217 protein-coding genes, 4 tRNA genes, 13 pseudogenes and 1 riboswitch (1 of these 235 running past the window's edge) are annotated in these 225,404 nt (G+C 57.7%); of the genes and pseudogenes, 133 read left to right on the top strand and 101 right to left on the bottom strand.

Translation table 11 applies throughout. The features are described from left to right. Both HX783_RS11675 and HX783_RS11670 read right to left on the bottom strand, forming a co-directional pair. Positions 1-1,027: the 5' portion of an aminotransferase class V-fold PLP-dependent enzyme gene (locus HX783_RS11675; RefSeq protein ID WP_177016980.1), read on the bottom strand. 149 nt of this gene lie to the left of the window's left edge; the window shows 1,027 of its 1,176 coding nt (coding positions 1-1,027); its start codon is at positions 1,025-1,027; its stop codon lies off the left edge, out of view. A gap of 11 nt (positions 1,028-1,038) precedes the next feature. Further along, entirely contained in the window at positions 1,039-1,275 is a 237-nt protein-coding gene (locus HX783_RS11670; protein ID WP_003213031.1) for a DUF3820 family protein, read from the bottom strand. Between the two features lie 206 nt (positions 1,276-1,481). Between HX783_RS11670 and HX783_RS11665 the strand changes: the two genes are divergently transcribed. After that, a complete protein-coding gene (locus tag HX783_RS11665) occupies positions 1,482-1,949 on the top strand; it encodes a PA2169 family four-helix-bundle protein (RefSeq protein WP_094953816.1) in 468 nt (155 codons plus the stop codon). A gap of 137 nt (positions 1,950-2,086) precedes the next feature. Here the strand turns inward: HX783_RS11665 and HX783_RS11660 are convergent, their stop codons facing one another. Further along, entirely contained in the window at positions 2,087-2,557 is a 471-nt protein-coding gene (locus HX783_RS11660; RefSeq protein WP_003175719.1) for a MaoC family dehydratase, read from the bottom strand. Positions 2,558-2,617: 60 nt separating this feature from the next. Then, positions 2,618-3,562 carry an alpha/beta hydrolase gene (locus tag HX783_RS11655; protein ID WP_177016979.1) on the bottom strand — a complete coding sequence of 315 codons (945 nt, stop codon included), beginning with the start codon at positions 3,560-3,562 and terminating at the stop codon, positions 2,618-2,620. Positions 3,563-3,781: 219 nt separating this feature from the next. Here HX783_RS11655 and fadD2 point away from each other — a divergent pair, with 219 nt between their 5' ends. After that, positions 3,782-5,470 (top strand): long-chain-fatty-acid--CoA ligase FadD2, encoded by a 1,689-nt coding sequence (gene fadD2, locus HX783_RS11650; RefSeq protein ID WP_177016978.1) that lies wholly within the window; start codon positions 3,782-3,784, stop codon positions 5,468-5,470. 384 nt (positions 5,471-5,854) lie between these two features. After that, the gene (fadD1, locus tag HX783_RS11645; protein ID WP_177016977.1) at positions 5,855-7,546 is read left to right on the top strand and encodes a long-chain-fatty-acid--CoA ligase FadD1; all 1,692 of its coding nucleotides are present in this window, start codon (positions 5,855-5,857) and stop codon (positions 7,544-7,546) included. A 73-nt stretch (positions 7,547-7,619) separates the two neighbouring features. Here fadD1 and HX783_RS11640 read toward each other — a convergent pair whose 3' ends face one another. Beyond that, positions 7,620-7,997, bottom strand: coding sequence for a hypothetical protein (locus tag HX783_RS11640; protein ID WP_177016976.1), 378 nt, complete (start codon positions 7,995-7,997; stop codon positions 7,620-7,622). 198 nt (positions 7,998-8,195) lie between these two features. Here HX783_RS11640 and HX783_RS11635 point away from each other — a divergent pair, with 198 nt between their 5' ends. The 3 genes from HX783_RS11635 to def all read left to right on the top strand — a co-directional run bounded on the left by HX783_RS11635 (position 8,196) and on the right by def (position 10,045). Then, entirely contained in the window at positions 8,196-8,381 is a 186-nt protein-coding gene (locus HX783_RS11635; RefSeq protein WP_177016975.1) for a CsbD family protein, read from the top strand. 170 nt (positions 8,382-8,551) lie between these two features. Further along, positions 8,552-9,502 (top strand): YihY/virulence factor BrkB family protein, encoded by a 951-nt coding sequence (locus HX783_RS11630; protein WP_159959344.1) that lies wholly within the window; start codon positions 8,552-8,554, stop codon positions 9,500-9,502. 3 nt (positions 9,503-9,505) lie between these two features. Further along, positions 9,506-10,045 carry a peptide deformylase gene (gene def, locus HX783_RS11625; RefSeq protein WP_177016974.1) on the top strand — a complete coding sequence of 180 codons (540 nt, stop codon included), beginning with the start codon at positions 9,506-9,508 and terminating at the stop codon, positions 10,043-10,045. A 136-nt stretch (positions 10,046-10,181) separates the two neighbouring features. Here the strand turns inward: def and HX783_RS11620 are convergent, their stop codons facing one another. Next, positions 10,182-11,000 (bottom strand): class I SAM-dependent methyltransferase, encoded by an 819-nt coding sequence (locus tag HX783_RS11620; protein ID WP_159959340.1) that lies wholly within the window; start codon positions 10,998-11,000, stop codon positions 10,182-10,184. Positions 11,001-11,066: 66 nt separating this feature from the next. Further along, positions 11,067-11,498 (bottom strand): GNAT family N-acetyltransferase, encoded by a 432-nt coding sequence (locus HX783_RS11615; RefSeq protein WP_177016973.1) that lies wholly within the window; start codon positions 11,496-11,498, stop codon positions 11,067-11,069. Positions 11,499-11,799: 301 nt separating this feature from the next. Between HX783_RS11615 and HX783_RS11610 the strand changes: the two genes are divergently transcribed. The 9 genes from HX783_RS11610 (at position 11,800) to HX783_RS11570 (ending at position 22,765) form a co-directional block, all read left to right on the top strand. Continuing rightward, positions 11,800-12,729, top strand: a complete 930-nt coding sequence (locus tag HX783_RS11610) for a fatty acid desaturase (RefSeq protein WP_177016972.1) — start codon at positions 11,800-11,802, stop codon at positions 12,727-12,729. 9 nt (positions 12,730-12,738) lie between these two features. Continuing rightward, positions 12,739-13,530, top strand: coding sequence for a phosphate/phosphite/phosphonate ABC transporter substrate-binding protein (locus HX783_RS11605; protein WP_177016971.1), 792 nt, complete (start codon positions 12,739-12,741; stop codon positions 13,528-13,530). 219 nt (positions 13,531-13,749) lie between these two features. Then, the gene (locus HX783_RS11600; protein ID WP_177016970.1) at positions 13,750-14,259 is read left to right on the top strand and encodes a sigma-70 family RNA polymerase sigma factor; all 510 of its coding nucleotides are present in this window, start codon (positions 13,750-13,752) and stop codon (positions 14,257-14,259) included. After that, positions 14,256-15,194, top strand: a complete 939-nt coding sequence (locus HX783_RS11595) for a FecR domain-containing protein (RefSeq protein WP_177016969.1) — start codon at positions 14,256-14,258, stop codon at positions 15,192-15,194. Before HX783_RS11600 ends, HX783_RS11595 begins: the two co-directional genes overlap by 4 nt. A 241-nt stretch (positions 15,195-15,435) precedes the next feature. Next, on the top strand, positions 15,436-18,072 hold the full coding sequence (locus HX783_RS11590; protein ID WP_177016968.1) for a TonB-dependent receptor: 2,637 nt from the start codon (positions 15,436-15,438) through the stop codon (positions 18,070-18,072). 134 nt (positions 18,073-18,206) lie between these two features. After that, positions 18,207-19,220, top strand: a complete 1,014-nt coding sequence (locus tag HX783_RS11585) for an ABC transporter substrate-binding protein (protein WP_177016967.1) — start codon at positions 18,207-18,209, stop codon at positions 19,218-19,220. A 131-nt stretch (positions 19,221-19,351) separates the two neighbouring features. Then, positions 19,352-20,281 (top strand): aliphatic sulfonate ABC transporter substrate-binding protein, encoded by a 930-nt coding sequence (locus HX783_RS11580; RefSeq protein ID WP_177016966.1) that lies wholly within the window; start codon positions 19,352-19,354, stop codon positions 20,279-20,281. A gap of 88 nt (positions 20,282-20,369) precedes the next feature. After that, complete coding sequence (locus HX783_RS11575) at positions 20,370-21,374, top strand: ornithine cyclodeaminase family protein (protein ID WP_177016965.1); 1,005 nt, start codon at positions 20,370-20,372, stop codon at positions 21,372-21,374. After that, a complete protein-coding gene (locus tag HX783_RS11570) occupies positions 21,371-22,765 on the top strand; it encodes an aromatic amino acid lyase (protein WP_177016964.1) in 1,395 nt (464 codons plus the stop codon). Before HX783_RS11575 ends, HX783_RS11570 begins: the two co-directional genes overlap by 4 nt. Positions 22,766-22,905: 140 nt before the next feature. Here the strand turns inward: HX783_RS11570 and gstA are convergent, their stop codons facing one another. After that, a complete protein-coding gene (gene gstA / locus HX783_RS11565; protein ID WP_177016963.1) occupies positions 22,906-23,508 on the bottom strand; it encodes a glutathione transferase GstA in 603 nt (200 codons plus the stop codon). Positions 23,509-23,604: 96 nt separating this feature from the next. Here gstA and HX783_RS11560 point away from each other — a divergent pair, with 96 nt between their 5' ends. The 4 genes and pseudogenes from HX783_RS11560 (at position 23,605) to HX783_RS11550 (ending at position 26,969) form a co-directional block, all read left to right on the top strand. Continuing rightward, positions 23,605-24,474 carry a LysR family transcriptional regulator gene (locus HX783_RS11560; RefSeq protein WP_177016962.1) on the top strand — a complete coding sequence of 290 codons (870 nt, stop codon included), beginning with the start codon at positions 23,605-23,607 and terminating at the stop codon, positions 24,472-24,474. Between the two features lie 167 nt (positions 24,475-24,641). After that, positions 24,642-25,370: pseudogene (locus HX783_RS30260) on the top strand (PAS domain-containing protein); the annotation flags it as partial. An 18-nt stretch (positions 25,371-25,388) separates the two neighbouring features. Then, positions 25,389-25,961, top strand: coding sequence for a methyl-accepting chemotaxis protein (locus HX783_RS30255; RefSeq protein WP_371317675.1), 573 nt, complete (start codon positions 25,389-25,391; stop codon positions 25,959-25,961). 117 nt (positions 25,962-26,078) lie between these two features. Beyond that, complete coding sequence (locus HX783_RS11550; RefSeq protein ID WP_177016960.1) at positions 26,079-26,969, top strand: amino acid ABC transporter substrate-binding protein; 891 nt, start codon at positions 26,079-26,081, stop codon at positions 26,967-26,969. 55 nt (positions 26,970-27,024) lie between these two features. Here HX783_RS11550 and HX783_RS11545 read toward each other — a convergent pair whose 3' ends face one another. From HX783_RS11545 to HX783_RS11515, 7 genes are all read right to left on the bottom strand, one after another. Continuing rightward, on the bottom strand, positions 27,025-27,534 hold the full coding sequence (locus HX783_RS11545) for a hypothetical protein (protein WP_159959310.1): 510 nt from the start codon (positions 27,532-27,534) through the stop codon (positions 27,025-27,027). Between the two features lie 148 nt (positions 27,535-27,682). Beyond that, positions 27,683-28,105, bottom strand: a complete 423-nt coding sequence (locus HX783_RS11540; protein ID WP_177016959.1) for a hypothetical protein — start codon at positions 28,103-28,105, stop codon at positions 27,683-27,685. Positions 28,106-28,228: 123 nt separating this feature from the next. Next, complete coding sequence (locus HX783_RS11535; protein ID WP_177016958.1) at positions 28,229-29,644, bottom strand: MFS transporter; 1,416 nt, start codon at positions 29,642-29,644, stop codon at positions 28,229-28,231. A gap of 140 nt (positions 29,645-29,784) precedes the next feature. Next, positions 29,785-30,522 (bottom strand): NAD(P)-dependent oxidoreductase, encoded by a 738-nt coding sequence (locus HX783_RS11530; protein WP_177016957.1) that lies wholly within the window; start codon positions 30,520-30,522, stop codon positions 29,785-29,787. A 15-nt stretch (positions 30,523-30,537) separates the two neighbouring features. Further along, positions 30,538-31,170, bottom strand: coding sequence for a glutathione S-transferase family protein (locus tag HX783_RS11525; RefSeq protein WP_159959306.1), 633 nt, complete (start codon positions 31,168-31,170; stop codon positions 30,538-30,540). A 190-nt stretch (positions 31,171-31,360) separates the two neighbouring features. Further along, positions 31,361-31,600, bottom strand: coding sequence for a DUF6124 family protein (locus HX783_RS11520; protein WP_177016956.1), 240 nt, complete (start codon positions 31,598-31,600; stop codon positions 31,361-31,363). A 445-nt stretch (positions 31,601-32,045) separates the two neighbouring features. Further along, the gene (locus HX783_RS11515; RefSeq protein ID WP_177017126.1) at positions 32,046-33,077 is read right to left on the bottom strand and encodes a LacI family DNA-binding transcriptional regulator; all 1,032 of its coding nucleotides are present in this window, start codon (positions 33,075-33,077) and stop codon (positions 32,046-32,048) included. 212 nt (positions 33,078-33,289) lie between these two features. Here HX783_RS11515 and HX783_RS11510 point away from each other — a divergent pair, with 212 nt between their 5' ends. From HX783_RS11510 to HX783_RS11500, 3 genes are all read left to right on the top strand, one after another. Next, positions 33,290-33,823 (top strand): gluconokinase, encoded by a 534-nt coding sequence (locus tag HX783_RS11510; protein ID WP_017139216.1) that lies wholly within the window; start codon positions 33,290-33,292, stop codon positions 33,821-33,823. A gap of 84 nt (positions 33,824-33,907) precedes the next feature. Continuing rightward, positions 33,908-35,260, top strand: coding sequence for a GntP family permease (locus HX783_RS11505; protein WP_159959300.1), 1,353 nt, complete (start codon positions 33,908-33,910; stop codon positions 35,258-35,260). A gap of 412 nt (positions 35,261-35,672) precedes the next feature. Next, on the top strand, positions 35,673-35,996 hold the full coding sequence (locus HX783_RS11500; protein WP_177016955.1) for a hypothetical protein: 324 nt from the start codon (positions 35,673-35,675) through the stop codon (positions 35,994-35,996). A gap of 55 nt (positions 35,997-36,051) precedes the next feature. Here the strand turns inward: HX783_RS11500 and alaC are convergent, their stop codons facing one another. Next, complete coding sequence (gene alaC, locus HX783_RS11495) at positions 36,052-37,269, bottom strand: alanine transaminase (RefSeq protein WP_177016954.1); 1,218 nt, start codon at positions 37,267-37,269, stop codon at positions 36,052-36,054. 197 nt (positions 37,270-37,466) lie between these two features. On the opposite strand from alaC, the gene HX783_RS11490 reads away from it, so the two are divergent. Continuing rightward, positions 37,467-37,949, top strand: coding sequence for a GyrI-like domain-containing protein (locus tag HX783_RS11490; RefSeq protein ID WP_177016953.1), 483 nt, complete (start codon positions 37,467-37,469; stop codon positions 37,947-37,949). Positions 37,950-37,991: 42 nt separating this feature from the next. On the opposite strand, the gene HX783_RS11485 is transcribed toward HX783_RS11490, so the two are convergent. Continuing rightward, positions 37,992-38,597 (bottom strand): pyridoxamine 5'-phosphate oxidase family protein, encoded by a 606-nt coding sequence (locus HX783_RS11485; RefSeq protein WP_177016952.1) that lies wholly within the window; start codon positions 38,595-38,597, stop codon positions 37,992-37,994. Positions 38,598-38,617: 20 nt separating this feature from the next. Beyond that, positions 38,618-39,106 (bottom strand): GNAT family N-acetyltransferase, encoded by a 489-nt coding sequence (locus tag HX783_RS11480; protein WP_177016951.1) that lies wholly within the window; start codon positions 39,104-39,106, stop codon positions 38,618-38,620. A gap of 147 nt (positions 39,107-39,253) precedes the next feature. On the opposite strand from HX783_RS11480, the gene HX783_RS11475 reads away from it, so the two are divergent. From HX783_RS11475 to HX783_RS11460, 4 genes are read left to right on the top strand one after another with little or no spacing between them, the layout of a single operon-like run. After that, on the top strand, positions 39,254-39,673 hold the full coding sequence (locus HX783_RS11475) for a nuclear transport factor 2 family protein (RefSeq protein WP_177016950.1): 420 nt from the start codon (positions 39,254-39,256) through the stop codon (positions 39,671-39,673). 42 nt (positions 39,674-39,715) lie between these two features. Next, positions 39,716-40,060: a YciI family protein gene (locus tag HX783_RS11470; RefSeq protein ID WP_159959286.1), complete on the top strand. Its 345-nt coding sequence runs from the start codon at positions 39,716-39,718 to the stop codon at positions 40,058-40,060. Between the two features lie 34 nt (positions 40,061-40,094). Continuing rightward, positions 40,095-40,571, top strand: coding sequence for an SRPBCC family protein (locus tag HX783_RS11465; RefSeq protein ID WP_177016949.1), 477 nt, complete (start codon positions 40,095-40,097; stop codon positions 40,569-40,571). Next, positions 40,568-41,791 carry an RNA polymerase sigma factor gene (locus tag HX783_RS11460; RefSeq protein WP_177016948.1) on the top strand — a complete coding sequence of 408 codons (1,224 nt, stop codon included), beginning with the start codon at positions 40,568-40,570 and terminating at the stop codon, positions 41,789-41,791. The genes HX783_RS11465 and HX783_RS11460 overlap by 4 nt, the downstream gene beginning before the upstream one ends. A gap of 110 nt (positions 41,792-41,901) precedes the next feature. On the opposite strand, the gene HX783_RS11455 is transcribed toward HX783_RS11460, so the two are convergent. Further along, positions 41,902-42,627, bottom strand: coding sequence for an SDR family oxidoreductase (locus HX783_RS11455; RefSeq protein ID WP_177016947.1), 726 nt, complete (start codon positions 42,625-42,627; stop codon positions 41,902-41,904). A gap of 112 nt (positions 42,628-42,739) precedes the next feature. Here HX783_RS11455 and HX783_RS11450 point away from each other — a divergent pair, with 112 nt between their 5' ends. After that, positions 42,740-43,582, top strand: a complete 843-nt coding sequence (locus tag HX783_RS11450) for a LysR family transcriptional regulator (protein WP_177016946.1) — start codon at positions 42,740-42,742, stop codon at positions 43,580-43,582. A 53-nt stretch (positions 43,583-43,635) separates the two neighbouring features. On the opposite strand, the gene HX783_RS11445 is transcribed toward HX783_RS11450, so the two are convergent. Then, on the bottom strand, positions 43,636-44,490 hold the full coding sequence (locus HX783_RS11445; protein ID WP_177016945.1) for a LysR family transcriptional regulator: 855 nt from the start codon (positions 44,488-44,490) through the stop codon (positions 43,636-43,638). Between the two features lie 88 nt (positions 44,491-44,578). On the opposite strand from HX783_RS11445, the gene HX783_RS11440 reads away from it, so the two are divergent. Further along, positions 44,579-45,019: a multidrug/biocide efflux PACE transporter gene (locus HX783_RS11440; RefSeq protein WP_177016944.1), complete on the top strand. Its 441-nt coding sequence runs from the start codon at positions 44,579-44,581 to the stop codon at positions 45,017-45,019. Here the strand turns inward: HX783_RS11440 and HX783_RS11435 are convergent. Continuing rightward, the gene (locus tag HX783_RS11435; RefSeq protein WP_159959272.1) at positions 45,006-45,911 is read right to left on the bottom strand and encodes a LysR family transcriptional regulator; all 906 of its coding nucleotides are present in this window, start codon (positions 45,909-45,911) and stop codon (positions 45,006-45,008) included. The genes HX783_RS11440 and HX783_RS11435 overlap by 14 nt on opposite strands. A gap of 50 nt (positions 45,912-45,961) precedes the next feature. Further along, positions 45,962-46,720: an SDR family NAD(P)-dependent oxidoreductase gene (locus tag HX783_RS11430; protein ID WP_177016943.1), complete on the bottom strand. Its 759-nt coding sequence runs from the start codon at positions 46,718-46,720 to the stop codon at positions 45,962-45,964. Between the two features lie 105 nt (positions 46,721-46,825). On the opposite strand from HX783_RS11430, the gene HX783_RS11425 reads away from it, so the two are divergent. Further along, positions 46,826-47,722, top strand: coding sequence for a LysR family transcriptional regulator (locus tag HX783_RS11425; protein ID WP_177016942.1), 897 nt, complete (start codon positions 46,826-46,828; stop codon positions 47,720-47,722). On the opposite strand, the gene HX783_RS11420 is transcribed toward HX783_RS11425, so the two are convergent. Next, entirely contained in the window at positions 47,719-48,636 is a 918-nt protein-coding gene (locus tag HX783_RS11420; protein ID WP_159959266.1) for a LysR family transcriptional regulator, read from the bottom strand. The two genes, HX783_RS11425 and HX783_RS11420, sit on opposite strands and share 4 nt — an antisense overlap. A gap of 246 nt (positions 48,637-48,882) precedes the next feature. On the opposite strand from HX783_RS11420, the gene HX783_RS11415 reads away from it, so the two are divergent. The 3 genes from HX783_RS11415 to HX783_RS11405 are packed head-to-tail and all read left to right on the top strand — an operon-like array spanning position 48,883 to position 51,546. After that, on the top strand, positions 48,883-49,641 hold the full coding sequence (locus tag HX783_RS11415) for a 5-oxoprolinase subunit PxpA (RefSeq protein WP_159959264.1): 759 nt from the start codon (positions 48,883-48,885) through the stop codon (positions 49,639-49,641). A gap of 55 nt (positions 49,642-49,696) precedes the next feature. Next, positions 49,697-50,575 (top strand): allophanate hydrolase subunit 1, encoded by an 879-nt coding sequence (locus HX783_RS11410; protein WP_177016941.1) that lies wholly within the window; start codon positions 49,697-49,699, stop codon positions 50,573-50,575. Beyond that, on the top strand, positions 50,572-51,546 hold the full coding sequence (locus HX783_RS11405) for a biotin-dependent carboxyltransferase family protein (protein ID WP_177016940.1): 975 nt from the start codon (positions 50,572-50,574) through the stop codon (positions 51,544-51,546). Before HX783_RS11410 ends, HX783_RS11405 begins: the two co-directional genes overlap by 4 nt. Before the next feature lie 142 nt (positions 51,547-51,688). Here HX783_RS11405 and HX783_RS11400 read toward each other — a convergent pair whose 3' ends face one another. The 5 genes from HX783_RS11400 to HX783_RS11380 all read right to left on the bottom strand — a co-directional run bounded on the left by HX783_RS11400 (position 51,689) and on the right by HX783_RS11380 (position 57,552). Then, positions 51,689-53,305: an inorganic phosphate transporter gene (locus tag HX783_RS11400; protein ID WP_177016939.1), complete on the bottom strand. Its 1,617-nt coding sequence runs from the start codon at positions 53,303-53,305 to the stop codon at positions 51,689-51,691. 232 nt (positions 53,306-53,537) lie between these two features. Further along, positions 53,538-54,560 (bottom strand): transporter, encoded by a 1,023-nt coding sequence (locus tag HX783_RS11395; protein WP_177016938.1) that lies wholly within the window; start codon positions 54,558-54,560, stop codon positions 53,538-53,540. A gap of 100 nt (positions 54,561-54,660) precedes the next feature. Beyond that, complete coding sequence (locus HX783_RS11390; protein ID WP_177016937.1) at positions 54,661-55,833, bottom strand: GAF domain-containing sensor histidine kinase; 1,173 nt, start codon at positions 55,831-55,833, stop codon at positions 54,661-54,663. 185 nt (positions 55,834-56,018) lie between these two features. Then, positions 56,019-56,324 carry a PepSY domain-containing protein gene (locus tag HX783_RS11385; protein WP_177016936.1) on the bottom strand — a complete coding sequence of 102 codons (306 nt, stop codon included), beginning with the start codon at positions 56,322-56,324 and terminating at the stop codon, positions 56,019-56,021. A 100-nt stretch (positions 56,325-56,424) separates the two neighbouring features. Continuing rightward, positions 56,425-57,552 (bottom strand): glycerophosphodiester phosphodiesterase, encoded by a 1,128-nt coding sequence (locus HX783_RS11380; protein WP_177016935.1) that lies wholly within the window; start codon positions 57,550-57,552, stop codon positions 56,425-56,427. A 230-nt stretch (positions 57,553-57,782) separates the two neighbouring features. On the opposite strand from HX783_RS11380, the gene HX783_RS11375 reads away from it, so the two are divergent. Next, the gene (locus HX783_RS11375; protein ID WP_177016934.1) at positions 57,783-58,106 is read left to right on the top strand and encodes a DUF2025 family protein; all 324 of its coding nucleotides are present in this window, start codon (positions 57,783-57,785) and stop codon (positions 58,104-58,106) included. Between the two features lie 135 nt (positions 58,107-58,241). Here HX783_RS11375 and HX783_RS11370 read toward each other — a convergent pair whose 3' ends face one another. Continuing rightward, positions 58,242-58,562, bottom strand: a complete 321-nt coding sequence (locus HX783_RS11370; RefSeq protein ID WP_177016933.1) for an antibiotic biosynthesis monooxygenase — start codon at positions 58,560-58,562, stop codon at positions 58,242-58,244. Then, positions 58,559-59,266 (bottom strand): CTP synthase, encoded by a 708-nt coding sequence (locus HX783_RS11365; RefSeq protein ID WP_177016932.1) that lies wholly within the window; start codon positions 59,264-59,266, stop codon positions 58,559-58,561. Before HX783_RS11365 ends, HX783_RS11370 begins: the two co-directional genes overlap by 4 nt. A gap of 80 nt (positions 59,267-59,346) precedes the next feature. Here HX783_RS11365 and HX783_RS11360 point away from each other — a divergent pair, with 80 nt between their 5' ends. Next, the gene (locus HX783_RS11360; protein ID WP_177016931.1) at positions 59,347-60,231 is read left to right on the top strand and encodes a LysR family transcriptional regulator; all 885 of its coding nucleotides are present in this window, start codon (positions 59,347-59,349) and stop codon (positions 60,229-60,231) included. A 176-nt stretch (positions 60,232-60,407) separates the two neighbouring features. On the opposite strand, the gene HX783_RS11355 is transcribed toward HX783_RS11360, so the two are convergent. The 4 genes from HX783_RS11355 to HX783_RS11340 all read right to left on the bottom strand — a co-directional run bounded on the left by HX783_RS11355 (position 60,408) and on the right by HX783_RS11340 (position 64,462). Next, the gene (locus HX783_RS11355) at positions 60,408-60,926 is read right to left on the bottom strand and encodes a DUF1003 domain-containing protein (protein ID WP_159959240.1); all 519 of its coding nucleotides are present in this window, start codon (positions 60,924-60,926) and stop codon (positions 60,408-60,410) included. A gap of 76 nt (positions 60,927-61,002) precedes the next feature. After that, a complete protein-coding gene (locus HX783_RS11350) occupies positions 61,003-62,322 on the bottom strand; it encodes a PAS domain-containing methyl-accepting chemotaxis protein (protein ID WP_177017125.1) in 1,320 nt (439 codons plus the stop codon). A 263-nt stretch (positions 62,323-62,585) separates the two neighbouring features. Then, a complete protein-coding gene (locus HX783_RS11345; protein WP_177016930.1) occupies positions 62,586-63,644 on the bottom strand; it encodes a diguanylate cyclase in 1,059 nt (352 codons plus the stop codon). A gap of 191 nt (positions 63,645-63,835) precedes the next feature. Then, positions 63,836-64,462 carry a TetR/AcrR family transcriptional regulator gene (locus tag HX783_RS11340; protein ID WP_159959236.1) on the bottom strand — a complete coding sequence of 209 codons (627 nt, stop codon included), beginning with the start codon at positions 64,460-64,462 and terminating at the stop codon, positions 63,836-63,838. A gap of 122 nt (positions 64,463-64,584) precedes the next feature. Here HX783_RS11340 and HX783_RS11335 point away from each other — a divergent pair, with 122 nt between their 5' ends. The 3 genes and pseudogenes from HX783_RS11335 to HX783_RS11325 all read left to right on the top strand — a co-directional run. After that, positions 64,585-65,643, top strand: coding sequence for an MBL fold metallo-hydrolase (locus HX783_RS11335; RefSeq protein WP_177016929.1), 1,059 nt, complete (start codon positions 64,585-64,587; stop codon positions 65,641-65,643). 107 nt (positions 65,644-65,750) lie between these two features. After that, a complete protein-coding gene (locus HX783_RS29950; RefSeq protein ID WP_256347146.1) occupies positions 65,751-66,521 on the top strand; it encodes a hypothetical protein in 771 nt (256 codons plus the stop codon). Positions 66,522-66,720: 199 nt separating this feature from the next. Then, positions 66,721-67,371, top strand: a pseudogene (locus HX783_RS11325) (amidase family protein); the annotation flags it as partial. Positions 67,372-67,383: 12 nt separating this feature from the next. Here the strand turns inward: HX783_RS11325 and HX783_RS11320 are convergent. Beyond that, positions 67,384-68,175 carry an SDR family oxidoreductase gene (locus HX783_RS11320; RefSeq protein ID WP_177016927.1) on the bottom strand — a complete coding sequence of 264 codons (792 nt, stop codon included), beginning with the start codon at positions 68,173-68,175 and terminating at the stop codon, positions 67,384-67,386. A gap of 115 nt (positions 68,176-68,290) precedes the next feature. Between HX783_RS11320 and HX783_RS11315 the strand changes: the two genes are divergently transcribed. Together HX783_RS11315 and HX783_RS11310 are read left to right on the top strand one after the other, a co-directional pair. Further along, complete coding sequence (locus HX783_RS11315) at positions 68,291-69,229, top strand: GlxA family transcriptional regulator (protein ID WP_159959230.1); 939 nt, start codon at positions 68,291-68,293, stop codon at positions 69,227-69,229. A gap of 37 nt (positions 69,230-69,266) precedes the next feature. Next, positions 69,267-69,824, top strand: a complete 558-nt coding sequence (locus HX783_RS11310; protein ID WP_177016926.1) for an AAA family ATPase — start codon at positions 69,267-69,269, stop codon at positions 69,822-69,824. On the opposite strand, the gene HX783_RS11305 is transcribed toward HX783_RS11310, so the two are convergent. The 7 genes from HX783_RS11305 to argH all read right to left on the bottom strand — a co-directional run bounded on the left by HX783_RS11305 (position 69,754) and on the right by argH (position 76,720). Next, positions 69,754-70,134 carry a helix-turn-helix transcriptional regulator gene (locus HX783_RS11305; protein WP_159959226.1) on the bottom strand — a complete coding sequence of 127 codons (381 nt, stop codon included), beginning with the start codon at positions 70,132-70,134 and terminating at the stop codon, positions 69,754-69,756. The two genes, HX783_RS11310 and HX783_RS11305, sit on opposite strands and share 71 nt — an antisense overlap. A 107-nt stretch (positions 70,135-70,241) precedes the next feature. Continuing rightward, positions 70,242-71,189, bottom strand: coding sequence for a hypothetical protein (locus HX783_RS11300; RefSeq protein WP_177016925.1), 948 nt, complete (start codon positions 71,187-71,189; stop codon positions 70,242-70,244). A 96-nt stretch (positions 71,190-71,285) separates the two neighbouring features. Further along, positions 71,286-72,461 (bottom strand): MFS transporter, encoded by a 1,176-nt coding sequence (locus HX783_RS11295; protein ID WP_177016924.1) that lies wholly within the window; start codon positions 72,459-72,461, stop codon positions 71,286-71,288. Between the two features lie 164 nt (positions 72,462-72,625). Further along, a complete protein-coding gene (locus HX783_RS11290) occupies positions 72,626-73,447 on the bottom strand; it encodes an ABC transporter substrate-binding protein (protein WP_159959220.1) in 822 nt (273 codons plus the stop codon). Between the two features lie 25 nt (positions 73,448-73,472). After that, positions 73,473-74,237: an amino acid ABC transporter ATP-binding protein gene (locus HX783_RS11285; RefSeq protein WP_017134648.1), complete on the bottom strand. Its 765-nt coding sequence runs from the start codon at positions 74,235-74,237 to the stop codon at positions 73,473-73,475. Positions 74,238-74,261: 24 nt separating this feature from the next. After that, complete coding sequence (locus HX783_RS11280; RefSeq protein ID WP_017134649.1) at positions 74,262-75,140, bottom strand: amino acid ABC transporter permease; 879 nt, start codon at positions 75,138-75,140, stop codon at positions 74,262-74,264. 152 nt (positions 75,141-75,292) lie between these two features. Further along, positions 75,293-76,720 (bottom strand): argininosuccinate lyase, encoded by a 1,428-nt coding sequence (gene argH / locus HX783_RS11275; protein WP_177016923.1) that lies wholly within the window; start codon positions 76,718-76,720, stop codon positions 75,293-75,295. 228 nt (positions 76,721-76,948) lie between these two features. Between argH and HX783_RS11270 the strand changes: the two genes are divergently transcribed. Both HX783_RS11270 and vapB read left to right on the top strand, forming a co-directional pair. Beyond that, positions 76,949-77,908 (top strand): LysR family transcriptional regulator, encoded by a 960-nt coding sequence (locus tag HX783_RS11270; RefSeq protein ID WP_159959214.1) that lies wholly within the window; start codon positions 76,949-76,951, stop codon positions 77,906-77,908. Between the two features lie 186 nt (positions 77,909-78,094). Further along, complete coding sequence (gene vapB / locus HX783_RS11265; RefSeq protein WP_159959212.1) at positions 78,095-78,334, top strand: type II toxin-antitoxin system VapB family antitoxin; 240 nt, start codon at positions 78,095-78,097, stop codon at positions 78,332-78,334. 122 nt (positions 78,335-78,456) lie between these two features. Here the strand turns inward: vapB and HX783_RS11260 are convergent, their stop codons facing one another. From HX783_RS11260 to HX783_RS11240, 5 genes are all read right to left on the bottom strand, one after another. Next, positions 78,457-79,101, bottom strand: coding sequence for an HAD-IB family hydrolase (locus HX783_RS11260; protein WP_159961613.1), 645 nt, complete (start codon positions 79,099-79,101; stop codon positions 78,457-78,459). A gap of 72 nt (positions 79,102-79,173) precedes the next feature. Further along, positions 79,174-79,887 (bottom strand): HNH endonuclease signature motif containing protein, encoded by a 714-nt coding sequence (locus tag HX783_RS11255; protein ID WP_177016922.1) that lies wholly within the window; start codon positions 79,885-79,887, stop codon positions 79,174-79,176. 99 nt (positions 79,888-79,986) lie between these two features. Then, positions 79,987-80,523, bottom strand: coding sequence for a Bro-N domain-containing protein (locus tag HX783_RS11250; protein WP_174245686.1), 537 nt, complete (start codon positions 80,521-80,523; stop codon positions 79,987-79,989). Between the two features lie 359 nt (positions 80,524-80,882). Continuing rightward, entirely contained in the window at positions 80,883-82,133 is a 1,251-nt protein-coding gene (locus HX783_RS11245; protein WP_032879817.1) for a ribonucleotide-diphosphate reductase subunit beta, read from the bottom strand. Between the two features lie 578 nt (positions 82,134-82,711). After that, on the bottom strand, positions 82,712-82,981 hold the full coding sequence (locus tag HX783_RS11240; RefSeq protein WP_106576108.1) for a DUF2790 domain-containing protein: 270 nt from the start codon (positions 82,979-82,981) through the stop codon (positions 82,712-82,714). Positions 82,982-83,378: 397 nt separating this feature from the next. On the opposite strand from HX783_RS11240, the gene acs reads away from it, so the two are divergent. From acs to HX783_RS11205, 7 genes are all read left to right on the top strand, one after another. Next, positions 83,379-85,334: an acetate--CoA ligase gene (gene acs / locus HX783_RS11235; RefSeq protein ID WP_177016921.1), complete on the top strand. Its 1,956-nt coding sequence runs from the start codon at positions 83,379-83,381 to the stop codon at positions 85,332-85,334. Between the two features lie 1,615 nt (positions 85,335-86,949). Then, positions 86,950-87,735 (top strand): ABC transporter substrate-binding protein, encoded by a 786-nt coding sequence (locus HX783_RS11230; protein ID WP_177016920.1) that lies wholly within the window; start codon positions 86,950-86,952, stop codon positions 87,733-87,735. 91 nt (positions 87,736-87,826) lie between these two features. After that, the gene (locus HX783_RS11225; protein ID WP_032886746.1) at positions 87,827-88,516 is read left to right on the top strand and encodes an ABC transporter permease; all 690 of its coding nucleotides are present in this window, start codon (positions 87,827-87,829) and stop codon (positions 88,514-88,516) included. After that, on the top strand, positions 88,513-89,211 hold the full coding sequence (locus HX783_RS11220; protein WP_159959202.1) for an ABC transporter permease: 699 nt from the start codon (positions 88,513-88,515) through the stop codon (positions 89,209-89,211). Before HX783_RS11225 ends, HX783_RS11220 begins: the two co-directional genes overlap by 4 nt. A gap of 1 nt (position 89,212) precedes the next feature. Beyond that, a complete protein-coding gene (locus HX783_RS11215) occupies positions 89,213-90,325 on the top strand; it encodes a succinylglutamate desuccinylase/aspartoacylase family protein (protein ID WP_177016919.1) in 1,113 nt (370 codons plus the stop codon). Positions 90,326-90,352: 27 nt separating this feature from the next. Next, complete coding sequence (locus HX783_RS11210; protein WP_003214336.1) at positions 90,353-91,117, top strand: ABC transporter ATP-binding protein; 765 nt, start codon at positions 90,353-90,355, stop codon at positions 91,115-91,117. Between the two features lie 247 nt (positions 91,118-91,364). Beyond that, entirely contained in the window at positions 91,365-92,345 is a 981-nt protein-coding gene (locus tag HX783_RS11205; protein WP_057975155.1) for a GlxA family transcriptional regulator, read from the top strand. Here HX783_RS11205 and HX783_RS11200 read toward each other — a convergent pair whose 3' ends face one another. Next, positions 92,346-97,391 carry a leucine-rich repeat domain-containing protein gene (locus HX783_RS11200; RefSeq protein WP_177016918.1) on the bottom strand — a complete coding sequence of 1,682 codons (5,046 nt, stop codon included), beginning with the start codon at positions 97,389-97,391 and terminating at the stop codon, positions 92,346-92,348. It lies immediately after the preceding gene. Between the two features lie 305 nt (positions 97,392-97,696). Between HX783_RS11200 and HX783_RS11195 the strand changes: the two genes are divergently transcribed. The 7 genes from HX783_RS11195 to astE all read left to right on the top strand — a co-directional run bounded on the left by HX783_RS11195 (position 97,697) and on the right by astE (position 105,608). Beyond that, the gene (locus tag HX783_RS11195; RefSeq protein WP_177016917.1) at positions 97,697-98,917 is read left to right on the top strand and encodes an aspartate aminotransferase family protein; all 1,221 of its coding nucleotides are present in this window, start codon (positions 97,697-97,699) and stop codon (positions 98,915-98,917) included. 246 nt (positions 98,918-99,163) lie between these two features. Beyond that, the gene (gene aruF, locus HX783_RS11190) at positions 99,164-100,183 is read left to right on the top strand and encodes an arginine/ornithine succinyltransferase subunit alpha (protein WP_159959192.1); all 1,020 of its coding nucleotides are present in this window, start codon (positions 99,164-99,166) and stop codon (positions 100,181-100,183) included. 53 nt (positions 100,184-100,236) lie between these two features. Next, positions 100,237-101,262: an arginine N-succinyltransferase gene (gene astA, locus HX783_RS11185; RefSeq protein WP_003193612.1), complete on the top strand. Its 1,026-nt coding sequence runs from the start codon at positions 100,237-100,239 to the stop codon at positions 101,260-101,262. Further along, positions 101,259-102,728: a succinylglutamate-semialdehyde dehydrogenase gene (gene astD / locus HX783_RS11180; RefSeq protein ID WP_177017123.1), complete on the top strand. Its 1,470-nt coding sequence runs from the start codon at positions 101,259-101,261 to the stop codon at positions 102,726-102,728. Before astA ends, astD begins: the two co-directional genes overlap by 4 nt. A 188-nt stretch (positions 102,729-102,916) precedes the next feature. Then, entirely contained in the window at positions 102,917-104,263 is a 1,347-nt protein-coding gene (gene astB / locus HX783_RS11175; RefSeq protein WP_159959186.1) for an N-succinylarginine dihydrolase, read from the top strand. Positions 104,264-104,301: 38 nt separating this feature from the next. Then, the gene (locus HX783_RS11170) at positions 104,302-104,592 is read left to right on the top strand and encodes a hypothetical protein (RefSeq protein WP_003214319.1); all 291 of its coding nucleotides are present in this window, start codon (positions 104,302-104,304) and stop codon (positions 104,590-104,592) included. A gap of 11 nt (positions 104,593-104,603) precedes the next feature. Then, on the top strand, positions 104,604-105,608 hold the full coding sequence (gene astE / locus HX783_RS11165; RefSeq protein WP_177016916.1) for a succinylglutamate desuccinylase: 1,005 nt from the start codon (positions 104,604-104,606) through the stop codon (positions 105,606-105,608). Between the two features lie 132 nt (positions 105,609-105,740). Here astE and HX783_RS11160 read toward each other — a convergent pair whose 3' ends face one another. Then, positions 105,741-106,250, bottom strand: coding sequence for a 6,7-dimethyl-8-ribityllumazine synthase (locus HX783_RS11160; protein ID WP_065874001.1), 510 nt, complete (start codon positions 106,248-106,250; stop codon positions 105,741-105,743). 113 nt (positions 106,251-106,363) lie between these two features. Next, a riboswitch (FMN riboswitch) is annotated at positions 106,364-106,533 on the bottom strand. A 191-nt stretch (positions 106,534-106,724) separates the two neighbouring features. Here HX783_RS11160 and ltaE point away from each other — a divergent pair. From ltaE to mgtE, 8 genes are all read left to right on the top strand, one after another. Further along, complete coding sequence (gene ltaE / locus HX783_RS11155) at positions 106,725-107,729, top strand: low-specificity L-threonine aldolase (RefSeq protein ID WP_177016915.1); 1,005 nt, start codon at positions 106,725-106,727, stop codon at positions 107,727-107,729. Between the two features lie 146 nt (positions 107,730-107,875). Then, a complete protein-coding gene (gene alaS, locus HX783_RS11150) occupies positions 107,876-110,494 on the top strand; it encodes an alanine--tRNA ligase (protein ID WP_159959180.1) in 2,619 nt (872 codons plus the stop codon). Positions 110,495-110,593: 99 nt separating this feature from the next. Further along, positions 110,594-111,835, top strand: coding sequence for an aspartate kinase (locus HX783_RS11145; protein WP_010208327.1), 1,242 nt, complete (start codon positions 110,594-110,596; stop codon positions 111,833-111,835). A gap of 174 nt (positions 111,836-112,009) precedes the next feature. Then, the gene (gene csrA, locus HX783_RS11140) at positions 112,010-112,198 is read left to right on the top strand and encodes a carbon storage regulator CsrA (protein WP_003175645.1); all 189 of its coding nucleotides are present in this window, start codon (positions 112,010-112,012) and stop codon (positions 112,196-112,198) included. Positions 112,199-112,260: 62 nt separating this feature from the next. Then, positions 112,261-112,351, top strand: a tRNA-Ser gene (locus HX783_RS11135). Positions 112,352-112,459: 108 nt separating this feature from the next. Further along, positions 112,460-112,536: transfer RNA gene (locus tag HX783_RS11130), tRNA-Arg, on the top strand. 72 nt (positions 112,537-112,608) lie between these two features. Then, a tRNA-Arg gene (locus tag HX783_RS11125) sits at positions 112,609-112,685 on the top strand. Positions 112,686-113,025: 340 nt separating this feature from the next. Beyond that, complete coding sequence (mgtE, locus tag HX783_RS11120) at positions 113,026-114,468, top strand: magnesium transporter (RefSeq protein ID WP_177016914.1); 1,443 nt, start codon at positions 113,026-113,028, stop codon at positions 114,466-114,468. A 113-nt stretch (positions 114,469-114,581) separates the two neighbouring features. Here the strand turns inward: mgtE and HX783_RS11115 are convergent, their stop codons facing one another. The 3 genes from HX783_RS11115 to HX783_RS11105 all read right to left on the bottom strand — a co-directional run bounded on the left by HX783_RS11115 (position 114,582) and on the right by HX783_RS11105 (position 115,716). Then, positions 114,582-114,908, bottom strand: coding sequence for an Arc family DNA-binding protein (locus HX783_RS11115; RefSeq protein ID WP_003193592.1), 327 nt, complete (start codon positions 114,906-114,908; stop codon positions 114,582-114,584). 393 nt (positions 114,909-115,301) lie between these two features. Then, positions 115,302-115,481 (bottom strand): PA3371 family protein, encoded by a 180-nt coding sequence (locus HX783_RS11110; RefSeq protein WP_159959174.1) that lies wholly within the window; start codon positions 115,479-115,481, stop codon positions 115,302-115,304. A gap of 10 nt (positions 115,482-115,491) precedes the next feature. After that, positions 115,492-115,716: a hypothetical protein gene (locus HX783_RS11105; RefSeq protein ID WP_177016913.1), complete on the bottom strand. Its 225-nt coding sequence runs from the start codon at positions 115,714-115,716 to the stop codon at positions 115,492-115,494. Positions 115,717-116,038: 322 nt separating this feature from the next. Here HX783_RS11105 and HX783_RS11100 point away from each other — a divergent pair. Next, a tRNA-Arg gene (locus HX783_RS11100) sits at positions 116,039-116,115 on the top strand. 279 nt (positions 116,116-116,394) lie between these two features. After that, the gene (locus tag HX783_RS11095) at positions 116,395-117,780 is read left to right on the top strand and encodes an MFS transporter (protein WP_159959144.1); all 1,386 of its coding nucleotides are present in this window, start codon (positions 116,395-116,397) and stop codon (positions 117,778-117,780) included. Between the two features lie 60 nt (positions 117,781-117,840). Here the strand turns inward: HX783_RS11095 and HX783_RS11090 are convergent, their stop codons facing one another. The 4 genes from HX783_RS11090 to flgA form a co-directional block, all read right to left on the bottom strand. After that, on the bottom strand, positions 117,841-118,590 hold the full coding sequence (locus HX783_RS11090; protein WP_159959142.1) for a flagellar brake protein: 750 nt from the start codon (positions 118,588-118,590) through the stop codon (positions 117,841-117,843). A gap of 96 nt (positions 118,591-118,686) precedes the next feature. Continuing rightward, on the bottom strand, positions 118,687-119,157 hold the full coding sequence (locus tag HX783_RS11085; protein WP_071483206.1) for a flagella synthesis protein FlgN: 471 nt from the start codon (positions 119,155-119,157) through the stop codon (positions 118,687-118,689). A gap of 48 nt (positions 119,158-119,205) precedes the next feature. Then, on the bottom strand, positions 119,206-119,532 hold the full coding sequence (gene flgM / locus HX783_RS11080; protein ID WP_083357165.1) for a flagellar biosynthesis anti-sigma factor FlgM: 327 nt from the start codon (positions 119,530-119,532) through the stop codon (positions 119,206-119,208). Positions 119,533-119,674: 142 nt separating this feature from the next. After that, positions 119,675-120,439, bottom strand: a complete 765-nt coding sequence (gene flgA, locus HX783_RS11075; protein WP_159959140.1) for a flagellar basal body P-ring formation chaperone FlgA — start codon at positions 120,437-120,439, stop codon at positions 119,675-119,677. A gap of 82 nt (positions 120,440-120,521) precedes the next feature. On the opposite strand from flgA, the gene HX783_RS11070 reads away from it, so the two are divergent. Further along, on the top strand, positions 120,522-121,454 hold the full coding sequence (locus HX783_RS11070) for a chemotaxis protein CheV (protein WP_159959138.1): 933 nt from the start codon (positions 120,522-120,524) through the stop codon (positions 121,452-121,454). Positions 121,455-121,497: 43 nt separating this feature from the next. Continuing rightward, positions 121,498-122,325, top strand: coding sequence for a protein-glutamate O-methyltransferase CheR (cheR, locus tag HX783_RS11065; protein ID WP_016979774.1), 828 nt, complete (start codon positions 121,498-121,500; stop codon positions 122,323-122,325). A 92-nt stretch (positions 122,326-122,417) separates the two neighbouring features. Here cheR and HX783_RS11060 read toward each other — a convergent pair whose 3' ends face one another. After that, positions 122,418-123,203 carry a hypothetical protein gene (locus HX783_RS11060; RefSeq protein WP_177016912.1) on the bottom strand — a complete coding sequence of 262 codons (786 nt, stop codon included), beginning with the start codon at positions 123,201-123,203 and terminating at the stop codon, positions 122,418-122,420. Positions 123,204-123,521: 318 nt separating this feature from the next. Between HX783_RS11060 and flgB the strand changes: the two genes are divergently transcribed. The 6 genes from flgB (at position 123,522) to HX783_RS11030 (ending at position 128,491) form a co-directional block, all read left to right on the top strand. Then, positions 123,522-123,929: a flagellar basal body rod protein FlgB gene (flgB, locus tag HX783_RS11055; protein WP_003214246.1), complete on the top strand. Its 408-nt coding sequence runs from the start codon at positions 123,522-123,524 to the stop codon at positions 123,927-123,929. A gap of 3 nt (positions 123,930-123,932) precedes the next feature. Next, the gene (flgC, locus tag HX783_RS11050) at positions 123,933-124,385 is read left to right on the top strand and encodes a flagellar basal body rod protein FlgC (protein WP_017138385.1); all 453 of its coding nucleotides are present in this window, start codon (positions 123,933-123,935) and stop codon (positions 124,383-124,385) included. Between the two features lie 16 nt (positions 124,386-124,401). Further along, a complete protein-coding gene (gene flgD / locus HX783_RS11045; protein ID WP_177016911.1) occupies positions 124,402-125,127 on the top strand; it encodes a flagellar hook assembly protein FlgD in 726 nt (241 codons plus the stop codon). Between the two features lie 31 nt (positions 125,128-125,158). Next, on the top strand, positions 125,159-126,469 hold the full coding sequence (gene flgE / locus HX783_RS11040; protein ID WP_177016910.1) for a flagellar hook protein FlgE: 1,311 nt from the start codon (positions 125,159-125,161) through the stop codon (positions 126,467-126,469). A 307-nt stretch (positions 126,470-126,776) separates the two neighbouring features. Then, positions 126,777-127,313 carry a hypothetical protein gene (locus tag HX783_RS11035; RefSeq protein ID WP_177016909.1) on the top strand — a complete coding sequence of 179 codons (537 nt, stop codon included), beginning with the start codon at positions 126,777-126,779 and terminating at the stop codon, positions 127,311-127,313. Between the two features lie 128 nt (positions 127,314-127,441). Continuing rightward, the gene (locus HX783_RS11030; RefSeq protein WP_177016908.1) at positions 127,442-128,491 is read left to right on the top strand and encodes a hypothetical protein; all 1,050 of its coding nucleotides are present in this window, start codon (positions 127,442-127,444) and stop codon (positions 128,489-128,491) included. A 113-nt stretch (positions 128,492-128,604) separates the two neighbouring features. On the opposite strand, the gene HX783_RS11025 is transcribed toward HX783_RS11030, so the two are convergent. Next, positions 128,605-131,499 (bottom strand): ribonucleoside-diphosphate reductase subunit alpha, encoded by a 2,895-nt coding sequence (locus tag HX783_RS11025; protein ID WP_177016907.1) that lies wholly within the window; start codon positions 131,497-131,499, stop codon positions 128,605-128,607. Between the two features lie 716 nt (positions 131,500-132,215). Here HX783_RS11025 and HX783_RS11020 point away from each other — a divergent pair. Then, positions 132,216-132,941, top strand: a complete 726-nt coding sequence (locus tag HX783_RS11020; protein WP_177016906.1) for a response regulator — start codon at positions 132,216-132,218, stop codon at positions 132,939-132,941. Then, positions 132,938-134,548 (top strand): ATP-binding protein, encoded by a 1,611-nt coding sequence (locus tag HX783_RS11015; RefSeq protein WP_177016905.1) that lies wholly within the window; start codon positions 132,938-132,940, stop codon positions 134,546-134,548. Before HX783_RS11020 ends, HX783_RS11015 begins: the two co-directional genes overlap by 4 nt. Before the next feature lie 81 nt (positions 134,549-134,629). Here HX783_RS11015 and HX783_RS11010 read toward each other — a convergent pair whose 3' ends face one another. Further along, a complete protein-coding gene (locus HX783_RS11010) occupies positions 134,630-135,346 on the bottom strand; it encodes a 4'-phosphopantetheinyl transferase (protein ID WP_177016904.1) in 717 nt (238 codons plus the stop codon). Between the two features lie 137 nt (positions 135,347-135,483). On the opposite strand from HX783_RS11010, the gene HX783_RS11005 reads away from it, so the two are divergent. From HX783_RS11005 to HX783_RS10995, 3 genes are read left to right on the top strand one after another with little or no spacing between them, the layout of a single operon-like run. Next, on the top strand, positions 135,484-135,792 hold the full coding sequence (locus tag HX783_RS11005; protein ID WP_177016903.1) for a hypothetical protein: 309 nt from the start codon (positions 135,484-135,486) through the stop codon (positions 135,790-135,792). 18 nt (positions 135,793-135,810) lie between these two features. Continuing rightward, positions 135,811-136,488 carry a response regulator gene (locus HX783_RS11000; RefSeq protein ID WP_025854135.1) on the top strand — a complete coding sequence of 226 codons (678 nt, stop codon included), beginning with the start codon at positions 135,811-135,813 and terminating at the stop codon, positions 136,486-136,488. Beyond that, positions 136,485-137,831: an ATP-binding protein gene (locus tag HX783_RS10995; protein ID WP_177016902.1), complete on the top strand. Its 1,347-nt coding sequence runs from the start codon at positions 136,485-136,487 to the stop codon at positions 137,829-137,831. Before HX783_RS11000 ends, HX783_RS10995 begins: the two co-directional genes overlap by 4 nt. A gap of 130 nt (positions 137,832-137,961) precedes the next feature. Here HX783_RS10995 and HX783_RS10990 read toward each other — a convergent pair whose 3' ends face one another. Further along, positions 137,962-138,960 (bottom strand): AraC family transcriptional regulator, encoded by a 999-nt coding sequence (locus tag HX783_RS10990; RefSeq protein ID WP_177016901.1) that lies wholly within the window; start codon positions 138,958-138,960, stop codon positions 137,962-137,964. A 339-nt stretch (positions 138,961-139,299) separates the two neighbouring features. Between HX783_RS10990 and HX783_RS10985 the strand changes: the two genes are divergently transcribed. The 4 genes from HX783_RS10985 (at position 139,300) to HX783_RS10970 (ending at position 143,052) form a co-directional block, all read left to right on the top strand. After that, complete coding sequence (locus HX783_RS10985; protein WP_177016900.1) at positions 139,300-140,631, top strand: dicarboxylate/amino acid:cation symporter; 1,332 nt, start codon at positions 139,300-139,302, stop codon at positions 140,629-140,631. A gap of 223 nt (positions 140,632-140,854) precedes the next feature. Continuing rightward, positions 140,855-141,841 carry an XdhC family protein gene (locus tag HX783_RS10980; RefSeq protein WP_177016899.1) on the top strand — a complete coding sequence of 329 codons (987 nt, stop codon included), beginning with the start codon at positions 140,855-140,857 and terminating at the stop codon, positions 141,839-141,841. Then, complete coding sequence (locus HX783_RS10975) at positions 141,838-142,425, top strand: NTP transferase domain-containing protein (protein WP_177016898.1); 588 nt, start codon at positions 141,838-141,840, stop codon at positions 142,423-142,425. Before HX783_RS10980 ends, HX783_RS10975 begins: the two co-directional genes overlap by 4 nt. 186 nt (positions 142,426-142,611) lie before the next feature. Continuing rightward, positions 142,612-143,052 (top strand): cupin domain-containing protein, encoded by a 441-nt coding sequence (locus HX783_RS10970; protein WP_177016897.1) that lies wholly within the window; start codon positions 142,612-142,614, stop codon positions 143,050-143,052. A gap of 99 nt (positions 143,053-143,151) precedes the next feature. Here the strand turns inward: HX783_RS10970 and rne are convergent, their stop codons facing one another. Continuing rightward, the gene (gene rne, locus HX783_RS10965) at positions 143,152-146,361 is read right to left on the bottom strand and encodes a ribonuclease E (RefSeq protein ID WP_177016896.1); all 3,210 of its coding nucleotides are present in this window, start codon (positions 146,359-146,361) and stop codon (positions 143,152-143,154) included. Between the two features lie 768 nt (positions 146,362-147,129). Here rne and rluC point away from each other — a divergent pair. The 3 genes from rluC to HX783_RS10950 are packed head-to-tail and all read left to right on the top strand — an operon-like array spanning position 147,130 to position 149,743. Then, a complete protein-coding gene (rluC, locus tag HX783_RS10960; RefSeq protein WP_058427510.1) occupies positions 147,130-148,089 on the top strand; it encodes a 23S rRNA pseudouridine(955/2504/2580) synthase RluC in 960 nt (319 codons plus the stop codon). Then, complete coding sequence (locus HX783_RS10955) at positions 148,076-148,738, top strand: HAD-IA family hydrolase (protein ID WP_159959098.1); 663 nt, start codon at positions 148,076-148,078, stop codon at positions 148,736-148,738. The genes rluC and HX783_RS10955 overlap by 14 nt, the downstream gene beginning before the upstream one ends. A 21-nt stretch (positions 148,739-148,759) precedes the next feature. After that, entirely contained in the window at positions 148,760-149,743 is a 984-nt protein-coding gene (locus HX783_RS10950) for a S49 family peptidase (protein WP_177016895.1), read from the top strand. A 133-nt stretch (positions 149,744-149,876) separates the two neighbouring features. Here HX783_RS10950 and HX783_RS10945 read toward each other — a convergent pair whose 3' ends face one another. Then, a complete protein-coding gene (locus HX783_RS10945) occupies positions 149,877-150,455 on the bottom strand; it encodes a nucleoside triphosphate pyrophosphatase (protein ID WP_177016894.1) in 579 nt (192 codons plus the stop codon). A 105-nt stretch (positions 150,456-150,560) separates the two neighbouring features. Here HX783_RS10945 and HX783_RS10940 point away from each other — a divergent pair, with 105 nt between their 5' ends. The 10 genes and pseudogenes from HX783_RS10940 to tmk all read left to right on the top strand — a co-directional run. Then, positions 150,561-151,091, top strand: a complete 531-nt coding sequence (locus HX783_RS10940) for a YceD family protein (RefSeq protein ID WP_032886799.1) — start codon at positions 150,561-150,563, stop codon at positions 151,089-151,091. 13 nt (positions 151,092-151,104) lie between these two features. Then, positions 151,105-151,287, top strand: coding sequence for a 50S ribosomal protein L32 (gene rpmF, locus HX783_RS10935; protein ID WP_008152339.1), 183 nt, complete (start codon positions 151,105-151,107; stop codon positions 151,285-151,287). A 4-nt stretch (positions 151,288-151,291) separates the two neighbouring features. Next, positions 151,292-152,302, top strand: coding sequence for a phosphate acyltransferase PlsX (plsX, locus tag HX783_RS10930; protein ID WP_177016893.1), 1,011 nt, complete (start codon positions 151,292-151,294; stop codon positions 152,300-152,302). A 143-nt stretch (positions 152,303-152,445) separates the two neighbouring features. Further along, positions 152,446-153,384 (top strand): ACP S-malonyltransferase, encoded by a 939-nt coding sequence (fabD, locus tag HX783_RS10925; RefSeq protein WP_177016892.1) that lies wholly within the window; start codon positions 152,446-152,448, stop codon positions 153,382-153,384. 32 nt (positions 153,385-153,416) lie between these two features. Continuing rightward, entirely contained in the window at positions 153,417-154,160 is a 744-nt protein-coding gene (fabG, locus tag HX783_RS10920; protein WP_015885432.1) for a 3-oxoacyl-ACP reductase FabG, read from the top strand. 191 nt (positions 154,161-154,351) lie between these two features. Next, positions 154,352-154,588: an acyl carrier protein gene (gene acpP, locus HX783_RS10915; RefSeq protein ID WP_016973676.1), complete on the top strand. Its 237-nt coding sequence runs from the start codon at positions 154,352-154,354 to the stop codon at positions 154,586-154,588. Between the two features lie 127 nt (positions 154,589-154,715). Beyond that, entirely contained in the window at positions 154,716-155,960 is a 1,245-nt protein-coding gene (fabF, locus tag HX783_RS10910; protein WP_159959087.1) for a beta-ketoacyl-ACP synthase II, read from the top strand. Further along, positions 155,960-156,775 (top strand): aminodeoxychorismate lyase, encoded by an 816-nt coding sequence (gene pabC / locus HX783_RS10905; RefSeq protein ID WP_159959085.1) that lies wholly within the window; start codon positions 155,960-155,962, stop codon positions 156,773-156,775. Before fabF ends, pabC begins: the two co-directional genes overlap by 1 nt. A 1-nt stretch (position 156,776) precedes the next feature. After that, positions 156,777-157,922, top strand: coding sequence for an endolytic transglycosylase MltG (gene mltG / locus HX783_RS10900; RefSeq protein WP_177016891.1), 1,146 nt, complete (start codon positions 156,777-156,779; stop codon positions 157,920-157,922). A gap of 19 nt (positions 157,923-157,941) precedes the next feature. Beyond that, positions 157,942-158,262: pseudogene (gene tmk / locus HX783_RS10895) on the top strand (dTMP kinase); the annotation flags it as partial. A 600-nt stretch (positions 158,263-158,862) separates the two neighbouring features. Here the strand turns inward: tmk and HX783_RS10890 are convergent. Together HX783_RS10890 and HX783_RS10885 are read right to left on the bottom strand one after the other, a co-directional pair. After that, on the bottom strand, positions 158,863-162,345 hold the full coding sequence (locus tag HX783_RS10890; protein WP_256347144.1) for a hypothetical protein: 3,483 nt from the start codon (positions 162,343-162,345) through the stop codon (positions 158,863-158,865). A gap of 427 nt (positions 162,346-162,772) precedes the next feature. Continuing rightward, complete coding sequence (locus HX783_RS10885; protein WP_177016888.1) at positions 162,773-163,243, bottom strand: transcriptional regulator; 471 nt, start codon at positions 163,241-163,243, stop codon at positions 162,773-162,775. Between the two features lie 161 nt (positions 163,244-163,404). Here HX783_RS10885 and HX783_RS10880 point away from each other — a divergent pair, with 161 nt between their 5' ends. The 3 genes from HX783_RS10880 to HX783_RS10870 all read left to right on the top strand — a co-directional run bounded on the left by HX783_RS10880 (position 163,405) and on the right by HX783_RS10870 (position 164,755). Continuing rightward, the gene (locus tag HX783_RS10880) at positions 163,405-163,800 is read left to right on the top strand and encodes a hypothetical protein (RefSeq protein ID WP_177016887.1); all 396 of its coding nucleotides are present in this window, start codon (positions 163,405-163,407) and stop codon (positions 163,798-163,800) included. A 40-nt stretch (positions 163,801-163,840) separates the two neighbouring features. Then, a complete protein-coding gene (locus HX783_RS10875) occupies positions 163,841-164,284 on the top strand; it encodes a hypothetical protein (RefSeq protein WP_177016886.1) in 444 nt (147 codons plus the stop codon). Between the two features lie 90 nt (positions 164,285-164,374). Beyond that, positions 164,375-164,755, top strand: coding sequence for a hypothetical protein (locus tag HX783_RS10870; protein WP_177016885.1), 381 nt, complete (start codon positions 164,375-164,377; stop codon positions 164,753-164,755). Between the two features lie 268 nt (positions 164,756-165,023). Here HX783_RS10870 and HX783_RS10865 read toward each other — a convergent pair whose 3' ends face one another. The 8 genes from HX783_RS10865 to HX783_RS10830 form a co-directional block, all read right to left on the bottom strand. Beyond that, a complete protein-coding gene (locus HX783_RS10865) occupies positions 165,024-165,950 on the bottom strand; it encodes a hypothetical protein (RefSeq protein WP_177016884.1) in 927 nt (308 codons plus the stop codon). A gap of 707 nt (positions 165,951-166,657) precedes the next feature. Then, positions 166,658-168,880, bottom strand: coding sequence for a hypothetical protein (locus HX783_RS10860; RefSeq protein ID WP_177016883.1), 2,223 nt, complete (start codon positions 168,878-168,880; stop codon positions 166,658-166,660). A 1-nt stretch (position 168,881) separates the two neighbouring features. Beyond that, entirely contained in the window at positions 168,882-170,039 is a 1,158-nt protein-coding gene (locus HX783_RS10855) for an ATP-binding protein (protein ID WP_177016882.1), read from the bottom strand. A 284-nt stretch (positions 170,040-170,323) separates the two neighbouring features. Next, a complete protein-coding gene (locus HX783_RS10850; protein WP_177016881.1) occupies positions 170,324-170,818 on the bottom strand; it encodes a hypothetical protein in 495 nt (164 codons plus the stop codon). A 341-nt stretch (positions 170,819-171,159) separates the two neighbouring features. Further along, complete coding sequence (locus HX783_RS10845; protein WP_177016880.1) at positions 171,160-172,209, bottom strand: metallophosphoesterase; 1,050 nt, start codon at positions 172,207-172,209, stop codon at positions 171,160-171,162. A 141-nt stretch (positions 172,210-172,350) separates the two neighbouring features. After that, on the bottom strand, positions 172,351-172,983 hold the full coding sequence (locus HX783_RS10840) for a hypothetical protein (RefSeq protein WP_177016879.1): 633 nt from the start codon (positions 172,981-172,983) through the stop codon (positions 172,351-172,353). A 137-nt stretch (positions 172,984-173,120) separates the two neighbouring features. Then, positions 173,121-173,822, bottom strand: coding sequence for a hypothetical protein (locus tag HX783_RS10835; protein ID WP_177016878.1), 702 nt, complete (start codon positions 173,820-173,822; stop codon positions 173,121-173,123). Between the two features lie 131 nt (positions 173,823-173,953). Beyond that, positions 173,954-174,712, bottom strand: coding sequence for a hypothetical protein (locus HX783_RS10830; protein ID WP_177016877.1), 759 nt, complete (start codon positions 174,710-174,712; stop codon positions 173,954-173,956). A 452-nt stretch (positions 174,713-175,164) separates the two neighbouring features. On the opposite strand from HX783_RS10830, the gene HX783_RS10825 reads away from it, so the two are divergent. Further along, positions 175,165-175,416, top strand: a complete 252-nt coding sequence (locus tag HX783_RS10825) for a pyrroline-5-carboxylate reductase dimerization domain-containing protein (RefSeq protein ID WP_177017122.1) — start codon at positions 175,165-175,167, stop codon at positions 175,414-175,416. Positions 175,417-175,521: 105 nt separating this feature from the next. Here HX783_RS10825 and HX783_RS10820 read toward each other — a convergent pair whose 3' ends face one another. Together HX783_RS10820 and HX783_RS10815 are read right to left on the bottom strand one after the other, a co-directional pair. After that, positions 175,522-176,274 carry a bifunctional 2-polyprenyl-6-hydroxyphenol methylase/3-demethylubiquinol 3-O-methyltransferase UbiG gene (locus HX783_RS10820; RefSeq protein ID WP_177016876.1) on the bottom strand — a complete coding sequence of 251 codons (753 nt, stop codon included), beginning with the start codon at positions 176,272-176,274 and terminating at the stop codon, positions 175,522-175,524. Between the two features lie 109 nt (positions 176,275-176,383). Further along, on the bottom strand, positions 176,384-177,052 hold the full coding sequence (locus tag HX783_RS10815; protein ID WP_218175210.1) for a glutathione S-transferase family protein: 669 nt from the start codon (positions 177,050-177,052) through the stop codon (positions 176,384-176,386). A 159-nt stretch (positions 177,053-177,211) separates the two neighbouring features. Between HX783_RS10815 and HX783_RS10810 the strand changes: the two genes are divergently transcribed. Together HX783_RS10810 and HX783_RS10805 are read left to right on the top strand one after the other, a co-directional pair. After that, on the top strand, positions 177,212-178,228 hold the full coding sequence (locus HX783_RS10810) for an AraC family transcriptional regulator (RefSeq protein ID WP_177016875.1): 1,017 nt from the start codon (positions 177,212-177,214) through the stop codon (positions 178,226-178,228). Positions 178,229-178,377: 149 nt separating this feature from the next. After that, entirely contained in the window at positions 178,378-179,751 is a 1,374-nt protein-coding gene (locus HX783_RS10805) for a transposase (protein WP_177016874.1), read from the top strand. A gap of 219 nt (positions 179,752-179,970) precedes the next feature. Here HX783_RS10805 and umuC read toward each other — a convergent pair whose 3' ends face one another. Next, positions 179,971-181,251, bottom strand: coding sequence for a translesion error-prone DNA polymerase V subunit UmuC (umuC, locus tag HX783_RS10800; RefSeq protein WP_177016873.1), 1,281 nt, complete (start codon positions 181,249-181,251; stop codon positions 179,971-179,973). Then, the gene (locus tag HX783_RS10795) at positions 181,238-181,669 is read right to left on the bottom strand and encodes a LexA family transcriptional regulator (protein ID WP_177016872.1); all 432 of its coding nucleotides are present in this window, start codon (positions 181,667-181,669) and stop codon (positions 181,238-181,240) included. Before HX783_RS10795 ends, umuC begins: the two co-directional genes overlap by 14 nt. A 99-nt stretch (positions 181,670-181,768) precedes the next feature. Here HX783_RS10795 and HX783_RS10790 point away from each other — a divergent pair, with 99 nt between their 5' ends. Both HX783_RS10790 and HX783_RS10785 read left to right on the top strand, forming a co-directional pair. Further along, on the top strand, positions 181,769-182,479 hold the full coding sequence (locus HX783_RS10790; protein ID WP_122725009.1) for an SOS response-associated peptidase family protein: 711 nt from the start codon (positions 181,769-181,771) through the stop codon (positions 182,477-182,479). Between the two features lie 255 nt (positions 182,480-182,734). Next, positions 182,735-183,394 (top strand): hypothetical protein, encoded by a 660-nt coding sequence (locus HX783_RS10785; protein WP_082463614.1) that lies wholly within the window; start codon positions 182,735-182,737, stop codon positions 183,392-183,394. 97 nt (positions 183,395-183,491) lie between these two features. On the opposite strand, the gene HX783_RS10780 is transcribed toward HX783_RS10785, so the two are convergent. Together HX783_RS10780 and HX783_RS10775 are read right to left on the bottom strand one after the other, a co-directional pair. Continuing rightward, positions 183,492-183,827: a hypothetical protein gene (locus HX783_RS10780; protein WP_122725011.1), complete on the bottom strand. Its 336-nt coding sequence runs from the start codon at positions 183,825-183,827 to the stop codon at positions 183,492-183,494. Positions 183,828-183,994: 167 nt separating this feature from the next. Then, a complete protein-coding gene (locus tag HX783_RS10775; protein WP_177016871.1) occupies positions 183,995-184,489 on the bottom strand; it encodes a hypothetical protein in 495 nt (164 codons plus the stop codon). A 262-nt stretch (positions 184,490-184,751) separates the two neighbouring features. Here HX783_RS10775 and HX783_RS10770 point away from each other — a divergent pair, with 262 nt between their 5' ends. The 3 genes from HX783_RS10770 (at position 184,752) to HX783_RS10760 (ending at position 186,685) form a co-directional block, all read left to right on the top strand. Continuing rightward, entirely contained in the window at positions 184,752-185,174 is a 423-nt protein-coding gene (locus HX783_RS10770) for a hypothetical protein (protein ID WP_177016870.1), read from the top strand. A 184-nt stretch (positions 185,175-185,358) separates the two neighbouring features. Next, positions 185,359-186,180, top strand: coding sequence for a metal-binding protein (locus HX783_RS10765; RefSeq protein ID WP_177016869.1), 822 nt, complete (start codon positions 185,359-185,361; stop codon positions 186,178-186,180). Between the two features lie 205 nt (positions 186,181-186,385). Further along, positions 186,386-186,685 (top strand): hypothetical protein, encoded by a 300-nt coding sequence (locus HX783_RS10760; RefSeq protein ID WP_177016868.1) that lies wholly within the window; start codon positions 186,386-186,388, stop codon positions 186,683-186,685. A 101-nt stretch (positions 186,686-186,786) separates the two neighbouring features. On the opposite strand, the gene HX783_RS10755 is transcribed toward HX783_RS10760, so the two are convergent. Together HX783_RS10755 and HX783_RS10750 are read right to left on the bottom strand one after the other, a co-directional pair. Continuing rightward, complete coding sequence (locus tag HX783_RS10755) at positions 186,787-187,191, bottom strand: hypothetical protein (RefSeq protein ID WP_177016867.1); 405 nt, start codon at positions 187,189-187,191, stop codon at positions 186,787-186,789. A 140-nt stretch (positions 187,192-187,331) separates the two neighbouring features. Then, a complete protein-coding gene (locus HX783_RS10750) occupies positions 187,332-187,568 on the bottom strand; it encodes a hypothetical protein (protein WP_094774137.1) in 237 nt (78 codons plus the stop codon). Between the two features lie 213 nt (positions 187,569-187,781). Between HX783_RS10750 and HX783_RS10745 the strand changes: the two genes are divergently transcribed. From HX783_RS10745 to HX783_RS10735, 3 genes are all read left to right on the top strand, one after another. Beyond that, positions 187,782-188,564 (top strand): DUF4253 domain-containing protein, encoded by a 783-nt coding sequence (locus tag HX783_RS10745; protein ID WP_177016866.1) that lies wholly within the window; start codon positions 187,782-187,784, stop codon positions 188,562-188,564. A 262-nt stretch (positions 188,565-188,826) separates the two neighbouring features. Then, the gene (locus HX783_RS10740; RefSeq protein ID WP_056859365.1) at positions 188,827-190,044 is read left to right on the top strand and encodes a DUF1444 family protein; all 1,218 of its coding nucleotides are present in this window, start codon (positions 188,827-188,829) and stop codon (positions 190,042-190,044) included. Positions 190,045-190,495: 451 nt separating this feature from the next. Beyond that, entirely contained in the window at positions 190,496-190,858 is a 363-nt protein-coding gene (locus HX783_RS10735; RefSeq protein WP_177016865.1) for a histone-like nucleoid-structuring protein, MvaT/MvaU family, read from the top strand. Positions 190,859-190,933: 75 nt separating this feature from the next. On the opposite strand, the gene HX783_RS10730 is transcribed toward HX783_RS10735, so the two are convergent. The 4 genes and pseudogenes from HX783_RS10730 to HX783_RS10715 form a co-directional block, all read right to left on the bottom strand. Further along, on the bottom strand, positions 190,934-191,032 hold the full coding sequence (locus HX783_RS10730; RefSeq protein ID WP_177016864.1) for a DUF2256 domain-containing protein: 99 nt from the start codon (positions 191,030-191,032) through the stop codon (positions 190,934-190,936). Positions 191,033-191,063: 31 nt separating this feature from the next. Continuing rightward, the gene (locus HX783_RS10725; protein ID WP_056789427.1) at positions 191,064-191,459 is read right to left on the bottom strand and encodes a hypothetical protein; all 396 of its coding nucleotides are present in this window, start codon (positions 191,457-191,459) and stop codon (positions 191,064-191,066) included. A gap of 373 nt (positions 191,460-191,832) precedes the next feature. Further along, positions 191,833-192,072: pseudogene (locus HX783_RS10720) on the bottom strand (hypothetical protein); the annotation flags it as partial. Further along, positions 192,069-192,278 carry a hypothetical protein gene (locus tag HX783_RS10715; protein WP_177016863.1) on the bottom strand — a complete coding sequence of 70 codons (210 nt, stop codon included), beginning with the start codon at positions 192,276-192,278 and terminating at the stop codon, positions 192,069-192,071. The pseudogene HX783_RS10720 and the gene HX783_RS10715, both read right to left, overlap by 4 nt. Positions 192,279-192,623: 345 nt before the next feature. Between HX783_RS10715 and HX783_RS10710 the strand changes: the two genes are divergently transcribed. The 5 genes and pseudogenes from HX783_RS10710 (at position 192,624) to HX783_RS10690 (ending at position 197,130) form a co-directional block, all read left to right on the top strand. Further along, complete coding sequence (locus HX783_RS10710) at positions 192,624-192,923, top strand: hypothetical protein (protein ID WP_177016862.1); 300 nt, start codon at positions 192,624-192,626, stop codon at positions 192,921-192,923. Between the two features lie 862 nt (positions 192,924-193,785). Next, positions 193,786-194,793, top strand: a complete 1,008-nt coding sequence (locus HX783_RS10705; RefSeq protein WP_177016861.1) for an AraC family transcriptional regulator — start codon at positions 193,786-193,788, stop codon at positions 194,791-194,793. Between the two features lie 436 nt (positions 194,794-195,229). Next, positions 195,230-195,388 (top strand): annotated as a pseudogene (locus HX783_RS10700) (SDR family oxidoreductase); the annotation flags it as partial. Between the two features lie 224 nt (positions 195,389-195,612). Continuing rightward, positions 195,613-196,374, top strand: a complete 762-nt coding sequence (locus HX783_RS10695; RefSeq protein ID WP_177016860.1) for an SDR family NAD(P)-dependent oxidoreductase — start codon at positions 195,613-195,615, stop codon at positions 196,372-196,374. A gap of 399 nt (positions 196,375-196,773) precedes the next feature. Next, entirely contained in the window at positions 196,774-197,130 is a 357-nt protein-coding gene (locus tag HX783_RS10690; RefSeq protein WP_177016859.1) for a hypothetical protein, read from the top strand. A gap of 426 nt (positions 197,131-197,556) precedes the next feature. On the opposite strand, the gene HX783_RS10685 is transcribed toward HX783_RS10690, so the two are convergent. Continuing rightward, positions 197,557-198,051, bottom strand: a complete 495-nt coding sequence (locus HX783_RS10685) for a GlxA family transcriptional regulator (protein ID WP_256347143.1) — start codon at positions 198,049-198,051, stop codon at positions 197,557-197,559. Between the two features lie 289 nt (positions 198,052-198,340). Here HX783_RS10685 and HX783_RS30250 point away from each other — a divergent pair. The 3 genes and pseudogenes from HX783_RS30250 to HX783_RS10675 all read left to right on the top strand — a co-directional run. Continuing rightward, positions 198,341-199,123 (top strand): annotated as a pseudogene (locus HX783_RS30250) (MCP four helix bundle domain-containing protein); the annotation flags it as partial. Continuing rightward, positions 199,118-199,981, top strand: coding sequence for a methyl-accepting chemotaxis protein (locus HX783_RS30245; RefSeq protein ID WP_371317674.1), 864 nt, complete (start codon positions 199,118-199,120; stop codon positions 199,979-199,981). The pseudogene HX783_RS30250 and the gene HX783_RS30245, both read left to right, overlap by 6 nt. Before the next feature lie 292 nt (positions 199,982-200,273). Further along, positions 200,274-201,551, top strand: coding sequence for a DUF2254 domain-containing protein (locus tag HX783_RS10675; protein WP_177009682.1), 1,278 nt, complete (start codon positions 200,274-200,276; stop codon positions 201,549-201,551). 2 nt (positions 201,552-201,553) lie between these two features. Here the strand turns inward: HX783_RS10675 and HX783_RS10670 are convergent, their stop codons facing one another. Together HX783_RS10670 and HX783_RS29800 are read right to left on the bottom strand one after the other, a co-directional pair. Continuing rightward, positions 201,554-202,876: a chloride channel protein gene (locus HX783_RS10670; RefSeq protein WP_177016857.1), complete on the bottom strand. Its 1,323-nt coding sequence runs from the start codon at positions 202,874-202,876 to the stop codon at positions 201,554-201,556. A 135-nt stretch (positions 202,877-203,011) separates the two neighbouring features. Next, a pseudogene (locus HX783_RS29800) lies at positions 203,012-203,158 on the bottom strand (potassium transporter TrkH); the annotation flags it as partial. 4 nt (positions 203,159-203,162) lie between these two features. Here HX783_RS29800 and HX783_RS10665 point away from each other — a divergent pair. Further along, a pseudogene (locus tag HX783_RS10665) lies at positions 203,163-203,586 on the top strand (methyl-accepting chemotaxis protein); the annotation flags it as partial. A gap of 189 nt (positions 203,587-203,775) precedes the next feature. Continuing rightward, positions 203,776-204,138 carry a histone-like nucleoid-structuring protein, MvaT/MvaU family gene (locus HX783_RS10660; RefSeq protein WP_056859809.1) on the top strand — a complete coding sequence of 121 codons (363 nt, stop codon included), beginning with the start codon at positions 203,776-203,778 and terminating at the stop codon, positions 204,136-204,138. Positions 204,139-204,417: 279 nt separating this feature from the next. Here HX783_RS10660 and HX783_RS10655 read toward each other — a convergent pair. Beyond that, positions 204,418-204,708, bottom strand: a pseudogene (locus HX783_RS10655) (transketolase C-terminal domain-containing protein); the annotation flags it as partial. Between the two features lie 25 nt (positions 204,709-204,733). After that, positions 204,734-204,979, bottom strand: a pseudogene (locus HX783_RS10650) (alpha/beta hydrolase); the annotation flags it as partial. On the opposite strand from HX783_RS10650, the pseudogene HX783_RS10645 reads away from it, so the two are divergent. Together HX783_RS10645 and HX783_RS10640 are read left to right on the top strand one after the other, a co-directional pair. Beyond that, a pseudogene (locus HX783_RS10645) lies at positions 204,980-205,486 on the top strand (substrate binding domain-containing protein); the annotation flags it as partial. Between the two features lie 156 nt (positions 205,487-205,642). Further along, positions 205,643-206,110, top strand: a pseudogene (locus HX783_RS10640) (transposase); the annotation flags it as partial. A 62-nt stretch (positions 206,111-206,172) separates the two neighbouring features. Here HX783_RS10640 and HX783_RS10635 read toward each other — a convergent pair. The 3 genes from HX783_RS10635 to HX783_RS10625 form a co-directional block, all read right to left on the bottom strand. Then, entirely contained in the window at positions 206,173-207,117 is a 945-nt protein-coding gene (locus HX783_RS10635; protein WP_177016855.1) for a DMT family transporter, read from the bottom strand. Positions 207,118-207,196: 79 nt separating this feature from the next. Then, positions 207,197-207,925, bottom strand: coding sequence for an AraC family transcriptional regulator (locus HX783_RS10630; protein ID WP_003191427.1), 729 nt, complete (start codon positions 207,923-207,925; stop codon positions 207,197-207,199). 213 nt (positions 207,926-208,138) lie between these two features. After that, positions 208,139-209,452, bottom strand: coding sequence for a sensor histidine kinase (locus HX783_RS10625; protein ID WP_032901073.1), 1,314 nt, complete (start codon positions 209,450-209,452; stop codon positions 208,139-208,141). A 219-nt stretch (positions 209,453-209,671) separates the two neighbouring features. Here HX783_RS10625 and HX783_RS10620 point away from each other — a divergent pair, with 219 nt between their 5' ends. From HX783_RS10620 to HX783_RS10605, 4 genes are all read left to right on the top strand, one after another. Further along, positions 209,672-209,851, top strand: coding sequence for a CsbD family protein (locus HX783_RS10620; RefSeq protein WP_003191424.1), 180 nt, complete (start codon positions 209,672-209,674; stop codon positions 209,849-209,851). A gap of 100 nt (positions 209,852-209,951) precedes the next feature. Further along, on the top strand, positions 209,952-210,200 hold the full coding sequence (locus HX783_RS10615; protein ID WP_083221824.1) for a CsbD family protein: 249 nt from the start codon (positions 209,952-209,954) through the stop codon (positions 210,198-210,200). Positions 210,201-210,569: 369 nt separating this feature from the next. After that, positions 210,570-210,818, top strand: a complete 249-nt coding sequence (locus tag HX783_RS30240; protein WP_371317671.1) for a hypothetical protein — start codon at positions 210,570-210,572, stop codon at positions 210,816-210,818. Between the two features lie 397 nt (positions 210,819-211,215). Beyond that, positions 211,216-211,524 carry a hypothetical protein gene (locus tag HX783_RS10605; protein ID WP_177016854.1) on the top strand — a complete coding sequence of 103 codons (309 nt, stop codon included), beginning with the start codon at positions 211,216-211,218 and terminating at the stop codon, positions 211,522-211,524. Between the two features lie 152 nt (positions 211,525-211,676). On the opposite strand, the gene HX783_RS10600 is transcribed toward HX783_RS10605, so the two are convergent. Then, a complete protein-coding gene (locus HX783_RS10600) occupies positions 211,677-211,895 on the bottom strand; it encodes a hypothetical protein (RefSeq protein WP_177016853.1) in 219 nt (72 codons plus the stop codon). 163 nt (positions 211,896-212,058) lie between these two features. On the opposite strand from HX783_RS10600, the gene HX783_RS10595 reads away from it, so the two are divergent. The 4 genes from HX783_RS10595 (at position 212,059) to HX783_RS10580 (ending at position 215,787) form a co-directional block, all read left to right on the top strand. Next, positions 212,059-213,063 (top strand): metallophosphoesterase, encoded by a 1,005-nt coding sequence (locus tag HX783_RS10595; RefSeq protein WP_177016852.1) that lies wholly within the window; start codon positions 212,059-212,061, stop codon positions 213,061-213,063. After that, on the top strand, positions 213,017-213,418 hold the full coding sequence (locus HX783_RS10590; RefSeq protein WP_177016840.1) for a hypothetical protein: 402 nt from the start codon (positions 213,017-213,019) through the stop codon (positions 213,416-213,418). Before HX783_RS10595 ends, HX783_RS10590 begins: the two co-directional genes overlap by 47 nt. A gap of 293 nt (positions 213,419-213,711) precedes the next feature. After that, positions 213,712-214,695, top strand: coding sequence for a tetratricopeptide repeat protein (locus tag HX783_RS29945; RefSeq protein WP_256347142.1), 984 nt, complete (start codon positions 213,712-213,714; stop codon positions 214,693-214,695). A gap of 42 nt (positions 214,696-214,737) precedes the next feature. Beyond that, positions 214,738-215,787, top strand: a complete 1,050-nt coding sequence (locus HX783_RS10580; protein WP_177016851.1) for a DUF3800 domain-containing protein — start codon at positions 214,738-214,740, stop codon at positions 215,785-215,787. 172 nt (positions 215,788-215,959) lie between these two features. On the opposite strand, the gene HX783_RS10575 is transcribed toward HX783_RS10580, so the two are convergent. From HX783_RS10575 to HX783_RS10565, 3 genes are all read right to left on the bottom strand, one after another. Further along, entirely contained in the window at positions 215,960-216,421 is a 462-nt protein-coding gene (locus HX783_RS10575; protein WP_177016850.1) for a hypothetical protein, read from the bottom strand. A gap of 346 nt (positions 216,422-216,767) precedes the next feature. Then, complete coding sequence (locus HX783_RS10570; RefSeq protein ID WP_177016849.1) at positions 216,768-217,592, bottom strand: inositol monophosphatase family protein; 825 nt, start codon at positions 217,590-217,592, stop codon at positions 216,768-216,770. Positions 217,593-217,671: 79 nt separating this feature from the next. After that, complete coding sequence (locus HX783_RS10565) at positions 217,672-218,142, bottom strand: hypothetical protein (protein ID WP_177016848.1); 471 nt, start codon at positions 218,140-218,142, stop codon at positions 217,672-217,674. Positions 218,143-219,090: 948 nt separating this feature from the next. On the opposite strand from HX783_RS10565, the gene HX783_RS10560 reads away from it, so the two are divergent. The 3 genes from HX783_RS10560 to HX783_RS10550 all read left to right on the top strand — a co-directional run bounded on the left by HX783_RS10560 (position 219,091) and on the right by HX783_RS10550 (position 223,482). Next, positions 219,091-222,213: an RNA-directed DNA polymerase gene (locus HX783_RS10560; protein ID WP_177016847.1), complete on the top strand. Its 3,123-nt coding sequence runs from the start codon at positions 219,091-219,093 to the stop codon at positions 222,211-222,213. Between the two features lie 230 nt (positions 222,214-222,443). Then, a complete protein-coding gene (locus HX783_RS10555) occupies positions 222,444-222,854 on the top strand; it encodes a hypothetical protein (protein ID WP_177016846.1) in 411 nt (136 codons plus the stop codon). Positions 222,855-222,921: 67 nt separating this feature from the next. Then, positions 222,922-223,482, top strand: a complete 561-nt coding sequence (locus tag HX783_RS10550; protein WP_177016845.1) for a hypothetical protein — start codon at positions 222,922-222,924, stop codon at positions 223,480-223,482. Here the strand turns inward: HX783_RS10550 and HX783_RS10545 are convergent. The 5 genes and pseudogenes from HX783_RS10545 to HX783_RS29940 form a co-directional block, all read right to left on the bottom strand. Further along, a complete protein-coding gene (locus HX783_RS10545; RefSeq protein ID WP_177016844.1) occupies positions 223,460-223,651 on the bottom strand; it encodes a hypothetical protein in 192 nt (63 codons plus the stop codon). The genes HX783_RS10550 and HX783_RS10545 overlap by 23 nt on opposite strands. Before the next feature lie 220 nt (positions 223,652-223,871). Then, positions 223,872-224,471, bottom strand: a complete 600-nt coding sequence (locus tag HX783_RS10540; protein ID WP_177016843.1) for a hypothetical protein — start codon at positions 224,469-224,471, stop codon at positions 223,872-223,874. Further along, the gene (locus tag HX783_RS10535; protein WP_177016842.1) at positions 224,468-224,788 is read right to left on the bottom strand and encodes a hypothetical protein; all 321 of its coding nucleotides are present in this window, start codon (positions 224,786-224,788) and stop codon (positions 224,468-224,470) included. The genes HX783_RS10540 and HX783_RS10535 overlap by 4 nt, the downstream gene beginning before the upstream one ends. Positions 224,789-224,936: 148 nt before the next feature. Then, a complete protein-coding gene (locus HX783_RS10530) occupies positions 224,937-225,209 on the bottom strand; it encodes a hypothetical protein (RefSeq protein ID WP_177016841.1) in 273 nt (90 codons plus the stop codon). A gap of 37 nt (positions 225,210-225,246) precedes the next feature. After that, positions 225,247-225,404 (bottom strand): annotated as a pseudogene (locus HX783_RS29940) (IS5/IS1182 family transposase); the annotation flags it as partial.

Here is a 225,404-nt window from a genome sequence, read left to right as displayed (position 1 = left end):
CCGCCATCACCTGCTGATCGCGCCCAATAAACTTGAACGCCGTGATCCCGCAATACAGCCGTGGATCGTCCGGGGTGAGTACTTCTATTCCCGGCAACTGCCGCACCTGGCTCACCCACAGATCGCGCAGGTAATTGACCCGCGCGCCTTTGGCGGCCGAGCCACCCAAGGCGCGATGTTCTTCCAGCACCAGCGGCAAGGTCATCAGCGCCGGAAAATTCGGCGTGCTATAGGGCGTGCGTGCGCGTACGTCGGTGGCCTGGTAGTGAAACTCGCCCATGTCCGGGTCGATATCCGCAAGGCGCTCCGGGGCGATGTACAAAAAGCCCAGCGTCAGCGGCGCACCGATCCATTTATGCAGGTTGAAGCCCGCAAACTGAATGCCCAGCTGCGCGAGGTTGAATTCAATCTGGCCCAAGGCGTGGGCGCCATCGAGGATCACATCAACGCCATGCTCGCACGCGGCCTTGGCAATCGCCTCGACGGGCATCACCAAGCCTGTGCGGTGGGTCACATGGGTCAGGGCCATCAGCTTGAGGCGTGGGTACTGGGCGAACGTATCGCGGTAGGTCTGTAGCAGGCTGTCGAAACTGGCCGGGTGAGTGTGGGAAATCTCAATAACCTCAACACCGCGATAGCCCGCCAACCAGCGCATCGCGCCTTTGACCGTGTCGTACTCCAGGTCGCTGATCAGCACCTGATCGCCGGGTTGCAGGCAGTTGTAGTTACGGATGAGTGATTGCAAAGCCTCGGTGGCGTTGCGGGTGAAGGCGATCGCCTCGGGGTCGGCATCGATCAGGGCCGCCAGTTGGCGACGGATCTCGACGTTTTCACCCTGCTCAAAGCGCTGGCGCACATACAGCGAGTTGCTGCGGTTGATAAACGCCACATGCTCCAGGTACTGCGCGCGGACCGCGCGGCTCATGCGCCCGAAATAGCCGTTTTCCAGGTTGACCGGGCCGGGCTCCAGCTCATAGCGCTGGGCGATCGCTTGCCAGTGACGTTCGTTATCAGCATTCCTTGGCATGGCGTGGGCTCTCAATGGCGAGGGGCGGGTTTGCCGTGTTTGGCGCGCAGCGGTTCCAGCAGTTCGGACAGGCCGTTGTGGTCGATTTCCTGCATCAACGCCAGCAAGCCGCCCAACTCGCCGTGGGGGAAACCTTCACGGGCAAACCAATTCAGGTACGGGCCGGGCAGGTCGGCGATGATCCGCCCCTTGTATTTGCCGAAAGGCATTTCGCGGGTGATCAGCAGTTCGAGTTTTTCGGGGTTCATGGCGCTTCAGTGAGGTGAGTCGAAGTCATCGAAAATACAGGCATTCTGCATGAAGGCCAAATGACAGATCATGCAAATAACGTACATACAGATGGTTCAATAATTTATAAGTCATTGAAAAATAACGAATAGTTTGTTTTTCAAAACTTGGCACGGGCGCTGCAATCATTAAGGTAAGTTTCTTAACCCGCACAAGGAATTGAAAAATGACTGACATCAATAAAGAATCGATCTCCGTACTTAACGACCTGATCGAGACCAGCAAAGACGGCCAGAAAGGCTTCGCCACGTGTGCTGAAGACATCAAGCACCCAGAGCTGAAAGCGCTGTTCGTGAAACGCTCTGCTGACTGCGCTACCGCAGCTGCCGAACTGCAAACTGCAGTTAAAGCCTTGGGCGGCGACCCGGAAAAATCCGGTTCGGTTGCGGGTGCGCTGCACCGTGGCTGGGTCGACGTGAAGTCGCTGGTGACTGGCAAAGATGAAGAGGCCGTGTTGAACGAAGCCGAGCGCGGTGAAGACCACGCACTGAAGGCTTACAAAGAAGCGATCGAGAAGATCAACAAGCACAACCTGCTGGGTATTCGTGACCTGGTTGAGCGTCAGTTCCACGGCGCACAACGCAACCACGACCAGGTGAAAGCCCTGCGTAACCAGGCTCGCGCTCAGTCGTAAGACCTGCTGTGTAACAAATGTGGGAGCGGGCTTGCTCGCGAAGACGGTGTATCAGCCAACCTCTATGGTGGCTGGTACACCGCTTTCGCGGGCAAGCCCGCTCCCACATTTTGCGTTGTGCAGATGTTGAGATTTGATCAGCCGATGCTGATAGGTGGCAACTCAGTCAGTGTCACCACTTGCTGCTTGCGTGGCGCCAGAATTTCCGCCTCGCCATCCACCACCAACTCGTCGCGCTGGTTGAACACACGTGTGGCGATACGCACGCGAAACTTCGGCAGCTTCTCGAGAATTTCCAGACGCACGGTCAGCGTGTCGCCGATTTTTACCGGCTTCTGGAAGCTCATCTGCTGGCCGATATAGATAGTGCCCGGCCCAGGCAGCTCGCAGGCAACGGCCGCGCTGATCAGAGCGCCGCTGAACATGCCGTGGGCGATACGCTCCTTGAACATGGTCGCCTTGGCGTACTCGGCATCCAGGTGCACCGGGTTGTGGTCGCCGGACATGGCGGCGAACAACTGGATATCGCGCTCCTCAACGGTCTTGCTGTAGCTGGCGGTCTGGCCGACTTCGAGGGCTTCGTACGGGGTGTTGGTAACCTGAGTCATCTAAAGGTGCATCCTGTGGCTAATCGGTAATTAATTAACTATCTGATTCTAAACGAAAAATTACTCGCAGCGAGTCGGCCTGCGCAATGTCAAAGCCTGCTCGAGCCACGCCAGTACGTCGGCGGTGACTTCATCACGATTGGTCTCGTTGAACACTTCATGGCGTGCTTGCGGGTAGATATTCAATTGCAGGTGCTGGCAGCCGGCCTCACGTAATGCGTGGGCCAGGCTTTTGAGACGCTTGCCTTCACTCACCGGATCACATTCCCCGCCCATTACTAAAATCGGCAGGCCCGGGTCGATCTGCGCGAGATTGGACGCTTTACTGATTTGCTGCAAGCCGCCCAGCAGGTCGACCCACAGCTGGTTGGTGCAACGGAAACCGCAGAGTGGGTCGTTGATGTAGTGGTCGACCTCATTGGGGTCGCGGCTGAGCCAGTCAAACGCGGTGCGATTGGGTTTGAATGCCTTGTTGAACGAGCCGAACGACAAAAAATCGATCAGCGCACTGCGCCCGCGCAGCCCCTGGCGTGCGCGTTCGATCCGCGCAATCAGTGCGGCGGCGCGGTACAGCGCAATCGGCTGGAAATTCGAGCCACTGAGAATCGCGCCATTCAAGCTGGCGCTGTGGTGCAGCAGGTAGGCCTGGGCGATGTAGCTGCCCATGCTGTGGCCCAGCAGAATGATCGGCAGCCCCGGTTGCTGCTGGCCGATGTGCTGGTTGAGGCTGGCCAGGTCGCCGACCACTTTGTTCCAGCCGTCTTTTTCGGCGTACAGCCCCAGCGTCCCTTCGTCTGCGGTTCGGCCGTGGCCGCGCTGGTCCAGCGCGTACAGGCCGTAGCCGGCTGCGCACAGGGCTTCAGCCAGGCGCGCATAGCGGCCACTGTGCTCGGCCATGCCGTGGGACAACATGATCATGGCCTTGGCCTGGCCTTCCGGCAGCCATTGATTGACGTACAGGCGGCTGCGGTCATTCGCGGTCAGCCAGAAGGTGCTGTGGTTCATGGCGCTTCCTTTGCTCAGAGTCGTTGCAGTGTATAGCTCATCTGCCAGGGGCTGGTGTATCTGCCTACACGTTAGGGGCAAGATTCATACAATAAATGACACAGTTGGATGTATTTGCCTGTTTGGCCATAGCTGCTAACGTCCCCAAAGCTCCGCTTTTTATAGATGCGTTTTTATAACTGCAGCGGTCGGACACACTCAGGTAAGAGGACAAGAATAATGCAACCTGATTTCTGGAATGACAAACGCGCGGCGGGCGTTCCCAATGACATCGACCTCACCACGTACAAGTCGGTGATCGAAGTCTTCGAACGGTCCTGCAAGGCCTTTGCCGACCGTCCGGCGTTCAGCAACATGGGCATCACCCTGACCTACGCCGAGCTTGAGCGCCAGAGTGCGGCGTTCGCCGGTTACCTGCAGCAGCACACCGACCTCAAGCCGGGCGAGCGCATCGCGGTGCAGATGCCCAACGTGCTGCATTACCCGATTGCGGTGTTCGGCGCCCTGCGCGCCGGGCTGATCGTGGTCAACACCAACCCGCTGTACACCCCGCGCGAAATGCGCCACCAATTCAAGGATGCCGGCATTCGCGCGCTGGTTTACCTCAACCTGTTCGGTTCGCGGGTGCAGGAAGTGTGCGCCGACACCGAGATCGACTACCTGATCGAAGCCAGGATGGGCGACTTCATGCCCGCCGCCAAAGGCTGGCTGATCAACACCGTGGTCGACAAAGTCAAGAAGATGGTCCCGGCCTACAGCCTGCCACGTGCGGTGTCATTCAAACGCGCCTTGCGCATGGGCGCGGGGCAGGGCCTGACCCGGCATCCGGTGACACTGGACGATATCGCCGTGCTGCAATACACCGGCGGCACCACCGGCCTGGCCAAGGGCGCGATGCTCACCCACGGCAACCTCGTCGCCAATATGCAGCAGGCGCGGGCGTGCATGTCCCAGGTCAGCGACGCCGGCCAGCCGCTGATAAAGGAAGGGCAGGAGGTGATGATCGCGCCGCTGCCGCTGTACCACATCTATGCCTTCACGGCGAACTGCATGTGCATGATGGTCACCGGCAACCACAACGTGCTGATCACCAACCCGCGCGACATCGGCGGCTTTATCAAAGAGCTGAAAAAGTGGCGGTTCTCCTGCCTGCTGGGGCTTAACACGTTGTTCGTGGCGCTGATGGACCACCCGGATTTCAAGACCCTGGATTTTTCCCACCTCAAGATCACCAACTCTGGCGGCACTGCGCTGATCAAGGCCACGGCCGAGCGCTGGAAGGCGCTGACCGGTTGCTCCATTGGCGAAGGTTATGGCCTGACCGAAACCTCGCCGGTGGCCAGCACCAACCCGTACGGCAGCCAGTCGCGGTTGGGCACCGTCGGTATTCCGGTGCCGGGCACCGCGATGAAAGTCATCGATGATGAAGGGCATGAGTTGCCCTTGGGCGAGCGCGGCGAGCTGTGCATCAAAGGCCCGCAGGTCATGAAGGGCTACTGGCAGCAGCCGGTCGCGACTGCCGAGACCCTCGACGCCGAAGGCTGGCTGAAAACCGGCGACATCGCGGTGATCGACACCGATGGCTTTGTGAGCATTGTCGATCGCAAGAAAGACCTGATCATCGTCTCGGGCTTTAACGTGTACCCCAACGAGATCGAGGATGTGGTGATGGCGCACCCGGCGGTGGCCAACTGCGCCGTGATCGGCGTGCCGGATGAACGCACCGGGGAGGCGGTGAAGTTGTTTGTGGTAGCGCGTACGCAAGGTGTGAGCCTTGAAGAGCTGAAGGCGTACTGCAAGACCAACTTCACCGGCTACAAGGTGCCCAAGCACATTGTGTTGCGTGATTCGTTGCCGATGACGCCGGTGGGCAAGATTCTGCGCAGGGAGCTGCGCGACATCGCCTGATATGCAATGCGCTTAAAAAATGTGGGAGCTGGCTTGCCCGCGATAGCGATGTTCCAGTCACTGGATGTATTGACTGACAGACCGAAATCGCAGGCAAGCCCGCTCCCACATTTGCTATTTATTGTGCTGAAGGCCCATTCCAGAGCGTTTTGCTGGGGGATTTTACCCTGGTTTAAAGTGTGACCAAATATTGTAGGACAGTCATGATTATGACTGTAGGGCCCTCTTTTGGCTCTAGGCGGCCCTTGGCAAAGCTGCTACTCTCGGCGCGCTTTGTGACTTCTCGGCCTGCTTGAAAGCGCCAGACTCACCTAAAAAAACATACACCAATAATAATCGCATCAAATGCGATGATGAATTCGCGTCGCTGAGGAGTGGGCTTCCATGAACGAAGACTTTTGGAAGGATAAGTACCCCGCCGGGATTGCTGCAGACATCAATCCAGACGAGTATCAGAATATTCAGGCGGTACTGAAACAGTCCTGCCAGCGCTTCGCCGACAAACCGGCTTTCAGCAACCTGGGCAAAACCCTCACCTACGGTGAGCTGTACGAATTGTCCGGCGCCTTCGCCGCCTACCTGCAACAACATACCGACTTGAAGCCTGGCGATCGAATCGCCGTGCAACTGCCCAACGTCCTGCAATACCCGGTTGCCGTGTTCGGCGCCATCCGTGCGGGCCTGATCGTGGTCAACACCAACCCGCTGTACACCGCGCGGGAAATGGAACACCAATTCAATGATTCCGGGGCCAAGGCCCTGGTTTGCCTGGCGAACATGGCGCACCTGGCTGAAAAAGTCGTGCCCAAGACCGCCGTCAAGCACGTGATCGTCACTGAAGTCGCTGACCTGTTGTCGCCGTTCAAGCGCCTGCTGATCAACAGCGTCATCAAGTACGTGAAGAAGATGGTCCCGGCGTACCACTTGCCCAAGGCCATCAAGTTCAACGATGTGCTGGCCAAGGGGCATGGCCAACCGGTCAACGATGCCAGCCCGGCCAGCGGCGATGTCGCCGTACTGCAATACACCGGCGGCACCACCGGCGTGGCCAAGGGCGCGATGCTCACCCACCGCAACCTGGTCGCCAACATGCTGCAGTGCAAGGCGCTGATGGGCTCCAACCTCAATGAAGGTTGCGAGATCCTGATCACGCCGCTGCCGCTGTACCACATCTATGCCTTCACCTTTCATTGCATGGCGATGATGCTGATCGGCAACCACAACATCCTGATCAGCAACCCGCGCGACTTGCCGGCGATGGTCAAGGAACTGTCGAAGTGGAAATTCAGCGGCTTTGTCGGCTTGAACACCTTGTTCGTGGCGCTGTGCAACAACGAAGGCTTCCGCAAGCTGGACTTCTCCGCGCTGAAAGTCACGCTGTCGGGCGGCATGGCGTTGCAGTTGGCAGCCGCCGAGCGTTGGAAAGACGTGACCGGCTGCAACATCTGCGAAGGCTATGGCATGACCGAAACCAGCCCGGTGGCGACGGTCAACCCGATCCAGAATATCCAGATCGGCACCATCGGCATTCCGGTGCCGTCGACCGTGTGCAAAGTCATCACCGATGACGGCGTCGAGCTGGCCCTGGGCGAGATCGGCGAGCTGTGCGTCAAAGGCCCGCAAGTGATGAAAGGCTACTGGCAGCGCGAAGACGCCACCGCCGAGATCCTCGACAGCGAAGGCTGGTTGAAGACCGGTGACATCGCGATCATCCAGCCCGACGGCTACATGCGCATTGTTGACCGCAAGAAAGACATGATTCTGGTCTCCGGTTTCAACGTTTACCCCAACGAACTGGAAGACGTGCTGGCGGGCCTGCCGGGCGTGCTGCAATGTGCGGCCATCGGCGTGCCGGATGACAAGTCCGGGGAGCACATCAAGCTGTTCATCGTGGTCAAGCCAGGCGCGACCCTGACCAAGGACCAGGTGATGGAACACATGCGCGCCAACGTCACCGGCTACAAGGTGCCCAAGGCCGTTGAGTTCCGTGATGCGCTGCCGACCACCAACGTGGGCAAGATCCTGCGGCGTGAGTTGCGCGATGAAGAATTGAAGAAGTTGGGCCTGAAAAAGTAACCCATAAAAAACCCCGCGATTGCGGGGTTTTTTAATGTCAGGATTGAAATGCAATCCATTTTGCTCTGCATTCCTACAGGGCAAACTGCGTGAAGCTCACCCCGGCACCCGTCGGGCGCACATCCTTGAGGAACGAATCCTTGTCCGCACTCAACTCCAGGGTGATCTCCGGCTTGCGCTTGCCCGCATTACGCACCACCAAGCCTTCGAGTTTTTCACGCAGATAGGCCGTCGGCACCTTCAAGTGCAGCAGCTGGTCGGACTCGGCGTTGTGCATCAACAGGTGAATCCACTCGTACTGGCCCACGGCAATACGGCCCACCGGCAGGTCGAACCACCAGATGTTGCGCTTGCGGTCCAGGTCGGTGAAATGGCAGTTGTTGACGCCGAGTACGGCACCGCCCAGTTCCAGGTTTCTGCGGGCAATGGCCTGTGCTTTATTGAGTTTCATAACCTTCCTACGGGATCTGTTATTCAGCGTTATAGCCTGAATGTGCCGGGCATTCTCGTGGGTTGGCTGCAAAACATAAAGCCAAACCTGCACGCGGCGATGAAATGCCCGCTGAAAAATAATTGAAACTCTGCCGAACGGCCTCGGGTCAATCTCTACGTAATGACCAAAAACCTCGATTGTTCCAGGAGAAATACCATGAGCAGCACATCGGATAAGGCAAAAGGTTTGAAAGACGAGCTCGTTGGCAACGTCAAGCAAGGTGTTGGCAAAGTCACCGGTAACGACAAGCTGCGCGCTGAAGGCCTAGTGCAAGAGAAGAAAGGCCAGGTTGAAAAAGCAGTAGGCGATACCAAGGACGCGGTAAAGAAAGCGACCAAGTAAGCCTGCCAACGCGCAGCCAAACGGCCATCCACGGATGGCCGTTTTTATGTCGTCGCTTGCAACTAAAATCTGGTAATTGTTTCAAAGTCGCCAAGTAGGCTACTTTTGATGTAGAAAACGGCCCCTGAGTCGCCCACGACCTCAACCCTTTTGCGGCGAAAGGAGACGCTATGATTTTTCCGGTATTGCAAGGCTTGCCACTGCACAAAGTGCTGGTGCGCACTGTCACGGAATTCGTCGATGACGAAATGCCTACCTATGCCTCGGCACTGGCCTACCAGATGCTGTTCTCGTTGTTTCCCTTCCTGTTGTTCCTTATTGCCCTGATCGGTTTTCTGCACCTGCCGGACTTCTTTACCTGGCTGCGCATGCAGTCGGAACTGGTGTTGCCGCCCCAGGCGCTGGAGCAGGTCAACCCGGTGATCGACCAGTTGCAGCAATCCAAGGGTGGCTTGCTGTCCGTCGGTATCGTGATTGCGTTGTGGACCGCCTCCGCCGGCGTGCGCCTGATGATGAGCGCGATGAACGCCGCTTATGACGTCGTCGAAGGCCGGCCAATCTGGAAGCGCTTCCCGCTGTCGGTGTTCTACACCATCGGCATTGCCGGCATGCTGCTGGCCGCCGCTGCATTGATGGTGCTCGGCCCGCAAGTGATGGAATGGCTCGCCGGGCAGATCGGCATGCAGGAATTCGTGGTCACCTTATGGACCATCCTGCGCTGGCCGCTGATTGTGATTCTGCTGATGTTCGCCGTGGCCCTCATGTACTACGTGATGCCTGATGTGGAGCAGAAATTCCGCTTCATCACTCCAGGCTCGGTACTGGCCGTGGTGGTGTGGATCATCGCCTCCCTGGGTTTTGGCTACTACGTCAAAACCTTCGCCGACTACAACGCCATGTATGGCAGTATCGGTGCGATCATCGTCCTGCTCCTGTACTTCTATATTTCCGCCGCCGTATTGCTGCTGGGCGCGGAGATGAATGCCGTGATCGAACACATGTCGGCGGAAGGCAAGGACCCCGGGGAAAAGGAGTTTGATGAGCATTCGGATACGAATGAAAAACAGCACGTCTCAGGCCTCGGCCGGGACCACTCCAAGCCCCTAACTGACGAAGTCTGATTGATGATCCGTGAAATCCTGAAAATGGGCGACGAGCGCCTGCTGCGCATTGCGCCACCGGTTCCGCCCGAGATGTTCGACAGCCCTGAGCTGTGGCAATTGATTGATGACATGTTCCAGACCATGGAACACGTCGGCGGCGTCGGCCTGGCCGCACCGCAAATCGGTGTTGACCTGCAACTGGTGATCTTTGGTTTCGAGGCCAGTGAACGCTACCCGGACGCGCCGCCGGTGCCGCAGACTATCCTGATCAACCCGTTGATCACGCCGCTCAGCCCGGTGCTGGAAGAAGGTTATGAAGGCTGCCTGTCCGTGCCCGGCCTGCGGGGTGCGGTGGACCGTTATCAGCAGATTCGCTACGAGGGTTTCGACCCTAAGGGCGAACCGATTGTGCGCATCGCCGAAGGCTTCCACGCGCGGGTGGTGCAGCATGAATGCGATCACCTGATCGGCCGGTTGTACCCGTCGCGGATTACCGACTTCAGCAAGTTCGGGTTTATCGAAGTGATGTTTCCGGACATGGATCCGAACGCGGACGCATAGCTTTCAGGCCTAATGAGATCCAAATGTGGGAGCGGGCTTGCTCGCGAAAGCGGTGTATCAGTGACATAGCCTGTGACTGACACTCCGTATTCGCGAGCAAGCCCGCTCCCACATTTGGTTAGCATTTCAAATCGAACTATTTTGCCGGTTTAACAAACCGCAACGTCATCCGATCCGACTCCCCAATCGCCAAATACTTGGCCTTGTCCTGCTCGCCCAGCTTCAACGCCGGCGGCAGCGTCCACACCCCACCCGGATAATCCTTGGTGTCCTTCGGGTTGGCGTTCACCTCGCTTTGCCCCGCCAGCTTGAACCCGGCGTCTGTCGCCAGCTTCACCACCTGCGCGGTGGTCAGGTAACCACTGTCCTTGATGGCTTGCAGATCCGCCCCGTCCTTGGCGCGGTGATCTTCCACGCCCAGCACCCCGCCGGGCTTGAGCACCGTGTAGAACGCGCTGAAGGTGGCCGGTGCGGTGCCCGCGTCAACCCAGTTATGCACATTGCGGAAGGTCAGCACGCTGTCGGCCGAAGCCGGTTTGCCGAACACCGGAGCCTTGGGGTCGAACTCCACCACTTGAGCTTTGGCATAACGCGCAGGGTCGGCGGCGAATTTCTTTTTCAGGTTCTGTTCGGATGTCGCGGCGTAAGCGCTGCTGCTCGCGGCCTGCACGGCGGCAATGTAATGCCCTTGATCCTTGAGCAGCGGCGCCAGCACTTCGCTGTACCAGCCGCCGCCCGGGGTGATCTCGATCACCGTCTGCCTGGCGCCCAAACCAAAGAATTCCAACGTCTGCTGCGGGTGGCGATAGCCGTCACGCGCGCTGTTGGCCGGGTCGCGCCAACTGCCGGCGAGCACGCTGGCGTACTGCTTGGCGCTGATCGGCGCGTCGGCTGCCTGGCTGAACGTGGGAGCGAGGAGGGCGGTGAGGGACAGAGCTGCAAGCGTCGTTTTCATGATCATCCTGTAAGAGGCCACTGTGCCGTCGAGGCTAGCATGGGCGTTCTACCGGCCGATCACACATTATCCGAGGTCGACCTTTGCGTTGGTTATAAGCCCCATGGCAATCATTGGCTTGTTACGTTTGTAGCGCACCCACCGTTCGCTGAGGGACTGCGGCAACAGCGTGTCTTGAGTGAACCCCATGCGCTGATACACCGCTTCCAAATCCGGATGGCACAGCAGCCAGACGGTCCCTTCCACGTCAGCGACCGCCTGCAGAATCAAGCGCGCCGCCAACCCTTGGTCACGATACGCTGGGTCGACAAACACCCCGGTCAGCCACTGCCCACCCACCACCGGGCTCAGGCACAGCCCGGCCACAATTTCACCGTCGCGCGCCACCCATAAACGCCCACCTTTGATGGCCTTCATCGACGAATCATGGCGGCGATAAAACTTGTTCAGCAGCGGCCACAGCGGCTCTGCCAGCGGTTCAATGTGCAGTTCGGGCATGCTCTTCAAGCCAGCGGTTTCAAGGGCCGAGAATTATAAGCGCGTTCTGCGGGGCAATAGGTGGTATACCCAGTGTTACATCCCCTTCAGTTGAGCATGCATCATGGCCAAAGGTATGGATTCAAAGAAAGCCGCGAAGAAGAAACCGGCAAAAACCGCCGATGAAAAACGCGCTGACAAGAAAGCCAAGAAAACCGAGACAGGCCTGTTCGGTCACTGAGTTACAAGCTTAGAACCAAACGATCTGCAAGATTTTCGGGTCTCGCTACACAGAGCAGGAAACACCTGCTCTGAGCTGCCGATGGCCAACTACCTTGATCTGACCCATCGCCGGGAAATCGAAGCCCTGGCGCACAGTTTTACTGCCAGAACCGAATGGCCGACCTGGCTTGTGCTGATCAGCGTGTATGCCGGCTGGTTCAGCGTGATGTTCGCCAGCCCCTGGCTGGGCGTGTGGCTGAGCACGCTGTTGCTGATTCCGTTGGTGACGCTGTGGCTGTCGGTGCAACACGAATTGCTTCACGGCCATCCCACCCGTTCCCTTCTCGTAAACAAACTGCTCGGCTATGCACCGTTTGCCGTGTGGTATCCCTACACGCTGTACCGCGACAGCCACTTGCTGCACCACAACGATGAAGACCTGACGCTGCCGGGCATCGACCCGGAAAGCCGCTACCTCAATCAATCCCAATGGGACAACAGCGCGCTGTTTAAACGCGGTGTGCATTGGCTGACCAAAACCGTATTGGGCCGCTTCCTGCTGGCCGCGCCTTTGGCGATTGGCCGCCTGGCCCGGCATGAGTTTCGACGCCTGCCACAGGTGTGGCCGATGTGGGTGTGCCACGGCGCCGTGACCCTGCTGATGCTCAGCTTTATCGCCCACTACAGCGCCTTGCCGGTGTGGCATTACCTGCTGCTGGTCACCGCGCCGGCCTTGTCCTTGGCGTCGATCCGTTCCTACTATGAACACCGCCCGCACCTGCAACCGGAACAGCGCACCGTCCTCAACGAAGCGTCCTGGCCGTGGACCTGGCTGTTCCTCAATAACAACCTGCACCTGGTGCACCACGACTTGCCGAAACTGCCCTGGTACTTGCTGCCCACGGTCTACCACGCGCGCCGCGAACAATGGGTGGCGCGCAGCGGCGGTTTCCTGGTGCAAGGTTACGGCCAGTTGATCAGTCGCAACGGCCTCAAGGCCATCGACAGCCCGCGGCACCCTTTTGCGTGAGAGACGACCATGAGTGAACACTACGCCGAGCTGCTGATGTACGTGGCTCCCGCAGCGGTGCAGCAGGCCAACCAGCAATGGCTGGCGCGCATCTTCGAGCGCTTGAACCTGACCCGCCGCAACGCTGACCACCTCGACCTGCACGGCCTGTGGCTGGCGCCCGAACTGCTCGTCACGCAAACCTGCGGCTACCCGCTGATGACCCAACTGCGCGGCCAGGTGCGCGTGATTGGTCGCCCACGCTACGAGCTGGCCCACAGCAGCAACGGCGAGCATTGCAGCCTGCTGCTGACCCGCGACGACAACCCGCGCACCGCCCTGGCCGACTTCTACAACAGCCGCGGCGTGATCAACGGCCACGACTCCAACAGCGGCATGAACCTGCTGCGCGAACGCCTTGCGCCGTTGCAGCGCGACGGGCGTTTCTTCGCCAGCATCGACAGCAGCGGCGCCCACCGCGAAAGCCTGCGCTGGCTACGCGAAAACCTCGCCGACCTCGCCGCCATCGACAGCGTCACCTACGACTACCTCGCGCGGTTCGCCCCGCGGGAAGTGGCGGGGCTGCGCATCGTCACCCACAGCGCGCCGAGCCCGACCTTGCCCTACATCGGGCCGCTGCAGTTGAGCGACGAACAGGTGGCGCAGATTCGTGAGGCGATGAACCTGGCGTTGCAGGATTTGCCGCAGGTCGTCGAAACCCTGGGCATCCAAGAAGTGCTGCCCGCCAGCGAAGACGACTATCAGGTTCTGTTGGCCTACCAGCAACACGCCGCCAGCGTGGGTTACCCCAACCTGCGCTGATCGTTCCCACGCTCTGCGTGGTAACGCCCCCCGTGACGCTCCGCGTCACCCTCTCAAGCACTGACGCAGAGCGTCAGAGCCTGCATTCCCACGCAGAGCGTAGGAACGATCGGTTATATAAAAATACTTTTTAAATATTATTAAAGAATAAGCAGCCTTGCTAGGATCGCTCCACCGGAACACCGGACATAACGCGCAACCTACTCAGATGGAGCCACTATGTCCGGCGCCGACACTTCTCACAGCGATTACGTGGGCGGATTGTTCCGCAGTCATTACGACTGGCTGTGCAGCCGTTTGCACCGCCACCTCGATTCGCGTGCACACGCCGAAGACATCGCCGCCGACACCTTCGTCCAACTGCTGAGTTCGCCGGGCGTGCTGCCGATCCGTCAGCCCCGTGCCTTGCTCACCACCATCGCCCAACGCCTGATGTACCAGCTGTGGCGCCGGCGTGACCTGGAGCGCGCCTACCTCGACGCCCTGGACAACGACGAAACCTGCACCGCGCCGTCTCCCGAAGACTTGGCGCAAATGCTTGAAGCCCTGCAGGCCATCGACCAGTTGCTCGACGGCTTGCCGGCCAAGGTCAAGGCCACTTTCCTGCTGTCGCAACTCAATGGCTTGACCTACCCCGAGATCGCCGCCGAACTGGGCATTTCCCAGCGTTCGGTCAGCGACTACATGGCCCGTGCCCTCAACCGTTGCCTGCGGCTGTGCCTGGAATGAACGACGAACTGATCAACAGCGCCACGCGCTGGTACGTGCTGCTGCGCTCGGGGGACGCCACGGCGGCGGACTGGCAGCGCTATCACCAATGGCGCGCCGCCGACCCGCGTCATGACGCCTTGTGCCAGCAATTGGAAACGCGCCTGGGCGTATTCCAAGTGCCGCTCGGTCAAGGCGTCAGCGGCAAAGTCTTGCAGCAGGCGCTGGAGGCGCCTTCCAGCCGCCGGCATGTGTTGCAGATCGCGCTGGCGGGCGCGGGCGTGGCCATAGGCGCCGCACTGCTGAACAAACCTTTGGGCCTCTGCGAGCTGACGGCGGATATCCGCACCGGCACCGGCGAGCGTCGCACCGTCACGCTGGCCGATGGCAGCGAGTTGCTGCTCAACGCGCAAAGCGCGGCGGATATCCAGTTCGACCCGCAACGGCGCCTGGTGCGCCTGCGCGAAGGCGAGTTGCTGGCCAAGGTTGCCAGTGATCGCAACCGACCCTTTTTGATCCAGACCGCGCAGGCGCAATTGCGCGCCTACGGCAACCGCTTGCTGCTGCGCGAGCGCGAAGGGCAGGGCCAGGTCGTTGCGCTCAACGGCGCCGTGCAAATCGACAGCCACAGCGGCGAGCGCCTGCAACTCGCCGCCGGGCATGCAGTGCATTACGACCGCGCCGGGTTCGGGCCGGTGCAGGCCAGTTCCGCCAGCGCCACCGCGTGGGTCGACGGCTTCCTGCAAGTGCGCGACCGCCCGCTGGCCGAAGTCATCGACGCATTGCGGCCCTATCACAGTGGCGTGTTGCGCCTGGATCCGTCAGTCGCCGGCCTGCGCGTCAGCGGCCTGTATCGGCTGGACAACCCGCAGCAAATCCTCGACACCCTGGCGCGCACCTTGCCGATCCACATCACCCGCCGCACCGGGTTGTGGGTGACCATCAATGCGGCCTGACGGACGTCCTCGGTCAATGTGGGAGCTGGCTTGCCTGCGATGCAGACAACTCGGTCTCACAGTTGAACCGAGTCGATGCGATCGCAGGCAAGCCAGCTCCCACAGGGGTTGGGTTTTCACTTTAAAAGAGGGTTCTAAGGACATAACCAAACGATCTGCAAGTTTTGCCCCCACCAACCCACATCACTCCCGTAAGCGCTGCGGGGAGCAGCGTTCTCGAGTTTCCTTGGGGGGAGCCAAAGTGAATCAGATCAACCGTGTACCGCTTCGAACCTTTGCCCTGGTGCCGTTGGCCAGCCTGTTTTTCTCGTTTGCCGCCAGCGCCGAAGACGCGCGCCAGGTCTACCACATTGCACCCGGCCCGCTGGATGAAGTGCTGCTGAACATCAGCCGCCAAAGCGGCCAGGTGATCTCCTTTACGCCGCAACTGGGCAATTATTCCTCGGCCACGGTCGACGGTTCGCTGTCGGCGCATCAGGCGGTGGACGCCGCGCTCAAGGGCACCGGCCTGCAAGTGCAAGTCAGCCCGGACGGCGCGTTCATCATCAAGGAAGGCGCAGCCAAAGGCGCCACCAGCAGCGTCAAGGCGCAGACCAGCGCCGCGCAGGCGCCGACCCTCGACCGCGTGGTCGCCATCGGCACCCGGCGCAGCAACGCCACCGCGCTGACCAGCAGCGCCCCGGTCGACGTGATCAACGCCGAAGAACTCAAGCAAACCGGCGCCACCAGCCTCAACCAGGCGTTGTTCCAGCTGCTGCCGTCGTTCAACTTTCCGCAGAACAACAGCGCCACCCGTGGGCAAGACCCCAAGGGCGCTTCGTTGCGGGGTCTGTCGCCTGACCAGACGTTGGTGCTGATCAATGGCAAGCGCCGCCACACCTCGGCGGTGGTGAATATTTCCGGCGGTGTGCCGTTTATTGGCGCGCAGCCGGTCGACCTCGACATGATCCCCATCAGCGCCATCGACCACGTCGAAGTGCTGCGCGATGGCGCCTCGGCGCAGTACGGTTCCGACGCGGTGGCCGGGGTGGTCAACATAGTGCTCAAGGAGCGCGACAGCGGCGGCGGCGTCAATACGCAACTGGGCAAATACGCCCAAGGCGACGGCTTCAGCAAAACCACCGATGGCTGGTACGGCATTGGCCTGCCGGGCGACGGCTTCCTGACCTTGAGCTTCAACACCCTGAACAACAAGCCCGACGACATTGGCGACAAGTACGTCGCCGACGGCCGCGTGCAAGACCCACGCTGGGGCGGCGCCGGGCGCGACAAATACAACCTGGCGGCCAACGCCGAGATCGGCCTGAACGACCAATGGCGCGTCTACAGCTTCGCCACCTTCGGCCAGGACACTTCGGTGAACAACACGCCGCCGCTGCTGGCCAGCAGCCCGAACAACGTTGCGTCGATCTACCCCGGCGGCACGATTCCCAAGTACCGCTATCGCTACGAAGACGGCGCCATCACCCTCGGCACGCGCTATGAAGACGACAGCATTGGCCGCTTCGACCTGAGCGCCACCTATGGCCGCGACGAGCACGACGAGCTGGCCTTCAACACGGTCAACCCAAGCTACGGCGCCAACAGCCCGACCAAATTCAACGTCGCGACCTTGGTCAACGACCAGACCAACATCACCCTCGATTACGCCAAAGACCTGGACGTGAACTGGTCCAGCCACCCGCTGACCGTCTCGGCGGGCGTGGCCTATCGGCACGAGCAATATCGCCTCGAAGCCGGCGACTACGACTCCTATTCCTACGGCGGTATCGATGGCGTGCAAGTCGGCGCGGTGCAAGCCTCCGGGCTGACTCCGGACGACGCCGGCACGTTTAAACGTGATGTGGGCGGCGTGTATTTCGGCCTCGAAAACCAGGTCACCGACAAGCTGCAAGTCGGCGTGGCCGGGCGCACCGAGCACTATTCGGACTTCGGCTCGGCCACCACCGGCAAGCTCTCGGCGCGGTATGACTTCACCCCGCAAGTGGGCGTGCGCGCCACGGTCAACAACGCGTATCACGCGCCAAGCCTGGGGCAGATCGGCACCTCGTGGACCACCACGACCAACCTCGATGCCAACGGCAACCCAGTGCTGACGCGCATGTTGCCGGCCGACAACCCGGCGGCCCGTGCCCTCGGCGCGCAACCGCTCAAGCCGGAGAAGTCGACCAACTACTCGTTGGGCCTGGTGCTGCGACCGGCCGAAAATGCCTCACTGACCATCGACGCCTATCAAATCTCGATTCGTGATCGCCTGCTGTTCAGCGGCGGCATTTCCGGGCCGCTGGCCGAGCAGATCCTCACCAATGCCGGCTACGGCCAGTACTCGTGGGCGCAGTTCATGACCAACGCCGCCGACACCCGCACCCGCGGCGTTGACATCGTCGGCAAGTACAACCTGGACCTCGCGCAGTTCGGTGACCTGGCGCTGTCGGCCGGCTACACCAAGGCGCGCACCACGATTGAGAAAGTCCACGAAAACCCCAACGGTTTCGAAGTGCTGACCCGCGAAGCCCGTGGCTTTATCGAGCACGGCTACCCCGAGGACAAACTGGTGTTCGGCGCGGTGCACAGGCTCAACCAATGGACCATCGCCCTCAACCAAACGCGCTACGGCAAATACCGCAAATACGCGGCCAGCGAGACCAACGCGCAATACGACCAAGTCTTCAGTGCGCAATGGACCACCGACCTCGACGTGAACTACGCCTTCACCCAGCAACTGCGCGTGTCGGTGGGCGTGAACAACCTGTTCGACAGCAAACCCGACGACTTCAACAGCCGCCTGCGCCAGACGCCGGGCCAGCAATACAGCTACCTGTCACCGACCGCGCCGGAAGGGGCGTTTTACTACACGCGGCTCAGTTATGACTTTTAACCCGCTCACCGATCGTTCCCGCGCTCTGCGTGGGAGTGCCTCTTGTGACGCTCTGCGTCACCTGTTGGACGCAGAGCGTCCGGGGCTGCATTCCCACGCGGAGCGTGGGAACGATCATCACCACGAGGTTCTGCATGAAAACAATTAAAAAACTGCTCGGTGGCTCGCTGCTGGCACTCGCTGTCCTGGCCCAGCAAGCGCCCGCCGCCGAAGCCATCAAACCGATCCACTTCGGCGACATCACCTGGGAAAGTGGCAGCCTGATCACCGAAGTGCTGCGCCTGATTGTCGAGAAAGGCTACGGCCTGCCCACCGACACTTTGCCCGGCAGCACCGTGAGCCTGGAAGCCGCGCTGGCCAAGGACGACATCCAAGTGATCGGCGAAGAATGGGCCGGGCGCAGTCCGGCGTGGGTCAAGGCGGAGGGCGAAGGCAAAGTGTTCGGCCTGGGCGACACCGTCAAAGGCGCGACCGAAGGCTGGTGGGTGCCGGAATACGTGATCAAGGGCGACGCCGAGCGCGGCATCAAGCCCCTGGCGCCGGACCTCAAGTCGGTGGCCGACCTGTCGCGTTACAAGGACGTGTTCCGCGACCCCGAAGACCCAAGCGAAGGCCGCTTCCTCAACAGCCCCACCGGCTGGACCTCGGAAATCGTCAACAGCCAGAAGCTCAAGGCCTATGGCCTGACCGACACCTTCGTCAACTTCCGCACCGGCTCCGGCGCGGCGCTGGACGCCGAAGTGGCCTCGTCGATCCGCCGTGGCAAACCGGTGTTGTTCTACTACTGGTCGCCGACTCCGCTGCTCGGCCGCTTCAAGCTGATCAAACTGGAAGAGCCGCCGTTCAACGCCGAAGCCTGGAAAACCCTGGCCGACGCCAACAACCCGCACCCCATCGGCACCCGCTCGATGCCCGCGCACCTGGCGATTGGCGTGTCGGCGCCGTTCAAGGCGCAGTACCCGCAACTGGTGACTTTCTTTGAAAAAGTCGACCTGCCGATTGACCTGCTCAACGGCATCCTCGCGCAGATGAGCGAGAAGCGTGAGCAGCCGCGCCAAGTCGCGCTGGCGTTCCTCAAAGAGCAGCCGCACGTCTGGCAGCAATGGGTGCCGGCGGACGTGGCGGCCAAAGTCAAAGCCGCCCTTTGATGCTTGATCGTTCCCACGCTCCGCGTGGGAATGCCACCAGGGACGCTCCGCGTCCCGCTCTAAAGTCGTGACGCGGCGCGTCACAGGATGCATCCCCACGCTGAGCGTGGGAGCGATCAGAGGTGACACAGATGGTTAAGTTTTTCAGCGTGATCCTGGCTTCAATGGTGTTTTCGGCAGCGGTTTCGGCCGCCGAACCTTCCACCTTGCGCATCGGCTACCAGAAAAGCTCGGTGAGCATGGTGCTGGCGCGCGAGCACAAGTTGTTCGAAGAGGCGCTGCCCGGCACTCAGGTGCAGTGGATCGAATTCCTCGGTGGCCCGCCGCTGATCGAAGCGCTGAACGGCGGCAGCCTGGACATCGGCAATATCGGCGACATCCCGCCGATCTTCGCCCAGGCTGCCGGCATTGATTTACAGTACTTCGCGGTCGAGCCGAATGAGGGCAAGACCGAGGCGGTGCTGGTGCCCAAAGCCAGCCCGATCCAGAGCGTGGCCGAACTCAAGGGCAAGCGCGTCGCGCTGCTCAAGGGTTCCAGCGCGCATAACCTGTTCCTCAAGAGCCTGCTGCGCGCCGGTTTGCAGTGGAAGGATGTCGACGTGGTGTACCTGTCGCCGTCCGACGGGCGTGCCGCGTTTGAGCAGGGCAAAGTCGACGCCTGGGTGGTGTGGGACCCGTACTACTCGGCGGCCGTGGTCGACGGTTCTGCGCGCGTACTGGGTGACGGCCAAGGCCTCAACCCGGCGGGCAGTTTCTTTGTGGTCAGCAGCCCGTTTGCCAAGCAGCACCCGCAGGCGGTCGGCGCGATCATCAAGACCCTGGCCAAGGCGCAGCGCCTGTCCCTGGACCAACCCGAGCAAAGCATCGCGCTGATGGCCAAAACCCTGGGCCTGCCACCGGCGGTGGTCAAAAGCTACTTCGAACACCGCTCACCGGCGCCGATTCGCCCGTTGGAAGCCGTCGACGTCGCCAACCAGCAACGCACCGCCGACCTGTTTTTTGCCAATGGCCTGATCCCGAAAAAGGTCAATGTGCAGCAGATCGTGTTCAAGGCCCCGTAGGCCTTGTGGCCTGGCAAGCCCGCTCGCCACAGGAAGCCCCGCTGTCACAAGTTACAGCGTCCCAACCGACTTTTATCAGTGAGCAGACATGCAACCGATCTACATCGACTTTCTCAACGGCCTGGACATCGACGAACTCAACCTTTCCAACGATGAAATCCTCAGCGCCATCGAAGCCAGCCTGGGCATTCAGGGCCGGGGTGAGGCGGTGATCGAGCCGCGCACGCACCTGATCCCTGGCGGTGAGATCAATGGCCACTTCAACGTGTTGCGTGGTGTGCTCGGTGGCGACATCGGTTACGCCGGGGTCAAGGTGGTGGGCGACTTTGTCGACAACTACCGCAAGGGCCTGCCTTCGGAATTGGCGATTCTCAACCTGCTGGACCCGGCCACCGGCATTCCCAAGGCCATCCTCGATGCCTCGGCGATCACTGACATGCGCACCGGCGCCGTCACTGCCATCGGCGCCAAATACCTGGCCCGGCCCGACAGTAAAGTGCTGGCGCATATCGGCGCGCGCGGCACGGCGTACTGGAATGTGCGGCTGCTCGACCACCTGTTCGACTTCGAGGAAATCCGCGTGCATTCGCGTCGTAGCGAAAGCCGCGAAGCCTTCGCCGAACGCCTGCGTCGCGACTTGGGCAAGCCGGTCATCGTCACCGAAGACTGGGAGACCACCGTGCGCGGCGCCGACATTGTGGTCGAGGCCTCGCGGCTGGATCAGCCTGAACCATTGTTGCGCACCGACTGGATCAAACCCGGTGCCTTTGTGGTGCCTTACGGCACCATGAGCGCGGTGGAATTGTCGCTCACCGACATCATGAGCAAGGTGGTGGTGGACGATTGGGGCCAGTGCAAAGGCGGTATGTTTGGCGCACTGCGCGCCCATGTCGACGCCGGCAAACTCAGCGCCGACACCCTGCACGCCGAGCTTGGGCAGATTGTCGCCGGCCTGAAGAGCGGCCGTGAAAACCCCGAAGAAACCATCCTCTTCTGGCACCGCGGCTTGAGCCTCAGCGATATCGCCCTGGGCCATGCGCTGCTGGAAAAAGCCAAGCGCCTGGGGATCGGCCAGCGGCTGCGCTGGGCGTGATTCTCATCGACTCCCAAGGCCTGACATTGGCGGATTTACTGGCGATTGCCCGGCACGACAGGCCAGCGAATTTCACTTCGCAGGCGCGTCAGCGTATTAACGAAGGCCACCAGTTGCTGCTGAAACTCGCGGCCGAGGGCACGCCGATTTATGGCGTGACCACCGGTCTCGGAGCGGCGGTGGATACCTCGGTGACGCCGTTGCAGGCCAACATTCCCCTGGGACGTGCGGTGGGCGTCGGGCGCCTGGCCAATCGTCAGGAGTTGCGCGCCATTACCGCCGCCCGTTTGGCCGGGTTGGCTCAGGGCCGTTCGGGCATTTCACTGGCGACGGCAGAGGCGCTGCTGGCGTTGCTTAACTCCGGCGTCGAGCCCGAGGTGCCGTTGCTCGGCTCGTTGGGCGAGAGTGACTTGGCGCCGCTGGCTCACCTGAGCTTGGCGCTTACGGTGCCGTTGACCGGCAAGGACGGCCTGGCGCTGGTGTCGGCGAATGCGGCAAGTGTCGGGCTGGGCGCGTTGCTGGTGGCGCAAGTGCAGCAGGTGTTGCAGGCGGTGTTGGCGGCGCTGGCGTTGTCGTGTGAAGGCTATCGGGCCAACCTCAGCCCGTTCCAGCCGTGGGCTTCACGCTTGCGCCCGGCGCCGGGGCAAAGCGAGCAGTCGGCGGCGTTGTTGCACCTGCTTGAAGGCGGCGATTTGGCGGGCAGCCCGCGCCGCTTGCAAGACCCGTTGAGCTTTCGCTGTGCCACCGTTGTGCAGGGTGCAGCGCAGCAGACGTTGCAGCAACTGCATGAGTTGGTCGAGCTGGAATTGCGCAGCGGCGCGGATAACCCGGCGTTGATCAGCGAAGCGTCGCGGGTAGTGGCCACGGCCAATTTCGACAGCACGCACATGGCCCTGGCCGCTGAAGGCGTGGGCTTGGCGCTCAGTCGCGTGGCGGCCTGCAGTGCTGAGCGCATTGCCAAATTGCTGTCACCGGCGTCCAGCGACTTGCCGCGCTTTTTGACCACGCAGCCGGGGCACGTCGGCATGGCCGCCTTGCAGCGCACCAGCTCGGCGTTGGTCGCGGAGATCGGCCACCTTGCCAACCCATTGCCTGCTGTGAGCGTGCCGGTGGCGGATCGGGTCGAAGACTACGCCGGGCAGGCGTTGGCCGTGGTCGACAAAACCCGCCGTTTGACCGAGCGGGTGTTGTGGTTGGCGAGCATTGAACTGATTGTCGCTGCGCAAGCGGTGGATTTGCGTGGCGCTGTGCGATTGGGGCAGGGCACACAGCAGATTCATAGTGCGGTGCGCAGCCAGGTGGCGCCTCTGGATCAGGATCGGTCGGGGTCGGTGGATGTGTTGGCGTTGAGTGCCTTCATCACCGATGGCAACTTGAAACCCTTTCTTTGAAACGAAGCAGATCAACTGTGGGAGCGGCGGTGCGACGATTCGACTTGCTCGCGAATGCGGTGTATCAGTTGATGCATGTGCTGACTGACCCACCGCATTCGCGAGCAAGCCCGCTCCCACATGTTTAATCGCATTTCAGGTCATGCGGCTTCGGCAGCCAGCGCCTCGATTACGGCTTGCCGCTCGCCAACCCGCTGCTGAAACGCCGCCAACGCCGGCCACTGCTGCAAATCAATGTCGTGAAACCCGGCCCAACGCAGCACCACAAACAAATACGCGTCCGCCACCGAGTACTGCGTGCCCAACAGATAATCCTGGCCCTCCAACGTCTGCACCAGAATCGCAAAGCGCTTGTACAACGTGGCCAGGAACATCGCTCGCACATCCCCCTGAATCGCACCATTAAAGAAAATCGCCAGCCCACCATGAATCTCGCTGGCGATAAAATTCAGCCATTCCTGCAAGCGCACACGTTCCCAACTGCCATTGGCCGGGGCCAGGTCGGCGGCGGGTTTCAAGTCGGCCAGGTATTGCAGGATCGCACTGGCTTCGGTCAGCACCTGGCCGTTGTCCAGTTGCAGCGCCGCCACGTAGCCTTTGGGGTTGATCTGCAGGAAGTCTTCGCCGTCGGCGAAGGTTTTAGCCTGGTTATTCACCCGCACCAGTTCGAACGGCAAGGCCAGTTCACGCAGGACGATATGCGGCGCGAGCGAGCAGGCATTCGGGGAAAAATACAGTTTCATCTAAGGCGGCTCCGTTGGATTTGCGCCAGTCTCACGGGCATGACACCGTGGGTAAAATTAAACCTTCAGCCCCCTCCCATAAGGACAGCTACTGCCATGATGAACCTGATGCACTGGCGTTTGCTGGTGGCCGTGGCCGATCACGGCAGCATCACGGCGGCAGCCGAACAGGTCGGCATGACCCAGTCCGCTGCGAGCCAGGCCATGGCGTCCATGGAGGCGACGCTGGGTGCGCAGCTGTTTACCCGTGAGCCGCGCAAGACGTTGCCCACTGCGCTGGGGCTGAGTGTGATCGAGCAGGCGCGGGTGATGATGGGCGCGTTGCAAACCATCCGCACAACGGTCGACGAAGCCCGCCCGCTGCTGCGTGGGAACATTCGCATCGCCAGTTTCCCGAAGGTGCTGGCGACGTTTCTAACGCCGTTGCTGCAGCGTTTTCGCCAGTTGAACCCGGGTATCGAGGTGACCACCCTGGAGGTCACGGACAGCGAAGTGCACACCTTGCTCGACGCGGGCCTGATCGACCTGGGCGTAGTGCTCAACCCCAAGCCCGAGCACAACGCCACGGTTTTAGGCCGCGACCTGTGGATGGCCGTGCTGCCGACGGACCATGCACTGGCGCAGCGCCCGGCCGATGCCAGCGTGTCGCTTGAGGAATTACTCGAACAACCTTTAGTGCTGGCCACCGGCGGCTGTACCGCGAATGCCCGCAGCCTGGCCGCCGCTGCCGGGCTGAGCCTGGGTGATATCCGCGTGGAAGTGCGCGAATGGAGCAGCGCCTACAGCCTTGTGCGCGAAGGTGTGGGTGTCACATTGGTGCCGGAAATGGCCTTGCCGACCCAGCGCACCGGCCTGCGCGTAATGCCGCTGACGGTGCCGTTGCACCGTGAGTTTGCCTTGGTTGGTTCCCCAACCCTTGCGCCTTCCGCTGCGGTCAATGCATTGTTAAAAATGCTTGCTGACTAGCGGCCTTGCATAGCGCCAACCCCTGTCTATGCTCACCCAGAACCGTTGATGACGCTTGGCATATAAAGCGATTCGGATGGTTTTTTCCCCTGAAGGTGTGCCAGCAATAGCCAACTGAAGAATGGAATGCGCCTGTTCAGGCGCCGGGAATCTAGGGTGATCCGATCATGTTCAACCGCCATCACAAATCCGACCTGCAAGAAATCGAACGCTTTTCCTGTGCCCTCACCGAAGCCAACGCCAAACTCGCCGCCATCAGCCGTTCCATGGCGATGATCGAGTTCGACCGCAACGGCGTGATTCTCGACGCCAATGACAACTTCTGCAAAACCATGGGTTACAACGTCGAGGAGATTCGCGGCAAACATCATCGGGTCTTTTGCGAAGAGGCCTACACCCACACCGAGGCCTACACCAAGTTGTGGCGTGACTTGGCGCGCGGTGAAGCCCTCAGCGGCACGTTCATGCGCCTTAACAAGCGGGGTGAGGAGGTGTGGCTGGAAGCCAGTTATATGCCGGTGCTGGACAGCCAAAACCAGGTGCAGAGCGTGATCAAAGTGGCGTCGGATATTTCCGCGCGGGTCCACCATGAACACGAGAACCAGAGCCTGATCGACGCCATCAGCCGTTCCATGGCGGTGATCGAATTCACGCCCCAAGGCCAGATCATCAACGCCAACGATAACTTCCTGCGCACCGTGCAGTATTCGCGCGAAGAAATCATCGGCCAGCACCACAGCATGTTTTGCCATCGCGCCGACGTTGAGTCACCGGCGTACAAGGCCTTTTGGGCCTCGCTCAACCGCGGCGAATACCACTCCCATCGCTTTGAGCGCAAAAACAAATACGGCAAAACCCTGTTTCTGGAGGCGTCCTACAACCCGATCTTCGACGCCAACGGGCGCCTGTACAAAGTGGTGAAGTTCGCCAGTGACATCACCGACCAGGTCACCACCCTGCGCACCGCCGCCGATTCGGCCCACGCCACCTCGGTACAAAACGACGCCTGCGCGCGCAAAGGTTCGGAGGTGGTGCAGCAAACGGTGCAAATCATCGAAGAAATCTCCCACGACCTGAACCAGGCGGCGCAGAGCATTGATGCGGTGAGCAAGCAGTCGGACATCATCGGTGCCATCGTGCAAACCATCCGCAGCATCGCCGAGCAAACTAATATGCTCGCGCTCAACGCGGCCATTGAAGCGGCGCGGGCCGGCGAGCACGGGCGCGGGTTTGCGGTGGTGGCCGACGAAGTGCGCAGCCTCGCGGCACGCACCAGCCAGGCGACGGTGGAGATTGTCGACGTGGTGCGCAAGAACCATGACCTGTCGCTGAGCGCGGTGTCGAGCATGCAATCGAGCTTGAGCCGCACCGGGCTCGGCGTGGAGCTGGCCAATGAAGCGGGGCAGGTGATCCTGGAAATTCAGGAAGGCTCGCGGCATGTGGTGGACGCGATCAGCCAGTTCAATTCGACGCTGCAGTTGCAGTAGACGTCGTGTGGCTCGCTGTCGGCGCCGGGCCGCCAGCGAGCTTTGCGATTAGGCCTACAGAGTGGTTCCTGGGGGGGACGTATAAGGCTCAGGTTTAATCACTGAGTAGGAAGAGCTATGAAGTTGCAAGGTGCCTTATGCCTGTCGCTGTGCATGCTGTCAGCCGGCGTGACCGCGAACGATGCCGTCATGGAAAAAATCCACGCAACAAAACACATGGTGATTGGTTACCCGGCCGAGGCCCTGCCGTTCTCTTATCAACCCGGCGCCGGTGAACCGGTTGGCTATTCCATCGACCTGTGTCGGCGTATCGCCAGTGACATCAAGAAAAACCTCAAGCTTGATGAACTGGTGTTGAGCTTTAAACCCTTGAGCTTCAAAGACCGTATCAGCGCGGTCAGCAGCGGTTCGGTGGACCTGGAGTGTGGTTCTACCACCAATACGCTGGAACGCCAGAAGCAGGTGGATTTCAGCGTTTCAACCTTTGCAGCCTCGATCAAAGTGGTTTCCCGGGTGGGCGAGAAGCTCGACACCTTGAAGGAACTCAATGGCCGATCCGTGGTGATTGTCGAGGGCACCACCGTTGGGGAGGTGGTCAAGCAACTTGAGCAGCGCGAAGGCTGGAGCCTTAAAAAGGTGCCTGCCAAAAACCTCGCCGAGGGCTTCAAGTTGCTGGTCGATAACCAAGCCGACAGCCTGGTGTTTGACGAGGTGGTAGTGGCCCCGCTGATGGCGAGTGCGGCTGAGCCTGCGCGTTATCAGTTTTTGAAGGACGTCCTGGTGGTGGAACACCTGGGGCTGATCATGCCGAAAAATAACCCTGCATTAAAACGCACGGTGGACTCGACCCTGATGGGCTTGATGGCCTCGGGGGAAGCCAAGGCACTGTATGGGAAGTGGTTTGAATCGCCGATTGCGACCAAGACGCTGAATGTGAATGTGCCCTTTTCAGCGCAGATGGGGCAGATGTTCAGCACCCCGACGGATCAGCCGGGTCAGGCGCTGTAAGGTTCTTTGAGTAAGCCCGGGAGCAGATCTGCTCCCGGGCGCCAGGGCTGCATCTTCAGATCGCGGCCAAGGTCTCTTTCACGGTCTGCGCCGGGTCAGTGGCCTTCGCCGCGACTTGCTGCTCTTGCTGCTGCTTCACGCGATCAGCCACTTGCTTGGCAATCGCGTCCTGTTTTTCCTGCGGCATGGCCTGCACTTGCGCTTCGGTCAAACCCTGCTCCTTGAGCAGTTGTTCGCGAATGCGTTCGGCCGGGGATTTGCTCATGTAGTCGGTGAAGTCGGCACGCGCAGTGCTGGTGCTCGAGCCGGCCGCCGGCACATCCGTCGACGCCGTCGGGGCTGCGGTGGTGGCTTGCAACTGCACGCGGGTCTTGGCGAAGGCTTCGTCGATACGGTCGTTGGCCTTGTCCAGGTCCTTTTGCGCAGCCGGCACGGTCACGCTTTGCTGCGCCGCTTGCAGGGCGCCGCTGTACAGCGTGCTGGCGGCAGCGTTGGCCGGGTCCATGTCGGGACGCTTGAGCTGTTGCACGGTCGATACGGCTTGGGTGTTGTTGTTGATCAGCATGATTGCTCACCTGGGATGTGTTCGGTGCCACAGGTGGAGCAAATAGCGTGCCGCAGGCGTCAGGCCCGGTTTTATTGGGGATGGCGCGGCCGTTGCGGCAAACATTATCCTGCCGGCGGCCAAGGGTTGCCGTCAGGCGGTCTACCTACTAGGTTATTGGCACGTCCGCGAGTTGCAGTTTTCCACGGCTAAGTCTGATCGTGAAGCCAGAAGTGCCGCCGGCGGCCAGGAAACCCGCCTCCGCTGGGAGCGTTGCCCCCTCCCATTGGAGGGTCTTAGTCACATTGAGGGATCCTTGGTCTATCCGAAGGCGGAGGACGGGAGGTTTACTGGTATCAATGTAGTACATCGCTATGTCTGAACTGGTTGTGTCGAACTGATAATTACCCGGCTGAATGTTGTTGGAGGTGACAACCTCTATCGATATATGTTTATCGCGTCTGAAAAAAAAGCGGTACTTGGCGCCTTCAACTTTAAACTCCATGCCCGTTGAAGTGATGTTGTAGTAATCGTCCCTCGTCACCGCGTACGCTGTGAAATCACCAATTAGAACTCTCCCGGGCTGTGCCATCACTTCCTCCTTTTCGATCCTGTATGAGTCAGAATCCTGAAGGCTATTTAGTGATGGGTGAAACAGACCGTCTACTGTCAATTCTCACAGGTTCCAGCGAAAATCCGACCAGTGGATTACGCATCAGTGCGCAATATTTTCCAACGCCAAATTGCGCGTACGCGGGCCGAACCAACTGATGGTGATCATCACGATCAACATGCTGCTGGCAATAAACGCCAACACGCCCGGCGTGCCCAAGTGCTCGAGGATGAACCCGATCAACAGGCTGCTGAACACCGTGGACAAGCGGCTGAACGAATAGCAGAACCCCACCGCCCGCGCGCGGATATTGGTGGGGAACAATTCACTTTGGTACGAGTGATAACTGAAGCTCAGCCAGGCGTTGCAGAAGGTGATCATCACCCCGCAGATCACCAACCCAACGGCGGTGGTTTGCAGGGCGAACAGGCTGCCGAAAATCATCGCGCCCATGGCCGAGCCGACGATCTGCCATTTGTTTTCAAAACGGTTGGCCACCTTCACAAACAGCAACGGCCCCAGCGGGTAGGCGAGGGTGATGATGAACGCGTAGAGCAAACTGTGGGTCACGCTCACGCCTTGACCGGACAGCAGCGCCGGCAACCAGTTGCCGAAGCCGAAAAAACCAATGGCCTGGAACACATGGAACACAATCAGCATCAACGCCCGGCGCCGGTACGGCGGCTGCCAGATATCGGCAAAGCGGCCGCTGCCTTGCACGCTGACGGCTTGCGACTCCGGTTCATCCAAGGGTTTGCCATGGTCTTTCTGGCAACGTGCCTCCAGGCTGTCCATGATCTGCCCGGCTTCGTCAAAGCGGCCTTTCTGCGCCAGCCAGCGCGGTGATTCCGGCAGGCGTTTGCGCAGTTGCCAGATAAACAGCGCAAACACCGCGCTGCTCAGCACTACCAGGCGCCAGCCGGAGATCCCGAACGGCGCCTGCGGCACCAGCCACCACGACATCAACGCCACCGCCGGCACCGACAGAAACTGTATGAAAAACGCAAAGGCGAATGCCGAGCTGCGCATGCGCTTGGGCACCAGTTCCGAGAGGTAGGCGTCGATGGTCACCAGTTCGATGCCCAGGCCAATACCCACCAGAAAACGCATGCAGATAATGCCCAGTGCGGACGTCTGAATGCCCATCAGCACGGTGGCGACGGTGTACCAGATCAACGCAAAGGTGAAGATCGCCCGCCGCCCGAAGCGGTCGGCAATTGGGCTGAGCAGGCTGGCGCCGAGGAACAGGCCGAGGAAGGTCGCCGAGGCGAACGCGGCCTGGTCGGAGAAACCGAACACGCCTTCGCTGCCGGTGTGGAAAATCCCGTCGCTGATCAAACCGGGGCTGATGTAGGCGGTCTGGAACAGGTCATACAGCTCGAAAAAACCGCCGATCGACAGCAACGCCACCAGGCGCCAGACAGTGGCGACGGCGGGCAAGCGGTCAATGCGCGCGCTGATATGGGCGGCACGGATCGGGTCGATGCCGTCCGTGGCTGAGGCGGTGAGTGTCGACATGGGCAGATTCCAGGGGCAGTGACCTGGAATCTTAGCGGGCTAACGGAAAATGGTGTGTGTGAAGTTACGTGCGGCAGGCCACACATTCGCCGATTTATTGCGCCATGGCCTCAGGTTTCGCGGTTTTATGGCGCAGCGGCTCAATAGGTGATGGGAATCTCGAACGTCTGGAACGCGTCATCCACCGGTTGGTAGCCCAACACCCGCGTGGTTTCGCTCAGGTCCAGGCGCTTGAAACGGTTATTGGAAATGCCGTGGGCGATCAGGTGCTTCACGCCTTCTGCCTCCACCGAGCGTTGCAGCAGGTGCACTGCGTCACGCGGGCTGAGCCAGGCGCTGAGGTCGCGGGCGTTGTTGAGGTCGTGGGTTTCGGGGAATTCGAAGGCGCCGATGCGCAGGGCAATGGTCGACAGTGGCGTCTTGGCTGCGTAATAGCCGCACAGCGCCTCGCCGTAGCATTTGCTCACGCCATACAGGTTGGCGGGTAACACCGGCATGCCGGGGGTGATCTGGCGGTCCACCGGGTAGCCTTCGATGGTTTGCGCGCTGCTGGCGAACACCAACCGTTTTACGCCGGCGGCCACGGCGGCTTCGAACAGGTAGGTGGTGGCGAGGATGTTGTTTGGCAGCAACTCCTCGAACGAGGCGCTGGCGTGGGGGATGCCCGACAGGTGCACGATCACGTCGATGCCTTCAAGCAGGGCGGCCAGGCTGGTTTTATCGCTGAGGTCGGCGTGGATGAAACGGTGCTCGCCAGTTGGAAATTCCGGCGCGACGCGGTCGGTGAGGGTGAAGCGGTAGCGGTCTTGGGAGGCTTGGAAAAACGTCTTGCCGATTCTGCCGCAGGCGCCGGTAAGCAGTACGTTGAGTCCTTTCACGGGGATTTCCTTGTTTTAGTTATGGCCGTCGAGGGCAAAGGTCTTGAAGCCCTGGCGCTGGCTCAGGCGTTGGTAATAGGCCGCAATGGCGGGGTAGGGCGGGCGCTGCATGGGTGTGTTCTGCCAGCGGTGCACCGAGAGGCCGATGAGGATATCGGCGAGGGTGAATTCATCGCCGGCGACATAGGCGCCGGTTTTCGCCAACTGTTGTTCGAGCAGGCCCATCTTGTCGTTCCAGCGCTGCACGGCGGCGGCAATTTGCGCCGCGTCGAGGCCGTCCGGGTTGTTGCGCACCAGCGCGGTGAAGGCATCGCCCCAGGCGCGGTTGAGTTCCACGGCTTGCCAGTCCACCCACTGCTCGACCCGTGCACGGGGCGCGGGCTCGGCGGGCAACAGGTCAGTGCGTTGGTAAAGGCCGACGAGGTAACGGCAGATGGTGTTGGACTCCCACAGCACGCCGTGGTCGTCGATCAGCACCGGCACTTGGGCATTGGGGTTCAGGGCCAGGAACTCGGCGGACTGGGTGGGCTTGAAGCCGATGCCCCAGTCTTCACGCACATAGTCGATGCCCAGTTCCTGACAGGTCCAGAGCACTTTTCGCACGTTGATGGAGGACGTGCGGCCGAGGATTTTCAGTGAGTGTCCCATGGTGCTTCCCTGTCGATGGAGAATGGCCAATCTAGCAGGGGACAGGTGCGACAGCGAGGGCGATTACCGGGCACGTTCAATATGTGGGAGCGGGCTTGCTCGCGAATGCGGTGGGTCAGTTAGCCAATTTGTAGCTGACTCACCGCCATCGCAGGCAAGCCAGCTCCCACATTTTTGACCGAGCAGGGCTTTAGGTGCGCGGTGTTTGCTGGTCCATGGCTTTGCCGACCATCAGCACTGATAGCTCGCTCAGTTGATGAATCGCCAATGCGACATCGCGGTGTTTGCCGGTGAGGTCATCGGACAGGTCGAGCAACAAGGTGCTGACGGAGCACAGGGTTTCGTAGCTGTTTGTCAGCAGGGATTCGGTGGGGGTATCGGGTGCGATGGTGAAAAGAATGGTTGTCGGTTTTTCGGTTTCTTTGATCATTTAAGCGTCCTGGAAATAGGCCGCCGCCGGATCGCTACTAAACGAAGGGTGGCAGCTGTACGCAGGTTAGTAGACCGGTGGACACTTAAAGCCGGCGCACCCGAAGATGCCCTACGCACAGCCGCCATCAAACTCAGATGAGGCTCATGCACAAAAAGTGTCCAAAAGTAGGGCTACTAAACCCGGTCACCGAGAAATTCAGCGACCGGCAAACCTTAAAGACCACTATCCAAGCGCACAAGCCGGCGGATTCTGACGTAAGCGTAGGCAACCGGGCAAGGCGCTTACCGCAATGTCAGTCGCGTCCTACAGGCGTCCTACATCACTCTGATCGTTCCCACGCTCCCGCGTGGGAATGCAGCCCTGGACGCTCTGCGTCCAAAGCGTGACGCAGAGCGTCACAAGAGGCGTTCCCACGCAGAGCATGGGAACGATCAGGCCGCGCTCAGGTGCTTTCGCGCACCTGCAACTCAAACCCCATGTCCACCACCGGCTTGGCGATCTTGTTGCCCGCCATGATGGTCAGCAAATGTTCTGCCGAGCGCCGGCCAATGGCTTCACGCGGGGTGCTGATGCTGCTCAAGCGCGGCACCATAAAAGACGAGGCAGGCAAGTCGTTAAAGCCCAATACGGCCACGCGCTCCGGCACCTTGATGCCATGGCGCATAGCCTCCAGCAGCGCGCCTTGGGCCAAGTCATCGTTACCAAAGAAGATCGCATCCACATCCGGATGCGCCGCCAGCAGCTGCAAAAACAGCTCGCCCCCCAAGCCCACGGAGGAAGGGCGCGGCGTCAGCAGTTCCAGCGCCGGGTCGTACAGGCCCGCCTGTTGCAGCGCACGGCGGAAACCTTCACCGCGCAGCAACGTACGCTGATCCAGCTGCGCACCGATATACGCCAGGCGCTTGCGCCCCCGTGAAATCAAATGCGCCGCCGCCGTTTCGCCCGCGCTCAGTTGCGAGAAGCCCACGCAGTTCACGCCGGCATTCGGGTCCAGGTCCATCATGTACACGCACGGCACATTGCTGGCCTCGACCATCCGTCGCGCACTTTCGGTGCGGTCAAACCCGGTCAGCAGCAAACCGCGTGGCTGGTAGGCCATGTAGTTGCGCAGCAGGTTTTCTTCTTCATCGCGCGAATAGTGGGAGTTGCCGATCAGCACTTCAAAGCCCTTGGGTCGCAGCACTTGGTGGATGGCTTCCAGGGTTTCGATAAACAGCAGGTTGGACAGCGACGGCACGATCACAACCACCGAGTGGCTTTGCGCGGAGGCCAGTGCGCGGGCGGCGGGGTTGACCACGTAGTTGAGTTCGGCGGCGGCCTGCTGCACTTTTTCCACCAGTTCGGTGGCCACGGTGCTGATGCCGCGCAGGGCGCGGGAGGCGGTAATCGGGCTGACGCCGGCCAGGCGGGCTACTTCATTGAGGGTCGGGCGACCGGTGGTGCGGGTATTTTTATCGTTCTTGGAGGTCATCAGGCGGTTGCCAAACAAAAATCGAGGCACTAAGGTAGCGCTGTCTCCAAAAGGCTGCAAATTCTTGAATCCTGGGTTGCCTGATCCGGTTCAACGGTTTTGGAGCGGATGCACGCGTCACTCCATAAAAATGACAAGTCGGCGCGGGAAAAGCCTGTTTTTGCACTAGCCTTACAGCGTGCGAAGGTAGCGCTATCTGCGTCCTGAGGTGTTTCATGAGTCAACCTGTTACCGCCCTGGTCATCATGGGTGTTTCCGGCTGTGGCAAGTCCAGCGTCAGCGAAGCCCTGTGCCGCCTGAACGGCGCCACCGCCATTGAAGGCGACAGCTTTCACCCCGCCGCGAACATCGAGAAGATGAGCGCCGGCCACCCTCTCAACGACGACGACCGCGCCGGCTGGCTCGACATCCTGTGCGATGAACTGCGCCGCTCGCTCAAAGCCGGCGAGCATCCGGTGCTCACCTGTTCAGCCCTGAAGAAAAAATACCGCGACCACCTGCGCGAAGCCGCGCCGGGCCTTGGCTTTGTGTTCCTGGAGCTGACCCGCGCCGTGGCCGCCGACCGCGTGTCCCATCGCCCCGGTCATTTCATGCCGGCAAGCCTGATCGACAGCCAGTTCGCCACCCTTGAATCGCCCGTGGGCGAGCCGCTGACCCTGGCGCTGAACGCCAGCGAAGACAGCGTCGAGGACCTGGCCGAGCAAACCAATGCCTGGTGGCTGCAACACGGCTTTGAACCAACCCATTAATTTTTTGCCGGAAAAGATAGCGCTATCCCCGGCGAAAAATTCAACACCCGCTTTAATAACAACAACAAACAGGAGAGACCCCCCATGTTTGGCATGTCCCACGAGTCCTACCTGCTGCTAGATGCAGTGGTCACTATCATCGGGCTGATCTTTTTGATCACCAAGTTCAAGGTGCACCCGTTCATTGCACTGATCATCGCGGCCGGCTTCCTCGGCCTGACCTCGGGCATGCCCGTGGACAAGATCATCAAGGCGTTTCAGGACGGCTTCGGCGGGGTGCTCGGCTTTGTCGGCATCATCCTCGCGCTGGGCACCATGCTCGGCAAGATGATGGCCGAGTCCGGCGGCGCCGATCAGATCGCGCAGACCTTGATCCGCGCCTTCGGCAAAGAGAAAGTCCAGTGGGCGATGATGTTCGCCGCGTTCCTGGTGGGCATCCCGCTGTTCTTCGAGATCGGTTTTGTACTGCTGATTCCGCTGGTATTTATCGTTGCGCGCCGCACCGGCGTGTCGCTGATCAAAATCGGCATCCCGCTGCTCGCCGGCCTGTCGGCGGTGCACGGCCTGGTGCCACCGCACCCTGGCCCGCTGCTGGCCATCGGCGTATTTGGCGCGGACATCGGCAAGACCATCCTGTACGGGCTGATCGTCGCGCTGCCGACGGCCATCATCGCCGGGCCGATTTTCGGTACGTTTATCGCCAAGTACATCCCGGGCAACCCGTCCCAGGAACTGGTCGACCAACTGGCCCGCGAGCCGGAATCCAAAGACCTGCCGAGCTTCAGCATTACCCTGATCACCGTGCTGCTGCCGGTGTTCCTGATGCTGCTCAAAACCTTCGCTGACGTCGCGTTGGCCGACGGCCATGTCATCCGCAACTGGATGGACATGATCGGTCACCCGATCACCGCGCTGCTGCTGGCGTTGCTGCTGTCGCTCTACACCTTTGGCCATCGCCAGGGCATTCACTCCAAGCAAATCCTCAAGCTGCTCGACGCCAGCCTGGCGCCAACGGCGGCGATCATCCTGATCATCGGCGCAGGCGGTGGTTTCAAGCAGATGCTGGTGACCAGTGGCGTGGGCGACGTGATCGGCCATATGGCGGTGAACGCGCAGATCAACCCGATTCTGCTGGCGTGGCTGGTGGCGGCGGTGATTCGTGTGGCCACCGGTTCTGCGACCGTGGCGACCATTACTGGCGCAGGCATTGTGGTGCCGGTGGTGGGGATGATTCCGGGGGTTAACCGTGAGCTGCTGGTATTGGCGACGGGGGCGGGCTCGCTGGTGTTGTCTCACGTCAACGATGCGGGGTTCTGGCTGGTGAAGCAGTACTTCAACATGACCGTGGTCGAGACGTTCAAGACCTGGACGGCGATGGAAACCATCCTGTCGGTGGTGGCGCTGATCTTTATCATGTTGCTGTCGTTGGTGGTCTGACAGTTGATCGTTCCCACGCTCCGCGTGGGAATGCCTCTTGTGACGCTCTGCGTCACGCTTTGGGACGCAGAGCGCCCCGTGCTGCATTCCCACGCGGAGCGTGGGAACGATCATGTGGGAGCTGGCCAGTTCTCACATTAACTCGGTTTATTCAGTGCGTAGGGTCAGGCTTTAGCGACCAGCCCATCCGGGCGAACCATTCAGCAGCAGTTTCCTGGCAAGTTCCAGCGAGACCATGGCGGCTTGCACTGCGGGAATCTTCACCCAGGCGTCCATCGACGTCTTTGGGGTCTCTACCCTATCTTGTCACTTGTCGGAACTGTCAACTTTCACAGGTAGGCGTGATGGTTTCACGCTGCTAGGTTATTTCCAGGTTGCCAGTGTCGTGGCAGCGTTCTGGAGGTATAGGGAAATGGCTGATTTCAGAGTTTTTGTTCCGGCATCAAACGGCTATTCTTATTCTCATGACAATAAACCAACAGGTCAGCACATTGTTGGAGGCGAAGGTGAACGGGGCGCTCAGGTTTCTGTTTTCAACAGTGCTGGTGTGCAAATCGGTGGCCCCTTTTTGGTAAACTGGGCTGGTCAGTGGCAAGGAAATGTGGTGATCGACCAGTCGATGATTCAGCCTCCACCCAGTAACCATCCCAACCCAGTGACGGGTACGGTGCACCTTAAGGCGGAGTACAAAGGCCCTACAGGACAAGACGAATATAAATGGAGTTTTTACGTTTGATCGGCCACCAGGCGTGATCGAAGAAACAGGGGCTAGCCAGCTAGCCCCTGGCGATTCAAACCTCGGTTTTGCGAGTTAAACCATCCGCGCGGAACATCCCGCGAATCCCGCGCACCGCCTGGCGGATCCGGTCCTGGTTCTCGATCAGCGCAAAGCGCACATGATCATCCCCATACTCACCAAAGCCAATCCCCGGCGATACACACACCTTCGCTTCCAGCAGCAGTTTCTTGGCAAATTCCAGCGAGCCCATGGCCGCATACTCCTGGGGAATCTTCGCCCAGACGTACATCGACGCCTTCGGGTTCTCGACCATCCAGCCCAGCTCATGCAGGCCCTTGACCAGCACGTTACGGCGCTGGCGATACTGCTCGGCGATGTCCTTCACACATTGCTGATCGCCTTCCAGCGCGGCAATCGCCGCCACTTGCAGCGGGGTGAAGGTGCCGTAGTCGTGGTAACTCTTGATCCGCGCCAGGGCGTTGACCAGTTCCGGGTTGCCGACCATGAAACCGATGCGCCAGCCGGCCATGTTGTAGCTCTTGGACAGGGTGAAAAACTCCACCGCAATGTCCTTGGCGCCCGGCACTTGCATGATCGACGGGGCTTTCCAGCCGTCGTAGACGATGTCGGCGTAGGCCAGGTCGTGCACCACCAGTACGTCGTACTGTTTGGCCAGGGCTATAACGCGCTCGAAGAAATCCAGCTCCACACACTGCGCGGTCGGGTTGGACGGGAAGCCCAGGATCATCATTTTCGGCTTGGGGATCGAGCCGCGAATCGCTCGTTCCAGCTCGGCGAAGAAGTCCACACCGGGAATCAGCGGTACCGAGCGCACCTGGGCGCCGGCAATCACGGCACCGTAGATGTGAATCGGGTAGCTGGGGTTGGGCACCAGCACGGTGTCGCCCTGGTCCAGGGTGGCCAGCATCAAGTGCGCCAGGCCTTCCTTGGAGCCGATGGTGACGATGGCTTCCGACTCGGGGTCGATATCCACCTCATAACGGTCTTTGTACCAGCGCGAAATCGCCCGGCGCAGACGCGGAATGCCTTTGGAGGTGGAGTAGCCGTGGGTGTCTTCACGCTGGGCGACGGTGACCATTTTTTCCACGATGTGTGGAGGCGTGGCGCCGTCAGGGTTACCCATGCTCAAGTCGATGATGTCTTCGCCGCGCCGACGCGCAGCCATCTTCAGCTCGGCAGTGATATTAAAAACGTAAGGGGGGAGTCGATCTATGCGCGCAAAGCGGCGCGGCGAACCTTGGTCTGCCATTGTTGCCTCAAGAGTACGTAAGCGCCCGGAACCGTCCGAGCGACGTCGGCCACTGCGGTGGCCTGCGGGACAGACAATACGGTCGATGATGGCCCGCTGTCCAGATGGCGCCGGAAAAATTTCTGCGTGGAGTGCGGCGTGTATATGCCCCTATACTCGATGCGGGTTTGTGCCCTCATAAGAAGGAGACTGTTCAGATGGATCAGCAGACAAAACTACCGTTGGAACCGCGCATGGAAGCCGGTAAAGCCCTGGTGATCGCAGGCGTCCAAGGGCGTTATTCGAAGGCCACTGTGGGTGATATTCCCAAGCTGTGGGAGTTGTTCGATACATGCATCAAGGACCTCAAGTCGCGTGTCGGTGGCGTGACGTATGGCGTTTGCCATAACCCCAAGCACGGCGAATTCGACTATCTGGCCGGTGCTGAAGTGCCAACCAAAAGCGACGTGCCGAGCAACTTCGAGTTTGTCGAAATTCCACCGCTCAACTACGCCGTGTTCCGGCATGACGGGCCGGTGCAGGCACTTGAGCAAACATACGAGCGCATCATGTTCGAATGGCTGCCGCACTCGGGCTATAAAGTGATGGGGGCGGACTTCGAGCGTTACAGTGCCGATTTTGATGTACGCAAGGGCACGGGCACCGTGGAAATCTGGTTGCCGGTTGGCGAAAGAGGCTGACTGCGGCCCTGCCGGAGCCGGTACGCCGGCCCCGGCAGTGGATCAATACAACGTGCTTCTGACCCGCTCCGGCATCTCCCGGTCATACGTTTCGGCGTCAAATTGCCCGTCATTGAGCCGCTTGTGAAATGCCCCGGCCGACGGCAATGCCGAGCGGTCCAGGTGTTTCTCGGGGTTCCAGCAGTCCGAGCGCACAAACGCTTTGGAACAGTGGAAATACGCCGCCTCCACCTGCACCAGAATCACTGACTTCGCAGGTTTGCCATTCACCGCAAAACTCTCCAACAGCTCGGGCTCGATGGAAATCTGCGCCCGGCCATTCACGCGCAACGTTTCGCCGATGCCCGGGATGATGAACAGCAACGCAATCCGCGGGTCCTGCAGCAGATTACGCAAGGTATCGAGACGGTTATTGCCCGGCCGATCGGGAATCGCCAACGTGCGCTCATCCACAATCCGCACAAACCCCGGCACATCGCCACGCGGCGAACCGTCGATGCCATCCGCCCCGGATGAGCTCACCACCACCAACGGCGATGCGCGCACCATGGCCTGGTAATCCTCGTTGAGAAACGCAATTTCCTTGCGCACCGCCCGCTCGTGGGGGAGGCCGTAGAGGGTTTCGAGTTGTTCGAGGGTTGTCAGCATATTCGCCAGCTCCTTATCGTTCAAAATACTAACGCCAACCGGCGCTCATACCCAACCCGTCCCCGATATGCCTCCCCACTGTCGACCCACCCGGCCGCCAGATACAGCCCCATCGCCGCCACATTGTCGGCGTCCACCGACAACTCCAGCCCCTTGATCTGCGGCCAGGCCAGCAGGGCCGCCGCCGGCAGTGCGTGTAAGCAGGCTTTGCCGAAACCGCGCCCTTGCTGGGTGCGGTCCACTTGCAGCGCATGCAGCGTGGCGCTGTGTTCATCGGCCCAGTGAGGCAGGCACGGCGGGCGTTTAAGCAGCAGGAAGGCCACGGGCCGGTCGTCGGCGAGCAGGGCAAAGCCTTTGATCGCGCCGGGGTTGGGGTTGACCAGCAGGCTGTTCAGCGCGCAGTAGATATCGCCGGAGTACGCCAGTTGCTCGGGATGCACTTGCAGGGTGTCGAGCTGCTGTTTTTGCACAAGGCTCAGCGTCTCATAGGGGACGAGGCGGGTTTCCATCGGGGGCGCATCCGAAATCCTACAAAGAGGCGTGGATTCTAGCGGGTTTGCGCGTGGCGAAATTATTTTTCAGCGGGGTGTCGATTGAGCCAAGCGTCATTCGACTAAGGGTGTCCTTCGTGATTTTCAACCCCCAGGAGTATCGCCATGAGCACTGCAATCACCACCTTGATCGAGCAATGGAAGCAGGCCGTGCTGGCCCGTGATATCGACAGCATTGTCAGCTTTTACGCCGACGATATCGTCTCGTTCGACGCCGTTACCGCGCTGCAATTCAAGGGCAAGGCCGCCTACCGCGCCCATTGGGAGGCGTGCATGAAGCACTGCCCCGGCCCCGGCATCTTCGAGTTTCATGAACTGCACATTGTAGAGGCCCAAGACAGCGCGTTTGCCCATTGGCTGGCCCATTGCGGCGGTGCCGGGCCGGATGGCGAAGTGAAGGCGTGCTGGATGCGGGTGACCGCCGGTTACCAACGGATCAACGGCCAATGGCGCGTGGTGCATGAGCACTGGTCGGCGCCTTTCGATATGGAAAGCGGCACGGCGCTGTTCGACCTGAAACCCTGACCGCCACGAACTATAGTCAGTAGTCCGAAAACGGAGACGCACATGAAATACCTCTGCCTGATCTACAGCAACGAACAGGTGCTGCACACCTCGCCCGACAGCCCGGCAGACCCGGAGTGTTTCGCCTACGCCGAGGCGATCCAGGCCAGCGGGCGCATGCTCGCCGCCGAGCCGCTGGAGTCGGTGAGTAGCGCCACCACCGTGCGCATGCGCAATGGCAAGTTATCGATCACCGACGGGCCATTCGCCGAAACCAAGGAGCAGCTCGCCGGGTTTTATCTGATCGAGGCCAAGGACTTGAACGAAGCGATCCAGGTGGCCGGTGGCATTCCGGCAGCCAGGGTCGGCAGCGTGGAAGTACGCCCTGTGCGTGAATTGAATCTCTGAACACAACAATCAAAAGACTCAGGAGGTTTACCCCATGACCACCCAACCCGCTGAATTTGAACTGTCCATCAGCCGCTTGATCGACGCCCCGCGCAACCGCGTGTTTCGCGCCTGGACCGAGCCCGCCTTGCTGCAGCAATGGTGGGGCCCACACGGCATGACCACGCCCGAATGCGAAATGAACCTGTGGGTCGGCGGCCTGTTTCGCACCCTGATGCGCGCGCCGGACGGCACCGAATACCCGACCCAAGGGGTGTTCCTGGAAATCCAGGCGCCGAGCCGGCTGGTGTTTACCGACGCCTACGCGCCGGGCTGGATCCCGTCGGGCAAGCCGTTCATGACCGCCGAAGTAACCTTCGAAGACGTCGACGGCAAAACCCTCTACACCGCCCGCGCCATGCACTGGAGCGAAGCCGACAAGCAGGCCCACGAAGCCATGGGCTTCCATGATGGCTGGGGCCAAAGCCTGGACCGCCTGGTGACGCTGGTGACCCAAGGCATGCGCGATTGACGCCTCAGATCGAGGCCATTTACCGCAGCGAATCACGCCGCGTACTCGCTACGCTGATCCGCCTGCTGGGTGATTTCGACCTCGCCGAAGAAGCCTTGCACGAGGCGTTCTTCGTCGCGGTCGAGCGCTGGCAGCAGGACGGCGTGCCGAGTAATCCACGTGCCTGGTTGGTGTCGACCGGCCGTTTCAAAGCCATCGACCGCCTGCGCCGCCAGGCCCGGTTTACCCCGTTGTTGCAGGAACAGGCGGACGCGCTGGAAGCGGCTGACTGGAGTGAGAACGACGTGGAAGACGACCGCCTGCGCCTGATCTTTACCTGCTGCCACCCGGCATTGGCGCCCGATGCCCAGGCGGCGCTGACCTTGCGTGAGATCTGCGACCTCACCACCGAAGAAATCGCCCGCGCGTTTCTGGCCACGCCCACCACCATCGCTCAACGCATCGTGCGCGCCAAAGGCAAAATCCGTGAAGCGAAAATTCCCTATCAGGTGCCGTCCCTGGACGAACTGCCCGAGCGGCTCGACAGCGTGTTGCGTGTGGTTTACCTGGTGTTCAACGAGGGCTACTCGGCGTCGATGGGCGCAGGCCTCACCCGCGAGGAGTTGACCCGCGAAGCCATTCGCCTGGGCCGCCTGCTGCTGGAGTTGCTGCCGGAGCCTGAAGTCGCGGGCTTGCTGGCGTTGATGCTGCTGCACGAGTCGCGCCGAGCGGCGCGGAGTACGGACAAAGGCGAGTTGGTGCTGCTGGATGAACAGGACCGCAGGCTGTGGGACGCCGCCTTGATCGCTGAAGGCTGTGCGCTGGTGGAGCAGGCACTGAGAACCCGGCGGTTTGGGCCGTATTGCCTGCAAGCCGCGATTGCGGCGGTGCATGCCGAGGCGCCCAGCGCAGGCGAGACGGATTGGCTGCAGATTGTCGGGCTCTATGACGTATTGCTCAGGCAGGTGCCATCGCCGGTGATCGAGCTGAACCGCGCGGTGGCCGTGGCGATGCGCGATGGGCCGTTGGCAGGTTTGCAGTTGGTTGAGGGGATTGTGTCGCGAGGAGAATTGCTGGATTACCACTTGGCGCATTCGGCGCGCGGGGAGTTTTGTCGGCAGTTGGGGCGAATCGATGAGGCCGAGGCGGCCTACGAAAAGGCTCTGTCGCTGACCCAACAAACCCCAGAAAAAAGCTTCCTAAAGCGGCGCCTGGCAGAACTCAAATCCTACAAACAGTGAAGATCAAACTGTGGGAGCTGGCTTGCCTGCGATGCAGACACCTCGGTGTATCAGTGGGACCTGGTCGATGCCATCGCAGGCAAGCCAGCTCCCACATTCAGTTTTTCAGGTTATGGCTGCTGACGCGTCGCCGCCAACACAATCTCGCGAATGCACACATGCTGCGGCTGCTGATACGCATAGGCAATCGCCGAAGCCACATCATCGGCACTCAACACCGTACCGCCCATGTCCTGTTTCCAGGCCTGGTAACCGCTCTTGATCGCCTCATCCGTGGTGTGGCTGAGCAACTCGGTCTCCACCGCGCCCGGCGCAATGGTGATCACCCGCACATTGCTCGGCGACAGTTCCTCACGCAGATTCTCCGAAATCCCATGCACCGCGAACTTGGTGCCGACATACGCCACATGATTCGGGAAGGTCTTGCGCCCAGCCACCGAACTCACGTTGATGATCGTGCCGCCCTTGCGCGCGACCATGCTGCCGGCCACCGCGTGAATACCGTTGAGCAGGCCTTTGACGTTAACGTCGAGCATCTGCTCCCATTGCTCGGGGGCTTGCTCGCTGACGGCGCCCAGCAACATCACGCCGGCATTGTTGATCAGCGCATCGGCGGGGCCGAATTGGGCTTCGGCTTCCTTCACAGCGGCGACCAATGCCGCGCGGTCGGTGATGTCCACGCCCCGGTTCAAGGTGTTGGGCAGGGCCAGATCGTTCAGGCGATCAATACGCCGCGCCAACAACAGCAGCGGATGCCCTGCAGCTGACAACAGGCGCGCGGTGGCTTCGCCAATGCCGGAACTGGCGCCGGTGATGATGATCAGTGGCTTGCTCATAAATGCACTCCTGGAATAAGAAAAACCGATAACTTAAAGCGTGGGCGCAGTATATTTACCCGCCCTGAGGCTGAAAAATGCCTTGTTTCTCTGTCTGCCATCGGATAAAGCTATGGATGTGCGTCACCTCAAGGCGTTTCTCGCGGTGTTCGAAGAGCGCAACATCACCGCCGCCGCCCAGCGTCTGTTTATCAGCCAGCCGACCTTGTCAGTCACCATCAAGCAGCTGGAAGATGAACTCGGCGTGGCGCTGTTTGTGCGTCAGCCGCGCGGCGTGGACGTCAGCGCCGAGGCGCGCGTGCTGTACCCGCAGGCGCGGCGCATGGTCGCTGAAGCGGACGCATTGAGCGGTTTATTTCGCGGACGCGAAAATCGCATTGCCCTGGAATTGGGTGTGGAAGGCGATATTGCCGACAGCCAGATCGAAACCTTCCTGCGCATGGCGCACCAAGGTCTGCCGGGTTTGCTGCTGACCTTGCAGGAAGGCTGCGAAGGCGACGCGCGCCTGGCAGTGGAAGAAATGTGCTGTGAGGACGAGTTGTTCCTGCCGCTTTGGGAAGAGTCCTACGTAATGGCGTTGCCCAAAGCGCACCCGATGGCGCAGGCCGGCAAAGAGCAGGCGTGGGCGCCGATTGAAGACTGGATCACTTGCCCGCAGCACGATTCCCACCAGCGCTTGATGGCGCTGTATGGCCGCTCGCCGCAAGCGGTGACCGGGCACGCCGGTTCATTGACCCAGGCGTTGCACATGGTCGCGGCGGGTGTGGGCGTGGCGATGTTGCCGCAGTCGATGGCCGCCGAGCGGGCCGGGGTGGTGATTCGCGAATGGCACCTGCCGGCACCGACGCGCCGGGTGGGGTTGTGCTTCGCCGCGCAGGCGTTGGAGCTGCCCGCACTGCGTGCCTTGCATGAATATTTCCAGAACAATCGGCCGCCACAGCTCTCTGCGGCGTGACCCAAATCTCCTGTTCGAAGCAGTTCCAATGGATCTCTATCGCCTGCAAGTAATCACTCCAACATCTGCCCCAACATCCAACTCCCCGCTGGCCCCGGCGGGTGCTGGCGTGACCACAGCGCATCCACCGCCACCGAACGCGGCCAACTGCGCACATTGAGTTCCACCAGCCCGGCATTCCCAAAGCGCTCCACCAACCAGCGCGGCAACGCCGCCCAGCCGAAACCGAGCTGGGCCATTTCCATCAGCATCAGAAAACTCGGCGCCGACCACACACGGCCGCTCGGGCGGGTTTCGTTGGGGTTGATGATGCTGGCCAGGCGCAGTTCGCGGTGTTGCTGCAAGGCCTGCGGGTCAAGGTTTTGCACGTTGGCCAAAGGGTGAGTGGGCGCCACGAACACGGCGATTTCCGTACGCTCCGCCACCGGCGCGCGGGTCAGGTCGGGCGGGTAAACCTCCTGGGCTTCGATCAAGGCAATCTGCGCGCGGCCACTTTGCACCAGGGCGATCAGGTCTTCGCATTCGGCGATCAGCCATTCTAGCTCCAGGTCCGGGTAGCGTTGTTCAAACGCTTTAAGCGCGAGCTCGAAACGCTCCGACTGATACGTATCGGACATGGCGATACTCAACTTCGGCTCCAAACCCTGTGCCAACTGGCTCGCCGCCAACTCCAGGCGGCTGCTGGCCTCCAACACCTGCTCGGCCCGTTGCAACAACACATGGCCGGCGGGCGTGAGCGTTGGCTTGCGGCTGCTGCGATCAAACAGCACCACATCCAGGTCAATCTCCAAACTCGCCACCGCCGCGCTGACGGTGGACTGGCTCTTGCCCAACTTGCGCGCCGCCGCAGAAAACGAGCCCTGGGTAGCCGCCTGGACAAACGCCTGCAGCACTTCATTAGAGGCCATGTCTATCGCCTTGATCGATGGTTATTAGTTATGAAGTATCGAGTCAAAGGGTAATGATGGCAACCATCGTCACTCACGGAGCCGGGTTATGAACCCTACCAAGTCGATTACTGAACGTGTTTGCCAAGCCATTGGTTTTGAGGGTTTGGCGCTGTTGATCTGCACCCCGTTGCTGGCGTGGATCATGGATAAACCCGCCCTGGAAATGGGCATGGTCACCCTGGCGATCAGCCTGATGGCGCTGACCTGGAACGTGATTTTCAACGGCCTGTTCGACCGCCTGAAAGCACGCTGGCAGCTCGCCAATAACGGCTGGACCCGTGTACTGCACGCGTTGCTGTTCGAAGGTGGCCTGATTTTGGTGTGCGTGCCGTTGATCGCCGCGTGGCTGAATATCAGCCTGATGCAGGCGTTTATTCTCGACATCGGCGTGTTGCTGTTCTTCCTGCCGTACACCTACGTGTATCACTGGGGCTACGACGTGCTGCGCGAGAAAATTGTGCAGCAGCGTGTAGCTAGCCAAGTTTGAGCGAGGCCACAAAGTCCAGAAACGCCCGCACCTTGGCGGCGGGCAAATGCCGCGAAGGGTAATAGGCGTACAACGGAAAACGCTCGTCCGGCCAGTCAGGAAACAGGTCCACCAGGCTGCCGGCCTTGAGTGCCGGCGCCAGGCCCAAATCGAGCATTTGCGCCACAGCGTGCCCGTGTTCACACACGCTGTATAAGGTGCTGGCGTCGTTGACCACCAAGCGGCCATTGGTGCGCACGATCACGTGTTCGCCGTTGCGGTGGAACTCCCAGGCAAACGGGCGCCCGGTCTGCGAGTCGCGAAAGTCCAGGCACATATGCCCGGTCTCCAGGTCCTGCGGAATGGCCGGTCGGCCGTATTGTTCCAGGTAAGCGGGGGAGGCCAGGGTGAGTACGCGCACTTCCATCAGCTTGCGCGCGATCAGCGAGGAGGACTGGGGGATGCCGAAGCGAATCGCCAGGTCAAAACCGTCGGCCACCAAGTCGCCGAGTTGGTCACGGGTATGCAGGTCCAACTGCAATTGCGGGTAGCGGCGCATGAAATCGCCGAGCACCGGGCCCAATACCAGGCGCGAGAAGTACGGGTCGATATTCACCCGCAAGCGCCCACGCACGGTCAATGCACTGTCGGCGGCGGAGCTGGCGGCCTCTTCGAGACCGGCCAGCAGCGGGGCGATTTGCTGGTAGAACCGGCGGCCTTCGTCGGTCAATTGCACCGAGCGCGTGGTGCGGTCGAACAGGCGAATGCCCAGGCGTTTTTCCAAACGTGAAATCGCCCGGCTGACCCCGGAAGGCGTCATCTCCAGGCTGTCGGCGGCGCGGGCAAAACTGCCGCTGTCGACCACGGCCGCCAATACGCCCATGCCGCCGGCCAAACCTGGATCAAAACTCATCGGTGCTTGCCTGTCAGTGATCTGTAGGCATTAATGCTAGCGCAGAATGCCTACAGAAACATGCCGCCCGAGGCTTCGATGCGCTGCCCGGTGATCCAGTTGCTGCCATCGGCCAGCAAGGTCGAAATCGCCCCGCCAATATCGTCCGGCAAACCGGCGCGGCCCAGCGCGGTGTTGTTGGCGACCATCGCATTGACTGCCGGGTTATCGCGTACCGCACCGCCGCTGAAGTCGGTGGCAATCGCGCCCGGTGCCAGGGTGTTTACGGTAATCCCGCGTGGGCCAAGCTCCTTGGCCTGATAGCGCGACAGCACTTCCACCGCACCCTTCATCGACGCATACGCCGCATACCCTGGCAGGCTGAACCGCGCCAAACCGCTGGAAATATTGATGATGCGCCCGCCATCGCTGATCAGCGGCAGCAATTTTTGCGTGAGGAAAAACGGCGCCTTGAAGTGGATCGCCACCAACCGGTCGAACTGCTCTTCAGTGGTTTCGGCGAAGCTGGCATGCGCTCCGATACCGGCGTTATTGATCAGAAAGTTGAAGTGATCCTGTGCGAAAACATTCTTGAGTACGGTGGCGATTTCACCGACGAAATCATTGAACGTGCCGCTCTGGCTGACATCCAGTTGCAGCATGGCGGCGCGGCCACCCAGGGCTTGAATCTGTTCCACCACCGCTTGGGCCTCGGCCGCTGCGCTGTGATAAGTGCCAATGATGTCGACGCCTTGTGCTGCCAGGTGCAGCGCGGCGCTTTTGCCCAGGCCGCGGCTGGCGCCGGTGATGAGTGCGATTTTACGGGTCATGGTGCAGTCCTCTGAGGTGATCGTGGGACTGAGTGTATTTGTCCGTGGATAACGTGATAAACAGGGTGATATCGGAATCACTGGCCGGATAAGGCGAACAATCCCATGAACAAGCTTGAGCTGTTGCGCACCTTCGTGCGGGTCACCGAACTGTCGAGTTTTACCCAGGCGGGCGAGAGCCTGGGCTTGCCGCGCTCCACCGTGTCCGAGCATGTGCAGGCGCTCGAAGAGCTGCTCGGTGCGCGCTTGTTGCAGCGCACCACGCGCAAAGTGCAAGCCACCCAGGACGGGCGCGTGCTGTATGAGCGCAGCAAGGATTTGCTCGCGCACATGGAGGAACTTGAAGGCCTGTTTCGCCAGGATGAAGCGCAGCTCAGCGGGCGTATTCGCGTGGATATGCCCAACGTCATGGCGCGGGATTTGATCCTGCCGCGCCTGCCCGACTTCCTGCACGCGCACCCGTTGATCGAGCTGGAAATCAGCACCACCGACCGTCAGGTCGACCTGCTCGCCGAAGGTTTCGACTGCGTGTTGCGCGTGGGCGCGCAGCCCGACCAGACCGTGGTGGCACGCCTGCTGTGCAGCCTGCCGATGCTCAACTGTGTCAGCGCCGGTTATGTTCAGCGTTATGGCGTGCCCGACACCTTAGCCGACCTGGCGCATCACCAATTGGTGCATTACGTGCGGCCCCTGGGCTCACGCTCAGCGGGGTTCGAATACCAGCAGGGCAACAAGGTGCACCGCGTGCCGATGGCCGGGCGCATCACGGTCAACAGCACCGACGCGTATAAATCCGCGTGCCTGGGCGGCTTCGGTATCACGCAAGTGCCGGCCTTGGGGATTCGCGATTTACTCGACAGCGGTGAACTGGTGGCCGTGCTGCCCGATTACCCCGCACCGGCGCTGGACGTGTCGCTGCTCTACGCCGGGCAACGGCATCTGCCACAACGGGTGCGGGTGTTTATGGATTGGCTGGCCGCCACGCTGCAAGCGCAGCTCTAGCGCCGCGCCGACAACTGCTGCGGCGCCAGGAAGGCGTCGTGGAAGTAATCCCGAAACGCCTGCATCGCCGGGGTGAACGCGCGCTCGCGGTGCCAGGCCAGGCCGACGCTCATGGGCGTGACCGGGTCGGTCACGGTCAGCGTCTCGATGCGTTTGCCTTCCAGCGACCACGGCCGGTGCACCAGGTCCGACAGAATCGCCACGCCGCTGCCATTGGCAACCATGCTGCGCACCGCTTCCACCGAACTGGTGCGCAGCCGCACCTTGGGCGTTTGCCCGGCCTGTTCCCAGTAGCGCATGGCGCTGTGTTCGGCCTCGTCGACGGTGAGCAGGATGTAAGGCTCTTGCGCCACGTCGGCCAGGCTTACCGCACCGCGTTCGCATAAAGGGTGGTGGCTGGGCAGCCACAGCCGGCGCTCCGAATTGAACAGGATTTCGGAGACGATATCCGCGTGAGTGAGGTTGGCGGTGAGCACCACGGCCATGTCGAATTGACCGTCGAGCAGGCCGTGTTCGATGGCCTGGCGCTCCTGTTCGAAGACCTCGATGGTCACGTCCGGGTGCCAGTGTTCCATGCGTTGCAGGTGATGCGGCAGGAAGTAACCGAGTACCGTGTAACTGGCCGCCACCCGCAGCACGCCGCTGGCGCGGTAATCCGGCAGCGGGCTGTTCAGCGCGTCGTCCACGCTGCGCGCGATCACATAGGCGCGGTTGAGAAAATGCCGCCCGGCGTCGGTGAGGTTCATGCCTTGGGCCGAACGCACGAACAGCTGCACGCCGAGCATGGCTTCCAGTTCCTTGATCGCGGTGGTCACCGCCGACTGGGAGATGTTCAGGTGAATCGCCGCCTGGGAAATCTGGCCGATTTCGGCGGTGGCGACGAAGTAGCGGATTTGGCGAAGGGTCAGGGACATGGCTTTATCCGATCGTTTCCACGCTCCGCGTGGGCATGCAGGCAGGGACGCTCCGTGTCCGCGTTTAAAATCGTGACGCGGAGCGTCACAGGAGGCGTAACCACGCGGAGCGTGGGTACGATCTGCGTGTATCTGTTTTTCAGAAGATATCTGTTTTTCAGAAGATACCCTATCTGATAATAGATCTTCCCAAGGGGTCAAGCGCCAGCCTACTTTCAGCCATCACCTTTTGGCGGAGCAGCCCCGATGCAGGCAGTGGATTTCAACTCAGACATGGGCGAAGGCTTTGGCCCCTGGACCATCGGCGATGGCGTCGACGCGGAACTGATGGCGTATATCAGCTCGGCCAACATCGCCACCGGCTTCCACGCCGGCGACCCCGGCACCATGCGCCGCACCGTCGCGCGTGCCAAGCAACTCGGTGTGGCCATCGGCGCGCACCCGGGTTTTCGTGACCTGGTGGGGTTTGGCCGTCGGCATATCAACGCACCGGCCCAGGAGCTGGTGGACGACATGCTCTATCAGCTCGGCGCCCTGCGCGAAATCGCCCGCGCCCAAGGCGTGACCCTGCAACATATCAAGCCCCACGGCGCGCTCTACATGCATTTGGCCCGCGACGAAGAAGCCGCGCGGCTGCTGGTGCAAAACCTGCAAATCATTGAGCCGACGCTGTTGCTGTACTGCATGCCTAACTCGGTGATCTGGCGCGTCGCCAACGAGCTCGGGCAGCCGGTAGTGCGCGAGTTTTACGCCGACCGTGAGTACGATCTGAGCGGCTCCATCGTGTTTACCCGCAATGTGCGCGCGCTGGACCCTGCAACGGTTGCGGCGCGGGTCCTGCGTGCGTGTCAGACCGGTCGTGTACGCACCGTCGAAGGCGAAGACCTGCTGATCGAATTCGACTCCATTTGCCTGCACAGCGACACGCCTGGCGCCCTGGAATTGGTAGAGGCAACCCGCGAAGCCCTGGACCAGGCGGGCATTGAAGTCAGAACCCCCCAATAAGATCGAACCATTACTTTTTGCCTGCCTTTCTACAATGATTCCAAGAGGAACAGACATGGCTGAAACGTCCCCCATCCGCTACAGCTTCGGCGGTGATGAACACCTGTTTGCCGAGGTCAGCGACAGCATGTCCCTGCAGGCTTTTTTCAAAGGCATGGCGGTGACCCGCGCCGTGGAGCGCCTGGCGCTGGAAGGCGTGCTGGATGTGTGCCTGGCCAATGCGTCGTTCCAGATTCGCTTCGACCCCGACCGCATTGCGCCGCATGTGCTGCTCGACGCGGTGCAAAGCGCCGAAGCCCAGGCCGTGGCCGAACGCACGTTGCACACGCGCATCATCGAAATCCCGGTGCTCTACAACGACCCGTGGACCCATGAAACCCTGATGCGTTTTCGCGACCGCCATCAAGACCCCAGCGGCACTGACCTGGAATACGCCGCACGCATCAACGGCCTGGCCGATGTGGACGCGTTTATCGCCGCCCACAGTGGCGCGCCGTGGTTTGTGTCGATGGTCGGCTTTGTCGCGGGCCTGCCGTTCATGTTCCAGATGGTCGAGCGCGAACGGCAATTGCAGGTGCCCAAGTACCTGCGCCCGCGCACCGACACGCCGAAATTGACCCTCGGCCATGGCGGCTGTTTCGGCTGCATCTACTCGGTACGTGGCGCCGGTGGTTACCAGATGTTCGGCGTGACCCCGGCGCCGATCTACGACCCGGCGCAGCAGTTGGCGTACCTCAAGGAGCATATGGTGTTCTTTCGCCCTGGCGACATTGTGCAGTTCAAGCCTATCGACCGCGACGCCTATGACGTGGCAGTGGCCGAGGTGGACGCCGGGCGTTTTGACCTGCGTATCCGCCCGGTGGAATTTTCCCTAGACGCCTTTCTCGCCGACCCCGTTGGCTACCCGAAAACCCTGCAGGAGGCGCTGGCATGATCAAGGTGCTCAAACCCGGCCTCGCCACCTCCGTGCAGGACCTTGGCCGCGAAGGTTATTACCACTTGGGTATTCCGCCCTCGGGCGCGCTGGACCAGTACGCGTTAAGCGCGGCCAACCATCTGGTGGGCAACCCGCTCGGCGCAGCGGGGTTGGAATGCACGCTGATCGGCCCCGAATTGTTGTTTCAACACGACGCCCTGGTGGCACTCAGCGGTGCGCTGATGTCGCCGCGCCTGGACGGTGAAGTGGTGCACCAGGACACCGCCTTCCAGGTGCGCGCCGGGCAAGTGCTGCGCTTTGAATTTCCCAAGGCGGGCGCGCGTACGTACCTGGCGGTGGCGGGCGGCATTGATGTGCCGCTGGTGCTTGGTAGCCGCTCGACTTACACCCCCGGCGCGCTGGGTGGGTTTCAAGGGCGGCGTTTGCAGGAAGGCGATGAACTGCCGATTGGCGAGGCCAGTGGCCAGGGCCGTGCGGGCAACAGTTTGCCGATGGCACTGCGCCGTTCGGTCGGCGGCGATGTGACCTTGCGCGTCGTGCCGGGGCTGTATTACGACCGGCTGACGGACGGCGCAAAAAGCAGCTTTTTCGCCGAGCCGTGGACGGTGGGTTCCGAGGCGGATCGCATCGGCTATCGCTTCAAGGGCGGCAGCGCGCTGAGCTTTCAGCCGCGCGAGCAGCCGTTTGGCGCGGGGTCGGACCCGTCGAACATCGTCGACAGTTGCTACCCGATTGGCTCGATCCAAGTGCCGGCGGGGTTGGAGCCGATTGTGCTGCACCGGGATGCGGTGTCGGGCGGTGGCTACGCGATGATCGGCACGGTGATCAGTGCGGACCTGGATTTGATTGGGCAGATGCAGCCGAATCAAAGGGCGGGGTTTGTGGCGGTGACGCTGGAGGAAGCGTTGGAGGCGCGGCGGGTTTACAAGAAGCGGCTGAAAGCCATGGCTGGCCTCTTTACTTCCTGACACACCCTAAAACCCCTGTGATGATCGTTCCCACGCTCTGCGTGGGAATGCCTCTGGTGATGCTCTGCGTCACGCTTTGGGACGCGGAGCGTCCTGGGCTGCGTTCCCACGCGGAGCGTGGGAACGATCAAACTGTGTTGTGTCAGAACAGTTTGGTGAACAGCCAGTACAAACTGCCCGACAGCAAAATCGCCGCCGGCAACGTCAGCACCCACGCCATCAACAAATTGCGGATGGTCTTCATCTGCAACCCACCGCCATTGGCCACCATGGTCCCGGCCACACCGGACGAGAGCACATGGGTGGTCGACACCGGCAACCCATACATGTCCGCTGCGCCAATGGTCAGCATCGCGACCATCTCAGCCGATGCACCTTGGGCGTAGGTCAGATGGGTCTTGCCGATCTTCTCGCCGACCGTCACCACGATACGCTTCCAACCCACCATGGTGCCCAGCCCGAGGGCGATGGCCACGGCGATCTTCACCCACAGCGGAATAAAGCGCGTGGAATTGTCGATCTGTTCTTTGAACAGCTTCAGCTTGCCTTGGGTGTCGGCGTCGAAGTTGCCGACCTTGTCCTTGTCCATCAGGCGAATGGTTTCGCTGCTCAGATACATGTCGTTACGCACGTTGCCTACCGCTTCAGCGGGGACTTTGGCCAGGGAGCCGTAGCCTTTTACTTCGTCACCAATCTGGCCGGCGAGGGCGGCGAGGGCCGGCACCAGTTCCGGGGTGGCTTCCTTGGTGCGTACGTAGGTCGAAAGGATCGGCCGCGGGTCGCCCGGCAGTACTTGCGGTGCGCTTTTCACCAACGCGACCTGAGTCACCTCGGCCACCGCCGCAAACTGCAACGACTGCTCGGCGGGCATGGTGCGGTTCAGCGCATAGGCCATCGGCAAGGTGCCGACCAGGATCAACATGATCAGGCCCATGCCTTTCTGGCCATCGTTGGAACCGTGGGCAAACGACACACCGGTGCAGGTCGCGATCAGCATGCCGCGAATCCACCAAGGTGGCGGGGTGTCGCCCTTGGGCGCTTTGTACAGCGAGCGGTTTTTTACGAAGGCGCGCAGGGCCAGCAACAGCAGGGCGGCGAAGGCGAAGCCGATCAGCGGCGAGAGCAGCAAGGCATAACCGATCTTGATCGCCTGGCTCCAGTCCACACCGCTGGTGCCGTCACGCCCGTGCATCAGGGCATTCGCCACGCCGACGCCGATGATCGAGCCGATCAGGGTGTGCGATGACGAGGCCGGCAAGCCCAGCCACCAAGTGCCGAGGTTCCACAGGATCGCGGCGATCAGCAGGGCGAAGATCATCGCGAAACCAGCCGATGAGCCTACCTGCAAAATCAGCTCGACCGGCAGCAGGGCAATGATGCCGAACGCCACTGCGCCGCTGGACAGCAGCACACCGAGGAAGTTGAAAAAGCCCGACCACACCACCGCAAAGTGCGGCGGCAGCGAGTTGGTGTAGATCACCGTCGCCACCGCGTTGGCGGTGTCGTGGAAGCCGTTGACGAACTCAAAACCCAATGCGATCAACAGCGCCACGCCGAGCAGCAGGAACGGCGTCCAGGTGGTCACCACCGTGCCCAGTTCGTGCATGTCGTGCATCAGGCTGTAGGCGGTAAACAGCAAACCCATGGCGAGCACGGCGAAGAAAATGATCACCGTCACCAGGCCGGGTTTTTTATCCAGGCGGGGTTTGGGGTCCGCGTGTGACGCGGTGGAGGAGGCAGTCAGGGAAGGGGTGGCCATGCCGGAGCATCCAGTGTGGGGAGGATGTCGTTGATGATCATTGCAGAATGTTACAGAGATGCTGCGGTAAGTCAGTGTTTAAGGAATTGGGTGTGCCGCTGGTCCAATAAACACCGCAGGTCCAATGTGGGAGCGGGCTTGCTCGCGAATGCGGTGTGTCAGTCAACCTCTCTATAACTGACCTACCGCATTCGCGAGCAAGCCCGCTCCCACAGTTTGATTGCATTCCACGTTAGTAATCTTTGCGTTTGCGGAACGCCCAGCGGCCGGCAATCAAGGTAAACGTCGCCACCAACGCCACCAGAATCCAAAACCCTTCCGGGTCGGTGGAAAGCGGCACGCCACCCACGTTCATGCCGAAAAAACCGGCAATGATATTGATCGGCAACGCCAGCACCGTCACCACAGTCAGGGTGAACAGCGTGCGGTTGCTTTGCTCGTTGAGGTTGGCGGCGATTTCTTCCTGCAACAACTTGATGCGCTCACCCAGCGCCATCAGGTCGTTGATGATCAGCGCAAATTCCTCGGTGGATTTGCGCAACTCCTTCACGTCTTCCTTTTGCAGCCACTGCGGCGGGCGATTGAGCAGGCGCAGCAACGAGCCGGGCTCCAGCGCCAGCAGGCGTTGCAGGCGCACCAGCACTCGGCGCGCAGCACCCAGCTCGGCGCGGTTGGTGGACAGGCGCGAGGACAGCAACTGGTCTTCGATATGGTCGACGCTGATGCTGGTCTTGCGCACGATCTGCGTCAGCACTTCGCCCTGGTCGCGCAGCAAATGCACCAGCAATTCCAGTGGCGAGCGAAAGCGTTCACCGGCCTTCACCGATGAGCGCAATTTATCCACCGAATGCAGCGGTTGCAGGCGCGCACTCACCAGCAGACGGCTGCGAGCGCACACCCACAACGTGGAAATGTCCGACGAGACCATGCTGCTGAAGTTGAACACCACGTCGTTGACCACCGCCAGCAAGGCCGAGTCGACGTGTTCGATGCGGGTGGAGCGCGAACCTTCGTGCAAGGCTTCGAAAAACTCATCCGGCAGCGACAAATGCGTTTGCATCCAGCGCTCGCACGCGGCGTGGGCCAGGTTCAGGTGCAACCAGAGAAATTCTTCCGGGTCTTGCGGCGCCTGCAAGGCGGCCAGCGCGGTGGCCGAGTCAATCTGCTCGCCTTTTTCACCGGGTCGAAAACGAAAACCGTAAAGCAGGCCAAACAGATCGGGATCCTGGTGGCCGTGGTCGATGCTGTGGTTCATGGAGGCTCGCAGAGAAAGCGCCTGTAGGACGTTTCACAGGTTCGCGTGGGCGAATCATTGCAAGGCGGGATGACGATTTTGTGACGGTTTGAAAACTTACCTAGCGGGTTTTCAGGGTGAAGGTGAACAGCGTGCCTGTTTGCGCGCAGGATGACACTTCAAGCTGGCCGCCGTGGGCATCGGCAATCTGCTTGACGATATACAAACCCAGGCCGAGACCGGCTTGCGGCGTGTCTTTGACCGGTCGCGAGTAGGGCTGAAATAGTCGCGGCAGAGCGAGTTCGTCGATCTGGCCGGGGTTTTTCACCGTCAGTGTGAACTGGTCATCCTCAACCCGCGCGGTAACTTCCACCGGGCCGTCGTGGCTGCCATGGTGGATGGCATTGGCTACCAGGTTGGAGAGCAATTGCGCCAGTCGATCGCGGTCGCCGTAGACGCCGCGCAGGTCGCCGATATCGGCCTGGATCAGGCGTTGCGGGTTCACACTTTGTACTTCCAGTACCACATGCTGCAAAGCGTCCTGCAAATCCTGGCAGTCATTCAGGTGCAGCGGGATGCCACTGCCCATGCGGCCGCGGGCGAAATCCAGCACATCTTCGACCAGTTGCGAGGCGCGCCGACCGCTGGTGAGGATGTGGCGCACAAGGGTATCGGTTGCAGGGTTCGGGTGTTTACGCAGCAGCCGCTCGGCGCCGAAGTTGATGGCGAACAGCGGGTTGCGCAGGTCATGGCCGAGCACGGCGATGAATTGCTCGCGCAGTTCGGCAGTACCGCGTTCTTCCTGCAATTGGGCCTGTGTAGTTTGCAGCGCCTCTTCGGCTTCAATCTGCAACGACAGCACCCGGGCGAACGATTCCATGGTCGACTGGATCGTGCTGCTGCGCAGCGGCGCGGGGTTGGGGTCGAGCGCGCAAAGGGTGCCGAAGAAGCGCCCGTCGGTGCGAAACACCGGCACCGAGATGTAGCTTTCAAAGTGGTACATGCGCGGGGTGTGGTGGTCGTGGTAGAGCGGGTCTTCGCTGGCTTTGTCGATCACCACGGACACGTGGGAACCGCGAATTTCGTGGCAGATCGTGGTGGTCAGGTCCAGCTCGCCACCGACGCCAAGGCCAAACTCCAATCGGTCAAGCACGGCGCAGGCGGTCCAGGTGTCGTCGGTCACCCGCGCCACGGCGGCGAAGCGCAGGCCGGTCATGTCGCTGATGACTTTGAGCATCGCGGGTACGGCACTGATACGGCCAATAGTGGCGATGTCGACGGCTTTCTGCCCCATGCAGCGATCTCGATTCCGAAGGTGGTGGGCGTTGTGCCCGAGCCAATGAGGGGATTCTAGCGACCTTACGTGCTGTGGGTGTAATTTCATTAACCACGTGGATACTTTTCCTACGCTTGGCAGATGAGCGAGCAAAAAAAAACCGCGCCACTTTAAAAAGTGGCGCGGTTTTTTTCGCGGTTGAATCAGGTGTCTTGTTTGTTTTCCAGCACGGCGCCGGTTTTGGCGTCGAGCTTGACTTCAAAGCGTTTGCCGGCGGTGTCGGTCACGTCAACTTCGTAAACCAGTACACCGTTTTTGTGGTCCAGCTCGGTGTCGGTGATGCTGGCGCCAGGGTGAGTGGCGACGGCAGCGGCGTTGAGTTTCTCGAAAGGCAACACCGCGCCGGACTTGAGCAGGCCTTCAATATGATCCGGACGAACATCCGCCTGGGCCAGACCGGCAGTCAGGGTCAGGGCGGAAGCGGCGAACAAAGCAGTCAGGGTTTTCATGGTGTGTGTCCTTCTGGGTGAGCTGTTTAAGTGGCGCCAGATTAACCAGCGCAACTTAACTCATCCTTAATGGCGCACTGACACCTAAGCGGCCTGACGCTTAGTAGCCATTGTCCTTCAGCAGATCCTGCACACTCGACGACGGCCAGCGCTTGTAGAACTTCAACAGTTCGGCGGCGCGGTTGGTGAAGATGCCATCGACGCCGGCCTTCATCACTTTCTCGAAGTCCACCGGCTCATCGACGGTGTAGACGTGCACCAGCAGGCCTTTGTCGTGGGTCAGCTTGTTCATTTCAGGCTTCACCAGGTCGGTGTAGCTCTGGTCGCCATGGTTGGTCAGCTCGGCCGATGGGCCGGTGCCGATGGCGCCGAGGCTCTTGGCTTCGTCGACCCATTTTTCGAATTCGGCAGCATCCTTCGGCTCTTGCTTGGCGTAGTAAGCGGCTTTGGTCGGTTCGCCCGACTCGGCGAAAGTTTGCGCAGACTTCGGCTCGATGCTGCCTGGGCCAACCCACAACAGCAGGATTTTCGGGGTGTTGGGCATTTCTTTTTGCAGCTCTTTCAAGCTGTCTTTTTCAAACGTCTGCAGCACCACGCGGCCCTTGCCCTGGCCAACGCCGGTGTTGCTCTTGCCCAGCTTGGAGCCGGCGGAGCTCAACCAGCCCTTGTCCAGCAGCTTGTTTTTCAGGTCGGCTTCGATGCCCGGGAACTGCTTGGGTTCTTTGGTCTCGATGTACAGGCCGGGTTTGTGCTGCGGGTTGCCTTCGGCGATCTTGATGATTTCATCCAGGCTCTGGATTTTCAGGCCGACGAACGCAGGACGCGCGCGGTCCGGGTAGGCGGCGTTGAACCAGCTGCCGGCGTCCAGGGTGCGCAATTCGGCCCAGGTGAACTCGTTGGCCGGGGCATCTTTACGCTCCGGGAACTTGGTGGCCACGTCGGTGGTGCGCTGCAGGTTGTTGTCGTGCAGGGCGAACAGCACGCCGTCCTTGCTGCGCTGCAGGTCCATTTCCAGGTAGTCGGCGCCCAGGTCGCGGGCCAGCTTGTAGGACGCGGCGGTGGATTCGGGGGCGTCGTAGGAAGCGCCACGGTGGGCGATGACGGCCGGGTACGGAATGCCTTCGTTTGTCGCCAATTCAGCCGGGCTGATCGGGTCGGCAGCCTGTGCCTGGCCAAGGCCAAGCATCAGCGCGAGCAGCAAGGCGCTCTTGGTAAACGTGACAGGCATATGCGAAGTCCTTTCGTGGAGGTAACTTGAGAAGGTGTCCTTTTTAACAATTGATTGCGAAAGGCGCTATCACCAAACCGACATTAAGGTGCTCACGCGGCATTTTTCCGGGTTTTTTTGTGCGCTGTTGCAGTATTCTTGGCCGAGCTGCCCCGTTAGAGGGCCGTAATTTCTGCCACGCGTGTAAACCATCTTTCCAGTCCCAGTGGGACTTTTCAGTGAGGTTTACCATGCGCATCACGTCCGAACTTATCTGCCAGGCCGCCGACCAACTCCACGGTTTTGTCGGCCTGAACCGCAAGACCGGCCAGTACATCGTACGTTTCAGCGAAGATTCCTTCGGCATGGACGTCGCCGATGACGGCATCATCCCCACCGCCGAGTTTGTCTGGCTGCCAGCCCTCGACCACGCCATGACCTTGTCGCGCGAGCGCATTCAACTGCTGCTGGACCAGAACATCGACGACCGCATCAACATCACCGAGCCGCTGCGTGTGTACATGCGCCGGGTGGAGATCCCGCAGATCAGTGCGTTGCGCAGTTTGGTGAGCTAGTTCATACAAGTTTCTGCAAGGTGGAGATCCAAATGTGGGAGCGGGCTTGCTCGCGAATGCGGTGGTTCAGCCCAGTATTAAGTGACTGACACACTGCTTTCGCGAGCAAGCCCGCTCCCACATGGGGTAAGCATTTCAATTATGGAAGGTGTAGGCCCGCTCCACCTTGCACACGCGTGTTTGAAACGCCGAGTACCACGTGGCGCGCCCTTGTTCGCGCACCTGGCGATGCTCGGCCTGCCTCTTCCAGGCCAGGATCGCCGCCTCGTCCTGCCAATAAGACACGGTGATCCCCAAGCCGTCTTCGCGTGCCGACTCCACGCCCAGAAACCCCGGTTGCTCACGCGCCAGTTCCAGCATGCGCGTGGCGGCCGCGCCGTAGCCTTGGTCACCCTCAGTACGTAGTGAGCTGAAAATAACCGCGTAGTAGGGCGGGGCAGGCGTGTTGGCGATCATTGCGACACCTGCCGGCAGGCCTTGAGCAGGGCCAGCGCCAACGGCGGCGTGATGCCCTTGAGTGCGGCGCGTTCGGGTTGGAACAGCGTGGCGACGAAAAACGGGTGGTCCAGCAGCTCGATGGCACGCAGGTCACCCGCCGAATCGTGGCCGCTGGGAATCAAATCGCCTTCCAGCAGTGCCTCGGCGAATTCGGGGTTGAGACCGTAGCTGCAGCGATAACCTTCGTGCAGCTCCGGCTGGCCGTAGGCCTCGGCGATGCGTGTGTAGGGCACCAGGCGCACGGTGTCCGTTGCCTCCACCAGCGCGCAGCTCAGCGGCGTGATGACCGCGCGTTTGGCCTGTGGGGCCAATTCACCGTGTTCTGCGTCAGCCCAGCCCAGCACGTTGCGGGCATATTCCAGCACGGCGTGTTGAAAACCACCGCAGGTGCCGAGGAACGGGCGTTTGCGTTCGCGGGCAAAACGGATCGCCCGCAGTGCGCCGTCGATGTCGCGGTAGGGGCTGGCGGGTACGCACCAGAAGCCGTCGAAGGCGTGCAGTTCGGTGTTGGCGGTGATCGTGTCGGTGTCCAGCCATTGCACGTGGAGTGTCAGGCCCAAAGCGTCGGACGCCTGCTGCAGGGCGACGGGGATCGCCTGGTGCGCAGTCACGTCGGGGTTGTAGTCGCCGATCAGGGCGAGGTGCAGGGCGGTGGCTTTCATCGTGTACGTCCCATGGCTTGTCGTGTCCTGGGCTGCACTATAGATTGGCGCTCACGCAATCAAAATTGGCGTTTGCCCACATGCTCAATGCAGCCACGCACTATCAAATCGACTACCCGGACCTGGCGTTGATCCTCGCCCTGGTGCGCGGCGGCACCCTGGCGCGGGCGGCGGCGTTGTTGCGGGTGGATGTGTCCACGGTGTTCCGCGCGGTACGGCGGCTGGAGGCGGCATTGGGCCAGACGCTGTTTGAAAAAAGCCGCGCCGGTTACCTGCCCACCAGCTTGGCCAGCAACTTGGCGCAACAGGCCGAACACGCGGAACAGGCCCTGGAAGCCGCGCGCATTGGCGTGGAGCAGGGCGGTGACGTGATCAGCGGCACCGTGCGCCTGACCTGTACCGACTCGGTGCTGCAAGGCTTGCTGCTGCCGGCGCTGGCGCAGTTCATGCCCGAATACCCGGCGCTGACCCTGGAGCTGAGCACCTCGAATGATTTCGCCAACCTCAGCCGCCGCGATGCGGATATCGCCCTGCGCCTGACCAAGACGCCGCCGGAGCATCTGGTCGGCCGTTGCCTGGGCACGGTGGCCTATCAGGTGTGTGCCAGTGCCGGTTTCGCCCGTCAGCATGCAGGCCGTGCGCTGGCCGAACTGCCCTGGATTGCGCCGGATGACTTCCTGCCCGATCACCCCACCGTTGCCTGGCGCCGCGAGCACTTGCCGGGCGTGCGCCCCAGTTATCGCTGCAACAGCATGTTGTCGGTCACCGAGCTGGTGCGCGCGGGGATGGGCGTGGCGGCGCTGCCGGATTTTCTCTTGGGCAATGGGCTACAACCGCTGGGGCCGGCACTGGCCGGGCGTGACACTGCATTGTGGCTGCTGACACGCCCGGATTGCCGGGCGCTGCGTTCGGTGGTGACGCTATTTGATGAGCTGGGGCGGCATGTGCGATTGCCTCGTGTGTAGCGGGCTTGCGCAAATGCCATGTCAGTTAACCCAATGCTTGTAGCAGCGAAGATCCCCTGTGGGAGCGGGCTTGCCCGCGAAAGCGGTGGTTCAGTCAACGTCAATGTTTGCCGGGCCGACGTCTTCGCGGGCAAGCCCGCTCCCACAGTAGTTACTCGCGCAAGATCGCTGTTTTTTCAAGGTTTACGCATGAACTGCTCATGCATTTCGCAGGTCAGGGTCTCGATACGCTCGGTCAGCTGCTTGGTCATTTCCGTCAGGCGGGTGTTCTGCTCCAGCAGTTCCAGCAGCTGTTTGGTGGTCTGTTCGGCCTGTGCCTGGCGCTCGGTATTGGCGATGGCCAAGGCTTCGCGGTGCTGGGCATCGGCGTCGGACTGGGCTTTATCGCGGGCAGCCTGGCGGGTCTGGGCCAGCAGGATCAACGGCGCGGCATACGCCGATTGCAGGCTGAAAGCCAGGTTGAGCAGGATGAACGGGTACACGTCGAAGTGCGTGACGCCGGTGATGTTCAACACCACCCACAACACCACGATTGCGGTTTGTGCACCGAGAAACGTCGGCGTCCCAAAAAAACGCGCGAACGCTTCGGCCTTGAGGGCAAAGGTGTCATTCCCGAAGGTCGGCGCCAGGTGCGCGTGGCCTCGGTGAAAACGCAGGTGGTCGACGGGGGCGGCGGCTGGCTTGTCTGGGGTCATGGCGGGCTCGAATCCTTAGCGTAAAGACTAGTCAGCACTATAGACCGAGCCCTCGGCCAGACACATGAAGATCAGGTCAGTTGTTGCCCCGCTCATTGGCAAACGCGCTCACGGCCTGCACGGCCTCGCCGGTGCCTTCGCGAATCTGCAGGATCACCGTGCCGGCCTGGTTGGCCAACTCCACACCCAGGGCGGCGCGGTCGCGCGTGCCTTCCATGCTGTCGATGGCTTGGCGGGTTTCCTCCTGGATCATCGCGATCATGCTGGAAATTTCCGCCGTCGAGCCGCTGGTACGTGCCGCCAGTTGCCGTACTTCGTCGGCGACCACCGCAAAGCCACGGCCTTGTTCGCCAGCACGCGCGGCTTCGATGGCGGCGTTGAGGGCCAGCAGGTTGGTCTGGTCGGCGATGCCGCGAATGGTGTTGACGATGGCGGTGATCTGCTGCGAACGCTCGCCGAGCTTGGCGATCAACTGCGACGAGCCGTCAATGTCGGCGGCAATTTCGCGCATGCCGGTGGCGGTTTGCTGGATCACATCGGCGCCTTTTTCGGCGATGTCCCGTGTGTTCAGGGAGATGTGGTAGGCCTGGGCGGCGCTGGCGGCGTCGGCCGCATGTTGTTGCACCCTGGCGGTGACGTCGGAGGCGAACTTCACCACTTTGCACAGGCGCCCGCTGGCGTCGTACACCGGGTTGTAGTTGGCTTCGAGCCAGACGGTCTGGCCGTTTTTATCAATGCGCTCGAACTGGCCATTGAACAGTTCGCCCTGGTTCAAGCGTTTCCAGAACTCGCTGTAGGTCGCACTGTTGGCCAGCTCCGGCTTGCAGAACAAGCGGTGATGCTTGCCCTGGATCTGCGCCAGGCTGTAGCCCATGCGCTGCAGGAAATTCGAGTTGGCGGTAATGATGGTGCCGTCGAGGTTGAACTCGATCACCGCCATGGCGCGGTCGATGGCGCCCAGTTTGGCGTTGGCTTCGCTTTCGGCCTGCAGGCGTGGGGTGACGTCCATCGCGTACTTCACCACTTTGATGACCTGGCCGGTGTCGTCGCGCACCGGGTTGTAGCTGGCCTCCAGCCACACTGACTGGCCGTCACCCGCAACGCGTTCAAAGGTGCCCGATTGGAATTGGCCGTTGCGCAGTTGCGTCCACAACTGGTTGTACTCGGCGCTGCGGGCGAACGCGGGTGTGCAGAACGCACGGTGGGGCTGGCCCACGACCTGTTCGGCGCGATAACTCATGGTCTTGAGGAAATTCTCATTGGCCCGCAGCACAGTGCCCTGCAGGTCGAATTCGATCACCGCCATGGAGCGCTCAATGGCATCCAGCATGCTGGCTTGCTGGGCGTTGGTGTGTTGCAGGGCACTGATGGTTTTTTTATGGGCGTTGAATAGCATGTTCGAAGGCTCGGGGAAGCACGCGTCTGAGGTATCCATGAATATGCGCCTGCCCCCGTAGGGCCGCGGGCCTTACGGTTGACTTGCTCATTGTCAGCTTCCTTGTGCCGACAGAGGGGGTTGAACAACGGACTCAGAGTGATCGGCCTGCCAAGAAGTTCGCCACCACGGCAGCGTTCTTAATGGCTATGCGACCAATGGCGGCATTATGCTATCGCGGCAGGGCAGCGGCAGAAGATTCAGACGAGATGTCGTCGGACGACTCAGGCGGAGTGAGCGACTACGTAGTCGCTGACATTGACCCGGTTGCGACCGGTGTCCTTGGCCGTGTACAGCGCACGATCCGCAGCGTTGAGCCACATTGCGGCATCGCTGAAGGACGCCTGGAAGTCGGCCAGGCCGATGCTCAGGCTTACGCGCAGCTCAGGGATCTGCGGGTTGCGATAGTTGCTGAAGGTTTCGCGCATCTGTTCCATGACCTGTGCGGCGTCTTCCAGGGGCATTTGCGGAAGAATCACACAGAACTCATCGCCGCCGTAACGGCCCGCCAGGTCGTTTTCGCGCAACACTCGGCGCAATTCCAGGCTCAATTGCCGCAGCACGGCATCCCCGACGATATGGCCGTGGGTGTCGTTGATTTGCTTGAAGTGGTCGATATCAATCAGGGCAATAGTCGCGTGGCTTTGCTGCTGTTGGCACTTGTGGAATTTCAGCTGCAGCAGGTCTTTCCAGGAGCCGTGGTTGAGCAGGCCGGTCAAGCTGTCGGTACGGCTCAGGGCGCTGAGGGCGCGTTTGTGTTCCGAGAGTTTGATTGCCAACTGATAGCAGACCATGCCGATGGCCATCGGATAGAGCGTCAACATCGGCAGGCAGGTGTAGACCTGGGTCAGACTGACGTTGGGGTTGAACTTGATCCCGAACAGCCCCCATGCCACCCCGATACCCGCGGCCTGTGCCAGCAGCCCACGCAGGAACAGGCGCTTGCCACCGGCCGCGACGTTATTCATGGTCATCATCGACAGGATGGTCACAGCTGTGAGCGGGGTGAACTGAGCGGCAGCGGCCCAGAACCCGCCGAGCAACGAGTCATAGAGCAGGTTGCGCTGTTCAGCCTGGTAGGGAAACTGCGAGCGCGTGGAGAGCTGGTACGCCACATGCGCCCAGGCATAGCCATTGAATAACAGCAACGCCCAGACCCAACCTGGCATCGCCAGAGGGTAAAGGGCGCCGACGACACTGATACAACCGATACCCAGGCCGATGATCCTTGGCTTGTAAATACGCCTGGCAAATGAAAGCCCTTTGCCTCGTCTGTTTTCCATAATGTTCCGGGTCAGCTCTTTTTTGCAGATATGACAGCGTGCGTCAGCGGCTAGAACCGTTGATCGGATAATAGTTGTGAATATTGTCAGTTATTCGCGTTGGAATAATCAGTGTCCTTCCAAGCCATTTGCACGGCACAGCGTGCGAATAAGCTAAAAACGACCCGGAATGTCGTTCATACAACTGATTTTTACTGCGGGTGGGGAGCGCTGACTTCGTAGCCGGCCAGGAACAGGTCGATGGCCGACTCGATAACGCTGGCCTGGCTGGCGTCATCAAGCGTTGGTTGGCCCAGAGTGATTTGCGGCCAGAAGGCGAACGCCTTGAGCAGGCTTTGAATCTGGTGCGCCGCGAAGGCCGGATCGGAGCAGCGCAGGCGCCCGTCTTCCTGGGCGGCGCGCACCCATTGGGTGAAACCCTCTTCGCGCTTGCTCAGGCGGTTGACCATGTCTTGTGCGCGTTCCGGCGAGTGAATGGTGGCGGCAATCGCGACGCGGGCCAGGTCGAGGAAGTTGGCGTCCGACATCATCTTCATTTTTGCCTGCAGCAAGCCACGCAACTGCTCGCGCAGCGGGCGGTCACTGGCGTAGCTCACGTCCAACTGAGCGACGCTGCTGGCCCACAGCTGGTGAAGAATTTCGGCAAACAACTCTTCCTTGCTGGGGAAGTGGTTGTACACCGTGCGTTTGGAAACGCCCGCCGTGGCGGCGATTTTATCCATGCTGGTGACCTCGAACCCGTTCGCGCGAAACTCGGCGATGGCGGCTGCCACGATGGCTTCGCGTTTGCGATCGGTGAGGCGTTGAGGAGCAGTCATGGAGTACGTTCGGCTCTAAAGGGAAATTACACTCGGTAGTTTACTTGCTCCGGGTTTTGTTGCAATCTAGAAACTACACTGTGCAGTGTAATTATAGAGCGGAATGCAGGAGTCACTCAGCAATGGCCACGATTTCAAGCCGACTCGACCCAGCGCCAGCGGCGCCCAAGACTGCCGAGCAGGAGCAAGGGCATTTCAGCAACGATGCACCGGTGCAACACGGTGGCTTCGGCAAGACGTTGCGTATTTTCTGGAACATGCTTTTTAACAAGCCTCGCAGCACGCGCCCCGTGGGCAAGATCCCGGTGCAACCGCTGACGCGCGAACAACTGTTGGCGGCTCCCGATCACAGCGTTTTTCGCTTGGGGCATTCCACGGTACTGCTGAAAATGCGCGGCAAATTCTGGGTCACCGACCCCGTATTTGCCGAGCGCGCCTCACCGTTCAGCTGGGCCGGGCCCAAGCGCTTCCACCAGCCGCCGATCAGCCTGGAAGACCTGCCGCCGCTGGAGGCGGTGATTCTTTCGCACAATCATTACGACCATCTTGACCATAAGGCCGTGGTCCAACTGGCCGACAAAACCCGTTACTTTCTCGCGCCGCTGGGCGTGGGCGACACCCTGATCAAATGGGGCGTTGATGCCAGCAAGGTTCGGCAAATGGATTGGTGGGAAGGCACCGAGGTGGACGGCATTCGTTTTGTCGCCACACCGGCCCAGCACTTTTCCGGGCGTGGCCTGTTTGACGGCAACCAGACGCTATGGTGTTCCTGGGTGATGATCGACGGCGCACGGCGGATTTTTTTCAGCGGCGACACCGGTTATTTCGACGGCTTCAAACGTATCGGCGAACACTACGGCCCGTTTGATCTGACGCTGATGGAAACAGGTGCTTACAACGTCGACTGGCCCCATGTGCACATGCAACCGGAGCAAACCCTGCAAGCACACATCGACCTCAAGGGCCGTTGGTTGCTGCCGATTCACAACGGCACTTTCGACTTGGCTTTCCACGCATGGCATGAACCGTTCGACCGCATCATGGCGTTGGCCTGGGAGCGAAACGTGTCGATTACCACGCCGGCGATGGGCCAGGCGTTCAGCTTGAACCAGCCTGAGCGTGGGCATGCGTGGTGGCTGGAGGTGGAAACTCAAGGTGCCAAAGAGCACGCTGCGGGCTGACACGCGAGGCCGTGGAGAAATGAGTTTTCAGGGTGTTTCAGCCCTGCGACAAACAGCAGATGAGAGTGCGATCATCCCGGCAACGTAATTGTCGGGAGCCGTTTCTGATGGAGAAAAATTGTTGGGAACATTGGCGATTGGGTCTGCCCTGTGGCCCCGTGCTCTCCATGCCGGGCGCTGGCGAAGCGGCCGGCACGCGGCCGGCCCCGGCGCAGCTGCAAACCGATAAAGCGAGCCCAGGCGCTATCGTCTTCGGCGCCGAACAGCCTTCGGGGCGCACGCTCATTCCCGGCTATAACGCCATCGCCCCGCCGATCATGCCCCTGCGAGATCCTGCATTATCCCTCGTCGCCTTAAGCGGTATCGATCCCGCAGGGCCTGTGATGGTGGAAGTCCCTCTGGTGATGAATAACACCACCTTCACGGCGACCAAGGTGCTGTACGGCTGGCGCATCGGGTTCGCTGAGCGGTATGTGCGCGGGGGGCATTACGAACTCGTCGAACACAGCGCGGCCTTGCTTCGAGCTTTCCACATCCTGCGCCAGGCCGGTGCGCAATTGGTGCCAGTGGACGCGCGACGTGCGGATCCCTCCCTTCAATTCACTCTGCAGCGCAATGAAATCGATCAGCTTGTGATCGAGCATCGTCTTGATGCCTTAGTGTCTGACGGCCGGAGTGCAGCCTTTCATAACGCATGTGTCAGTGGGTACCCCTCGCATTGCGAACCCTTGGCGGACGGAGCGAAGCTCTGGTTTTATGGCGCACGGTGTTCTCGCGACGCGTTGCCCACGTTGCTCCTGGCGTATCGACAGATCAGCGCTGGCGTGTCGGGCGGCCAAGGGCGATTACAAGGCGCGCTGAGTACTCCTGCTCTGTAAGTGGTTACGGTCTTAACGTGGGCAGTGGGCCGGGTTCCTGGAATGGCGAACGGATCAACGTTGATCCTTCATGTTCTCGGAACTCAGGAGAGTCCATAGAGTTGCCATCGCTTATGGCATGTATTCGATCATCCGACAGAGTGCGCAGTCACTGGCCGCAAGCCAACCAGTAGCCGCTGCGAAACCTGTCCCGGCGGGCACCAGCCTGTTGGTTCCGCAGGCTTTGAAGGGCAAGCGTATCGGTTACCCCACGATGTTTACTTTGAACGGTGAAAGTCTGCCGGTGGAAAACAGCCCGCAGTTTCATAAGACGCTGGAAGTTCTTCGCGAGCAGGGCGCCAGTATGGTGCCGGTCAATTTGCGCATGGCTGACGCGTCACGCTGCGACGAACTGCTGCTATCGGATGTAAAGGAGGAGCTGAGTGCCTATTTGACCAATCGCCCAGGACTGCCGGTCAAGTCATTGACCGAGTTGATCACGTTCAATAAAGAGCGCGATGGTACTGAGGTTGAGCACCAGCCCGTGCTTAAGGAGGTCAGCGCCTCTAGCCTGGCTCCGGAGCAGCGCAAGACGCTTTGGGACGCGCTTATCGAAGATTTTCGCGACACGGTGGATACCCCGATCAGCACGCATAACCTGGATGCCATGGTCTCGGATTTCACCACCAACAGTTACTTCGGTACCGCTGTCGCCGGTTACCCAGGGATCACCTTGCCTTCCGGAACCGATGACGACGGCCTGCCAACCGGTGCCTACTTCTTTGGCACCCGTTGGTCAGAGCCCACGTTGTTGGCCATCGGCTATGGGTATGAGCAGGCGGCCCAGGCGGCAACGAAACCTGGGCTTTAACCGTTTGGCTGACTACACGCCGTAACGTGCCGCCGGGCTGCTATGTGACAGGTTAGGGCCCAGGGCCAGGCGCGCTGCTTCGTAGGCCTCCCAATCCAGGCTGTCGGGCAGCGATGGGATGGTGACCTTCTCACCTTGAGCGAGCCCAGCCAGGGCGGCATCCACCAGATTCTCTGCGCTCATCACCATCGTCTCGGGCAGGTTATTCACCGGCAGCCCTGCGACATCCCAGAACTCGGTGGCGGTGGCCCCAGGCAGCACCACTTGAACGCGCACACCCTTGTCGCTCAGTTCATGTTCGAGTGACTCGCTGAACGCCTGCACAAATGCCTTGGTGCCACCGTACACACCGTTCAGCAATTTTGGCGCGACCGCTACGATGGAGCCGATATTGATCAGGGTGCCGCGACCCTGGGCGACAAAACTGGTCGCGGCGGCTTTGGCCAGGCGGGTCAGGGCCAGCACGTTGAGCAGAATCATCGCCTCCATCTTGTCTGCGTCGGAGTCCAGTAAGGATGCGGTGGCGCCGACACCGGCATTGTTCACCAGCAGGCTGATGCGCTTGTCTTCGTGCAGGATCTGTTCGATACGTGCCAGGTCGGCCGGCAGGTTGAGGTCGGCGGCTACCACTTGGACATCCCGTTGGGTGTCGGCTTTGAGGTGCGTGGCCAGTTGGTCCAGACGTTGCTGGTTACGCGCCACCAGAATCAGGTCGTAACCCTGGCGAGCCAGACGGTCGGCATAAAGGGCGCCAATACCCGAAGAGGCGCCGGTGATCAGGGCATAGCCTTTGGTTTGAGTCATTGCAGTTGCTCCAGGATGGCCGAGGAAAGTTCGGCCTTGTTGGAACCCAGATTATGGGTGTACCGTGATGTCTGCAATGTCGTATATCCCTCCTTTAGGGACATGAGGTTTGGCCATGGTGTCTGTCGGTATTTTGCTGTTTCCAGAGTTTCAGATGCTCAATTTGAGCACGAGCACGGTGTTCGAATTTGCCAACCTGGAAATGCCGCAGCCCTTCTATCGGGTAGACCTGGTGTCCGAGAAGGGTGGCCTCGTCAACAGCTCCATGGGGTTTGCCATTGATACCGTGCCCTTCGGCCTGCGCCCCTACGACACGCTGTTAGTGGCGGGAGACAACGATGTGCTGGAAGCCAGTCCGGGCATGCTCGCTTATTTGCAGCAAGCCATGCTGAAATCGCGCCGTGTGACATCCGCTTGCACGGGTTCTTTCCACCTGGCAGCGGCCGGGTTGCTGGAAGGGCGTAAGGCAACCACGCACTGGTATCACGCCCGCGCCTTTCGCCAGGCCTACCCGAATGTAAGGTTGGAAGAAGACCGCATCTTCACGGTCGACGGCCCGCTCTGGACCTCCGCCGGCATGACCGCGTGCCTCGACCTGGCACTGGCCCTGGTCGAAAACGACCTGGGTGTGGAGGTGGCCCGCGAGGTGGCGCGCAAATTGGTGATCTACCATCGGCGTGCAGGCGGCCAGTCGCAGTTTTCTGCGTTGCTGGAGATCGACCCCAAATCCGACCGCGTGCAAACCGCCCTGGCCTACGCTCGCCAGCACTTGCAGGAGGAACTGTCGGTCGAGCAGCTGGCCGAGGTCGCCCACCTCAGCCCGCGCCAGTTCAGCCGACTGTTTCGCAGCGAGACCGGGCAAACCCCAGCCAAGGCCATCGAACGCCTGCGCATTGAAGCGGCGCGGCTGATGCTTGAATCCGGCGACCATGCCATCGACATCATCGCCCGAGAAACCGGCTTTGGTGACCCCGAGCGTATGCGCCGCGCCTTCCTGCGTGCCTTCGGCCAACCGCCACAAATGATGCGCCGCGCGCTGCAATTGCAAGCCTGATGCGTGAACAGATGACACTCAATGCACGGGGGACGCCATGAGCTACAAAATTCACATCCTCGGTGCGGCGGGTGCAGGCACCACCACCTTGGGCAAAGCCCTGGCCGAACGTCTCAACGTGGCTTATTTCGACTCCGACGACTTCTACTGGCAGCAAACCCCTGAGCCCTTTACCGTCGCCCGGCTGCGAGACGAACGCACTCGGCTGCTACAGGAGCAGAGTGCCGGCCTCGAAGGCTGGGTACTCTCCGGTTCTCTGTGCGGATGGGGTGACGCCATGATCCCGCAGTTCACCCATGTGGTGTTCCTGCGTGTGGACCCTCACGTTCGCCTTCACCGCCTGCAGCTGCGGGAAGTGCAACGCTATGGCGACCGGGTTCTGGAGGGCGGCAGCCGCCATGAAAACAGCCTCGCGTTTCTCGCCTGGGCGGCTCGTTACGATGGCGGCAACCATAGCCTTCGCAGTCTGCGTCGGCATGAAAGCTGGTTGAAACCGCTGACCTGCCCGGTGATTCGGTTGGACGCTACGCACCATTCGGTTGAGGCGTTGGTGAATCAATTGATGCCGCTGTTGAGCCCATCAGCCGCGAAATGATGCCTTGTGCGGCGGGCTCGGATGGGGCGCTGTCAAACTTGCGCACACTCATCCCCCACCCCGGCGTAAACCCCGGGAAAAACACCAGCCCTTCAGCTTCCAGCCGAAAAGCCAACGCCAAGCGGGTTTCATCATCCACATCGGCCTGGCTTTCAAAGCGCTGTACCGCCTCCACCGCCAACCCGGCTTGTCGGGCCAGTTCTTCGCGGCTCCAACCGAGCATCGCGCGGGCCTGCACACTGTGCTTGGCGGTGAATTGATGCAGGACGATCTGCTGTTCTACGAAAGAGCTCATTGCCAGAGAGGACATGGGGTTTCTCCAGGATTCGACGGGGGAGGGCAAACTATACTGTGTTTTTGTACAGTTGTTTCTACCGCTCATCAACTGGATTTTTTTGATGGCAATTCAGCCATCGACTATTCCACTCCCGGCGCTTCCCGAATAATCAGGTGATCCAGGTTCTCGATATTCGCACTGAATACCCCGAACGTCTGGTCGGGGTTCTTCTTGCTCGGCACCTGTTTCAACTCCGGCGTTACCCCATAGAAGAAGCAATACAACGCCTTTTCGCTGCCTGCCGCCGCCCTGATCTGCTCCAGGAAAGCCGTGCGCTTGCGGTAGTTCTCGATGAGTTTTTTGCTCAGGTAGACGTTGACCGAGTAGGGCTTTTTGTCGAGCCATACCTTCTTCTCGAAGTCGATGCGAACGCTGGCGGTGTAGTCCTTGATCGCCTTGATTTTGCCCCAGTAGATCAGGCCCTTGTTATCCTGCAGGTATTCGATCTTCTTGAAAAACGTCCAGTAAGTCGCCGTGTGATCGCCGATCTTCAAGGGCATGCGTTTGAGTTTGTCCTTGTCATCGATGTTGGACACGTAGCATTCCACCGGATGAGCGAACACGCTGGTTTTGTCTGGGGTGGTATCGCTGGCGCTGTGGGACACGGCGACGCGATTTGAAGGTGCTTTCGCAGGCTCCTGCGGGGCAGAACCTTCGGTGCCGGGCACCGATGCCTTGCGTTCGTACTGACGTCGCGTCAGTACGAATTCCGATGGGAAATTTTCCTCGCGCTCGTCGTCACCTTCACCGGTCGAAGTCTTGTGCGTGCTGGCATAGCGGCAGCCGTCGATATGCCGGGTGCCGGCCTTGTTCTTGAAGTGCGGCGTGCGCTGATAGTTGACGTTTTTGGCGTTGAAGGTACTCAGCGCATTGCCCGCATCGAACGCCGCGCGGCATTCGTCGTTAGGGCACAGGAAGCTGTCCTTGTCGGAGTCGAAAGGGCTGGTTTCGTCGAAATTCAGGTCTCGTACGTCGTAGATCGACAGCTTGTCATCGAGACTCAGGCTGTAGGCCGTGTCGAATTTCATGGGGCTCGGGTCCGTGAGATGTATGGCTGGATATTACGCAAAACTTCGCCACTGCGGAGATCAAAAAATGTGGGAGCTGGCTTGCCAGCTCCCACATTAGATAGGCGGTGTTCCAGCCACACGCCGTCCGCTTAGGAAACACAAGGTGCCGCCTACCGCGGTCAATGCGCCGAGGGCATAGAACATGCTGACCGGCGCCGCATTGATCAACAAGTACCCGCAAATCACCGGGCTCATCGCCCCGCCAAACGCTGCCAGGTTTTGCGCGCCGTAGTAACTGCCGCGCAGCGCGTCGGGGGCGATAGTGTCGATAAACAGGAACTCCGACGGGTAAATGATCATCTCGCCCAAGGTGAAGACGAACATCGCCAGGCACCAGGTGATCAGGCTGTGCGCCAGGCTGAAACCGATCAGCCCGGCCATAAACAGTAAGGTGCCCAGCACGATCCAGTAGCGCAGTTGTTCGCGCTTGAGAAAGCGGCCGATCTGGTACTGCATCAAAATCACGGTGATGGCGTTGCAGGCCAGCACCGCCGACAGAATCTTCAGCGCCTCGGCGGGCTTGTAGGCCACCAGCAAAAACTGCGACAGATAAAGGGTGTAGCGCCCGTGGACAATGGTGCTCAACAGGCTGCCGCTGGTGAACAGAATCAGTGTGCGGTCGCTGCGCAACGTGCGCAGGGTACTGACGAAGCTCAGGGGTTTATTGCTGTCATCGCGTTGCGTCGGCGGGATGCCGATCATCAGGAACAGGCTGCCAAACGCAATGGCGCTGGCGATCAGGAACGGCGCCAGTTGCATATGGCCAGCGATCACCACGCCGACCATCGGGCCAGTGGCGTAGCCGACGTTGGTCAAGGTGTAGCGCAGGGAAAACACCTTGGCGCGATCACCCACCGGCAGGTTTTCGCTGATGATGGCCTTGGAACCGATCAGGAAAAGTGCCGAGGCGGCTTCAGTGATCACCAGCGTCAGGGTGGTGAGGTAGAGATTGCTGGCAAAAGTCAGCAACAAAAAACCGATGGAGCTGGACAGCATGGCCAGGATCAGCAGCTTGCGCTTTTCCAGGCGGTCGATGATATAGCCGCCATAAAGGCCGAGCAGTGTGGCGATAAAGACGGCAATGCCCATCAGCAGGCCGATGTCTTGTTGATTGAGGCCCAGGCGGGTACTCAAGAGCAAGGCGAGCAGGGGGCTGGTCATGGCACGGCTGACCACGATGGTCACCGAGCAGATCATCAGGCGGCGGATTACCAGGGAGTAGGTGGCCACGGTGAGGGCGAGCGTCCTTGTTATTTTTTACGACAACACAATCCAACTGTGAACACAGATCAAATGTGGGAGCGGGCTTGCTCGCGAATGCGATGTGTCAGTGACAAATTTACCGACTGATCCACCGCATTCGCGAGCAAGCCCGCTCCCACATTTAGATCGAGTTACTGGCCGGCATTAATGGAAATTTTTTCCACCGCACCTTGCTCCAGATCCCACTTCTTCAGGATCTTGCCGTACGTCCCATCATCAATCATGCCCTGCAGCGCTTCACTGATCGCCGTGACCAACTCCGTGTTGCTCTTCTCAATCCCCAGCCCCGTGAACTGCTTGGAAATCGCCAGGCCCACCGGCTTGTACTTGCCCTTATCCAACGACATCAAATAAGGAATCGTCTCGCTGCCCTGCATCGCCGCATCCAGGCGGTTCTGCTGCAACTGCGCGCGGGCATCCGCCGAGCCTTCAGTGCCGATCACCACGATTGCCGGCTTACCCGCCGCTTCGCAGTTTTCCTTGCTCCACGCGGCAATTTCCGACGGCCAGGTCGTCCGGCGGCTGGTGCCGACTTTTTTACCGCACAGGTCAGTCAATTCCTTGAGGTCTTCACGCTTGGCCAGGGTGTAAAACTGCGGGCCGCTGGTGAAGTAGTCGATGAAGGTCACGGCCTTCTGGCGCTCGGCGGTGTCGCTCATGCCCGACAACACGATGTCGACGCGCTTGGTGGTCAGGCCGCTGAGCATCTGTTCGAAGCCGGTTTCCTGCCACTTGATCTTCACGCCCAGGCGCTCGGCCAGGGCGTTGCCGAGGTCGAAGTCCAGGCCGGTAAGTTTGTTGGTGGCGGTGTCCTTGAAATCCATCGGCGGGTAGTTCGGCACGATGGCCGCGCTGATCTCACCCTTGTCCTTGATTGCCGCCGGCAATGCCGCAAATACACACGAGGAGGCCATCAGGCCTGCGAGCAACGTTGGGATAAACAATTTTTTCATGGGGGCGTTCTCGTTAGTTTTTTAATTAAGTGCGAACGGCAGAAATAAAGCTTTGGGTACGCGGGTTTTGTGGGCTTATTAGAATCTCTTCCGGGCTGCCGGCTTCCACAATCTGGCCGGCATCCATAAACACCATGCGGTTGGACACTTCGCGGGCGAAGCCCAACTCATGGGTGACCACGATCATGGTCATGCCGGTGGTGGCCAAATCGCGCATCACCGACAGCACTTCACCTACCAGCTCCGGGTCGAGGGCTGACGTAGGTTCGTCAAACAACATCAACTTGGGGCGCATCGCCAGTGCGCGGGCAATCGCCACACGCTGCTGCTGCCCGCCGGACAACTCCACCGGGTAAGCATTGCGCTTGTCCGCCAGGCCGACGCGGGCCAGCAGTTCCAACGCGTCTTCGATGGCCTCCTTGGGCGAGCGCTTGAGCACCTGCACCGGGCCTTCGATGATGTTTTGCAGCACGGTCATGTGCGGGAACAAATTGAAGCGCTGAAACACCATGCCGGTCGCCAGGCGCTGGCGCGCAATCTGCGATTCATTCATTTCATGCAGCTTGTTGCCGACGACGCGGTAACCCACCAGTTCGCCGTCGACCCACAGGCCGCCCTTGTCGATTTTTTCCAGCTGATTCACACACCGCAGCAACGTGCTTTTACCCGAGCCGGACGGGCCGATGATGCACATCACTTCGCCTTGCTCGACCTCGATATTGATGTCGCGCAGCGCGTGATACTGGTCGTAATACTTGTTCAGGTTGACGGCCTTGACGATGCTTCTCATGGGGCAAATCTCCTCAACCCAAACTTACGAACGCTTGCCGGCGCCGCGGGCAAAACGACGCTCGAGGCGGCTTTGACCAAATGAAAGAACAGTCACCACCGCCAGGTACCAGATGCCGGCCACAATCAGCAGCTCCATGACCCGGGCGTTGGCGTAGTAGATGTTTTGTGCGTTGTGCAGCAGCTCCGAATACTGGATCACGCTGGCCAGGCTGGTCATTTTCACCATGCTGATGAACTCGTTGCCTACCGGCGGAATGATCACTCGCATGGCCTGCGGCAGAATCACCCTACGCAACGCCTGAAGGCTCGGCATGCCGATGGACTTGGCGGCTTCGTACTGGCCAGTGTCGACCGACAGTAAACCCGCGCGCACCACCTCGGCGGTGTAGGCGCCCTGGTTGATGCTCAAGCCGAGCAGGGCGGCCACGAACGGGGTCATCAAGTCGACGGTGTCGATGCTGAACAGGCCGGGAATCGCGATCACCGGGAAAATCAGCGCCAGGTTGAACCACAGCAACAGCTGCAAAATCAGCGGCGTGCCACGAAACAGCCAGGTGTAGGTGATGGCCACGTAGCGCAGGATCGGGTTGGCCGACATGCGCATGATTGCCGTGATCACGCCGATGACCACGCCCAACGCCATCGCCAAAATCGACATGACGATGGTGTTCACCAGGCCCCACAAAATGGCCTCAGATGTGAGGAACTGCCCGATGTAGGACCATTCGATCTGGCCATTGGCAAAGGCACGCAGCAACGCGGCCAATGCGATCACGATCAACGTGGCAAAAAACATCCGCCCGTAATAACGACGCGGCACGTGCTCGTACTGCGTGATATCGAACTGGTTCTCGGACAACTTGCGCTCAGCTTCCAAGCGCTCCGCCGGGGTTTGGTTCATGGTGACTCTCCAAAAAAATACGTGTTACCTGATCGTTCCCACGCTCCGCGTGGGAATGCCGCCTCGGACGCTCCGCGTCCCGCTGTTCGTGCGTGGCTTGGCGACGCGGAGCGTCACAGGATGCATTCCCGCGCAGAGCGTAGGAACGATCGTCAGATACGAAACCCGGTGTAGCTTTCAGCCCACTTCTGCTGCTCAGCCAACGCCACCTTCAACCGCCCAATCTGCTCCCGAACCCGCTCCGGCGCCGTCCCGCCCCAACCACTGCGCGCCGCAATCGCCGCCTCCAGGGTCAAGCAGTCCCGCACCTCAGGCAACAACCGAGCATCCACCTCGGCCAGCATCGCCGGCGAGGCTTCCCACAACTCAATCTCATGCTTCTCACAGGCTTGTACCAAGGCACCGGTAATCTCATGCGCCTCTTTAAACGGCACACCGCGCGTGGCCAGCCAATCCGCCACCTCAGTCGCCAAGGTGAAGCCCATCGGCGCTTGCCTGCGCAGCTCTTCCACCTGCACCTTCATGGTCGCGACCATCCCGGCCATCGCCGGCAACACCAACAGCAAGGTGTCCACGCTGTCCAACACGCTGTGCTTGTCTTCACTCAAATCGCGGTTGTACGACAGCGGCAACGACTTGAGCGTCGACATCAACCCGGTCAGGTTGCCAATCAAACGCCCAGCCTTGCCCCGCGCCAGTTCGGCAATGTCCGGGTTCTTTTTCTGCGGCATGATCGAGCTGCCCGTCGCGTAGGCATCGTCCAGCACCACCCAGCGAAACTGGCGCGACGACCACAGGCAAAATTCCTCCGACAGCCGCGAAATATTCACCCCGAGCATGCCCGCCACAAACAGAAACTCCGCCACATGGTCACGGCTGGCGACAGCGTCAATCGAGTTTTCGCACGGCCCGGTGTAGCCCATTTCCTTGGCCGAATGCTGCGGCTGCCGCGCAATCGCCGAACCTGCCATGGCGGCTGCGCCCAACGGCGACAACGCTGTGCGCGCATCCCAATCCACCAGGCGTTGCACATCGCGCAGCATCGACTGCGCGTGGGCCAGCAAATGGTGGGCAAACACAATCGGTTGCGCCTGCTGCAAGTGCGTGAAGCCTGGGCAAATGCTCTCCACATGCTGCTCGGCCTGCTCCACCAACGCTTGCTGCAAACCCAGCACCTCAGTGGTGATGGTGCGCGCATGGTCACGTAGGAAAAGGCGCAGGTCATTGGCGGTTTGATCGTTACGCGAACGCCCGGCGCGCAGCTTGCCGCCCAGGGCGCCCAGGCGCTCGGTCAATACGCGTTCGATGAAGGTGTGTACGTCCTCGTCATCCAGGGTTGGATGCAGGTGGCCGGCGGCGAAGTCCTCACCGATACGGTCCAGGGCCTCGAGGGTGCGCAAGGTCTCCGACTCATCCAGCAAACCGGCGCGCTGCAATTCACGGGCATGGGCACGGGAGCCGGCCAGGTCGTAGGGCGTCAGGCGAAAATAGCGCTCGGGGCAACGCGACAACGCGGCCAAAGCAGCAGACGGGCCGGTCTTGAAACGAGCGCCCCAAAGGCGGTCGGTGGGCTGGGACATCGGTATTCCTCACGCTTGTTTTTAGAAGAGTCGGAGGCAGTAAAAAACTAAAAAGACCTGATCATAGTGTCAGGTTTTTACGGGTGTTAAATCAGCCTCTGCGTGCTGTTCAACCCGCTATATTCAAGGTTGCCAAGGGCGGATGTTTACGGCCATTATCGCCGCCTGGCTATGTTCAAGGATTGGGTTGAAGCCTGTTGAATATGGCACTTGAGGTCAACGCGTATTATGGAAACCCCACTTTCCACTTCTGGAAACATGCCGCCAAAACCCGGCACTCGGCCGCCGCTGCAACTGAGCGGGCTGGACTTCAAATTGCTGCGCGTGTTCATGGCCGTGGTCGAAGCCGGCGGCTTCAGCGCCGCGCAAAACGAGCTGAACGTGGGCCTGGCGGCCATCAGCAAACAGATCTCCGACCTCGAAATCCGCATCGGCATGCGCCTGTGTACACGGGGCCGGGAAGGGTTCGGCCTGACCGAAGAAGGCAAGTTGGTGTATCAGGCGTCCATCGAGTTATTTACCTCGGTGGACAGTTTCAGAGACAAGCTTAGTTCGGCGCAAAACGAGCTTATTGGTGACCTTAGTGTCGGCGTAATTGATAACACCGTCTCCGACGTTAATTCGCCGCTAATTACCGCCTTGGGTAAGTTACACAGCGAATCACCAAAAATTAGATTGCGCCTGCATGCCTCGCAACTCGACGAAGTTGAACGCGGCGTGGTGGAAGGGCGGCTGATCGTCGGCATCGTGCCGGTGTACCAACGCCGCGAAGAATTCGACTACTTCCCGCTGTACGAAGAAAAAGCCCACGCCTACTGCGCCGCAGGACACCCGCTGTTCAACGCGAGCGACATCACGCCAGACGTACTGCGCCAATACGAAGTGGTCAACCACCGCTATGCGATCCACCGCGACAAGGCCAACTTCGTCACCTACGACAGCCAGTCCGCCTCGGCCTCACAGGTTGAAGCCGTCGCCATCCTGATCCTCACCGGCCGCTTCCTGGGCTTCCTGCCGGAACATTACGCCGCGCCCCTGGTAAGGGAAGGGCGCCTGCGCGCACTGTGCCCGGAACAGGTTCACCTGAGCACCGCGTTCAACCTGATCCTGCGCCACAACGCGCCAAGAAGCCCAATGGTAAAAGCCTTCGCAACAGCCCTGGGCGTAGACCTCAAAGCCGCGACATAAACCCCTCCGAACGTCGATCAACAAGCTCACGCAGCTCAAATGTGGGAGCTGTCGAGCCCCAGCGAGGCTGCGATGGGATCGACTCGGTCCACCCGCCGAACTCGCTATTTGTATCGATACATTTTCTGCATAGGCGGCAAGCCATCTGACTTGTATTGTCTTTAACCAACCAGGAGGAGTACGCCTATGCATCAAACAAAAATTAACTCAGGCAACCGAGAACAAACAGTCTGCACCCCAGCAGATTTGCATCTCCCGGCAGGGGCAGCAGATATAACGGTGCGCGCGATGGGCAATGAGCAAATCATTGCTCCAGCAGAAAATACCTGGGACAGCTTCTTCCTAGACCCTGAATTCGTCTCCAGCGACTTCATGCCTGAAAGAACCCAGCCGAAACAGCAGGACCGAGAGTCCTTTGAAGACTAGACCCCCAGCACTCCATGCTAGTGCGCTATCTATCTGGCACCGATCAAATGTGGGAGCTCTCGAGCCCCAGCGAGGCAGCGATGGGATCGCCTCGGCCCACCCGCCGACCCCACCCACCCGCATCACCGCTGCAACTTGCCCTGCTTCTTCTTCGAATGAAAATGCCGAAAATGCGCATCCTGCGCCGCCGCCAACAACTCCCGATCCCCACGCGTATCGCCCCAGGCCCGCAGCCGATACTCGCCCAAATCCCCATACACCGCCTCAAGCCGCAGCACCTTATTCTCACAGCGGCAATTATTCCCCGTGAGCTTGCCCGTCAACACCCCGTCGACCACTTCAAGCTCAGTACCAATCAACTTGATCCCCAACCGATTCGCAAACGGCTGCAACACCAACGCCGGCGACGCCGAACACAGCGTCACCACCGCCCCCGAGCCCAACTCCTGCTCTACCGAAAGAACCCCTGCCGGGCGCATCAACCGCGCCCAATTCTTCTGGCAATACTCCTCGGCCTTCTGCTGCACCCACGCCTTCTCCACCCCCGTCATAAAGGTGCGGATCAACTGCGCCTTCAACTCATCCCGGCTGATCTGCCGCAGCAAAAAGCGCAGCCCAGGCACCGCCAGCTTGACCATCCGGCCATAAAACTCACCGGGGCCAAAGGCAAACTTGAGGAAGGGCACGAAACTGTCGTGATGGGTCAGGGTGCCGTCGAAGTCAAAGACGGAAAGTACTTTGGCGTCAGCGGGGCCGGCTTCGAGCATGTCTGGGTTCACGGGTTGGCCTCGGTCCTATCTGGTATTTTTTGAGCGTTCATCAGGTGTGACAGCAGGAGTTTACTCCCGTGCCAATCTTCCGATCTTGGCGTAAAGCGACTCGGTGAAAGCATCCCGGTCACTCGACCGGTGACAACGCTGATGGCAATTGGGGCACAAGGCTACAGCATTGGTCGTGCGATCCGAACCCTTCTGGGCGAGGTGCTTGACGTGATGTACTTCAAGAAATGGCAAACCATCGACCTCGAAAGGCGCATTTGAACCGCAGCCTTCGCAAATGCCCTTGGCTTCTTTTAGTACCCACGCGCGTACCTTTGGGTCGCGGACAAAGGCGCTGCTGACGCTCGATACCTTCTGCGGCTGGGCTATGCCGTCCGGTTGCCTTTGGAAAGGTTGCTGCTGCAGTTTGGATGCGCGACGGATAAGCGTCTGCTCATCTGCCGTTTGGGCAGCGTCTTCGGATTCGAATACACCCTGCGCGGCAAGTGCTTGGCGGATGCGTTGCTCAACGCCTGCGCCTACGTTCCTTGCTGGCTTATAACCTTCAATACGGTCCCAGCCCATACTGACGAGCACGGTGGAGATATTTTGCATGCGAAATTCAATAGACCCTTTCGCACGACCCGCCACCGCGCCCTCACGCAGAAGGCGGTTTTCGAGGGCTTTATTGAAAGGCTGGCCGCTCTTTTCCCAGGCCAACATCTTCAAATACGCTTCGACCGCCGCTGCCAACTCTGCATCGTTCCAGTCCGTTTTGTCTTTCGCAATATCCATACAGCCGCCGAGGGTAGAAAACCCTCGGACGATACTGAGTAGCCATTATGACGTCTACGAAATTTCCTACGAATCGGTGGGACTTGCCGTTCGTTTGCGTCAGTGCATTCGCTGCTTCATTCGGAAAGGTTGGGTGAGCTTTCGCCACCACGGAGTCTTTGCTGACTCCCTCCGATAGGTCCGATTAACCAGTAAATACGGCATATCCCGAAGTCTTATCCAGCCTTCATCTTGCCAATGCAGCAGGTTCAACGACATCTCCGGCCAATCCAACATGCTCAACAACGGTCGTTCCACCGTTGGTGGCTGACGCTCGTCCCTCAACGTTGGAACTACTTCATGAGTGAGCCAACTACGCAGAAGGCGATTCCCAGGGGTGTAGTGATAGACCAGCAGCGCGTAAGCACCGGATTCGCTGATCATCAGCATTTCTTCGGGCTGACCGTGGAACAGCAGTTTTAGAGTTTTTCGTTGGTCTTCATCGAGCTTGCGAGTCGTGCGCTCATCTAAGCACCACCCCATCAAACGTCCAAGGTCACGCGCACAGAACCACGCTTGGTTTTCTAGAAGGAGGGCGTGTAATTGAAGATTATGACGAGTAAAAACTAAGGCAATTGAAAGCTCGGATGTGAGCATACCTTCAGCGTTAGGCAAGTTGAGTAGATATTGGCTAGACACTTCCTATGACCTCTACGTGATTTACAGAAGGGTGGAAACCCAACGTAGAGAGCGGATTTTAAGAAACTCCAACTTGCTTGGCCTCGATACAGCATTCATTCCGCATGATTGGCCATGCGGTTTCTTGACTGTGTGATTGAGGCTAGCAGCTACGTTGGGCGTTTCTTAGGCACCGGTAGACGAGACTATTTAGCATCGAAATTCGTATCAACCTTTCTATGGATGATTTTGGTGTAAGACGGCTCCTATGCAGATCAAAGGAGGCATAAAAAAGCCCTGAACATGTCAGGGCTTCTTAATGTTGCTTGGCTTAGGAATCAATCCCAGCTCAGCGCGCCGCCGGTTTGATACTCGATCACGCGGGTTTCGAAGAAGTTTTTCTCTTTCTTCAAATCCATAATCTCGCTCATCCACGGGAACGGATTCGTCGTCCCTGGATACTCTTCCTTCAACCCAATCTGCGACAAACGACGGTTAGCGATGAACTTCAGATAGTCCTCCATCATCGCCGCATTCATGCCCAACACGCCGCGAGGCATGGTGTCACGTGCGTACTCGATCTCCAGCTGAGTCCCTTGCAGAATCATCTGGGTCGCTTCTTCCTTCATCTCGGCATCCCACAAATGCGGGTTTTCGATTTTGATCTGGTTGATCACATCGATACCGAAGTTCAGGTGCATCGATTCATCCCGCAGGATGTACTGGAACTGCTCAGCCACGCCGGTCATTTTATTGCGGCGGCCCATCGACAGGATCTGGGTGAAGCCGCAATAGAAGAAGATGCCTTCCAGCACGCAGTAGTAGGCGACCAGGTTGCGCAGCAGTTCTTTGTCGGTCTCAACGGTGCCGGTTTCGAACTTCGGATCGGAGATCGAACGGGTGTACTTCAGGCCCCAGGCGGCTTTTTTGGCGACCGATGGAATCTCGTGGTACATGTTGAAGATTTCGCCTTCATCCATGGCCAGCGATTCGATGCAGTACTGGTAGGCGTGGGTGTGGATCGCTTCTTCGAAGGCCTGGCGCAGGATGTACTGGCGGCACTCCGGGTTGGTGATCAGGCGGTACACGGCCAGCACCAGGTTGTTGGCAACCAGGGAGTCGGCGGTGGAGAAGAAGCCGAGGTTGCGCATGACGATGCGGCGTTCGTCGTCGGTCAGGCCTTCGGGGTTTTTCCACAGGGCGATGTCGGCGGTCATGTTGACCTCTTGCGGCATCCAGTGGTTGGCGCACCCGTCGAGGTATTTCTGCCAGGCCCAGTCGTACTTGAAAGGCACGAGTTGGTTGAGGTCGGCGCGGCAGTTGATCATGCGTTTTTCGTCAACGGCGACGCGGGCGGCGGAGCCTTCGAGTTCGGCGAGGCCTTCGGCGACGTCGAGTTTGTCGAGGGCGGCCTTGGCGCGCACGATGGCGGCGGAGTCACTGGCGGTGACGGCGCGGGCTTCGATGGCGGCGGCGGCGCCGGCACCGTCGAGGCGGTCCATGTTGGCTTCGGTGGCGTGGCCGGCGTTGGCGCCTTTAGCGGCTACTTCGCCTTCTTCTTCTTTGTCGAATTCGTCCCAGCTCAGCATGACGTGTCGTCTCCTGCGTGAGGGCTCAAAGGTGCCCGTGTGAAACCGGATGGTTGGGTGTTCACACGGCCCTGAGGCCGCGGTGGATCTTAAGAAATCGTTTGTTGCAACAGCTCGCGCAGGCATTAAACGGAATTGGGTAACGGGTGCTCTGCGTGAGGCTGAGGGGCGGAGCGACTGGTGCATGCTCCAGCGGGAGGCCTCAGGTCTGGCTCTTCATCCCAGTGTAAAGGGATATTGCAGGCCCGATTTACCCGCGCATTATAGGGAAAAATTCGACTTTGTGTTGCGGCGGATGGTCACGATTGAGCGCCAAAATGGCTTGGTTTTCGGCCAAGGCGCGTGTTTGCAAGGCTTTGCCGGGGCAGGAATTTTTTGACGGGCGGTGGGATAGTTTTTGGCGGGCTGGGGGAGGCGGGGCGGTGGCGGGTTTTGGGCGGTGTAAAAAGGCTGAAATCGCCATCGCAGGCAAGCCAGCTCCCACCTTTATTGCGTGGTGGGTTACAGAGAGGTTCTTGGCCGCAAGAACGATTTCTTGCGGCGACCAAGATCCGGGTTTAAACCTGATTCAATAATTATTACCCGTTAGAACAACCATTACCCATTACTTGGTAATTAAGAATATGACGTTGACCTTGTGAGTCTTCATATTCCATTTGTACCGGTACAACCTGGCAGACTTCCGGAACAGTGCTCATGGATAATACTTTGGCCACATCCAAGTGTGTGCTGTAGGTGTAATCTTCAACGATCGGGGCGTTCTGGCCGGCCAGCTCGGTCGGGGCCTCGTCGGCCAGGGCGGCGGTGGCGCACAAGCTGCTGAGGGCCATAACTACGAGAGCTTTCATTTGTTTACTTACCTTCTTCAGGGCGAAAGGGGTCACGGGGCCCTTGTGAGGCCACGTGTGTAACTTAAGAGTTGGGAAGTTCGGATTAACGTTGCCTTCGTGGGGGCTGTTACGTTGTTAATCACAGTGTCTTGTTGACGGCGTTGATTTTAGGCGCACGCGTTATATTCATATACCCGTGCTTTTGATAAACACTATTGGCGGTTTTTGTAACAATCCCGTGGTAAAGGTTTTTTCATCCGGCGTGAAAGCCGCGCAGGTCGCGGGCCAGAGCCGTAAATCGGCATGGCAGGGCAATTTGTAGGGGCTTGTTACTACCATCGTCGAATGGTTCTATGGGGGCGCCCCGGCTACAACAGGGCATACAAAAACAACTATTGTCACCGAGGTAAGAAAGATGAGTGCGGCTTCCCTGTACCCCGTTCGCCCCGAAGTAGCAGCCAACACGCTGACCGACGAGGCGACCTACAAGGCCATGTACCAGCAGTCGGTGGTCAACCCCGATGGCTTCTGGCGCGAGCAAGCCAAGCGCCTTGACTGGGTCAAGCCTTTCACCGCGGTGAAGCAGACCTCTTTCGACGACCACCATGTCGACATCAAATGGTTCGCTGATGGCACCCTGAATGTTTCCTACAACTGCCTCGACCGTCACCTCGCTGAGCGTGGCGATCAGGCGGCGATCATCTGGGAAGGCGATGACCCTTCCGAAAGCCGCACCATCACCTACCGCGAGCTGCATGAAGAAGTCTGCAAGTTCGCCAACGCCTTGCGCGGCCAGGATGTGCACCGCGGCGACGTGGTGACTATCTATATGCCGATGATCCCCGAAGCCGTGGTCGCCATGTTGGCCTGTACCCGCATCGGTGCGATTCACTCCGTGGTGTTTGGCGGCTTTTCGCCGGAAGCCCTGGCCGGTCGCATCATCGACTGTAAGTCGAAGGTGGTGATCACTGCCGACGAAGGCATCCGCGCCGGTAAGAAAATTCCGCTGAAGGCCAACGTCGACGACGCGCTGACCAACCCGGAAACCAGCAGCATCCAGAAAGTCATCGTGTGCAAGCGCACCAATGGCAACATCAAGTGGAACCAGCATCGCGACATCTGGTACGAAGACTTGATGAAAGTGGCGGGCACCGTGTGTGCGCCGAAAGAGATGGGCGCCGAAGAAGCGCTGTTCATCCTCTATACCTCGGGTTCCACCGGCAAACCCAAAGGCGTGCAGCACACCACCGGCGGCTACTTGCTGTATGCGGCCCTGACCCACGAGCGCGTGTTCGACTACCGCCCGGGCGAAATCTACTGGTGCACCGCCGACGTCGGCTGGGTCACCGGTCACACTTATATTGTTTACGGCCCGCTGGCGAACGGCGCGACCACGCTGCTGTTCGAAGGCGTGCCGAACTACCCGGATATCACGCGGGTGGCGAAGATTGTCGACAAGCACAAGGTCAATATCCTCTACACCGCGCCGACCGCGATCCGCGCGATGATGGCCTCTGGTACCGCTGCCGTGGAAGGCGCTGATGGCAGCAGCCTGCGCCTGCTCGGTTCGGTGGGCGAGCCGATCAACCCGGAAGCCTGGGACTGGTACTACAAGAACGTCGGCCAATCCCGTTGCCCGATCGTCGACACTTGGTGGCAGACCGAAACCGGCGGCAACATGATGAGCCCGCTGCCGGGCGCCCACGCGCTCAAGCCGGGTTCCGCGGCACGCCCGTTCTTTGGCGTGGTGCCGGCGTTGGTGGATAACCTGGGCAACCTGATCGAAGGCGCGGCCGAAGGCAACCTGGTGATTCTGGATTCGTGGCCAGGCCAGGCGCGCACGCTGTATGGCGACCATGACCGTTTCGTCGACACCTATTTCAAGACGTTCCGTGGCATGTACTTCACCGGTGACGGTGCGCGTCGTGACGAGGACGGCTACTACTGGATCACCGGCCGCGTGGATGACGTGTTGAACGTGTCCGGCCACCGCATGGGTACGGCCGAGATTGAAAGCGCCATGGTTGCTCACCCGAAAGTCGCCGAAGCGGCGGTGGTGGGTGTGCCGCACGACATCAAAGGGCAGGGCATCTATGTGTATGTCACGCTGAAAAACGGCGAGGAGCCAAACGAAGCGCTGCGCCTGGAGTTGAAAAACTGGGTGCGCAAAGAGATCGGGCCGATTGCCTCACCGGATGTGATCCAGTGGGCGCCGGGCTTGCCGAAGACGCGCTCGGGGAAAATCATGCGCCGGATTCTGCGCAAGATTGCCACGGCTGAGTATGACGGGTTGGGGGATATCTCCACGCTGGCAGACCCAGGTGTGGTGGCGCATTTGATTGAAACGCACAAGACCATGAACGTCGCGTAAGGCGGGCTAGGTGGTGCAGAGCCCCATTTGGCGTGAGCTGGGTGGGGCTTTTTTTTGGGAATTCGAAACCGATGCAAATCCCCTGTGGGAGCGGGCTTGCTCGCGAATGCGGTGGGTCAGCTACACATCTGCTAACTGATACACCGCCTTCGCGAGCAAGCCCGCTCCCACATTTGGATTGTATTGGCTGACAGACCGCTATCGCAGGCAAGCCAGCTCCCACCCTTGGCATGCATACCACAATGATCGTTCCCACGCTCCGCGTGGGAATGCCGCCCTGGACGCTCCGCGTCTGCTCTTGAGGCGTGACGCAGAGCGTCACAGGATGTATTCCCACGCAGAGCGTGGGAACGATCTATACGTAGGCCAATAAATATCATTGGCGAAACCGAATCACTGTGGGAGCTGGCTTGCCTGCGATGAGGGTGTGTCAGGCACAGGTGGGTTGGCTGACAGACCGCTATCGCAGGCAAGCCAGCTCCCACCTTTGGCGTGCATACCACAATGATCGTTCCCACGCTCCGCTTGGGAATGCCGCCCTGGACACTCTGCGTCTGCTCTTGAGGCGTGACGCAGAGCGTCACAGGATGTATTCCCACGCAGAACGTGGGAACGATCTATACGTAGGTCAATAAATATCGCTGGCGAAACCGAATCACTGTGGGAGCTGGGTTGCCTGCGATGAGGGTATGCCAGGCACAGGTGGGTTGGCTGACAGACCGCTATCGCAGGCAAGCCAGTTCCCACCTTTGGCATGCATACCACAATGATCGTTCCCACGCTCCGCGTGGGAATGCCGCCCTGGACGCTCCGCGTCTGCTCTTGGGGCGTGACGCAGAGCGTCACAGGATGTATTCCCACGCAGAGCGTGGGAACGATCTATGCGTAGGCCAATAAATATCGCTGGCGAAACCGGATCACTGTGGGAGCTGGCTTGCCTGCGATGAGGGTGTGTCAGGCACAGGTGGGTTGGCTGACAGACCGCTATCGCAGGCAAGCCAGCTCCCACCTTTGGCATGCATACCACAATGATCGTGCCCACGCTCCGCGTGGGAATGCCGCCCTGGACGCTCCGCGTCTGCTCTTGGGGCGTGACGCAGAGCGTCACAGGATGTATTCCCACGCAGAGCCTGGGAACGATCTATGCGTAGGCCAATAAATATCGACTTCGTGCGTAGGACGTTTCTGAATGTTACCGAGACCAGCAAATGTGTAACCCCGCGCCCAATCCTGAGGCAATGTGCTACACCTATGCCCCGAAAACCCCCGTTTTAGACACCCTCAGAAATAAGATTAAACGCCAGACTTGCCGTGCTAGAAGGGTTTGCGAATAATAGGCCCGCAATTTGCAGCATCAACAGGTTTAATATCTTTTGTCTCTGCATAAAAAACAGAGGCTGTCAATGTGCTGGAACCGCTTTCTCAGTGCTTCTGTAAATTGTTGTCGCATTGAGGAAATATCGGCTTCCGGCCTGTCGTTAGAATGCCGATCACTCGCTCGTCGTCTCCAGTATCAATTCGGGGTAGGACGCAGCACCGCTATTCGGTTTCACTTAAGTCGCATCGTGGGCCACGGCTCATTCTGCTTTTTGCCCTATACCGATGGAGTCCCAAGATGAAGAAACTTGTGCTGTTGGGCGCCCTGGCGCTGTCCGTGCTGTCGATGCAGGCCTTCGCTGATGAAAAGCCCCTGAAGATTGGTATCGAAGCGGCTTACCCTCCGTTTGCCTCGAAGGCGCCGGATGGCAGCATCGTCGGTTTTGACTACGACATCGGCAACGCCCTGTGCGCCGAGATGAAGGTCAAGTGCGTATGGGTTGAGCAAGAATTCGACGGCCTGATCCCTGCGCTCAAAGTGCGCAAGATCGACGCCATCCTGTCGTCCATGTCCATCACTGAAGACCGCAAGAAGTCCGTGGACTTCACCAACCGCTACTACCTGAGCCCAGCGCAGCTGGTGATGAAGGAAGGCACCAAGGTCAGCGACAGCCTGGATGAATTGAAAGGCAAGAAAATCGGCGTGCAACGCGGTTCGATCCACGATCGCTTCGCCAAGGAAGTCCTGGCCCCTAAAGGCGCCACGGTTGTGCCTTACAGCTCGCAGAACGAAATCTACCTGGACGTGGAAGCCGGTCGCCTCGACGGCACCGTGGCTGACGCCACCCTGCTGCAAGACGGCTTCCTGAAAACCCCGGCCGGTAAAGGCTACGCGTTCGTGGGCCCACAGTTCACCGACGCCAAGTACTTCGGCGACGGCATTGGCATCGCTGTACGTAAAGGCGACAAGGCCGAGCTGGACAAGATCAACGCGGCCATCGCAGCGATCCGTGCCAACGGCGAATACAAGAAAATCCAGGACAAATACTTCGACTTCGATATTTACGGCGCTGACCCTAAGTAACTCGTCCTAGCTGTCTGTCCAGAATGGCGCAAGCAACAGAATTCCTGCGGTTTGCGCCATTTTTTCATCCCCCTTTTCGAGGACCTGAATCATGTTGAAAGGCTACGGGGCCGTCATCCTCGATGGCGCATGGTTGACGCTTCAGCTCGCCTTGTCGTCCATGGCCTTGGCCATTGTTCTGGGTCTGATCGGGGTCGCGTTACGCCTGTCGCCGGTGCGCTGGTTGGCCTGGCTGGGTGACTTGTACTCCACGGTGATCCGCGGGATCCCCGACCTGGTGCTGATCCTGCTGATTTTTTACGGCGGTCAGGACTTGCTCAACCGCGTCGCGCCGATGCTCGGCTATGACGACTATATCGACTTGAACCCCTTGGCCGCCGGTATCGGCACCCTGGGTTTCATCTTTGGCGCCTACCTCTCGGAAACCTTCCGTGGCGCCTTCATGGCCATTCCCAAGGGCCAGGCCGAGGCCGGCCTTGCGTATGGCATGAGCAGTTTTCAGGTGTTTTTCCGGGTGATGGTGCCGCAGATGATTCGGCTGGCGATCCCTGGTTTCACCAACAACTGGCTGGTATTGACCAAGGCCACCGCGCTGATTTCGGTGGTAGGCCTGCAAGACATGATGTTCAAGGCCAAGCAGGCGGCAGATGCCACCCGTGAGCCTTTTACCTTCTTCCTCGCAGTGGCGGCGATGTACCTGGTGATCACCAGCGTGTCGTTGCTGGCCCTGCGCTATCTTGAGAAGCGCTACTCGGTAGGCGTAAGGGCGGCTGATCTATGATCTTCGACTACAACGTCATCTGGGACGCCATGCCGCTGTACCTCGGCGGCCTGGTTACCACCCTGAAACTGTTGGCCATCTCGCTGTTCTTCGGCTTGCTCGCCGCCTTGCCTTTGGGCTTGATGCGTGTGTCCAAGCAGCCGATCGTGAATGGCGCCGCCTGGCTCTACACCTACGTGATTCGCGGCACGCCGATGCTGGTGCAGCTGTTTTTGATCTACTACGGTTTGGCGCAATTTGAAGCCGTACGCGAGAGCTTCATGTGGCCGCTGCTGTCCAGCGCCACGTTCTGCGCGTGCCTGGCCTTTGCGATCAACACCAGCGCCTACACCGCCGAGATCATTGCCGGTAGCCTCAAGGCTACGCCGAATGGCGAGATCGAAGCGGCCAAGGCCATGGGCATGTCGCGCTACAAGCTGTACCGCCGCATTCTGCTGCCGTCGGCCCTGCGCCGGGCGCTGCCGCAGTACAGCAACGAAGTGATCATGATGCTGCAGACCACCAGCCTGGCCTCCATCGTCACCTTGATCGACATCACCGGCGCCGCGCGCACGGTAAACGCCCAGTTCTACCTGCCGTTCGAAGCCTATATCACGGCCGGCGTGTTCTACCTGTGCCTGACCTTTATCCTGGTGCGCCTGTTCAAGTTGGCCGAGCGCCGCTGGCTGAGCTACCTGGCTCCACGGAAGCACTGATATGGAACGTATCGATCACCTGTTGCCCTGGGGCCACCTGGGCTGCGAGCGCCAGCTGAGCGTGTTTCGTTTCGGCAGCGGCGAGCGCAAGGCCTACATCCAGGCCAGCCTGCACGCCGATGAACTGCCCGGCATGCGCGCGGCCTGGGAGCTGAAAAAGCGCCTCACCGAACTGGAACAGCAAGGTGCGCTCAATGGCGTGATCGAGCTGGTGCCAGTCGCCAACCCGATGGGCCTGGGCCAGTTGCTGCAAGGCAGCCACCAAGGCCGTTTCGAGGTCGGCAGCGGCAAGAACTTCAACCGTGATTTCGTCGAGTTGAGCGAGCCGGTCACCGAGCTGCTCAAGGGCAAGCTGGGCGATGACCCGCACGCCAATGTGCGCATGATTCGTCAGGCAATGACCGATGCACTCAATGCATTGCCCGAGCCGAGCAGCCAGTTGCAAGGTATGCAACGGGTACTGCTCAGCCACGCCTGCACCGCCGATATCGTCCTCGACCTGCATTGCGATGCTGAAGCTGCGCTGCACATGTACGCGCTGCCGCAGCATTGGCCACAGTGGCGTTCGTTGTCGGCGCATTTGAATGTGAAGGTCGGCCTGCTGGCGGAAGATTCCGGCGGTAGCTCGTTCGATGAAGCCTGCTCGCTGCCGTGGTTGCGTTTGTCGCGGGCATTCCCGGACGCGCAGATTCCACTGGCCTGTCTGGCGACCACGCTAGAGCTGGGCGGCCAGGCTGACACGGGCCGCGACGAAGCGATCTTCCACGCTGAAGGCATCCTCGCGTTCCTCGCCGAGCAAGGCCTGATCAGAGGCGAATGGCCCGCGCCACAGCACGAACCGTGCGAAGGCTTGCCCTTCGAAGGCACCGAGTTGCTGTTCGCGCCGCATGCCGGTGTGATCAGTTACCTGCGTAAAGCCGGTGACAGGGTTGAAGCGGGCGATGAGATTTTTGAAGTGATTGACCCTCTGACTGATCGCGTGAGCATTGTCTGCGCGGGCACCTCGGGGGTGTTGTTTGCCGTTGAACGGCTACGTTATGCCCAAGCGGGTTTCTGGCTGGCCAAGGTGGCGGGGCGCGAAGCGCTGCGTCACGGGCGCTTGCTCAACGACTGACCACCTGTTTTTGTGAGAACCGACCGCATGTACAAACTTGAAGTCCAAGACCTGCATAAACGCTATGGCAGTCATGAAGTGCTCAAAGGTGTGTCCCTGGCCGCCGCGGCCGGTGATGTGATCAGCATCATCGGTTCCAGTGGTTCGGGCAAAAGTACCTTTTTGCGCTGCATCAACCTGCTCGAGCAACCCCACGCCGGCAAGATTCTGCTCAATAACGAAGAGCTGAAACTGGTGGCCAACAAGGACGGCGCCATGAAGGCCGCCGACCCTAAACAACTGCAGCGTATGCGTTCGCGCTTGTCCATGGTGTTCCAGCATTTCAACCTGTGGTCGCACATGACCGCGCTTGAAAACGTGATGGAAGCGCCGGTGCACGTGCTGGGCATGTCGAAAAAAGACGCGCGCGAAAAAGCCGAGCATTACCTGGCCAAAGTCGGCGTGGGCCATCGTAAGGATGCGTTCCCAGGCCACATGTCCGGTGGCGAGCAGCAGCGCGTGGCAATTGCCCGCGCCCTGGCGATGGAGCCTGAGGTGATGCTGTTCGACGAACCGACCTCGGCCCTCGACCCGGAACTGGTCGGCGAAGTACTCAAGGTGATGCAGGACCTGGCCCAGGAAGGCCGCACCATGGTGGTCGTGACCCACGAAATGGGCTTTGCCCGTGAAGTGTCGAACCAGCTGGTGTTTTTGCACAAAGGCATCGTCGAAGAACGTGGCAACCCGCGTGAAGTGCTGGTGAACCCGCAGTCCGAGCGTTTGCAGCAGTTCCTGTCGGGCAGCCTGAAGTAATCAAGGCTGCTTTTGTGCACCGGTTTAGTGCATGCTTCGCAGTCTTGAAATAGATCCCAATCTAATGTGGGAGCGGGCTTGCTAGCGAAAGCGGTGGGTCAGTCACAACTGTGTATCTGGCCCACCGCATTCGCGAGCAAGCCCGCTCCCACATTTGGATCTTCATCAGCTTTAGAGATTTGTGTTGGTTTCCGGGCTAGCATTGGCCCTTGTCTTCATTACCGTTACTCGCTTCGGATAGCATTCCATGACCGCCCATAAAATTGGTTTCCTGATTTGGCCCAGCACAAAAGCCCTGACGCTTGCGCTGGCTGAGGAGGCCTTGCGCGTTGCTCAGCGGGTGCATCCGGACGTGGTCTACGAGTTGTCGTTCCTGCTCGCCGAGCCTGCCACCGACGGCGCCTGGCAATTGCCGGGTGAGCCGTGGGCCGGCAAGCTCGAAGGTTTCCAGAAACTGTTCCTGCTGGCCGACGAGCCGCCGACCGTCATCGCGTCCCAACTGAGCACTGCGCTCAAACAGTTGGTACGCGCCGGGTGTGTGATCGGCGGCTTGTCAGCCGGTGTGTACCCGCTGGCCCAACTCGGCCTGCTCGACGGTTACCGCGCCGCCGTGCACTGGCGCTGGCAGGACGATTTCGCCGAGCGTTTCCCCAAGGTCATCGCCACCAGCCATCTGTTCGACTGGGACCGTGATCGCCTGACCGCCTGCGGTGGCATGTCGGTACTCGACTTGCTGCTGGCGGTATTGGCCCGTGACCACGGCGCCGAACTGGCCGGTGCCGTTTCCGAAGAACTGGTGGTGGAGCGCATCCGCGAAGGCGGTGAGCGCCAGCGCATCCCGCTGCAAAACCGCCTGGGCTCCAGCCATCCAAAGCTGACCCAGGCCGTGTTGCTGATGGAAGCCAACATCGAAGAGCCACTGACCACCGACGAAATCGCCCAGCATGTGTGCGTCTCGCGACGACAACTGGAGCGCATCTTCAAACAATACCTCAACCGCGTTCCCAGCCAGTACTACCTGGAGCTGCGCCTGAACAAGGCGCGCCAGATGCTCATGCAAACCAGCAAGTCGATCATCCAGATCGGCCTGTCGTGTGGCTTCTCCTCGGGGCCGCATTTCTCCAGCGCCTACCGCAACTTCTTCGGCGCCACGCCGCGTGAAGATCGCAACCAGCGGCGCAGCAGCAGCCCGTTCGAGTTGTCGTCGGTGCCTTCCGAGCGCGGCTGATTACTCCTCCATCGGCGTTGGGCCTACCACCACCAGCGGCACGCCGTGCTCGTCCACAGTGGCGGCGGCCACCTGAAAGTCAATGCCGGTACGCAGGTAGTGTTGCCTCAGATAGCCCAGGCTGTCGGGCGACAACGGGTTCTGGCTGAAATCGCAATCCTGGCCATAGACCGTCGTCGACTCCAGCAAATCAGCCGGGATTTCGCTGATCAGGTTATTGCTCAGGTCCACCGTTTCCAGGTCCGGCAGCCTGAAGAGGCCGCGGGGTACTTCGCTGATTCCGGTGTTGCTCAAATGAAGCGCGGCCAATTGCGACAGGTTGCTGATGTCGGGTGCCAGGTTCAGCGGGTTATTGGTCAGGCTCAGGTACTCAAGTTGGGTCATGTCAGCCAGCAGGTTAATGTCCGCCTGGGTCAGGGTGATTGCGCATTGCTCCAGGCTCAGGGTCGAGAGCTTCGGCAGGCGCGCGAGGGTGTCCGGCAACCTGCCTAATGTGCATTGGCTGAGTGTCAGTGTTTCCAGTTGGGTAAAGCATCGGAGCATGCCATCGATGCCGTTGGTGACGCCGCCGCCCTTGATTTCGAGGTTGGAGACATGATCGAACGTTGCGCTCAGCTCCGGCAGCGGGCCCATGGTCGATGTTTCAAGGATGACGGAGTGGGTGAAATGATCGCCCAGGCTTTCTTCATCCTCTTCGCTTTCGCGACGCCAGGCATCTTCCAGCAAGGCCTTGAAGCGCTGGCGCGCAAGTTGTTCCTCGGCGATGGTCTGCTCATCGAGCAGGATGCCGAGGACAGGGTGGTGATCGGGTACATTCAAGGCCCACTGCTGAAGGTCGGTGCCCAGCTGCGCATATTCGGCCTCAAGGCGCGTCAAGGTAGGGGCGACGGCGTCCATGTTGCCGGGCAGGCGGAAGATAAAGCGGTCCGCTTCGGCCTCCAGAAAGGTCGGGTAAAGGTTCATGAGCCTGGCCCGTTCCTCGCGAGGGGCCTGGGCAGAGAAAAATTCGCCGTGGGCCTGGCAATAGGTTTTGACGCGTTCAAGTGCCGTTGGCTCAAGTGGGTTGTCGGAGAGGTCGAACTTCCTCGCGGTGTCCGGGGTGACGCTGAACAGTTCTGGGGGAAGTTGGGTGATTTTATTGTCACTGAGCATGGCTAATTCCAACCGCGGGCGATCCACCACGCCGTTCGGCACGCGGTCGATGCCGGTGGTCGACAGGTCCAGCAGGGTCAGGTCGGGCATCGCTTGCACATCGGGCACCAGCCCCAGGGCATTGTTGTGCAGGTCGAGCGCGTGCAAGCCATGCATGCCGTTTAATCGGTCAAGGCTTTGCTGGGTCAGGGTAATGTTGCAGTCGCTCAGTATCAGGCTGTTGAGCGTCGGCATGGAACTGAGCTGTGGCGGCAAGTCTCCCAGCGGGATCGACCTGATTTCCAGGTGACGCAGGTTGGGGAACCGCTCAAGAAAAGTGTCGATGCCGAGCATGGGGCCGTCACCCACCAGCGACAGCAGTGAGACATGGTTGAAAGCCATGCCCAGCTCCGGCAAGTCTGTAGGCCCCGGGCCGTAGAGCCTCAGGGTATAGCCGTTGAGTTCGGGAGTGCTGAAGTACTCGTCCCGCTCGGTTTCCCGGCGCCAGCACGCCTCCAGTTGCTCGGCCATCATCCTGCGGGTCTGCACCTCGTCATAGCGGCGCTCGGCGCTCATTTCAAGCCCGGTTTCGGGGTCGACGCGCGGGATCGCGGCCTGCCAGGCTTGCAGGTTCTGGCGCAACAGTTGGCGTTGCTCACGCAGGTAAGCGAGCTGATTGCTGGCACCTGACGGCAGGGTTTGCAGGTGGGCGAGCAGGGTTTGAGCCAGGTCATCGTCGATCGCGGGGAACAGTTCGCGTACCTGGGCAAGCAGCGGCGGCGGCCCGTCACCGTAGTCAGCCTGGGCCCTGTAGCCGTCCATGCCGCCGAGCAGCTTCATGACTTGAGGGTCATACGTCGGTTTGCGAATAGGGTCCGCGCTGAGCAGTTCGCGCAGACGCTTACGTTCGAGGGCATGCCGCGCCAGGTACTGGCGCAGGCGGGGGCCTTGATCGATGCTTGAATGAATGGCTTGGCGTTGGGTTTCGGGCAAGGCGTTGAGGATGGCCGAGTAAAAGTCAGTGGGCGCGCCGAGTGCGCCGTCTTCGTCGTGGGCGGTGTATTCGCCGGTTTCGCTGCGCACCAGCGTGCGCACGATGGGCGCATCGTCGGCACCGATCTGGTCACGCAAGGTGCCGTTGGCCGCGTAGTCCCTGATGACCAGGCGCACCTGCGCCGGCCAGCCCGGCATTGCGGGCAGTGAGTGCAGGGCCAGGCGCTGTGTGTCCAGGCTTTGGTCGCCAAAATGCAGGCCTTCATAGGCGCGACTCAGGCGCACCTCTTCGAAGGCACTGCGTGCCAGCAGGCTCAGGCGCTGGGGCGTGCGCTGCGCGTCCAACTCTGCCAGTTCTTTGGCCGTGGCGCGCTCCAGCAGTTTTTCCGCGATGCGCGCAGGCAGGCCGGGGGCGGCGTCCATCAGGCGCTGTGCCCGTGGGTTGCGGGTGGCTTGGTAGGTTGCATAGTGTGATTGAAACAGGGACGCGCGCTTTTCTTCGGCAATCGCCGCGAGCTTTTTACGCAGGTGGGCGGCGCGCATGTCCAGGCTCAGGCGCGAATCGCCGACCGCCGCGCCAAACGCTTCGGCGGCATCGTTGGGCGGCAGCAGGGTGAGTATCGCCTTGAGCAGGCCGCCGTTGTTCAAGTGGCTCTCGGGTATCTGGAGGGCGGGCAGTTGGTCGTCGCCAAACGCCCAGGCGACGTTCCCTTGGGCATCGATAAATTGCAGGCAGCGGGTTTCGGGCCAATAGCCGTGGCCGGTCAGCAGTTGCAGGTTGGTTTGAGGGTCCACTTTGCCGTAGGCCTGGGGGGCATCGCTGTTGAGCCGGTCGATCAGGGTTTGAATGTCGCGGTCGACCCGCAAGCGGTCCAGGGTGTCCAGCAGCAGGGCCGGCGGTGCTTCGTTATTGACGTGCATTTTGCGCAAGGCGTTTTCGTCGGTGCCGCTGATGTTCAGCGCCAGCGCCTGGTCGGCTTCGCTGATGCCTTCCACGCTGTGACCGAGGCGGCGTAGCAGTGTTTTCTGGTCCCACTGCAGGGGCCGCTCAAGTTCTGTGTGCCAGGCGCCCTGGCCGTTGTGCCGCACGCTCGGGCGATAGGCGTCGGGGCGAGACGGGTGCTGGATGTGCAAGGTGTCGGCGGCCTGGCCTTTTTCTACCGCGAAGACCTTGGCGTCGTGCCTCAACAGGTTTTTGCGCTGGTACGCGAACACGCCTGCGGTATCGCGATAGGTGCCGGGCGGCACGCTGATCGGCTGTTCGTACGCAGTCAGATCGGGTTTCCAATAGCGGGTCTGGCCATTGGGCAGTTCTACCGGTTTGAAGCGGTCGATAAAGTCGATGATCGGTTGGGGCAGGGCCTTGCGAAACTCGGCGATGGCAATCGTGCTGCCGGCGGCAAAGGCGCCCAGTTGCACCAGGGTTTCGACCACGCTCACCAGGTGCCCGACGGCCTCGATGCCCAAACCTTCGCTCCAGTCGATGATGCCTTCGAATACCTCATCGAGCAGTTGATAGGCCATATAGCCCAGCATCAACTCGCCGGCAAACGGCACGAAGGGCGCGACGATCAACGTGACGGCTTCCAGGATTGACGACGCAACATTCACCAGTGAATCCCACAGCGCCCAGCGCGCGTTGCGGTCGACGGTCGCGGTGGCGACGGCGCGGGTGCGGCCGTCGTTAAGGATTTGATTGAGCCTGCGTTGGTACTGGTGGCGCCACAGGTCGTGACCGCCCGGGGTGGCGACAAAGCGTACGCGCGGGTTGTCGGTAGGGGTTTGACGCCAGATCGGCGCGCTGCTGCCCTGAACGTAAGGGTGCCAGGTGATCTGGCCGAGCAATTGGCTCAGGTTGGCGAAGAAGTGGCCGCGTTGGGCGTGGGGCACAAAGCGGCTGAAGAACCGCTGGTAAGGCTCATCGCGCAGTTGGCTCACCAGTTCTTTTTGCATGGCCTGGGACGAGGGGTATTCCTTGATCGGGTGCTCGGGGTCACCCGGCACATAAGCCACCAGGCGTGCTGCACCTCTTGAGAATTCAAGGTCGGGGCCGAACACAATGATGCCGGGCAAGTCCGCGCCCATCAGGCTCAGGTCGTGGTAGCGCAACGCCTGGCCGTCGAGGCGCATGCCGTCCAGGCCGTCGAGCAGGCCCTGAATCAGTCGGAAATAATCCAGTTGCAGGTCGCCGCTGATCAACGCCCATTGCAAGGCAGCCTGCAACTCGGCTTTCTGGCTGCGTTCCACTTTTAGCTGCAAGACGGCGTGTGCGACCGGCTCGGTCATGGCCAGTTGTTCTTGCAGGTAGGCGGCATACAGCGCGCCGATGTCCAGATCGCGGCACAGCTGGGTAAAGGCGCGGATGGACACCACGGCTTTGATGGCTGGCAAGGTGTCGAAGTGGCCTCTGGCGTCCGGGCGGGTGATGAAGGTCGACGCGCTTTCATAGGCGTCGGCCTCGGTTTCCTGGTGTTCGAAGTTGTGCAGGGCGGCCTCCAGCAGTGAGACCGTCCAGGTGCGCGCGGCGCCCGTGCGGAGGGGGAAACCGGGAATCGTCTGGGGGATGTACAGGCGCAGGAAGGTATTGCTGACATCCAGGTCCAGACCGAACTGTGTTTTCAACGCGAGCCTGAGGATGGGTTCACCAAAATGCTGGGCATCCTGCACGTGGGCAAGGGCGTTTTCGACGGTGTTTTGCGCGTCCCAGTGGGCGGTGGCCAGGCGTTTAAGTTCGCCTTGGCTGTGTGCGGCCGTGTCGCGCACTGCTTGAGGCAGGCGCGCAACACTTTGGCCCAGCGCCTGGCGGCGGCGCGGGGAGGTTTCGCCGAGCCAGCGCGGGATGGCACTTTTGAGCAGCGCGTAATGCTGGTCGGGCTGAACCGAAAGGGGGGTGTGCGGCGTTTGTTGTACAGAGTCAGGCATGTTGCCAATCCTTGTGCGTGGTTAAAGTGCTCAAGTAAATCGGCAGACGGCGCGGGCGTGGCGCTATTGGAATATCGCAAGGGGCATGGGCTGATCGGATACCGGAGCGTTGTGCCGAAACATTCGCCGCTGGTTTACACTGCGCCATTGCGACGCAATATGTCGCATTGCCGTAAACCCGCGTAAAACCGGGGTTGGCGCTATAAGAAGTTGTCGCTTGGCGACAAGGTGGCGCTGAAAACTGTCCTTACAATCCCTGCATCGTCTGCCAGTTCCAGGCAGGCGTTCCTCTTCAGGAGACTCCGATGTCCGTTGAGCAAGCCCCGGTGCAACGTGCCGATTTCGACCAGGTCATGGTTCCCAACTACGCACCTGCCGCCTTCATCCCTGTGCGTGGCGCAGGTTCGCGCGTATGGGACCAGGCGGGTCGCGAGCTGATCGACTTTGCCGGCGGCATCGCGGTTAACGTATTGGGCCACGCCCACCCGGCATTGGTCGGTGCACTGACCGAACAAGCCAACAAGCTGTGGCATGTCTCCAACGTATTCACCAATGAGCCGGCCCTGCGCCTGGCGCATAAGCTGATCGACGCCACCTTTGCCGAGCGCGTGTTCTTCTGCAACTCCGGCGCCGAAGCCAACGAGGCCGCGTTCAAGCTGGCCCGTCGCGTTGCGTTCGACCGTTTCGGCACCGAGAAGTACGAGATTATCGCCGCGCTGAACAGCTTCCACGGCCGTACCCTGTTCACCGTCAACGTTGGTGGCCAGTCGAAGTACTCCGACGGTTTCGGGCCGAAAATCACCGGTATCACCCACGTGCCTTACAACGACCTGGATGCGCTTAAAGCCGCCGTGTCGGACAAGACCTGCGCCGTGGTGCTGGAGCCGATCCAGGGTGAAGGCGGTGTATTGCCGGCCGAGCTGGCTTACCTGCAAGGTGCCCGCGAGCTGTGCGACGCCAACAACGCGCTGCTGGTGTTTGACGAAGTGCAAACCGGCATGGGCCGCAGCGGCCACCTGTTTGCCTACCAGCATTACGGCGTGACGCCCGACATCCTCACCAGCGCCAAGAGCCTGGGCGGCGGTTTCCCGATTGCGGCGATGCTCACGCGCGAAGACCTGGCCAAGCACTTGGTGGTCGGCACCCACGGCACCACCTACGGCGGCAACCCGCTGGCGTGCGCGGTGGCCGAAGCGGTGATCGACGTGATCAACACCCCGCAAGTGCTGGCCGGCGTGAATGCCAAGCACGAGCTGTTCAAGGCGCGCCTGGAGCAGATCGGCAAGCAATACGGGATCTTCACCGAAGTACGCGGCATGGGCCTGCTGATCGGTTGCGTGCTCAGCGATGCGTTCAAAGGCCGTGCCAAGGACGTGTTCAACGCGGCCGAAAAAGAAAACCTGATGATCCTGCAAGCCGGCCCCGACGTGGTGCGTTTCGCCCCGAGCCTGGTGGTGGAAGAGGCCGATATCAACGAAGGCCTGGATCGTTTTGAGCGTGCCGTGAAGACGTTGACGCAAGCCTGATGGACCGTTCGGCGCCTGGTGACCAGGCGTCGAGCAAAAATTTTGTATGCCGGCCCCTTTAGTTGGAGCTGTGAAGATCAAATGTGGGAGCGGGCTTGCTCGCGAAAGCGGTGTGTCATTCAACATTTGCGGTGACTGAACCACTGCATTCGCGAGCAAGCCCGCTCCCACACTTGACCTCACTGGTTTCAAGATTGTGTCCGGCATTTTTCCCTCTGTGAGTTTTTCGAGTTAAGGAGTGACACCATGCTGGTGATGCGCCCCGCGCAAATGGCTGATCTGGGCGAGGTACAGCGTCTGGCTGCGGACAGCCCGATTGGTGTCACCTCCTTGCCGGATGATGTGGAACGCCTGAGCGACAAGATCGCCGCCAGCGAAGCGTCCTTCGCGGCCGAGGTCAGTTTCAACGGTGAAGAAAGCTATTTCTTCGTGCTCGAAGACACCGAGACCGGCAAGCTCGCCGGCTGTTCGGCCATCGTCGCGTCGGCCGGTTACTCGGAGCCGTTCTACAGCTTTCGTAACGAAACCTTCGTGCACGCGTCCCGCGAGCTGAAGATTCACAACAAGATCCACGTGCTTTCCCAGTGCCACGACCTGACCGGCAACAGCCTGCTCACCAGCTTCTATGTGGTGCCGGAGCTGGTCGGTTCGCCGTGGTCGGAACTCAACTCCCGTGGCCGCCTGCTGTTTGTCGCCAGCCACCCCGAGCGCTTTGCCGACTCGGTGGTGACCGAGATTGTCGGCTACAGCGACGAGAACGGCGACTCGCCGTTCTGGGACGCCATCGGCCGCAACTTCTTCGACCTCAATTACGCCGCCGCCGAGCGCCTGTGCGGGCTGAAAAGCCGCACCTTCCTCGCCGAGCTGATGCCGCACTACCCGATCTACGTGCCGCTGCTGCCGGATGCAGCCCAGGAAGCCATGGGCCAGGTGCACCCGCGTGCCCAGATCACCTTCGACATCCTGATGCGTGAAGGCTTCGAGACCGACCATTACATCGACATCTTCGACGGCGGCCCGACGCTGCACGCACGGGTCTCGGGCATTCGCTCGATCGCCCAGAGCCGCGTGGTGCCGGTGAAGATCGGCGAGATGGTCAAGGGCGCCGGCCGCCAGTACCTGGTGAGCAACGCGCAGTTGCAGGATTACCGCGCGGTGATGCTGGACCTGGACTACGCGCCCGGCAAACCGGTGACCCTGGACCTGGAAACCGCTGAAGCCCTGGGTGTCGGCGAGGGCGCGAGTGTGCGCCTGGTCGCGGTTTAAAGAATTGAGTGTCGCGGGTGGCTGCCAGGCAGCGGCCCGTTTGAGGAGATAGCATGATCGTTCGTCCCGTACGCAGCAGCGATTTACCGGCCCTGATTGATCTGGCGCGCAGCACCGGCACCGGCCTCACCACCTTGCCGGCCAACGAAGAACGCCTGACTCACCGGGTTGGCTGGGCAGAAAAAACCTTTCGCGGCGAAGCCGGGCGCGGCGATGCCGACTACCTGTTCGTGCTGGAAAACGACGAAGGCCGCGTGGTGGGTATTTCCGCCATCGCCGGTGCCGTCGGCCTGCGCGAGCCTTGGTACAACTTCCGGGTCGGCCTGACGGTCAGCGCCTCCCAGGAGCTGAATATCTACCGCGAGATCCCGACGCTGTTCTTGGCCAACGACCTCACCGGCAATTCCGAACTGTGCTCGTTGTTCCTGCACGCCGATTACCGCAACGGACTCAACGGCCGCATGCTCGCCAAGGCGCGCATGCTGTTTATCGCTGAATTTCCGCAGCTGTTCGGTAACAAGATCATTGCCGAGATGCGTGGCGTGTCCAACGACGCCGGGCGTTCGCCGTTCTGGGAAAGCCTGGGCCGGCACTTCTTCAAGATGGAATTCAGCCAGGCCGACTACCTCACCGGCGTAGGCAACAAGGCATTTATCGCCGAGCTGATGCCGAAGTTTCCGCTGTACAGCTGCTTCCTGTCCGAAGACGCGCGCAATGTGATCGGCAAAGTCCACCCGGACACCGAGCCAGCGCTGAGCATGCTCAAAAGCGAAGGCTTCAGCTACCAGGGCTATGTCGATATTTTCGACGCCGGCCCGGCGGTGGAGTGTGAAACCAGCAAAATCCGTGCGGTGCGCGACAGCCAGTCGCTGGTGTTGGCCATCGGCACGCCAGGGGACGACGCCACGCCGTTCCTGATCCATAACCGCAAGCGCGAGGAGTGCCGCATTACCGCCGCTCCGGCCCGGCTGGCGGCAGGCACCTTGGTGGTCGACCCACAGACCGCCAAACGCCTGCAACTGGTGGTGGGTGATCAAGTGCGTGCTGTTGCGTTGTCTGCTGCTCGGGAGTCGAAATAATGAATTCGCTGTATATCGCAGGTAGCTGGCTGGCTGGCCAGGGTGAACTGTTTGAATCGCGCAACCCGGTGACCCAGCAAGTGCTGTGGGCCGGCAATGGCGCCACTGCCGAGCAGGTCGAGTCCGCCGTGCAGGCCGCACGCCAGGCGTTTCCAGGCTGGGCGCGGCGCCCGTTGGAAGAGCGCATCAGCGTGCTGGAAACCTTCGCCGCCACGCTGAAAAGCCGCGCCGATGAAATCGCCCGCTGCATCGGTGAAGAAACCGGCAAGCCGCTGTGGGAATCGGCCACCGAAGTCACCAGCATGGCCAACAAGATCGCGATCTCGGTGCAAAGCTACCGCGAGCGTACCGGCGAAAAGAGCGGCCCGTTGGGCGACGCCACCGCCGTATTGCGCCACAAACCCCACGGCGTGGTGGCGGTGTTCGGCCCTTACAACTTCCCGGGCCACTTGCCGAACGGGCATATCGTCCCGGCGTTGCTGGCGGGGAATACCGTCCTGTTCAAGCCGAGCGAGCTGACCCCGAAAGTCGCCGAGCTGACCGTGCAATGCTGGATCGACGCGGGTTTGCCGGCGGGCGTGTTGAACCTGCTGCAAGGCGCGCGGGAAACCGGCATCGCGCTGGCGGCCAACCCGGGCATCGACGGCTTGTTCTTCACCGGTTCCAGCCGCACCGGCAATCACTTGCATCAACAATTCTCCGGGCGCCCGGACAAGATCCTGGCGCTGGAAATGGGCGGCAATAACCCGCTGGTGGTCGATGAAGTGGCCGACGTGGATGCGGCGGTCTACACCATCATCCAGTCGGCGTTCATTTCGGCCGGCCAGCGTTGCACTTGTGCGCGTCGCCTGTTGGTGCCGCAAGGCGCGTGGGGCGATGCGTTGCTGGCGCGCCTGGTGGCGGTGAGCGCGACGATTGCAGTCGGCGCGTTCGACCAGCAACCAGCGCCGTTCATGGGCTCGGTGATTTCCCTGGGCGCGGCCAAAGCCTTGATGGACGCGCAGGAGCTGATGTTGGCCAATGGCGCCGTGGCGCTGCTGGAAATGACCCAGCCACAGGATCAGGCCGCGTTGCTGACGCCGGGCATTATCGATGTGACCGGCGTGACCGAGCGCGAAGATGAAGAGCTGTTCGGCCCGCTGCTGCAAGTGATCCGCTACGCTGATTTTGCCGGGGCGATTGCCGAGGCCAACAACACCCAGTACGGTTTGGCCGCGGGCTTGTTGTCGGATTCCGAGGCGCGCTACCAGCAGTTCTGGCTGGAAAGCCGCGCCGGTATCGTCAACTGGAACAAACAACTGACCGGCGCCGCGAGCACCGCGCCGTTTGGTGGTGTTGGGGCCTCGGGCAATCATCGCGCCAGCGCTTATTACGCGGCGGATTATTGTGCGTACCCGGTGGCGTCCTTGGAAACTCCAAGCTTGGTAGTTCCAGCAACGCTAACCCCAGGTATTACGCTGATCTAAATATGGGAGTGGTTCCCTGTGGGAGCGGGCTTGCTCGCGAAGGCGGTGGTTCAGTCGCCAAATGTATTGACTGGCACACCGTCTTCGCGAGCAAGCCCGCTCCCACACAAGCCCGCTCCCATAGTTGATTTGTGGTGTGTTCAAGTAATTTGATGCCTATAAAAACAGATGTTCGTGGAGCCTCGCCGATGAAATCCTATGAAGTCAATTTTGACGGTCTAGTGGGGCCGACCCATAACTACGGCGGTTTGTCCTACGGCAACGTCGCGTCCCAAAGCAACAGTCAGCAGTCTTCGAACCCCAAGGAAGCGGCGTTGCAGGGCCTGCAAAAAATGAAAGCCCTGATGGACATGGGCTTTGTGCAAGGCGTGTTGGCGCCGCAGGAACGGCCTGACGTGGCGGCTTTGCGCAACCTCGGTTTCAGCGGCAGCGACGCTCAAGTCATCCAACAAGCGGCCAAGCAAGCCATGCCGCTGCTGGTTGCCAGCTGCTCGGCCTCGAGCATGTGGGTGGCCAATGCCGCCACCGTCAGCCCGAGCGCCGACACCGCGGATGGCCGCGTGCATTTCACCGCCGCCAACCTCAATTGCAAATACCACCGCAGCATTGAGCACCCGACCACCAGCCGCGTGTTGGGCGCGATGTTTGCCGACCAGAAGCACTTCGCCCACCACGCCGCGTTGCCGGCGGTGGCGCAGTTCGGCGACGAAGGCGCGGCCAACCACACGCGTTTCTGCCGTGACTATGGCGAAGCGGGCGTCGAGTTCTTCGTGTTCGGCCGCAGTGCGTTCGACACCCGTTACCCGGCGCCGCAGAAATACCCGGCGCGCCAGACCCTCGAAGCCTCCCAGGCCGTCGCGCGCCTGCACGGCTTGAAGGATGACGGCGTGGTCTACGCTCAGCAGAACCCGTCGGTGATCGATGCTGGCGTGTTCCACAACGACGTGATTGCGGTGGGCAACGGCGAAGTGCTGTTCTATCACGAGGATGCGTTCCTCAATACCGAGCAGATGCTGGGTGAGCTGCAAGGCAAGTTGGGCAAGCTGGGCGGCAACTTCCAGTCGGTGTGCGTGCCTCGCGCCCAGGTCAGTGTTGAGGACGCGGTGCGTTCCTACCTGTTCAACAGCCAGTTGCTGAGCCGCCCTGATGGTTCGATGCTGCTGATCGTGCCGGAAGAGTGCCGCGCCAACGAACGCGTCTGGCAATACCTGCAAGGCCTGACGGCATCGGGTGGGTTGATTCGCGAAGTGAAAGTGTTCGACCTCAAGCAAAGCATGCAGAACGGCGGCGGGCCGGCGTGCCTGCGTTTGCGTGTGGCCTTGAATGAAACTGAGCTGGCGGCGGTGAACCCAGGCGTTATCATGACCGCGCCGTTGTACGAGACACTGACCCAATGGGTCGACAAGCACTACCGCGACAGCCTGCGTGAAACCGACCTGGCTGACCCGCAATTGCTGCTTGAGTGCCGGACGGCACTGGATGAACTGACGCAAATCCTTAAACTGGGCTCGGTTTATCCTTTCCAGATCAATTAACGCCACCTCTTTTTACACCCTATGGCTGAGAATTATTTATGACCACCGACACCCTGAAACTGATCCTTGAAGACACCGACGGCACCCAGCTGGAAACCTCCTGCACCCGCGTCGCCGTGGTCTGGCAGGGCAAGGAGATCTGGATCCAGCACGACGGCCGTGGCCAACTGCTGATCGGTGTGGACGTGGAAGAAGGCGACGCCGAGTACGCCAACCTGCTGATGCGCCCATTGGCCACCAACCTGATGAGCCTGCAGCTGGAAATGGAACCGGCCGACGTCGAAGGTGATGACGACGATCACGTCCATGGCCCTGGCTGCAACCACTAAGGAAGCCGCTTATGCTCGCCCTCGGCAAACTGCTTGAACTGACCCTCGCCGGTCGCGAACCGGCGCAAAAAATTCAACTGACTGTCGACGGCGTGCAGATGCGCTGGCTCAGCGAGGGCGCGCTTGAAGTGCGCCCGCCGCAGGCCCAGGACAATGGCAGCGACTTGCTGCTGTCGTCCGGCATCCATGGCAACGAAACCGCGCCGATCGAACTGCTCGACCGCCTGTTGCATGGCATCGCCCGTGGGGAGATCAAGCCCCGCAATCGTATTCTGTTCCTGTTCGGTAACCCCGAGGCCATGCGCCGCGGCGAGCGTTACCTGGAGCTGGACGTCAACCGGCTGTTCAACGGCCGTCACGAACAAAACATCGGCCCGGAGGCCATGCGCGCCGCCGAGCTTGAGCAACTGGCCCGCAGCTTCTTCAGCTTGCCGGGCCGCCCGCGTCTGCATTACGACCTGCACACCGCCATTCGCGGCTCGAAGATCGAGCAGTTCGCGCTGTACCCGTGGAAAGAAGGTCGTCAGCATTCGCGCCGCGAGCTGGCGCGCCTGTGTGCGGCCGGCATGCAAGCGGTGCTGCTGCAGAACAAAACCTCGATCACCTTCACCGCGTTTACCTACGAGCAACTGGACGCCGAAGCCTTCACCCTGGAATTGGGCAAGGCGCGGCCGTTCGGGCAGAACCAGGGCGTGGATGTTTCCCGCCTGGAGACGCGCCTCAAGCAGATCATCGAAGGCACCGAGCCTGCCACCGAGAGCCTGGAAGGGCTGCAGCTGTTTGCGGTGTCGCGTGAAGTGATCAAGCACAGCGACGCGTTCCTGCTGCACTTGCCGGCTGATGTGGAAAACTTTTCGCCATTGGCGAAGGGCTATCTGCTGGCCGAAGACGTGGCCAAGACCCGCTGGGTGATCGAGGAGGAGGGCGCCCGCATCATCTTCCCGAACCCGAAGGTCAAGAATGGTTTGCGCGCAGGGATATTGATTGTGCCGACCACAGATGCTGGGTTGGCGTAGACCTTAAAGCTTAACCGAGTCCAAATGTGGGAGCGGGCTTGCTCGCGAAGGCGGTCTGTCAGTCATTCATAGGTTGACTGACACTCCGCTTTCGCGAGCAAGCCCGCTCCCACATTGGTTTTGCAGTGTGCTTTAGACGGCTACAGCACGCGGCTCGCTGCGACGAATAGCGCGAACCTTGTGCAGCGTGTCGGCGCAGGTACGTGCAGCTTCCTGGCCCTTGTGCACGAAGTGCTCGTAGAAAAAGGTGTGGTGCTCAGTGCCCGCATGGAAGTGGTGCGGTGTCAGCGATACCGAGAACACCGGCACTTCAGTTTCCAGCTGCACTTGCATCAGGCCGCTGACCACCGATTGGGCGACGAATTCGTGGCGGTAGATGCCGCCATCCACCACCAGTGCGGCGGCAACGATACCGGCGTAACGGCCGGTCTTGGCCAGCAGCTTGGCGTGCAGGGGCATTTCAAAGGCGCCGCCGACTTCGAAGAAATCGATGTCCGATTCCTGGTAGCCCTGGGCGATCATTTCGGCGAGGAAGCCTTTGCGCGATTGGTCCACAATATCCTTGTGCCAGCAGGCCTGGATAAACGCGACGCGCTCGCCGTGATGGTTTTTGCTTTTGCTGTCGATTGCGGTGGGTTGCATGTTCTGACTCCTGTTTAAGAAAAAAACAGGGCGTTATGAATCGAATGGGATTTAAGGGTACGAACCGCTGCGTCATGCAAGCATGAACCCAGCGTGCGGCCCTTAGGTGCCAATCCCGTTCTCTCTTCATCCGGACTATGACCGTCGGCCCCGGGATCACACCGGGTCTGCTGACCTTGTCGCCGTCCTGTGTGAGCAGTTCGAGGCGCCAAGCGCTCGCGGGCTATGCACATTGCGTGCAATTACCGCCGGTGGGGAATTGCACCCCGCCCTGAGAACGTTGCCGCCAGAACCCTGGCGGCGGAGAGTTTTTAACACGGTTTTTCACAAACTGCACGGTTGCCGTATCGATAACCTATATCGGTTTGTTTGGTTGGTATTCGATTGAATTCAGCCAGGGCTTGATATTCCGTGGCTTTGCCCGCAGTAATCATCCACAAAAGGAACTTATCTAACCCGTTAGAGGCGCGTTTCATGTCTGTGATCGACCTGCGTAGCGACACCGTGACCCAACCCACCCCCGGCATGCGCGACGCGATGGCCAGCGCCGTCAGCGGCGACGACGTCTACGGCGAAGACCCAAGCGTCAACCACCTGGAGGCCGAACTGGCCAAGCGCCTGGGCTTCGAGGCGGCGCTGTTCGTGCCCACCGGCACCATGAGCAACCTGCTGGCGTTGATGGCCCACTGTGAACGCGGCGAGGAATACATCGTCGGCCAGCAAGCCCACACCTACAAATACGAAGGCGGTGGCGCGGCGGTGCTCGGTTCGATCCAGCCACAGCCGCTGGAAGTGCAGGCGGACGGCTCTCTCGACCTGGATCACGTGCTGGCGGCCATCAAGCCCGATGACTTCCACTTCGCCCGCACGCGCCTGCTGGCACTGGAAAACACCATGCAGGGCAAAGTCTTGCCGCTGGAATACCTGGCCAAGGCCCGCGCGTTTACCCGTGAACATGGCCTGGCACTGCATCTGGATGGCGCGCGTCTCTACAACGCGGCGGTCAAGCTGGGCGTGGATGCGCGAGAAATTGCCGAGCATTTCGACTCGGTGTCGGTGTGCCTGTCCAAAGGCCTGGGCGCGCCGATCGGCTCGGTGTTGTGCGGCACCACGGCGTTGATCGCCAAGGCGCGGCGCCTGCGCAAGATGGTCGGCGGTGGCATGCGCCAGGCCGGTTCCCTGGCGGCGGCAGGGCTGTATGCGTTGGACCACCAGGTGCAGCGCCTGGCCGAGGACCATGCCAATGCCCAATGGCTGGGCGATGAACTGCGCCAGGCCGGCTACAGGGTAGAGCCGGTGCAGACCAACATGGTCTACGTGGATATCGGTGATCGAGCCCAGGCGTTGAAGGCTTTTGCGGCCGAGCGCGGGATCAAGTTGAGCGCCGCGTCGCGCCTGCGCATGGTCACTCACCTGGACGTCAGCCGGGCACAGATCGAGCAAGTGCTGGCGACATTTGTCGAGTTTTCCCGAAAATGACAGTGCAGACCGTCTAATTGACTGTTTCTATCACATAAACACGCTGTACCACGGGCAAAGGGCCGATATAATGCGGCCCTTTGCCGTCGCTCCGTCTGATGACGTTTAGCACTGGCCTTTGGCCGCAGCCTCCGTGGAAGAACCTAATGAAAAGCGCAGAAATCCGTGAAGCCTTCCTTCGCTTCTTCGAAGAGCAAGGTCACACCCGTGTCGCCTCCAGCTCCTTGATCCCAGGCAATGACCCCACCCTGCTGTTCACTAACGCGGGGATGAACCAGTTCAAGGACTGCTTCCTGGGCCAGGAAAAGCGCGCCTACACCCGCGCCACCAGCAGCCAGAAGTGCGTACGCGCCGGCGGCAAGAACAGCGACCTGGAAAACGTCGGTTACACCGCTCGCCACCACACTTTCTTCGAGATGCTGGGTAACTTCAGCTTCGGCGACTATTTCAAGAAAGATGCGATTACCTTCGCCTGGACCTTCCTGACCGGCGTGTTGAAGCTGCCCAAGGAAAAACTCTGGGTCACCGTCTACGCGACGGATGACGAAGCGTATGACATCTGGACAAAAGAAATCGGCGTGCCGGTTGAACGCATGATTCGCATCGGCGACAACAAAGGCGCGCCTTACGCCTCCGACAACTTCTGGACCATGGGCGATACCGGCCCGTGCGGCCCTTGCACCGAGATTTTCTACGATCACGGCGCCGACATCTGGGGCGGCCCACCGGGTTCGCCGGAAGAAGACGGCGACCGTTACATCGAGATCTGGAACAACGTGTTCATGCAGTTCAACCGCACCGCCGATGGCGTGTTGCATCCGCTGCCGGCGCCGTCGGTGGACACCGGCATGGGCCTGGAGCGGATCAGTGCGGTGATGCAACACGTGCACTCCAACTACGAGATCGACCTGTTCACCAACCTGCTGAGCGCTTCGGCCGCGGCCATCGGTTGCGCCAACGACAATCAGTCGTCGCTCAAGGTGGTGTCGGACCACATCCGTTCCTGCGGCTTCCTGATCGCCGACGGCGTGTTGCCGTCGAACGAAGGCCGTGGCTATGTGCTGCGCCGTATCATCCGTCGCGCCTGCCGTCACGGTAACAAGCTGGGCGCCACCGGCAGTTTCTTCTACAAGATCGTTGCCGCGCTGGTGGCCGAGATGGGCGATGCCTTCCCGGAGCTCAAGCAGCAGCAAGCCAACATCGAGCGCGTACTCAAGGCTGAAGAAGAGCAGTTCTCCAAGACCCTGGAGCACGGCCTGAAGATCCTCGAGCAGGACCTGGCTGAGCTCAAAGGCACCGTGGTGCCGGGCGATGTGGTGTTCAAGCTGTACGACACCTACGGTTTCCCGATGGACCTGACCGCCGACATCGCCCGTGAGCGCGAGCTGACCGTCGATGAAGCCGGTTTTGAGCGTGAGATGGAAGCCCAGCGTGTACGCGCACGTTCCGCCAGCTCCTTTGGCCTGGACTACAACACCTTGGTGAAGGTGGATGTGGCCACTCAATTCACTGGTTATCAGGCCACCGTTGGCTCGGCCAAAATTGTTGCCATCTATAAAGACGGCAAATCGGTCGACGTGTTGAACGAAGGCGAAGAGGCTGTGGTGGTCCTGGACCAGACGCCGTTCTACGCCGAATCCGGTGGCCAGGTCGGTGACTGTGGCTTCCTGAGCTCCACGTCCGGTCGCTTTGAAGTGCGCGACACCACCAAGACCGGCGGTGCGTTCCTGCACCACGGTGTGTTGGTATTGGGCAACTTGACCGTCGGCGCGCCGGTGGACACGCAGGTCGATGCCGACGTACGGCATGCAACCGCTTTGAACCATTCTGCCACTCACTTGCTGCACGCCGCGTTGCGCCAGGTGCTGGGTGAGCATGTGCAGCAGAAGGGGTCGTTGGTTGATAGCCAGCGCCTGCGTTTCGACTTCAGCCACTTTGAAGCGATCAAGCCTGAGCAGATCAAGGCGCTGGAGGACATCGTCAACGCCGAGATTCGCAAGAACACCCCGGTAGAAACCGAAGAAACCGATATCGAGACGGCCAGGAACAAAGGCGCGATGGCGCTGTTTGGTGAGAAGTACGGCGACGAAGTGCGCGTACTGAGCATGGGCGGCAGCTTTTCGGTAGAACTGTGTGGCGGTATCCACGCCAACCGTACCGGCGACATCGGCCTGCTGAAAATCATCAGCGAAGGCGGTGTGGCGTCGGGTGTGCGTCGTATTGAAGCGATTACCGGTGCTGCGGCCCTGGCTTACCTCAATGCGGCTGAAGAACAACTCAAGGAAGCGGCCGGCCTGGTCAAGGGCAGCCGCGACAACCTGGTCGACAAGCTGTCCGCCGTACTGGAGCGCAACCGTGCGCTGGAAAAACAGCTGGAGCAGTTGCAGGCCAAGGCGGCCAGTGCGGCGGGCGACGATCTGTCGGCCTCTGCCCTGGACGTCAAGGGTGTGAAGGTTTTGGCAGTACGCCTGGACGGTCAGGATGGCAAGGCGCTGTTGGCCTTGGTCGATCAGTTGAAGAACAAGCTCGGCCGCGCAGTGATCCTGCTCGGCGGTGTCCATGAGGAGAAGGTCGTTCTGGTTGCCGGTGTAACCAAAGACCTGACTGGCCAACTCAAGGCCGGTGATTTGATGAAGCAAGCCGCCGCGGCAGTGGGCGGGAAGGGCGGTGGTCGTCCGGACATGGCGCAAGGCGGTGGTGTAGACGCCGGTGCCCTGGACGCGGCCCTGGCCCTGACCGTGCCGTTTGTCGAGGCTGGCATTTAAGGCGCTGTTCATGAGCCCATGGTCTAGTCATGGGCTCGCTCCGGTGCTGGAAGATTTGTTTTTATTGGGCGCCCCTTTACGGGCTGAGGCGGCTTAGAAATGGCTTTGATCGTACAGAAATTTGGAGGCACCTCGGTCGGCTCTGTCGAAAGAATCGAGCAGGTCGCCGACAAGGTTAAGAAATTCCGCGATGCCGGCGACGACCTGGTGGTGGTGCTGTCGGCCATGAGCGGCGAGACCAATCGCCTGATCGATCTGGCCAAGGCAATCAGTGGCGATCAACAGCCGCTGCCGCGTGAGCTGGATGTGATCGTATCCACCGGCGAGCAGGTGACGATTGCCTTGCTGGCCATGGCGCTCAACAAGCGTGGCGTGCCGGCAGTGTCCTACACTGGCAGTCAGGTGCGCATCCTGACCGACAGCGCACATACCAAGGCGCGCATCCTGCAGATTGATGACCAGAAAATCCGCACAGATCTGAAGGCCGGGCGCGTGGTAGTAGTAGCTGGCTTCCAGGGTGTGGATGAGCAGGGCAACATCACCACGCTCGGTCGTGGCGGTTCGGACACCACCGGCGTGGCGCTGGCAGCAGCTCTGAAGGCTGATGAATGCCAGATCTATACCGATGTGGATGGTGTGTACACCACCGACCCGCGTGTGGTGTCCGTGGCCCAGCGCCTGGACAAGATCACCTTCGAAGAGATGCTGGAAATGGCCAGCCTCGGTTCCAAGGTGTTGCAGATCCGCGCGGTTGAGTTCGCCGGCAAGTACAACGTTCCGCTGCGCGTATTGCACAGCTTCAAAGAGGGTCCGGGCACCCTCATTACTATTGATGAAGAGGAATCCATGGAACAGCCGATCATTTCCGGCATCGCTTTCAACCGCGATGAAGCCAAGCTGACGATCCGTGGCGTGCCGGATACTCCGGGCGTGGCCTTCAAGATCCTCGGTCCTATCAGTGGCGCGAACATTGAAGTCGACATGATCGTGCAGAACGTTTCCCACGATAACACCACCGATTTCACCTTCACCGTGCACCGTAACGAGTACGATGCGGCGGAGCGGATCCTGCAGAACACTGCGAAAGAAATCGGTGCCCGTGAAGTGGTCGGCGATACCAAGATTGCCAAGGTGTCAATCGTTGGTGTGGGCATGCGTTCCCATGCCGGCGTTGCCAGCCGCATGTTCGAGGCCCTGGCCAAGGAAAGCATCAACATCCAGATGATCTCCACCTCGGAAATCAAAGTCTCGGTGGTGATCGAAGAGAAGTACCTGGAACTGGCTGTACGCGCGCTGCATACCGCTTTTGAGCTGGACGCTCCGGCCCGACAGGGCGAGTGATGCGATACCAGGAAGGCGCGGCTTACCGCGCCTTTCATTTTTTTGTCGGGCGCATGTTCTTTTTGGTGCGCTCGACAATACTTAGGCGGTAGGGCTATGACCTTTGGGTTGTAGGTCGAAGGCCTTTTTTTTGCAGACTGTTGTTCCTGAACTGAAATGCGTGAGGAGAAAGGTATGCTGATTCTGACTCGTCGTTGCGCAGAAAGCCTGATTATCGGTGATGGCGAAATCACCGTGACCGTGCTCGGCGTCAAAGGCAATCAAGTACGTATCGGGGTTAACGCTCCGAAAGAGGTAGCGGTCCACCGCGAGGAAATCTACCTGCGGATCAAGAAAGAGAAGGACGAAGAACCAAGCCTTTAATTTTTATCGTTTTTTATGTTTGCAAACGGGGATGAACGTGGTTAATATACGCCCCGTGTTGCGGAGAGCTGGCCGAGTGGCCGAAGGCGCTCCCCTGCTAAGGGAGTACACCTCAAAAGGGTGTCGGGGGTTCGAATCCCCCGTTCTCCGCCATTATTTGCTTAGTACGTTGCAATCTGGTTTTTTCGCTAAGTTGTTGAAAATAAACGAAAAAATAGCTTTACATAGAGATTGAACGGCCTATAATGCGCGGCAACAAATGCACTCGTAGCTCAGCTGGATAGAGTACTCGGCTACGAACCGAGCGGTCACAGGTTCGAATCCTGTCGAGTGCACCATTTAAGAGTCAGTTGCAGCAATGCAGGTGACTCGGCTTCAACCAGTTGTGATCTGGTCTAAAAACACAATCTGCACTCGTAGCTCAGCTGGATAGAGTACTCGGCTACGAACCGAGCGGTCACAGGTTCGAATCCTGTCGAGTGCACCATATAAACAAAAAGCCCGCCTAGTGCGGGCTTTTTGCCGTCTGGGGTTTGTGTAGGACTTCATCTTTTTCTCGCCCCGCCATGTGTTTTCCTTTCAGCCTGCGTCGTCGCAGTTCATAGATGCAGCCAATGCTCAGCTTCGGCTCGCAAGCGCTTGTTCTTTCCAGTTTTTTAACGTTTAAAGCGGCCGGGCGGTGTATGATTGCGCCCGTCAGCCCCGCCGGGGCTTGTGGAATACCTCCATGGACTTACCCAGTAGTTACTCAGTACCCCGTTTTACCAATCATGAATTGACTGATTGATCCTTCCGGCGTGCCCCGCTGCTGGGAGTGGAGTTCGCCTATGACCGAAGTAGAAGTAAAGAAAACACAAGACAGCCTGCAGGATCGTTTGGCTCAGGTTGTCGAGCTGCTGCAGCGCCAGCGCGTGGTCGAAGACCTCACGCACCGCCAGGAAGGTCCGCACCACGACCGCGTTGAAAACCTGGTTCACCGGCAAAACCTCGTCGAGTTGCAACGCAAGCTCGATGATTTGCACTCCGCTGACGTCGCCTACATTCTCGAAGCCTTGCCGCTGGACGATCGCCTGACCCTCTGGCAGTTGGTCAAGGCCGAGCGCGACGGTGACATCCTCCTCGAAGTATCCGACTCGGTCCGGGAAACCCTGATCGCCGACATGGACGATCACGAACTCCTGGCCGCGGCCAAGGAGATGGACGCCGACGAGCTGGCTGACCTGGCCCCTGAGCTGCCGCGTGATGTTGTCCATGAGCTGATGGAAGCGCTCGACAGCCAGCAACGTGAGCGTGTGCGCTCTGCACTGTCCTACGACGAGGACCAGGTCGGCGCGCTGATGGACTTCGAGATGGTCACCATCCGCGAAGACGTCAGCCTGGAAGTGGTATTGCGCTATCTGCGTCGCCTCAAAGAGCTGCCCGGCCACACCGACAAATTGTTCGTTGTCGACTACGAAGGCATTCTCAAGGGTGTGCTGCCAATCAAGCGTCTGCTGGTGAATGATCCGGAAAAGAAAGTGGCGGATCTGATGGCCAGCGATACGGTGAGTTTTCACCCGGACGAAGATGCCTACGAGGCAGCGCAGGCGTTTGAGCGGTATGACTTGATCTCGGCCCCGGTGGTCGACAAGAACGGCAAGCTGATTGGCCGTTTGACCATCGACGAAATGGTCGACCTGATTCGTGAAGAGAGTGAAACCGAAGTTCTGAACATGGCGGGTTTGCGTGAAGAGGAAGATATCTTCGCGTCGGTCTGGCGTTCTCTGCATAACCGCTGGGCCTGGCTGGCGATCAACCTGATCACGGCCTTTATCGCTTCGCGCGTGATCGGGCTGTTTGAAGGCTCCATCGAGAAGCTGGTGGCCCTCGCGGCGCTCATGCCGATTGTGGCGGGTATCGGCGGCAACTCTGGTAATCAGACCATCACCATGATCGTGCGCGCGATGGCGCTGGATCAGGTCAGTACGGCCAATTCCTCGCGGCTGTTGCGAAAAGAGTTGGCCGTGGGCCTGATCAACGGTTTGGTGTGGGGCGGCGTGATCGGTGTGGTGGCGTACTTGCTGTATGGCAGTTGGTCGCTGGGCGTCGTGATGACGGCCGCCATGACCCTCAATCTGCTGTTGGCGGCATTGATGGGCGTATTGATTCCTATGACCCTGGCGCGCCTTGGGCGCGACCCGGCAATGGGCGCCAGCGTTATGATCACCGCCATGACCGACAGTGGTGGCTTCTTCATCTTCCTGGGCCTGGCGACGATCTTTCTGCTATAGCCCTGCGGCGGGAGCAACTCTGCTCCCGCTAGCTTTCTCCTCCAGGCTTTTCTTTCCCAAATCCCAGGCAAAAAAAAGCCAGCACATGGCTGGCTTCGGCTTTCAACTGCAGATTAATTGGCTTCTGCGGCCGCCTCAACGTCGTGCGCGATAAGCGAGACGAGGGCATTTTGCTGGCGGTGGGAGAGCTGACGAAAACGCTGCAGCAGTTCGCGTTCGTGCAGTGACAGCTCAGGGCTGTCCAGGCGCATGCTTAACTCTTCGCCCAGCGCACCTTCCTGAATGAGGCTTTGTTCCAGGCGCGCGATGATTTCGGAGTTCATGCTGCGGTGATGATTGCGAGCCACCTCGGCAATGCGTTCCCGCATTCCGTCTGGCAGACGTACGACGAACTTGTCAGCCGTACGGCTGGAATAAATTGCCTGTTTCAATGGGCGCATATATTTAACCGGTTAGTTCAGGGGAGCGGTTTTTGGAATTGGCCGCAAGATGAGTGTTAAGACAAGGCTCACGACCAAAGTTCAACCCGAATTGCAAAGAGGCCGCATCATGCCTCAGATTTGACATTTCCTTGGCGTCAATTCTGTGACAAATATTGAACTGCCTAAAGGCTTTATGCCAGCACTCATTTGCATTTTTGCGGACTGGTTTGAAAAAATTTCAACGCGTAATTTCACGAGGGAACTTCTCGTAAGTCCAGGCCGCGAAAGGGTTTTAGGCCGCACATCGTATAGCAATATGGCCTTTTGCCCTCGTCTTTAAGACTAGTGGCAATTTGCCGATTTACTAGGGCAAAGCGACATAAGGTAGGCGCAGGCGACGCAAGGCAGGCGTTAGCGCAGCACCGGATCGAACTTGATGCGGCGGCCAACGATAAGGGTGATGACCAGTAAGCCGGCGAACACGCCGGTGGCGATGAGGGCGGTGGTTTCACCATCTTGAGAGGTGGTGCTCAAGGCAAATACGCCGGTTGCCAGGGTCAGGCAGAGGAATAGCCAGGCGGGTTTGGTCATAAAGGTTTCCTCAGAAAACCCAGTGTTCGGATGCAGGTGCGGCCTGGGTGTCCTGGGTCACACGAACGGGCGATTGCACTGTCGGGGTCATCACCGCCAACTGCGGGCGCTGTTGCAGGTGGTGTGGCACCGGCTGGCTGATTTGCGCAACGTCGTCGTGGGTTGATTGGAAATGGAACAGGACCAGTGCGGCCAAGGCGAGAGCGTTGAGGCTTAACAGAAGGGCGCTGTTCATGTTCGTGTTCTCCGCAGTGGCTGGGCCGAATGGTTTTATAAGATAAGTATTGCAGGTCCCGTGCCAACCTTTTATTTCAATAAAAACAATGGTTTAGCTATGTTTTAAAGAGGCGTTTCGTTGCAATTTGCAATGCTGGCATTTTGGGGGAGTGCAATTTGCACGATGGCGCCAAGTGTCCGGTTTTACACGGCGAAACTGCGACAGCCCTTACAAGGATCGGCCTACACTCAAAAAGCCAACGGACGACATGACAAAACCTACCTCGGCCGTTAACATGCACGCCGTCCGTCGCCGCGCCTTTGGCCCCCGGCTGTCATTTGTCCCAGTAGCTCAATTGGATAGAGCATCCCCCTCCTAAGGGGAAGGTTGGCCGTTCGAACCGGCCCTGGGACACCAGATTCAAACTTCAAAAATGCCCCGTACAGATTCATCTGGCGGGGCTTTTTTGTGGGTGCTCGTCAAACACCGGTCGAACCTTGCCGGTGATCGGGGTTCACAGCAGGGGCGCGATGTATTTATCGCAACCTGTGTACCTCGCACGCGGCCATGCAACGTCTGAGCTATTAAGCAAAATATTCCCCGGCTACAGCGCATATCGCCTGTCCGGACCCGGCAACCCCGGACTATCATGCCGATAGCCCTGTCTCTTACTGCAAGGAGCCGCTCGGAACGCCGATGCGCCAGATCTGGAAATCTTTTCGAGCCCTTTATTTCGCCTCCTTGATGATGCTGATCGGCTCCGGCCTGCTCAGTACTTACCTCGCCCTGCGCTTGGCGGCTGACCACGTCGACAGCCTGTGGGTGGGTGCGCTGATGGCGGCCAACTACTTCGGCCTGGTGTTGGGCGGCAAGATCGGGCACCGCCTGATCGCCCGGGTCGGGCATATTCGTGCGTACGCCACCTGTGCCGGGATTGTCGGTGCGGCGGTGTTGGGGCATGGCCTGGTCAACTGGCTGCCGGCCTGGATCGTGCTGCGGATGATCGTGGGCCTGGGGATGATGTGCCAATACATGGTCATCGAAAGTTGGCTCAATGAGCAGGCGGATGCCAAGCAACGTGGCGTCGTGTTCAGCGGCTATATGATCGCGTCCTATCTGGGCCTGGTGCTGGGTCAACTGATCCTGGTGATGCACCCCGAGCTCGGCCTTGAATTGCTGATGCTGGTCGCGCTGTGCTTTGCCCTGTGCCTGGTGCCGGTGGCCATGACCCGACGCATTCACCCAGCGCCCCTGCATCCTGCGCCGATGGAGCCGCGATTTTTTATCAAGCGCGTGCCGCAGTCGTTAAGCACCGTATTGGGTGCCGGCGTGATCGTCGGTTCGTTCTATGGTTTGGCGCCGCTTTATGCCTCGCAACAAGGCCTGACGACCGAGCAGGTCGGTCTATTCATGGGCTCCTGCATTTTTGCCGGGCTGCTGGTGCAGTGGCCGTTGGGCTGGTTGTCGGATCGTTATGACCGGGCCTTGCTGATCCGTTGCTTCGCCCTATGCCTGGCAGTGGCTGCGTTGCCGCTGGCGATCATGACGCGGGTGCCGTTGGAAGTGCTGTTTGTGGCGGGGTTTTTGTGTTCGTTGGTGCAGTTCTGCCTGTACCCGTTGGCGGTGGCATTTTCCAACGACCATGTGGAAGGTGATCGCCGTGTGTCGCTGACGGCCATGCTGCTGGTGACCTACGGCATTGGTGCGAGTGTCGGGCCGTTGTTGGCCGGTGTGGCGATGAAGCTGTTTGGCAGCCACATGCTGTATGCATTTTTCAGTCTGTGTGCGTTGATCCTGGTGTGGCGTATCCGGCCGAAGGCGGTGACCAACTTGCATCAAGTCGACGACGCACCGCTGCACCACGTGGCGATGCCCGACAGCATGTCCAGCTCGCCGCTGGTGGCGTGCCTCGACCCGCGCGTGGATGAGGCGGTGGTACAGGAGCAAATGCAGACCGTTGTTCCGGACCCGGAGCCTGAGACTGATCCGCAGCAACCAACGGATGAGCCGGCTTTTGAAGGGCCGCCCGAGCCTCTGGGCCCGGACGAACACCCTCATGACCTGAGCAGGGCGCGCCCCTGAAAGTAAAAACGGGCAGCTCCCATCAGAAGCTGCCCGTTTTTTTGCCGCGGCCTTTAACCCTTAAAAATCGTCATCCTTGTCAAAGCGCCGCGCTTCACGTTGCAGTTGGTACACAAAGCGTTCCACCTGGCGCTGCACCAAGCCGCTCATATTGTGGAAACGCACGCCGGCGAAGGTGGTGTTGATCTTGTCTTCGAAATGCAGGTAACGCAGTTCGACAGAAGTGGTCATGCTGCCGAAGGGCAGGGCGGCAATAAAGCGATCGTAAACCTGGCCCAGTTGCAGGCGCTCGGAGATATCGCCTTCAAAGCGCAATTTGCAGCCAGTGGCGGAGATATCCAGCAGCTTGCCGCTGATCGGTGCCTTGAGCTTCTCGCCGCCCAGTTCGATGCTGACCAATTGCGCCAGCTTCAGCGCGGCGCGGAATGCATTGCGACGCTGATGGTAGACCACCTCGTCGGGCATGCTGCCGGTGTAGATGCGGTGGCCGCCTTTTTCGCTGATGGTCAGCGTGCCGTTGCTTTCCCAGGCGACTCGCACGCCATCATGAAAGCCTTCGATGCGAAAGGGCTCGCCATTCTCGAGATAGCGTTCACCGTCACGCGGGATCATTTCGTCCAGGGCCAGCGTCTTGCTGTCCCGGTCAACGTCCACCAGGTAGCTTTGGAAGCGTTGGCTGCGTTCATGGAAAGTGATGATCAACGGATCATGGCTTTCTTGCAGCATCCGTAACGTGCCGGCGATTTCCAGAGGCGTGGTGAGCACCTTGGGTGGCTGCGGGGCATCTTCCGCATTAAGGGCGTTGAACACGTTTCTTCCATCTCCAGACAAAATACGACTACACGCAAGAACCGGCATTTTGCCAGTATGTAGCGCGCCTTGGATAGGGCGCGCGGTAAACCGGCGTCAGGCTTGGCTGCGGGTGCTTGGCTTGACCAGGCGTGAAGTGGAGCCTTGGGCGTTGTACAGGGCCGGAGGCTCACCGCCGTGAAGTATGCGCAACTGGTTGGCGGTCGTAGCTTGCTGCAGCTGGATCGACTGACCGTTGAGCAGGTTGGCTTCCTGGCACTGGGCGAGCAATTGATTGAGTGCGGTGCTCTGCGCCAGCAACTGATCGCCAACCGAGGAGTGGCTGGCCAGTTGTGCGAGGCCGTCGTGATCAGCCGGGAGGCCCAGGCTGATGAGAATTTCGCTGCGCTTCTTGCCATGCTGCTCCAGCAGCACGATCAGCGACTGCTTGCGCGCCAGGATTTCTTCCAGCAAACGCATGTCCCGACCGTACAGGGCCAGGGACTCCTCTTTGAGCAGCTCGAGCAAATGTTGCGTCGGCGCCAGATCATCAATGATCAGTTGAAGCAAATGTTCGTCGTGGTGCATGGCTGGCCTTGGGTTTTAAGCGTCCAAAAGCCCTGCGCAGGCCTTTGCCTAGCGCTCGGCTTCGAAGTTAAGCAGCTTGCTGGCTACACGGTTGCTGTCGACTTTATAGCTGCCATCGGCGATAGCCTGTTTCAACTCGGCCACGCGGGCTTTATTGACAACCGGTTGGTCGCGCAGCGAGTCAGTGACCTTCTGCAACTGTTGAGCCTCATTGCTCAGGTGTACGGATTCCCCGCTTTGGCTGGCGCCGGCCTGTTCTGCTTTGGCGGCAGGGGCAGGTTGGGCCTTGGCTTCTACGCTGTCCTTGGCACCGCTGGTACGCGTGTTGCCGGGCAACGCCGGGGTGTTATTTAAACGACTGAAATCAATGACCATGTTAAAAAAACCTCTGGGTATTTGGACGCTTGCCATGTTTTCGGCCATACCCGGACAAACTTTAGGCTCGATTGACAATAAACCTGCACGTGCACACATCGTGCGCACAGTGTAGGAAAAGCAGGCGTCCTATGCCAGTGAACTATAAAGCAACCTCAACTTGCCCGGGGGCCGTCACTTGCGCCTTGATCACACGGTTGGAGTTGAGGTTTTTGACCCTGATCTGTTCGCTCATGCCGCCATTGGACAGCGCTTCACCCGGCATCTTTACCGTCAGCCCGCCACTGCTGGCGGAAATGACCACCTGATCGCCTTTGCGAATCACCTCGGCCTGCTCAAGATGGACCAGCGTGATGACTTGGTCAGTGACCATTGGTCGGGTAAGTTTTTGCCCAACTGCCTGGTCGAGCGAGGTGAGGTAGCCCTGATTGATCAGGCTGATATCCCGTTCACGCATGGCCACATCGTCGAACCCGATAATGCCGGTGCGCTTCAGCGGCCGCGTCACCACCACCACATCGCGGAACAGCTTGACCTGCGCCGGTACGAACACAGTCCAGGGCGAAGCGCCTTCGCAGCGCACTTTAACCGTCACACGGCCGATGGGCTGGGCCGGGCTTTCCAGGGTAGCTGTCAATTCCTTGTCGCACATTGGCATGCGCAGGCGTGGGTCCAGCTGGCTGACCTGTATCTCATAACGCCCAGGTGTCTGCGTGGTTGCCAGATAATCTTCTACAGTGAACTCAAGAAAGCCTTGAGTGACGCCGATAAGGAGATCAGGCAAGGTGGCATTCTCTGCACGGGCCGTGGTGCCTGAGCCCACGGCAAACAAAGCCAGCGTGACGCAGAGCAATCTGCAGTACCGTTGGAGGTTGGGGCGTCGGGAAACTGTCGTTTTGATATCCATAAACTAATAAATAGCAAAGCTCGTGCCGTTTAGTGTTGGGTGCGCGTCGCACTCCCAAAGGTTTTAGCGTAGGAGTCAGGGCATGGCAGGAGTAATGGATTCAGTAAACCAGCGTACACAGCTGGTGGGGCAGAATCGCCTGGAGCTGTTGCTTTTTCGCCTGGATGGCAAGCAGCTATATGGCATCAATGTGTTTAAGGTGCGGGAAGTGTTGCAGTGCCCCAAGCTGACCATAATGCCCAAATCCAGCCCCGTGGTCTGTGGCGTGGCCAATATCCGTGGCGCGACCATCCCGATTCTTGACCTGGCCATGGCCACCGGTTCCGCCGGTTTGCAGGACCGCCAGAGCCCGTTTGTGATCATCACCGAGTACAACACCAAGACCCAGGGTTTCCTGGTGCGCTCGGTGGAGCGCATCGTCAACATGAACTGGGAAGAGATCCATCCGCCGCCCAAGGGCACCGGGCGCGATCACTACCTCACGGCGGTGACGCGGGTCGATAACCAATTGGTGGAAATCATCGACGTGGAGAAAATCCTCGCCGAAGTGGCGCCTACCTCCGAATCGATCTCGGTGGGTGTGGTGGACGCCGAGACGGCGCACAAGGCGATTTCTCTGCGCGTGCTGACCGTGGACGATTCCTCGGTGGCGCGTAAGCAGGTGAGCCGCTGCCTGCAAACTGTCGGCGTGGAAGTGGTAGCCCTCAACGACGGGCGCCAGGCCCTGGATTACTTGCGCAAACTGGTAGATGAAGGCAAGAAGCCTGAAGAAGAATTCTTGATGATGATCTCCGACATTGAAATGCCGGAAATGGACGGTTACACCCTCACGGCCGAGATACGCAACGATCCACGCATGCAAAAATTGCATATCATCCTGCATACTTCGTTGTCGGGTGTATTCAATCAGGCGATGGTCAAGAAGGTCGGTGCCGATGACTTTTTGGCCAAGTTCCGCCCTGATGACCTGGCATCCCGGGTAGTCGACCGGATCAAGGCAGCAGATCACGGCTAAGGGGAGTTCCCCTGGCGGTCACACGATTTAAGAGGCGGTATCATTGTCTACGGGTAATTTGGATTTCGAACAGTTCCGGGTCTTCCTGGAAAAAGCCTGTGGCATATTGCTCGGTGAAAACAAGCAGTACCTGGTATCCAGCCGTCTCAACAAACTGATGGAGCAGCAGGGCATCAAGTCCCTGGGTGAGTTGGTACAGCGCATCCAGGGCCAGCCGCGCAGCGGGCTCAAGGAAATGGTGGTGGACGCCATGACCACCAACGAAACCTTGTGGTTTCGCGATACCTACCCCTTTGAGGTGCTCAAGAGCAAAGTGCTGCCGGAGGCCATCAAGGCCAGCCCGGGCCAGCGCCTGCGTATCTGGTCGGCGGCGTGCTCGTCGGGGCAGGAACCGTACTCGATCTCGATGTCCATCGACGAGTTCGAGCGCACGAACATGGGCCAGTTGAAGGCGGGTGCGCAAATTGTTGCCACTGACTTGTCCGGCACCATGCTCACCAACTGCAAGACCGGCGAGTACGACAGCCTGGCCCTGGGCCGTGGTTTGTCACAGGAGCGCCTGCAACGCTACTTCGACCCGAAAGGGGCTGGGCGCTGGGCGGTCAAGGCGCCAATCAAGAGTCGGGTGGAGTTCCGCTCGTTCAACCTGCTCGACAGTTACGCCAGCCTGGGCAAGTTCGACATGGTGTTCTGCCGCAACGTGCTGATCTACTTCTCGGCTGAAGTGAAGAAGGACATTCTGTTGCGTATCCACGGTACGCTCAAGCGCGGAGGTTACTTGTTCCTCGGCGCGTCCGAGGCGCTGAACGGCTTGCCGGATCATTACCAGATGGTGCAGTGCAGCCCCGGTATCATTTACCAGGCCAAGTGAGCGGTTTTTGCGTATAAAAAAACGGGAGCCCCGACAAGGGTCTCCCGTTTTTTTATGCGCGCAAGCGGTGGGCAGTGCCGCGTCGGCCGACGTCAGGGGCGGGGTGTCATTCGGATATTGCTCAGGGATAGACCATGAAGCCCGTTGGGCACTGCATCATTAAAGATACCTAGCCGCACATCGCCTGTGGTGGTGGCAGTGAAGGTCCCGGTCCCGGTTTGCGGCTGGCCTAGCGTAAGGTTTTGTACATTTGCACCAATGCGGGTGCCGTTCATCGTCATGTACAGGGTTGAACCATCGCTGGTGGCCGCGCTGCCAATGGCGACAAAGCTGCAATCGTATGTGCGCCCTGCAACCACCGGCACGGGGCGGGTGATGATGTGGGCGCGGGTCGCCGTGAAGAGGGTCGGGTCAAGGCGCACGGTCGAATTGAGCACGTACAGCCGATTGCCCGTATAAGGCCCCTGGGCTACCCAGCCTTGGAAACCGTTGCTGAAGTCCCAAATGGTGCCTGGCGTTGGCACGATGATAATAGGCAGCTTGTTGATGAGTACTCTCGCTGTCGGTGCGGAGGTTCTTGGCTGTCCAGTGCGCTGGATGCTCAGCAGCAAATGCACGACGTTGCCTGCGCTCATTTCTACTATGGACTTAGGTATCAAAAGCTCGATTTGGGGGGCGTTCTGGGGAATTTGAAAGCTCTGGTTATGCTCGCCGCCAAAGATGGAGCTGCTCAGGGTCAAATAGACCCTGTCTCCGTTTTCGACAGGGAAGTTGAGCGTCAATCTGGCAACATCGCCGACAATAAGCGTGGTGTTCAGATTCGCGATTGGGGTCGCTGAATCTTGCTCGTTGAATCGTGGAGACGGGATGATCAACATTGTTAACCTCTGCTTGACGCATGGTGGGATGTCCCCCAATAAGGCCTCCGAGCCGATACACATAACAACTGTCAGAAATGACAGTGCAGACAAACGGTCAGCGATTCTCGGCCACCTCGGTTTGTCTCTTGCCGCCCCTGTAAAAGCGGCAACCGCCCTTGCCGCTTTACTGGCGCCACGCGGAAGGTGATTGCCGCTTTTCTGGCATTGCCGGCGGCAACCATCCCGAAAACCCTTTAAATACGGGGCCTGAGCGAATTGGCATGCGCCTTGCTATAACCCAGATACGAAAAGCAGGTCAGCCTAAAGGTTTCCGCCATGAGCATCAGCTTCGATAAAGCGCTCGGTATCCACGAACAAGCCCTGGGCTTCCGCGCCCAGCGTGCCGAAGTCCTGGCCAACAACATTGCCAACGCCGACACCCCGAACTACAAGGCTCGGGACCTGGACTTCTCCGCCGTGCTCGCCGCACAGCAGGACAAGACCAAGAACGGCACCTTCGCCTTGAACATGACCAACAGCCGTCATATCGAAGCGCAAGGCCTGGGCAATGGGGACGAGTCGCTGCTGTATCGCACGCCGATGCAGCCATCGATCGACCAGAACACCGTCGACGCCCAGCTCGAGCAATCGGCCTACGCCGAGAACTCGGTGAATTTTCAGGCCAGCTTCACCCTGCTCAACAGCAAATTCAAAGGGCTGATGTCAGCCCTGCGTGGAGAGTAAGCCATGTCCTTAGCCAGTGTTTTCAATATTGCCGGCAGTGGCATGAGCGCGCAGACCACGCGCCTGAACACCGTCGCCAGTAACATCGCCAACGCCGAGACCGTGTCTTCGAGCATTGACCAGACTTACCGCGCCCGTCACCCGGTGTTCGCCACCATGTTCCAGGGCGGCCAGGCTGGCCAGAGCGGAAGCGGCGACTCGCTGTTCCAGAACCAGGATGCCGCCGGTCAAGGCGTGCAGGTGCTCGGCGTGGTCGAAGACCAGAGCAACCTGGAAGCGCGTTATGAGCCTAACCACCCGGCCGCGAACGAAAAGGGTTACGTCTACTACCCCAACGTCAACGTGGTCGAGGAAATGGCCGACATGATCTCCGCCAGCCGCTCGTTCCAGACCAACGCGGAAATGATGAACACCGCCAAAACCATGATGCAGAAGGTCCTGACCCTGGGTCAGTGATAAGGGGCGCCAAATAATGGCCATCGTTGATACCACTAACAACACGGCAGTCCAGGACCTTTTTAACGCCAAGGTCAAGACGGCTACCGACAACAGCAGCCTCGGCAGCGCTGCCAGCGCGGCGACGGGTAACCAGTCGCTGGGAAAGGACGCCTTCCTGCAACTGCTGGTGACCCAGCTGAAAAACCAGAACCCGCTGTCGCCTCAGGACAACGGCGCGTTCGTGGCGCAACTGGCGCAGTTCAGCAGCCTGGAAGGCATCAACACCCTGAACGAGTCGGTGAATGCGATCTCCAGCAACTTCAGCTCCTCGCAAGCACTGCAAGCGTCGTCGCTGGTGGGGCGCTCGATCATCACCCAGACCGACAAGGCCATGGTTGATACCAGCAAGAGCATGACCGGTTCGGTGGCAGTGACGGCGGCGACCGGTAACGTCTCGGTGAAGATCACCGACAAAGACGGCAACGTGGTGCGCACTATCGACATGGGCGCCCAAAGCGCCGGCGATGCCAGCTTTATCTGGGACGGCAAGAACGACAAGGGCGAGGTCGCGCCTGCCGGGACTTACACCTTTGCGGCCACCACCAAGAATGACAAAGGCGACTCGGTTGCCCTGGCAACGTCGTTGCCGGCCACCGTCACCAGCGTGACGTTGAGCAAGACCGGCGGCGAAATGCTGCTGAACCTCGCAGGCGGCATGGGCAGCGTCAAGCTGTCGCAAATTCAGACTATCGGTACATAGAGCCGGCTAAATACGGCAGAAGGAGAGAAACATGTCTTTTAACATCGGCCTCAGCGGCCTCTATGCGGCCAACAAACAACTGGACGTGACCGGCAACAACATCGCCAACGTTGCGACCACGGGCTTCAAATCGTCCCGTGCCGAATTCTCGGACATCTACGCGGCGTCCAAACTGGGCACTGGCCAGAACAGCATCGGCAACGGCGTGAACCTGGCGGCGGTGTCCCAGCAGTTCACCCAGGGCGACGTGAACAACAGCGGCGGCATCCTGGACATGGCGATCCAGGGCGGTGGCTTCTTCGTGCAGAAGGGCAGCGACGGCTCGCTGGAATACACCCGCAGTGGTGCCTTCCGTGCCGACAAAGATGGCTACATCACTAACAACACCGGTACTTCGCGCCTGCAAGGTTACGCCGCAGACGATAACGGCAAGATCAACAAGGGCGGCCTGACCGACCTGCAACTGAACCTGTCGAACCTGCCGCCGAAGGCGTCCACCAAAGTGGACTCCACCAGTAACCTGAACTCTTCGGAACTGCCGATCGATCAGACCAAGAAGCCGTTTGACCCGAACGACACCAGCACCTTCACCACTCAGTACAGCACCACCTTGTATGACTCCCAGGGCAACGCGCACCCGATGGTGCAGTACCTGGTTAAAACCGACGGCAACAAGTGGAACGCTTATACCCTGATTGATGGTCGCAACCCGGATGGCACCCCGCCGACAGGTAGCGGTGCTGTCGCGCCTGTGCCATCCACGTTGTCCTTTGATGGTTCCGGCAAGCTCACCAGCATCACAGGCCCTGCTGTGACTGGCACCACCTTGACCATTACCGGTTGGGTCCCAGGCACCGTGACTAACGGCGTATGGACTAAAAACGGTGCGGATGCCAACCCGACGGGCATCGCCATCAACATGGCCAACATCACCCAGTACAACTCGGCCACCTACCGCAACCCGCCAACCACCGACGGTTACGCCACCGGCCAGATAACCGGCCTGAAAATCGACGGCAGCGGCGTACTGTTCGCCACGTTCAGCAACCAGCAGAGCAAGGCCATCGGTCAGATCTCCCTGGCCAGCTTCAACAACGAACAGGGCCTGCAGCCAGCCGGCGGCACGACGTGGAAGGAAACCTTCGCGTCGGGCCAACCGGGCTTTGACACTCCGCAAGCCGGCACCTTGGGTTCGATCGTGGCCAACTCCCTGGAGAACTCCAACGTCAACCTGACCAACGAGCTGGTGGACCTGATCAAGGCCCAGAGCAACTACCAGGCGAACGCCAAGACCATCTCCACCCAGAGCACCATCATGCAGACCATCATTCAGATGACCTGATGCCGATGCTTTAACCTGCTGCATTGGAAAACCCCTCGATCGAGGGGTTTTTTTTTGCTCGTTAGTTGGCCGCTCAGCCGATGTGGAAAAGATAAAGTCTTACATTGAATGGAACATAGTCCTGCGCTGTTTTAGTCGTTGCCACATATCGTTACGTGAAAGTTCTTTACTGGTGGAACCTGATGTCTGTCGCCTGCCACAAATCGTAAGAGAATGAAACAGACCAATAAGCATGTGGATTTCTTAATATGTTTCGACCACCGGTTGTTTTAAGGGGTCGTCATCTTTATCAAGTGCGGAGGTTGTTATGGTTTCCAGTATTTCGAATGGTGCGGCAGGTGTAAGCAACTACCCAGAAAATATGAATAATGGCCCTGCCGCAAATGCGCCTGCTGCGCCTCCAAGCTCGGGCAGCGGCGGCGGGCAAATTGCTTACGGCGAATATAACGGCCCTAGTTTTCAAAAAGCCCCAGCGGACGCGAGCAGTTTGACTGGCGGTGAAAAAATAAAAGAAATGGGTGGAATGATTAATCGGATAAAGGAGATGTTTTCCAAAGAGGGTGCGGAGGGTAAAGACGATAAGAAAGGAGCAGCCGACGAACTCGGTAAGGGCAAGAAGGGAGCGGTCGACGAACTGGGTAAGGGCAAAAATGCAGATGATGCAGGCAAAAACGACGGTGCCGATGAACTGGGCAAAGATAAAAAAATAGACGATGCAAATAAGGACGCCGACGTCTCTGATAAAGACCTGAAGAGTAAAGCAATGGAAGTTCTAAAAAGCGTGGTCGATGCAATAACCGGCCTTTTTGGAACTAAGGAATCCACGAGCCCTGCGCCAAAGTAACCGGTTGTGGCGATGCTTTAGACAACCAAACTTTGCCCGCTTTGGCGCGCGTTGCTTTATTCGATTTTTGGTGGGCGCTACCCGCGCCCTTCATTAGGTGTTTGTCATAAAAGGATGTGAGGGGGTGTATGGAAATCTCTTCTATGCTCAGGTCCGGCATTAACTCTTTATTGGGCGGTGATACAGCCAATGGTGGAAATGCAGGCGCTTCGGTAGTTAACCGTTCAAACAATGCTAACGACTCAGGCATCAACTTTGCTGGTAACGAAAGTAAAAGTTCAATTAGCTTTGGCTCCGATGGCGGGGGCGGTGTCGCAGCAGGATCCGGGTTTGGCGCAGGTGGTGATGTTGAAGGGCGATCCTGGGATTGGTTTAAAAGGTTGCTCGAGGCGTTGGGCCTTTCCAGCGGCGATTATTCAGGCGGCGGCGGCGGCGGCGGCGGCGGCGGTGGTAGTGGCGGTGGTAGTGGTGGTGGTCCAGCCCCCGCTCCGCGCCCGGGCCCAGCTCCCAGCCCGGGAATAGACCAATCGCCATCATTCAAGTCCGATAGTGCCTCGGCCAATCTGGAAAGTTATGATCCGGCTAAACCGACCAAAAGGGATTCAAAGTTAACGGATGAACAGATCACCACTGGCTTCGTGCAGGGGCAGGAGGGTAACTGCGCGACGGTGTCAGGCATTAAGGCATTGTTCAAAGCTGCGGGTACCGATGACCCTGAGAAACTGAACAAATCGGTTAAGAAAACTGAGGGGGGCTATGACGTTGTTCAAATGGATGGCACCAAGGTCAGCTTAACTGATGCTGAGTTGGAAACAGCCAAAAAAGCTGCCAACTTCAATGGCAGTGATAAGGAGATGGTAAAAAACGCAACGTTTGAATTTGCCTTGGCTGCCAAGCGCGCACAAAAGGAGGGTAATGACGGTGCGACAACCTTTGAACAAGGGCTGCAATCCTTGAACAATGGTGATTACAGCGAAGCCGGGCTGAAGCGTTTGGGGTTGGAGGATTACATCTCCAAAGGGTCGGCTGCAGATTTGGCGAGTGGTCAGGTAGGGACCATTGACAGGGACGGCCATGCGGTCGCGGTCATGAGCGGTCGGGAGGAGTTGTGGGGGTCTAAAGGGGGAGTCCCAACCCACGGTGACGCGACGTTGCTGTCGAAGACTAAGGTCAGGTAACTGGCCCAGGGAGTCATCAGGGCATCGAGGTAAAAACCATCCTCGATAAACCCCACTGTTGCCAGGGTTTATCGAGGGCCGATCCCGAGGTCAGGCCTCGGGAGTGGCGGGTTTTATTGGCAGGCTTCGCAATCCGGCTCGTCAATCGCGCAAGCCTTCGGCACTGGCGCTGGGCCGGCAGGGGCTGCGAGTACCGAATCATCACCGTGGTTGCCGCTGGAAACAGCGTTCAGCTTACCGGTGTTGATGGTCGACTTCTCGGTGCTGGTCGCGGCCAGGGCACGGAGGTAGTAAGTGGTTTTCAGGCCACGGTACCACGCCATGCGGTAGGTCACGTCCAGCTTCTTGCCCGATGCGCCGGCGATGTACAGGTTCAGCGACTGAGCCTGGTCGATCCACTTCTGACGACGGCTGGCGGCGTCAACGATCCACTTGGTGTCCACTTCGAAGGCGGTCGCGTAGAGCTCTTTGAGTTCTTGCGGGATGCGCTCGATCTGCTGCACGGAGCCGTCGTAGTACTTCAGGTCGTTGATCATGACCGAGTCCCACAGGCCGCGGGCTTTCAAGTCGCGAACCAGGTACGGGTTGATCACGGTGAATTCGCCCGACAGGTTCGATTTCACATACAGGTTCTGGTAGGTCGGTTCGATCGACTGCGATACGCCAGTGATGTTGGCGATGGTGGCGGTCGGTGCGATGGCCATGATGTTGGAGTTACGAATACCTTTCTGCACGCGGGCACGTACCGGCGCCCAGTCCAGGGATTCGTTCAGGTCAACGTCGATGTACTTCTGGCCACGTTGCTCGATCAGGATCTGTTGCGAATCCAGCGGCAGGATGCCTTTGGACCACAGCGAACCCTGGAACGTCTCGTAGGCGCCGCGCTCGTCGGCCAGGTCGCAGGAAGCCTGGATAGCGTAATAGCTGACCGCCTCCATGGACTTGTCGGCGAACTCGACCGCAGCGTCCGAACCGTAAGGAATGTGCTGCAGGTACAGCGCGTCCTGGAAGCCCATGATGCCCAAGCCGACCGGACGGTGCTTGAAGTTGGAGTTCTGCGCCTGTGGCACCGAGTAGTAGTTGATGTCGATAACGTTATCGAGCATACGAACGGCGGTGTTGACGGTGCGTTCCAGCTTGGCGGTGTCCAGCTTGCCGTTGACGATGTGGTTCGGCAGGTTGATCGAGCCCAGGTTGCAAACGGCGATCTCGTCCTTGTTGGTGTTCAAGGTGATCTCGGTGCACAGGTTCGAGCTGTGGACCACGCCCACGTGCTGCTGCGGGCTGCGCAGGTTGCACGGGTCTTTGAAGGTCAGCCATGGGTGGCCGGTTTCAAACAGCATGGAGAGCATTTTGCGCCACAGGTCTTTGGCCTGGATGGTCTTGAACAGCTTGATTTTGCCTGGGTACTGGGACAGGGCTTCGTAGTACTCGTAACGCTCTTCGAAGGCCTTGCCGGTCAGGTCGTGCAGGTCCGGTACTTCGGATGGCGAGAACAGGGTCCACGGGCCGTCATCGAAGACACGCTTCATGAACAGGTCAGGGATCCAGTTGGCGGTGTTCATGTCGTGGGTACGACGGCGATCATCACCGGTGTTCTTGCGCAGCTCGATGAACTCTTCAATGTCCATGTGCCAGGTTTCCAGGTAGGCACACACAGCGCCTTTGCGCTTGCCACCCTGGTTAACTGCAACGGCGGTGTCGTTCACCACTTTCAGGAACGGAACCACGCCCTGGGACTTGCCGTTGGTGCCCTTGATGTACGAACCCAATGCACGCACTGGCGTCCAGTCGTTGCCCAGGCCGCCGGCGAATTTGGACAGCATGGCGTTGTCGTGGATCGCGTGGTAGATGCCCGACAGGTCATCCGGCACGGTGGTCAGGTAGCAGCTCGACAGCTGTGGACGCAGGGTGCCGGCGTTGAACAGCGTCGGGGTCGACGACATGTAGTCGAAGGACGACAGCAGGTTGTAGAACTCGATGGCGCGGTCTTCTTTATGCTTTTCTTCAATCGCCAGGCCCATGGCCACGCGCATGAAGAACACTTGCGGCAGTTCGAAGCGGATACCGTCCTTGTGGATGAAGTAACGGTCGTACAGGGTTTGCAGGCCCAGGTACGTGAACTGCTGGTCGCGCTCGTGGTTGATCGCCTTGCCGAGTTTTTCCAGGTCGAAGGTAGCCAGGACCGGGTTCAGCAATTCGAATTCGATACCCTTGGCGATGTAGGCCGGCAGGGCCTTGGCGTACAGGTCAGCCATCTCGTGGTGGGTGGCGCTGTCGGCGACTTTCAGGAAGCCCAGGCCTTCGGCACGCAGGGTGTCCATCAGCAGGCGCGCGGTCACGAACGAGTAGTTCGGCTCACGTTCAACCAGGGTACGGGCGGTCATCACCAGGGCGGTGTTGACGTCGGTCAGGGCCACGCCGTCGTACAGGTTCTTCAGGGTTTCGCGCTGGATCAGGTCACCGTCGACTTCTTCCAGGCCTTCGCAGGCCTCGGTGATGATGGTGTTCAGGCGGCCCAGGTCCAGCGGTGCAAAAGAACCGTCGGCCAGGGTGATGCGGATCGACGGGTGAGCTTGCACGGCCGCTTCTTCAGCTGGAGTGCGTACGGCGCGTTCCTTGGCGCGCGAGTCACGGTAGATTACGTAGTCGCGGGCGACTTTCTGCTCGCCGGCACGCATCAGGGCCAGTTCAACCTGGTCCTGGATTTCTTCGATGTGGATGGTGCCGCCCGATGGCATGCGACGCTTGAAGGTCGCGGTGACTTGTTCAGTCAGGCGGGCAACGGTGTCGTGGATGCGCGACGAGGCAGCAGCGGTGCCGCCTTCAACTGCAAGAAACGCTTTGGTGATCGCGACGGTGATTTTGTCATCGGTGTAAGGAACGACAGTGCCGTTACGCTTGATCACGCGCAATTGGCCGGGCGCGGTGGCGGACAGATCCAGGTTCGAATCAGCGGCCTGCGGCACGGAGCCTTGCGGGTTCTCGCGAGTTGTGTCGGTTTGCATGGGGGGTTGTCTCCACATTCTATATTTATTTGGGCACCATCACGGTGCCCACCGTTCCGTCCTGAAGCACTTACAACAGGCCTGGGCCTGGCATAACAACTTCGGGACAGGAGGAAGGGAGCTCATCGCGCCGCTTCCATGCCGAAGTCTTCGGTTCGGGCCTTGAAGCGCCCTTCACCGTATTCCTGGTGGGTGACAGTTGCTCGCTTCAAGCACTGCAACACCCGTACCGTTTTGCGCTGTTGAGGCTGGAAAACGGCTGCCATCCGCGTGCGCGGTTTGGGCTTTGAAAAAATGCTTTGGTTCAACCAAACGGGAGCAAGAAAGCGCTTGAGTTTCTTGTCTGATCTGTGTTTGGTTTTTTCGCTTAAAACCCTACATGTAGGGTTTTTTCAGCGCCGAGGTACAAGATAATGCGTTTTGGGGGGCTTAGCAACGCACTACCTGTGGATAACGCTGTGGGTAAAATGTGTATGAAACGTGGAATGCCCGTGTAGGCCGCAGTACTGCTGGATTACACCGTTTGTCACCGAATATTCCTAGGCAAAAACCGTCTGTTGGATTTTTGAGGGCGCGAACCCTATCACAAAAAAACCTGATCACCGAATGGATTTCCCGGCTTGTGCTAGAGGGCTGGCCCATGGCTACAATCGGCCTTCATATAAGGGCAGTATTGTGTTCCCCGTAGATGACAATAATTAGAAACGAGGTAGCGCATGGAGCAAGAAGCCTGGCAAATTCTGATCGTCGAGGACGACGAGCGATTGGCCGAGTTGACCCGTGATTACCTGGAAAGCAACGGCCTGTGCGTGTCGGTGGAAAGCGACGGCGCACTGGCGGCGGCGCGCATCATCGCCGAACAGCCTGACCTGGTGATCCTCGACCTGATGCTGCCCGGCGAAGACGGCCTGAGCATCTGCCGCAGGGTGCGCGAGCGCTATGACGGTGTGATCCTGATGCTCACCGCGCGCACCGATGACATGGACCAGGTGCTGGGCCTGGACATGGGCGCCGACGACTACGTGTGCAAACCCGTGCGCCCGCGCCTGTTGCTGGCGCGTATCCAGGCCTTGCTGCGGCGCAGCGAGCCGGCTGAACCGGTTGCCGTGGAAAACCAGCGCCGCCTGCAATTTGGCCCGCTGGTGGTCGATAACGCCCTGCGCGAAGCCTGGTTGCACAACGGCGGCATCGAGCTGACCAGTGCCGAATTCGACCTGTTGTGGCTGCTGGTGGCGAATGCCGGGCGCATTTTGTCCCGCGAAGAAATCTTCATCGCCTTGCGCGGCATCGGCTATGACGGCCAGGACCGCTCCATTGATGTGCGTATTTCCCGTATCCGCCCGAAAATCGGCGACGACCCGATCCACCCGCGCCTGATCAAGACCATCCGCAGCAAAGGCTATTTGTTCGTCCCCGAAGCCGCTGCCGATATGCCGCTGTGAACTCGATCTTCCTGCGCATCTACGGCGGCATGTGCGCGGCGCTGATTCTGGTGGCGTTGCTCGGCGTGCTGGCCTTGCACCTGCTCAATGAAGTGCGTAGCGGCCAATACCGCGAGCGCCTGGCCCATGGCACCTTTGCGTTGATGGGCGACAACCTGCAACCCATGAGCCCCATCGAGCGCCAGCGCGCCTTGGCTGTGTGGGAGCGTTTGCTCGGCATTCCCCTGGAGTTGCGCCCGCTGGCCGATGCGCAGCTGGACCTGAGCCAGCGCAACCGCCTGCAACGTGGCCAGGTGCTGGTGCAACAGACCGGGCCGCACGCGGCGCGGGTGTTGCGCCTGGTCAGCGAGCCGTCGCAACTGGTCCTCACGGGCGAAGTGCAGCAAATCAGCGAGCAACTGGCCCGCGCGACGATTTACCTGCTGGCTGACGAACTGGTGCGTTTTCCGGTCGCCGAGCAACCGCAAAAGCTCGCGGATATAAAAGAAGCCAAGGGCTTTGGTTTTGACATGCACCTGATGACCCTGGATCAGGCCGACATGGACGATGACCAGCGCCGCCGGGTCTCGGAAGGCGATACGGTGATGGCCTTGGGCAAGGGCGGCGATTCAATCCGCGTATTTGCCGGCATGGTCGGTACGCCGTGGGTGCTGGAGATTGGCCCGCTGTATCAAATGAACCCTTATCCGCCGCAATGGTTGATTCTGATCGCGCTGATCAGCCTGACCCTGATCGGCTTGATCGTGTACTTGTTGGTGCGCCAGCTCGAGCGGCGTCTCAAAGGCCTGGAAGCGGCGGCCACGCGCATTGCCAAAGGCAACCTGGAAGTGCGCGTGCCGGCGCGCGGCGCTGATTCGGTGGGGCGCCTGGCGGCGGCCTTTAATGGCATGGCCGAGCACTTGCAGCAGTTGCTGGCGATCCAGCGTGAACTGGTGCGCGCGGTGTCCCACGAGTTGCGCACGCCGGTGGCGCGCCTGCGCTTTGGCCTGGAGATGATCGGCGACGCCACCACCCCCGAGGCGCGGCGTAAATATATGGACGGCATGGACAGCGATATCCAGGACCTCGATGGCCTGGTGGATGAAATGCTCACGTATGCGCGCCTGGAGCAGGGCGCGCCGGAGCTGAATTTCCAGCGCGTCGACCTCAGCGTGTTGCTCGATCAGGTGATCGGCGAATTGTCGCCACTGCGCCCGCACGTCACGGTAGCGCGTGGCATCTGCCTGTCTTCGGCGCATTGGGATGACGCCTGGGTCGACGCCGAGCCGCGCTACCTGCACCGAGCCCTGCAAAACCTGGTGAGCAATGCGATGCGCCATGCCCAGGGCCAGGTGTTGATCAGTTACCAAGTGGGCCAAGTGCGTTGCCGCATCGATGTGGAAGACGATGGCCCCGGCGTGCCGGAAAGCGCCTGGGAGCGCATCTTTACGCCGTTCCTGCGCCTGGACGACAGCCGCACCCGTGCCTCGGGCGGGCATGGCCTGGGGTTGTCGATTGTGCGGCGGGTGATTTATTGGCACGGCGGGCGGGCGTTGATCAGCAAGAGCAACAACCTGGGTGGGGCGTGCTTCAGCTTGAGTTGGCCCAGGGATCAGCAGAAGGCTTGAGATCGCTCGCAGGCAAGCCAGCTCCCATAGTTGAAATGCATTCAAAAATGTGGGAGCTGGCTTGCCTGCGATGGCGTCAGATCAAGCCCTGACGGCCACCAAGCTCAACAACTGCTCACCTTCCACCGCAAACTGCCCCTCCAGCTCCGTGCCATGGCACCACTCGGCAGACAGGTCCGCCAGCAGCCTTAGCCGTACCTGCCCGGTCTCGGACCACGCCACCACCTCGGCATGCTCAAAGTAAAAGCGCTTCTGCACAATCGGGTAGAGCGCCTTGAACAAACTCTCCTTGACCGAAAACGTCAGCGTCACCAGCAATGCCACCTGCTCGCGCGGCACGCTTGCCAGGCGCTGCATTTCCTCGGCGGTGAGAATTTCCCCGGCCAGGCGTTCGGCGCGTTCCAGTGTCAGCAGGTTCTCCAGGTCCATGCCCAGCCCACGCCATTGCGCCTTGTGCCCGACAATCGCCGCCGCATGCCCGGTGCTGTGGGTGATGGAACCGCTGATATGCCCAGGCCACACCGGCGCACGGTCTTCGCCGATGGCCGGCACGCAATCGAGGTGGTCGAGCTGTTGCAGCGCCGCGCGCGCGCACAAGCGGCCGGCGAGGAACTCGGCTTGGCGCTTGGCCACTGAGCGCTGGATGCTGGGCGGTGGCGGCACGGCGCTGCGCTGGAAATCACCGGCGGCCAACAAGGTCGGGTCGAATCGGGTGCTCAGGAACACCGTGCCGGGTAACGGAGTGGGCAACGGCCAATGGGCCTCGAGTGGGGTGCAGCAAGCGGGTAGGGACGTCATGCACGGTATTTTGCGTCAGTTGGCGCGCCAGTGGATAGCCCGCAACGGTTCAGCCAAGGTTCAGAGCCTGTTCAGGGGGAGTTCAGGGGCGCTTGCGTAGTCTGGCTTCAACAGCCAAACGCGTAGAGGTAAGCACCATGACTGCGATCAAACAGCTGATATTGGCGTTAAGCATGCTCAGTGCCACGGCCGGCGTGCAGGCTTCGGACGCTGCTTTTTCGGCATTTGGCGGCGAGAAAACCAAGAAGTCCAGCAGCCTGATCCAGCGTGTCAGCTTCGAAGACGCAGGCAGCCAGGCCGCGCCATGGGGCCAGTCCCTGGGCCAGGCTAACGTGCAACCGGCCTACCGCGCCGGCTACGAACACCTGACGGGCCAATACAATGGCATTAAACTGCGCCCGCAAGACTTGCAGGGCCGCTATGATATCCCCCTGTCGGACAGTTGAATTGCCTTGGAGAGCCTTATGAAATTGCTGGTCGTGGAAGATGAGGCGCTGTTGCGTCATCACCTGTTCACCCGCCTGACAGACAGCGGGCACGTGGTCGAGGCCGTGGCCAATGCCGAGGAAGCCCTGTACCAGACCGGGCAATTCAACCATGACCTGGCCATCATCGACCTGGGCCTGCCCGGCATGGGCGGCCTGGACCTGATTCGCCAACTGCGCAGCCAGGCCAAGACCTTCCCGATCCTGATCCTCACCGCACGCGGCAACTGGCAGGACAAGGTCGAAGGCCTGGCCGCCGGCGCCGACGACTACGTGGTCAAGCCGTTCCAGTTCGAAGAGCTGGAAGCGCGCATGAACGCCTTGCTGCGCCGCTCCAGCGGGTTCACCCAGTCGACCATCGTCGCCGGGCCACTGCTGCTGGACCTCAACCGCAAGCAAGCGTCGCTGGATGAACAGCCGCTGGCGCTGACCGCCTATGAGTACCGGATTCTCGAATACCTGATGCGTCACCATCAGCAAGTGGTTGCCAAGGACCGCTTGATGGAACAGCTCTATCCCGATGACGACGAGCGTGATCCGAACGTAATCGAAGTGCTGGTCGGGCGCCTGCGTCGCAAGCTGGAAGGCCCGGGCGGGTTCAAGCCGATCGACACCGTGCGCGGTCTGGGCTACCTGTTTAATGAGCGCTGCCGTTGATTCGCTCGTTACGTGTGCGCTTGATGCTCGCGGCCACCACCCTGGCCGTGCTGTTTATGCTGGGCTTATTGCCCGCCATGCAAGGGGCGTTCAGCCTGGCGTTGCAGGATTCCATCGAGCAGCGCCTGGCCTCGGACGTGACCACGTTGATTTCTGCGGCGCGGGTCGAAAATAACCGCCTGCTGATGCCGGCGCAGTTGCCGGACGAGCGTTTCAACCTCACCGACAGCCGCCTGCTCGGCTATATCTACGACCGTGAAGGCCATCTGGTCTGGCGCTCGCGAGCGACCCAGGAAGAAAACATCAACTACAAACCGCGCTACGACGGGCGCGGCAACGAGTTTGCACGCATCCGCGAGGCCAACGGCCAGGAATTTTTCGTGTATGACGTCGAGGTCAAGCTGCTCGGCGGCAAGAGCGCGGCGTTCAGTATCGTTGCCCTGCAACCGGTGCGCGAATACCAGCTGACCCTCGAAGGTTTGCAGGAAAACCTCTACCTGGGCTTCGGCGCGGCCTTGCTCGTGTTGCTGACGCTGTTGTGGCTGGGCTTGACCTGGGGCCTGCAAGCCCTGCGGCGGTTGAGCCAGGAACTCGACCAGATCGAAGGCGGCACCCGCGAAAGCCTCTCCGAAGAACACCCCCGCGAGCTGCTGCGCCTGACCGGCTCGCTGAACCGTTTGCTGCACAGCGAGCGTGAGCAGCGCGCGCGCTATCGCGATTCCCTGGATGATCTGGCCCACAGCCTGAAAACCCCACTGGCGGTGTTGCAAGGCGTGAGCGAAGACATGGCCCAGCGCCCCGAAGATCGCGGTCAGGCCTGGGTGTTGCAATCGCAGATCGAGCGCATGAGCCAGCAGATCGGCTACCAGTTGCAGCGCGCCAGCCTGCGCAAAAGCGGTTTGGTACGCCACCAGGTGCGCTTGGAGCCGGTGCTGCAAAGCCTGTGCGACACGCTCGACAAGGTCTACCGCGACAAGCGCGTGACGGTGACGTTTGATTTGCCGCCGGAGTGCGATTTGCCGATTGAGAAGGGCGCTTTGTTGGAGATGCTCGGCAACCTGCTGGAAAACGCTTACCGCCTGTGCCTGAGCGAAGTGCGCATCAGCCTCACGGAAAACCTCGAAGGCACCGAGCTGTGCATCGAGGATGACGGCCCTGGCGTGCCGCCTGATCAGCGTGCGCGGATTTTGCAAAGGGGCGAACGGCTGGACCGTCAGCATCCCGGGCAGGGCATTGGTTTGGCGGTGGTCAAGGACATCATTGAAAGCTACAGCGCGCGATTGACCTTGGGTGACTCACCGCTGGGTGGCGCGGCGTTCAAGATTCACTTTCCGGCCTTGTGATCTCTGTTGACTCCACTGGCCCCTTCGCGAGCAAGCCCGCTCCCACATTCGACCGTATTCCTACAGGATAAACGCGGTTAAATGTGGGAGCGGGCTTGCTCGCGAAGGGGCCGGCAATGGCACCACACCTCTAACTCTCCTGCGCCCGATACGCCCCCGGCGTCAGCCCCGTCCACTTCTTGAACGCCCGATGAAACGCCGACGGCTCGGAAAACCCCAGTTGCTCGGCAATCTCCTGCAACGACAAATCCGCCCGCCCCAAATGGTAGATGGCGATGTCCCGCCGCAACTCATCCTTGAGTGCCTGAAAGCTGGTGCCTTCCTCACGCAAATGCCGGCGCAGGGTTTGCGGGCTGATATGCAGGTGCTGGGCGACGGCTTCCAGGTCTGGCCAGGGCGTGCGGTCGCGGCTCAGCAAGCGGCGCAGTTGGCTGCTCAAGCTGTCGCCTTCATCCGGCCGCGACAGCAGGTCGGCGGGGGAGCGCTCGAGAAAGTGTTTAAGCGTGCGTTCGTCCTGCAGCAGCGGCAGGCTCAGGTAGCGTGCGGGAAACACCAGGCTGCTATGCGCCGCACCGAACACCTGGGGGCAGGGGAGAAGCAGGTCATATTCGCCGGCATGCGCCGGCATCGGGTAACTGAAGGTGGCCTGCTGCAGCCGGATGCGCTGGCCGATCAACCAACTGCCCAGGCGGTGCCAGATCACCAGCAGGCATTCGCTGAGGAAGTGGTCCGGGTCCCACAGCTGCGAATCGTCCAGGCTCAGGCGGGCCATGTCGCCGTCTCTTGTCAGCTGCCAGCGCGGACCCTGCGGGAATAGGCTATAAAATAATAAGCCGCGTTCCAGAGCCTTCTCCAGGGTGCGGCAGTGAATCAGCGCGTGGCACATCATGGCGAAGGTGCCGCGCTTGCTCGGGCCTTCGGCAAACCCCAGGTATTCGTCGTCCAGCGCCAGCCATAACATTTGCAACAGCCGGGTAAATTGCTCGGGGGCGATGCGGGCGCGCGGTTCGGTGAGTAACTCCGGGGTAATGCCGACCTGCAGCAGCAGGCCCGAGTAGTCGTAGCCCGCCCGGCGCGCACCGCCGAGGGCGGCGCGCGCATAGTGACTGGCGATGGTACGTTCACGCATGTGAGGGCCTCGTCCATGGAGTGGCGGATGGTAGCCACCCCACGGGAAGGCGACAAGGCGGATATCCGCCAAATTGTAGGACGAGACCGGGTGTGTGGGCGGATTTCCGCCACCTTGTTGGCGGCACTGGCGGCAGCTTGGAAACCCCAAGCCCTGATGTCTAAGGGCCGTCAGGGTTTTTAAGCGAAGTGGCACGGCGTTTGCGATAAGTATTACAGCGCAGGCTGGTTCCTACAGACCTCGCAAACAACAAATCCCTCCAGTGCAGGAGGGTTCGCAATTCAAGTGTCGTGGGCAATGGCGGATCTTTGCCACACGGTGCGATTGAGGAACTTTGCAATGACGACTCGTCAGCCACTGTACAAATCCCTGTATTTCCAGGTGATCGTTGCAATCGTTATCGGTATTTTGCTCGGTCATTTCTACCCACAGACCGGTGTGGCCCTCAAGCCACTGGGTGACGGCTTTATCAAGCTGATCAAAATGGTCATCGCCCCGATCATCTTCTGCACCGTTGTCAGCGGCATCGCTGGCATGCAAAGCATGAAATCGGTCGGCAAAACCGGCGGCTACGCGCTGCTGTACTTCGAAATCGTTTCCACCATCGCCCTGCTGATCGGCCTGGTCGTGGTCAACGTTGTGCAACCGGGCGCCGGCATGCACATCGACGTGGCTACCCTGGACGCCTCTAAAGTCGCTGCCTACGTGACTGCCGGTGCAGACCAGAGCGTTGTTGGCTTTATCCTCAACGTGATCCCGAACACCATCGTCGGCGCCTTCGCCAACGGTGACATCCTGCAAGTGCTGATGTTCTCGGTGATCTTCGGTTTCGCCCTGCATCGCCTGGGTGCCTACGGCAAGCCGGTGCTGGACTTCATCGATCGCTTCGCCCACGTGATGTTCAACATCATCAACATGATCATGAAGCTCGCGCCACTCGGTGCCCTGGGCGCCATGGCGTTCACCATCGGTGCCTACGGTGTGGGTTCGCTGGTGCAACTGGGCCAGCTGATGATCTGCTTCTACATCACCTGCATCCTGTTTGTGGTGGTGGTGCTGGGCGCCATCTGCCGCGCGCACGGTTTCAGCGTGTTGAAGCTGGTTCGCTACATCCGTGAAGAACTGTTGATCGTACTGGGTACTTCCTCCTCCGAATCCGCACTGCCACGCATGCTGATCAAGATGGAGCGTCTGGGCGCGAAGAAATCCGTAGTAGGCCTGGTGATTCCAACCGGCTACTCCTTCAACCTCGACGGTACGTCGATCTACCTGACCATGGCTGCCGTGTTCATCGCCCAGGCGACTGACACCCACATGGACATCACCCACCAGATCACCTTGCTGCTGGTGCTGCTGCTGTCCTCCAAAGGCGCTGCAGGCGTGACAGGTTCCGGCTTCATCGTACTGGCCGCGACCCTGTCGGCTGTTGGCCACCTGCCGGTTGCCGGCCTGGCGCTGATCCTGGGTATCGACCGCTTCATGTCCGAAGCCCGCGCACTGACCAACCTGGTCGGTAACGCCGTTGCCACCATCGTTGTGGCCAAGTGGGTCAAGGAACTGGACACCGACAAGCTGCACAGCGAGCTGGCGTCTGGCGGTACTGGCATCTCCGACACCCGTCCGGAAGATGACCTGGGCGTGGCTGAAGGTCCTGCCCCTGCTATCAAGTAACTTGCCGAAGGTGTGAAAGCACCCAATGCTCTGCAAGCGCCCCGACGTGTTCGGGGCGTTTGCGTTTCTGGTGGGTCACTTTTGGTTTTTTTTGATTTACAGTCAGTAACCACTTCATCAATCGCCAGAGGTAGCCTGCGCAGATGAAACTCGCGTTGGATTGCCCGTTCTATAACGCATTGGCCAATCGGTTATTGGCGCCGCATCGTGTGCAGGAGTGTTGATGGACAGTGTGGATCTGAATGTCTTGCGCAGCGTGCTCGACTGGCGTCGCGCCGGGCACCGCGTGGTGCTTTACAGCGTGGTCCAGACCTGGGGCAGTGCGCCGCGTCCGCCGGGGGCGATGTTGGCCCTGCGTGGCGATGGCGTGGTGATTGGGTCGGTGTCCGGTGGCTGCATCGAGGATGACTTGATCGCAAGGTTGCAGGACGGGCGTTTGCCGGATGATGGCCCGCCGGTGCAATTGGTGACCTACGGCGTTACCCGTGATGAAGCGGCGCGTTTTGGCTTGCCGTGCGGCGGTACGTTGCGCCTGACCGAAGAACGGGTCGACGACTGGCGCTGGGTCGCGCAGTTGCTGGAACGGTGTGAGGCGCATGAAATCGTCGCCCGAGAGTTGGACCTGGTCACTGGCACCGTGAGTTTGGGCAGTGCAAGCAAAACCGACGTAGTGACCTTCGATGGTGAACGCCTGCGGGCCATTTACGGCCCGCGTTGGCGTTTGTTATTGATCGGCGCAGGCCAGTTGTCACGCTACGTGGCCGAGATGGCGCGGCTGCTGGACTTCGAAGTGCTGATCTGCGACCCCCGTGAAGAGTTTGCCTATGGCTGGGAAGAACAGCACGGCCGCTTTGTGCCGGGCATGCCGGATGAGGCGGTGCTGAACATCCAGACCGATGAACGCACGGCCATCGTCTGCCTGACCCACGACCCACGTCTGGATGACATGGCGCTGCTGACGGCGTTGAATTCCAGCGCGTTCTACATCGGTGCCCTCGGTTCGCGGGTCAATACGCAAAAACGTCGCGAAAACCTGGCGGCGCTGGGTTTGTCGGCGGAAGCGATAGCACGGTTGCATGGGCCGATCGGTTTGCATATCGGCAGTCACACGCCGTCGGAGATCGCCCTGTCGTTGATGGCGGAAATCGTCGCAATCAAAAATGGCGTGGCACCGACGCAGAAAAAACCGTTACCGATGGCGGCTGAATGAGCATTACCGCAATCGTGCTGGCGGCCGGGCAGGGCAGTCGTTTTCGAGCCGAGGCGGGGCCTGATAACGATAAGTTGCTGGCCGATTGCGTAGGCTTGGATGGCGTGACGCGGCCGGTAATCGAGCAGGTGCTGTTGAATCTGCCTGAACCTGTCGTGAAGCGATGGCTGGTGACCTCGCCGGACCGTCCTGAAGTGATTCGCCTGGCGCGTCTCTACGGTTGTGAAGTGTTGCAGCTGCAGTCGGCAGGCATGGGCGACAGCCTGGCGGCGGCAGTCGCAGCCAGCAGCCCAAGCGATGGCTGGCTGGTGGTGTTGGGGGATATGCCGTTCATCTTGCCTTCGAGTATTGAACACGTGGCGGCCGCGCTGGCAGACGAAAGCATCAGCGTGCCGGTGCATGACGGTCAGTACGGTCATCCTGTGGCGTTCGGCCGTGCATGGGGGCCAGCCTTGTGCGCGTTGTCCGGTGATCGCGGTGCAAAGCCGCTGTTTGCCAAGGGTTGCCTGCTGGAGGTTGCCGTCGATGATCCCGGCGTTTTGTGGGATGTGGACGTGCCGCAAGCACTGCACTTCGGCAGGTGAGCCCGCAGTAGCTTTTCAGTTTTCTCTTCTAGACTGCCAAGTGTGGCGCATGCTGGGTGTGCAGCCATATTTCCTGCCATCAGTTCAGAGGCAGAATGTTGTTATTGCCCGCGTTTTCATTCACTGAAGTGGCATTATTTTCTTTCGAGGCTGAGGTGTAAAAATGAATTTACAGTGAGTGCCTCAATGAAAACCCTTAGAGCAGCTATCGGCCTGACCCTTTCACTCTCCACCTCTGCGTGGGCCTACATCCCGCCCCCTCAGCCGGATGTGGTGGTTTCAGCTCCCGTCTCCACGCTGGTATGGAAGGAGGTACCGGGTAGCGGGGGTATTTTTTATGCCAATCTGAAAGGAGACCTGTTGGGTTTCGGCCCGTATGAGGCGTTTGTCAGATTTCCCGCCGGCAGGAACAACCCCGACCATTTCCATACGCAAACGCTGCCAACCGTTGTGCTTGAAGGTACGTTCTACGCGATTATCGATGGCAAGACTGTCGATTATCCTCCGGGCTCTTACTACAGCTTGCCCGCCAAATTGAAGCATTTCAGTGGGTGCAGGCCGGGGGCCGATTGTTTGTTGTATCAGCACCAGGCCGGCAAGTTTGACCTTGTGCCTGTGGCGCCATAAGGTCGATTTTTACCCGTTGATTGCTGAGTGCCTGCGCAATAACCGCAAAAAAAAGCCCCGCCAGGGTTACCTGGCGGGGCTTTTTAGTGGCGGATGGAATCAGACGAGGGGTTTAGGCTCGTGCTCTGCTTCCAGGGCCTTTGGGCTGTGCTCTGCCACTTCTTCGACGGAACGCGGGGTTTCGTCGACGATTGGGGCAGTGTGCTCAACCACGGCTTCAGCGGCTGGCGCTTGCGCTGCGGCAGCGGCTGCTGCAGCGGCCGCCTCAGCTTCCTTGCGACGGCGACGCACTTCACGCGGGTCGTTCGGCGCGCGGCCGTTTTCGGTCAGGGCGCTGGCAGGGGCTGCTTCAACCACCGGGGCGGCGACTTCGGCAACCACCGGCGCTTCAACCGCCGGCTGAGGCTCAACCACTGGAGCAGGTTCGGCAACCACTTCGGCAACCGGTGCCGGCGCTTCTTCTACCACTGGGGCAGGTGCTGGCGCTTCAACCGCAGCCACTGGCTCGGCAGCCCACTGGAAGGCGGTCTGTTCTTCGCGAACTTCACGCACGGCCGGAGCAGCTTCTTCAACAACCGGGGCTTCAACCACTGGCTGAGGTTCAACCACCGGTGCAGGCTCCACAGCAGCCACTTCCACTTCTGGTTGGGCTTCGCGAACTGGCGCGACTTCCACTTCCGGCACCACGGGGGCTTCGATCGGGGTGGTCGCTTCGACAACAGGCGCTTCAACAACCGGTGCTTCAACCACTGGTGTTTCAGCAACGGGTGTTTCAGCCACTGGCGCTTCGACTGCTACGGTCTCTTCGACAGCGGCAGTGGCGCGTTCAGCTTGCTCGTGAGCCTGGGCTTCAGCAGGTGCGCTGATGACCGAGCTGGCCACGGCAGCTGTTACCGCCAGGCCGGCAGCCAATTCGGCGCCAGTCGGTTCGGTGGTAGCAGCTTCTGTGTTTTCGCCGGTCTCTTCCGAGCCTTCGATCACGTTGCCGTTGGCATCGCGTTGACGCTCACGACGGTTGCTGCGACGACGCTGGCCACGGGAGCGGCGGCGTGGACGATCGCCTTCGGCGTTGTCCTGGCCATCTTCCTGTTGCTCTTCGCCGGTCAGTACTTCTTCTTCGCTGGCGGCAGCGGCTTGCTCGGCACGTGGTTGACGCTCTTCACGCGGCGGGCGCGGTTGGCGCTCTTCACGTGGGGCGCGCTCTTCACGCGGCTGGCGAGCCGGGCGTTCTTCGCTGGCGGCCTCGCTAGCAACAGCGGGTGCGGCGTCCAGCGGCTCACGCAGTTCACGCACACGTTCTTCACGCTCGCCACGTGGCTTGCGATCTTCACGTGGTGCGCGTGGGGTACGTGGTGCGCGCTCTTCACGCGGTGCACGTTCTTCACGGGCTACTGCTGGGGTTTCTTCACGGGCTTCGCGTGGTGCACGCTCTTCACGTGGCGCGCGTTCTTCACGCGGTGCACGTTCTTCGCGAGGCTTGCGCTCTTCGTCACGACGACCGTTGCGGTTACGGCTTTGCTGGCGACCGTTGCGACGCTCTTCGTTACGCGCCGGGCGCTCGGTGGCAGGTTTTTCAACCACAACCGGGGCAACAGGCTCTTCTTTGGTGGCGAACAGGCTCACCAGCGACTTCACCAGGCCTTTGAACAGGCTTGGCTCAGGCAGGGCGGCCGGTGCGGCAACCGGTGCAGCCGCTTCGGCCGGAACCGGAGCGTTGGCACGTGCCGGTGCGGTCTTGACGGCCGCTTCCTGGCGAACCAGGGTGCGGGTCGCGGCGGCTGGCTGGACTTCTTCAACTTCAGCTGCGGCAGCTGCGATTTCGTAGCTGGACTGGCCGCTGTGGGCTTCCGGGCTGTCATCACGCAGGCGCTGCACTTCGAAGTGCGGCGTTTCGAGGTGATCGTTCGGCAGGATGACGATACGGGCACGGGTGCGCAGTTCGATCTTGGTGATCGAGTTGCGTTTTTCGTTGAGCAGGAAAGCTGCGACCGGAATCGGCACTTGCGCGCGGACTTCGGCGGTGCGGTCTTTCAGGGCTTCTTCTTCGATCAGGCGCAGGATCGCCAGGGACAGCGATTCAACGTCACGGATGATGCCGGTGCCGTTGCAACGCGGGCAGACGATGCCGCTGCTCTCGCCCAGGGATGGACGCAGGCGCTGACGGGACATTTCCAGCAAGCCGAAGCGCGAAATACGGCCGACCTGTACGCGGGCGCGGTCAGCTTCCAGGCATTCGCGGACTTTCTCTTCCACGGCGCGCTGGTTCTTGGCCGGGGTCATGTCGATGAAGTCGATCACGATCAGGCCGCCGATGTCACGCAGGCGCAGCTGGCGGGCGATTTCTTCAGCCGCTTCCAGGTTGGTCTGCAGGGCGGTTTCTTCGATGTCGCTGCCTTTGGTCGCACGCGCCGAGTTGATGTCGATGGACACCAGGGCTTCGGTCGGGTCGATCACAATGGAGCCGCCGGAAGGCAGTTCGACCACGCGCTGGAAGGCGGTCTCGATCTGGCTTTCGATCTGGAAACGGTTGAACAGCGGAACGCTGTCTTCGTACAGCTTGATCTTGCTGGCGTACTGCGGCATCACCTGGCGGATGAAGGTCAGGGCTTCGTCCTGGGCTTCAACGCTGTCGATCAGCACTTCGCCGATGTCCTGGCGCAGGTAGTCGCGGATGGCGCGGATGATCACGTTGCTTTCCTGGTAGATCAGGAACGGCGCGGAACGATCCAGGGACGCTTCTTTGATAGCGGTCCACAGTTGCAGCAGGTAGTCGAGGTCCCACTGCATTTCTTCGCTGCTGCGGCCAAGGCCGGCGGTGCGAACGATCAAGCCCATGTCGGCTGGCGCGACCAAACCGTTCAGCGCTTCACGCAGTTCGTTGCGCTCTTCGCCTTCGATGCGACGGGAGATGCCGCCGGCACGCGGGTTGTTCGGCATCAGCACGAGGTAACGGCCAGCCAGGCTAATGAAGGTGGTCAGGGCGGCGCCCTTGTTGCCACGTTCTTCTTTTTCGACCTGGACGATGACTTCCTGGCCTTCGCTCAGGACGTCCTTGATGTTCACGCGGCCTTCAGGGGCTTTCTTGAAGTATTCGCGGGAGATTTCTTTGAGGGGCAGGAAGCCGTGGCGCTCGGAGCCGAAATCGACAAAGGCAGCCTCAAGGCTTGGTTCGATGCGAGTAATACGGCCTTTATAGATGTTGGCCTTCTTTTGCTCGCGTGCACCGGATTCAATGTCCAGGTCGTAGAGGCGTTGGCCATCTACCAGTGCAACACGCAACTCTTCGGGTTGAGTTGCGTTAATCAGCATTCTTTTCATGTTGTACCGTCGGTTTCCGGGCTGCCGGAAACGGCGTTCGGCACACACGACTTCTCACGGTCGGTGTCAGGTGCGTCAAGAGTGGTTGGCCACTCCAGTGTCCAGCAATAACGAGCCAATTGGGCCGGTATCGCGACGGACGCGTCCTGCTTGTTAGCGGTGGTGACAAAGGCACCACTTCAACAAAAGCTAAGGTCAGGAGGAGGAATCAACCGGCGACTGTGGACGAGATGAAGCGTCTAAATATAAGCCTAGTGCTACACGGTCCGACGGTTGTGCATCTCCACCCTACACGTATCCCTGATAATTCGGGTGCTGCCGCGCGCAGAATCCGCAGCGGGTTGGCATTTACCGTGTTCTCCAATGGGGAGTCCACGCTCATGGCTAAACAAGACTGAATGTGGGCGACTGCGCTCTCACTCAGCTCTTAACAGGCGTTGTTTCCGAAGCATTCGCCATGGTCTGGCTCAAGACTGACTGCACTTTGTGAACTGGCCGTAAATATCGGCGCGGAACGCGAGTATTCACTCTGCTTTCTGCACTCGCTTCAGGCCTCATGTCACCTGCGCTTGTTACAATCTCGAGCCTTCCAAGGTGGCGAAAGCCCCGTAGGACGGCCTCGCGTCCTGATGAATTGCGATGGTCAGGGCCGGCAATTTGCCGCAAGTCCTCTGTCCAGGCCGCTTTTGGCGGCGTTCGCGACTATAGCAGCAATGATTAAGTGCTTCAATTCCATAAAAAATTGTTATCATCGCCGCCATGACGACTACCGCCCCCCAGACCCCCAGCGTCCAGCTGCTCGAGGTCTCGCCGGAATATGCCGGCCAACGCATCGACAATTTTCTCCTGGCCAGGCTCAAAGGCGTGCCCAAGACCTTGATTTACCGCATTTTGCGTAAAGGCGAAGTGCGCGTGAACAAGGGGCGCATCAAGCCCGAGTACAAGCTGCAGGCGGGCGATATCGTTCGTGTGCCTCCGGTGCGCGTGCCTGAGCGAGACGAGCCCGTGCCGCTGGCCCAGGGCCTGTTGCAGCGCCTCGAGGCGTCGATCGTCTTCGAAGACAGCAAACTGATCGTGATCAACAAGCCTTGCGGCATTGCGGTGCACGGCGGCAGCGGCCTGAATTTCGGCGTGATCGAAGCCTTCCGTCAACTGCGCCCGGATGCCAAGGAGCTGGAACTGGTCCACCGACTGGACCGCGACACCTCCGGCTTGCTGATGATCGCCAAGAAACGCAGCATGTTGCGCCACTTGCACACCGCCCTGCGTGGCGACGGTGTCGACAAGCGCTACATGGCGCTGGTGCGTGGCAACTGGGCCAGCTCGATCAAGAGCGTCCGTGCGCCGCTGCAGAAGAGCAACCTGCGCTCCGGCGAACGTATGGTCGAAGTCGACGAGGAGGGCAAAGAAGCCCTGACCCTGTTCAAGGTGCTGCGCCGCTTCGGCGACTTCGCCACCATGGTCGAGGCCAAGCCGGTGACCGGGCGTACTCACCAGATTCGCGTGCATACCTTGCACGCGGGCCACTGCATTGCCGGCGACACCAAGTACGGTGACGAAGATTTCTCCAAGGAAATTCGCGACCTGGGCGGCAAGCGCCTGTTCCTGCACGCCTACATGCTGACCGTGCCGCTGCCCGACGGCGGCGAGCTGAAGCTGCAGGCGCCGGTCGATGAGATGTGGGCCAAGACCGTGGAGCGTTTGAGTGTCGCACCTTGATTACAAGCTGCTGATTTTTGATTGGGACGGCACCCTGTGTAATTCCATTGGTCGGATCGTCGAATCAATGCACGCAGCCTCGGCCCGCTCGGGCTTCGAGTTGTGCACCGATCTGGCGGTCAAGGGCATTATCGGCCTGGGTTTGCCTGAGGCGATCCGTACCCTGTACCCCCAGATCAGCGACGCTGAGCTGGTGACCTTTCGCGACCATTACGCTGATCACTACATTGCGCTGGAAGCCACGCCTTCGCCGTTATTCGACGGTGTAGTGCAGTCGCTGGAGGCCTTTCGCGCCGAGGGTTATCGGTTGGCTGTCGCCACCGGCAAGGCTCGTCGCGGGCTGGATCGGGTGCTCAAGGCGCATGGCTATGAAGATTATTTCGACATCACCCGCGCCGCGGATGAAACCGCCAGCAAACCCCATCCTCTGATGCTGGAGCAGATCCTGGCGCATTGCGGCGTAGCGCCGCGCCAGGCCTTGATGGTGGGTGACGCATCCTTCGACCTGATGATGGCGCGCAACGCCGGCATGGACAGCGTGGCCGTCAGCTACGGTGCCCAGGCTGCCGAGGCCTTGCAGCAATACGAGCCCAGGCTGACGATTGATCATTTTTCTGAACTGCAGGCCTGGCTCAGCCGGGCCCAATAAGTCTTTGCTGGGGTTGATGGCATGAGTGACGAGTGGAAAGCGCCTGAAAAGGCCGAGAGCGGTGATGATAAAAGCTGGAAGCTGCTGGAGAAGACTCTCCTGGCCAGCGTTCAGGAGCAGCGCCGCGCACGGCGCTGGGGGATTTTCTTCAAGCTGCTGACCTTTACCTATCTGATTGCCATGCTGGCGCTGTTCAGCCCGCTGATGGACATGGAAAAAAGCGCCACCCGTGGCAGCAACTACACCGCCTTGATCGAAGTGCGCGGGGTGATTGCCGACAAGGAGTCCGCCAGCGCCGACAATATCGTCAGCAGCCTGCGTGCTGCGTTTGACGACCCCAAGGTCAAGGCTGTGATCCTGCGTATTAATAGCCCGGGCGGTAGCCCTGTGCAGTCGGGCTATGTATATGACGAGATTCGTCGCCTGCGCGCGCTGCACCCGGATACCAAGCTGTATGCAGTGATTTCCGATCTGGGTGCCTCGGGTGCCTATTACATCGCCAGCGCCGCTGACCAGATTTATGCCGACAAGGCCAGCCTGGTCGGTTCCATTGGTGTGACGGCGGCCGGTTACGGCTTTGTCGGCACCATGGAGAAGCTCGGCGTGGAGCGTCGCACCTACACCTCGGGTGAGCACAAGGCTTTCCTGGACCCGTTCCAGCCGCAAAAGGCCGACGAAACCCAGTTCTGGCAGGGCGTGCTCGACACCACTCACCGTCAGTTCATTGTCAGCGTCAAGCAGGGGCGTGGTGATCGCCTGAAGGACAAAGACCATCCGGAGCTGTTTTCCGGGCTGGTGTGGTCGGGTGAGCAGGCATTGCCGCTGGGCCTGATCGATGGCCTGGGCAGTGCCAGTTCGGTAGCCCGGGACGTGATTGGCGAGAAGGAACTGGTGGATTTCACCGTTGAGGAATCGCCGTTTGATCGCTTCTCCAAGAAGCTCGGCGCCAGCGTGGCGGAGAAGTTGGCGTTGTACATGGGCTTCCAGGGCCCGACCCTGCGCTGATACCTCAGCGTTGTCGTTGTTTTAAATGTGGGAGCGGGCTTGCTCGCGAATACGGTGGGTCAGTAACAGATATGTTATCTGGCACTCCGCATTCGCGAGCAAGCCCGCTCCCACATTTGCTTCGGTGGTGGACTTAAGGGATTTGCACGCCTTCAGCCAGCAGCATGTCCACCAGCCGAATCAGCGGTAAGCCTACGAGGCTTGTTGCATCCGGCCCTTCAGTGCTTTTGAACAGGCTTACGCCCAGCCCTTCAGCCTTGAAGCTGCCTGCGCAGTCATAGGGTTGTTCGAGTCGCAGGTAGCGCTCGATCCGCTCAGCGTCCAGCACGCGCATCTGCACCGTAAAAGGTACGCAGTCGACCTGGCAGTGCCCGGTCTCGCTGTTGAGCAGTGCCAGGCCTGTAAGGAAGCTCACGCGCTTGCCGCTGGCTGCCAGCAACTGTTTGCGGGCGTTTTCGAAGGTGTGGGGTTTGCCGATAATTTGCCCGTCCAGTGCGGCCACCTGGTCCGAACCGATAATCAGGTGCCCGGGATGGCTGCTGGCGAGGGCGCGAGCTTTCTCTTCGGCCAGGCGCTTGACCAGCTCGATGGCGGATTCATTTTCGCGATGGCTTTCGTCGATATCCGGCGACGCGCAGATGAACGGCAGGTGCAGGCGGCTCAGTAATTCCCGGCGGTAAACCGAGCTGGATGCGAGTAATAAAGGCAGCATGGGCGTCTCCTTAAGGCAGTTGGGGATTCTAGCGAGGCGACCAGCTGACGCACAGGGCTGAATTTCCTTTGACATGGCTGGGTGCATCCCTATAATGCTGCGCCTATGTTGAATGACCCGATTCCACCTCACGTTGACCCGCGCAAATTGGCAGATCGTGGCACTTCCCTTCAAGGTGAATTGCTGCTGGCCGATTTGGAGAGACTCTGCGACCCGCTTTCCGACACTGTCGGTACGGTGCAGGCCAAATTCGTTTTTGAACGAGATGAACGTAAGTCTGTGGTAATACACAGTTTTATCGACACCGAAGTCAAAATGGTTTGCCAGCGTTGTCTTGAGCTGGTCACCCTGCCGATTCACAGCGAATGCAGTTACGCTGTGGTGAAGGAGGGTGCGAATACCCAGTCGTTGCCGAAAGGTTATGACGTGCTGGAACTGGGCGAAGATCCTTTGGATCTGCATGCACTGATCGAGGAAGAGCTTCTGCTCGCCTTGCCCATTGTGCCTGCTCATCATCCGGAAGAATGCCAGCAGCCGGAGGGTCTCGATGACGAGGCCGAGCCGAGCGAGGACGAGGTAACGCGGTCCAACCCGTTCAGTGTATTGGCGCAGTTAAAGCGTGACCCAAACGTTTAGGAGTTAATCAATTATGGCTGTTCAGCAGAACAAAAAATCCCGCTCTGCCCGTGACATGCGTCGTTCGCACGACGCCCTGACGGCGAGCACTCTGTCTGTAGAAAAAACCACCGGTGAAATTCACCTGCGTCACCACGTATCGCCAGAAGGCGTATACCGTGGCCGTAAAGTGATCGACAAGGGCGCTGACGAGTAATCACTTGTCTGCTCAAGTCATCGCGATTGACGCAATGGGCGGGGACTTCGGTCCCCGCAGCATTGTTCAGGCTTGCATTGCCAGCCTGTCTGCAACGCCCTCGCTGCACCTGACCCTCGTCGGTCAACCCTCCCTTCTTGAAGAACTGATTGCCAGCCATCCGGCGGTGGATCGCGCGCGCCTGACGATTACGCCAGCCAGCGAAACCATCAGCATGGAGGACAAGCCGGCGACAGCGCTGCGCGGCAAACCCGACTCTTCAATGCGGGTGGCCCTTGAGTTGTTGCGCGACGGCAAGGTGCAGGCGTGTGTCAGTGCCGGCAACACCGGGGCGTTGATGGCGTTGTCGCGGCATGTGCTCAAGACGCTGCCCGGGATTGACCGGCCGGCGATGGTCGCGGCGATCCCGACGCAGAAAGGTTATTGCCAGTTGCTCGACCTGGGCGCGAACGTCGATTGCAGTGCCGAGCACCTGTTCCAGTTTGCCGTGATGGGCTCGGTGGCCGCCGAGGCGTTGGGCGTGACCCGACCACGGGTGGCGTTGCTGAATATCGGCACCGAAGACATCAAGGGCAACCAGCAGGTCAAGCTCGCCGCCACCTTGTTGCAAGGCGCGCTGGGCTTGAACTACATCGGCTTTGTCGAAGGTGATGGTTTGTATCGCGGCGAAGCGGATGTGGTGGTGTGCGACGGGTTTGTCGGCAATATCCTGCTCAAGTCCAGCGAAGGCTTGGCGACTATGATCGCCACGCGTATCGAGGCCTTGTTCAAGCAGAACCTGGCGTCACGCATGGTCGGCGCCCTGGCGCTGCCGTTGATGCGCCGCTTGCAGGCTGACCTGGCACCGGCGCGGCACAACGGTGCGAGTTTTCTGGGCTTGCAGGGCATTGTGGTGAAAAGCCATGGCTCGGCAGGTGTGCAAGGCTTCCAAAGTGCGATTGCGCGGGCGTTGATCGAGATTCAGGAAAACCTGCCGCAACGCTTGCATGGCCGTCTTGAGGATCTGTTGCTTTAGGCGAATTGGCCCGGGAGTGCTTAAATGTGACCGGCCAGTTCAATTGACCATCCAATCTGTCAGTTTCGTGCGCTCCCACCCTTGGATTCATCTCAAAATCGGGAGCGTTTATTTTGACGACCAGATCATTAGGGGCTTGTTACATGTCTACATCCCTCGCATTCGTCTTTCCAGGGCAGGGTTCGCAGTCCCTCGGCATGTTGGCCGAGCTGGGCGCGCAACATCCGTTGATCCTGGAAACCTTCAAGGAAGCTTCCGATGCCCTGGGTTACGACCTGTGGGCGCTGACCCAGCAGGGGCCGGAAGAACAACTCAATCAAACCGACAAAACCCAGCCAGCCATCCTGACCGCTTCGATCGCCCTGTGGCGCTTGTGGCTGGCAGAAGGCGGCGCGCGCCCGGCTTACGTGGCCGGTCACAGCCTGGGCGAATACAGCGCCTTGGTGGCTGCAGGCAGCCTGACCCTGGGTGAAGCGGTCAAGCTGGTCGAGCGTCGTGGCCAACTGATGCAGGAGGCCGTTCCGGCCGGGCAGGGCGGCATGGCCGCTATCCTGGGCCTGGACGATGCCGTTGTGATCCAAGCCTGTGCCGAAGCGGCCCAGGGCGAAGTGGTCAGTGCGGTGAACTTCAACTCCCCTGGCCAGGTGGTGATCGCCGGTGCCAAGGCGGCGGTTGAGCGTGCCATCGAAGGGTGCAAGGCTCTTGGTGCCAAGCGCGCCTTGCCATTGCCCGTCAGCGTGCCGTCCCACTGCGAGCTGATGCGCCCGGCTGCCGAGCGTTTTGCTGAGTCCATCGCCGCCATCAACTGGCAGGCGCCACAGATCCCGCTGGTGCAGAACGTCAGCGCGGCCGTTGCCGCCGACCTCGACACCCTCAAGCGCGACCTGCTGGAGCAACTCTACAAGCCTGTGCGCTGGGTTGAGTCGGTCCAGACCCTGGCCGCCAACGGCGCCACCGAGCTGGTCGAGTGTGGTCCGGGCAAAGTCCTGGCCGGCCTGAACAAGCGCTGCGCCGACGGTGTGTCGACTGCCAACCTGAATACCCCGGATGCCTTCGCTGCCGCGCGTGCGGCACTGGCCTGAATCCCTGATCCCCGAACTTAGGAGAAGCCTGCATGAGTCTGCAAGGTAAAGTTGCACTGGTTACCGGCGCAAGCCGTGGCATTGGCCAGGCGATCGCCCTGGAACTGGGCCGTCAGGGCGCCGTGGTCATCGGCACCGCTACGTCCGCCTCGGGTGCCGAGCGTATCGCCGCCACCTTGAAAGAAAACGGCGTGCAGGGCACCGGCCTTGAGCTGAACGTGACCAGCGATGAGTCCGTTGCTGCGGTACTGGCTGAAATCACAGCACAGTTCGGCGCACCGGCTATTCTGGTGAACAACGCCGGTATTACCCGCGACAACCTGATGATGCGCATGAAAGACGACGAGTGGTACGACGTGGTCGATACCAACTTGAACAGTCTGTTTCGCCTGTCCAAGGGGGTTTTGCGCGGCATGACCAAGGCGCGTTGGGGTCGAATTATCAATATTGGCTCCGTAGTGGGTGCCATGGGCAACGCAGGCCAAGTAAACTACGCGGCGGCAAAAGCCGGTCTGGAAGGTTTCAGCCGTGCATTGGCACGTGAAGTCGGTTCGCGTTCGATTACGGTCAACTCGGTGGCCCCAGGGTTCATCGACACCGATATGACCCGCGAACTGCCGGAAGCACAGCGTGAAGCCTTGCTGACACAGATTCCGCTGGGCCGTCTGGGCCAGGCTCAAGAGATCGCAAACGTGGTCACTTTCCTGGCATCCGACGGTGCGGCATACGTGACTGGGGCTACAATCCCGGTGAACGGCGGGATGTACATGAGTTAAATTGTGACGGATCGCTTCAAAAAAATGTCATACGAGCTGTCTAAAATCCGTTATAAAGCTGCAACTTAATTTATAGGCAGGTGGTCGACCGGGTACAGGGTTACGCTTTCAGTTGAAAAGCTGAAATGGCTTTCTATACACTTACCCACTGGCCAGCTGCCTGAATTTGTCCATTAGGAGTTAAACAAGGTATGAGCACCATCGAAGAACGCGTCAAGAAAATCGTCGCCGAGCAACTGGGCGTTAAAGAAGAAGAAGTGACCAACAGCGCTTCCTTCGTAGAAGACCTGGGTGCCGATTCCCTTGACACCGTTGAGCTGGTGATGGCTCTGGAAGAGGAATTCGAGACCGAAATCCCGGACGAAGAAGCTGAAAAAATCACTACTGTTCAAGCTGCTATCGACTACGTTACTGCCCACCAGGCGTAATAGTTTGTAGTCGTCGCTTGCTGTTAGGGAAAAACCGCACTGCTGTAACGGCGTGCGGTTTTTTCTTTAGCTCTGTTGAAAACAGAGCGTCGAAGCGAAGTGTCGTCATTAGAAAAAGGAGAGTGCTGTGTCGCGTAGACGCGTCGTAGTCACCGGTATGGGTATGTTGTCGCCACTGGGCACGGATGTGCCGAGCAGTTGGCAGGGCATTCTGGCTGGCCACAGTGGTATTGGTCTGATTGAACACACGGACCTTTCTGCCTATTCCACCCGTTTTGGCGGCTCGGTAAAGGGGTTTAACGTCGAGGAATATCTCTCGATCAAAGAGTCCCGCAAACTCGACCTGTTCATTCAATACGGCCTGGCAGCCGGTTTTCAGGCGGTGCGTAATGCCGGCCTGGAAGTCACCGACGCCAACCGTGATCGCATCGGCGTGGCCATGGGTTCGGGTATTGGCGGTTTGACCAATATCGAAGAAACCAGCCGCACGCTGCACGATTCCGGCCCCCGTCGAATTTCACCGTTCTTCGTACCGGGCTCGATCATCAATATGATTTCCGGTTTCCTGTCTATCCACTTGGGTGCACAGGGGCCTAACTACGCCATTTCGACGGCATGCACCACCGGCACTCACTGCATCGGCATGGCGGCGCGCAACATCGCCTATGACGAAGCGGACGTGATGATCGCCGGTGGCGCCGAAATGGCCGCCTGCGGCCTGGGCATGGGCGGCTTCGGCGCATCCCGTGCGTTGTCGACGCGCAATGACGAGCCAACGCGTGCCAGCCGTCCGTGGGACAAGGGCCGCGACGGCTTCGTACTGTCCGACGGCGCCGGTGCGCTGGTGCTGGAAGAGTTGGAGCACGCCAAGGCGCGTGGTGCCACCATCTACGCCGAGCTGATTGGCTTTGGCATGAGCGGTGATGCTTACCACATGACCTCGCCGCCGTCCGACGGTGCCGGGGCTGCGCGTTGCATTACCAACGCCTTGCGTGATGCCAAGGTCAACGCCGACCAGGTGCAGTACATCAACGCCCACGGCACCTCGACCCCGACCGGCGACCTGGCGGAAGCCGAAGCCATCAAGTCGGTGTTCGGTGAGCACGCCTACAAGCTGGCGGTCAGTTCGACCAAGTCCATGACCGGCCACCTGTTGGGTGCGGCGGGCGCAGTCGAGGCGATCTTCAGTGTGATGGCCATCAAGGATCAGGTCGCTCCGCCGACCATTAACCTCGATGAGCCGGACGAAGGTTGTGACCTGAACTTCGTGCCTCACGTAGCGCAGCCGATGCCGATCGACGTGGTGATCTCCAACTCGTTCGGGTTTGGTGGCACCAACGGCTCCCTGGTGTTCCGCCGGTTCGCGCAGTGATGCACAGCTGGGTCGACGGTCAGCCAGCGGGCAGCGTGCCCCTGAAAGATCGCGGCCTGGCGTACGGCGACGGCTTGTTTGAAACCATCGCCGTCACGGCTGGGCAGCCTGTGCTGCTCGACCGCCACCTGCAGCGCCTCGATGAGGGTTGCAGGCGCCTTGCCTTCGTGGCGGATCACACGCTGATCCGCAACGAAGTGCTGGCTTATGCCGCCGCCCTCGGCGACGGTGTTCTCAAATTGATCCTCACCCGCGGCGACAGCCAGCGCGGCTATGGCATCAACCCCGGCGCGCCGGTGCGCCGTATCTTGCAGGGCAATCCGCCCGCTACCTATCCCGACGCTCATGGAACTGACGGCATCCGCCTGTTTCCGTGCGCCACCCGCTTGGCCGAGCAGCCGTTGCTGGCCGGTCTCAAGCACCTTAATCGTCTTGAACAAGTGATCGCCCGCGCCGAGTGGCAGGATGCCGAGCATGCCGAAGGCTTGATGCTGGATATGTCCGGGCGCGTCATCGAGGGCGTCTTCAGCAACCTGTTCCTGGTGCGCAATGGCGTGTTACTGACCGCTGATCTGAATCGTTGCGGGGTTGCCGGAGTCATGCGCGCCGAGATTCTGGCCCAGGCGCAAGCGCTGGGCATCCCGCTGGCCGTGGCCGACATCAGCGTTGAACAGTTGCAGCAGGCCGACGAAGTCTTTGTGTGCAACAGCGTCTATGGCATTTGGCCGGTGCGTGGTTGCGCTGCGATGAGCTGGTCGGTTGGGCCGCTCACCCGTAAACTGCAGGGCATTGTTCGCGCGCTATTGGAAATTTGAGTTGATACGAAAACTGGTTTTACTGCTGCAGATCGGCCTGGTCTCGGCAGGCTTGCTGCTGGGCTTCTCGGCCTGGAAGCTCGACTCTGCGCTGAAGCAGCCCCTGAATCTGACCCAGGAACAATTGCTGGATGTGCCTGCCGGGGCGACCCCGACGGGCACCTTCAATCGCCTCGAAACCGAAGGCGTGCTCGATGGCGCCTTCTGGTTGCGTCTGTACTGGCGCTTCAATCTCGACGGCCAGCCGCTGCACAGCGGTGAATACCGCATGACCCCAGGCCTCACCGCCGAAGGCTTGATCGGCCTGTGGCAACGCGGCGAAGTGGTGCAGTACAGCCTGACGCTGGTGGAAGGCTGGAACTTCCGCCAGGTACGTTCGGCGCTCGCCAAGCATGAAAAGATCGTGCAGACCCTGTCGGGCCTTACCGACAGTGAAGTGATGGACAAGCTCGGTCACCCCGGCGTGTTTCCCGAAGGGCGGTTCTTCCCGGATACCTATCGCTTCGTGCGCGGCATGACCGACGTTGAATTCCTGAAAAAAGCCTACAACCGCCTGGATGATGTGCTCGCTCAAGAATGGAGCAAGCGCGCCGCCGATGCGCCGTATACCGACCCTTACCAAGCGCTGATCATGGCTTCCCTGGTGGAGAAGGAAACCGGCGTGCCGGAAGAGCGCGGGCAGATCGCCGGCGTCTTTGTGCGACGCATGAAGATCGGCATGCTGCTGCAGACCGACCCCACGGTGATCTACGGCCTGGGCGAGCGCTACAACGGCAAGTTGACCCGCGCCCATCTCAAGGAAGCCAACCCGTACAACACCTACATGATCGCAGGCCTGCCACCGACGCCGATCGCCATGGTCGGCCGCGAAGCGATCCATGCCGCGTTGAACCCGGTGCCGGGCAGCAGCCTGTATTTCGTCGCCCGTGGCGATGGCAGCCATATTTTCTCCGATGACCTGGATGCGCATAATGCCGCCGTGCGCGAGTTCCAGCTCAAGCGCCGTGCCGATTACCGTTCCAGCCCGGCACCGGCGGTGAAACCGCCGGAAGACGCGGCGCCGCCTGCCGAAGTGCCAGCCCAAGCGCCGGTTGAAAAGCCCGCCGAGCCTGCGCCGGATACCGCCGCGCCGCAAAGCCCGCAATGACTCTGACTAAGGACTGCCTGTGACTGGCTTGTTTATTACCCTGGAAGGCCCGGAAGGCGCCGGCAAAAGCACCAACCGCGATTACCTGGCCGAGCGCTTGCGCGCCGAAGGCATCGAAGTGGTGTTGACCCGTGAGCCCGGTGGCACGCCGCTGGCCGAACGCATTCGTGAAGTGCTGCTGGCTCCAGGTGAAGAACAGATGAACCCGGACACCGAGTTGCTGCTGGTGTTCGCCGCTCGCGCTCAGCACCTGGCCGAAGTGATTCGCCCGGCGTTGGCACGTGGCGCCGTGGTGATTTGCGACCGCTTTACCAACAACTTGTTTTTTAAGGGTTTCGGATGTAAACGGACGGGCTTTACCACCATATTGTCGGCTTAGATCACGTCAGGCCCGTTTTCAATGGGCTCTCGCTGAAAATCCTCTCGCCCGCAGACTCTTTTTAGCCTACGCGTTGTCAGATTGTAAACCAACGTCAATTTGACGCATTTTCCGTCCAAATGTAAACAGAGAATCGGCCTTCGACCGTTTTTTAAGTATTCCGTCGCTCCTTTGAAGGGGCGACGGTGGCCTGAAAGCCAGCAGAACCGGGCTTTTCGTTGTTTACATTAGCCTTAGAAATCCAGATCTAGGGAGATACGTCCTGGCATTCCGCGCTCGTCAGGAACGGGTGATGCAGTGTGTTCTTAGAGATGAGAAGGAGATCGCCGGATGTAAAACCACCAGTAACGTTGCTAGGCGCGCTCTGATCCACGTGATCGCTGGCGGCATAGGCAGACTGGCTATACACAGCTTTTCACTGTCACAGCGCTTCACAGTGCCCCTGGCGCCTGCTTAAGGCGGGCGATCTACGAGAAGGGAAATAGAATTTAACTGATTACGCTTTAGCTTGGCGGATCTCTATAGCAGATTCAGCCTCCTGCCAAATCTGCTCTCGGCAAATCATATCGCTTGTGATGGCGGCTTCAAATTAAGTAATTGGTGGTACACATTTATAGCGGTGTCATTGACGTAGCGTATTTCCTCGTAATACCAAGCTGTTGCCTTTGGCATATGCATAATTTTACGACGGAGGTTTCGAGGTCTGCCTATTTCAAAGCCTTTGTACTCCAGATTTCTAACGTACTTTTCATATTCGGAACAAAGTTTAGGGAAGTCGTCAGAAGCTGTATAAATCACGATAAATATGGGGCTAGTACCCGTAGAGTTATATCCGCATACCTTATCTAGGTGCTTCTTGATTACGGTTCGATCAATTTTATCGCCTAATCGAAAAGCCTCAATCACGGACACAAGATTTCCATTGCCGTCCTGAATCCATCCGTCAGTTTCACCAACTTGCTGGCCTGAAGCTGACCAGCCCATCCGTGATTGATCATGAACTGTCCATCCAACAAAGTTCATACGTTGCTTAATCAACGATACGAGCCAGTCATTGATCATGTCTTCATCATCCAGCGGTATTACGGAAGATCCGGCATCAGCTTTCTTCCGAAGTAGATTTCCATTTCGTAGCAAGAGCTCATTTCCTACCTGCTCTATTATCTGAAGGAGATAGGTGTCAATCGAATTATTAGGCTCCATCAAAATCTGGCTTTGGTCGTTAGCATTCAGGGCGCGAATTCTCAGCCAGCTAGTTCTAAGGTCAGTTTGTACTGAATTGATCGTAGGGCCTTGGGAAGAAGTGAGCTGAGGCAAGTAATTAGTCTGTTGAGACAGGAGGCTCGATTCGATGCTCGATAATTCGTCTATCGCAAAAGGTGGGAGCACAGTCTCATCTGAACGAAGAGTTTGAATGTAACTGAGTGCCTCATGCCGGCGCCCCGATCTCGATAAATACTCGGCTCGTTCGGCAGCGAACTGATAGCTATTTCGCTGTCGGGTTGTAGCCATGCCCCAGAACTCGCCGAATTCATTGAGGTGCGTGGTTTTCAAGCAAAGCTGAAGTATGCTGCGTAATTCTTCATCTGGAAGTTCGGACTTTTTTAAATCAGGGCTAGACATCTTGAAAATAGACGCCCATGTCTTGAAATGCCCTCTAAGCTGTTTGGAAGACTCAGGAGATGCTGGGGCAGATAAGGCGCTCTTGATAAGGCCTGTGGCATGTTGTAGGGTTGGTGCGGCTTTAACCAACTGAGCAAACTGTCTAATAGATGTATCGCTATCGATCGTTATGTTGAGACTTGCAATGAGATAGTTTTTAAATTCATTGACTGATCTTACGACCTCCTTGGAGTCGTTTGCTGTCTTAAAGTTACGGATTAGTTCGCGCTTTTCCTTAATGTCGGGCTCTGCGTTGTCAAATATACTTTTCAGTTCTACTTTATCGGTTAATTCTTCAATCTTGTTTTTATGTGTTTTATGCGCGGAGTTTCTAATGGAATTTAGGAAGTGTTTGGCAATGTCAATATGGCCGTTGTTGGCAGCCTTGAGAACAATCTCAAAGATTTCTGGAATCCAGTTCGGTGACTCTTGCTCTATATCCCGCCCCTTGATGATGGATTCAATCTGCCCCTTTCTTTGCTCTGGGATTGTTTTCTCCAAAAATGTTAATAGTGCGCTCAAAGGAGTAGTTGCAGGGGCAAGTGCGGTAATAAGATCATAAAATTGATAATCGTTAAACTCGTTTACGGCTTCGCAAAATGTCGGCCAAAGACGAATGGGGCTGTAGTCAGAGTTGTCATTGGAGTAGTTTAAAGCGCCAGAATAATGGTCATGTGCGAAACCAAACCGTCTTGTGAGAGAAATGAGTTCTGAGCTAATGTCATTTCTAGTTTGACTGTCTCGGGCTACGGTGAAGAGCTGAAGTAGAACCCGCAGATGAAGTCTCACCGCTGAGTTCAGGTTGCTCGATTTTTCCGTCAATAGGTTTTTTTCTCGATCATCGCAAGTTTCTAAGGCGAATATCCACTTGGCTCGTTGCCCTTTTGTCAAGTGTTCGTAAAATTGGCCCCAAGGTAGTTCATCAATCGCTAATGGGTCATCACCACCATACCATCGACCATCAAGTCTCTCTTTTAGGGTATTCAAATAGCTTGAAATGAGTACCTCGCAGAGTTTTTTCAAAGACTCATTGCTTTCTAAGTTTGGATTGTTCTGGGTTAGTTCAATTGCCCAGAATGCGATGATCCACTCTCCTAGAGGAATAGGCTCAAACGCCTTTCGGTTCAATGTGGCGCGTTGCTCGATAATAACAGCTAGAAGCGGGAGATGGTTTTCAATTAAATTATGCTTATCGCCATGCGGTGCTAGGTAGCTTATCGAGGTGATAGCGTTTCGTAGACTTGACAGGCGGGTGTCTGCGATTACTTGTGTGCGAGAACTTCGGGTGATCTCGTGATCGGCGAACCATGCGACCATTTCGCAGATCGAATCAATCGCAGAATGTATGTCTGTGTACTCGAAATGATCCTCGTAAGCCAGGCAATAGATTTCAAGTCCTTGACTCCACACCAAATCTTGCCATATACGTTCGTATGCAACTTTATCGGAGATAGGACGCCCGATTCTGGAAATATTTTTGTACAGGCCAATCAACCCTATATGATTTGTTGGTCTATGAGAAAGTAGGAAGCACAGGTACGCAGCGTCATGTACATGGGTGAACAAAAGATTTATTAGCTTTGGTGAGGTAGAGGAAATATCAATCAATTTTTTGGTGAGAGGAAAACTAGAATGGCGCGAGTAGGTGTTTCTCTCGTGCTTTATAATTAGCCAAACTAGACTGTCGGATACGCGCTCCCGATCATGAAAGCCTCCTCGATAGCCTTCCTCGAACCACGTGATTTTTTCGAGTAAAGTATTCCTGGGCTTGTGCACCAAGTTATTTATCACGTCAGCTAGCGGACTTAAGTTTAGTGAGTCGTTATACACGATTTCAGTGGTGGCACTGGCTGTTTGTATCTGTGTCAACGATTCAACGCGGTTGTAGCCAATCGCGATTTCGGCAGCGCAGCCTTCCCAATCTGCACGCAGGCTTTCATCGGTAATTATGTAGTTGAGCGCGCACTCAAGAAATTCGTCTAAGTCTACGTGATGGTCGAAGTCAATTTCGAAGACGTACGGCCGGTCAGCCGCCATGCGCATCCTAGTCGTGTACTCTTCAAAGGCTTCTTTAATCTCCGTAATTTCGGTACGTAGCCTCTTCCATACGAAGGTGCCAACGCCAAAGATATCATCATCGCTGATTGAAAGCGTTACGTGATCTTCCGTCAAGGTTAGGTTTGGCTGCAGCAGTACAAGCTCGTCGCGGGTGATTTTGCTTTTAGAAATCCTTAAATGAGGAGCTTCCAGTTCTCCGCCGCGATAAGACACGTCGTAAAGAAGGTCGTGAGCGTGTAATTGGTTGCGCAGTGTTACGGGCATTTCCGGTGACGTTGTGACGGTACGCTGAACACACAGATTGTTATGGGGGAAGCTGATCATTCTAGCTTCCTCTAGATCTTTGATGCTGACGGGATAAGCTAGGCAGTATTCGCCACTATCAACGGCTGGCCAAGGTTGCCTGTCCTCGATCAACCCTTTGACTACCTTTCGTGTTAACAGCCGAGGGTAGATAGTCGCTCTGCAGATTAAGTCCGCTAACAATTCATGTATTCGGTTTGGCCGGACTTGCGACGTTACTGCATGGTGATCCTTATAAAGTGTGAGCTTTTTTTCCAAGTCTTTGATTAGCTCGTACGCACTCATCTACTTCCACACTCCATTGTTTTCGTCACGTCACCGGCGCCCGCGCCAAGCTTACTGATGGAGCTTATACCGTCGCACTTGGATTTGGTTTTGACAACTCAGGCCATGATGTCGGTTTTTCCGGCTGTCGAATGTCGCTATGTCCGAATAGGGGCTTGTAAGCTCAAGTGTCGTCAGCAGGATCATTGGCCACCCACAGCCGGTCAACGGTCGTCCAAGAACAGCCAAGCTGCCGCGCTGTCTGGGCACGACTGTAGCCCTGAGCTTTCAATCGCTGAACCTGATCCTTCCTCTCCCGAGCTTCAGCCACAACTGGCGCTTCTAGCTTCTGAGGCTCTGCAGGAAGAACGCTATCCGCCAATCCCAGTGCCTCCATTTCAGCGATGGCTGAAAGCATCACCTCGCGAGGAGTCTGGTGTTGACTGGCTGCGATGACTAATCCGAAGAAAGTTACAGCATTCACCTGTAAGGCGTCAGCTAGGGCTTTCGTGGAGTCCACGGTGGCTGTGGTTTTCGAAGCCTCAAGGTTGCTGACAAACGACTGGGCAACCTCGCTGGCGATCGCGTACTGGTGCAACCCTTTGGATGTGCGTAGTAATTGGAGTACGGCTGCGTAAGGGCGGCGCAGTGACATCTTGGCGACTCTTCAAAAAGAGACGGTATGCCGCGTTTGCCAATCAACATACAAATATATATAGTGATTCGCATGTTGATTTTGCTGATTTTTCGGCTTGTCGCAGCACGGTGTCAACCTCGTCGCTGTCAATTGATGCATAACCATGATGGAGCGTTAGCTTGACCGGCCCAGTCCAGAGTGACCTTCTCCTGGGAGGCAGTGAAATCCGAGAGGGCTCTTCAGCTTCGGTGGAAGAGATCGTTGCAACGCTAGCTCTGCGTGCGCCACCCAAGGCTTATTGCCTGGTGGAGGAGTGGACAATCTTTCGAGCCGATCTCACGCCTGCAGAGCTCATGCGTGTTCATGCCGCTGATCACCTACCGCTCATACTGTTTGCCCAGAAGGTGGTAGTGGACTCGCGAGCTCGCTTTCAACCTGGCGATTGGGTGCGTTCTAGCATGTGTACCGCTTTCGACGACGGCGTCATGTTCGAGACCAAGAATACGATTTACGTCCTGATGGGGGCGGGGCATGAGCAAACTGCCATTCTCAAGACCATTTTTTCCTTCTTCTAATTTCCGTTCTATATGAGCTCTGCAAAGCAAAGGACATCCCATGTTCAGAACACAAGACTCAGATCTTATCGGCGTCCCGGGGATCTTTGGTGAAGGGCTTGCGCATTGGCATAGCGTGTCACGAATTCTCAGAACTCACTGGTACCACCTCACTGTCCGCGTGAGCGAGCAGGGGCGAAGCACTGAACTTGCTCACATGATTGAGGGTGAGCACAGGTTGCAGAACATGCTCGTGACCCAGAGCGATGAACAAGAGCTAGTCGATGTCCAGGTTATGACTCCGGCATGGATGAACAAAAGGGGCGGATGGGATATGGAGCGCGTAACAAAAGTAACTCTCGGCTACGACAGTGATTTTGAGGTTTGCCTGATAGAGGTTGAGAGAGGAGCTGTCTACCACAACTCGCACCGCCTAGGCTTTCAAATCGATTCGCTGACAGACCTTCACCCAATCTTTCTCTCGAGCATGATTCGATCAGTCTGAAATTTACCAAGATTTCTGCACGATACCAGCGCGTCTGGTTGCGTGCGCAATTCTTGATAACGCCCTACGAACTGCAACTGGAGCGCAATCATGCTCGACACGTTAGACGTCAATTTTCATGGGAAACGCCATACTGATTTCGATCTCACACGAATTATCAAGGCTGAGGCGCAGGGCTTCGATTTACCGGTAACGGCCTATCTGTGTGGAGTTTCAATTAAGGCACGTGCAGGCATCGGTGTGGTCTTCGGCCACAAGCGTAAAGACCGATATGGTCGATTTGGTGATGGTCATCTGATCAGGACTTCTGATGTGTTGAAAGTCGAGCGCGAGGGGCGCTTCTGGGTGATGACGACCGAGAATTCGCGCTATGTGCTGGCCACGTTTCAGCGAGGCAATGGTCGTTCAAGCTTGCGTGAGTTCTTGCGCCTTTCCCGAACGCTCCACCCAACACCTCTGCTTCTGCAGTGATTTTCCATCGGGTTATCGGCAATACATTTCCCTACCCAACCTGATTTTGGGTGAATGTAAACACTACTATCTGGTCATCTTGTGACAGCCTTTGGTGACGCGCCCTACGGGATGGCTGTCGTGAACCGAGCCTCGTTCCGAGTCTCGGCCCTTACGGGCGTCCATCCGCACGCCTCCGGCCTTAGGCCTGCGCGCTCCGCTTGCCATAAGCGAGGATAGCGGCGTAACTCATTTCATAATTGCCCTGCAAAGCTGGATGCCGCTCGAATCAGCATTCGATGAAATGATCCGCTTGGTCAATGTACATTTCGATGTTCTCGAAGAGCCAAGTCTGAGTGGCATCTTCACGGCCCCTCGTTTGCCGGACTCGCGCTTTCCACTGCCCAAAAAAAATGTATTCGTGGTGGCGCTTGAGGAGGGAGGCGAGTGCTGACTGCTTTAAAATGACTTGAGGTACCGGTTTACGGACGATGCCATTTTGGTCGGGCTCGACATAGGGAGAGGTTAGCTCCGCTACGTGATACGGGAAACGATCGCTAGGAAGGCGGATATCCTGGACGTACCCAGCGATAGCCAACGGGATTGTCAGAGTGTCTGTTCCGTACCATCGGGTGAAGTCGCCAAGATTACTGTGATCGAAATAGAACTTGTTCCATGGGATGGTAGTTTCTTTGGATTTCAGCGTAACGAGGTTTTTTAGCTCGTCATTGTCTTCACATAACGCCCGCAGCTCGAGTATCTGGCTCAATGTTTTGAGATAGTTGGTGAGACGGCCCTTGTTCCCATAAGCCTTGTTTTTAGATTCTGGAGATCCCCAGCCGCGTCCCCGGGCCTCTACTTCTGTGTCATCAAGCTCCCATAGTGCTTTGATGAGTATGTGGAGGTGAAACTCAAATTTCGATGCTGAAATGGCCGAAAATAGGTCTGAGGATGACTCTTTAGCGATGATGCTTAGCTGTCCACCAATGTTGTATTTGCAGTTCGCATCGTGGCTGAATTGCTTCTTGAGCCTGAAGCAAGGAGCCACCTCAATCGTCTTAGTAGAGTATCTTCTGTCGTGTCGCTTGACGAAGGAAAGGCGCGCATCGCATCCATTGGATGGGCAAGATAATTGCCCTACAGGACTGCTCTCATATTGCAGTGCACTGACTTTTGCCCCAAAAGCATTCCTGGCCTCAGGAATTTTGCTTCCCATTTATTCCTCCTTGTCGAGACGGCTTGATCACATGCAAGGTTTGCAGGGCTGCACACATCATGATTGAGCGCAGGGCGCTGATTCCCCCCAGTCCGATTGCATCTACGGCTGGTGTTTAATCAGTGAAACGCTCCAAGAAAGCTGCGTCTAGCATGCAACGTAGGTTTTCTGGAGTGGTCTCCATGAGCGCTCTCAGCTCCTTAACGATCGCCTCATCCTTTCTATTCGTTTGAGGGATGCCTTCGAGTGCTGTTTTGGGTACAAGTGCAGCGTGTGTCGCATCGCAAAGAATGGCCCAGTCACCGCGCGCAGACCACACAGCAGCGAAGACTGCCTGGCCACGCTCCGGATAGTTTCGAGCATTCACATTTGCCCCCACTTCCTGTAGCAGGATAGGTAAACGGTGTGGGCTATCTACGAACGCAGAGCGCAAACCTAGAAATTTGGCTTTGCTGGATCTATGACGTCGCCAGGCCAAATTGACATGGCAGGCTCCGAACTCGAGCCGATGCATATCGTTGTTAATGACCCTTTCCCAGCTTAAATGGCTTGTCATGGTCAGTTCATCTCAAAGATCCATACGCAACGCAGTTGCCTACACAGATGTGGAGATAGCGAAGGTGTTCATAGAAAATCTCTTCCAGCTCAAGCACGGTCTCGGGAGCCCAGCCACAAGCCATTCTAGTCTTAGAGCAGGAGTCTGGGAGCTATATGGGGGAATCTTCTCCAAGCAGATGCTCGATGTCAGCTACCACGTCTTTTAGAGCCATCTTGATTTTGCTCCGCAGTCTCTCATCCACTTCCTTGTGAAGACGAATCTTACCAATGGCCAATGCAGTGATGAATTCCATGGAAGCGTCACCACGCTCGAAACCATGACCCTGAACAACTCGCAAAATGATGTCAGCCATGGAAGCGCTATGTGGTTCGTGGGCGCTGTAGTCTAGCTCCGTAGGCAGCGCGGCTCTCAGAAATGCCCCTTGAATGATTCCATCATCGTAGCGGGAGAAAATCTCAGGAGAGAGTAGTACCTGTTGTAGCTCACCTGATTCGAGACGTTTTGATTGGTCGATCTTGGCGCTTTCTCTAGCGTTCTGCAGAATCCACAAAATGGTGAGAAAGATATCGGTGCAAGCTGCCACGGTGACGTCTTTATCGCCGCTAACAAAGGCAAATCCTTTAGTCAGCATCATCTGACCGGGCTGATAACCACTCGGCCAGAACGCCTCATCAGAAAGTCCGAATGTTCCGGCTTTATCAAACGCATCAACGCGCGCTTTGACTTTGGCCGATACGCCTGCTCCACCGAAGGAGATCAAGCGGGTTAACAATTTTTGCTCCTGTTGCCAATGGCTATTACAAGCCAGACTTGCCGCCGGTATTTCGATGAAAGATTTGAAAACGTACTTACGACTGCCTTTTGGTGGTTGGGTCAGATTCGCGGCAAGCTCCGCCATCAACTCATAAGAGCGACCCAGCATTGCCGCTACCAGGTAAATACGCGTGCCGGATTCCTGTGCTGACCTAAGCCGACGGCTGATACTGAGCAGCAAAGTGCCTCGTTCCGCAGCGGCAGCGACTACGATCACCGATCCTTGGAATTTACCTTTGGGGTCAAAATCTGAGGCGCTTACAACGTCGCATTTCAAACCTCTGGCCTCGAGAAATTTCAAGGCTTCCGTGGCCATCCTCATACTAGCCTCATCGTCATCATGGATGATGAGAGAAGTGGATGCGGGAGACTCCTCCATCAGCACTTTTTGGAACCATGTCTCGAAGTCCGGAGTGCGAACGAGCTTGTCCTTGTCAACCTGGACAGTTCGGTAGCGTTCCCTATTTGGAATTTGACTAAAGCAGGTAAAAAGACCTTTACCCATGAACGAAAAAAACTTGCTTTGAAGCCCGTCTGGTAGGTGTCCCATGCTGATATTGAGAAGCCGAGTTTCGGTGTGTTGCGCGACAAAGCGCTCGCCATGAATGCGAATTAATTTACGTCCCTCGGTTGATTCAGTTTCAGCTACCGACTCAAAGTCCTCTGGCTTCTCGATCGTATGCAGCACGTTGCATGAGTCTGATTCGCTGAGAAACGACAGGAACGTAGCAACTCTGCCCGCTGGAGCTCCATTGACCTTGACCCATTCTTTGGCCAATCCGCAATTTGTTGAAGCGGAAATCAAGCAGAGGGACGCAGCGCCATCAGCAAGCGTGCCGTCTTTGAGGCCGTCATGGGAATGGAATGACTTGATGTTCCGGATCGTTTCCTTACCGAACTTGGCTAGGAACAACTGGATGGAGAGCGCTACCGGCAGGAATGCCATGGTGTCTAGATAGATCGTCTCTGGCTCTCGCAGTCCGTCGCTGGAGGCATGCTTGATCACCTTCAGGCAACAGAAGGCCAAGAAGTGCGAATGCAGCGTTTCGGTGAGCAGGTTTTCGGCTCGGATAAAATAGTTAGAGGCTCGTGAAGATGGTTTTGAAAATAAGAAACCGGCCGGCGCTTTGGTCAAAACAGAGGTGCATTTGACGAGCTTCTTCATTCCTGCCTGGACGAAATTATCAGACGCTTGAAGTATGAGCTTGCCAATTCCTCTGTCGCTCCCGGCGACCTTTACGTACTTTGTAAATTCCCCATGCTCATTGAAGAAGGTGAAACCATAGGACGGTGCACCCCCGGTTGCGCGACGTTCTAATGCGATTGCCAGGGGTGACGTCTTCTCGGAACATTCCTCCTGAATCCAAGTTCGGTGACAATCGGGCACTAGGAATGTGACATGGTCAGGAAGAATGTACTCGTTTAGCCGTTTTTGAAGGGCTTCGGTGATGTGGGCATCAGTGATCCGGTCTGGGCCGGCGAAAAAAACTACTACGTGAGCTGGTTCGGCATCATGGGCAGGTGTGAGGGAGACTTCGAAATCGAATAGTTCAGGCATCTCAGTTCACCGGAATGCAAATGGTGAAGACAGTGCCTTCGGCTGCAGACAGTTGGGTGTCACCGCTCCAGTTTTTCGGGTTGAAATCTACGACCTGGTCTTGACCTTGGAAAGCCTGATAGAAACAAACTCTTCCTGTGCGAAGGCGAATGTACGCCTTGAGTTTGTTAAGCGCTTGCACGGCGTTATGTAACCCCATGCCTGAGGTAGCGGAGTCCTTAGTCGTGACGTGCTTTTTGAAACATTCGAGAGTGGCCTGAACCTCCTCTGCGATGGATAGTTCGCTCAAATCTTCTATCGGTGATCCTAGCTTCGCCGACAGCCACCGGCGTGCCAACCCTGGCCCACTGTCGATGACTGAAATCTCTATGAAATCAAGATACTCCGCGTCCTTGAGCATGTTACGCATAGCGAATAGCGCAAATTGCGACTCTTTATCCGAAATGGCTTTAATTTCGTCTTTCTTGATACGGCTAGCCTTAACAGAGGTGCCTCGAAGTCCTTTCTTGTACTTCACCCCGTATACATCGGTAACTGAGTGTTGATCCGCGTTCGCTATCAGCTCCGCAAGCACGCTACCAAGTGCGGGTAAACCTCCCCGGACTAGCGCCTGTTTATCCTGCCTCGTATGCATCAGAGCCGACGACATCTCCAGAAGGCTTGCAAATGCAGAGTGGGAGTGAATTTGCGGCGAAGCCCCGCCGTAGTAAAACGGCTTAATGAACTCCATTTTTGCGAAGTTGATGCTGAAGAGATTGATGACTTTTGGGCGAGCACCCCGTTCGCTTGAGGTATTGCGAAGGTCTCCTGTGAACATCGCTTCAATGAGGGGTCTGATGACAAACAACGCTGCACGCTTCTCTATGAGCTCGTGCGTTTCAGTCTCAATTTTGGAAGACATGATCAGCGCTGCGAGTCCGGCAGCTGTCTTGCCCAGTTGCAGGATCTGGTCAGGAGCGCTCTCAGAGTCAGCAAAGAGATGCAGCACGCTCTGATCGTGGGATCGGGCCCACGTGATGACCAGTTGCGCGATTGCTGCGTCCACACCGAATACTCCCCCGTGACTCATGCTCTTGGGGAGGCGGAGGAAAGCGTCATTTTGGAAGACCGGATAAAGCCTTTCGATCTCGTAGGTGTTCAGGTTTTTGGTGATTTTCATCAGCGCCTCTAACAGTCCTTCGCTCCGAGTGCTGTAGCGAACCTCTCGCCCTGGTACACCCACATCTCATCATATCCTTCGGCATGATCAGAGTGGTAGGGCAAGAGGATGCAATTTGGACGGCTAATAGCCAAGGTAATTCGGTGGTTGGGCCGATGGGGCTCTCGTCCTTAGGTGCGTGTGTTTAGCCGAGTCGCACCTTCTCTGGCGTAACCATCGCATAAGTACATTGTTGCATTCTATTTGACCCCCGAATCACAGTTCTCCTGCAATTAGGATCGCTCCTACTGACCAATGTCATCGTTGTCGAAAATCTGCCATTCGTCCTCGAGGGGGAAAATCGGGCTGTGTTGAAATTTTCCAAACGGTGAATGTGCATCATGTGGAAGGAGCGGGAATGAATTCCGGCCATCCAATAACTCTGGGTAGATCTTGAAGATCCTCAGATGGTGCAAAGGGAGCGTCTGAATGTACGCCAGGAGATTGCCTAGGTTGATGGCCACTTTAGGGTTTCCTGGCGCTTGGAGTTCAGCAGTTATTGCCTCTGAGATGTTCCACTCGACTTCGGTGATCTCCATGCCTGGCCGGGCGTCGGGCCAAGACGAGGATAATTCTTTGGCGTGATGGAAGCTTTTATAGCCAAGACCTTTGGCGATAACAGTTAGTGCTTGAGAGTGACTGATGGGCTTCAAGCCCGGCCAGGTTTTGAAGAGAACGCGAGCGGTTTTCTTCAGGCCTGTGTGACGTTCAAGATCAACAGGGAAAACGGGAAGGATCATCGCAAACTCCGGTCGTTAGCGGTGTCGGCTGCCCGCGAATGACGACTGTCGAATGCGTGGATATGGAGGGTGTATCACCTGTGACAAAGCCTTTGCGTGCCGACCGCGCGATTCAGGTAATCGCTTAGCCGGATGCTACTGTTGCCTAGCTTACGGGTCAACAAGGGAGTGAGCTGTTGCTGACGCACGTCTTGAGTCGCCGTAGTCGCTCCTGATTGTTCTGTGTTGTCCCGAGCAGATTTAGCTCGATCAGTTGACTACGACCAGGAACGCATAGCCCTATGTGATCATTGACTTATATGAGCGCTGAGGGATGCGAATTTCGGGCTTCGAAAACCTTTTCAAAAGCTCGACAATCGGTTTAACAGATCTCCGAGTTGCGTCTCAGCATACCTAGCTTTCAGCTCTTCAAATTTCGCGGTTTTGCGATCCCCGGTGAGCAAGCTAACCCCATGCAGTGCGTTAACAAATTTCTGAGACTCGCTTATTTCGGCCATGAGTGGCAGCCAGGTCGACCGTGCTTGCTTGATCAGAGTCTCGGCCTCAAGACTTAAACCTTGGGACTCAATGAGCTTGTTCTCGTGAACTGTTTTGCTGAGGTTGGCCACGGTGTGCTCGAGCTTCTGCAACTGATCTGTTACGAGTTCAACTGCATCAAGCGATGTCGGACGCCCGTCAACATAAATCTTGTCTTCTTTAACGCAGTAAATCGCCAGCGGGCCATCACCGCCACCGGTGCAATCTAGCGCCAGTACATTGCCAAGGCGTAGAGGGGAGGGTATCCAAGTGTGCCCGACGCATATCCTCCAAACGCCTTTAACACCCTCGCGATAATGCTTGATGATGCGCTCACGCCCCCACAGTGCGATCTCTGCAATTTGAGGGTTATCCAGGCTTCCGACAAAATCACTCCACGCCATGCCAGTGGGAACATCTGCATGCACGACCCCTACAAGACCTTTCACGGTTTCGATCTCGATCGCCAGAGGGAGGCTTTCAAGCCTTTCTATAATCATCGGCTTTGATTCATCAGCGATCGTCGACCACCAGCCAGCTCCATGTGAGGCATATCGGGCACTAGGGTCTCGCCGATACGCGTCTATCAGCATCCATTCGTGATTGCCTTGGATTGTATAAAACCAAGGCTCACCGAGTAGCTTCAAACCATCCAAAACGCCGGGGCCACGATCAATGAGATCACCTACCGCGATGACCCTATCAACCTCCTTGTCGAAGCCGAGCGCGTAAAGACCTTTGTGAAGATCGATAGTCTTAAAATGGATATCACCGACCACGAAGTCTCTGCCGTGGTCGTTCTTCGCAAGCCTCAAAACATTGGTCATGACGTCACGAATTTCCTGCGCTGATTGCTGCGGAGAGGACGAATTCATGAGACATGCTGGGTCTCAAATTCGTAGTCGTAAGATCTATGAATTATGCCCTACGGAGCCTTTCTACAGGGCTCGTTTGCCAGCAGTGTCAGGGGCTGAGAATTATCCCGCGAGGTATTTTCTCTGCCATATAGCGAGCATCTAAATTGTTCGGCGCCGGCGCTCGTTGCCATTGAGTACATGGCACGGTTTGCACAACGCTTGGAGAGTTGCGGTCTGGTGAGCATCATGGAGGAGCTGTAACGCAGAGTGTCCTGTCGGTAAAGAGAACGGCTCTTCGTCGAGCCAGTCGAAGCGGGAAAATATTTCCTCAATCTGGGAAGTGCTGAGCGTCTGAATGATCTGGGCGACCATAACCTTGAACTCGGGGGACACATGGTCAACTTCGGTAGACGGATTGTTATTGCATCGTTCACATACAGGATGCATCGCTCTGTAGCTAGAAATTATAGGATGCGCAGCATCCCGGAGTGCGCGATCCAACCAAGCCATTTCGTCTCGAGGGTTGATGCACTGCGTCCATGAGACTCCGTGCCAGCCATGACCCGGAAAGTAGCCTTGGAAATCGTAAACCGCTCCTGGGCGGGGTAGCTTTCGAAAGCGGGTAGGGCGCAGATCTTGCGCTGCACAGTGGTAATGTTTCTGATGAATTAGGTCGGCGATGATGGAGGACTCAAACTCTTGTCCGAAATCGACCTCTGCGATCTTCCCCTGGATCATCTCTTTCAGTTGCGTCTTCGTCATTCCCTGGAAGAACTCTTTGCCTCGGCTCATTGTAATTCCTTGAGTACGGTGTTCGAGCAGTGCAGCGAGTAGCCAGTCACCGGGATAAGTGGCTTGCAATGGTGGTCGGCTCAGAGAGCGAACGGTAGGTGTGAGGCTCGTTGGCCACCCGCCAAGGCAAGGATCGATCAACCACCTGTGTGAGCAGGGCACAATTGGTCTGATAGCGAGTCATCGTCTCTACATGCAAGCCTCACTGCCTCGGCGACGCTGAGAGCGCGGGTAGGTATCCAAAGATTATCCATGACCAAATATCTCTGTTGTGTGACTTGATTGCGCAACTTGAGGGCTTTCAAAATGTCATCAATGACTTTCAACGTAGCGTTTGCAGGCTCTGTCTCGAACGTGATGTCGAACACCGCCGCATCCAACTGCAGGTAGTTTTTGCTGTTCGTCGGAGGCATGATAAACGGGGTGACTTTATCAGCAGGTAAAATCCACCCATTCAGTTCGTCGAACTCAGTCACTGGAATCCAGCCACTGTTGCCACCTGGCAGCTCGTACCCCCCTGCGCCGGAAGCTTTTGCGACAATCGGGCGAGTGGCATGTGCAATGGGCTTTTGCGGTGGGTAATCTACTTTGAAACGCTTAACGATTTGATCTGCTGAACTATCGTTTTTCAGGTCGAAGTCGTAGTAGCGGCCATGTGGTTTGACGAACGATAACGTTACGTCCCCTACCAAAAAATTGTAGGTTGTGGTTATCGCCAAACTGAAAAGTCCAAGCGATGCCACGGCAGCGATCGCTTTCGTGAACCATCGTTTTGGACGACCGTATGGGATTGGCCGCTTGAACGATTTTGGTGTTTTTGCTGCGCGTCGGTTTGCCAAGATTTCGAATCCATCACTGAGTGAGTTTCATCCCTGTGGCCTCAAGCGCGAGGCGCGCTCGCGGTACTGAGATGAAAGTCTATCAGCTGGGGCGCGAGAAGGTAGGTTGCCGGCTTTCACGCCACGTGGAGTCAACGAGCTGCTTTCCTTTTTGTCATGAAATCTATCAGATCTTTCACAACGACATTAGCGGCGTTGTCGCTTGATAGCTCGGAGGCTCGAATCCTTCTGACCTCTACGCCTTCCCACGTCAAAGGAACCAAGCGCTTATCAGCATCGGCAGGTGATTCGCGATGATAGGTATCTCCGTCGACCTCAATAATGAAAGTCAGACCTTTGAACACCACTACGAAATCGGGCTCGAGACGATTGTAGGCTTTGCCTATCCGTACGAAAACTGGAAGCGGAGCGACTGCGAGCTGTGCTCGTGTCATTGCCGTGAATAGAGTGACCTCAGCCTGAGAGCGAAATAGAAGCCCCTGATGTTCCCTCGAGGCAATATTGTCGCTTCGCACTCGTCCCTGGTTGGTGACACCTTCACCTTTCACATATCGGATAGCTTCTTCTCGCCAATTTTTGGAGGCTTCCCCAATACGTGGGGCAATGGTCACCCCGTTTAGGGCCTCGTCATGAAGGGTTGAGTAGAACGGGGTCACTACGTCATAAATCGCTTTACCGGTAGCTTCGCGTTCTACATCTGTCATGGCGTAGTACAGGGGGATTGGAAGTGCCACCATGAGCTGCCAATAATTGACACCGAAATCGGTGTTGATCAACTCAGCTGTGCATTCGCCTGATACCAAAACGGCAATTGCACGAGCATCTCCCAGCAGTTTGAATGCCTCGACCGCCCCTGCTGCCAGATCTTCCATGTTGAACGGTGAAAACATCAAGTGCCTCCTAGCCTATGACGAAAAGGTGAGCATCTCGCCTGCAGAACTTTAAGTGATTCATTACGGTATAGCTCCCCCCAAGGGTTTTAGCCTTTCCACGCATGCAGCGAGCAGGTTTGATGCCTAGCAACGTGGCTGACGAACTCGCCGTGCTGAGTTCTTCGCTCGTCCCATCGCTTCTTTGAGCTCTTGGGTCGAGGGCGTAGCTCAGAGGTAGTCAGCACGAGCCTCTGCTTCGCCCTAGAAACGCCTACGAAGAAAACACATCGTTCTTCTGCAACCTTGCCCCAGAAGGCCTGTGTTTCAACTCCAAGGAGGATTGCCTTTGCTACCGAGTGTTGCAGGCTCGTTATGTTCAGTTCTTTTTCTAGATCTCAGTCATCCGCAAATGCCTCAAGCGCGGCAAGCAGCCTGGCTAGCTCAGTAAGGTTGGCTGCCGTCTCGGCGATCTGCAGCAATGGTTTACCGAGAAGGGCCTGTCTCATGAGCAGGCAGCGGAGTTGGTAATGGGGAATATGCAGGATTGTCTGGCCAGTGCACGGCATCAATCTCACGTCAGCATGGAAGCTCTGGGCCGCAGTATCGCAACACCTGGTACGTTCACTTCCGTTGGGTTAGAAAAACTTCAAAAAAATGGAGGAATGCTTGGTTGGAGAGAGGCATTTGATGAAGTATTAAAACGGATGAAAAAGAGCGCCTAATTCTGTGATGGCGATGTCTGCCAATGGCCTATTGTTCTCTCCCGCAAGTGACTGCCTCTAGCCATGGGGCATTCGTACAATACGTTCCCACGTCACTCGGTGGCATCAAACTTTTCGTGCCCAGCTCCCGAACATCACATCGCCAACGTATACGCCTGAAGAGGCCGAACGCTCCTGATCGAGACGCTCTTGCAACGTTTCAATTTCAACCTCTTCTGCCCTGGCCACACCTAGTGCAATGATTCGTGGCAAGCACGCTCGAACAATGGCGCCAAGGCTGTAGGGCGTATCAGGTGTTTGTATCAGGCATTCAGCGCGTACGCTTTCAACCGTCAAGCCGGCCTGGGTGAAAATGCGGTGTAGATTGAAACCGATGTTTAAATCCGCGCCTTCACGAGCAATCATTTCTTGTATCCAGAATTGCGCTCTTTTATGCAGAGGGAAAGGATCCAGACTCGCAGGCGCCATCGTCGTATCGTGTTCTTGAAAGGCCATGACGCCGCCGGGACGCAAGCACTTCGACAGCGCTCGGATCGTCGCCACCGCATCCCTCTGATACATCAGGACGCGCCTCCCTACAATGGCGTCAAACGTACCGACAGAGTGCTGCAATTTCAGGAGCTCGCACTGGATGAACGTTAGTGAAGAGTGATGTTGTGCGGCGCTGCGCTGGCGTGCGGTGGCAATCGCATCGGCGTCATGGTCAACGCCGACGACTTCTCCATCTCCTCCCACCAGATCACACAACAGAACAGAAACATCACCCGAGCCGCAGCCCACGTCGAGGATTCGCATTCCTTTTCCGATGCCCGCGTCGATCAGCAAACGTGTGGTGAAGTCGAGTCGGTTGATCAACATTACTAAGCCTCCCTGAATGTTCTGAAAAGTTTATGGCGTGCACTCGGGCCATCCTGCCGCTTGAGGTCGATAGCAACCCCTCGCGATTGGCGGCTCTCGATCAGAAGGATCAGGCAGCACCCAGCAATTCTTGATCCGTCGCCACCGCACGTTTAAAGGCGTCGCGGCTCGTCAATTTCTCGGCGTAAGCGATGAACGCAGCTCTGGGCGGCAAGGTTTGCAAGCCTAGCCCCCAGCCGATGTGGGAGCCAACATACACGTCCGCAGCGGTGAAGTGCTCACCGGCAATAAAGGGGTGCGCCAAAACCGCGCGTTCAAGCTGATCCACGGTACGCTCGTAGCTCCCGTAGCCAAAGAAAAACTCCTGTTCCGGGGTTGGGTTGAAACCGGCGCGGTGGTTAGTCACCGTCTGCTCCAGAGGCCCCGCAGCAAAAAACAGCCAACGGTAATAGGCCGCTCGATTGGCAGCCCTAGGAGCCAACCCGGCTTCAGGAAACGCATCAGCCAGGTACGCACAGATGGCGGCGGTTTCTGTTATGGTTTGCCCGTTATGCACTAGCGCAGGGATCTTTCCCATCGGGTTCACGTCGCGAAAAAAACCAACGCGTGAATCATCAGCGTCGGCCACCGTCGGCGCAGCCAGCGCAGCACCACCCCAACGGTCAGCCTGACTGATCGCCTGGTAATCCATGATCACCGTCTCGTAGGCGCAGCCGATTTCTTCGAGCATCCAGCGCACCATGCGTCCGCGTGAATTGGGGTTGGTGTAGAAAGTCATTGTCATCGTGAGCTCCTTTTGGCTCGGTTTGTTGAAGACAATGGTAAGAGCGAAGTTGCATCAGGCCGTGGGCGGTTTACGCCAGAATGCTTGCGGAACGCGCCATTAGCGGCGCGTTGCATCACGCATTGCCGCTCTCCTGCAGTTCGGAGCTTAGAAATGTCGTACGTTCACCCCAGCGCCGAGCGGTGTAAATTGCCCAAAGTGTTCTGGCAATCGATTGAGCAACTGGGAGTGGATCCCACGTTGATTCAGCAGCACGCTCAACTGCCCCATGATCTTCACCTGAACGAGTCTGCCTTTGTCAGCACGCAGCAACTGTTTGCCGTCTGGAACGCCATTGAGATGCTTTCGGCAGACCCTGCCTTCGCGATAAAGATGGTTCGTGATACGCCCAGCGCGAAACACAAACTGGCGTTCCTCACTGCGTTATATGCGGCTGACTTTCGTGACGGCCTCGCGCGGTTGGCGCGCTTCCAGCGTCTATGCAGCCCCGACAAACTCTGCATCGACGAGCGCGAAGGCACCGTTTCGCTCACAATTCAGTGGCCTTCCGGCACGGGGCCGGCGCCTTATCTTTCCGTCGAGGCGTGTTTTGCCTTGGCACTGGAACTCGGTCGACGAGGCACCGGTAAACACATTGAGCCTTTGTCATTGAGCTTGCGACGGCCCAAGCAAACGCTGGAAACTCACTCGGCTTATTTCGCCTGCCCCATTCTCTACGGCGCTGCCCGTGACGAATTGATCCTTCGCACCTCTGACATCGGCCTGCCTTTTCTTGAGCACAATCCGGAAGTTCTGCACATGATGACGCCCGGCCTCGCCGCCGCGATTCGCGCGATTGAAGCGCCAATCGGGTTCTGTGAGCAGGTCATTGAAGTGCTGAAACGCGCACTGGCGGGTGGTCGGCCAAGCTTGAAAAGCCTCGCCCGGGAACTCTTGCAGAGCGAGCGCACGTTGCAACGACGATTAGCGTCCGAGGGTACGACGTTCATTGCACTGCTCAACGAGGCCAGACGCCGAATGGGATTGCACCTGCTGGCTGATCCGGGCCTTGAACTGAAAGAGGTGGCCTATCTGCTCGGTTACGAGGACGCCAACTCTTTCCATCGGGCTTTTCGAAAGTGGGAGAAGCTTTCACCCTCTCAGTGGCGACGTTTCCATGGCTTCATGTGACGCTGCCGGCTTGCGGGCAGGGACGTGTGTTTAGGGTAGAAAGCGGTTGTTTTATGAGTGTCTGTTTTCGGCCGATTCTGTTGAAAAAGTAGCTCCCCTGTTTGACCTGCGGCAAAATTGCTTCATTGGCCGGCGGGGGATCACAGAGCATGATGGGACAGTTATCGAGTGGGCAGGATCGGCTGTTTTACTCGTTCAACCTTGAAGATCACATCCCAGCCAATCATCTTCTGCGCAGCATTGATCAGTGTCTCGATCTGAGTGACCTGCGCCATTACCTCGCCGATTTCTATAGCCCGATCGGGCGTCCCTCGATTGATCCTGAGCTGATGATCCGCATGCTGATCGTGGGCTATTGCTACGGCATTCGCTCAGAGCGGCGGCTGTGCGAAGAGGCCCATTTGAACCTGGCGTATCGCTGGTTCTGCCGGTTAAGCCTTGAAGATGAAGTCCCCAACCACTCGACCTTTTCCAAAAATAGACACGGCCGTTTTCGGGACAGCGATCTGTTTCGCTGGTTATTCAATGAAGTGCTGCGTCGTTGCATGGACGCAGGCTTGGTCAAAGGTGAAGGCTTTGCCGTGGATGCTAGCATCATCAAGGCGGATGCGAGTCGGCAGCGCGGCGTACCGGGTGATGAACAGATCAACTGGAGCGATCCGGCCCTGAGCACTCGCGCCGTGCGTGAGTACCTTGAAGGCCTCGATGAGGAGGCTTTGGCCGAAACGCTACCGAAACGCCTGTCGCTGACGGATCCTCAGGCCCGCTGGACGGCTGCTCCAGGCGGCCCTGCTTTCTACGCTTACTCCACGAATTATCTGATCGATACCGAGCACGGCGTGATCATGGATGTGGAACCCACACCGGCTCATCGAACCGCAGAAGTCGAGAGCACCAAGACGATGATCGATCGGGTCGAAGCGCAGTTCGACATCAAGCCGGAACGCCTCATTGGCGACACCGCTTACGGTACCGCGCTGATGCTGGCCTGGATGGTGGAGGAAAAAGGCATCGAGCCGCATGTGCCGGTGTGGGATAAAACTGAGCGCAAGAACGACAGCTTTTCGAGTAACGATTTCTACTGGAATGAAGAGGCCGAGGAATACCGCTGCCCAGCCGGCAACCCATTGCGCAGCGAATGGCGAGCCTTCAAGAACGAGCGTTCGCACGTCACCAAAGCCAACAGCATCATCTTCCGATCCAGACAGACCGACTGCGCGACATGTCCGATGAAAGCCAGGTGCTGCCCGAACACTTCGATTCGCAAGATCGCTCGCAGCGTCCATGAAGCCGCTCGCGATGTGGCTCGGCGCATTGCCGCAACGCCGGCATATCAGCGATCTCGCCACGAACGTAAAAAGGTCGAAATGTTGTTTGCCCACCTCAAGCGCATCCTGAAATTGGATCGCCTGCGGCTACGTGGCATGAGTGGCGCGACGGATGAGTTCACGCTGGCCGCTGCGGTGCAGAACCTGCGACGGCTGGCCAAATTTTCATCCCAAGGGCCACCAGTCACGGGATAGGTGCGCCTGCACCAAGCAAAAAACCTCAAATTAACCCAATAGCAGAGCAGCAAATGTCACCGAAGGGCCGAAAAACCACTCAATGTGGTGAGTAGGCTCTCCGGTGGTGGTCGCGCCCGAGTTCAGGCCATTTGAAAATCCGACTTTTTCAACACAATCGGCCGAAAGCCGTCATTCATGACGGCGCTATTTAAACCGCAAATGCTTTTTGCTGCGCCGTTATCGGGCTCTCACCGTCCACAGCTCATTTACCTTGGTCGTGTAGCTCTGACTCATCAGCTCCCGACGCATCGCCCAACTAGGTGCGACAGGCACACTAGCCACCCTGAGAACTCCCTTTCCCCAGCGGCCATTAATCTCATCCAGAACGCTCATGACCTTGTCCGCCATCACTGGCTGAGAATGCGCAAATAGGTCATCCGTGAATTCGCCGGGCTGTCGCAAATCCATCAGCAGAACCTCTGCCTTGCTGTACTTGAAGCCCGGTCGGAAGAGGCGATTGACCGCTTCGGTCGCAGCCTTAGTCATGAGTCTAACGTCGTTGGTCGGGTAGGGTAGTTCGACAAGTGCGCCATTCGCATACTTCGCTTCTTGGGGATTGAACATGCCTGTCCTTATACTCACGCGGATCTTCTTACACAGCGAGTTTTGCGCTCTGAGTTTCTCCGCCGCGCGTTGGGTGTAGGTGGCAACGGCCTCCTTGATCGGCTCGATCTGCGTGAGCCGGGTGCCGAACATCCGGCTACAGCAAATTTCTTGCTTGGGTGGGTCAGCTTCGCCCAGTTCCAGACAGGAGGTGCCGGCAAGCTCCCGAGCGGTTTTCTCGATGACCACACTGAATTTCTGCCGAAGCATCCACGGATCGGCTTTCGCCAAATCCATGGCGGTCTTGATGCCCATCGTTTCCAAGTGGGCCTTCATGCGCTTGCCAATGCCCCAGACCTCGCCGACATCGGTGTTGCGCAGCGTCCAGTCCCGTTTGAAAGGATCGCACAGATCCACTACACCACCAGTGATGTCCAGCAGCCTTTTGGCGGTATGGTTGGCGAGCTTCGCCAGCGTCTTGGTGCGTGCGATGCCTACACCGACAGGAATGCCTGTGCGTTTTAGAAGCGTGGATCGCATGTGCCTTCCGAATGCAGACAGATCGCCTGGGACGCCGGTCAGATCGGCAAACGCCTCGTCAATGCTGTAGACCTCAAGCGCAGGCACCAGCGATTCAATGATCGTCATGACGCGTTCGCTCATGTCGCCGTATAAAGCGTAATTACTGCTGAAGGCCACGATTCCATGCCGGCGTAGATGGTCTTTGATCTGGAAGTACGGCTGGCCCATTTTCACGAAAGGCTTGGCGTCATAGCTGCGCGCGATCACACAGCCGTCGTTGTTGGACAACACCACGATAGGTGTCTTTGCCAGGTCGGGTCTGAACACTCGCTCGCAGCTCGCGTAGAAGCTGTTGCAGTCAATCAGCGCAAAGACTGGCTCAACTGTTTTCATGATCGCGCACGCTGTATTTCACCACACCCCAAATCACCAGATCATCGCCCTCCATCACATGCCTTGCCGGATATTTTGGGTTCTCCGACAAAAGCATTACAGCGTTCTCACGCAGAAGCAGGCGTTTGCAGAATGGCTCCGAGTTCAGCGCTGCGATGACGATATCGCCGCTGACTGCATCGATGCTTCGATCAACGACCACCAGATCCCCTGAATAGATTCCTGCGCCCTGCATGCTGTCCCCATCGATTCTCACCAGGTACACGTGCGGTGCGCGGATATCGAATAGCTCATCGAGGGAAATGTGCTTTTCGATGTGATCAGCCGCAGGGGAGGGGAAGCCCGCCGGTACCCTGGATGAATAAAGGGGCAGCTTTTTACCGCCAGTAGCGAGAGGGCCGAGGATGGTGACGCTCATGATGCAAGCCTTAGATTGGTAGACTGTACGTATATACAGTTAACGATTTGCTTCGCTTGTGGTCAATCTCATAAGCATCACTATTCGACGGGTGACAGCATGTGCGGACGCTACTCGATCTACGAATCGATGGATCACTACCTGAAGGAGCTCGCGCCAGAGCAGTTGGTGATCAACGGCTACGATCTTTGGCCAGTAGAGCGATACAACGTCGCACCCTCGACCCGTGTGGAGATCATTCGGCCAGTGGACGACCAATTAAGCGTAGATAAGGTGAAATGGGGATGGTCACCATTTTGGGCGAAAGGAAAGCGTCCTGACCCGATAAACGCCAGGGTTGAGACAGTCATGACTGGGAAGTTTTTCAATCAGCTCTGGCCAAGCGGTCGTGTACTTGCACCGGCAAACGGGTGGTTTGAGTGGGTCAACGATCCGGCTGATCCAAAGAAAAAACAGCCTTACTTCATAACCCTGAAGGAGCAGGCTCCGATGTTCTTCGCAGGGTTAGCTGAGGTTCACCAAGGCCTGGAGCCAGACCCTAGCGACGGCTTCGTCATCATCACCGCCGCCAGCGATCAAGGGATGGTAGATATTCATGATCGGAAACCGCTGGTTTTCGCCCCGGAGCACGCGCGGGAATGGATCGCCTCAGATACTTCACCTGAACGCGCGCGTGAAATCGCGATGGAACACTGCCGGCCTGCTACCGATTTTCATTGGTATAAGGTAAGCAAGGCTGTGGGTAGTGTTCGTAATCAGGGCCCAGAATTGGTTAAGCCGCTCTCAGGGGCGTCAGACGTCGATGAATGATCAACCTGAGTAGTACATCCCGTTGGCTGTAGATGTTGATGGACGGCAACTGGAGCGTTGTCCTGCCTGTCCATGAGTAGTTCCCGTCAGCTTTCATCAAGAACGGACATCGCTTAGATCAATCACCAGTTTTGACACCCGGCATACCTGAGACCGCCAGGTAGCGGCTGGTACTGTAGGAGTCATATGGTGGGATTATTCGCCCCGAAGAGTTGGACACCATTCGGGTGGCATGACATAAATTAAGGACAAAATATGTTCAGCAAATCTCAGATCATTACCATCCCAGTCCTGATCTCATCGGTACTTTTACTCACCGGCTGCCCCCCATCACCGGAATTCACCCGATGGGAACGCACTTCGACCTCTGTAGATGGTGTAAGAGCCGCAATGGCAGAATGTGGCGACCCTGTGGCAGGGCCACAAAACCATTTCCCAATAAACGAACAGATAATTCACTTTCAATGTATGCAGCGCCTCGGTTTTACCCGCAAGGACGGCTTTGAATACTGTGAAATAATGGAGAATATGCCAGCCTGCGTCGAAAAAAGGCAGGGTCGTCCGCTCAGTTTGTCGCAGCTCGAAGCGTTGCCGTTTGTAGAAGATGAAGCATTTCATCCAATCAAGCCTAATTCTGGTCGGGATGAACGTATGCAGGTCTCATGGCGTAAAGCGGGAGCATCACGCCATTTCGAATTCGAGGTAGCCAATGATAGTGAAGCCCTGCCAGTGATGTATGCGTGCGGCTATGCGAAACCACTTGGGTCGAATCTGGACGTCGCCAGCATCGGGCGCACTGCAGAAGTGCAACGCTGCATGATTGATCATGGCTTTGAGCCCAAAAATAAAATTATGCTTGTTTGCCAGACTTACCCACAAGTGACGGGCTGTTCGTCGACAACGCCGCCGAGTTGATGCAGGCAGAGAGCAGGGCCGAGAAGGGCTTGCTCGTTCAAAATAAGAGAGCGTCCTAGACGCGCGACCTTTCAACTCATGGGCACAATTGGATTTTCTACATCGATTTGACGGATAGCACTTCCACGTATTTGTATTTTTTCTTGGCAGCCTTCACAGCATCTTGTTCGGCGAGCAACGAGCTCAACGTATCAGCCTCGTGAATCAACTCGGTCATTTTTCCCTCGAACTCGTTTCCAACCCGTAGCGTGACCCGCAGCCTAGGCGTAAATGCTTTCGCCACCTTCTTCTTGGCTGCTGGAGCGACAACGGGTTTCGCGAACACAACTTCTTCCGCAGGCTCATTTACTAGAGGAGCAGATATCTGCTCTTCGGGCTGAGGCGTACCGAATAGGGCACGACGCATTTCTTCTTCAGTTAATTCAGAGCTCATAGAACATCTCAAAGTGGGCGGTAATCAGCTCGACGAATTCTACTAGGATGGCGGCTCCAGCGTGTCCTCTGGGAGCATGTATGGTCACTGTGAATTCGGGCTACGTGGTCAACATTTCAACGTGGTAGTGGGCTAGATAGCGATAAAATGATGCAACGTAAGCTAGGCTATTGAGTGCTTAAGGGTTCATCGCAATGGTTGTCTGGCTTTGTCTTCGACAACTGAGTGAACTGCTCCAATGCGTTTTGGAAATCCTCCAATGCAAAGCTTACCGGCTTGCTCTCGGCGATCCATTTTGTCGAGATTCCAACTTCCAGTTTGGCCGAAATACTACGACCAAAGCGCCGCCAGTGTACTGTGTCACCTTCGATTATCTGCTCAGCGACCAAGACGATACAGTCGAAATTCATGTCATCGCTACAGACCAGCAACGGCACGATTGTGGAGCTTCCATCCTCCGCCGGGATAATGCGACGGTTCGCAAGAGCGTCTTCGTCTTCGTCGATAAGCCAGATCAGAGAAAGACCAAGGCTTGCGACGTCTGACCATTCGAGATGAGTGGACAGCCATTGCTCAATGCCAATGCCGTCAATCATTAACCATGCGCAAGCGCTCCTGGCGAACCCTGGTCGGTAGTAAGCAGCGGTGATAACTTGGTGCATGGCGAAGTCCTTTAGTGCAGTGCGGCTGTGTCATAGAGAATGATGATACTCCAGTGGTATCACGCCTAGGCGCCAGATCACTACTATCGAACGCTTGAAGGGCAGCCTATCTTGCGCCTGGACGTACTGGTAGCTTTCAACCTTGGCACAACGATGAGGTCGGATTGTGAGCATCTTTCCCAATCGGACTTCCCTGACAAGCTGCTCCTCCGATTTTAATCAGGTACGATCCCGACGACTCATCAACAATCGAGATCGTGTCATGCAAGCTGGCTGCTGGCCCTTCCATCTCTTCGGTGCCAATTTCGCCACTGAAGCCGAAGCGCAGAAATTTGTATTTGAACAGTGGGAGGCAGAGCCCCCTGAAAGCGCGAGCGAAGCCGAGTACATTTCGTGGGAAGACCGCAATCCAACCTGGCGACTAGCGGAAGAACTTGGGTTCTATATGGATTCAGACTTCGTTGAGCTTATCGGCACCCCACAAGACGTCATAGCGCAAATCCGTAGCCCCTCTGAGAGAATGCTTTTCAGCTCCAAGGCAACAGAATTTACCCATTTTATTCTGGTGGGGTCGAATGCCATCTGGGGTGACCGTCGTTCGACTTCTGCACAAGGAGAACCGCTGGTGCGCTTACCGGAGAGCACTGCAACCATCTCATATCTCGGTCTGTTCAATTCAATTTGACTGCACGAAGAGTCGTGTCTGAGTTGTGCGGCTAATGCAGTATCCGACTGGGGACTCTCGGCCTGAAGCCCGGTCACAGTGTCTGCAAGGTGCCGAGAGCAGTCGCTCAATACGTCTGCTTAACAAGCAGCGATTGAGGGCAGGTCTGCTAAGATCGAGGCATAAACCTGCCAGGGGGGCAGTAATGGGAAACTACACGAAAGGACTCACAGAGCGCCGTCATCACACACAGCTCAGAGAGGGCTATTGTCTGATCTGTGGAACTTTCGGCCCTCTCAGTTGGGATCATGTTCCGCCTCAGGGCAGTATAACAATAACCAAAATTGAGCAGGCTCACCTGACGGAGATTATGGGAGTCAACTCTGATGCTGTCATTGGCGTGAAGTCTTCTAACGGTAGCAAGTTCAGAACTATCTGCAAGCATTGCAATAGCTCACATCTCGGTGCTAATGACCATGAGGTCGCGCGGGTCTACAAAGGCATATCAGAGAAGATCAAACAGTATTTCTTGAAGGCAAACAGCCCAGTCAATCACGTGCATTTGCCATTTGATGGGATGAAATTCTGCCGTGCTATGGTGGGACATGTGCTTTCAGCAACCACTGTAAAAGAGTGCCTTCAAGAGCCTTTGCCTGTTCCTTACTATGCGCCGTTACAAAAGTTTGTCATGGGTGACGATACCGCCAATGATAGCACCCATGATTTCTACACCTGGTTCTATCCTCACCGCAGGCACATGAGCATCAAGATGTTTACTTGCAAAAACCAGGGACACATTGCCACCCTAAGTCTCTTGTCATTTTTTCCGCTTGCGTTTTTGATCACAGAAAAAGGTCAGGGGATTTATCCTTCCGGTGCGACGCCTATGAAGCCCACTGATAAAACACTTAATGTGAAACTCGACTCAGGACACCTGCCTTATGCTGCTTTTCCCAATGCAGGGCTGAAAGGGGATCAGATGATTCTACTAAATGGTACTCAGTCGATTGTGAGTTACCCCATCTGAATGCCTTTGCTTCTGAAGCTTGAGATAGTTTGCTCAGCCATGATTTCACTTGGCTATTCGTGCTTGCCGTCTTCAATTGTCGATTGCCCGACCTTTATCTGGTGAGTGGCTTACTGCCGTCTGCGCGGTTGAGCTGCCGACGCTTGGAGCGACCCGCTATAACTGAAAGTCTACCTGTATCTACACATCGGTAAGGTACAGAGCAATGGATAAGACAATCACCGTCGATCAACTGGCTACCACCGACCTTGGATCAATCAATGAGATATGGTTGAGCGGGACGCATACCCGGCTATGCCTATGGCTTGGCAAACACGTTTTCACACACGAAATGATGAGTGAGGGCACCCACGATCAGAATGTCCGACGTCTTTGCGTGAAGGTGGTCAACCTTAACGATCAAGCTGCAGTGGCAAACGTTGAGTTGATGGTGCGCGAACGGGTGGAAAAGATGGGGAAGGAGGGCGAGTTTTATCCGTCTGAGGAGGCAAATACTCATCGATAGCACCCAGCCGCTCTGCTAAGAAATAGGGTATCGGCTAATCGTGAGTGCCTCAGTACGCCACGTGAGGATGTGTTGCGATTTCGGCTTTATGGGCAATTGCACTAATTCTGTATTTTGGCGCTCCTGTATTGTTCGTTCCACCAGGTGACAAGCTCAGCATGCTGCTCGTGAGTGATCCATGCGAAATTTTTTTTGTCCGCCGGGTCGCCCCCGAAGACTAAGGGCTTCGTATACCACTTGATCTTGCCAGCGAAACGCTCGTCCGGTTCAAGGTAAATCTGCTGGGGAAAGGTAAACGGCATGGCATAGGACGCATCGAGTGGCAGCGTTGGAATGGTAAACATTACTCCGGAAGAGTTAATGACGATGAAGTCGCCCCATCCTCTTAGACCTAATAGCGTGTATCCCGGCAGATGATGATCAAATCCGTAGGCCTTCATGGCAGCTAAGCTCTCATCCTCCGTGAAGATGATGAAATAGTCGTCGTTTTGCCAACCTTCGTTCATAAGGGGATGACTCACTTTGGCAGATAGGGAGGTACTCGGTGTGCTACCAGCGTCTCGTGGCCGACAGAGAGCAACGGTTGCTTACAGTCGGATGATTGTTTGATCACAGAAGGGCTGCATTGTTTTGGTATAGGCGCAAATCACTGGGAGCGTAGACGTTGCCATTCATTCCAGCAATCCTCCGCGACGATGTCTGGATAACCACGATCTTCTTCCATTGCCAAGGCTGCGCTAAAAGGCAAAGCGATGCAGGTGGATCTGTCTCGGATTTCACACACCTCAATCTCGGTAAGCGGCTGGCCCTTTTTATCCTCGGCGGCTTGCAGCACTGCCGCCAGAGCCGGCACAAAGACTAGACATAACGGATCTGTAGTCATCAGTTTCTTCCCTGAGTCGATTAGAAATTGCATGGTAGGCCAGTTTCGGACATCAACATTACCTCGAAGTGCGAACGTCAAAGTTAGCGTAGCGCGCTGCTATGTGGTGGCAGGAAGACTTATTGTCGCTTGGCGGCAGACCTTCAATGATGATCCTGAAACGCTTAGGATTACTCACTCAATTCAGTACCAAAATGGAGCAGGCCACGGTATATGGATATCGAATTTCGCGGTAACGGCAAGCGTGATAATCCGTCTGTAGGTACATGCGATGAGTACGGCGTGAGCGGGATTACCAGCTTTGACGATCTGACCGAAGCTCGTCGTAAGATTGCTGAGGCGCATCCAGGCTTTAAACCTCTGTTCTCGCTCGATGATCTGCACCAAGCCCGCTACACCTCGGGACATGTGCGCAATAATTTAGGGATGGACGATGCATCGGAGCAGGACATAGCGGGCTTGCCTCCAGAGTGCTTTGAGAATGGTGAATACATAGGCTATCCGACTACGAAAGAGGAGTTCGCAATCTGTCTTCGCAATTTCATGACCCTGGTTGCAGCCACGTCTTTCGAGGATGCTTGTACTCATGGTTTGACGCTAGATCAGCAGGCCCTCCAGGAGTGGATCGGTTACCAGAACAACCCTATCTCTCTTCTAGAGCAGCCTCTTTCAGCGCTCCTGGTACCCGTTCAGCAGTCCTGCCAGGCACTCGCGGCTTTTCCGAATGGCTATTTCACTTCGGATCTGGATCCCGCGAATAACTTTGCCGTTGCGCGTCATTTTTCAGAAGCGCATGGCTATGAGTTGATGGGCGTAGGTGCTTCTTACATCGGCTTCATTCGTGCTGAACCGCCTGATACATCACTTGCTAACGTCGTAGCCAAAGACTTCTGTGCGCTCTATAACACTAGCGATGAAAACCTACAGGGACGTGTTTCCAAAGTTGCGCAGGCGATCTCCGGTCGGACGCATCTTTGGCTCCGTTACGTGGAGTGAGCTTCGTCGCATCCAAAGTCCGGCTGAATAGTTAACAAAGCTTGTGAGAGGTCTGGAGCTTTTTGCCGCCTCGTAGGAGGGCAGTATCCACACATCCACTACAATCAGGCACATGATTGGCGCTGCTCGTTTTCCGCTACGTAACGTCAATTTCGTCTGATAGCTGTCGATATGGAGAGCAGCCGTCCCAAGCTCTGAACAAGTTTAAGCCTGCCCAATTCCCGCTGTTTACAATTGCCTGCTGACAAAAAGGATTCTGTACATGCTTTTTTCCCTGCTCGACAAATTCTTCAATCGACCGCTAACTGATGAAGCATTTGCCAAAAAATTTATGGATTCGACTCGTAAAGCTGGCTTCAGCGAGAATCTGAATTTTGAGAAGAACGAGTTCCGCATCCGCCATGGGGATGGATCGTACTTCAATCTCCATAATGCCTTTCGCGACTATCAAAATGCAGACAAAGCACAGAAATCCGCCGTTCTGACCGGATACGTATCGACGCTGTTAGAGGCGGGTAGAAAAACCGAGACTGTGTTTGATAATGTCAAAGCACAGCTGCGTCCGGTGATTCGCAACCTTGCCATGCTTGAAGAAATTCGACTGGAACACGCCCGTAAAAATGGCGACAAGCAGTACGATTATGTTTCACAGCCTTTGGGCCGAGACTGCGTTATTCTGCTTGCTGTCGATTCGCCCGAGTCCACTGCCACCCTTACCAATGGCCCCGAAGCACATTGGGGTGTGACGATGGAAGAGGCGGTAAAGATCTCCATCGAGAACCTGCGTGATACGACAAACGAAGCCTTCGGGGAGATTATTCCAGGCCTATACGCTGGGGAGTGGGCGGATGGGTACGACACCAGCAGGGTGTTGTTGCCAGATGTCCTTCAGCGCGTGCCAGTTAAAGGTCGGCCAGTGTTCATGGTGCCCAGTCGAGACGTCCTGATGGTCACAGGAGACAAGGACGAACAGGGAATTCGTCAGATGGTAGAGCTTGCTTTCCAGGCTCTTGAAAGGGGGCGTGCTGTCTCTACCGATATTTACACCTACGAAGGTCGCGATATCATACCGTTTAACTGTGATGATGAAGGGGTCAGCAGTCGGTTGGTTACACTGGAGCATTTGCTGCTGCAGAGTAATTATGCCAATCAGAAAGAGTTGCTCGACAAGCTCAATCTGGAAAAGGGCATCGACATCTTCGTCGCCTCCTACAACCTCTTCCAAATGGCTGACCAACCAAACCAGACGGTATCGATGAGCGCCTGGACAAAAGGTGTGCTGACGCTGTTGCCCAAGACAGATCGCGTCGCGTTGGTTGAACCTGTTGAGGGTGGGGAAGCGACAGTCAAAACCGTCTCCTGGAGTGAACTTGAATCCGAGCTTGGCGATCTGCTGGCTACAGAAGCGGGCTATCCACGTCGCTATCGGACACTGGGATTTCCTTCGGTTGAGCAGCTTAATCGCCTGACTACCTTGTGATCAGTGCTCTACTACTCTGGCGCACTGCAATGGAGGTATCGCTGAGCTGGCAAAGCAGCAGTCGCAATTTATCATTACGATACACTTCCCATTTTGATTGCTTATCCTGGTGGGAAAATTTGGGAGTTTACCGATGTGGGGTTGGTGGCTTCTCTAGCGCTACTGAGTCGGGCCGCAAGATCTGACTGACTTACTTCAGTTGGCGAGCCGCTGTGCGCGGGCAGGCTGTGGCGAACCGAGCTCCCGCGTCCCGCCGTATCTCGGCCCTGCGGGCGTCCATCCTTCACGCCTTCGGCTGTGCCAGCCTGCGCGCTCCGCTTGCGTCGGCTACTCAGCGCTTTTCGACGTTCTGTACCCGAGCAGTTTATAGAATCTAAACATTGATACTTCTGCTTCATTCAAGTGTCTATTCTATTGTGACTTGACAGTACCAATTGCTTAGGAAGCTCCCATGTCCAAACTCGCAGAATTCCGCCAGCTTGAAAAACATCTTGCCGAACAGCTCCAAGCGCTTGAAGCCTTGAAGGGTGACGTCGGTCTCAAGAAAGAAATTGAATTCGAAACTAAGCTGCGTGATTTGCTCGCAAAATACGGCTATAGCCTGAAGGACGTGATCAACCTGCTAGATCCACAAGCAGGCCGTCGCGCTCAAGTATCTGAACCTAAAGCCACACGTAAAGCCCGCCAGGTTAAGGTTTATAAGAACCCACACACCGGTGAAGTCATCGAAACGAAAGGCGGAAACCATCGTGGCCTTAAAGAATGGAAAACCGAGCATGGCGCAGCGGCTGTAGAGTCTTGGCTCGCGAAGTAATCTCTATTGATAGAAAAGGGCCCCTAATGGCCCTTTTTTGGCTCAACCTTTTGTGCGCAGGCAGTGCTCCGACCACTAACGTACCTCCTCCCAGCCTCGCGTCCATTTCTTCCTCCAAGTGAAAGGAAGGCCGCACGTAAGGGGTGTTTTTACCGGAAGCTCGCTCTTTTTCACACCCGCACCCATGTTGATGATGGTCAGAAGGTTACTTCGATAAGAAGTATCCGGTGGTGCGCAGTTGAAGGCTGTAAACCCAGATCCCAAAAACCAAAGCGTACTCCTTGAACATCGGAAGCGTGAGCAGGTGGACTATAGAACCGCTACCCATTCGGCTAAGGGAAAATGTTACACCTAAGGCCAAGGCAAGAATGAAGCAAAGCGAACTACTCTTTTTCCTGGCTAATAGCATCAAGCCGCCAACGAACATCAGCAGCGCTACCACGCAGATATTGAGAAACACCGAGATAGAAATGTCACCAAAGCGAGTTTGCTCGAAACCTTCCTCCACCACCCAGACGCCAGCTTGAAGCAGGACGATGAAACAGTAGAAGACGGTCATGAAGACGGGGGCTGGACGAGTGTTGTACCAAGGCTGAGGCATATTCGCTTCCATAGTGATGAGCTCCTGGGGAGATTGCAGTCACGGATTATAGGATGGTGGCTATGGACTACACCATCGAAGTAGCTTTGCCCACTAGCTCCCTGCGAGTCGCCGCAGCCCCATTAGGACTGGTGTGCTGTGATGGAGATGTAATCAAACACCGTAACGTTTGATCCCCCCAGAAGTGATGCAGTACCGACCGCCTCTACGCCCGATACAGACGTTTCCGGATGAACAAGGGAAAAGGATCCATAGCTCGGCGTTTGCCGAGGAATAGGCTGAGGAGCAGGTCTCGTCTGACTCACTGGTTCCTGCTTGGAGACTGCGTAGCAATTCGCCCCGCCCCAGAGGCTTTTAGATGATAGCCATTTAGCTGAGCGAGTGGTTCAATCGCGTCCATGACCCTCAAGCTGCCGAAGAAACCGGCGCTGTCAGGATAATGAATACCTGCAAGAGACACCTTGGCCACGCCGGATTCTCGGTCGAAGTACGATAGAAAATGCCAACCGCCAGTTGTACTCCCAGCGTGCGGAAAGTTGATTGCAGCCTTGCCAGTGATGTAGTGCGTGCGGGAAACGCGTTTGAGATCAAAATCGAAAAGCGGCTGGTTCATGGGAGTTTTTTGAGCCGGGCCAGCCCCTGTTTGATATGACCAGCGTTCTCACCAATTGTGTAAAGCGCACCACGGACGTTGTCGCCGACGTCTGTATGTCCTTGCGCTTCTACCTGGAGGGTCAGCTCCATGAGCGCAGCTTCGAGAGCGAGCTGATTTTGGTACATCCTTTCCAGCACATCCGACAACGAGTATTCCTTAGGCATTGATGTGATCTCCTTCAGGGATGCTGAGCATAGCGCAGGATACGAAATGGTTAGGTGCCTCGCGGACAAATCCAGAGCCTCATCAACTTTAAACAAATCATTGATCGCGTCCCCCTAACTCTGTGCAGATTGCCTCAAGCCGAGTTTTTTCCTAGGGAAGCTTAGACGCTAGCAGTGCACTATTGCGCATACCTCGAAATACCTTCTGATCTCCATCCAACGATTCGATATAGTCGGAAAGTGCCTTCGTGCTCGTCACATTTCGCCGTGATGGTGGGAGCGAGAGTCTGCTGAATTATCTAAAGACGGCTGAACCGCAACCAGAGCTACCTTGCTGAGCTGAACATGAACGATATTCCCTCGAACGGCCAGGCTCTACCTGAAATCGGGATTGAAGAGTTCAGAGCGCGTTATCCGCAGCTTTTCTCGGATCCTAGAGTGGATGAGATCTACTGCGATCCAGGTTGGCGCGGACTACTCTTGGCTCTTTGCGACGCGCTGCAGGAGCATCTAACACGGCATCCTGATGTCGTGCCGGTGACTGTCGGTCAGATCAAATCGAAATTCGGCGAGCTTCATTTTTTTATGACGGCGGTGATGCGTACTGCCGTGGAGCAGTTGATTTGGCAGCCGGGCTTTCGCTGAAAACTTGTGAGAGGTGCTGGGCTACTGGCTTGTAGGAGGGCAGTATGTCGGCACGCTGTGCTCCACCCACAAAGGTGGCAGTACAGAATCAAGATCGTTGGATCAGACTGATTTAACAGGGTGGCGAGCCGCTGTGCGCGGACAGGCTGTCGTGAACCGAGCTTCGGCGTACCGCCGAGTCTCGGCCCTGCGGGCTTCCATCCTTCACGCCTTCGGCCTACAGGCCTGCGCGCTCCACTTGCAGCATGTGCTGAGCGCATCCAGTAAGGTTCTACGAATCAGGCGGCGGAGTTATTGGCCGTCCCGGTAGCGCGCGACGTTCCCTTGCGACATCAAGATTAGCCCGCTGAATTAGCATCATGACCTCACATAAAACGTAACAGCTTGTCTGCCTATGGCCTAGCTCCCAGGTGCAATCACCGGCACTGGGCAGATTCCCATTAAAGCGCCGGAATTGACGCTCAGCGCCCTGCAATAAACCCCACACGGCTGCGCCAGATTTGCCAGGGTCAATGTGGCTCTCGTGGGGGCCGCAACAATCTACGATGCCTTGATCACGCATGAGCGTGTCGTCGGCATAGCTACTGTAAAGATTCCTTCCATGGAATATCGCCAGTGTGGCGATTTTGTGCTTGAGTGTGTACTCGCTTACGGCATCAAGGATTTGCAATTGATTGGACAGATCGAATGCCGATGTGGGCCCGTCCAGCAGCAATTGCGGAAAGCGAACAAGCTCTAGGGCAGGTGAACCGATGTGACCTCTTGGTGACGAAGATTGTCCTACAATCAACTTTTACTTACGCCCTCACTTTCGCCTAGAAAAGCCATAAGAGGAGCTCTACCTGCAAGGTTTTGAATTAACATGCACACGATATCGTCTGTCTTAGCCAAGGCACTGATCGACCCTGACTCCATTTCACAGCTTGGCATTCCTGAATCTCAGTTAGCTTTTCTGAATTCGGATTCCGTACAGTCAGGGGTGCCACAGCAAATCCCGCTGACTGACCTGAATGAGATTCTCTCTTTGATTCAGCAGCGTCTTGGTAGCGAAGATATTGGCTTGCTAGCTTATGGCAAAGCCCATCCAGGTAACCTGGGCGTTTTGGGCTATGCGATTATGTCCAGCTCGACTGTTCATAACGCACTCAAATGCATTGCTGAGTTTTATCCTGTCGTCGGCGCTGGTTATTGCATCTATCTCGAAGACCATCCATCTTCACTAAGATTCGTTGGGGTATCAGCAGACGATTCCTGGCCGGCCTTGCCCAGAGTTTTTATCGATGCAATCGCGTCAATCACGTTAGGTCTGCTTCACTGGCTAGTGCCTACCTCGTGCTTAATGCCGATTCTGGCAGAATTCACATATCCTACTCCTAAGGATAGGCGGCAGTTGGAGGCAATGTTCGGCCGTAACCTAGCGTTCTCTTCAAATGTCAATGCGTTGAGTTTTCGTAAGTGCGATACTGAATTAGCTCTCGCGACCTCTGATCCTTCGCTGCAAAAAATTCACAATGACTATCTGACACGCAAGAAAAGCGAGCTCACTGACGACGGCATTATCGAGCGAGTTAAAAGCGCTGTGTTGCAGCATTTGCACCAGTCAAAACCGCTAGTCATTGACGCGATATCTTGCTCGATGTGCCTGTCTCAACACCAGCTGAAACGTTCGCTAGAGATGGCTGGCGCGCGTTTTCAGATGCTGGTAGACGAAGCAAGGTCGCAATACAGCCATCATCTGCTCACCAATACAGCGCTGTCGTTCAAGCAAATCAGTTACAGCGTCGGGTTTAAGAGCCAAAGCGCTTTCAACAAAGCATGTGACCGATGGTTCGGCATGTCTCCTGGGCATTATCGCTTCTCAAGGTGTTGACTCCTCGCGCGGGTTTCGATTGGAACATAGCTCCTCACCGTAAGGTCTTTCGTATGCGTCCGGCCAAGTCATCTAACCAAGCCCGACAAGCCAGGACATGGTGTGCACTTAAATTTAGGTGGGCACCAGTTCTAGCCTTTTAAGCGGGTATTTCATGCAGCCAACACGCCGTTCGTATTCCAAATCCTTCAAAGCCAGGTGATGAAGAGTGTGTCCAACACGGCGCATCAATCGCCAGCGTGGCCCTCAGCCACGGCCTCAACGCAAACCTCGTCCACAAATGGATTCGGGTGCAAGCGCAGAAAAGTACGGCGCTTCAACCGGCATTCGTCCCGTTGCCTATACAAAGCGCTGCCGCCTGCGCAGCTTTCCTTCGAGAGCTATTGCGATGATCCGCATCGACGCCATCTGGCTCGCCACCGAGCCCATGGATAGGTTCCTTGCCCAGCATGGCGAAAAGACGCCGATCAAACGTGCCGCTCAGCCCGAAGAAATCGCTGAAGTCGTCGCGTTTCTAGCCTCAGAGCGGGCATCTTATATTTTGGGCGCAGTCGTCATGGCGGATGGAGGGATGAGTGTCCCCGCCGGAACCTGATAGGGCCTATTTCTGTCGCTGACACCGTGTTGACCGACTGGGCCTGCGATCCTGTGTTGATCTGGTCGCATCAACGACAAAAGGGGCCTTGCCCAGACGGTTACACAGAATAAGCTCCAACCTGATTTGAAAATGGATACCTGCTAATCGTGACCGCCTGACGCCGACGTTGCCTGCTTGGTGCTACGGTAATGGCTCTCTAACAACCCATTCGAGATATCCATATGAAACCCAATCCGACAATCGATAACGTATTACGCGTCGCTTTGGTTACAGGATCGACTTCTGGTATCGGCGCAGCCATTGCACGTGTACTAAGCCGGGCAGGCTATGCGGTGGTGCTCCATTCGCGAAATTCTGCGGATACGGGACGCGCTATGGTTGCCGAAATGAAGCAGGCTATTTACGTGCAAGCTGATCTTGCTTTCGAAGCTGACAGGGTCAGGCTTGTTAACGAAGCTATCGCCGCGTGGGGGCAGCTCGACGTATTGGTCAATAACGCCGGTATTAGCAGAGTCATTCCGCACGGCGACCTTGCCTCTGCCAGTTCTACGGTGTGGCACGAACTTAACGAAGTTAATGTCGTGGCGCCGTTCCACCTGGTCGCTTTGGCCGAGTCGGCATTGCGCGATGCCGCGCGTTCCGGTCGAGCAGGTTGCGTCGTAAACATCAGTTCGCATGCCGGTATCCGTCCTAAGGGCGCATCGATTCCCTATGCGGTAAGCAAAGCTGCGCTTAATCACATGACCCGTTTGCTCGCGGTATCGCTTGGGCCCGAAATTCGCGTAAACGCGGTGGCGCCTGGCTTGGTCGACACGCCTCTGACCGCAGAGTGGACAGAGGCCCAAGAGTTGTGGCGAACTCGCGCACCTATGCGCAGGGCCGCTAGCCCAGACGACATCGCAAAAGCTGTTGTAATGCTGGTCGAGTCGGACTACTTAACCGGCGAGATACTCATGTCAGACGGCGGGTTGAATCTGACCTAGGTTTAGCGTGCTCCGGTGGAACAGGCGAGAAGACAACTCTCCGACTCGCCCAAACGCCGGACGCCTACCATAGCTTTTCGGGGCGAGCTAGAGGACTGCGCCGGACGGATACTCCGATGCGAGTGAAATTGGGGAGTTGTTGGCGCATCGGTGGCAACCGGCCCAGTTACGCAAGACGGGATGCCAGGACGCTTACAGTCTTTCCTTCTTTTGTTTATCCCAGTAAAGGATTCGTTTGTCCGCAGCGCTTTGGAGTGAAATGAGGGGCTAAAAGCAAGGGAGAATTGGTTTCAAGAATTCTCACGCTTGGACGGACATTTGATGTGGTTGAGACGGTTCAGATTCGCGACGCGAATGCGATTGTGTTTCGCAGCAGTAATTTTGGCACTGGTATCCACAATGGATATCGAACGGATGATTACCTACATCCAGAGTGGGACGCAGGAAACAGTGCTTGCGTTGACAGATAGCTCGACCCAGGCGACCGAGACTCGTAAGCAAGCAAACTCAGCCAATACCGCGTTGATTGGAATCACCAAGGCCGTAAGCAGTATTGATGAGCGTAACACCCTTATCGCCGCAGCCTGTGAAGAGCAAGCCATCGTCGCGAAAGAAATTGATAAAAGCATCATTCGCATCCGCGATCTTTCGATCCATTCAGCGGTTCGTTCGAACCAGACGCGCGCTGCCAGCGAATACTTGGCGCAGATTGCGGTAGACCTTAAACGGCGACTAGATGGTTTTACCTACGGTTGATTCTCTAGCACTAGGTACCGTTGTGAATCCATATATCCAAGACTGCCGAGAATTATGATGACAGCTGATCACAATCTGAAAAAAAGTCTGCACGACCTGCGTGTTAATTTGGCCAAACGCGGACATGAAATAGACGCTGCGCAGCTCAAGAATCTGCTTGACGCATTGCACCAGCTTTATGCGTCCACAGAAAACCTGAGCACTGAACTGCAGCGCCTGGTGAAGCATTCCTCTAGGGTTTGCTCGCGCCGGCCCCCCTTGTATCTAGTAAAGTAAAAGGTCAATCACAAGCTTTTCTTGAGCTTGCCAACTCAACCCGCTCGATAGGGACACAATGTTCATCTAAAGCAAGGTAGGACGCTATCGTGTGTGGCGCCAGGATACGCCATAGGTCTCAATTTACTGGCGATCTTGATGTCCTACCTGCTACGGTCGCACGACGATTTCCGTTGTATGCAATCCGTGCTGTTGTGTCCTCGAAGGCGCTTTTCTGGAAGCCAGTCTATAATTCGTCGGGGTCGTACCTACGATATGTAGAAAGTGTTCTCTAAGAGAAGTCGAAAAACTAAATCCTACCTCTGCAGCAACCTGTTCGATGGGTAAGTCAGTCGCTTCAAGCAGGCATTGCGCACGATTGATTCTTACATGGATCACCCACTGCAGGGGGCATAGGCCTAATTGCTTTTGAAAGCGACGAGTTAGTGTTCTCGTGCTGACCTTTGCAAAATCTGCCATATCTCTGATGGTAATAATCGTAGCTATTCGGCTTTCGATCCACTGAATGACGGGCGAGAGGCTCGTGTGCGCGCAGGGGATTTCTCTGACAATGAATTGTGCTTGGCCGCCAGATCGCTCCAATGAGACAACCGCGAGTCGCGCCGCTCCCGCCGCGACACTGGCGTTATGATCCTGCTCGATCATATACAAGTAAAGATCCAAGCCAGCCACAACTGGGCAATGCTGCCTTCAATGGGCGAGAAGCTAACTCAGCCAAATTGGTATCAGTGAATATTCAACAAACCTAACAAATGAGGCGCGAATTTTTATTAAAATCAATATCACCTAGGCTTAGGGTAATAAATATAAGAAACAATCTATTTGAGCTGTGCGTGAAAAAAAGCTCAAAAATCGTCCTTGCTTGCCGATATCTCCCCTGATCAATGGCACGCCTCAAGGTCAACCAGATTTCCCCCTATCGAAGAGAAGCTCTATGAATTGGTTCCTGAATTTACGCCTTGCGGCAAAACTATCCATATCATTCTTGATATGCGCATTGATAACTATTGCGATTGGGCTCGTCGGGATGAACGGCAACTCACGGCTGGGCGACACGATCTCATCTGTATTTAGCAATAATATAAGTTCAATTAACAAGGTGAATGAAACTCTGCAGCAAGTAATTTATCACAATAGAGATCTATACTTGTTGCTGGCACAAAAAGCTGGCAATGCAACTGAGGGGGAACTCGTAGCCACTAAAAAATCATTATCTGACCGCCAGCGTGCTATAGAGAAAGCATTCGCTATTTATCGTAGCACCCCGCTGCGCGATGACGAAAAGGCCTTAGGTGATAATTTTGAACGGGATTGGCCTGCTTATATAAAAACGGCAGAGAAGTTCGTCAATACGTTGATGTCGGGGGATTTGCCAGGGGCGAGATTGCAACTTAGAGAAGACGTCAGCGATAAGTATGGTTCCGCTGAGAAAGAGATGCTAGGGATAATCGCATCTAACATTGATCAAGCGGACGATATCCGAAGTGAAAGTGATGCTCTCATTCAAAGTTCTAAGCTAACGATCATTGCAGGTATGGTATTCGCGTTCGTCTTGGCGATGGGCCTGGGTCTTCTTATTACGCGACTCATTACCCGGCCACTCTCCTATGCAGTATCGGCTGCGGAGCGTATTGCAGGTGGAGATCTTACGCAACGTATTGACGCAGGTAGCCAGGACGAAACCGGGAAATTACTTTCCTCCCTACATGGGATGCAGGCGAGCCTTCGAAGCACAATTCAAAATATATCCAGTGCATCAGATCAGCTAGCCTCGGCAGCAGAAGAGCTGAGCGTCGTAACGGACGAGAGCACACGGGGTCTTACTCAGCAGAACAGCGAAATCGAACAGGCTGCTACCGCTGTGAATGAAATGACAGCTGCAGTCGATGAAGTCGCTCGCAATGCCGTTTCTACAGCAGAAATATCGCAAAGAACCAATCAAGACGCCATGGCTGGCAAAAGTAGGGTTGGAGAAGCTGTTGTAGCGATTGAAGGAATGGTTGGGGAAATCAACTCATCGAGCTCTCAGGTTCAAGAGCTTGCTCATCAGACGAAAGAAATTAGCAAGGTGCTTGAGGTCATCAGGTCGATTGCTGACCAAACCAATCTCCTAGCTCTGAATGCGGCCATTGAAGCTGCACGAGCGGGCGAGCAAGGTCGCGGATTTGCAGTAGTAGCTGACGAGGTAAGGGCTCTAGCTCATCGTACCCAATCATCGACTATTGAAATCGAGGGGATGATTAACGCTGCTCAGACAAGCGCTACCTCTGTAGTAGAAACCATGACTAAGAGTCAAAGCCAGGCAAATAACACACGTCAGCTTGCGCAGGCCGCAGGCGTAGCACTGGAATCGATCACTGAGGGTGTAGCTGCAATCACAGAGCGCAATCTGGTAATCGCAAGCGCGTCAGAAGAACAGGCACAGGTTGCTCGTGAGGTAGATCGTAACCTCGTCAACATTCAAAGCTTGTCAGCTCAAACTGCTACAGGAGCACATCAGACAAATGCCTCGAGCCACGAGCTCTCAAGGCTTGCAGTATCCTTCAACCAGTTGGTAGCCAAATTTAAGCTTTAGACCCCACAGAAAAGTGCGCTTTTGCTGGCGCACTTTTCATCTTTCGCTAGGCACGCGCGGCATAACCCGACCCTTTGAAACGGCCATTACCTGAACAAACAACGTAAACGTTTTCGCACCCCTTCTTCGTCTCGCTGCAATGGGCCGTGCAGGTGACGCTCGCAATCGCAGCAACACGCGTACCTGTGAGATGCTTCATCTCTAGCCAGGATGTAAAACCAGTTTCAAATTTCCGAATAAAACTTCTGCGCTGCTCGCGACGTCCACTGACGTAGTCACTGAAGGATTGCACATGATTGCTCGTTGGCGTTGGGTAACGAATCAACTCACCAAACGGCTGTGGTTCAGAGCCTCCCTATTCTCCCTTCTAGGGGTGGCTACGGCACTGCTCGCTGTTGTATTCAAAGACTTCATTCCGGAGTCATTGCCAGCGCGCATCGGCGCAGATGCCGTAGACAAAATTCTGGGGATCATTGCCTCCAGCATGCTGGCCGTCACAACCTTCTCGTTGAGCACAATGGTCACCGCTTATGGGGCCGCGAGCAGCGGAGTGACACCGCGCGCCACCACCTTGGTAATGGAAGACACGACGACCCAAAATGCCCTTGCCACGTTTATAGGCTCATTCCTGTTTAGCCTGGTGGGGATCATCGCGTTGAGCACGGGTGCTTATGGCACGCAAGGTCGGGTGTTGCTGTTCGCAGTGACGATAATTGTGGTGATCTTGATCGTTTACACCCTCTTGCGCTGGATCGACCACCTGTCAAAACTTGGACGGGTGGGAGAAACCATCGACCGCGTCGAGAAGGCTGCGATAACGGCAATCACTCAACGAGTTCAGTGGCCCTACTTAGGCGGTTCAGCTTACCCGACCGATCTTTCGCTACCTCCTGGCGCAATCACAGTCAAAAGTGAGCTGACAGGTTACGTGCAACATATTGATGTAAGCGCACTCGGAGCTTTCGCGCAGGACGATCAAGTACAGATTTATCTGGAGGTGCTTCCGGGGACATTTGTGCACGAGGGAATGCCACTCCTGCATATTGTGAGCTTGGGCAACACGTCGGACGGTGATATCGATACTGCACGTGAGATGGTTCTAGAGGCTCTGACGATAGGCGTCCGTCGAACCTTTGAAAATGATCCACGCTTCGGACTTTGTGTTCTCTCGGAAATCGCTTCTCGCGCCTTATCGCCTGCGGTGAACGACCCAGGAACAGCCATCGATGTCATTGGCCGGGGAGTGAGGACTTTAACTTGCTGGAGCAAGCCTCACGTCTCTGGCTCGCAAACAGACCAAGGGTGTAAACAGGTCTTTCTCCGAGGATTGACGGTTGATGATCTGTTCGATGATTTTTTTGCCCCGATCAGCAGGGACGGTGCAGCTTTGCTGGAAGTTAACGTGCGCCTGTTGAAAGCCCTCATCAGTCTCGCTGAAATAAACCCAGCGATCTTTAAAGAAGCATGCGACAGGCACGTGGATCTTCTGATGACTCGTGCAGAGTCCACGTTAGCGCTGCAGCATGAGAAGGATCAACTTAGCTCACTGGCTAGAACGATCACGCGGTAGGCTTATTGAGTTGGATTCTTTGGCTTAGTGGCAGCTTCTGCACTCTCGAGAAAGCCTCGCGCCAATTGCTGATACAACTCAGGGCCCATTCTTGAACTGACAGCCTTGGCAATCAGGGCTACCGCCATGAGACTGATCACCATACTGTGGCTATCAATCATCTCCATCACAATGATTGCGGAGGTGATTGGCGACTGAGTGACGGCAGCCAGAAAACCAACCATGCAGAGTGCAATAGTGGGCTGCGCTGCCAGATGGAATAGCTCTGCGGTATTGGCGCCTACTGCTGCCCCTACAGCAAGCGAAGGGGCAAAAATACCTCCTGGAATACCAGAGAAGTAGGTCACTACGGTCGCTAAGAATCGGGTGATGGGGGCGTGCCATGGCAGGACTACATCAGATGCGATGACCTGAGAGGTAATGCCGTAGCCACTACCGAACGACATTCCACCGCTCAGCCAACCCAATATAGCGACGACCAATCCACAGATGCCGGCAAACCACACCGGGTGCAGACGCCGCCACTGCCAGATGATGAAGTGTGGATGCCGCTGCGGCCATAACAACATTCGACTAAATAAACCACCCAAAAGCCCACAACCAATTCCTATGACTAATGCCGGGACGACTATGTCGAGGTTGATGTCCTGAATGCCGAAGTGACCGAAATAGTTGTAGTTTCCCTGCAAGGCAATGGCAACCATCCCAGAGAGGATAATGGTGCTGAGAAGAACCCCGCTGGTACGGGTCTCCAGCTTGCGTCCAAGTTCTTCTACCGCGAATGCGATCCCTGCCAAGGGCGTGTTGAATGCTGCCGCAATACCCGCTGCACCTCCCGCCAGAATGAGATCCTCGCTGCGCACGATTCGCGCATTGGGCAGGAAGCGGTGAAAGAATTGCATGATGGATGCGGCAACTTGCACTGAGGGGCCTTCACGCCCCGCCGAAAAGCCGCCCGTCAGCGCCAGAGTTCCAAGGCTTATCTTGGCGAAAGCAATGCGCAATGAAACCAGTCTGTTAATGGGCTTACCTTGACGCGCAAGTCGTGTTGCTGAGATTACCTGAGGAATTCCGCTACCTTGGGCGCCCACAAAAAAGCGCGTTGTCAGCCAGACTACGAGCATGCCGATCATTGGGGTGTAAACAAGCGGAAGCCATGCTCGCTCAGCGGTCTGTTGAGCAAACTGCGCCAAGGCCATGTCTGCCAGCCTAGCGAAAGCCACCACCAGCAGCCCAGCAATGGTTGCTGCAATCCATAGCGTTACCCTGGTGCGCCAGCGCATGGAGGCGAAGCCTCGGCGTAACAGCATTATCGGCTTGATCACCCGAGGAGCTCCTCTTGAAGTCGCTGTATTGACCGCAAGACTAACCAAATAAGCAGCTCGTTCCAAACAGCTTTGGCGGAGTCGCTCGACAGGCTTTTTTCGCGCCCATGGGTATTCACCTATTCATTGATAGGACTAATACCTCCAAAAAACCGGTTTTACGAGTACCAGGACGGTGAGTATCTCCAGCCTTCCCAGTAGCATGCCAATGGTAAGCAACCATTTTGCAGCGTCAGGTAATGACGAGAAGTTATTAGCAGGCCCGATGATTGTGCCTAAGCCTTAGCAGGGTCGAGGATTCGCGGTGGTCGCCGACGAGGTCAGAACTCTGGCCTCGCGCGCACAAAACTCCACTGAAGAGATCCGCCGGATTATCCAAGAGCTGCAACTGGCGACAGGCGGCGCCGTCGAGCAAAATGAAAGCGGGCAAACTGCGCGCGCAGGAATGCATCGAATCCGCTGATCAGGCCTCGACTAGCCTGGATGCAATCAATGACGGCGTTGAGCAAATCGTAGCGATGAACACCGAGATAGCGAGCGCGGCAGTTCAGCAGCACGCCGTCTCGGAGGATATCAATCGCAATGTGACTGAGATTCGTAACGGTAGCCTTGCATTGATGGAGGGCATAGAAGACAACGCTGTGACTGCGGAGGAACTGTCGCTGCTGGCAGGGGAACTGCGTACTGTCGTTTCGCGTTTCAAGCTGTAACGCGATAGTGGGCGATCCCAATTTGTTGCGCCCTCCAGCCTTTGCTTACGCGCCTACCGGTAGCGCATTGATTCAATCATATACGAAGGATACCCAAGCATCTTATAGATTCTTAGAGTTGAGTCTTCTCCTTCATTCGAGTGTCTATTCTGATGTAACGTGACAATACTAATTGCTCAGGAAACTCCCATGTCCAAACTCGCAGAATTTCGCCAGCTTGAAAAACATCTCGCCGAACAGCTTCAAGCGCTTGAGGCCCTGAAGGGCGACGCTGGTCTTAAGAAAGAAATTGAATTCGAAACGAAGCTGCGCGATTTGCTCGCAAAATACGGCTACAGCCTGAAAGACGTGATCAATCTGCTTGATCCACAAGCAGGTCGTCGCGCTCCAGTATCCGAGCCTAAAGCCAAACGCAAGGCCCGCCAGGTGAAGGTTTATAAGAACCCACACACCGGTGAAACCATTGAGACGAAAGGTGGTAATCACAGAGGCTTGAAACAGTGGAAAAGTGATCACGGCGCGGCGACTGTTGAGTCCTGGCTCAACAAGTAGTTTTAGCGCTCGAATAAATGGGCCCGGGAGGGCCCTTTTTTTTGGTGCTTAAAAAAACTAACGCGTTTGCTCTCTCGCTCCTCGTTGGTCGAAAGATACCTGATGCTGTTGTATCCCTTGTACGTCGTGATTTTCTGTCGTGTAGCATCGTCAGCTACCAGACTTCCGCGCCGGTAATTAAAAGGCTGCAGGAACGGATTATGTAGTTGAGCATTTTCCTATGCCACGCAATGTAACCTTGCAAAAGGCGCCTCAAACTAAGGCGCCTTGCACAGAGGCCTACAGCCAAGCTTTGATTTGCGCACATACAGCTGCTGTTGAGATGCCATACCGATCATGTAGCGTCGGCAGTGCGCCCGCCTCCAGGAATGCGTCGGGTAAAGCGATTTGCCGGAAGGTAGGAGTTACGCCGTTACGCAGAAGTAACCCTGCAACAGCCTCGCCGAGTCCACCGATAATCGAGCTGTTTTCGGCTGTGACTACCAAACGTCCGGACTTTCGGGCTTCAGCCAAGATGGTTTGCTCATCTAGCGGCTTGATGGTTGGGACGTGTAGCACTGCGACAGCCACAAAGCTATCGCGGTTGTTCTGCGTTTTAGCGGTTAGCGTCGCCCAAGGCAGCCTCGATGAAGCGAACGGAACTCTCCATAGCCTGCTGACCTTCTGGCAGCATGGTGGCGTAGAAGTGCCAGGCGTGGAACATCGCTGGCCATACTTCTAGGTTCACGCGAACGCGGTTATCAGCCAGGTGAGTTGCAAGGCGCACTGCATCACTCAACATCAGCTCGTTCTCGCCGATCTGCACCAAGATTGGTGGAAGACCGGTGACGTCCGCGAACACATGCGCATCGGGCCACCGAAGGAAGATTCTCGGTTGTTAACGCGCACTGTGGCCTACCAACAAATGATTACCTGCGCTTCCCCCAAATATTTGGCTGAGCACGCCGAGCCTAAAACGCCGGAGGATTTATCCGAGCACCAGTGCCTGCATTTCGTGAGTGGTGGGAGATTGCTTCCTTGGAATTTTCGCTTGAATGGTAGCTCTGTGTCCGTTACTCATGGTGGAAGGCTACAGATGGACAGTGCTGAGTCATTACACCAGTCAGCTGTAGCTGGCCTGGGCATCGCGACTCTTCCTTCCTACGTGGTGAACGACGATTTGAGGAGCGGCAAGCTTGTTCAATTGCTCGCTGGGTATGCAGAGGCCGCAGAGCCTATTCGGGTGATCTACCCTAGCAAGCGGCACCTCTCTCCAAAAATTCGACTCTTCATCGATAAGCTCGTGGAGGCTTGGTCACCATGCCCACCATGGGAGCAGCATTCTGCGGAAGGCATTCACTCTGCATGACCCGTGATCTGCTGACTAACGGCCAGTATGCTTTCGAATGCAGGGGGAACATTCCAGGGGCAACCTACGAGGGAGAGTTTGTGGACGCCAAGTGGTACGGTCACGCCTGGGTAATACTCGCGGGTGTGCTCTGCGACCTATCCATCTTCCGAGTAAGCCCTGCGTTATATCCAGTTTCTGTACGAAATCGAAGGCGAAGTCCGCGATCTGGAGCCGGATTTAAGGCGTCGAATACGACAAGAAAAAGCTGTACGGGTGATGAACATGCTCCATGCCTGGATGAGCGCCCAGCGCGATCTGGTGCCCGAAGGCTCAGCCATCAGCAGAGCACTCGATTACAGCCTGAAACGCTGGGCAGCGCTATCACGCTACATCGATGACGGGGCAGTACCCATTGACAACCATTGGGCCGAAAACCAAATCAGGCCATGGGCTCTTGGACGCGAAAACTGGCTCTTCGCTGGATCACTGCGCAGCGGCAAACGGGCGGCGGCAATCATGACCTTGATCCCGTCTGCGCGGCTGAATGGTTATGATCCATATGCGTATCTGAAGGATGTTCTCACGCGCCTACCGACGCACCGGGCGAGTGAGATCGATCAGTTGCTACCGCATAGTGGGTGACCAATTAATCACAACTGGTAGGGGTAGTCAGTATTCCTGTCGCTATAGCATCTCTGTACGAGTTAAACAGCCGGAGAGTGACGGGGAGTACGATGACAATTCAGACACCACAAGACACCGGTGACCAGAAGTGCAATCGCCGCAATTTCATGTAAGTCGGGCAGCCGATGCTCCCATAGAAATCCAAAAACCAGCGCCGCTAACGTCTCAATCACGAGCACTTGTCCGCTTAGTGCCAGTGGTAGAAGTCGGCTCGCCTGATTCCAGCACGCATTACCCACAACCGAAGATAAAAACGCTACGCCACCGGCTACCATGACAAAGTGTAGCCATTCGGAGTTGTCATGCGTTCCGACCTGCCAGCCCAGGACAGGTACCGCCAAAAGCAGTGACTGAGCGCCAGTCATGACCCCTGTCAGCAGTGCCCAGTCATGGGCGGAAACGCTGGTTACCTGAGCCAGCCGCCGAGCGTTGCTCACTGCGAACCAACTCCATGTCACTAACGCGCCCGCTGCGCATAGAATTCCGGCCACGTTTGTCAGTATATCTGGCTTGTCGCCGTTGATCAGTGCGTGCCAGCTGATGAGTACGACCCCGCCCACAGCGCAGAACAGCGAGGGAGTTAGCTGGCGCAAAGAAATTGCGTTGACGTCATGACGACCTGCCAGCGTGACGAACACGGGAATGAGTCCGACGATCAGAGACGTTGTGGCAATGCCAACCAACTGCACACCGGTGCCCACTAGCGTGTAGTAAATGAGGTTCCCAATCAGGCTAAGCCAGAAGAGTGACTTCCAGTCGGCGATAGTGAGATTGGCGCAAACGCGCCTCCAGCGGGGCATAAGCAAGGCCACCGAAATCGCGCCGTAGCAGAGAAATCTCAGAACGGCGAATTGCAGTCCGCTCAGCCCCGGGGTGAGCTGGGGGCCGAGGAAGATCACTCCCCAACACAGGCCCGCGCAAACTCCGTAGACAATGCCCTTTAGCAGTAATCGATCAGCAAGCATTTCATCCGCGCTCCAAAGCGTTATGGGTAAAGTCTGGAGCAACTGATTCGGGGAGTATTGTCGGTAACTACGGGATTTTTTACCCAGACTGTTTTTGCGTTTTACGATAAACCGCCGGGGTCGTGGCCCTCACGCGCTGCATGGCACGGGTCAGCGATGCCTGGTCGCTAAAGCCGGCACGCAAGGCAATCTCGGATATGGTCAATGAGGTTCCACGCAACCATCGTTGAGCTTCTTGCAGGCGTAAATCAGTCAACCAAACTTGCGGACTCATCTCGAACATTAGCCGGAAACGTTGGTGCATCTGACTCATGCTCATTTTTGCTACTTGAGCCATGCGTTCATTGCTCCAGTTCGCTCCAGGATCCGCCTGAATACGAGCGATCAACTGCTTCATGGGGTCTGGAAAGCGGGAGATATCCGGATTTAGAGACGATAAAAGCAGAGGCCCCAATTGGGAGGCCGCGATGGACAATTGTGCATTGCCGATTAGCTCAGCGAACTCTATAAGCCGACGAGTAGCGGGGGAAATGGGCACATATATTTTTTGAGCAAGACGCTCGATCTGAAGCGTTTCCATAATCGTCGGCGCACAGTCCAAAACTAAAAAACGGCTATCGAGGTTAGTCTGCTGCGAATGGATCGAGCCAGGTGTCACAAGCGCTGCCAATGACTGATCAATGCAGCCGCCGCGACCGTTTACGTCAATTTCCATTTCGCCACGAATCGGCAGTACCAATTGAGCATGCTCGTGGTGGTGGTGACGGTCTTCCCTCTCATAGCTGCGAACTTCAAGACTAAGAAACATTACTGCACCTTCCGGCCCGTCTGGTTATCCAAGGTTGACGTCCCAAAACGCCCAATTCGCGCCCGCGTTAGGTCAGACTTGCCACTGATTCTAACATCTACGGATCAGACCGTTGATCGCACAACCTGTATTGGCCATACACTTACGGAACAACAGCGTATCAGGCCGGCATACAGGCAAATCATGTAAAGAAGGTTACTTAAGCCACGATGATTATGTGGGATTAATCGCAGAGTCGATTCGACCCAATGATTTCAAGTACAAAGATACGACTGTTCCCTTGTCGGGTGCATTATCAACCATGACGGTGCCCCCAGCGTTCTCTGCGAACTTACGGACTTGCGATAAGCCCAAGCCCGTACCTTTTCCTCTTTCCTTTGTGGTGAAAAAAGGATCAAAAATTTTAGCCGCCAGGTCATCTGGTATACCTGGCCCGGTATCAGTGACGCTGAGCACGACGTAATTGCCTCCAGCCAGTGTTACGTCATCATCAACCCGCATCAGTCGCGTTGAAATGCAGATACTTCCTGCTGACCCGAGCGCATCCCTGGCATTTGTGAGAAGGTTCAAGACAGCTGCATTCAACTGGGCTTCTTCACACATCACTGCGGTGTCGGGGGCTGACAGGTCGAAAGTCAGCTCAACACTTTCGGTCGCGGTGTGAAACAACAAATCGCGCATTGCATCAAGTCGAGCATTAACGTCAACGCACACCAAATTTGGGCTGTCGAGTCGAACACAAGAAAGCAGATGATTGACCAACTGCCGTCCCTGTTCGACCGCCTGCAATCCGGTATCACTAAATTGCTCGACGGCTTTTGGTCGTCTGGCGCGCAAGCGGATCATCTGCAAACTTGCGCTTAGCGCTTGAAGAATATTGTTGAAGTCGTGCGCAATACTGGCCGTGACCATTCCCAAGGAGGAGATACGCTTGGCGTGACGCAGTGACTCTTCGGCCACTTGATTAAGTGCATTCGCCTGAGCCAGTTCTTGTTCAAGCATTTCTGCTCGACGCTCTATTTGATGTCTGAGCAGGCGCAATTGCAACAACGAAGCGGTCTGTCTCGCCAATGCCAACAATGCCGTGCGCTGTGGTGCTGTCAGGGTTCGCGGCTTGGTATCAATCACGCACACCGTACCCAGAGCGTGCCCCGTATCGTCAATGATAGGAGCTCCCGCGTAAAAGCGAATGTAGGGCGGGCCAAGCACCAGCGCGCTGTGTTCAAAGCGCGGGTCGAGTCTGGCATCTTCGACAGTCAACACATCGGCGGGAGCCAGGATCGCGTGCGCGCAAAACGCCAGATCCCGATGCGTCTCCCTCACGTCCAGCCCGACGCACGCCTTGAACCACTGACGTTCTCTATCCACCAGAGAAACCAGCGCGACCGGTACTTCACACAAGGTGCTCGCGAGCACGACGATATCGTCGAATTCTTTCTCCGGAGCTGAGTCCAGCACCCCGAGATGCTCTAGCGACAGGGCTCTTTCATCCTCGTTCGGAGGAAAGGGGGCAGGAATGTGGGGCATCTGATTATGCATCGCTGAGGGCAGTAGGGCGATCATGCTGTTTTGATAGCTTGGACAGCAAGAAATTGTTTCTCCATCCGAACAGCGATGTATCTGTTTCCAGATAGCACTCGAAGGGCCGGCGACGAGTGGTAGTCGTCAACCGTGGAACTCCCGGTCGCAGTCGCCAGTCAATTTTTCTGTCCAGATAGGACACCTATTCCTAACCGGGAGACAGCCATGAGTGGTACTTCAGACAAAATCAAAGGCCTGGCCAACGAAGCTATCGGTAACGTGAAGCAAGGTGTCGGCAAAGTCACAGGCAATGAGAAGCTACAGGTCGAAGGTGCCATCCAAGAAAAGAAAGGTGAAGCACAGCAAGTGGCTGGCAAGGTCAAAGACGCCGTAGACAAAAAGTAGTTCTAGGCGGTAACACCGTTTCGCTGGGATGGCTATCGGATGGTAGCCATCGCAGTTCACTCATTCTGAGCTTCCAACTTATACGAAGGTTTAATCAATCATGAGAAGTGAGCAGGTAGAAGGCGTTGTAGAAAAGGTTGCCGGTAAAGCCCAAAGCGCAGTCGGAAAACTGCTTGGTGATTCGAAGCTGGAAGCCGAAGGTGCGGGACGCCAAGCTGCCGGTCAGCTGACTCAAACCTATGGCGATGCCCTGGACAGCGTATCCACGTTCGTTAAAGAGAAACCAGTTGCTGCAATCGCGATTGGTGCAATTGCTCTGCTGGTTCTAGACCGTCTCTTTCGCCGCTGAGTAAGGAAAAGGACGTTTCGACAGGGGTGCTCCCTTTAACGTTTATCGCCTCCGTCCCCTAGAACTGTCCATCAGCGGGCTGCGGGGGTACGAGGGCAGGTACCGAAGCCGCAGCGCTATCGAGTCGCTTCAGTAAGCTTCACAAGTAATAGTCCTGTACGTAGGGCAAGCTTACACCCGCCCCGGCTTCAGGATCGCTGCGCAGGACTATCCTTACCGTGCAGTTCAGCAGGCAAGCGGAGCGCGCAGGCGTGCGGGATGAAAGCCCGTAGGGACGAGACGTGGCTTGCCACGGCTCGGTTCACGCCAGCCATCCGCCGAAGGCGGCACGCCATAACCACCGACAAGCCTTGTCAAAAGGAGGCAGAAATGACCAGCGACTCACTTCGCGAGCGTGAGAGAGCTAGGCGAAGGGTTCTGTGGGCGCTTGCCAGCCTCCATCCCGGTGATCCCAATGCATTCGAACTCCTTGTCATCCTTGATGGCTGCGACGACCAAGAGCGCAAAGGCACGCCCTTTAGCGATAAGCCACTCGAACTCATTGAGGTTCGTAACTCTGTCTCGGTGATGCACCACAACTCCGGAATCGACATCATCTTGGAGCAGGCTATTCCGTAACCCTGGAGAGAGCGTTTCCACCAAGCAAGCATCGGGTCGACCAGAGTTCCTCACGGCCCCTACGCCACAGACTGGGATAAATTTCTGACTGAATGGCAGCGTGAGATGCAGCATCTGAAAAATCACCGAGCTGCACAGGCTCCTACCAGCTAGAGCGGCTGGTTCGAGCGATGGCGGCGCAAGCACACAAGCAGTCGGTGGAGCCGCTCAAAATCGCAGCCTTCAAGCAGGAGCAGCAAGGTTGGAACGGCCTTCGTTTTTTATTGATTTTGAAGCCTCTGGGATAGCTCCTGGCAGCTATCCTATCGAGGTCGCTGTCGTATCAAGTGAGACCTCCTTCTGCTCGCTTATCAAGCCAGTCCTGTAGTGGACGCACTGGTCGTTCGATGCGCAAGACATGCACGGCCTCTCTCAAGATGAGTTACATCAGGAAGGTGATACCCCAGTCGTTGTGGCGAGAAAAATGAATAAGCTGTTATCAGGGCAGCTGCTTTGCAGCGACTCACCGCAAGACGGCTTTTGGCTCGACACCCTCTACGAAGCTGCAGATCTGATGCCCACCTTCGAGTTGAAGCCTTTGGAGGTATTTGTGGGCCGGGAGGCTGCCAGCGACATTTACCGCCTACTGCCTACAATCAAGCAACACCGAGCTTTAAATGACGCAACTGCTTTGATGAACGCCTGTAATGCTTTTTTCGAAAGTTGAACTATCAAAGGGGTGGATATGATGGGCGGACATTCGATGCATTCCTGATATCTGATACAGGAGCAGACCCCTCGCGCTATTTGGGGGGGCTACCTCCTTATCTATCAATCTGGTTGGCAATGACGCGATTGGTGCGAGGACAGGTGCAACGTCTAAGACTGTCGAATCCTCAAAATGGAATCTGTGATGGCTTGAGCATTTGCATCCAACGCTTCCATGGCTGACATAGCATGACCCGCGACACTTTCGACGCCATTCTCTGAGAGCCACTTGGTTATTTCTTCAATTGCGGCACCCAGTGCGTGCTGGTTGTGTAGGAGCAATGTCAGAGAGTCAGCCGTGGCGATTCTGTAGTTCCAGTTATCGGACATGAAAGTCTTCCTTGAAAGTGATGCTCAGAGCCTAGTTCATCTCTCAGCAGGCACAAATGGCGCAGGACAGGTTCGCCGGTGTCCAATTTTCTGTCCCTACGAGCGAGTACAATGGAGCTGCTAAGTAGATCCCTTGGCGATTGCTCCGGAGTTAAGATCCCAGATGAAGCAGACGATTTTGCGACTCCCCAAGAATGAAGTGGGCCGTGACTTTGTAGTCGGTGATATCCATTTCAAAACCATCGAACTCCACAAGGGGCTTCGTGCACTCGGCTTTGACAGTGCGATTGATCGGGTTATAGCTGTAGGCGATCTGATTGACCGCGGGCCTGGGATGCTGGATGGTCTAAAACTGCTCGGTGAACCTTGGTTCTTTTGTGTCCAAGGCAATCACGAGCAGATGCTGATAAACGCTTACCGTGAAAACCCACAAGCACGTTACAGCTCCCACGGCGCGGGATGGTGGGCAACGATCGCCGATGAGTCGAAAGGAATGGTGATCGAGAAGCTGGAACAGCTTCCCACCGCCATAGAAATTCAGTCCGCACGTGGCCTGGTCGGTGTCGTTCACGCCGACGTGCCGGCAGGGATTTCTTGGCAAGAGTTCGTTGGGAGCCTAGACAATACTCAGATCGAAGAGATCGCGCTGTGGGGCAGGGAACGGATCATCAAGCATTATCGTGACGGTGTTCCAGGCATCTGGAGAGTTTGCTCGGGACATACGTGGATTCCGAAACCGCTGAGATTGGGGAATTTTCTCGCGCTTGACTGCACGGGAGGAGGGGACGGCCCTTTAGCAATCTACTGTGTCCAAGAAGACGCTATCTATGTTGATGGGCGTCCTGTGTCGCTTGATAGCGCGGAGCGCGTTTCAGAGCAGCTGCATGAGCTCGAGAATGTCATCAGTCAGCTTAAGACAGAAGTGAATGGCAACAGATTGATTGAGTCACAAACCCTTAGCCGAAAGGCTGAAGCGTTGGCCAAGCAGGCAAACTCATCGTGGATCACTATGAGAGATCAGGACGCCGAATCTGAGAAGCTCATTAACGCGTTGCACGGGCTTAGCTTACTTACTGGCGAGCGCAGAGGTGCCAAGCTTGATGAGCTGAAGGCAAGGTACAGTGGAACGCAGACGGAGCAGCTGCTTCAGCGGCTTTTCGGCGCCTGATCTACTGCTCTGGGCTTCACAAAATGGTTCTTCAAGACGCTTTCGTCACACAAACCGAAAATATATTTTTCCCGCCCCCTTGAAAGTAAAATTTCAAACCGGAGACCTTATATTTGAAAACAAACAAAAAGCGACGTTGTCCAAAAGCCCCCCCGTTTTTTGGCCTGCCTTGAGCTGTGGGGCAATCGACCCGATTGCCTTGATGTTGCTCTATGGATTTGCGCTCCTTTTGCTTTTCATCTTTTGGCTGCTGTTTTCCGGTTTCTCTGCGTTGGAATGCTTGATGGAGGGCGGCGAAGCCAGTGTTGTGTATGCTGATCGCACCTTTGCGACGTCAGTCGCGGCTACTTTTTGATTCCAAAAGACATCAATTTTTGTCGAAAAAAACCGGCCATGTGCCATTGCTGTTACTAGCAGTCATACGTCACAGGAATGCGCTTGGAGCTGCAAAGTTGGATCGAAGGCTGCTGTGAATCCTGAGCGTTCCGGCCATCGTTCCAGAAAGTAACGCGCCCTGTATGCGAATGCTGAGGCAGTTGAGTTGGCGCATTCGATATCAGGACATTGAGTGCCAAATTCAGGTGCGAGCTCCAGGAATCGCTTCACCAACTCGCCACCACGATCAAGGAAAAAAGGAGGAGAGCACAGATGGGGATTTTCGACTGGTTGTTCAAGAAAAAGAAAGTAATCCCACCGAAGGGAAAGGCGATTCAATCCAGCACTCAGACTGTAGAGGTATCCAAGCCTTTTTTGAGTGTCAGCTCGAGCGGTTACGCTGGGCTCTATAGTCTTTCCAAATCCAGGAAGTGGGCGATTTCTTGGAGAGACTCGGATCCTGCCAGTGGCCGCGGGGGACATCGAGAGAGTGGTTATGGGGACTATATTTTAGCTGATCTGATCGGCGATGTTGTGTCGGCGCAAGGGCAGATGCAACGACCAAATAATGGCTCAGTTGCCGACAACGGATCGTTCTGTCTCGAAGACTGGCATTTGGGCAGCTCTTTGTCGGGTACGTTCAACGTGTTCGATTGCTCTGGCAATTCCATCGTTAGCAAAGAGCTGACGGCCAACATCTTCGGGAGTGGCATCTCAAAAAATGGAAAGCTCGCTTATTGCGCCACCGCCAATAGCAAGACTGAACACGGCTATAAAGTCATACTGTTTGACCTGGAGACGGGTAAAGAACTGTTCTGTGTGACGCCCCGCACACAAGGCCTCGAAACCTATATTTTCGACGAGGAGAGGAAACTCCTGATCGCGGACGTAAAGGGCGTGGGCAAATTTAGGTATGACAGCACCGGCGATTTCGTCGATGGCAATAATCTAGGTAAGGCCAATCTTGAGTCCTCCGACTACAGCCGTATCATCCGCGCAGCTGAAAAGATCTTGGGGGAACAAGACATATCAAATAAGCGCGCCTCCGAGGCTCTTGAAGCTGTGATGCGAGCTAGGTCACTCGGTGCTGATTCCAATCCTGCATGGAAACCCAATGCATTGAAAGTGCAGGGCTTTGCGCATGAGATACTCGGGCAAGCTCATCAGGCGATCGAGGTTTATGAGGAAGCGATCACTCTGAACCCCAAAATAGGTGTGAAGCGCCGCCTGGATGCTCTGAAGAAAAGAGTGGGCTAGGCTGTCACGATCACCTCCATCATCGAGCAATGAGGTTCACGCATGGAATGCTTCCGAATTGACGAGAGTGGTTATACGGGCTTTGACCTTCTGAACCACGATCAACCGTTCCAAGGGGCAACGGCGATAGCCATCGATGACAATGAAGCTGCTCGCCTGATTCGCGAGCACTTCCCAAAGCTCCAGGCGCCCGAATTGAAATATCGCGCGCTATCCCGTCGCCCGGGTAACCATCCTCGATTAATGGGACTGATGGGCGATATCCTCAGTCAGTACAAATGCGTAACTTATGTATGCGACAAACGCTTCATGTTGCTCCTGAAGTTTCTCGACTATGCAGTGGAACCCTTTTATTACGAGAGAGGAATCGACTTTTACGCCGACGGCCAGAATTATTCCTTGGCCTCTATCCTCTACTACATCGGCCCGCAATTATTAGGCCGACAACCGATGATGTACCTAGAGAAAGCGTTCCAAGACGCGATGAAGCTCAAGACCCCCTCAGCGATAGACAATCTCGTTCTGTGCGCCCGAAAAACCCGTTGGCAGGAGTTGCCCGAAGCGATGGGGCCATTGGCCCACGATGCAGCCCCAGAGTGCCTGGAAGCTATCGCCACACCTGGCGTAACCACAGATATCGCTCTCGAGATTGTGATTGCACTGATTTCTCGCATGGAGGTAATGGCGGAGGGCCCTTATCGAGTAGAGCATGACCAGTCGAAAAATCTGCTGACGTACCACGACCTGCTGCAACGGCAGATCAACCATGTTGGCATCGCTGAGTTTCGACAATCGCAGCTCGCGAGTATCCGCTTTCCACTCAAGCTGACGTCGGTCATTCAGGTCGACTCTAAGAGTAGCCCTGCCGTACAGATCGCCGATGTGATGATTGGTGCGGCTATTGAGGCGGCGCAAAGAATTACTGGCCGTATCAGCGATGGTCTTGAGCCGGGAGCAGTGCTAGGACTTTATGCCGATGACCAGCTTATCCATATGCTGCCCTCGTTAGACATTGAGGGCCAGCTCGCATTTCGGAAAGGGACGCAGGCGTCGGCACTGATTGATTACTTCGCCAAAAATTTTTCTAGCTAGCGAATCGAAAGGCAAGCTAAATCTACTTGGCAAAGACTCTTTTTTACTTGAACTCATCGATCCGTTTAGGTGCCCAGCCGATCCAAAACCTCCGAGATTCTATGAAGGTTTCGGCGGACGTTCAGGTCGCTCCCTTGCAGTCCGCGCGAAGATAACGAAGCCTCTCAGTCGATCAACCCTTGAACTGAATCTCCGGAAACTTGTAATCCTGGCCTCTCTTCCTAGCTACCAAATACCGCTGCACATGCACCGAAATTGCACAAAGCTGGATAGAGGAGAAGCCAGCGAGCTTATTCGCCAAAAGCCCACTATGGATTTCGCCATCACGACCAGTGAGATCTTCGACTCCAACGATTAAGTTGCTTTTCATTTCGGGAAAAGAACTCGGAAGTCGGTGCATATCAAGGAGTGGGATCTGAGCATCCACAATCATTTGCCACTCTGCTGGATATAGGTCAGGCGTATGCTCATCCAACAGCGAAGCAAACAATGTGAAGACCGCTGAAATGCTGTGTTTGAAAGTATCGTCCGAGCCTGTAGCCAAGCCGTTTGGATCTTTCCTATCTGCCAGAGAGAAAAGGAGGCTCTTAGCTGGTTCGTTGAAATAGATATTGATCGGGTCTTCGCCTTTCATCAGATGTCTCCATGCGGTAGTAACTGCAAATCTGAATAGGATACGGCCAAGCTTCAGCTCCCGAAGGAGGACGTAAATACAGGGGGATTGTAATCCCGTTTTTGCTCGTACATCTCAGAAAGCACTGCACGAGAAATCCTTTGGAAAAACCGCAAAGCAGCATCCAAATGCAAGATGAGCAGCGTCACTGCAATGTGCTTCAACTGTAGTTTTCCTCTGAGCGATTTTGAAATGGCCGCACGTGGAGGGCTGAGCCCAATCAGAAGATCTCGCTTGAATTACTCTGCAAGACCAAAGAAATGATTGGAGATTTCTGCTCAAATCATTAGGTGCTTCGGGATTCACTCTAGCTCGCTCTCGGATCAAATACCTTGGCCCAATCACGCATCGCCAACTCCACACAAACGCTAGGAGCTCCACCAAAGCATCGCTGGCAAACCTTGAGCATTTCTAACTCTGTACGGTATTGGATGGACTCGCCCGACTCGTCGAGCAAAACGCCTTTGGCACCAATCAGCAATGCATGCCCCGCGACTACGTCATGGGCTGACACGGGATACAGAGAAAGTCCACAAACGCCGTCACCAGCAGCGACTTTTGCCAATCTGTATGCAATGGATGGCATGGGGTAAAAACCTGCCGGCGCACAGAGCTCGCGATTGGTCTGCGGTTTGTTGCCAGCAGCAGCGCTCACCATCACCATGCTCCCCTTCGAAAGCACCTGTTGCGACAGGTCGACATAGATCGGGGCTCCATTCCTAACCAAGTGATCCATACCTGCGGCCCAGCTGATGCTATCTGCCTTCCCATGCGGAGTTAATGGCGCATGCACCACACCCAAGACAGGTTGAAGGTCATGAAGTAGTCCTACCGAGACAGCCGAGCCCGACAGTCCCTTCAGAAAATCACTTGTACCGTCATTCGGGTCAACCACCCAGCAGAAGGAGTTGCCGGAAAGTACGTGGCCGGTCTCTTCACCCCACCAATCGCATTGCAAAATTTTTAGCAACTCCTCACGGAGAAATACCTCAATTTCGACGTCGATTTCAGCTTTATCACCGTAGCCCCTACGGCCTTCCGGACGGACACATTCCTCGGCCAATAACACACCCGCCCGCTCCACAACTTTGATCACCTGGGGAAGAATCTGCTGCAGTTGTGTATTGATCATGGCGACCTGACGAGCTAACGGGCGGAGGAGTGAAGGGTGATGCCTTGTCCCTAAGCAAATAGACAAGTCTCCTACCATCTTACAGGAGCTGCGAACCAAGCCATCGACTGAGACGATCACCTTGAACGTTTTCCAGCTTATTGATGGCACCTCCGAGCATTCCGACCATGGCATCTAAATCATCATCGTCCGGAAACCACTCGGACAGCTCGACATTGCAAAACTCTGAACGGCTGAACACCCATTTGAGAACCATATCCCCCGTCGCGCGGAAATGGTCAGCCATATAGATCTGGCGATCGATCTTCCACCCCCGCAGTTCTAGTTCATCGGTAGCGTTCAAGATACCCGTGTCACCAAAGCAAAATCTCGTGTCGGGGTAGTGGATACCAGCAAGCGACACCTTCGCCTCACCGACCTCGCTGTTCCAATATGCTAGGTAGTGCCATCCGCCCGAAGTGGCGTGAGGTCTCGGGAAGTTTATGGCGGCCTTGCCGGTGATGTAGTACTCGTAGGTCACTCGACTGAGGTCGATATCGAATTTAGGCATCACTGACCTCAAGGTACTTCCGGTGGCGAACAGGAGGGTGCGCTAGATGAATTGTGCGGATGCTTCAGAGGTGATTGCTTGGCTCGGTTTCTACATCAGGATACCTTGTCAGACTTTGCGACCGTCTCAAATCAGTTCAGTTCGGCAAAGTCGTACCGACAAGTGATGGAAGTTGAAGGCTTTGGGTAATATCTCGAAGTCAGAAGCCATAGCTTCACATAACAATTTAAAGGATTATTGATGAGCCTCGTGGATTCACGGTACGACACATTATGGCCTCGCGTCTCTACACTCCAGGATGAAGTTGTCCTAGCGCAGGCTTGGAAGAAAACTCACACTTTCATTCGACGCCATAATTGGTACGCGGACGTGTTGGAGCTCGATGCGTCAGCGGTATGCTTGTCGCGAAACCTGTCAGAATGGTCTCGGTCTATCGCTTCTGGAAGCTATCGTACGGCGCCAGCATGGCTCGTACCAGCTCCCAAAAACGGACTTTGGTGCTTCCGTTCCGAAGAGCAGGGCGGCTGGGGGCCGCGAGAGATGTCAGAAGGTACCCCCCCTGTTTTGCGACCGTTGGCTCACATTGGTATCAGAGAACAGACCGTCGCTACAGCAGTTATGTTGTGTCTCGCGAACTGCATAGAGTCTGCGCAGGGGGACACGTCGCAGGGCCCAGCAGAGGCCTTAGCATCGAAGGTTTATAGCTATGGTAATCGTCTTTTCTGTAGTTGGTCGAGTGACCACCTCAGCGCTAGGTTCGCCTGGGGGAATTCAGACACATACAGCCGATACTTCCAAGACTATCAGCGTTTTGCAGAGCGACCAATTGCCATAGCAACCGCTGTTGAGACTGATGAGCAAAACGTATTTATCGTCAGCCTCGATCTGCGCTCATTTTTTGACAATATAGATATTGACCTACTCGTTTTGAGGATGCGGGAAGAGTATGTGGCGCTCGTGAAAAACACGGGTGATGAGCGGTATGAATCCGATGAGCTTTTTTGGGAAGCGGCGCGCGAAGCGCTAAAGTTTCAATGGCGCCCGGAAGACGAACAACTGTCGGGTCTTTTCAGGGATAACACCTTGCCCGAGGGTTTACCTCAAGGCCTTGTGGGAAGCGGTTTTTTTGCGAATGCCTATCTTCTAGCTTTTGACCGTGCGATAGGTAGTTTTATCGACCGACGAGCCGGACGAAGAAGTTTCCGAGTACATGACTATTGCCGTTACGTTGACGATCTTAGGCTCGTGATATCCGTCGACACAACGGAAGATGAGGTAGTAGACCCGGTTGCAATAAGCAGAGAGATCAGTAATTGGGTGCAAACTCTCCTTAAAAAGCACACAACACCTGCAGGTAAGCCAAAAGCTTTCTTGCGGCTTAATGCAGCGAAAACTCAGCTTGAGCCATTAGCGGAGGTAGGCAGTGAGTCTGGTACTGCTGCTCGAATGAAGGCGCTGCAGCAGCAAATGAGCGGGCCCTTTGACCTGGACTCCTTAAAGCAAACGGAGGCAGGTCTCAATGGACTGCTGTCCCTGGCCGAGCTTGGTCTGATTGAGGACGCCGGTACGCCTCAGGTGAACGATGCACTGCGGCTTGCCTCAGTAGCTAAGTTGAAGTTAGAAGTGCGCGACGACACATTGACTAGATTTTCGGCTTATCGGCTTGTTAGGTCACTACGAATGCGGCGAAGCATGACCGACCTGTCAGAGTTAGACGAAGCGATGAACTCCAAGGATGCGAAGGAAGGACTCACCCATGACTATCAAGCGGTAGCACGGCGGTTGATTTCAGCGTGGGCTGTTAACCCTTCATTGGTGCAGGTTCTGAGGTACGCACTAGATCTTTTTCCCAGCACAGACCTGCTTGAGTCCGTTGAGCAGGCATTGATGACCAAGATCGAGACGTCCTCATCGGATGAGTTTGGCCGACGCGTCGCCTTCTATGTACTAGCGGATCTGTTTAAAGCCGGAGCTACAGAGACGGGTAGGCAAGCTGAGCTTGACTCGACCTTCAAAGTGGCTGACGTAGATGCTTATCGGCGCGCCCTGGCGGATCTTGCAAATCGTATATTGAGCATGAAGAACGTACCTTGGTATGTGCAGCAACAAGCAAGCCTACTTTTGGCCTCGCTGCGCAAGACCGCAAAGTTGACGGGAGACGCCCCGGAATTACGGTTCTATCGAGTGCTTAATGCATTCGTAAGGAGCCGGGCAATCGGTAATGAAGTGACTGCGCAAGAGGAAATCGTCGTGTCGCTCGTCGGACACCAACTCCTCGGCGATATCTCTCACTACGAAAAATGGTTTATTAGGTTTAGCGAAGAGTGGCCCAAAGCTGCCGTTACGAACGCTTGGAAGGTTATTGCACAAACATCCCCTGATCTATCTGCTGCGCTGCTGAGCTCTACTCGCACTGGAATGCAGGGCCTAATCTCGCGAGCACCGCGCTACCTGCTTTTATATGCGTCGGCAAAATGGTCGGATGGTTTCGACCTACCCCCAGTCCGGACATGGCTACCACTTCTCACAGTCATTACTCACCCGATTGGACTTTTCAGCCAAGAAAACGCGCTACTCGTTCTCGCGCGAGCAATTGGTCGTGACAAGTCAATCAAGGGATTTGACCCTAAGCAACTGACACCGCTAAACGTCGAGGTGCAGAGCAAAGATTGGTCTCAGCTCAATAACCCAAAAGACGCTCATCTTGAAGCTCGTGCCGTTATCAACGTAAAGACTACAGACGGCACTTATGACACGCCATCTTGGTGTCGTCCGAAAGATGCTTGGATGTACGCATTTGGTCGGTTGCTTCGTGCAGCAGCTACGGGCGAACCAGATTTTACCGCTCGTCATTGGCTAGCTCGTGAGGACTCTGGTTGGTACTCCGGGCTTCGCAGTACTTGGCAGAAAAGGCGCATGGGTATGCTTCATACCGCCGAAGGTTTAGGCGGCACTACTGCGGCAATAACCCCATGGTTTTCGAACCTGCTGCTTCATCTTCTTCGATGGCCAGGTATTGCTGGGGATGAAGACCCTGAGTTTGCAACTATGCTCAGACGTCGCGACTTTCGATCCGCCGTGTCCAAACGTATTAAAGCCCAATCGGTTATTTTTGGAGCGAGTAGTAGGCTACCCATCTACCGTTACCCGATTGAGTGGCCTCTGAACTGCAGTCGTGGTCTACGTGTCGTGATGGTTCAGGGATTGATGCCTATGCACGCACATTTTGAAAGCGGACTTGATGGTCTTGAGGTGCCCGGCTACAGAGAGAAACATCGGAACCATACCGCTGCGTTACTGCATCTGACTACTAAGCATCTAGCCGCACGGGACTACGTGTTGGGGCGCTCGCAGAAGCCGCATCTTGATTTGGTAGTGTTTCCCGAGCTCAGCATTCACGATGACGATCAAGACCTTATGCGTGCATTTTCAGACGCAACCGGTGCGATGCTGTTCTACGGGTTGCTTGGAGCGAAGGAGCCAGGAACAGGCGAAACCATCAACACCGGTCGATGGTTAGTCCCTCAGCGGCGCGCAAACCGTCGATCTTGGGTGCAGGTCGATCAAGGTAAATTCCACCTAACGCCTGAGGAAGTTGAACTCGGAATTAAATCCTGGCGGCCTTATCAAGTGGTGATAGAACTGTCTGACCCCTCGAGCTTAGGCGATAGACCCTACCGCTTGACCGGATCCATCTGTTTCGACGCAACAGATTTAGCGTTGGCGGCAGACCTGCGAGATGAAAGCCACATGTATGTTGTGTCGGCCATGAACAAGGATGTGAAGACGTTCGATGGGATGGTCGCGGCGTTGAGATACCACATGTACCAGCATATTTTGATCGCAAACATCGGAGAGTTTGGCGGCTCGACGGCCCAAGCTCCTTACGATAAAGAGCACCGCCGATTAATTTCCCATTCTCACGGTAGCGAGCAGATAGCCATTTCAATTTTCGACGTGCGCATGGAGGATTTCGGCCCAGAGCTAGAGGCCGCGAATCCGGGTATAACCCGTTTGCAACAAGTAACCACCCGAATTGGAAAGGCTCCACCTGCGGGACTGAAACGATGAAAGCTGTACCGCGTCGGCAGGGGCTTAAGTGCAACGTCCAGGCGCTCATCCTGAGCTCTACTCAATCTTTGAAGACATACAGCATGAGCTGAACTCGCCAATTGAGTTCCTTGAGGAGGAATTCTCTGGAGCTGGAGGATTTGGCCGGCGGCTTCATTGGGATTGCTCATTCCAAGTAGTCGGAGACCTAAGAGATACGACAGGCTATCCGCATTAATGAGGAGAGCCGAATGACTAGCGGTGCTGTTGATCAGAATCTGCGTGAGCGAGAGAAGCTCAGGAGGAAAGCTTTATGGGCGCTATCTGATCTTCTGCCAGGCGATCCCAAGGCTATTCCGGTCGTATCTGTGCTTGACGATATCGATCGCCAGGACGAAGCCGACACGTTAATGACACCAGTGATGAAGGCAGAAGCGCTTCGCAGGCTCGTCGTCACCGAGTTCCACTCGAGCAACCTACAAATTGTTCGGGAGGTCAGCATTCCCGAACCGTGGCGGGAACGATTTCTACAAGCGAGTATCTGTTCGACTCGACTCGACGCGGGGCCTTATCTTCACGACTTGGAGAAATTCGTCCATCTCTGGACGCAGGAGATTCAGCACCTGGAAGCTCATCGCTCTGCCGTCGATAAATATCTTTAGAAAGTATCTCAAGTTTTTCGAACCGCATCCGTTTGTACTTACAAGAGCATACATAAAAGGCGTTTCAATGAAGCTTCATCCGACTTCAAAAGCATCTTCTGATTTTCGTCTTTGTAGAGAGTTCGACTGCTGGCGCGGCCTAGATTTTGACGAGAAATACAAATGCGCAATCGAAGTGCTACCGTCGGCGCGGATCATGATCGAGTTGGACATTGTGAGTTGCAGTGTCACCCTTGATGTCGCTCAAGAAATCGCAGAATGTTTGAAAGAAGCACTGGCTATTTCTGTCGACGATGATGGCTACCAAGTCGAAGTCAAAAAACGGCCAAATGGCCTGTTCAAAATTCGCAGCCTTGCCGGAATGCGCGGAATGCAGTACGCAGCGTTTGGCGAAATCGATGTTGAAGACGCGAGCGGAGATTTTTTTGAGGATTCATCTTCTGGCACGACATCAATTGTGGTCGCCACTATCCAAGATGGTGGGCACGAGTTAATTTTTCCCTTCATGGGCTACTCATTCACGAAAGCTGATGCAGCCTGGCTAAGCGAGGCATTGTTCAAGGCCTGCGGGGAGCGAAAGAATCGGGAGGGAAGAGCAAGAGACGTCACCGTTGAACCAAGCCTTTGAGGCGTTCCCGACCAGCGATAATCTGATCTCGCAGTTCTTCGGGATCAATCCTCATCCCACCGGTAGGCGTCACGTGCAGAGTTTTCAGACTGTTGGCAGCTTTGATGAATTCCCGCTCCTCTTCCTTCACCCATTCAGGACGTTTGTCTTTCCACAGCAGCCATGCCATTCGCCTAGCCTCGTTTCTCAGCGGTAAAAAAGCAGTATGTGGGAGCTGCAGGTAATGTTCAAACTGAGAAGTGATCTACGTCATCATGCAAGCGGAGCGCGCAGACCAGGAAGGTCGCAGGCATGAGGATGGAAGCCCGCAGGGCCAAGACCCGTCGATAGACGAGGCTTGGTTTACGACAGCTATCCCCAGAGGGGCATGCCCAAAAATAAAATCTAGGTTAGCGAACCGCACGCTGTTCGTTCGTACGAGGAGCTACACCCATGGCGTAAAGATCATAAGTCTTGCGCAACAACAATTCGTCATCAGACGATACATGTGCGTGCGTGAAGACTGTCGACAAGAAACGCTTCCGTTCGCCATTGCCAACATCAGACCAAACCCTTGGTTGCCCTTGAGCATCTGGGACTGCCAAGCGATCAAGAAGGTATTCCTCAAGGCCATGCAACCGCTGCAAGCCATCGATCAAAATATCGCTGCTTTCAGCCATTGCAGGCCCCGCACCCGAATGACACCACTCATTAGTGAGATAGCTTCCGAGATCCCCTCCAGACCACACAGAAACGATGAACCGAGCTTTTTGACCCAGATTCCATACTACTGGGCGATGCCAAGACGGAACTGGAATGCCCATTACGAACCCCGCAGCCCAAGGGTACTTCTCGTGAGCAACAGATGGTTCGACCAAGTGTTTTTCCCAGCGAGAAACGAGGATATCAATCGGATATTGGTTGGTGCTGGTTGCCAAAATTTGACGTGGCATTCGGAGGCTGGGATCTGAAATTTCGTCGTCCGCGTAGCGCTGAAATTTGGAAGTCATGAATGTCCTTGGAGGAGGGGTGTGCTAAAGGTGGACGAACCAATGGTGCGGATGAAATTACGGCGCCACTCATCAACGATTGAGATGATCAGTAAGTCACGCTCTGTTGAGATTTCGATCTGCTCACCATCAACGAGCGCTTGCGCATAGCCCTCAGCGAAGGCTGCAGCTCTGTCAAAGTCGGAAGGGGAGTCAGAGGACGCGATGTAGCTGACCAAGCGCTCCCACGCCCTGCGTTGACGATGACCCTGGATGGTCTCGGCAAACGGCACGGCGCCTTTCAGGGAGGGTGAAAATGCGATCGTTGGTAGGTTCAAAACCGGTTTCTCTAGATGTCATAGATATGAAAAACGGTTCGTTTTGAGAAACCTTGAGCCCGATCGGAATATTTTTTCGAAAGCTTCCCCACCCATGATGTAGAGCTTCTGTTTCACATCGCCGCTTCTCCAAAGGGAAGGCGGAAAGTCATCCTTCAGCTCTCGATAATTCAGTGAGTGCTGAGGCTAGCGCCGTCGCCTGCTGAGGCGTGAACCTAAAGCGCGACTCATCGATTTTGATAGAAATTACGCCATTGGATTCTGTATCCAGGAGACCTGCGTAGCTGTTGTCATCGTCTATGACTTCACCCTCGGCAGTGTCGGGCCGAGTGAAGATAGCGAGCCTCATTTCGTCCAAGTCACCCTCCGGCGAACCATCCTTGAACGTGAAGAATCTGTTCGGGGGCAGCTTTGTATTCATGGTTTCGATATTCCTCAGGGAGACGCTGAACAATTAACCCCGTTTGCACCGCCCCCATTTCCAAGTCGTTTTTTTCAACCTGCCGACCTTGTTTTGCGTTTCGGGGGCAGGTTTCTCCCCTCATTTTGCTGATTTACGGGCCAGTCCCGTCTTTCAGACGGATTTATCCCGCCTCCCGTTGCAAATACCGCTTGG

The sequence above is a fragment of the Pseudomonas sp. D2002 genome, from assembly GCF_013385735.1.
Lineage (GTDB): Bacteria > Pseudomonadota > Gammaproteobacteria > Pseudomonadales > Pseudomonadaceae > Aquipseudomonas.
This window is presented reverse-complemented; position numbering and strand designations above follow the sequence as displayed.

What these genes read in the sequence shown, in the direction of transcription:
- HX783_RS10635 (WP_177016855.1), bottom strand. Translation starts at nt 207,117, where the DNA reads ATGCTTGCTGATCGATTACTGCTAAAGGGCATTGTCTACGGAGTTTGC.
- HX783_RS11595 (WP_177016969.1), top strand. Translation starts at nt 14,256, where the DNA reads ATGAACGACGAACTGATCAACAGCGCCACGCGCTGGTACGTGCTGCTG.
- HX783_RS10600 (WP_177016853.1), bottom strand. Translation starts at nt 211,895, where the DNA reads ATGTCCGATAACTGGAACTACAGAATCGCCACGGCTGACTCTCTGACA.
- HX783_RS11390 (WP_177016937.1), bottom strand. Translation starts at nt 55,833, where the DNA reads ATGGGGCAGAAAGCCGTCGACATCGCCACTATTGGCCGTATCAGTGCC.
- astA (WP_003193612.1), top strand. Translation starts at nt 100,237, where the DNA reads ATGATCGTTCGTCCCGTACGCAGCAGCGATTTACCGGCCCTGATTGAT.
- HX783_RS11160 (WP_065874001.1), bottom strand. Translation starts at nt 106,250, where the DNA reads ATGCAACCCACCGCAATCGACAGCAAAAGCAAAAACCATCACGGCGAG.
- HX783_RS10625 (WP_032901073.1), bottom strand. Translation starts at nt 209,452, where the DNA reads ATGCCCCACATTCCTGCCCCCTTTCCTCCGAACGAGGATGAAAGAGCC.
- HX783_RS11455 (WP_177016947.1), bottom strand. Translation starts at nt 42,627, where the DNA reads ATGAGCAAGCCACTGATCATCATCACCGGCGCCAGTTCCGGCATTGGC.
- flgC (WP_017138385.1), top strand. Translation starts at nt 123,933, where the DNA reads ATGTCCTTAGCCAGTGTTTTCAATATTGCCGGCAGTGGCATGAGCGCG.
- HX783_RS11520 (WP_177016956.1), bottom strand. Translation starts at nt 31,600, where the DNA reads ATGATCAAAGAAACCGAAAAACCGACAACCATTCTTTTCACCATCGCA.
- HX783_RS10540 (WP_177016843.1), bottom strand. Translation starts at nt 224,471, where the DNA reads ATGACTTCCAAATTTCAGCGCTACGCGGACGACGAAATTTCAGATCCC.
- HX783_RS11385 (WP_177016936.1), bottom strand. Translation starts at nt 56,324, where the DNA reads ATGAAAACCCTGACTGCTTTGTTCGCCGCTTCCGCCCTGACCCTGACT.
- HX783_RS11290 (WP_159959220.1), bottom strand. Translation starts at nt 73,447, where the DNA reads ATGAAAAAATTGTTTATCCCAACGTTGCTCGCAGGCCTGATGGCCTCC.
- HX783_RS11215 (WP_177016919.1), top strand. Translation starts at nt 89,213, where the DNA reads ATGGAACGTATCGATCACCTGTTGCCCTGGGGCCACCTGGGCTGCGAG.
- HX783_RS11000 (WP_025854135.1), top strand. Translation starts at nt 135,811, where the DNA reads ATGAAATTGCTGGTCGTGGAAGATGAGGCGCTGTTGCGTCATCACCTG.
- HX783_RS10765 (WP_177016869.1), top strand. Translation starts at nt 185,359, where the DNA reads ATGGGAAACTACACGAAAGGACTCACAGAGCGCCGTCATCACACACAG.
- HX783_RS11605 (WP_177016971.1), top strand. Translation starts at nt 12,739, where the DNA reads ATGAGTGAACACTACGCCGAGCTGCTGATGTACGTGGCTCCCGCAGCG.
- def (WP_177016974.1), top strand. Translation starts at nt 9,506, where the DNA reads ATGATCCGTGAAATCCTGAAAATGGGCGACGAGCGCCTGCTGCGCATT.
- HX783_RS11420 (WP_159959266.1), bottom strand. Translation starts at nt 48,636, where the DNA reads ATGTCCCTGACCCTTCGCCAAATCCGCTACTTCGTCGCCACCGCCGAA.
- HX783_RS10595 (WP_177016852.1), top strand. Translation starts at nt 212,059, where the DNA reads ATGAAGCAGACGATTTTGCGACTCCCCAAGAATGAAGTGGGCCGTGAC.
- HX783_RS10820 (WP_177016876.1), bottom strand. Translation starts at nt 176,274, where the DNA reads ATGTTGATCAACCGACTCGACTTCACCACACGTTTGCTGATCGACGCG.
- fadD1 (WP_177016977.1), top strand. Translation starts at nt 5,855, where the DNA reads ATGAACGAAGACTTTTGGAAGGATAAGTACCCCGCCGGGATTGCTGCA.
- argH (WP_177016923.1), bottom strand. Translation starts at nt 76,720, where the DNA reads ATGTCCCAGCCCACCGACCGCCTTTGGGGCGCTCGTTTCAAGACCGGC.
- HX783_RS10575 (WP_177016850.1), bottom strand. Translation starts at nt 216,421, where the DNA reads ATGAAAGGCGAAGACCCGATCAATATCTATTTCAACGAACCAGCTAAG.
- HX783_RS10675 (WP_177009682.1), top strand. Translation starts at nt 200,274, where the DNA reads ATGATTGCTCGTTGGCGTTGGGTAACGAATCAACTCACCAAACGGCTG.
- HX783_RS11635 (WP_177016975.1), top strand. Translation starts at nt 8,196, where the DNA reads ATGAGCAGCACATCGGATAAGGCAAAAGGTTTGAAAGACGAGCTCGTT.
- HX783_RS11670 (WP_003213031.1), bottom strand. Translation starts at nt 1,275, where the DNA reads ATGAACCCCGAAAAACTCGAACTGCTGATCACCCGCGAAATGCCTTTC.
- HX783_RS10980 (WP_177016899.1), top strand. Translation starts at nt 140,855, where the DNA reads ATGGACAGTGTGGATCTGAATGTCTTGCGCAGCGTGCTCGACTGGCGT.
- HX783_RS11370 (WP_177016933.1), bottom strand. Translation starts at nt 58,562, where the DNA reads ATGATCGCCAACACGCCTGCCCCGCCCTACTACGCGGTTATTTTCAGC.
- HX783_RS11475 (WP_177016950.1), top strand. Translation starts at nt 39,254, where the DNA reads ATGAGCACTGCAATCACCACCTTGATCGAGCAATGGAAGCAGGCCGTG.
- HX783_RS11450 (WP_177016946.1), top strand. Translation starts at nt 42,740, where the DNA reads ATGGATGTGCGTCACCTCAAGGCGTTTCTCGCGGTGTTCGAAGAGCGC.
- HX783_RS11545 (WP_159959310.1), bottom strand. Translation starts at nt 27,534, where the DNA reads ATGCTGATCAACAACAACACCCAAGCCGTATCGACCGTGCAACAGCTC.
- HX783_RS11280 (WP_017134649.1), bottom strand. Translation starts at nt 75,140, where the DNA reads ATGAACCAAACCCCGGCGGAGCGCTTGGAAGCTGAGCGCAAGTTGTCC.
- HX783_RS10785 (WP_082463614.1), top strand. Translation starts at nt 182,735, where the DNA reads ATGTTCAGCAAATCTCAGATCATTACCATCCCAGTCCTGATCTCATCG.
- HX783_RS10870 (WP_177016885.1), top strand. Translation starts at nt 164,375, where the DNA reads ATGCTCGACACGTTAGACGTCAATTTTCATGGGAAACGCCATACTGAT.
- HX783_RS11085 (WP_071483206.1), bottom strand. Translation starts at nt 119,157, where the DNA reads ATGCACCACGACGAACATTTGCTTCAACTGATCATTGATGATCTGGCG.
- HX783_RS11360 (WP_177016931.1), top strand. Translation starts at nt 59,347, where the DNA reads ATGCTCAATGCAGCCACGCACTATCAAATCGACTACCCGGACCTGGCG.
- HX783_RS11465 (WP_177016949.1), top strand. Translation starts at nt 40,095, where the DNA reads ATGACCACCCAACCCGCTGAATTTGAACTGTCCATCAGCCGCTTGATC.
- HX783_RS10705 (WP_177016861.1), top strand. Translation starts at nt 193,786, where the DNA reads ATGCACACGATATCGTCTGTCTTAGCCAAGGCACTGATCGACCCTGAC.
- HX783_RS11405 (WP_177016940.1), top strand. Translation starts at nt 50,572, where the DNA reads ATGATCAAGGTGCTCAAACCCGGCCTCGCCACCTCCGTGCAGGACCTT.
- HX783_RS10865 (WP_177016884.1), bottom strand. Translation starts at nt 165,950, where the DNA reads ATGGGAAGCAAAATTCCTGAGGCCAGGAATGCTTTTGGGGCAAAAGTC.
- flgE (WP_177016910.1), top strand. Translation starts at nt 125,159, where the DNA reads ATGTCTTTTAACATCGGCCTCAGCGGCCTCTATGCGGCCAACAAACAA.
- HX783_RS11340 (WP_159959236.1), bottom strand. Translation starts at nt 64,462, where the DNA reads ATGACTGCTCCTCAACGCCTCACCGATCGCAAACGCGAAGCCATCGTG.
- HX783_RS11220 (WP_159959202.1), top strand. Translation starts at nt 88,513, where the DNA reads ATGATCTTCGACTACAACGTCATCTGGGACGCCATGCCGCTGTACCTC.
- HX783_RS10985 (WP_177016900.1), top strand. Translation starts at nt 139,300, where the DNA reads ATGACGACTCGTCAGCCACTGTACAAATCCCTGTATTTCCAGGTGATC.
- HX783_RS10570 (WP_177016849.1), bottom strand. Translation starts at nt 217,592, where the DNA reads ATGATCAATACACAACTGCAGCAGATTCTTCCCCAGGTGATCAAAGTT.
- HX783_RS30245 (WP_371317674.1), top strand. Translation starts at nt 199,118, where the DNA reads ATGCAGGCGAGCCTTCGAAGCACAATTCAAAATATATCCAGTGCATCA.
- HX783_RS11110 (WP_159959174.1), bottom strand. Translation starts at nt 115,481, where the DNA reads ATGACCAAACCCGCCTGGCTATTCCTCTGCCTGACCCTGGCAACCGGC.
- HX783_RS11415 (WP_159959264.1), top strand. Translation starts at nt 48,883, where the DNA reads ATGCAGGCAGTGGATTTCAACTCAGACATGGGCGAAGGCTTTGGCCCC.
- HX783_RS10860 (WP_177016883.1), bottom strand. Translation starts at nt 168,880, where the DNA reads ATGCCTGAACTATTCGATTTCGAAGTCTCCCTCACACCTGCCCATGAT.
- HX783_RS10885 (WP_177016888.1), bottom strand. Translation starts at nt 163,243, where the DNA reads ATGTCACTGCGCCGCCCTTACGCAGCCGTACTCCAATTACTACGCACA.
- HX783_RS11500 (WP_177016955.1), top strand. Translation starts at nt 35,673, where the DNA reads ATGGCTGATTTCAGAGTTTTTGTTCCGGCATCAAACGGCTATTCTTAT.
- HX783_RS11440 (WP_177016944.1), top strand. Translation starts at nt 44,579, where the DNA reads ATGAACCCTACCAAGTCGATTACTGAACGTGTTTGCCAAGCCATTGGT.
- HX783_RS11225 (WP_032886746.1), top strand. Translation starts at nt 87,827, where the DNA reads ATGTTGAAAGGCTACGGGGCCGTCATCCTCGATGGCGCATGGTTGACG.
- HX783_RS10790 (WP_122725009.1), top strand. Translation starts at nt 181,769, where the DNA reads ATGTGCGGACGCTACTCGATCTACGAATCGATGGATCACTACCTGAAG.
- HX783_RS11485 (WP_177016952.1), bottom strand. Translation starts at nt 38,597, where the DNA reads ATGCTGACAACCCTCGAACAACTCGAAACCCTCTACGGCCTCCCCCAC.
- HX783_RS29945 (WP_256347142.1), top strand. Translation starts at nt 213,712, where the DNA reads ATGGGGATTTTCGACTGGTTGTTCAAGAAAAAGAAAGTAATCCCACCG.
- HX783_RS29950 (WP_256347146.1), top strand. Translation starts at nt 65,751, where the DNA reads ATGGAGAAAAATTGTTGGGAACATTGGCGATTGGGTCTGCCCTGTGGC.
- HX783_RS11615 (WP_177016973.1), bottom strand. Translation starts at nt 11,498, where the DNA reads ATGCCCGAACTGCACATTGAACCGCTGGCAGAGCCGCTGTGGCCGCTG.
- HX783_RS11425 (WP_177016942.1), top strand. Translation starts at nt 46,826, where the DNA reads ATGAACAAGCTTGAGCTGTTGCGCACCTTCGTGCGGGTCACCGAACTG.
- HX783_RS11600 (WP_177016970.1), top strand. Translation starts at nt 13,750, where the DNA reads ATGTCCGGCGCCGACACTTCTCACAGCGATTACGTGGGCGGATTGTTC.
- aruF (WP_159959192.1), top strand. Translation starts at nt 99,164, where the DNA reads ATGCTGGTGATGCGCCCCGCGCAAATGGCTGATCTGGGCGAGGTACAG.
- HX783_RS11445 (WP_177016945.1), bottom strand. Translation starts at nt 44,490, where the DNA reads ATGGCCTCTAATGAAGTGCTGCAGGCGTTTGTCCAGGCGGCTACCCAG.
- HX783_RS11365 (WP_177016932.1), bottom strand. Translation starts at nt 59,266, where the DNA reads ATGAAAGCCACCGCCCTGCACCTCGCCCTGATCGGCGACTACAACCCC.
- flgA (WP_159959140.1), bottom strand. Translation starts at nt 120,439, where the DNA reads ATGGATATCAAAACGACAGTTTCCCGACGCCCCAACCTCCAACGGTAC.
- HX783_RS11035 (WP_177016909.1), top strand. Translation starts at nt 126,777, where the DNA reads ATGGTTTCCAGTATTTCGAATGGTGCGGCAGGTGTAAGCAACTACCCA.
- HX783_RS11655 (WP_177016979.1), bottom strand. Translation starts at nt 3,562, where the DNA reads ATGAACCACAGCACCTTCTGGCTGACCGCGAATGACCGCAGCCGCCTG.
- HX783_RS10565 (WP_177016848.1), bottom strand. Translation starts at nt 218,142, where the DNA reads ATGCCTAAATTCGATATCGACCTCAGTCGAGTGACCTACGAGTACTAC.
- HX783_RS10715 (WP_177016863.1), bottom strand. Translation starts at nt 192,278, where the DNA reads ATGCCTAAGGAATACTCGTTGTCGGATGTGCTGGAAAGGATGTACCAA.
- HX783_RS10970 (WP_177016897.1), top strand. Translation starts at nt 142,612, where the DNA reads ATGAAAACCCTTAGAGCAGCTATCGGCCTGACCCTTTCACTCTCCACC.
- HX783_RS11260 (WP_159961613.1), bottom strand. Translation starts at nt 79,101, where the DNA reads ATGCTCGAAGCCGGCCCCGCTGACGCCAAAGTACTTTCCGTCTTTGAC.
- HX783_RS11070 (WP_159959138.1), top strand. Translation starts at nt 120,522, where the DNA reads ATGGCAGGAGTAATGGATTCAGTAAACCAGCGTACACAGCTGGTGGGG.
- HX783_RS10990 (WP_177016901.1), bottom strand. Translation starts at nt 138,960, where the DNA reads ATGCGTGAACGTACCATCGCCAGTCACTATGCGCGCGCCGCCCTCGGC.
- HX783_RS11350 (WP_177017125.1), bottom strand. Translation starts at nt 62,322, where the DNA reads ATGCTATTCAACGCCCATAAAAAAACCATCAGTGCCCTGCAACACACC.
- HX783_RS10620 (WP_003191424.1), top strand. Translation starts at nt 209,672, where the DNA reads ATGAGTGGTACTTCAGACAAAATCAAAGGCCTGGCCAACGAAGCTATC.
- HX783_RS11510 (WP_017139216.1), top strand. Translation starts at nt 33,290, where the DNA reads ATGAGTCAACCTGTTACCGCCCTGGTCATCATGGGTGTTTCCGGCTGT.
- HX783_RS11240 (WP_106576108.1), bottom strand. Translation starts at nt 82,981, where the DNA reads ATGAAAGCTCTCGTAGTTATGGCCCTCAGCAGCTTGTGCGCCACCGCC.
- HX783_RS10795 (WP_177016872.1), bottom strand. Translation starts at nt 181,669, where the DNA reads ATGAGCGTCACCATCCTCGGCCCTCTCGCTACTGGCGGTAAAAAGCTG.
- HX783_RS11020 (WP_177016906.1), top strand. Translation starts at nt 132,216, where the DNA reads ATGGAGCAAGAAGCCTGGCAAATTCTGATCGTCGAGGACGACGAGCGA.
- HX783_RS11400 (WP_177016939.1), bottom strand. Translation starts at nt 53,305, where the DNA reads ATGGCCACCCCTTCCCTGACTGCCTCCTCCACCGCGTCACACGCGGAC.
- HX783_RS11630 (WP_159959344.1), top strand. Translation starts at nt 8,552, where the DNA reads ATGATTTTTCCGGTATTGCAAGGCTTGCCACTGCACAAAGTGCTGGTG.
- HX783_RS10830 (WP_177016877.1), bottom strand. Translation starts at nt 174,712, where the DNA reads ATGTTTTCACCGTTCAACATGGAAGATCTGGCAGCAGGGGCGGTCGAG.
- mgtE (WP_177016914.1), top strand. Translation starts at nt 113,026, where the DNA reads ATGACCGAAGTAGAAGTAAAGAAAACACAAGACAGCCTGCAGGATCGT.
- HX783_RS11170 (WP_003214319.1), top strand. Translation starts at nt 104,302, where the DNA reads ATGACCACCGACACCCTGAAACTGATCCTTGAAGACACCGACGGCACC.
- HX783_RS10685 (WP_256347143.1), bottom strand. Translation starts at nt 198,051, where the DNA reads ATGATCGAGCAGGATCATAACGCCAGTGTCGCGGCGGGAGCGGCGCGA.
- HX783_RS10615 (WP_083221824.1), top strand. Translation starts at nt 209,952, where the DNA reads ATGAGAAGTGAGCAGGTAGAAGGCGTTGTAGAAAAGGTTGCCGGTAAA.
- HX783_RS10815 (WP_218175210.1), bottom strand. Translation starts at nt 177,052, where the DNA reads ATGACTTTCTACACCAACCCCAATTCACGCGGACGCATGGTGCGCTGG.
- HX783_RS11245 (WP_032879817.1), bottom strand. Translation starts at nt 82,133, where the DNA reads ATGCTGAGCTGGGACGAATTCGACAAAGAAGAAGAAGGCGAAGTAGCC.
- HX783_RS11540 (WP_177016959.1), bottom strand. Translation starts at nt 28,105, where the DNA reads ATGGCACAGCCCGGGAGAGTTCTAATTGGTGATTTCACAGCGTACGCG.
- HX783_RS11270 (WP_159959214.1), top strand. Translation starts at nt 76,949, where the DNA reads ATGGAAACCCCACTTTCCACTTCTGGAAACATGCCGCCAAAACCCGGC.
- HX783_RS11305 (WP_159959226.1), bottom strand. Translation starts at nt 70,134, where the DNA reads ATGTCCTCTCTGGCAATGAGCTCTTTCGTAGAACAGCAGATCGTCCTG.
- csrA (WP_003175645.1), top strand. Translation starts at nt 112,010, where the DNA reads ATGCTGATTCTGACTCGTCGTTGCGCAGAAAGCCTGATTATCGGTGAT.
- HX783_RS11310 (WP_177016926.1), top strand. Translation starts at nt 69,267, where the DNA reads ATGAGCTACAAAATTCACATCCTCGGTGCGGCGGGTGCAGGCACCACC.
- HX783_RS10690 (WP_177016859.1), top strand. Translation starts at nt 196,774, where the DNA reads ATGGATATCGAACGGATGATTACCTACATCCAGAGTGGGACGCAGGAA.
- HX783_RS11105 (WP_177016913.1), bottom strand. Translation starts at nt 115,716, where the DNA reads ATGAACAGCGCCCTTCTGTTAAGCCTCAACGCTCTCGCCTTGGCCGCA.
- HX783_RS11580 (WP_177016966.1), top strand. Translation starts at nt 19,352, where the DNA reads ATGGTTAAGTTTTTCAGCGTGATCCTGGCTTCAATGGTGTTTTCGGCA.
- HX783_RS10545 (WP_177016844.1), bottom strand. Translation starts at nt 223,651, where the DNA reads ATGGCATGGCTGCTGTGGAAAGACAAACGTCCTGAATGGGTGAAGGAA.
- HX783_RS11665 (WP_094953816.1), top strand. Translation starts at nt 1,482, where the DNA reads ATGACTGACATCAATAAAGAATCGATCTCCGTACTTAACGACCTGATC.
- HX783_RS10745 (WP_177016866.1), top strand. Translation starts at nt 187,782, where the DNA reads ATGGATATCGAATTTCGCGGTAACGGCAAGCGTGATAATCCGTCTGTA.
- HX783_RS11205 (WP_057975155.1), top strand. Translation starts at nt 91,365, where the DNA reads ATGACCGCCCATAAAATTGGTTTCCTGATTTGGCCCAGCACAAAAGCC.
- HX783_RS11300 (WP_177016925.1), bottom strand. Translation starts at nt 71,189, where the DNA reads ATGAAATTCGACACGGCCTACAGCCTGAGTCTCGATGACAAGCTGTCG.
- astB (WP_159959186.1), top strand. Translation starts at nt 102,917, where the DNA reads ATGAAATCCTATGAAGTCAATTTTGACGGTCTAGTGGGGCCGACCCAT.
- HX783_RS11250 (WP_174245686.1), bottom strand. Translation starts at nt 80,523, where the DNA reads ATGCTCACATCCGAGCTTTCAATTGCCTTAGTTTTTACTCGTCATAAT.
- HX783_RS11640 (WP_177016976.1), bottom strand. Translation starts at nt 7,997, where the DNA reads ATGAAACTCAATAAAGCACAGGCCATTGCCCGCAGAAACCTGGAACTG.
- HX783_RS10725 (WP_056789427.1), bottom strand. Translation starts at nt 191,459, where the DNA reads ATGCCTCAGCCTTGGTACAACACTCGTCCAGCCCCCGTCTTCATGACC.
- HX783_RS10760 (WP_177016868.1), top strand. Translation starts at nt 186,386, where the DNA reads ATGGATAAGACAATCACCGTCGATCAACTGGCTACCACCGACCTTGGA.
- HX783_RS11505 (WP_159959300.1), top strand. Translation starts at nt 33,908, where the DNA reads ATGTTTGGCATGTCCCACGAGTCCTACCTGCTGCTAGATGCAGTGGTC.
- HX783_RS11145 (WP_010208327.1), top strand. Translation starts at nt 110,594, where the DNA reads ATGGCTTTGATCGTACAGAAATTTGGAGGCACCTCGGTCGGCTCTGTC.
- HX783_RS11345 (WP_177016930.1), bottom strand. Translation starts at nt 63,644, where the DNA reads ATGGAAAACAGACGAGGCAAAGGGCTTTCATTTGCCAGGCGTATTTAC.
- alaC (WP_177016954.1), bottom strand. Translation starts at nt 37,269, where the DNA reads ATGGCAGACCAAGGTTCGCCGCGCCGCTTTGCGCGCATAGATCGACTC.
- HX783_RS11660 (WP_003175719.1), bottom strand. Translation starts at nt 2,557, where the DNA reads ATGACTCAGGTTACCAACACCCCGTACGAAGCCCTCGAAGTCGGCCAG.
- HX783_RS11550 (WP_177016960.1), top strand. Translation starts at nt 26,079, where the DNA reads ATGAAGTTGCAAGGTGCCTTATGCCTGTCGCTGTGCATGCTGTCAGCC.
- HX783_RS11575 (WP_177016965.1), top strand. Translation starts at nt 20,370, where the DNA reads ATGCAACCGATCTACATCGACTTTCTCAACGGCCTGGACATCGACGAA.
- HX783_RS11025 (WP_177016907.1), bottom strand. Translation starts at nt 131,499, where the DNA reads ATGCAAACCGACACAACTCGCGAGAACCCGCAAGGCTCCGTGCCGCAG.
- HX783_RS11490 (WP_177016953.1), top strand. Translation starts at nt 37,467, where the DNA reads ATGGATCAGCAGACAAAACTACCGTTGGAACCGCGCATGGAAGCCGGT.
- HX783_RS11005 (WP_177016903.1), top strand. Translation starts at nt 135,484, where the DNA reads ATGACTGCGATCAAACAGCTGATATTGGCGTTAAGCATGCTCAGTGCC.
- HX783_RS10940 (WP_032886799.1), top strand. Translation starts at nt 150,561, where the DNA reads ATGTTGAATGACCCGATTCCACCTCACGTTGACCCGCGCAAATTGGCA.
- fadD2 (WP_177016978.1), top strand. Translation starts at nt 3,782, where the DNA reads ATGCAACCTGATTTCTGGAATGACAAACGCGCGGCGGGCGTTCCCAAT.
- HX783_RS11210 (WP_003214336.1), top strand. Translation starts at nt 90,353, where the DNA reads ATGTACAAACTTGAAGTCCAAGACCTGCATAAACGCTATGGCAGTCAT.
- alaS (WP_159959180.1), top strand. Translation starts at nt 107,876, where the DNA reads ATGAAAAGCGCAGAAATCCGTGAAGCCTTCCTTCGCTTCTTCGAAGAG.
- flgD (WP_177016911.1), top strand. Translation starts at nt 124,402, where the DNA reads ATGGCCATCGTTGATACCACTAACAACACGGCAGTCCAGGACCTTTTT.
- HX783_RS11560 (WP_177016962.1), top strand. Translation starts at nt 23,605, where the DNA reads ATGATGAACCTGATGCACTGGCGTTTGCTGGTGGCCGTGGCCGATCAC.
- HX783_RS11115 (WP_003193592.1), bottom strand. Translation starts at nt 114,908, where the DNA reads ATGCGCCCATTGAAACAGGCAATTTATTCCAGCCGTACGGCTGACAAG.
- flgB (WP_003214246.1), top strand. Translation starts at nt 123,522, where the DNA reads ATGAGCATCAGCTTCGATAAAGCGCTCGGTATCCACGAACAAGCCCTG.
- HX783_RS10875 (WP_177016886.1), top strand. Translation starts at nt 163,841, where the DNA reads ATGTTCAGAACACAAGACTCAGATCTTATCGGCGTCCCGGGGATCTTT.
- HX783_RS10810 (WP_177016875.1), top strand. Translation starts at nt 177,212, where the DNA reads ATGTCGTACGTTCACCCCAGCGCCGAGCGGTGTAAATTGCCCAAAGTG.
- HX783_RS10735 (WP_177016865.1), top strand. Translation starts at nt 190,496, where the DNA reads ATGTCCAAACTCGCAGAATTCCGCCAGCTTGAAAAACATCTTGCCGAA.
- HX783_RS11285 (WP_017134648.1), bottom strand. Translation starts at nt 74,237, where the DNA reads ATGAGAAGCATCGTCAAGGCCGTCAACCTGAACAAGTATTACGACCAG.
- HX783_RS30240 (WP_371317671.1), top strand. Translation starts at nt 210,570, where the DNA reads ATGACCAGCGACTCACTTCGCGAGCGTGAGAGAGCTAGGCGAAGGGTT.
- HX783_RS10580 (WP_177016851.1), top strand. Translation starts at nt 214,738, where the DNA reads ATGGAATGCTTCCGAATTGACGAGAGTGGTTATACGGGCTTTGACCTT.
- fabD (WP_177016892.1), top strand. Translation starts at nt 152,446, where the DNA reads ATGTCTACATCCCTCGCATTCGTCTTTCCAGGGCAGGGTTCGCAGTCC.
- rne (WP_177016896.1), bottom strand. Translation starts at nt 146,361, where the DNA reads ATGCTGATTAACGCAACTCAACCCGAAGAGTTGCGTGTTGCACTGGTA.
- HX783_RS11200 (WP_177016918.1), bottom strand. Translation starts at nt 97,391, where the DNA reads ATGCCTGACTCTGTACAACAAACGCCGCACACCCCCCTTTCGGTTCAG.
- HX783_RS11195 (WP_177016917.1), top strand. Translation starts at nt 97,697, where the DNA reads ATGTCCGTTGAGCAAGCCCCGGTGCAACGTGCCGATTTCGACCAGGTC.
- umuC (WP_177016873.1), bottom strand. Translation starts at nt 181,251, where the DNA reads ATGAAAACAGTTGAGCCAGTCTTTGCGCTGATTGACTGCAACAGCTTC.
- HX783_RS11435 (WP_159959272.1), bottom strand. Translation starts at nt 45,911, where the DNA reads ATGAGTTTTGATCCAGGTTTGGCCGGCGGCATGGGCGTATTGGCGGCC.
- HX783_RS11585 (WP_177016967.1), top strand. Translation starts at nt 18,207, where the DNA reads ATGAAAACAATTAAAAAACTGCTCGGTGGCTCGCTGCTGGCACTCGCT.
- HX783_RS10750 (WP_094774137.1), bottom strand. Translation starts at nt 187,568, where the DNA reads ATGACTACAGATCCGTTATGTCTAGTCTTTGTGCCGGCTCTGGCGGCA.
- HX783_RS10975 (WP_177016898.1), top strand. Translation starts at nt 141,838, where the DNA reads ATGAGCATTACCGCAATCGTGCTGGCGGCCGGGCAGGGCAGTCGTTTT.
- HX783_RS10950 (WP_177016895.1), top strand. Translation starts at nt 148,760, where the DNA reads ATGAGTGACGAGTGGAAAGCGCCTGAAAAGGCCGAGAGCGGTGATGAT.
- HX783_RS10770 (WP_177016870.1), top strand. Translation starts at nt 184,752, where the DNA reads ATGCAAGCTGGCTGCTGGCCCTTCCATCTCTTCGGTGCCAATTTCGCC.
- HX783_RS11375 (WP_177016934.1), top strand. Translation starts at nt 57,783, where the DNA reads ATGCGCATCACGTCCGAACTTATCTGCCAGGCCGCCGACCAACTCCAC.
- astE (WP_177016916.1), top strand. Translation starts at nt 104,604, where the DNA reads ATGCTCGCCCTCGGCAAACTGCTTGAACTGACCCTCGCCGGTCGCGAA.
- HX783_RS11525 (WP_159959306.1), bottom strand. Translation starts at nt 31,170, where the DNA reads ATGGGACACTCACTGAAAATCCTCGGCCGCACGTCCTCCATCAACGTG.
- HX783_RS11095 (WP_159959144.1), top strand. Translation starts at nt 116,395, where the DNA reads ATGCGCCAGATCTGGAAATCTTTTCGAGCCCTTTATTTCGCCTCCTTG.
- flgM (WP_083357165.1), bottom strand. Translation starts at nt 119,532, where the DNA reads ATGGTCATTGATTTCAGTCGTTTAAATAACACCCCGGCGTTGCCCGGC.
- HX783_RS11535 (WP_177016958.1), bottom strand. Translation starts at nt 29,644, where the DNA reads ATGTCGACACTCACCGCCTCAGCCACGGACGGCATCGACCCGATCCGT.
- HX783_RS11315 (WP_159959230.1), top strand. Translation starts at nt 68,291, where the DNA reads ATGGTGTCTGTCGGTATTTTGCTGTTTCCAGAGTTTCAGATGCTCAAT.
- acs (WP_177016921.1), top strand. Translation starts at nt 83,379, where the DNA reads ATGAGTGCGGCTTCCCTGTACCCCGTTCGCCCCGAAGTAGCAGCCAAC.
- HX783_RS11230 (WP_177016920.1), top strand. Translation starts at nt 86,950, where the DNA reads ATGAAGAAACTTGTGCTGTTGGGCGCCCTGGCGCTGTCCGTGCTGTCG.
- ltaE (WP_177016915.1), top strand. Translation starts at nt 106,725, where the DNA reads ATGTCTGTGATCGACCTGCGTAGCGACACCGTGACCCAACCCACCCCC.
- HX783_RS11320 (WP_177016927.1), bottom strand. Translation starts at nt 68,175, where the DNA reads ATGACTCAAACCAAAGGCTATGCCCTGATCACCGGCGCCTCTTCGGGT.
- HX783_RS10530 (WP_177016841.1), bottom strand. Translation starts at nt 225,209, where the DNA reads ATGAATACAAAGCTGCCCCCGAACAGATTCTTCACGTTCAAGGATGGT.
- HX783_RS11060 (WP_177016912.1), bottom strand. Translation starts at nt 123,203, where the DNA reads ATGTTGATCATCCCGTCTCCACGATTCAACGAGCAAGATTCAGCGACC.
- HX783_RS10840 (WP_177016879.1), bottom strand. Translation starts at nt 172,983, where the DNA reads ATGAGCCGAGGCAAAGAGTTCTTCCAGGGAATGACGAAGACGCAACTG.
- fabG (WP_015885432.1), top strand. Translation starts at nt 153,417, where the DNA reads ATGAGTCTGCAAGGTAAAGTTGCACTGGTTACCGGCGCAAGCCGTGGC.
- HX783_RS11620 (WP_159959340.1), bottom strand. Translation starts at nt 11,000, where the DNA reads ATGAAAACGACGCTTGCAGCTCTGTCCCTCACCGCCCTCCTCGCTCCC.
- HX783_RS10845 (WP_177016880.1), bottom strand. Translation starts at nt 172,209, where the DNA reads ATGAATTCGTCCTCTCCGCAGCAATCAGCGCAGGAAATTCGTGACGTC.
- HX783_RS10555 (WP_177016846.1), top strand. Translation starts at nt 222,444, where the DNA reads ATGACTAGCGGTGCTGTTGATCAGAATCTGCGTGAGCGAGAGAAGCTC.
- HX783_RS10855 (WP_177016882.1), bottom strand. Translation starts at nt 170,039, where the DNA reads ATGAAAATCACCAAAAACCTGAACACCTACGAGATCGAAAGGCTTTAT.
- HX783_RS10740 (WP_056859365.1), top strand. Translation starts at nt 188,827, where the DNA reads ATGCTTTTTTCCCTGCTCGACAAATTCTTCAATCGACCGCTAACTGAT.
- rluC (WP_058427510.1), top strand. Translation starts at nt 147,130, where the DNA reads ATGACGACTACCGCCCCCCAGACCCCCAGCGTCCAGCTGCTCGAGGTC.
- HX783_RS10695 (WP_177016860.1), top strand. Translation starts at nt 195,613, where the DNA reads ATGAAACCCAATCCGACAATCGATAACGTATTACGCGTCGCTTTGGTT.
- HX783_RS11470 (WP_159959286.1), top strand. Translation starts at nt 39,716, where the DNA reads ATGAAATACCTCTGCCTGATCTACAGCAACGAACAGGTGCTGCACACC.
- HX783_RS11380 (WP_177016935.1), bottom strand. Translation starts at nt 57,552, where the DNA reads ATGCCTGTCACGTTTACCAAGAGCGCCTTGCTGCTCGCGCTGATGCTT.
- HX783_RS10660 (WP_056859809.1), top strand. Translation starts at nt 203,776, where the DNA reads ATGTCCAAACTCGCAGAATTTCGCCAGCTTGAAAAACATCTCGCCGAA.
- HX783_RS11355 (WP_159959240.1), bottom strand. Translation starts at nt 60,926, where the DNA reads ATGACCCCAGACAAGCCAGCCGCCGCCCCCGTCGACCACCTGCGTTTT.
- HX783_RS11395 (WP_177016938.1), bottom strand. Translation starts at nt 54,560, where the DNA reads ATGAACCACAGCATCGACCACGGCCACCAGGATCCCGATCTGTTTGGC.
- HX783_RS11030 (WP_177016908.1), top strand. Translation starts at nt 127,442, where the DNA reads ATGGAAATCTCTTCTATGCTCAGGTCCGGCATTAACTCTTTATTGGGC.
- HX783_RS10550 (WP_177016845.1), top strand. Translation starts at nt 222,922, where the DNA reads ATGAAGCTTCATCCGACTTCAAAAGCATCTTCTGATTTTCGTCTTTGT.
- HX783_RS10605 (WP_177016854.1), top strand. Translation starts at nt 211,216, where the DNA reads ATGCACGGCCTCTCTCAAGATGAGTTACATCAGGAAGGTGATACCCCA.
- pabC (WP_159959085.1), top strand. Translation starts at nt 155,960, where the DNA reads ATGCACAGCTGGGTCGACGGTCAGCCAGCGGGCAGCGTGCCCCTGAAA.
- HX783_RS11410 (WP_177016941.1), top strand. Translation starts at nt 49,697, where the DNA reads ATGGCTGAAACGTCCCCCATCCGCTACAGCTTCGGCGGTGATGAACAC.
- HX783_RS10805 (WP_177016874.1), top strand. Translation starts at nt 178,378, where the DNA reads ATGATGGGACAGTTATCGAGTGGGCAGGATCGGCTGTTTTACTCGTTC.
- rpmF (WP_008152339.1), top strand. Translation starts at nt 151,105, where the DNA reads ATGGCTGTTCAGCAGAACAAAAAATCCCGCTCTGCCCGTGACATGCGT.
- HX783_RS10775 (WP_177016871.1), bottom strand. Translation starts at nt 184,489, where the DNA reads ATGCACCAAGTTATCACCGCTGCTTACTACCGACCAGGGTTCGCCAGG.
- HX783_RS10755 (WP_177016867.1), bottom strand. Translation starts at nt 187,191, where the DNA reads ATGAACGAAGGTTGGCAAAACGACGACTATTTCATCATCTTCACGGAG.
- HX783_RS10850 (WP_177016881.1), bottom strand. Translation starts at nt 170,818, where the DNA reads ATGATCCTTCCCGTTTTCCCTGTTGATCTTGAACGTCACACAGGCCTG.
- HX783_RS11255 (WP_177016922.1), bottom strand. Translation starts at nt 79,887, where the DNA reads ATGGATATTGCGAAAGACAAAACGGACTGGAACGATGCAGAGTTGGCA.
- HX783_RS10945 (WP_177016894.1), bottom strand. Translation starts at nt 150,455, where the DNA reads ATGCTGCCTTTATTACTCGCATCCAGCTCGGTTTACCGCCGGGAATTA.
- HX783_RS10710 (WP_177016862.1), top strand. Translation starts at nt 192,624, where the DNA reads ATGAACGATATTCCCTCGAACGGCCAGGCTCTACCTGAAATCGGGATT.
- HX783_RS11480 (WP_177016951.1), bottom strand. Translation starts at nt 39,106, where the DNA reads ATGGAAACCCGCCTCGTCCCCTATGAGACGCTGAGCCTTGTGCAAAAA.
- gstA (WP_177016963.1), bottom strand. Translation starts at nt 23,508, where the DNA reads ATGAAACTGTATTTTTCCCCGAATGCCTGCTCGCTCGCGCCGCATATC.
- HX783_RS10630 (WP_003191427.1), bottom strand. Translation starts at nt 207,925, where the DNA reads ATGTTTCTTAGTCTTGAAGTTCGCAGCTATGAGAGGGAAGACCGTCAC.
- HX783_RS11010 (WP_177016904.1), bottom strand. Translation starts at nt 135,346, where the DNA reads ATGACGTCCCTACCCGCTTGCTGCACCCCACTCGAGGCCCATTGGCCG.
- HX783_RS11430 (WP_177016943.1), bottom strand. Translation starts at nt 46,720, where the DNA reads ATGACCCGTAAAATCGCACTCATCACCGGCGCCAGCCGCGGCCTGGGC.
- HX783_RS10780 (WP_122725011.1), bottom strand. Translation starts at nt 183,827, where the DNA reads ATGAGCTCTGAATTAACTGAAGAAGAAATGCGTCGTGCCCTATTCGGT.
- vapB (WP_159959212.1), top strand. Translation starts at nt 78,095, where the DNA reads ATGCATCAAACAAAAATTAACTCAGGCAACCGAGAACAAACAGTCTGC.
- HX783_RS11610 (WP_177016972.1), top strand. Translation starts at nt 11,800, where the DNA reads ATGGCCAACTACCTTGATCTGACCCATCGCCGGGAAATCGAAGCCCTG.
- HX783_RS10890 (WP_256347144.1), bottom strand. Translation starts at nt 162,345, where the DNA reads ATGATCAGCTTCCCCCATAACAATCTGTGTGTTCAGCGTACCGTCACA.
- acpP (WP_016973676.1), top strand. Translation starts at nt 154,352, where the DNA reads ATGAGCACCATCGAAGAACGCGTCAAGAAAATCGTCGCCGAGCAACTG.
- HX783_RS11335 (WP_177016929.1), top strand. Translation starts at nt 64,585, where the DNA reads ATGGCCACGATTTCAAGCCGACTCGACCCAGCGCCAGCGGCGCCCAAG.